The organism is Psychrobacter sp. HII-4, from assembly GCF_904846595.1.
GTDB classification, from domain to species: Bacteria; Pseudomonadota; Gammaproteobacteria; order Pseudomonadales; family Moraxellaceae; genus Psychrobacter; species Psychrobacter celer.
The window spans coordinates 1-204093 of sequence record NZ_CAJHBJ010000003.1; the positions used below are offsets into that span (position 1 = coordinate 1).

General features: G+C 47.1%; 152 protein-coding genes, 3 tRNA genes, 1 other RNA gene, 2 pseudogenes and 1 CRISPR repeat array. Of the genes and pseudogenes, 79 read left to right on the plus strand and 79 right to left on the minus strand.

Annotation, left to right across the window (positions count from 1 at the left end; all coding sequences use genetic code 11):
* A partial coding sequence (locus JMX98_RS02850) for an IS3 family transposase (RefSeq protein ID WP_201584556.1) occupies positions 1 to 497 on the plus strand: 497 nt, incomplete at its 5' end.
* 96 nt (positions 498 to 593) lie between these two features.
* Positions 594 to 9932: a CRISPR direct-repeat array (repeat unit 28 nt; unit sequence TTTCTAAGTCACCTATGCGGTGAGGAAG).
* Positions 9933 to 10110: 178 nt separating this feature from the next.
* Here JMX98_RS02850 and cas6f read toward each other — a convergent pair.
* The 10 genes from cas6f to JMX98_RS02900 all read right to left on the minus strand — a co-directional run bounded on the left by cas6f (position 10111) and on the right by JMX98_RS02900 (position 21438).
* Positions 10111 to 10728 (minus strand): type I-F CRISPR-associated endoribonuclease Cas6/Csy4, encoded by a 618-nt coding sequence (gene cas6f / locus JMX98_RS02855; protein WP_201584558.1) that lies wholly within the window; start codon positions 10726 to 10728, stop codon positions 10111 to 10113.
* A gap of 3 nt (positions 10729 to 10731) precedes the next feature.
* Positions 10732 to 11742, minus strand: coding sequence for a type I-F CRISPR-associated protein Csy3 (gene csy3, locus JMX98_RS02860; RefSeq protein ID WP_201584561.1), 1011 nt, complete (start codon positions 11740 to 11742; stop codon positions 10732 to 10734).
* A 67-nt stretch (positions 11743 to 11809) separates the two neighbouring features.
* Entirely contained in the window at positions 11810 to 12781 is a 972-nt protein-coding gene (csy2, locus tag JMX98_RS02865) for a type I-F CRISPR-associated protein Csy2 (protein ID WP_201584564.1), read from the minus strand.
* Entirely contained in the window at positions 12778 to 14157 is a 1380-nt protein-coding gene (gene csy1, locus JMX98_RS02870; protein WP_201584567.1) for a type I-F CRISPR-associated protein Csy1, read from the minus strand. The genes csy2 and csy1 overlap by 4 nt, the downstream gene beginning before the upstream one ends.
* Positions 14158 to 14247: 90 nt before the next feature.
* On the minus strand, positions 14248 to 14481 hold the full coding sequence (locus tag JMX98_RS02875; RefSeq protein ID WP_192524384.1) for a DUF2188 domain-containing protein: 234 nt from the start codon (positions 14479 to 14481) through the stop codon (positions 14248 to 14250).
* Between the two features lie 262 nt (positions 14482 to 14743).
* On the minus strand, positions 14744 to 18226 hold the full coding sequence (cas3f, locus tag JMX98_RS02880; protein ID WP_201584570.1) for a type I-F CRISPR-associated helicase Cas3f: 3483 nt from the start codon (positions 18224 to 18226) through the stop codon (positions 14744 to 14746).
* Positions 18227 to 18229: 3 nt separating this feature from the next.
* Positions 18230 to 19225, minus strand: coding sequence for a type I-F CRISPR-associated endonuclease Cas1f (gene cas1f, locus JMX98_RS02885; RefSeq protein WP_201584573.1), 996 nt, complete (start codon positions 19223 to 19225; stop codon positions 18230 to 18232).
* A 502-nt stretch (positions 19226 to 19727) separates the two neighbouring features.
* A complete protein-coding gene (locus JMX98_RS02890; RefSeq protein WP_201584576.1) occupies positions 19728 to 20018 on the minus strand; it encodes a hypothetical protein in 291 nt (96 codons plus the stop codon).
* Entirely contained in the window at positions 20015 to 21211 is a 1197-nt protein-coding gene (locus tag JMX98_RS02895) for an Arm DNA-binding domain-containing protein (RefSeq protein WP_201584579.1), read from the minus strand. Before JMX98_RS02895 ends, JMX98_RS02890 begins: the two co-directional genes overlap by 4 nt.
* A gap of 11 nt (positions 21212 to 21222) precedes the next feature.
* Entirely contained in the window at positions 21223 to 21438 is a 216-nt protein-coding gene (locus JMX98_RS02900) for a hypothetical protein (protein ID WP_093068677.1), read from the minus strand.
* A gap of 150 nt (positions 21439 to 21588) precedes the next feature.
* On the opposite strand from JMX98_RS02900, the gene JMX98_RS02905 reads away from it, so the two are divergent.
* Positions 21589 to 21813: a helix-turn-helix domain-containing protein gene (locus JMX98_RS02905; protein ID WP_071001997.1), complete on the plus strand. Its 225-nt coding sequence runs from the start codon at positions 21589 to 21591 to the stop codon at positions 21811 to 21813.
* Between the two features lie 241 nt (positions 21814 to 22054).
* Here JMX98_RS02905 and JMX98_RS02910 read toward each other — a convergent pair.
* Positions 22055 to 22131 (minus strand) — tRNA-Val (locus JMX98_RS02910).
* Positions 22132 to 22507: 376 nt separating this feature from the next.
* On the opposite strand from JMX98_RS02910, the gene JMX98_RS02915 reads away from it, so the two are divergent.
* Positions 22508 to 23485: a glutathione S-transferase family protein gene (locus JMX98_RS02915; protein WP_201584582.1), complete on the plus strand. Its 978-nt coding sequence runs from the start codon at positions 22508 to 22510 to the stop codon at positions 23483 to 23485.
* Between the two features lie 163 nt (positions 23486 to 23648).
* On the opposite strand, the gene hemB is transcribed toward JMX98_RS02915, so the two are convergent.
* The 5 genes from hemB to JMX98_RS02940 form a co-directional block, all read right to left on the minus strand.
* Complete coding sequence (hemB, locus tag JMX98_RS02920; RefSeq protein ID WP_201584585.1) at positions 23649 to 24656, minus strand: porphobilinogen synthase; 1008 nt, start codon at positions 24654 to 24656, stop codon at positions 23649 to 23651.
* Positions 24657 to 24868: 212 nt separating this feature from the next.
* Complete coding sequence (locus tag JMX98_RS02925) at positions 24869 to 26659, minus strand: efflux transporter outer membrane subunit (RefSeq protein WP_201584589.1); 1791 nt, start codon at positions 26657 to 26659, stop codon at positions 24869 to 24871.
* Positions 26656 to 29937: an efflux RND transporter permease subunit gene (locus JMX98_RS02930; RefSeq protein WP_201584592.1), complete on the minus strand. Its 3282-nt coding sequence runs from the start codon at positions 29935 to 29937 to the stop codon at positions 26656 to 26658. The genes JMX98_RS02925 and JMX98_RS02930 overlap by 4 nt, the downstream gene beginning before the upstream one ends.
* Before the next feature lie 35 nt (positions 29938 to 29972).
* Positions 29973 to 31385, minus strand: coding sequence for an efflux RND transporter periplasmic adaptor subunit (locus tag JMX98_RS02935; protein ID WP_201584595.1), 1413 nt, complete (start codon positions 31383 to 31385; stop codon positions 29973 to 29975).
* 802 nt (positions 31386 to 32187) lie between these two features.
* Positions 32188 to 33213, minus strand: a complete 1026-nt coding sequence (locus JMX98_RS02940; protein ID WP_201584598.1) for a polyprenyl synthetase family protein — start codon at positions 33211 to 33213, stop codon at positions 32188 to 32190.
* 567 nt (positions 33214 to 33780) lie between these two features.
* On the opposite strand from JMX98_RS02940, the gene rplU reads away from it, so the two are divergent.
* From rplU to lolA, 3 genes are all read left to right on the plus strand, one after another.
* Positions 33781 to 34092 carry a 50S ribosomal protein L21 gene (gene rplU, locus JMX98_RS02945; RefSeq protein WP_075100626.1) on the plus strand — a complete coding sequence of 104 codons (312 nt, stop codon included), beginning with the start codon at positions 33781 to 33783 and terminating at the stop codon, positions 34090 to 34092.
* Between the two features lie 92 nt (positions 34093 to 34184).
* Positions 34185 to 34442 carry a 50S ribosomal protein L27 gene (rpmA, locus tag JMX98_RS02950; protein WP_075100627.1) on the plus strand — a complete coding sequence of 86 codons (258 nt, stop codon included), beginning with the start codon at positions 34185 to 34187 and terminating at the stop codon, positions 34440 to 34442.
* A 518-nt stretch (positions 34443 to 34960) separates the two neighbouring features.
* Positions 34961 to 35647 (plus strand): outer membrane lipoprotein chaperone LolA, encoded by a 687-nt coding sequence (lolA, locus tag JMX98_RS02955; RefSeq protein ID WP_201584601.1) that lies wholly within the window; start codon positions 34961 to 34963, stop codon positions 35645 to 35647.
* Positions 35648 to 35728: 81 nt separating this feature from the next.
* Here the strand turns inward: lolA and scpB are convergent, their stop codons facing one another.
* From scpB to mrdA, 8 genes are all read right to left on the minus strand, one after another.
* Positions 35729 to 36295, minus strand: coding sequence for an SMC-Scp complex subunit ScpB (gene scpB, locus JMX98_RS02960; protein ID WP_201584604.1), 567 nt, complete (start codon positions 36293 to 36295; stop codon positions 35729 to 35731).
* Positions 36296 to 36320: 25 nt separating this feature from the next.
* Complete coding sequence (locus tag JMX98_RS02965; protein WP_227679999.1) at positions 36321 to 37238, minus strand: segregation and condensation protein A; 918 nt, start codon at positions 37236 to 37238, stop codon at positions 36321 to 36323.
* Between the two features lie 45 nt (positions 37239 to 37283).
* Positions 37284 to 38351, minus strand: a complete 1068-nt coding sequence (locus JMX98_RS02970) for a tryptophan--tRNA ligase (protein ID WP_201584607.1) — start codon at positions 38349 to 38351, stop codon at positions 37284 to 37286.
* Positions 38352 to 38671: 320 nt separating this feature from the next.
* A complete protein-coding gene (locus JMX98_RS02975) occupies positions 38672 to 39781 on the minus strand; it encodes a lipid A biosynthesis acyltransferase (protein ID WP_201584610.1) in 1110 nt (369 codons plus the stop codon).
* 235 nt (positions 39782 to 40016) lie between these two features.
* Complete coding sequence (gene rpsI / locus JMX98_RS02980; protein ID WP_075100631.1) at positions 40017 to 40403, minus strand: 30S ribosomal protein S9; 387 nt, start codon at positions 40401 to 40403, stop codon at positions 40017 to 40019.
* Between the two features lie 10 nt (positions 40404 to 40413).
* Complete coding sequence (gene rplM, locus JMX98_RS02985; RefSeq protein WP_075100632.1) at positions 40414 to 40842, minus strand: 50S ribosomal protein L13; 429 nt, start codon at positions 40840 to 40842, stop codon at positions 40414 to 40416.
* A gap of 261 nt (positions 40843 to 41103) precedes the next feature.
* Entirely contained in the window at positions 41104 to 41808 is a 705-nt protein-coding gene (gene rsmD / locus JMX98_RS02990) for a 16S rRNA (guanine(966)-N(2))-methyltransferase RsmD (protein WP_201584613.1), read from the minus strand.
* A gap of 57 nt (positions 41809 to 41865) precedes the next feature.
* Positions 41866 to 43833 (minus strand): penicillin-binding protein 2, encoded by a 1968-nt coding sequence (gene mrdA / locus JMX98_RS02995; RefSeq protein WP_201584616.1) that lies wholly within the window; start codon positions 43831 to 43833, stop codon positions 41866 to 41868.
* Between the two features lie 574 nt (positions 43834 to 44407).
* Here mrdA and JMX98_RS03000 point away from each other — a divergent pair.
* The 6 genes from JMX98_RS03000 to adk all read left to right on the plus strand — a co-directional run bounded on the left by JMX98_RS03000 (position 44408) and on the right by adk (position 51393).
* On the plus strand, positions 44408 to 45742 hold the full coding sequence (locus JMX98_RS03000) for a hypothetical protein (RefSeq protein WP_201584619.1): 1335 nt from the start codon (positions 44408 to 44410) through the stop codon (positions 45740 to 45742).
* A 236-nt stretch (positions 45743 to 45978) separates the two neighbouring features.
* Positions 45979 to 48006, plus strand: a complete 2028-nt coding sequence (locus JMX98_RS03005; protein ID WP_201584622.1) for a heme lyase CcmF/NrfE family subunit — start codon at positions 45979 to 45981, stop codon at positions 48004 to 48006.
* Between the two features lie 4 nt (positions 48007 to 48010).
* Positions 48011 to 48670, plus strand: coding sequence for a DsbE family thiol:disulfide interchange protein (locus JMX98_RS03010; protein ID WP_201584625.1), 660 nt, complete (start codon positions 48011 to 48013; stop codon positions 48668 to 48670).
* Positions 48667 to 49230: a cytochrome c-type biogenesis protein gene (locus JMX98_RS03015; RefSeq protein WP_413786504.1), complete on the plus strand. Its 564-nt coding sequence runs from the start codon at positions 48667 to 48669 to the stop codon at positions 49228 to 49230. The genes JMX98_RS03010 and JMX98_RS03015 overlap by 4 nt, the downstream gene beginning before the upstream one ends.
* Entirely contained in the window at positions 49227 to 50507 is a 1281-nt protein-coding gene (gene ccmI / locus JMX98_RS03020) for a c-type cytochrome biogenesis protein CcmI (protein WP_201584628.1), read from the plus strand. Before JMX98_RS03015 ends, ccmI begins: the two co-directional genes overlap by 4 nt.
* Before the next feature lie 232 nt (positions 50508 to 50739).
* Entirely contained in the window at positions 50740 to 51393 is a 654-nt protein-coding gene (gene adk / locus JMX98_RS03025; protein WP_172953130.1) for an adenylate kinase, read from the plus strand.
* 205 nt (positions 51394 to 51598) lie between these two features.
* Here adk and secB read toward each other — a convergent pair whose 3' ends face one another.
* The 4 genes from secB to rsgA all read right to left on the minus strand — a co-directional run bounded on the left by secB (position 51599) and on the right by rsgA (position 54773).
* Complete coding sequence (gene secB / locus JMX98_RS03030; protein WP_075100642.1) at positions 51599 to 52051, minus strand: protein-export chaperone SecB; 453 nt, start codon at positions 52049 to 52051, stop codon at positions 51599 to 51601.
* Between the two features lie 260 nt (positions 52052 to 52311).
* Complete coding sequence (gene grxC / locus JMX98_RS03035) at positions 52312 to 52575, minus strand: glutaredoxin 3 (protein ID WP_075100643.1); 264 nt, start codon at positions 52573 to 52575, stop codon at positions 52312 to 52314.
* Between the two features lie 488 nt (positions 52576 to 53063).
* On the minus strand, positions 53064 to 53519 hold the full coding sequence (locus tag JMX98_RS03040) for a rhodanese-like domain-containing protein (RefSeq protein WP_093068718.1): 456 nt from the start codon (positions 53517 to 53519) through the stop codon (positions 53064 to 53066).
* Between the two features lie 150 nt (positions 53520 to 53669).
* Entirely contained in the window at positions 53670 to 54773 is a 1104-nt protein-coding gene (gene rsgA, locus JMX98_RS03045; protein ID WP_201584631.1) for a ribosome small subunit-dependent GTPase A, read from the minus strand.
* Between the two features lie 207 nt (positions 54774 to 54980).
* Here rsgA and orn point away from each other — a divergent pair, with 207 nt between their 5' ends.
* Complete coding sequence (orn, locus tag JMX98_RS03050) at positions 54981 to 55568, plus strand: oligoribonuclease (RefSeq protein WP_075100646.1); 588 nt, start codon at positions 54981 to 54983, stop codon at positions 55566 to 55568.
* Positions 55569 to 55785: 217 nt separating this feature from the next.
* Entirely contained in the window at positions 55786 to 56124 is a 339-nt protein-coding gene (locus tag JMX98_RS03055; RefSeq protein ID WP_201584634.1) for a hypothetical protein, read from the plus strand.
* Positions 56125 to 56186: 62 nt separating this feature from the next.
* Here the strand turns inward: JMX98_RS03055 and JMX98_RS03060 are convergent.
* The 3 genes and pseudogenes from JMX98_RS03060 to JMX98_RS03070 form a co-directional block, all read right to left on the minus strand.
* Positions 56187 to 56889: pseudogene (locus tag JMX98_RS03060) on the minus strand (IS1 family transposase).
* 83 nt (positions 56890 to 56972) lie between these two features.
* A complete protein-coding gene (locus JMX98_RS03065) occupies positions 56973 to 57815 on the minus strand; it encodes a UDP-2,3-diacylglucosamine diphosphatase (RefSeq protein ID WP_201584641.1) in 843 nt (280 codons plus the stop codon).
* A gap of 57 nt (positions 57816 to 57872) precedes the next feature.
* Positions 57873 to 58388, minus strand: a complete 516-nt coding sequence (locus JMX98_RS03070; protein WP_201584645.1) for a peptidylprolyl isomerase — start codon at positions 58386 to 58388, stop codon at positions 57873 to 57875.
* Between the two features lie 241 nt (positions 58389 to 58629).
* On the opposite strand from JMX98_RS03070, the gene JMX98_RS03075 reads away from it, so the two are divergent.
* From JMX98_RS03075 to JMX98_RS03090, 4 genes are all read left to right on the plus strand, one after another.
* On the plus strand, positions 58630 to 60357 hold the full coding sequence (locus JMX98_RS03075) for a glutamine--tRNA ligase/YqeY domain fusion protein (protein WP_198336608.1): 1728 nt from the start codon (positions 58630 to 58632) through the stop codon (positions 60355 to 60357).
* Between the two features lie 365 nt (positions 60358 to 60722).
* Complete coding sequence (locus JMX98_RS03080) at positions 60723 to 61361, plus strand: peroxiredoxin (RefSeq protein WP_201584647.1); 639 nt, start codon at positions 60723 to 60725, stop codon at positions 61359 to 61361.
* Positions 61362 to 61656: 295 nt separating this feature from the next.
* Positions 61657 to 62319, plus strand: coding sequence for a glutathione S-transferase family protein (locus JMX98_RS03085; RefSeq protein ID WP_201584649.1), 663 nt, complete (start codon positions 61657 to 61659; stop codon positions 62317 to 62319).
* A 511-nt stretch (positions 62320 to 62830) separates the two neighbouring features.
* On the plus strand, positions 62831 to 63763 hold the full coding sequence (locus JMX98_RS03090; protein ID WP_201584652.1) for an META domain-containing protein: 933 nt from the start codon (positions 62831 to 62833) through the stop codon (positions 63761 to 63763).
* Between the two features lie 137 nt (positions 63764 to 63900).
* On the opposite strand, the gene ruvC is transcribed toward JMX98_RS03090, so the two are convergent.
* On the minus strand, positions 63901 to 64485 hold the full coding sequence (gene ruvC / locus JMX98_RS03095; protein WP_105243865.1) for a crossover junction endodeoxyribonuclease RuvC: 585 nt from the start codon (positions 64483 to 64485) through the stop codon (positions 63901 to 63903).
* Between the two features lie 153 nt (positions 64486 to 64638).
* On the opposite strand from ruvC, the gene JMX98_RS03100 reads away from it, so the two are divergent.
* Positions 64639 to 65259, plus strand: a complete 621-nt coding sequence (locus JMX98_RS03100; RefSeq protein WP_192995148.1) for an FxsA family protein — start codon at positions 64639 to 64641, stop codon at positions 65257 to 65259.
* Positions 65260 to 65384: 125 nt separating this feature from the next.
* Here the strand turns inward: JMX98_RS03100 and ssrS are convergent.
* Positions 65385 to 65580: non-coding RNA, 6S RNA (ssrS, locus tag JMX98_RS03105), on the minus strand.
* 166 nt (positions 65581 to 65746) lie between these two features.
* Here ssrS and gpmI point away from each other — a divergent pair.
* A complete protein-coding gene (gpmI, locus tag JMX98_RS03110; RefSeq protein ID WP_201584654.1) occupies positions 65747 to 67402 on the plus strand; it encodes a 2,3-bisphosphoglycerate-independent phosphoglycerate mutase in 1656 nt (551 codons plus the stop codon).
* Positions 67403 to 67776: 374 nt separating this feature from the next.
* Positions 67777 to 69231, plus strand: coding sequence for a S41 family peptidase (locus tag JMX98_RS03115; protein ID WP_201584656.1), 1455 nt, complete (start codon positions 67777 to 67779; stop codon positions 69229 to 69231).
* A 52-nt stretch (positions 69232 to 69283) separates the two neighbouring features.
* Here JMX98_RS03115 and JMX98_RS03120 read toward each other — a convergent pair whose 3' ends face one another.
* From JMX98_RS03120 to JMX98_RS03130, 3 genes are all read right to left on the minus strand, one after another.
* Entirely contained in the window at positions 69284 to 70999 is a 1716-nt protein-coding gene (locus JMX98_RS03120; protein WP_201584660.1) for a sigma-54-dependent transcriptional regulator, read from the minus strand.
* Between the two features lie 130 nt (positions 71000 to 71129).
* Positions 71130 to 72902 (minus strand): sensor histidine kinase, encoded by a 1773-nt coding sequence (locus JMX98_RS03125; protein WP_201584663.1) that lies wholly within the window; start codon positions 72900 to 72902, stop codon positions 71130 to 71132.
* Between the two features lie 92 nt (positions 72903 to 72994).
* The gene (locus JMX98_RS03130) at positions 72995 to 73630 is read right to left on the minus strand and encodes a response regulator (protein WP_075100658.1); all 636 of its coding nucleotides are present in this window, start codon (positions 73628 to 73630) and stop codon (positions 72995 to 72997) included.
* 414 nt (positions 73631 to 74044) lie between these two features.
* On the opposite strand from JMX98_RS03130, the gene JMX98_RS03135 reads away from it, so the two are divergent.
* Together JMX98_RS03135 and JMX98_RS03140 are read left to right on the plus strand one after the other, a co-directional pair.
* Positions 74045 to 75133, plus strand: coding sequence for a serine hydrolase (locus JMX98_RS03135; RefSeq protein ID WP_201584665.1), 1089 nt, complete (start codon positions 74045 to 74047; stop codon positions 75131 to 75133).
* Between the two features lie 160 nt (positions 75134 to 75293).
* The gene (locus tag JMX98_RS03140; RefSeq protein WP_201584667.1) at positions 75294 to 75974 is read left to right on the plus strand and encodes a thiamine phosphate synthase; all 681 of its coding nucleotides are present in this window, start codon (positions 75294 to 75296) and stop codon (positions 75972 to 75974) included.
* A 101-nt stretch (positions 75975 to 76075) separates the two neighbouring features.
* Here the strand turns inward: JMX98_RS03140 and JMX98_RS03145 are convergent, their stop codons facing one another.
* On the minus strand, positions 76076 to 76405 hold the full coding sequence (locus tag JMX98_RS03145; protein WP_075100661.1) for a TraR/DksA family transcriptional regulator: 330 nt from the start codon (positions 76403 to 76405) through the stop codon (positions 76076 to 76078).
* Positions 76406 to 76863: 458 nt separating this feature from the next.
* Here JMX98_RS03145 and JMX98_RS03150 point away from each other — a divergent pair, with 458 nt between their 5' ends.
* The 5 genes from JMX98_RS03150 (at position 76864) to ruvB (ending at position 82235) form a co-directional block, all read left to right on the plus strand.
* Positions 76864 to 78066, plus strand: a complete 1203-nt coding sequence (locus JMX98_RS03150; protein ID WP_201584670.1) for a phosphoglycerate kinase — start codon at positions 76864 to 76866, stop codon at positions 78064 to 78066.
* Positions 78067 to 78330: 264 nt separating this feature from the next.
* The gene (locus JMX98_RS03155) at positions 78331 to 78717 is read left to right on the plus strand and encodes a hypothetical protein (protein ID WP_201584672.1); all 387 of its coding nucleotides are present in this window, start codon (positions 78331 to 78333) and stop codon (positions 78715 to 78717) included.
* Positions 78718 to 79219: 502 nt separating this feature from the next.
* Positions 79220 to 80257 (plus strand): class II fructose-bisphosphate aldolase, encoded by a 1038-nt coding sequence (fba, locus tag JMX98_RS03160; RefSeq protein WP_075100769.1) that lies wholly within the window; start codon positions 79220 to 79222, stop codon positions 80255 to 80257.
* A 198-nt stretch (positions 80258 to 80455) separates the two neighbouring features.
* Complete coding sequence (ruvA, locus tag JMX98_RS03165) at positions 80456 to 81076, plus strand: Holliday junction branch migration protein RuvA (RefSeq protein ID WP_075100770.1); 621 nt, start codon at positions 80456 to 80458, stop codon at positions 81074 to 81076.
* Between the two features lie 178 nt (positions 81077 to 81254).
* Entirely contained in the window at positions 81255 to 82235 is a 981-nt protein-coding gene (ruvB, locus tag JMX98_RS03170) for a Holliday junction branch migration DNA helicase RuvB (protein WP_105246349.1), read from the plus strand.
* Positions 82236 to 82404: 169 nt separating this feature from the next.
* On the opposite strand, the gene JMX98_RS03175 is transcribed toward ruvB, so the two are convergent.
* The 5 genes from JMX98_RS03175 to JMX98_RS03195 all read right to left on the minus strand — a co-directional run bounded on the left by JMX98_RS03175 (position 82405) and on the right by JMX98_RS03195 (position 88621).
* Positions 82405 to 83841, minus strand: coding sequence for an FAD-binding oxidoreductase (locus tag JMX98_RS03175; protein ID WP_201584674.1), 1437 nt, complete (start codon positions 83839 to 83841; stop codon positions 82405 to 82407).
* A 290-nt stretch (positions 83842 to 84131) separates the two neighbouring features.
* Entirely contained in the window at positions 84132 to 85784 is a 1653-nt protein-coding gene (locus JMX98_RS03180; protein WP_201584677.1) for an ABC1 kinase family protein, read from the minus strand.
* Positions 85785 to 85867: 83 nt separating this feature from the next.
* Complete coding sequence (locus tag JMX98_RS03185; protein WP_100749894.1) at positions 85868 to 86572, minus strand: SCP2 domain-containing protein; 705 nt, start codon at positions 86570 to 86572, stop codon at positions 85868 to 85870.
* A 178-nt stretch (positions 86573 to 86750) separates the two neighbouring features.
* Positions 86751 to 87833, minus strand: a complete 1083-nt coding sequence (gene ubiE, locus JMX98_RS03190; RefSeq protein ID WP_227680001.1) for a bifunctional demethylmenaquinone methyltransferase/2-methoxy-6-polyprenyl-1,4-benzoquinol methylase UbiE — start codon at positions 87831 to 87833, stop codon at positions 86751 to 86753.
* 74 nt (positions 87834 to 87907) lie between these two features.
* Entirely contained in the window at positions 87908 to 88621 is a 714-nt protein-coding gene (locus JMX98_RS03195) for an FFLEELY motif protein (protein WP_201584679.1), read from the minus strand.
* A 516-nt stretch (positions 88622 to 89137) separates the two neighbouring features.
* On the opposite strand from JMX98_RS03195, the gene JMX98_RS03200 reads away from it, so the two are divergent.
* Positions 89138 to 90781, plus strand: coding sequence for an ATPase (locus JMX98_RS03200; RefSeq protein ID WP_201584682.1), 1644 nt, complete (start codon positions 89138 to 89140; stop codon positions 90779 to 90781).
* Between the two features lie 417 nt (positions 90782 to 91198).
* Complete coding sequence (locus JMX98_RS03205; protein ID WP_201584684.1) at positions 91199 to 92806, plus strand: inorganic phosphate transporter; 1608 nt, start codon at positions 91199 to 91201, stop codon at positions 92804 to 92806.
* 170 nt (positions 92807 to 92976) lie between these two features.
* Here JMX98_RS03205 and JMX98_RS03210 read toward each other — a convergent pair whose 3' ends face one another.
* Positions 92977 to 94620: an aminotransferase class I/II-fold pyridoxal phosphate-dependent enzyme gene (locus JMX98_RS03210; RefSeq protein ID WP_201584687.1), complete on the minus strand. Its 1644-nt coding sequence runs from the start codon at positions 94618 to 94620 to the stop codon at positions 92977 to 92979.
* A 525-nt stretch (positions 94621 to 95145) separates the two neighbouring features.
* On the opposite strand from JMX98_RS03210, the gene msrB reads away from it, so the two are divergent.
* The 4 genes from msrB to JMX98_RS03230 all read left to right on the plus strand — a co-directional run bounded on the left by msrB (position 95146) and on the right by JMX98_RS03230 (position 96378).
* The gene (gene msrB / locus JMX98_RS03215; RefSeq protein ID WP_201584688.1) at positions 95146 to 95571 is read left to right on the plus strand and encodes a peptide-methionine (R)-S-oxide reductase MsrB; all 426 of its coding nucleotides are present in this window, start codon (positions 95146 to 95148) and stop codon (positions 95569 to 95571) included.
* A gap of 5 nt (positions 95572 to 95576) precedes the next feature.
* Positions 95577 to 95720 carry a hypothetical protein gene (locus tag JMX98_RS03220; RefSeq protein ID WP_201584689.1) on the plus strand — a complete coding sequence of 48 codons (144 nt, stop codon included), beginning with the start codon at positions 95577 to 95579 and terminating at the stop codon, positions 95718 to 95720.
* Between the two features lie 456 nt (positions 95721 to 96176).
* Positions 96177 to 96252 (plus strand) — tRNA-Val (locus JMX98_RS03225).
* Between the two features lie 49 nt (positions 96253 to 96301).
* Positions 96302 to 96378 (plus strand) — tRNA-Asp (locus JMX98_RS03230).
* Between the two features lie 147 nt (positions 96379 to 96525).
* Here JMX98_RS03230 and JMX98_RS03235 read toward each other — a convergent pair.
* Together JMX98_RS03235 and JMX98_RS03240 are read right to left on the minus strand one after the other, a co-directional pair.
* Positions 96526 to 98007, minus strand: coding sequence for an ATP-binding protein (locus JMX98_RS03235; RefSeq protein WP_201584690.1), 1482 nt, complete (start codon positions 98005 to 98007; stop codon positions 96526 to 96528).
* Complete coding sequence (locus JMX98_RS03240; protein WP_201584761.1) at positions 98004 to 98714, minus strand: heavy metal response regulator transcription factor; 711 nt, start codon at positions 98712 to 98714, stop codon at positions 98004 to 98006. Before JMX98_RS03240 ends, JMX98_RS03235 begins: the two co-directional genes overlap by 4 nt.
* Before the next feature lie 257 nt (positions 98715 to 98971).
* Between JMX98_RS03240 and JMX98_RS03245 the strand changes: the two genes are divergently transcribed.
* The 5 genes from JMX98_RS03245 to JMX98_RS03265 all read left to right on the plus strand — a co-directional run bounded on the left by JMX98_RS03245 (position 98972) and on the right by JMX98_RS03265 (position 103696).
* Complete coding sequence (locus tag JMX98_RS03245) at positions 98972 to 99568, plus strand: DUF411 domain-containing protein (protein ID WP_413786508.1); 597 nt, start codon at positions 98972 to 98974, stop codon at positions 99566 to 99568.
* 56 nt (positions 99569 to 99624) lie between these two features.
* Complete coding sequence (locus JMX98_RS03250) at positions 99625 to 101328, plus strand: copper resistance system multicopper oxidase (protein ID WP_201584692.1); 1704 nt, start codon at positions 99625 to 99627, stop codon at positions 101326 to 101328.
* 24 nt (positions 101329 to 101352) lie between these two features.
* Entirely contained in the window at positions 101353 to 102252 is a 900-nt protein-coding gene (locus JMX98_RS03255; RefSeq protein WP_201584693.1) for a copper resistance protein B, read from the plus strand.
* 126 nt (positions 102253 to 102378) lie between these two features.
* Positions 102379 to 102849 carry a DUF305 domain-containing protein gene (locus JMX98_RS03260; RefSeq protein WP_265089348.1) on the plus strand — a complete coding sequence of 157 codons (471 nt, stop codon included), beginning with the start codon at positions 102379 to 102381 and terminating at the stop codon, positions 102847 to 102849.
* 106 nt (positions 102850 to 102955) lie between these two features.
* Positions 102956 to 103696: a MauE/DoxX family redox-associated membrane protein gene (locus JMX98_RS03265; protein ID WP_201584694.1), complete on the plus strand. Its 741-nt coding sequence runs from the start codon at positions 102956 to 102958 to the stop codon at positions 103694 to 103696.
* Positions 103697 to 104020: 324 nt separating this feature from the next.
* On the opposite strand, the gene JMX98_RS03270 is transcribed toward JMX98_RS03265, so the two are convergent.
* A complete protein-coding gene (locus JMX98_RS03270) occupies positions 104021 to 105406 on the minus strand; it encodes a peptidylprolyl isomerase (protein WP_201584696.1) in 1386 nt (461 codons plus the stop codon).
* Positions 105407 to 105580: 174 nt separating this feature from the next.
* Complete coding sequence (lptD, locus tag JMX98_RS03275; RefSeq protein WP_227680003.1) at positions 105581 to 108820, minus strand: LPS assembly protein LptD; 3240 nt, start codon at positions 108818 to 108820, stop codon at positions 105581 to 105583.
* 398 nt (positions 108821 to 109218) lie between these two features.
* Here lptD and JMX98_RS03280 point away from each other — a divergent pair, with 398 nt between their 5' ends.
* Positions 109219 to 110301 (plus strand): aminoglycoside phosphotransferase family protein, encoded by a 1083-nt coding sequence (locus JMX98_RS03280; RefSeq protein ID WP_201584698.1) that lies wholly within the window; start codon positions 109219 to 109221, stop codon positions 110299 to 110301.
* A 102-nt stretch (positions 110302 to 110403) separates the two neighbouring features.
* Positions 110404 to 111147 (plus strand): N-acetylmuramate alpha-1-phosphate uridylyltransferase MurU, encoded by a 744-nt coding sequence (gene murU / locus JMX98_RS03285; protein WP_201584700.1) that lies wholly within the window; start codon positions 110404 to 110406, stop codon positions 111145 to 111147.
* A gap of 116 nt (positions 111148 to 111263) precedes the next feature.
* Here the strand turns inward: murU and JMX98_RS14280 are convergent, their stop codons facing one another.
* The 4 genes from JMX98_RS14280 to JMX98_RS03300 all read right to left on the minus strand — a co-directional run bounded on the left by JMX98_RS14280 (position 111264) and on the right by JMX98_RS03300 (position 114819).
* Complete coding sequence (locus JMX98_RS14280) at positions 111264 to 111380, minus strand: DUF2474 domain-containing protein (protein WP_372046312.1); 117 nt, start codon at positions 111378 to 111380, stop codon at positions 111264 to 111266.
* Positions 111381 to 111509: 129 nt separating this feature from the next.
* Positions 111510 to 112526: a cytochrome d ubiquinol oxidase subunit II gene (gene cydB, locus JMX98_RS03290; RefSeq protein WP_201584701.1), complete on the minus strand. Its 1017-nt coding sequence runs from the start codon at positions 112524 to 112526 to the stop codon at positions 111510 to 111512.
* Entirely contained in the window at positions 112526 to 114022 is a 1497-nt protein-coding gene (locus JMX98_RS03295; protein WP_201584702.1) for a cytochrome ubiquinol oxidase subunit I, read from the minus strand. Before JMX98_RS03295 ends, cydB begins: the two co-directional genes overlap by 1 nt.
* 326 nt (positions 114023 to 114348) lie before the next feature.
* Complete coding sequence (locus JMX98_RS03300; RefSeq protein WP_201584703.1) at positions 114349 to 114819, minus strand: hypothetical protein; 471 nt, start codon at positions 114817 to 114819, stop codon at positions 114349 to 114351.
* Positions 114820 to 115171: 352 nt separating this feature from the next.
* On the opposite strand from JMX98_RS03300, the gene JMX98_RS03305 reads away from it, so the two are divergent.
* Positions 115172 to 115717: a rhodanese-like domain-containing protein gene (locus JMX98_RS03305; protein ID WP_201584704.1), complete on the plus strand. Its 546-nt coding sequence runs from the start codon at positions 115172 to 115174 to the stop codon at positions 115715 to 115717.
* Between the two features lie 209 nt (positions 115718 to 115926).
* On the opposite strand, the gene JMX98_RS03310 is transcribed toward JMX98_RS03305, so the two are convergent.
* The 4 genes from JMX98_RS03310 to JMX98_RS03325 form a co-directional block, all read right to left on the minus strand.
* The gene (locus JMX98_RS03310) at positions 115927 to 118395 is read right to left on the minus strand and encodes an esterase/lipase family protein (RefSeq protein WP_227680005.1); all 2469 of its coding nucleotides are present in this window, start codon (positions 118393 to 118395) and stop codon (positions 115927 to 115929) included.
* Positions 118396 to 118573: 178 nt separating this feature from the next.
* Positions 118574 to 119686, minus strand: a complete 1113-nt coding sequence (locus tag JMX98_RS03315; RefSeq protein ID WP_201584705.1) for a tetratricopeptide repeat protein — start codon at positions 119684 to 119686, stop codon at positions 118574 to 118576.
* 230 nt (positions 119687 to 119916) lie between these two features.
* Complete coding sequence (coq7, locus tag JMX98_RS03320; RefSeq protein WP_192993828.1) at positions 119917 to 120561, minus strand: 2-polyprenyl-3-methyl-6-methoxy-1,4-benzoquinone monooxygenase; 645 nt, start codon at positions 120559 to 120561, stop codon at positions 119917 to 119919.
* Positions 120562 to 120676: 115 nt separating this feature from the next.
* Positions 120677 to 122008: an MFS transporter gene (locus JMX98_RS03325; RefSeq protein WP_201584706.1), complete on the minus strand. Its 1332-nt coding sequence runs from the start codon at positions 122006 to 122008 to the stop codon at positions 120677 to 120679.
* A 331-nt stretch (positions 122009 to 122339) separates the two neighbouring features.
* Here JMX98_RS03325 and JMX98_RS03330 point away from each other — a divergent pair, with 331 nt between their 5' ends.
* Together JMX98_RS03330 and JMX98_RS03335 are read left to right on the plus strand one after the other, a co-directional pair.
* The gene (locus JMX98_RS03330; RefSeq protein ID WP_201584708.1) at positions 122340 to 125930 is read left to right on the plus strand and encodes an autotransporter assembly complex protein TamA; all 3591 of its coding nucleotides are present in this window, start codon (positions 122340 to 122342) and stop codon (positions 125928 to 125930) included.
* Positions 125931 to 125997: 67 nt separating this feature from the next.
* Entirely contained in the window at positions 125998 to 130992 is a 4995-nt protein-coding gene (locus tag JMX98_RS03335) for a translocation/assembly module TamB domain-containing protein (protein WP_201584709.1), read from the plus strand.
* Positions 130993 to 131185: 193 nt separating this feature from the next.
* Here JMX98_RS03335 and hemP read toward each other — a convergent pair whose 3' ends face one another.
* The gene (gene hemP / locus JMX98_RS03340; RefSeq protein ID WP_227672156.1) at positions 131186 to 131344 is read right to left on the minus strand and encodes a hemin uptake protein HemP; all 159 of its coding nucleotides are present in this window, start codon (positions 131342 to 131344) and stop codon (positions 131186 to 131188) included.
* A gap of 323 nt (positions 131345 to 131667) precedes the next feature.
* Here hemP and JMX98_RS03345 point away from each other — a divergent pair, with 323 nt between their 5' ends.
* The 19 genes from JMX98_RS03345 (at position 131668) to JMX98_RS03435 (ending at position 155032) form a co-directional block, all read left to right on the plus strand.
* Positions 131668 to 132819 (plus strand): NUDIX domain-containing protein, encoded by a 1152-nt coding sequence (locus JMX98_RS03345; protein WP_227680007.1) that lies wholly within the window; start codon positions 131668 to 131670, stop codon positions 132817 to 132819.
* Positions 132820 to 133344: 525 nt separating this feature from the next.
* Entirely contained in the window at positions 133345 to 134577 is a 1233-nt protein-coding gene (locus JMX98_RS03350) for a lipocalin family protein (RefSeq protein WP_201584710.1), read from the plus strand.
* A 192-nt stretch (positions 134578 to 134769) separates the two neighbouring features.
* On the plus strand, positions 134770 to 136215 hold the full coding sequence (locus tag JMX98_RS03355; protein ID WP_201584711.1) for a glyceraldehyde-3-phosphate dehydrogenase: 1446 nt from the start codon (positions 134770 to 134772) through the stop codon (positions 136213 to 136215).
* Between the two features lie 254 nt (positions 136216 to 136469).
* Entirely contained in the window at positions 136470 to 137678 is a 1209-nt protein-coding gene (cgtA, locus tag JMX98_RS03360; RefSeq protein ID WP_201584712.1) for an Obg family GTPase CgtA, read from the plus strand.
* 78 nt (positions 137679 to 137756) lie between these two features.
* Positions 137757 to 138929, plus strand: coding sequence for a glutamate 5-kinase (proB, locus tag JMX98_RS03365; protein WP_201584713.1), 1173 nt, complete (start codon positions 137757 to 137759; stop codon positions 138927 to 138929).
* Positions 138930 to 139203: 274 nt separating this feature from the next.
* Positions 139204 to 140340: a uroporphyrinogen decarboxylase gene (gene hemE, locus JMX98_RS03370; protein ID WP_201584715.1), complete on the plus strand. Its 1137-nt coding sequence runs from the start codon at positions 139204 to 139206 to the stop codon at positions 140338 to 140340.
* A 180-nt stretch (positions 140341 to 140520) separates the two neighbouring features.
* Positions 140521 to 141588, plus strand: coding sequence for an N-acetyl-gamma-glutamyl-phosphate reductase (gene argC, locus JMX98_RS03375; protein ID WP_201584717.1), 1068 nt, complete (start codon positions 140521 to 140523; stop codon positions 141586 to 141588).
* 188 nt (positions 141589 to 141776) lie between these two features.
* Positions 141777 to 142577 (plus strand): hypothetical protein, encoded by an 801-nt coding sequence (locus tag JMX98_RS03380; RefSeq protein WP_227680008.1) that lies wholly within the window; start codon positions 141777 to 141779, stop codon positions 142575 to 142577.
* A 126-nt stretch (positions 142578 to 142703) separates the two neighbouring features.
* Positions 142704 to 143102 carry an ATP-dependent Clp protease adaptor ClpS gene (locus JMX98_RS03385; RefSeq protein WP_201584720.1) on the plus strand — a complete coding sequence of 133 codons (399 nt, stop codon included), beginning with the start codon at positions 142704 to 142706 and terminating at the stop codon, positions 143100 to 143102.
* Between the two features lie 650 nt (positions 143103 to 143752).
* A complete protein-coding gene (gene clpA, locus JMX98_RS03390) occupies positions 143753 to 146308 on the plus strand; it encodes an ATP-dependent Clp protease ATP-binding subunit ClpA (protein WP_201584721.1) in 2556 nt (851 codons plus the stop codon).
* A gap of 401 nt (positions 146309 to 146709) precedes the next feature.
* The gene (locus JMX98_RS03395; RefSeq protein ID WP_201584722.1) at positions 146710 to 147447 is read left to right on the plus strand and encodes a uracil-DNA glycosylase; all 738 of its coding nucleotides are present in this window, start codon (positions 146710 to 146712) and stop codon (positions 147445 to 147447) included.
* A gap of 6 nt (positions 147448 to 147453) precedes the next feature.
* On the plus strand, positions 147454 to 148098 hold the full coding sequence (gene tadA, locus JMX98_RS03400; RefSeq protein ID WP_201584723.1) for a tRNA adenosine(34) deaminase TadA: 645 nt from the start codon (positions 147454 to 147456) through the stop codon (positions 148096 to 148098).
* A 199-nt stretch (positions 148099 to 148297) separates the two neighbouring features.
* Positions 148298 to 149077, plus strand: a complete 780-nt coding sequence (gene cmk / locus JMX98_RS03405; protein ID WP_105246338.1) for a (d)CMP kinase — start codon at positions 148298 to 148300, stop codon at positions 149075 to 149077.
* A 296-nt stretch (positions 149078 to 149373) separates the two neighbouring features.
* The gene (gene rpsA, locus JMX98_RS03410) at positions 149374 to 151053 is read left to right on the plus strand and encodes a 30S ribosomal protein S1 (RefSeq protein ID WP_201584724.1); all 1680 of its coding nucleotides are present in this window, start codon (positions 149374 to 149376) and stop codon (positions 151051 to 151053) included.
* Between the two features lie 355 nt (positions 151054 to 151408).
* Positions 151409 to 151714, plus strand: a complete 306-nt coding sequence (locus JMX98_RS03415; RefSeq protein WP_075100701.1) for an integration host factor subunit beta — start codon at positions 151409 to 151411, stop codon at positions 151712 to 151714.
* Between the two features lie 134 nt (positions 151715 to 151848).
* Positions 151849 to 152253, plus strand: a complete 405-nt coding sequence (locus JMX98_RS03420; protein WP_198336491.1) for a lipopolysaccharide assembly protein LapA domain-containing protein — start codon at positions 151849 to 151851, stop codon at positions 152251 to 152253.
* 136 nt (positions 152254 to 152389) lie between these two features.
* On the plus strand, positions 152390 to 153088 hold the full coding sequence (gene pyrF, locus JMX98_RS03425) for an orotidine-5'-phosphate decarboxylase (RefSeq protein ID WP_201584725.1): 699 nt from the start codon (positions 152390 to 152392) through the stop codon (positions 153086 to 153088).
* A 183-nt stretch (positions 153089 to 153271) separates the two neighbouring features.
* Complete coding sequence (locus tag JMX98_RS03430) at positions 153272 to 154069, plus strand: metallophosphoesterase (RefSeq protein WP_105243816.1); 798 nt, start codon at positions 153272 to 153274, stop codon at positions 154067 to 154069.
* Positions 154070 to 154195: 126 nt separating this feature from the next.
* Complete coding sequence (locus JMX98_RS03435; RefSeq protein ID WP_198336506.1) at positions 154196 to 155032, plus strand: histidine phosphatase family protein; 837 nt, start codon at positions 154196 to 154198, stop codon at positions 155030 to 155032.
* A 199-nt stretch (positions 155033 to 155231) separates the two neighbouring features.
* Here the strand turns inward: JMX98_RS03435 and rpsT are convergent, their stop codons facing one another.
* Complete coding sequence (rpsT, locus tag JMX98_RS03440; protein ID WP_105243814.1) at positions 155232 to 155498, minus strand: 30S ribosomal protein S20; 267 nt, start codon at positions 155496 to 155498, stop codon at positions 155232 to 155234.
* 513 nt (positions 155499 to 156011) lie between these two features.
* Here rpsT and JMX98_RS03445 point away from each other — a divergent pair.
* The 7 genes from JMX98_RS03445 (at position 156012) to JMX98_RS03470 (ending at position 164822) form a co-directional block, all read left to right on the plus strand.
* Entirely contained in the window at positions 156012 to 156713 is a 702-nt protein-coding gene (locus tag JMX98_RS03445; RefSeq protein WP_192994995.1) for an NAD-dependent epimerase/dehydratase family protein, read from the plus strand.
* 99 nt (positions 156714 to 156812) lie between these two features.
* Positions 156813 to 157328 carry a ribonuclease E activity regulator RraA gene (gene rraA / locus JMX98_RS03450; protein ID WP_075100779.1) on the plus strand — a complete coding sequence of 172 codons (516 nt, stop codon included), beginning with the start codon at positions 156813 to 156815 and terminating at the stop codon, positions 157326 to 157328.
* 165 nt (positions 157329 to 157493) lie between these two features.
* On the plus strand, positions 157494 to 161177 hold the full coding sequence (mfd, locus tag JMX98_RS03455; RefSeq protein WP_201584726.1) for a transcription-repair coupling factor: 3684 nt from the start codon (positions 157494 to 157496) through the stop codon (positions 161175 to 161177).
* A gap of 222 nt (positions 161178 to 161399) precedes the next feature.
* Positions 161400 to 161834, plus strand: a complete 435-nt coding sequence (locus tag JMX98_RS03460; RefSeq protein ID WP_075100708.1) for an HIT domain-containing protein — start codon at positions 161400 to 161402, stop codon at positions 161832 to 161834.
* A gap of 303 nt (positions 161835 to 162137) precedes the next feature.
* The gene (locus tag JMX98_RS14055) at positions 162138 to 162785 is read left to right on the plus strand and encodes a neutral/alkaline non-lysosomal ceramidase N-terminal domain-containing protein (RefSeq protein ID WP_227680010.1); all 648 of its coding nucleotides are present in this window, start codon (positions 162138 to 162140) and stop codon (positions 162783 to 162785) included.
* A gap of 16 nt (positions 162786 to 162801) precedes the next feature.
* Positions 162802 to 163095: a neutral/alkaline non-lysosomal ceramidase C-terminal domain-containing protein gene (locus tag JMX98_RS14060; RefSeq protein WP_227680012.1), complete on the plus strand. Its 294-nt coding sequence runs from the start codon at positions 162802 to 162804 to the stop codon at positions 163093 to 163095.
* Positions 163096 to 163406: 311 nt separating this feature from the next.
* A complete protein-coding gene (locus JMX98_RS03470) occupies positions 163407 to 164822 on the plus strand; it encodes an adenylate/guanylate cyclase domain-containing protein (RefSeq protein WP_201584728.1) in 1416 nt (471 codons plus the stop codon).
* Positions 164823 to 164977: 155 nt separating this feature from the next.
* On the opposite strand, the gene fdx is transcribed toward JMX98_RS03470, so the two are convergent.
* From fdx to JMX98_RS03510, 8 genes are all read right to left on the minus strand, one after another.
* A complete protein-coding gene (gene fdx, locus JMX98_RS03475) occupies positions 164978 to 165316 on the minus strand; it encodes an ISC system 2Fe-2S type ferredoxin (RefSeq protein WP_075100710.1) in 339 nt (112 codons plus the stop codon).
* 119 nt (positions 165317 to 165435) lie between these two features.
* Positions 165436 to 167313, minus strand: a complete 1878-nt coding sequence (hscA, locus tag JMX98_RS03480) for a Fe-S protein assembly chaperone HscA (protein WP_201584729.1) — start codon at positions 167311 to 167313, stop codon at positions 165436 to 165438.
* 124 nt (positions 167314 to 167437) lie between these two features.
* Entirely contained in the window at positions 167438 to 168031 is a 594-nt protein-coding gene (gene hscB, locus JMX98_RS03485) for a Fe-S protein assembly co-chaperone HscB (protein WP_201584730.1), read from the minus strand.
* Between the two features lie 219 nt (positions 168032 to 168250).
* Positions 168251 to 168571, minus strand: a complete 321-nt coding sequence (gene iscA / locus JMX98_RS03490) for an iron-sulfur cluster assembly protein IscA (protein ID WP_075100713.1) — start codon at positions 168569 to 168571, stop codon at positions 168251 to 168253.
* A 250-nt stretch (positions 168572 to 168821) separates the two neighbouring features.
* Positions 168822 to 169223, minus strand: a complete 402-nt coding sequence (gene iscU / locus JMX98_RS03495) for a Fe-S cluster assembly scaffold IscU (RefSeq protein ID WP_100749875.1) — start codon at positions 169221 to 169223, stop codon at positions 168822 to 168824.
* 155 nt (positions 169224 to 169378) lie between these two features.
* Positions 169379 to 170605, minus strand: a complete 1227-nt coding sequence (locus JMX98_RS03500) for an IscS subfamily cysteine desulfurase (protein ID WP_105243806.1) — start codon at positions 170603 to 170605, stop codon at positions 169379 to 169381.
* A complete protein-coding gene (locus tag JMX98_RS03505) occupies positions 170602 to 171111 on the minus strand; it encodes an Rrf2 family transcriptional regulator (RefSeq protein ID WP_105243805.1) in 510 nt (169 codons plus the stop codon). The genes JMX98_RS03500 and JMX98_RS03505 overlap by 4 nt, the downstream gene beginning before the upstream one ends.
* Before the next feature lie 653 nt (positions 171112 to 171764).
* Entirely contained in the window at positions 171765 to 172409 is a 645-nt protein-coding gene (locus tag JMX98_RS03510) for a hypothetical protein (protein WP_201584731.1), read from the minus strand.
* 589 nt (positions 172410 to 172998) lie between these two features.
* On the opposite strand from JMX98_RS03510, the gene JMX98_RS03515 reads away from it, so the two are divergent.
* Complete coding sequence (locus tag JMX98_RS03515) at positions 172999 to 173271, plus strand: HU family DNA-binding protein (protein WP_075100718.1); 273 nt, start codon at positions 172999 to 173001, stop codon at positions 173269 to 173271.
* 459 nt (positions 173272 to 173730) lie between these two features.
* Positions 173731 to 175605 (plus strand): SurA N-terminal domain-containing protein, encoded by a 1875-nt coding sequence (locus tag JMX98_RS03520; protein WP_201584732.1) that lies wholly within the window; start codon positions 173731 to 173733, stop codon positions 175603 to 175605.
* A gap of 174 nt (positions 175606 to 175779) precedes the next feature.
* Here the strand turns inward: JMX98_RS03520 and purH are convergent, their stop codons facing one another.
* The 6 genes from purH to mrcB all read right to left on the minus strand — a co-directional run bounded on the left by purH (position 175780) and on the right by mrcB (position 183849).
* The gene (purH, locus tag JMX98_RS03525) at positions 175780 to 177360 is read right to left on the minus strand and encodes a bifunctional phosphoribosylaminoimidazolecarboxamide formyltransferase/IMP cyclohydrolase (protein WP_201584733.1); all 1581 of its coding nucleotides are present in this window, start codon (positions 177358 to 177360) and stop codon (positions 175780 to 175782) included.
* Between the two features lie 154 nt (positions 177361 to 177514).
* On the minus strand, positions 177515 to 177832 hold the full coding sequence (fis, locus tag JMX98_RS03530) for a DNA-binding transcriptional regulator Fis (RefSeq protein WP_198336962.1): 318 nt from the start codon (positions 177830 to 177832) through the stop codon (positions 177515 to 177517).
* A gap of 210 nt (positions 177833 to 178042) precedes the next feature.
* Positions 178043 to 179176: a DUF3426 domain-containing protein gene (locus JMX98_RS03535; RefSeq protein WP_201584734.1), complete on the minus strand. Its 1134-nt coding sequence runs from the start codon at positions 179174 to 179176 to the stop codon at positions 178043 to 178045.
* Positions 179177 to 179357: 181 nt separating this feature from the next.
* Positions 179358 to 180284, minus strand: coding sequence for a 50S ribosomal protein L11 methyltransferase (gene prmA / locus JMX98_RS03540; RefSeq protein WP_201584735.1), 927 nt, complete (start codon positions 180282 to 180284; stop codon positions 179358 to 179360).
* A 191-nt stretch (positions 180285 to 180475) separates the two neighbouring features.
* A complete protein-coding gene (locus JMX98_RS03545) occupies positions 180476 to 181318 on the minus strand; it encodes a tetratricopeptide repeat protein (protein ID WP_227680014.1) in 843 nt (280 codons plus the stop codon).
* Positions 181319 to 181347: 29 nt separating this feature from the next.
* Complete coding sequence (gene mrcB, locus JMX98_RS03550; RefSeq protein ID WP_201584738.1) at positions 181348 to 183849, minus strand: penicillin-binding protein 1B; 2502 nt, start codon at positions 183847 to 183849, stop codon at positions 181348 to 181350.
* An 832-nt stretch (positions 183850 to 184681) separates the two neighbouring features.
* On the opposite strand from mrcB, the gene JMX98_RS03555 reads away from it, so the two are divergent.
* Positions 184682 to 187468, plus strand: coding sequence for a heavy metal translocating P-type ATPase (locus JMX98_RS03555; protein WP_201584739.1), 2787 nt, complete (start codon positions 184682 to 184684; stop codon positions 187466 to 187468).
* A 95-nt stretch (positions 187469 to 187563) separates the two neighbouring features.
* On the opposite strand, the gene JMX98_RS03560 is transcribed toward JMX98_RS03555, so the two are convergent.
* Entirely contained in the window at positions 187564 to 188286 is a 723-nt protein-coding gene (locus tag JMX98_RS03560) for a Bax inhibitor-1/YccA family membrane protein (RefSeq protein WP_192994978.1), read from the minus strand.
* A 4-nt stretch (positions 188287 to 188290) separates the two neighbouring features.
* On the opposite strand from JMX98_RS03560, the gene JMX98_RS03565 reads away from it, so the two are divergent.
* The 3 genes from JMX98_RS03565 to JMX98_RS03575 all read left to right on the plus strand — a co-directional run bounded on the left by JMX98_RS03565 (position 188291) and on the right by JMX98_RS03575 (position 189983).
* Positions 188291 to 188482: a hypothetical protein gene (locus JMX98_RS03565; protein WP_201584740.1), complete on the plus strand. Its 192-nt coding sequence runs from the start codon at positions 188291 to 188293 to the stop codon at positions 188480 to 188482.
* A gap of 115 nt (positions 188483 to 188597) precedes the next feature.
* The gene (locus JMX98_RS03570) at positions 188598 to 189602 is read left to right on the plus strand and encodes an NAD(+) kinase (protein WP_201584741.1); all 1005 of its coding nucleotides are present in this window, start codon (positions 188598 to 188600) and stop codon (positions 189600 to 189602) included.
* Positions 189603 to 189668: 66 nt separating this feature from the next.
* Complete coding sequence (locus JMX98_RS03575) at positions 189669 to 189983, plus strand: YeaC family protein (RefSeq protein ID WP_201584742.1); 315 nt, start codon at positions 189669 to 189671, stop codon at positions 189981 to 189983.
* A gap of 135 nt (positions 189984 to 190118) precedes the next feature.
* Here the strand turns inward: JMX98_RS03575 and JMX98_RS03580 are convergent, their stop codons facing one another.
* The 6 genes and pseudogenes from JMX98_RS03580 to JMX98_RS03605 form a co-directional block, all read right to left on the minus strand.
* Complete coding sequence (locus JMX98_RS03580; RefSeq protein WP_075101716.1) at positions 190119 to 190493, minus strand: HopJ type III effector protein; 375 nt, start codon at positions 190491 to 190493, stop codon at positions 190119 to 190121.
* A 231-nt stretch (positions 190494 to 190724) separates the two neighbouring features.
* A pseudogene (csrA, locus tag JMX98_RS03585) lies at positions 190725 to 190892 on the minus strand (carbon storage regulator CsrA); the annotation flags it as partial.
* A gap of 391 nt (positions 190893 to 191283) precedes the next feature.
* On the minus strand, positions 191284 to 192570 hold the full coding sequence (locus JMX98_RS03590) for an aspartate kinase (protein WP_201584743.1): 1287 nt from the start codon (positions 192568 to 192570) through the stop codon (positions 191284 to 191286).
* 362 nt (positions 192571 to 192932) lie between these two features.
* Positions 192933 to 195605 carry an alanine--tRNA ligase gene (gene alaS, locus JMX98_RS03595; RefSeq protein WP_201584745.1) on the minus strand — a complete coding sequence of 891 codons (2673 nt, stop codon included), beginning with the start codon at positions 195603 to 195605 and terminating at the stop codon, positions 192933 to 192935.
* Between the two features lie 186 nt (positions 195606 to 195791).
* Complete coding sequence (locus JMX98_RS03600; RefSeq protein WP_198336952.1) at positions 195792 to 196886, minus strand: hypothetical protein; 1095 nt, start codon at positions 196884 to 196886, stop codon at positions 195792 to 195794.
* A 223-nt stretch (positions 196887 to 197109) separates the two neighbouring features.
* Positions 197110 to 198825: a TIGR00341 family protein gene (locus JMX98_RS03605; RefSeq protein ID WP_201584747.1), complete on the minus strand. Its 1716-nt coding sequence runs from the start codon at positions 198823 to 198825 to the stop codon at positions 197110 to 197112.
* 390 nt (positions 198826 to 199215) lie between these two features.
* Between JMX98_RS03605 and JMX98_RS03610 the strand changes: the two genes are divergently transcribed.
* On the plus strand, positions 199216 to 199428 hold the full coding sequence (locus JMX98_RS03610) for a hypothetical protein (protein ID WP_105243791.1): 213 nt from the start codon (positions 199216 to 199218) through the stop codon (positions 199426 to 199428).
* Positions 199429 to 199580: 152 nt separating this feature from the next.
* On the opposite strand, the gene JMX98_RS03615 is transcribed toward JMX98_RS03610, so the two are convergent.
* Entirely contained in the window at positions 199581 to 200996 is a 1416-nt protein-coding gene (locus JMX98_RS03615) for a L,D-transpeptidase family protein (protein WP_201584749.1), read from the minus strand.
* A 366-nt stretch (positions 200997 to 201362) separates the two neighbouring features.
* Here JMX98_RS03615 and prmB point away from each other — a divergent pair, with 366 nt between their 5' ends.
* Positions 201363 to 202538 (plus strand): 50S ribosomal protein L3 N(5)-glutamine methyltransferase, encoded by a 1176-nt coding sequence (gene prmB / locus JMX98_RS03620; protein ID WP_201584751.1) that lies wholly within the window; start codon positions 201363 to 201365, stop codon positions 202536 to 202538.
* A gap of 238 nt (positions 202539 to 202776) precedes the next feature.
* On the plus strand, positions 202777 to 203880 hold the full coding sequence (gene aroC, locus JMX98_RS03625) for a chorismate synthase (protein ID WP_201584753.1): 1104 nt from the start codon (positions 202777 to 202779) through the stop codon (positions 203878 to 203880).
* Positions 203881 to 204093 lie beyond the last annotated feature (213 nt).

A 204093-nucleotide genomic window follows, 5' to 3' on the forward strand; every position in this document is an offset into this window, starting at 1 on the left:
TGCTGCATCAGCAGTTTGATGCCAATCGCCCTAACCAAGCATGGGTAAGCGATATTACTTATATCTGGACACATGAGGGTTGGCTGTACTTAGCAGGAGTCAAAGACTTATACACTAAAGAGCTGGTCGGCTATGCGATCAACAAACGCATGACCGCAGATTTGGTCTGTCACGCATTGAACATGGCCATCAAGAACAAACGACCTGCCAAAAAACTAATAGTCCATTCTGACAGAGGCAGCCAGTATTGTAGTCACGCCTACCACAAGATCGTTAAGCAGCATCAATTTACAGGCTCAATGAGCGCTAAAGGTAATTGCTTCGACAATGCTCCAATAGAAAGCTTCTGGGGCACTTTAAAGAACGAGCTGGTATATCATCAGGATTATAAGACTAGATTTGCAGCGATCAACGATATTATTAGATACATCGAGCTGTACTACAATCAGACTAGAATTCAAAAGGGTTTGGGCTATAAATCGCCAAGACAGGTGTGATTTGACTATTATCGTCAGGCTGCGTAATTAAAATCTCCCAAGTTTAGTTATACGGATTTGACGGCAGGGGTCACACCTGTTGCGCTTAACCCAGCATTTCTAAGTCACCTATGCGGTGAGGAAGTAAACCCTTACCATCTAAGGCGTAAAGAATATTTTCTAAGTCACCTATGCGGTGAGGAAGGAGCAGACTTAGGTTATAAAGCTGTAGAAGGTTTTCTAAGTCACCTATGCGGTGAGGAAGATTTTGCGTCGGCTGATTATGTTGATGCTCAATTTCTAAGTCACCTATGCGGTGAGGAAGGCCACCACCATTCTTGTGAACTCTAGGGCTTTTTTCTAAGTCACCTATGCGGTGAGGAAGCTGCTAAGTTACTGCAAGGTCATAACGTCTATTTTCTAAGTCACCTATGCGGTGAGGAAGAATAGGGATCATAGCCGCCTAATGCGTACTCATTTCTAAGTCACCTATGCGGTGAGGAAGACATCGCCCTCATAATGCTGACCAGACGGACAATTTCTAAGTCACCTATGCGGTGAGGAAGTAAACCAGCCTAAAATGATGACGATAACAGCATTTCTAAGTCACCTATGCGGTGAGGAAGTGCTAAACCCGCATTGATATATCTATCAATAATTTCTAAGTCACCTATGCGGTGAGGAAGATGCTCTTTGACTTCTACACTATCAAAGGTAGGTTTCTAAGTCACCTATGCGGTGAGGAAGGAGCTTCTATTAGCTGATGATGGTGGCGTACATTTCTAAGTCACCTATGCGGTGAGGAAGACAATCGTCAATATGAGCAAATAATTACAACATTTCTAAGTCACCTATGCGGTGAGGAAGTACGAGCTCACTTAAAAGATGCAGCTCGCTGGTTTCTAAGTCACCTATGCGGTGAGGAAGTATCAATCGAAGTGCAGTTTTAATCAAAATAATTTCTAAGTCACCTATGCGGTGAGGAAGAACACTAAATGGCGTATATCAAAAAATATCCGTTTCTAAGTCACCTATGCGGTGAGGAAGGCTATTTAAGTCAATACACTGTCAATCTTGACTTTCTAAGTCACCTATGCGGTGAGGAAGTTTTGGACTGGTTGCCGCCCCAGTGAGACGCTTTTCTAAGTCACCTATGCGGTGAGGAAGCAAGACGCGCGATTGGGCGAGCGAAGAAGCAATTTCTAAGTCACCTATGCGGTGAGGAAGGTCAAAAGGGTTGATTGTTTGTTTATTGGGCTTTTCTAAGTCACCTATGCGGTGAGGAAGGAAAAAAGATAAGTGCTTGGTATAACCATGATTTCTAAGTCACCTATGCGGTGAGGAAGAAAATGATGAGAAAGATTAAATTTAGAGCATGTTTCTAAGTCACCTATGCGGTGAGGAAGAGTCTGATTGTATTTTGGGGTGCCCGGCTTTATTTCTAAGTCACCTATGCGGTGAGGAAGTGGCACGCGGTAACGGCAAGCTTGGTCAGTATTTTCTAAGTCACCTATGCGGTGAGGAAGTCCGCGTCAAACACTCGGTATAAACTTCTTCTTTTCTAAGTCACCTATGCGGTGAGGAAGAAACTTTTGATATGATCGCCGGTCTTTGGATTTTTCTAAGTCACCTATGCGGTGAGGAAGAAAAACCGTCTTTGTTGTTTCTAAGTTGGATATTTCTAAGTCACCTATGCGGTGAGGAAGTTTATAAAGAATCCGCCCACCTACGCACCATGTTTCTAAGTCACCTATGCGGTGAGGAAGTTTTAGACCGTTGGCTTCTTTACGGTTTTTATTTTCTAAGTCACCTATGCGGTGAGGAAGGCGTCCCGAATTGCCACAACCGCGCAGATTATTTTCTAAGTCACCTATGCGGTGAGGAAGCACTCAAGAATGGAATAACAACGTCTTTCGCTTTTCTAAGTCACCTATGCGGTGAGGAAGTATCATGGTCAAAGGGTCTTAAATCGCTGTTAGTTTCTAAGTCACCTATGCGGTGAGGAAGTTGACCATATTTTGCCAACGGGTGCATCAGAATTTCTAAGTCACCTATGCGGTGAGGAAGGTTGATAGCAGCCCTAGCAAATGATAATTCACTTTCTAAGTCACCTATGCGGTGAGGAAGGTTTTGTGATTGGGCTACTATCGTTTGTGACTTTTCTAAGTCACCTATGCGGTGAGGAAGTGGTCTTTGTCTGCTTGAAGTTCAGCGAGTGTTTTCTAAGTCACCTATGCGGTGAGGAAGTTGATTTGTTTCCTGATGGGCCTGATTCGTTATTTCTAAGTCACCTATGCGGTGAGGAAGCGAATATTATTGGTAGACCATCGCTAGATAGTTTTCTAAGTCACCTATGCGGTGAGGAAGAGATGTTGCTGATTTTTATGATTTTCTTGGAATTTCTAAGTCACCTATGCGGTGAGGAAGACGAATACCCTTGATGATTTCATCATGCAACTTTTCTAAGTCACCTATGCGGTGAGGAAGAAAAATGGCTCGGTCATTTGGCGGCCTCAATTTTTCTAAGTCACCTATGCGGTGAGGAAGAATTTGATGTTGATAATTTTATGAAAGGTATCTTTCTAAGTCACCTATGCGGTGAGGAAGCTTCATCATGTTCGACCGCCTCTGTTGGCTCATTTCTAAGTCACCTATGCGGTGAGGAAGGTCGCGCTTGATGGGTGCGTTTGCTTGGGTATGTTTCTAAGTCACCTATGCGGTGAGGAAGAGCGCACGCCAACAGTGGTGGCTAAACCAAAATTTCTAAGTCACCTATGCGGTGAGGAAGGCGTCAGTATTGCAAACAATCCTTGATAGAACTTTCTAAGTCACCTATGCGGTGAGGAAGGCCGGCTGTCTGTTTTGGCTGCTGTGACTGTTCTTTCTAAGTCACCTATGCGGTGAGGAAGTGAGACAGATAACAATGATTGAGCACAAAGACTTTCTAAGTCACCTATGCGGTGAGGAAGATATTCGGCTTGACTGGCTCACCGTTGTTGCCTTTCTAAGTCACCTATGCGGTGAGGAAGGCCGCGCTGACATTGCGACAGACTGGGCAGGTTTCTAAGTCACCTATGCGGTGAGGAAGAAAAGCCAGGATCGGAGAAGATGCCTGGCAAATTTCTAAGTCACCTATGCGGTGAGGAAGAATGGCAGAAACGAAAACAGTTAAAAGCGGTATTTCTAAGTCACCTATGCGGTGAGGAAGCGAGCGCAAGACGCAGACCAAGACAATCATGTTTTCTAAGTCACCTATGCGGTGAGGAAGACCAAAACCGCCACGTAGCAGCGGTTGGCAAGTTTCTAAGTCACCTATGCGGTGAGGAAGCTGCGCTATGTCGCACTATCTATTGACCGCATTTTCTAAGTCACCTATGCGGTGAGGAAGTAATCATGATTGATTATCTACAAATCATGGGCTTTCTAAGTCACCTATGCGGTGAGGAAGGCCGCGGTGAAACGATACCGTTTATCTCAACGTTTCTAAGTCACCTATGCGGTGAGGAAGCGTCATACACTGGCTCAAACTTCTCAGGCTCACTTTCTAAGTCACCTATGCGGTGAGGAAGATAGCCGATTTAGCAACCTGATACCGCATTACTTTCTAAGTCACCTATGCGGTGAGGAAGTACTGGCACGACATTTACGAGCAAGCAGCAGATTTCTAAGTCACCTATGCGGTGAGGAAGTCTGCGAGTTCGTAGTACAAGTCGTGATCTGCTTTCTAAGTCACCTATGCGGTGAGGAAGTCAGATGGTCTTGAGATGCGAGGCGATGGTAAGTTTCTAAGTCACCTATGCGGTGAGGAAGATTTTTAGACAATAAAAAACCACCTAATCGGTTTTCTAAGTCACCTATGCGGTGAGGAAGGCTCGCTCTGCTGCGAGTTGTGCGTCGAGGTTTTTCTAAGTCACCTATGCGGTGAGGAAGTATGACGTTTCGTATCGTGGTGGTCAAACTGTTTTCTAAGTCACCTATGCGGTGAGGAAGGCTATCGCAATCAAAGGCGCTAAAAAAGGTCAGTTTCTAAGTCACCTATGCGGTGAGGAAGGGCAAAGAGTCTTTATTAACCGAAGTTAGCGATTTCTAAGTCACCTATGCGGTGAGGAAGCGGTACGTCCAACCGTGACCAACCTGACCATATTTCTAAGTCACCTATGCGGTGAGGAAGGCCGATGAGTTTGGTTTGCAAGGCGAGCGAATTTTCTAAGTCACCTATGCGGTGAGGAAGGTGCCAAAACTGCATGTTTACCGATTGCTTACTTTCTAAGTCACCTATGCGGTGAGGAAGACAATCCGACTGGTTACCAGGCGCCATTGCTATTTCTAAGTCACCTATGCGGTGAGGAAGGCTGACTCCTCATCTGCTGCTCTGGCGTTCTCTTTCTAAGTCACCTATGCGGTGAGGAAGTTTGAATAATCAGTCATCACGCATCACCTTTATTTCTAAGTCACCTATGCGGTGAGGAAGTGCCTTTAACCGCCGTCAGTGTTGACGTTGTATTTCTAAGTCACCTATGCGGTGAGGAAGTTTAATGTGTCTTGGGTTGTCGTACATGGTTATTTCTAAGTCACCTATGCGGTGAGGAAGTTGTAATTATGCGTAAACCTGTATTTTTTATATTTCTAAGTCACCTATGCGGTGAGGAAGGATGACAAGTACACGATACCACTAGCGCCTGATTTCTAAGTCACCTATGCGGTGAGGAAGGTTAAACGTGGCGAGATCATCAAAGGCGGTCAGTTTCTAAGTCACCTATGCGGTGAGGAAGCAGGCAATGAAATAACAATCAAGCAAGGTCAGTTTCTAAGTCACCTATGCGGTGAGGAAGTCATCGTCTTAAATCCTTGCGTTGCCCCGCTATTTCTAAGTCACCTATGCGGTGAGGAAGTTTTCTTTTTCATGTCGCTCTCCTTAGTGAATTTTCTAAGTCACCTATGCGGTGAGGAAGGGCTCAGGTGCTTCGCTTACTTCTTCGACTGTTTTCTAAGTCACCTATGCGGTGAGGAAGTACACCCAAGCCAGTATGTTAGGTACACCATTTTTCTAAGTCACCTATGCGGTGAGGAAGCTTCTTTCCACTGCTTAGCGATTTCAGCGGTTTTTCTAAGTCACCTATGCGGTGAGGAAGATGGCACGAGGACGGTGAGCGCGGCGAGATATTTTCTAAGTCACCTATGCGGTGAGGAAGCGTAGTGGTCGTATGCTGGTTTGTGTTGTGGCTTTTCTAAGTCACCTATGCGGTGAGGAAGTAGTAAACGGTCAGCTAGTACATAGTGGTTACTTTCTAAGTCACCTATGCGGTGAGGAAGTTGATATAGCTGAGTAGTGCTGTTGAGCATAATTTCTAAGTCACCTATGCGGTGAGGAAGACGCCTATCAACTCACTACAATGGATAGCTGATTTCTAAGTCACCTATGCGGTGAGGAAGATAGTGGCGATTTTTTTATGCGTCAGATTTTCTTTCTAAGTCACCTATGCGGTGAGGAAGCGACCTCCTGCATAACCGTGAGCATCTCTAGCTTTCTAAGTCACCTATGCGGTGAGGAAGTCTCTAACGGCTCAAGCTCACGGTAAAAGCTCTTTCTAAGTCACCTATGCGGTGAGGAAGCATCGGGCTAGAAGTTCGATTTGACTGTGAATTTTCTAAGTCACCTATGCGGTGAGGAAGGACATTGGCCGCCGCTGCCTCAATATCAGCGGTTTCTAAGTCACCTATGCGGTGAGGAAGACTATCTAGCGCAAGGTCGTCATCGGTCTCAGTTTCTAAGTCACCTATGCGGTGAGGAAGATTAACTCGATGATGACTGGCTTATCTGCCTCTTTCTAAGTCACCTATGCGGTGAGGAAGCTAAGCAACTGGCAACCGTCATTGACCGTACTTTTCTAAGTCACCTATGCGGTGAGGAAGAAGGATAAATTTATGGCAAGCGGCAACCTATGTTTCTAAGTCACCTATGCGGTGAGGAAGGATAATCCCACCATCATCGAGTTAATCACTGATTTCTAAGTCACCTATGCGGTGAGGAAGTGGCTCATACAGCCCAATAGCAGCATCGTCTATTTCTAAGTCACCTATGCGGTGAGGAAGATGCTATTAAATTCCTCGCCTCTGACGACTCCTTTCTAAGTCACCTATGCGGTGAGGAAGATCTCCGTGCTGTCTAGCGCAAGGTCGTCATCTTTCTAAGTCACCTATGCGGTGAGGAAGTACGAGTCAGAGCAATATCAAACAATCAAAGCTTTCTAAGTCACCTATGCGGTGAGGAAGTACGCTACGCACAGAGGCTTTAAATTTGACACTTTCTAAGTCACCTATGCGGTGAGGAAGGTCGAGCTTATCCGCAGCTCATGGAAATATCATTTCTAAGTCACCTATGCGGTGAGGAAGACTGGCTATCTTGTTGATACTGACGCAAGGACTTTCTAAGTCACCTATGCGGTGAGGAAGCTGGCTCACCGTTGTTACCAGCCGTCTGTTTTTTTCTAAGTCACCTATGCGGTGAGGAAGCAGTCAATGCGAGATTTTAGAGAGCGTGCTGATTTCTAAGTCACCTATGCGGTGAGGAAGCAATATTTTTATGGTTTGCTTGAAAGTAGTTATTTCTAAGTCACCTATGCGGTGAGGAAGGTGACAAGATGGGACACATACACATATGCATATTTCTAAGTCACCTATGCGGTGAGGAAGTAGCATCTGAGCCAAACGGACACTTGATTTCATTTCTAAGTCACCTATGCGGTGAGGAAGGTTGAAACCGATGAAGTCGAGCAGGACGAGCATTTCTAAGTCACCTATGCGGTGAGGAAGAGATAATGCCAGCAGGGTCAAAAGGCTCAGCATTTCTAAGTCACCTATGCGGTGAGGAAGGCTACGATGAATAAACGTAAAAGACTACTTGATTTCTAAGTCACCTATGCGGTGAGGAAGCTTTTACAATGCGCTCAAACTCAGCGACAAAATTTCTAAGTCACCTATGCGGTGAGGAAGTTGATTTAGATGCTGGCACTTTGACGCTTAACTTTCTAAGTCACCTATGCGGTGAGGAAGAGACCCTCATTTTGATATCCGTCGAGCCGTAGTTTCTAAGTCACCTATGCGGTGAGGAAGTAAAAGTTTACTTATAATAAACCACATCGCAATTTCTAAGTCACCTATGCGGTGAGGAAGAACTGGACTGCTTGGCATCATGCACTCAGACATTTCTAAGTCACCTATGCGGTGAGGAAGACTAATGCACAAACCAAGCCGACAATGCCGCATTTCTAAGTCACCTATGCGGTGAGGAAGACAGCAAGAGCAATGGGCATTGATTTTACAACTTTCTAAGTCACCTATGCGGTGAGGAAGGGATATCGGCAACTCGGACGGCTGTGCTATCTTTTCTAAGTCACCTATGCGGTGAGGAAGGTACTCAGTGACAGTCATGCCCTGCTCGCTCAGTTTCTAAGTCACCTATGCGGTGAGGAAGTTTAGTCCTTAACTGTCAATTTGACGGTCAAGTTTCTAAGTCACCTATGCGGTGAGGAAGTTAAACTGGCAAGGTATATCCAAAATTGTTTTTTTCTAAGTCACCTATGCGGTGAGGAAGAGTAAGTCTGTCCGGTCACAGGGTCGCGCTCTTTTCTAAGTCACCTATGCGGTGAGGAAGTCGGCGATGTTTGTCTTGCCAGTAATAGTCATTTTCTAAGTCACCTATGCGGTGAGGAAGTATGCTCAGGAAATGACAGCGCAATACGCTCATTTCTAAGTCACCTATGCGGTGAGGAAGGGATATCGGCAACTCGGACGGCTGTGCTATCTTTTCTAAGTCACCTATGCGGTGAGGAAGATGACCTTTAAGACTTACACCGTCTCATATATTTTCTAAGTCACCTATGCGGTGAGGAAGGGCTTGAGGTATCGAGGATTACTAGGTGTCTATTTCTAAGTCACCTATGCGGTGAGGAAGAAACCTAAGACGCAAGGCGTGGGGATTGGTGATTTCTAAGTCACCTATGCGGTGAGGAAGTATTCACCTTTGGCAGTAATACCTTTGCCAGTTTTCTAAGTCACCTATGCGGTGAGGAAGGAATTGGCGGCAAGATGATCCGCAAGTCTATTGTTTCTAAGTCACCTATGCGGTGAGGAAGATGATTATGCCAAACAAGTAACCAATGAAAAATTTCTAAGTCACCTATGCGGTGAGGAAGTCTATCGTATCGTAGGGAGATGGCTTTTCTTATTTCTAAGTCACCTATGCGGTGAGGAAGGAGCAATGGTTGCCTGAGCTTTACCGCGTTATTTTCTAAGTCACCTATGCGGTGAGGAAGTAGCGACTTTGTGGGCGCTGAAGAGCGCATGTTTTCTAAGTCACCTATGCGGTGAGGAAGCTCGTTATGCGCTTCGTAGTAGCGAATCCAGCTTTCTAAGTCACCTATGCGGTGAGGAAGGAGCACCCATTCCCAGCCTGCGGCTTCTTGTTTTTCTAAGTCACCTATGCGGTGAGGAAGAGGTCGGCAAAAGGTTGCTAAAGGGCGGTGCTTTTCTAAGTCACCTATGCGGTGAGGAAGAATGTAGAGGGACAAGACGTTTTTTGGCGTGTTTTCTAAGTCACCTATGCGGTGAGGAAGATCGCGGTGATTGGAAAAATCCCAACGGTAAATTTCTAAGTCACCTATGCGGTGAGGAAGAAAAACATCAAAAGAGCTTTATAGTTACGTTTTTTCTAAGTCACCTATGCGGTGAGGAAGAGAAGCTAAAGACTCCGCTTTAAAGGCTCTACTTTCTAAGTCACCTATGCGGTGAGGAAGTGCAATGCTTTACTGGCCAACCTGATAAGACAGTTTCTAAGTCACCTATGCGGTGAGGAAGTTATCAAGTAGCTAATATCAGCGGCGCTATAATTTCTAAGTCACCTATGCGGTGAGGAAGTTGTCAAAGTCAAACAAGATAGGGTTTTTAGCTTTCTAAGTCACCTATGCGGTGAGGAAGCATTACTGGATAATTCATTGTTATATCCTCTATTTCTAAGTCACCTATGCGGTGAGGAAGGTGTCGTAAGCAGCTAGGTCTTGCGCTGTAAATTTCTAAGTCACCTATGCGGTGAGGAAGGCATTCATGCACAGATACAAGCCAAAAAAGGTTTTCTAAGTCACCTATGCGGTGAGGAAGCAATAGCTTTAATGTGCTTCTGATCGCGTTTGTTTCTAAGTCACCTATGCGGTGAGGAAGAGCGTCAAAAAGAAATTTTATCTCTACTTAGCTTTCTAAGTCACCTATGCGGTGAGGAAGATACCGTCACCGATACCGTCATTCGTTAAAGTTTTCTAAGTCACCTATGCGGTGAGGAAGAAGTGGCTAAAAACTAAAATTGATGCTATTGTTTTCTAAGTCACCTATGCGGTGAGGAAGGTTAAATGACATGACTTACCCCTATGCAAAATTTTCTAAGTCACCTATGCGGTGAGGAAGAGGAATTATACCTCAAAAAACTCAATTACAACAAGGCGTGGAGAGTGAAACACCCTATTTTACCCTCCGTTTTTCGCCCTAATCTAACTGATTGATTTTATTACAAGTTTTTAAATAGCTTAAAAAAAGGGTTTTTTGTCCCAATTTTTGGGTAATTCGTCATTACCTTATAAGTAGCTTACCAATGGGGCACAGTAACCTTATCTGCCGCATTGTTAATGCCATAGCTGTTAAACGACCCTTGAGTCTCATTATCTGCCATTTCTTGAATGATAGATAATGCGTAGGGTTGATTGTTGCTGATACTCCTTAAGTTGATATACGGATACGGTTTGTTATCCTGCTTGTGTTTGGCGCAGTGTATCAGTGCCGCCTCCAGCGTAATGCTTTTGTGCTCAGCGAATGCTTCAGCCTGCTTGAGCACATTTTTATGGCGGTAGCGTCTGATCACAACGTGCCCTTTGGCTTTGTCACCAACCTCATTGATGCGCTTCACATGCACATAGTCCGTCAATCGCTCCAGCCATTTATCGAGATTGAGGGTCTCTAAGTCTTTTTGGCTTGGGGCAAAGACTCGAAGTTTTAGACCAAGCTTAGATGATTTACCCTTTTCATCATAATGATAATCAGGGAAGCTAACACCGATAGATTCGATGCTGTGCTTGTTTTTCATCTCCGCTAAGGCAATATGAAATTGGGTAAATAGCTTACTCCAGATGAAATATCTACTGATTTCAGGATCAGGTAATAGAGTAATTTCTTGGTAATGAGTCAAGCTTGTCGTTGAGTCGGTCATCACTTACTCCTTGCCACTGGCACCGAACACACCACCACGGATAAGTACACCCATCACATAATGCTGCTGGTTGACGTCCGGCGTATCACCTTTTAATACCCAGTTATCAAACAGGCTGTAGAAGTCCATTTTATCTTTAGGTTGGCGAAAAGCAGTACCTAATGTCGTGACTGCACCATAAGGTTCGATAGCGATAGGGAACTCAGCATCAGGGTACCAATCGTCAATGCTACGAATGGCATTGCTGACTTTTTGCGAGTGCATGCCTGCTTTGCCATTAATCTCATACAAGATTTTACTTTTGCTCTTACCCGTATCAAGTACCAGCTCTTGCGAAGGATAAACTTCTTGACCATAACCCATGATGGCAGCGGCTTTTACATATAAAATGATAAAAGCGTCTCCATTTAAGCCTTTTTCAATCAGCCCAGCCAGTTCATTAATTTTGCTATCGTCTGTATTGAAGTCTTTTAGTGAAATGGACTTTGCATCAAATTCAAAGTCGTGTTTAGTACCATCAATATCACAGCTGACCTCAACCTTAATACTTTCAGCGCCCACGCGGTTGCGCCATAACCAGCGAGCATTAGCGATGTTGCTGGCGTAGCGACGAGCCAACTCATTAACGCCTTGGTTATCCAAATAATCCTGTACCGTTGAGACTAAGGCCTGTTGATAATCTTGGTCGTTACAGACGCTAGGCTTACCAGTGAACGGCAATACCTTACAGCTCCACGTTACAATCAGAGTATCATTGGTTTCATCTAATGAGGCTGAATCTACCGTTTGTAGATTGGCTTTTTGAATCTCGGCATCGAGCTTGGCAGGGTCTTTAGCAATGGCGCTTTTTTGACGGTTACTAATCGTACCTCGGACAGACTTTTCGTTAATGGTTACAGGACTAATTTTAGCGTTAGCAGTTTGGCTGTCTGTTTGTGCAAAGAAACCATCTGAGATATCAAGGTTACGCTCAAAGGCTAGGACGGATGCAGTTTTTAGGGCTGTTTTTGACATATTATTCTCCATGATTGTAAGAAATTAAAAGTTAATTGAACGGGTTATTGATTAGAACAAAGTAAAATTAAAACTCTTGATTTTGAGTGACTAAATAAAGTGATTCATCAGCATCATAGTGGTAGCGCCAAAACGCATTAGCAATATCATTATCACCGCCGACACTATTTAAACGCTGCGGATAAACCCACTTGCCAAGGCTATATATAGCTTCAACATATTGACTAGGATATTCAGGATTGCGCACGTTTTGCATCATGCCAGCGTCATATAAATCAGAGATACCTTGATAGCCTATCGGCATAGGCACTAGCCAGCCGTGTCCGCTTTTACGTGAGGTAGTTAGCCACTTTGTATCGCCGTTTTTTTGGGTTTCAGGAATATGATGTAGTGTACAAACATCTATCAAAGCGTCTAGTGGCGTCGCGTCTGGGTTGTCTGCTTGCACCTTATCGATAATCTCGGCAAAGTCGTCCTGCGCGTCCATCAACACAAAAGCCGGCAGTAATTGCGCAGTAATAGAGCTGACGTCATCTTTATCAAAGAATTGCACTGGCTCAAACCTTGCCAAGCCCCTTACACTACCACCAGCCATGCGCTGCTGCTGTAGCCATTGCTTGGTTTTTTGCATGGCATAATCTTGCTGCTCATTAGTTAAGGTATCTGTACCTAATATCTCGACTACAAAGGTCATCACCAATCGGCATTTGCCTTCTTCAATTATAGAGGCGGTTTTGCCATCTTTTTTGATGGGATTGCGCGTTTGGTTAAAAGTGTAGTTGTTATAACTATTAGGGCGATACATTTGAGGTTGGCAGTCATGACAGGCAAGCAGTACACCGCCTAAACAGACATCAGAGAGCAGCTCATCATCTGCCATTTTTCGTGACATCGCATGAAAGCTACCCAAAAACCCAGTGATAGCAGGGAAGCCATAAGTCAGTGGACTTGAGATAGTATTTGCCCCTTCAATAACGACCTTTTTAAACATCAAATAGCCAACCACACCAATACTATTGTCATCATCTATGCGGCTCATAAAAATACTCCTTTGCCTGCGCGCTCGTAGCGTTTTTTCATATCCTCAATCTCACGTTCCCATTCCAGATGTTCAGCATCACCAAAATCGTTGGCTATTTGCTTAAATTCAGCTTGCATTAAGGTATTGAGCCAACGCGCAAAACGGTGAACGATTTGACTATGCCAAGCATCATCTTCTTCACGTTCTGCTTTGAACTCAGCTTCACCCTCAAGGTCGGCGCGTTTGGGGTCGAGCCAAAGCTTCTCAATGCGGTCAAGCTCATAGTCTTTTGACCAGCCAGCATGTAGGGTAGTGCGGATATCTTCTGCTGCGGCAAATATCTGATATAACACTTCATCGATAGCTCGTTTGCGCGCGTCTCTGACATCGAAAATATTGCGCGTATCTTTAATGGACTTAAAAATATTTTGGATGGCTTCGCGGGCGTTATATTCCATGCCAGTGCTAAAGATACTATTGGCAAATTTGGATAATTTAAAAGCGCGGTCTTGCTTGATGATTGGTGGCAGAGAGGGGAGGAGGTAGTTACGCCCACCTTGTTTACTCATGAGCAGACTGACGTTTTGCGGCTTAGTGCCACCAAGCTGAACGGTTGCCAAATTATTTAAGCTCACATAAGGACGCTGTTCGGCAGTTTTCTTAAAGCGATTATCGCGGGCAGCTTTATTCTCATCAGAAAATTTAAGATGATTGACGCGTTGGTAAACTTCATGGGTAAGTACAGAAGGATAAAGCGGGACGATATTAATATAATTAAGCTGCTCAATGTCGGTCTCTTCATAAGCGTTGGTCACCCATAAGGTCTGTTTATTACGCTCATGAGTGACAGGCTCAATAATGTTGTTTTGTAGTGCCTCTTTAAAGGTCTGTTGGTAAGTATTTGCAAGAGTCTGGTCACTGTTAAGTGAAGCAACAAAGTCAGTATTATCGTCTAGAATAAGATCACGAATTTTAGTTGTCTCATTTATTTCAAAATCGAAAAAAGCCGCAAGGGGCAGGGCAGCAGCATTACCATTAGCATCAATATAGCTACTATCTATTGAGTGCGTACCGACGATGGTTTCTGATAAATTATTTATGACTTCAAAACTGACGTTATCGCCCTTGGCGTCAGGGTGTACCCCTTTTGAGATATGCGTACCAAAATTTAATTGCTTTGCCATGCGCGTTGCAGCGTCAGCAATCCAATTATTGACGCTATATTTATCTTTAGCATCTGCTAAGGTTTCTTTTAACTCTGAAGCCTTTTCATGCTCCTTATTTTCAATGGCTTTAGCGAGCTGCTTTTGCTCGGTTTCAGTCTTTTTGTCGTATTGGCTAGCAAGAAAGGCGTTGACCGCATTGCTTGCTAGCTCTGGGGGTATGTCAGTCATAGATTGTATCCTAAATAACGTTTAGTAATATTCTGAGGATGGCGTATAGATATGGAATACCTATACGCCTTACAGTATCAGAAAATAAGTTTATCGCTTATCTTTAGGGGGATAAGGGTCATTACCATGGCTATCAGCATTGCTGATTCTGCCATCTTTATTATGAATAACTAATTCAGACTCTTGATTGCGACTGATTCCACGTGCATGGTCAACTGCATCTGTTTTGCGCTCATGATGTTTAATGGCACGTTTGCTACCACCACCTTTAACATCCCAGCCACCTTCCGAATTTGGCACAACATGATGTGTTTTTCTCGCCATAATCAATTACCTCGTATGAACCTATAAGTAAAAGCCAACATCAGTATTGAATAGTTGACTAAAGCATTAAAGCATAAGCTTAAATTATAATCAACCATGTCATACATAATATTTAAATAAAATAATCGATTTGTTATTATAGTACACCATTGCTTAAATGGCTTAGAAAATGTCATACACAATATTAAATTTCACCACCGCATAGGTGGATTGGCTCAATCAAGAAGCACGGTTAACGCCGTGCTTTTTTCATGCCAATAACTCACTCCCGCACAAAACCAAAAAACTCATGAAACACCCAGCCGCGACTGTTATTAGCCTTGATGCTATCAAGTGACACTGACGAGTAGGTAATGGCTAATGAAAGCAAGCTCTTATCAGGCTGTGCCACTTGTAAGTCCTGCAAGACGTCATTCAATGAAGTGCTCAACCACGGCTTTATTTGCGCGTGCTCAAAATTAAAGTCTAGCGGCTGAATGGTTTTATTATGGATGGTAGATTTAACTAAACCTTTTTCAAATACATCTTCTGCATAGTAAGCATCAAATCCTGTCGTTGGCACATCAGTTTCTTCGTTATCATTAACCATGCGCGGAATTAATAACCAATCGTCTTGCGGAGTGCCAGCTCGAAAAGGACTGATTTGCTGTAGATGAGTATGCGTACGATTGGCTGTGGCTTTGCTATCCCAGTAAGCATTGACATAGTTAAGCTTAGGGTTGTTAAGGAGATGTCGCATAACTTGGTGTTCGAGGTCGCTCAGCGTTTCTACTGTTTTATCATGAGCTGCTTTAATTCTAGGTCTGGCATCAACTTGTGCTAATTGTTCTGCTGTCATTAGCTCATTCAAATCGTAGCTTGGTGGTTTAAACAGCGTGGTCTCAAATCCTGGATGGGTAAAGATAGGGCGCTTGCCATTAGGGTACTTAAAGTAGCGAATATTGTATTGCAGCAGCAGGATATTTGGCTCATTAGCGACCTTGTCAGGACGATGTCGCCAGACACGCCCAGCCAGCTGAATGATAGAGCGCATAGAGGAGGGTTCTACGATTGCCCAGTCATAATCATGGTCGCGCCCGACTTCTGCGACAGGAGTAGCCAGTACCATAAAGATATGATTTTTATTAGGGTTATTAGCAATGGCTTGCTTAATCTCAGAATGATCAAAAATGCCAACTTTACTATCGCTACGGTCTAAAATTCTATCCAGCTTATTCTCCAAAGCATTGCGCAGTAGTAAAAGCTGCTTAGCGTGATAGCACGCTACATGTATAACCGTGTCATCTGGTACCGTTATGCTGTCTGCTTTAAATAACTGCATAGCGATACTGGTAATGTTGTTAATATTGGCAACGCGAATGAGTCCAATGCTTACCCGCACATCTTTATCAGCTTGAAGCTTATTATCAGACACTTCATGATACTTATAGTGCAAGCCTATGGCAGCATCAACCAAAGTCTGCGCCAAAGTGCTATAAAACTGCGACGCTTTATCCTTTGTATAGTTAGCTGAAAAAGGCAGTATTTCTGCCTTACGTCTGATAGGTTGCTGGGCTAAATAGCTGGCACGTTTATCACAAAATTGTTTATGACTGTTTTGAAAGCCATTAACGTCGCTGCATTGTTCCGATAGCATCGCTTTGGGCTGCTCATCGAACCATGCGCAAACTACTTTTGGCGTAGGTTTATTCTGACTTTGATTAAATAGTTTTCGCCCCTCCATATAGGCTTCAAACAGTCCTGTCACCAAGTCAGGGGTCAAGGTTGCAGATGAAAGCAGCACTCGCGTACCAAAAAGTCCTGCTAGATGCACTAAACGCGACAGCGCAGGCAAGTCCGCTTGATCAAAGTCATCAGGTTCATCGAGTATTAAGTCACTACTGAGCAGTCGTAGCATGGGGGCAATATATTTACCACCACGTTTGCACTCAGAGGCTTGGATAATATGGTCAACGGTACAGGTCACGATAGGCGCAAATATTAAATCGCGTGCTTTAGGGCTAGCGATGACCGTATCGAGATTCAGCGCCTCATAGTCTTGATAGTCAATGTCGCTATCGACGATTTCATCTAACAAATCTTCGATGGACTCACTACCGAAAGTTTCAGACTCATTATCAGGCTCATCGTCCTTTTTATATTCACCGATAATGTCATTAATATCATTAGTCTTGTTATCGTATGCCAGCTCAAACAATTTTTTATTGGCGCTACCACCGACTAATATGGCTAACTGGTCACCTGCCAATTTTAAGTTTTTACGAAAGCTTAAACCGGTCTGCAAGGTTAGAATCCGCAGTCCTAAAGCGATAGTAAAGCGCGCTCCTTTTTTTGGGTCAGCTAGAGCGTACATAATACGTGCATTACCGATGGTTTTACCCGCACCTGTCGATGCCATATTAACGCCAAAAAACCCATGCTCGCGCGTGGCTTCTTGCAAACCATAAGTCATCTTGAAAGCTTGATTCTGCCATTTAAAACGTTCAATCCCAGTAGGTTTAGCTAATGGATCATGATTACGTAGTGTTGGCATTTCGCTTGCAATGATAGGTAGCGCACGACAAAAATGTGCTGTAAAAGCTCCAACACCTAATAAATGCTCCTCAAGAGATTGTTTAACAGTCGGTGTGCTAGCGCTTCTGTCAGTATTAGCTGCTAGCTTTTTAAAACTGCTATCAACCTTGATACAGCGAGAGTCGTCTTCTTTAAGACTAGAATAATTGTGGTCACCTACCATTAAACACAGACGTGATAAATGCAATAAAAACGGGTCACTGATGGCTTTCTTATTCTCAGAAGCTTGTTGGCTTATTTGCATTAAGGTCGGGTTATTTAAGGCTTTTTTAGACCAACGCCTGATATTCTTTTGCCAAGCTAGGCTATTAATGACTAACTGATCGAAGTGCCAAAAGTCCTTTAATTGCGCTTTGGTCATCTCCTCTAACGACTTAGGGTTTTTTACCCAATAGTCGAATGGCTCAATTTTTCCATAAAACTGATTTAAGTCTCTTTTAATCTCTAACGTATTTTGGGGTAATTGCAAACGTTGAATATCTTTGTAAGGGTAAAAAACCTTTTTGATAGGTGGCAAGCGGTGATGAGTGACAATCAGCCAAGCGACCCACTGTGCTAGGGGCGGCATAGCTTTTATATTGACGACATCTTTATTAGCATTAGATAGTAGATTTTCTATATTGTTATTTTCTAACCATTTATTTAAATTCATTAAACGGTCAAGCCATGCTTCGTCAGTGTTGCAATCGCCAATCATCAGCTCAAACAGTTTTAATGATATCCATTCATGCCGATAAGAATCGCCTTGTTTACTACCTTGTATAAGCTTTTTTTGAAAGCCAATCGTTGATTTGCCAATGTCGTGGAGTAATGCAGCAAGTGTAGCGATAATTTGAATACTACTGGCATAACTCCATTCATTCTCCCACTCACTATGCAGAATATTTCTTTTGGTACGGTTCACAGGAACCACACCCACCTCATTAAACCGCCGCTTATTCCCCACAATCCATACCAGCTCGGTCAGCTGGCGCGTCTTATTACGATGACAGCTCACCGCTGTAGACTTGGTCGCAGATTTACGTAGTAGCTGCTTAACTGTCTTTAATCCATCTTCTGTAATCGCCGTCTGCCACACATTATTACCAATACGGTTGGCAAAGACGTCTAAGATTCTGCGAGTACGTTTTAGCGATTTCTTCTCGCATTGAGAGACAAAGGTAACGATCATTTTCTACACCTGCCAGCTTTTATTCATAGCAATCTGTTTAACGGCTTCAAACTGATAATCCAGTGCATGATGTTTGGTAAATAAGTTTAAGCACTCCTGGCGAAACTCTTGCTCGCTCATATTTTCGCTGGCGCAAATAAAGGCGAGGGGCAGCACTAGGGCGTCTTTGATAATATCGGCAATATCAAATACCAATGCGCCGCGCCGGGTTTTGCCATGCATCACTGCGAAGCCATGCGGAATACCTAGCGTCCATGCCGTCGTCGCACCCAGTCCATAGGCAAGGTAGTTGCCGTGATTGAGAAAACCATTGGCTTTATCAATGCCATCATGGGCGCGGGTAAAGCCGTCGTAGCCGGTGTTTTTGGCGGCGAGTTTATACAGGTTTTTGGTCAGACGAGCTTCTAACTGCAATAAGTGCATGACCTCAGTTTGCTGATCGATTTGACGAATATTATTATCGATGAGCGCTTTAATGTCATCACGACTGCTATCAAATCCCTGACGTTTTAGATCGACATCTTTACCCCAAACGGCTTGTAAGTAGGCTAGACGCGCATGTTGTAGCATTTTAGCGGCAGCTAGGCGTTTATCGTCATCCCACCACCAACTGAGCCAACCTTGCACATATTCTGTCGGTCGATACTCGCTTTGCGGGGTCAGCCACTCGACGAAGACTTCACGCTCAGATCCCATAAATAGCGGCGTACCTCCGCCACCGCAAAACCCTACTAATACGCCAGCTTGGGATAGCAAACGCATCGCCGCTTGGGTGATGGAGGTGCCCGTACCGAGTAGAATGGAGGTGGTATTGGCAATAGGAATGTTGTAGAACAGGTTGGCTTTATCGTCTTCGGTGAGATAGAGAATTCTGCCGTCTTTTTGCATGACGCGGCAGTGGGAGAGGTAGTAGATATTGGCGCGTTTGGAATGCAAGATGGTTTTTAGGTCGGAGGAGGCAAAGCTATTGTCGGTATAGGGATTGCTGGATTTTGCCATAATAGTTCCGTCTATTGAAAGTATCGTAGAATTTGAATACGGATTTACTTTAACGGAACTTTGTTCGTAAAACAATGAATAATATATTTAAAACGACAGTATATGTCGCTAGTTAATTGAATGCGAAACCAGATAACCTAAGTTATCTGGTAATTAATTACACTTAGTAGTCTATCTACTTACAGTAATCTGACCACCTGAAAAGCTGATACACCCTTCGCAAAACCAAGACCGCAAACTTCTTGCATAAGGTATATCTGCTGGGACATCAAGCTGGTATGGACGACCACAGTACTCACAATGCACATCGTCTAGATAGGCCTGACATTTCGAGAGTGTCCTAAACAGTAAAGAGTAGCTTATACCGTAAGACTGACATAGGATCTCTACATGAGCGAGATAATTATCAGGCGAATTATAAGACCAGTACTCACGGCAAAAGTCTTTAACTGCCTCATTAAGCGTTGGGTCGAACACGAAACTTATACTCATAGTATTCTCCTTAGTAGCCATAGATGGTTTGCGGTAAAAGGACATAAAGCTCGCTTTCTAACTGGCTGCACATCTCGTCAACCATATAGCCACTATTAGCATCTAAGCGTTTCTGTACCCATACGCGTATCGCCATATGATTATCAAAACAGCTTTTTATTCCCAAAAAACGCGCTAGGTTGGAACCAGTAGATACGCATAGCTCACGAATAAGCGTATTAGCAATTTCATTGGCATCTTCACTGATCGCACCATCAGGCTTAAACTCGCTAAACAGCTTTTCATAATTAATGATTTTCATTGTGACGTCTCCTGGTCAGCAGAGGATTGAACCAATTGACTGCGATTGACCAATGCTTCAAACGCACTGCCATCCTGCCTTGTCATATTTGGTACATAACGACTATACGTATTGAATAGCATCTTAGTCGTAGCGTGTCCCATTTGACTGGCTATCCACTCAGGACTTTCGCCAGCCGCTAGCCAAAGCGTTGCTGCAGTATGACGAGTCTGATAAGCATTACGCTTTTTGAGACCTAAAATCTTAAGAGTAGGGTGCCAAACACGTTTATTCACGTTGTTGTAATCAAGTGGCTCACCCGTATGCGCGCAAAACACATAGTCAGATCGCTTATAAGTGATGGCCTGCTGTTCCTTTAGAGCATCGTAGACCCAAGGTGACATTTGAATCGCACGATAAGACTCTTGAGTCTTAGGAGGAACAATCTTACCTTTGACATAAGCTTGTTTGATCACAATCTCACGTCGATTAAAATCAATGTTCTCCCACGTCAACCCATCAATCTCACTCGTACGCATACCTGTAAAAAAACGTACCAAGTAATAATTGCGATAGTCTGCTCTCACACCATTAATAAACGTCCAAACCTCGTTCAGTGTGAATGGTTGAATATCTGTTTTGGGCTGTTTGAGCGCATTGATATCGTAGTAAGGATTATCAAACTGATAGCGTTTCGCTGCTTCTTTTAGTATCATACCTAAAGGTACCATGATCGAATTGATGCGTGCCGCTGACAGATGCTTGTTAGCTTTTCCGTACGTTACTTTGGCGAGCGATGAACGGAAGGCTAATACATCTGTCTTTTTTATGATATGGATAGGCTTAGTGCCAAACTTAGGCAATAAATACATATCAATAATTTCTTTAATCTTACGTTTGTAAGTATCACGCCATTCGATCTCTTTTTCAGAAAACCATAGCAGCGCAAATTCCTTAAATGAAAGGACGTCACTTTGAAGACAGTCCTTGCGATCACTTAACGCCATCATCTCATCGCATTTATCGCTTTTGGGGAAATACTTAGCATAACTAAATATGCCCAAGGTAATCTCTGCTTCCATTTTTTCAATCACTTTTTCAAGCTTCTTACGATTCGCTGGCGTGTCTATAAGGTTTGTCGTTTCTCTACAGCGTTTGTTCATATAGCGAAAGTCGACCACCAACTTGTTATATCTACTTCTGATATTAGCCATGATAGTTCTCCTTATTGTAGTGCCATAGCGTTGATGCTACCGGTAATACCAGTACGCATATCTTTTTCGATCTCTTCCCAAACATATAAAATTTTGCGTCCACCAAACGGCCGGATGTAATGAATACCTTCGATAAGCACAGTATCTTTGAGCTCATTACGTATCGTACGAGGGTTATACTTAATGAGCTCAGAAAGCTCTTGGGTAGTTAGGTAGGTATGTGACATAATAAATTCCTTGTAAGCCAATTAAATAACTAGGTTTTTTTATCGAGATAACAAATAATTCTATGAAAGTATTTTGTTATTCGATAGAAGTACTTTACTAGCTATCGTAAGTCGATGCAAGTACTTTTTTAGTCTATTAAGGAATTATTGATGATTTTATGTAATTTACCGGTACTACTAGCTGAACGGCGTATGAAAGTGGCAGATTTGATAAGAATGACAGGAATTAGCAAGTCGACTATGCACAAGATCTATAATGAGCAAACATCAAGAATCGATTTCGAGACTATGGATAAGATTTGTGAAGCATTAGATATTGGCGTAGGCGACTTATTTACTTATGTACCTAACGAGTCGCTAGATGAAGAAAAGTAAATTAGTTTTAGGGTGGTTTTAGAACAACTAGAGTAGAGGTCAAAAAGACTATATTGATAAATAGGAAAAATTAAGGGAAGGCGCAACTTGGGCACATTTTGGGCACACAGATTTTTCAGTGCTAATTGTTTAAATGTAGAAAGGTCTAAAGTCTAATTAATATTAATCTATCTATTCCGCTACAGCCCTCATATTACGGGCATAAAAAAAGCCCCAATCTTAAGAGTGGGGCTTTCGAATCTGGTAGGCGTAACTAGATTCGAACTAGCGACCTCTACCATGTCAAGGTAGCGCTCTAACCAACTGAGCTATACGCCTATTTAGGTTGAGCATTTTAGCAAGTTTTTAAGACTTTGCAAGCCTTTTTTATAAAAAAATTGAATTATTATGAAAATACTTATAATTCCTTCGATATTGAAGCTTTTTATGGCCTTTCCTCTACAGTTTGGCGACTGCCAGCGATTTATCTGATGCGTTTGGCTGGTGTTCTGTGGGTGATAAGCACTAAGAATAAAGCTGCATAGAGATATCACCGGCATTGATGTTACTATGGTTGTCATAATGGCTCAGTGGTTGTCATAAAAAAGCAATGGTTTTGATCAGAGGTCGTTGTACAGACTGTTTTGTTTGATGTCAGGACTCAATGATGACGGTGACAAGGCTATGATGATATTAACGTAGAATGGGATAGATTATGGGGTTATTAGTCGAGGGAAAGTGGCAAGATCAGTGGTATGACACAAAATCCAGTGGGGGGCGTTTTCAGCGTGAGGACGCAGGCTTTAGAAACTGGGTGACCGCAGATGGTAGCGCAGGCCCATCAGGGGTAGGCGGTTTTAAAGCCGAGCCAAACCGTTATCATCTGTATGTATCGCTGGCTTGCCCTTGGGCGCATCGCACCACCATTTATCGTAAGCTCAAGGGCTTGGAGGATATGGTGTCGTTGTCGGTCGTGCATCCGTTTATGGGTGATAAGGGCTGGACGTTTGCCGCAGGCGAGGGCGTGATTGCTGATCCGCTACACGATGCCGATTATGCTTACGAGATATACGTTGCGGCGAAGCCTGATTATACAGGACGCGTCACGGTACCTATCTTATGGGATAAAAAAACCAACACCATCGTCAGCAATGAGTCATCAGAGATTATCCGTATGTTTAACACCGCCTTTGATGAGGTCGGCGCGCGTGCTGGTAACTTTTTGCCAGCAGAGAAGTTGGCCGAAATCGATGAGATCAACGATAGGGTCTATACAGCGGTAAACAATGGCGTCTATAAGGCAGGGTTTGCTACCACGCAAGCTGCTTATGAAGAGGCAGTGACGGCGCTATTTGAGGCGTTAGACATGCTCGAGGCGCGCTTGTCCCAGCAGCGCTACTTGGTCGGCCAGACGATCACAGAAGCAGATTGGCGCTTATTTACCACGCTTGTGCGTTTTGATAGTGTGTATTTTGGTCATTTTAAATGCAACATACGCCGTATTGTTGATTATCCCAATCTATGGGGCTATCTACGAGAGTTGTATCAAGTGCCAGGCGTTGCAGAGACGGTCAATATGACGCATATCAAGCAACACTATTATGGCAGTCATACCAATATCAATCCAACACGTATCGTCCCTGTCGGGCCTGCGATTGATTTTCATTCACCACATCAGCGTGATAAGGTATAAGTTTATTTTAAAGTGACCATTTATCAAATTGTCTGTGTGTTTAAGAGGTTTACCGACAGAGGCTAACGGATACTGATAAAAAATACCACAACAAAAAAACGCCCCAGCTGACCGATGTTAGCTGGGGCGTTTTTGAAAGATAAACTACTGATTAAACTTATCTTTAAGCGTTATTTAGCTGACGCGCTGCCTCTAAGGCAAAATAGGTCAAGATACCGTCGGCGCCTGCACGGCGAAAACCGATTAACGATTCTAAAATCACCGCATCGCTCAGCCAGCCGTTTTGAATCGCTGCCATGTGCATGGCATACTCGCCTGAGACTTGATACGCAAAGGTCGGCACACCAAAGGTGTTTTTGACTTCGCGAATCAAATCCAGATAAGGCTGACCGGGTTTAATCATCACCATATCGGCGCCTTCGTTGATGTCCATAGCGACTTCATGCAGTGCCTCAGCACGATTACCAAAGTCCATCTGATATTGTTTTTTGTGCCCACCTTTTAGGTTGCCTGCACTGCCGACAGCATCACGGAATGGTCCGTAATAAGCCGAGGCGTATTTGGCAGAATAAGCCATGATAGCGGTATTGGCAAAGCCCTCGGCCTCAAAGGCATCACGCATGGCTTTGATACGGCCATCCATCATATCACTTGGAGAGATGATATCAGCGCCAGCTCTAGCATGGACGAGTGCTTGCTTGACCAATACCTCGATGGTGGCATCGTTGATGACATAGCCACTATCGTCGAGCAGACCATCTTGGCCATGTGAGGTATACGGGTCCAGTGCCACGTCAGTCATCACCACCATTTCTGGTACGGCGTCTTTGAGCGCGCTGACGGCACGTGCAGCAAGTCCATTGGCATCATACGCCGCTTCGCCATTGGCGGTTTTTAGGCTGCCATCAATGACAGGGAAGATGTCGATGGTGGTCACGCCTTCAGCAAGCAGTTCTTTAGCGTAGTTGATTAACAAGTCAATCGATAAACGCTCAACACCTGGCATGCTAGAGATGGCCTCACGCTGATTTTTACCTTCTAAGACAAAAACAGGGGCGATAAAGTGTTTGGGGTGTAGCTCCACTTCACGAATCATCGCGCGTACATTGTCGTTATAACGCAAGCGGCGCAAGCGAGTGGCAGGATATTGACGGTTAAAGGTATAGCTCATAATCATTCCTTATATTTGTTTTGTTTGATGGGTTTACCTGTTTTAAGCGTTGCCGTCTGATACGGCTATGTGAGGCTGGCTAGTATGGTCTGACTACTATACCCAATAGCCACGGTCAAAAGCAAAAAGCCCTACCAAGTCGGTAGGGCTGATGGTACGTATCGACTGCTAGGGTGAGGGGCGTTGTGTTGCCTTGCCCTCGTTAAGACTGCTTATGGTTCAACGATCTGGGTCACAGGGACGGTCTCTGTACTGGTGTCAAAGGTGGTTTTTTCGGTGATCACCCCGACCGCAGCATCTGTTGTACCATCGTCATTGACATCGACCACCGCGGTTGGCTCAAAGCTCGCGGTTTCTTTGGCCTGCGCTTGCTTGATTGCACCTGCTTCTTGCGGCGAGGCTACCCGTGCTGAGCTGGCAGCCTCGATAGCGTTTACTGCTTTTGCTTTGTTGGTGCTAGCAGGTAAGTTGACCAATTGTACCAAGTTTTTATGCGGTACGGGAATGGCTGTTGGTACATCAAGGTTGGCACCGCCACCGAGCGCTTGGTATAGCTCGATTTGGCTGACGATTTTTTGTAGCTCCAAATCCAAGATACCTTGCTGAGTTGAGAACAGCGAGCGCTGGGCATCGAGTACGTCTAGATAGTTTGCGATACCAGCTTTAAAGCGTGCATCTGCTATCTGATAGGTCTGCTCAAAGTTGTCTTGTAGACGATACTGTGCTTCGAGCTGCTGTCCTAGCGTTGCACGTGTGGCCAATACATCTGACACTTCACGGAAGGCGGTTTGGATAGATTTTTCGTAGTTTGCCAAGGTCTGCTCGCGCTCGATTTTGGCCACGTCGTAGTTGGCATCTAGGCGACCTGCATCAAAGATAGGCACGCTAATACTTGGGCCAAACGACCAGCCCACCGAGCCGCTCTTAAACAAGTCATCCAAACTACCACTACTCACGCCCACACTACTGGCTAGGCTGATAGAGGGGAAGTAAGAGGCGCGTGCCACTTCGATATTGGCACCTGCCGCTTTGAGGCTGTACTCTGCTTGTAGGACGTCAGGGCGATAACGCAGAAGCTCACTTGGCAAGCCTGCATTAAAGATCTGCTGGCTTGTGATATTGCTGACGGCAGGCGCTGGAATCAGCTCATTCGGAATCGGGGCGCCAATCAGATACTGCAAAGCATTACGCGAGGTCAAAATACTACTCTGGGCGCGTAGTACCGCCAGTCTGGCATTTTCTAAAGACGCGCTGGCTTGTAATGAGGGCAGTTTGGGATCGACCCCAGCTTCAAAGCGTTTGTCGGCAATAAACAGCGAGCGCTCACGGCTCTCAGCAGTGGCTTCTGCCAGTTTTAGCTGCGCCAAGCTATAGCTTAGGTTGGCATAGCTTTGGGCGATGTTACTAATCAGGCTGATTTGCGTGGCGTCTTTGGCGGCGCTCGTCGCTAAGAAATTTTGCAAGGCTTGATCTTTTAAGCTGGCAATTTTGCCCCAAAAATCCAGCTCATAGTTGGCCAAGCCTAGGTTGACGTTATAGCTGCTATTGGGGTTTTTGTCGGCGCTATTTTGCGCTTGACGCGTGTAGCCGCCACTGGCGTTGATCGCAGGCAAATCATTGATGTCAGTGATTTGATATTGCGCGCGCGCTTTCTCAATTGCAAGGCGCGCACTCTCAAAGTCTTTGTTATTTTTCAGTCCTAACGCAATCAGACCTTTTAGGCGCTCATCGCTATAAAAATCCTGCCAACGCTGTCCGGCGATACTAGGCTGCTCAGAGGTGCTGACAGTCTCATCACCAAAAGCGCCATAAGCTTGCTCGATCGGCAGGTTAGGTTCGGCGAGAACGAGGCTTGTATCTGCTTTAGGGATAGTATTACAAGCGGCCATACTCAGAGCTAGCACGCTCAGGCCAAGTAAACGTGATGATTTACCAGTAGCTAGTAAAGCTTTAGAGCTTATCGCTCTTACGGCTGAGTTAGAGGTTAAGAATAAAGAACTCATTGTGTATTATCTCCAAGGCTTACAGGCTGATAACTCGCAGGAGGAGTTAATGATTGCTTATCTTCTGTAGAGGCAGATGGGACCGGATTATCACCGCCGCCGTTACCACCTGGATGGTTATCATCATCCCCTTTACCATTACCATTGTGAGCTTCATTGCCCTTATAAGGGAACATGCTGCGCACCCAAATAAAGAACATCGGAATAAAGAAGATGCCGAGGAAGGTAGCGGTTAAGACACCACCGACCACACTGGTGCCAATAGCATTCTGACTGCCCGAACCTGGTCCTGTGGCGAGGAATAATGGCACAACACCGAGCCCAAAGGCAAGTGAGGTCATGATAATTGGACGCAGACGTTGACGTGCTGCGGTCATGACGGCCTCTCTGAGACTATAGCCTTCTTCTTGGTGTTCTTTGGCAAATTCAATAATCAAGATGGCGTTTTTGGCGGACAAACCAACGACGGTGAGTAGACCCACTTGCAAGTAGATGTCGTTAGCAAAACCGCGTAACCACGTAAATATCACCGCACCCAATACCCCAAGTGGAATCACCAGTAGGACAGAGAAGGGGATAGACCAGCTCTCATATAGTGCCGCCAAGCACAAGAATACGACGAGGATTGAAAGCGCATAAAGCATCGGCGCTTGGGCGCCTGACTTTTGCTCTTCTAATGACATACCCGTCCACTCATAGCTGATGCCTTCAGGCAACTTGTCAATCATCGCTTCCATCGCGCTCATCGCTTCACCAGTACTCAAGCCTGGAGCGGCGCTACCCTGAATATTCATCGAAGGTAAGCTGTTATAACGCGTCAGACGCGGTGACCCTGACTGCCATTCACTGCTAGAGAATGCATCAAATGAAATCATGTCGCCCGTATCATTACGTACATACCACTTACCGATGTCATCAGGATTGGTACGGCTACTGGCTTCACCTTGAACATAGACACGTTTGATACGACCACGATCGACGAAGTCGTTGATATAGCTCGAGCCCCAAGCCGTAGAAATAACACTATTGATGCTGCCAAGCGATAGGCCATAAGCCGCTGCTTGCTCTTGGTTGATATTGACCTTGAGCTGCGGTGAGTCTTCTTGTCCGTTAGGACGCACGCCAGATACTTTATCGTTCTGTGCTGCCATGCCTAAGAGCATATTACGGGCTTCAAGTAACCCTTCGTGTCCAAGGTTACCACTGTCTTGTAGCATCAAATCAAAACCACTGGCATTACCAAGCTCAGTAATGGCTGGCGGCACGATAGCAAAAACTTGCGCTTCATTTAACTGGGTAAAGAAATAACCCATCGCGCGATCTGCTACCGCTTGTGCGGTATTCTCTTCCCCAGAGCGCTCCTCCCAATCTGACAGTCGAACGAATGCCAGACCCATGTTTTGGCCTTGACCTGCAAAACTAAAACCAGCAACGGTAAAGACAGAGGCAATATTGTCGCCTTCTTGCGTGTCGTAATAGTTACTGACTTTATCGAGCACGTCTTGTGTTTCATCTAGCGTGGAGCCGGCAGGAAGCTGGACTAAGGTAAACATAATACCTTGGTCTTCTTCTGGCAAAAACGAACCTGGAATACGCAAGAACACCACTGCCATGATACCGATGATGGCGGCATAGCCGATCAGGTACAACCACTTAAAACGAATACTTTTGCCGACGAAGTTTTCATAAGAGCGGCTTAGCTTAAAGAAGCCGCGGTTGAACCAGCCAAAGAAGCCTTTTTGTTGTTCAGTACTGCCTTTTTCATGGCTCTTACCACGTTTTAGCAAGGTCACACATAGGGCAGGGGTGAACACCAATGCCACCAAGGCTGACAGCGCCATGCTCGTGATCAAGGTGATAGAGAACTGACGATAAATAACACCTGTCGAGCCGCCAAAGAAGGCCATCGGTACAAATACGGCAGACAAAATCAGCGCAATACCAATAACGATCTTACTGATCTCGCCCATCGACTGAACGGTTGCATCTTTGACCGAAATATCAGGGTTTTCTTCTAATATTCGCTCTACGTTTTCGACAACAACGATCGCATCATCAACCAGTAGACCGATGGACAGTACCATTGCAAACATCGTCAATACGTTGATACTAAACCCTGCGACATACAACACCGCAAACGTACCTAAGAGTACGACAGGGACAGCAAGGGTTGGAATGATAGTGGCGCGCCAGTTCTGTAAGAAAATAAACATGACGATAAACACCAAGACAATGGCTTCGATAAGCGTATGAACCACTTGCTCGATAGACAAACGCACAAACGGCGTGGTGTCATAAGGCACAACAGAGATAAGGCCTGCTGGGAAGTTTTTCTCAAGCTCCGCCATACGTGCGCCGACCGCCTCACGGGTCTCTAACGCGTTTGCGCCTGCAGCCAATGAAATACCTAGACCTGCCGCTTCTTGACCGTTATACAAGGAGATGATGCTATAGTTTTCACTACCGATTTCGACATCAGCGACATCGCCGAGGCGTACTTGCGCGCCCGAGGTGTCTGTTTTTAGCAAGATATCTTTAAACTCTTCAGGAGTTTGTAGATAGCTCTGTACGGTGACGGTGGCGTTAATGACTTGTCGTTCGGTGTCAGCAGGTGCTTGCCCTAACTGACCGGCTGAGACTTGCGCGTTCTGCGCGCGTACCGCATTGACCACATCAGAGGGCACCATGTTGTAGCTACGCAAGCGCGCAGGGTCCAGCCATATACGCATAGCATACGCCGAACCGAACACCTGTACTTCACCTACCCCTTCAACACGGCTTAGCTGATCGACGACGTTTGAGTTGATATAGTCGGCGATATCCGCACGATCCATACTACCGTCTTCGGAGATAAAACCCTGTACCATCAAAAAGCTACTGGAGGATTTGTTGACGTTGACGCCTTGACGCTGCACCGACTCAGGTAGCGAGCTCATGGCCGCTTGTAGTTTGTTTTGTACTTGTACCTGTGCCGTATCAGGGTCTGTGCCGTTTTCAAAAGTGAGCGTCACAGAGCCGCTACCGTTTGAGGAGCTCGACGATGACATATACATCAGGCCATCAAGGCCCTTCATACGTTGCTCAATGATCTGAACAACGGAGTCTTCGACGGTCTGGGCGTTGGCACCAGGATAGCTGGCACTCACCGAAATCGTCGGCGGTGCAATACGTGGATACTGTTCAATCGGTAGATTGATGACCGATATCACCCCGATGAGCATGACCAAAATAGCCAGCACCCATGCAAAAATAGGGCGATTAATAAAAAAACGTGACATAGTATATCCCTAAGTCTTCCTATCTTTGAATGGAATTAGTTAGCAGCGGCTTCTGTTGATTTTTCTTTGGTAGCGTTGTTTTCAGAGGTGTCATTACCAGCTGGCTTCTTATCCATTGTTTTTGCCGCTTGCTGCGGTGTTTTGGCCTCAGCACCTTTTGCAGATGGTGCTGGATTGGCGCTCTCTAGTGGTTTTACCACCACTTCTTGCTCAGGTTTGACCTTCGAGCCACCAATAACAACTACTTTATCACCCGCTTGCAGGCCATCTGTGACGATCCATTGTCCATCATAAGTACCATTGATGGTGACTGGACGCACTTGGATTTTGTTGTTTTTGTCAGCGATGTACACTTGCGTGTCGCCTTTAGGCGTACGCATGACCGCACTTTGTGGTACTAAGGCGGCGTTGGTGATGACGCTCTGCGTGAGGCGAGCGGTGACGTACATGCCTGGCAACAAGATATTGTTGCTATTTGGGAAAATCGCGCGCAAGGTGACCGCGCCTGTGGATTCATCGACTTTGGCCTCAGAAAGCGCAAGCTTACCGCGTACCGGATAGACCGAGCCGTCTTCTAATACCAGCTCCACAGAGTTCATACCTGGCTGTGCTTTGCCTTCAGAGATTTGTTGGCGTAGCTTTAGTAGCTCAGATGATGACTGACTGATATCGACATAGATAGGGTCTAAGCGAGAGATGGTCACCAACGGATCGGGCTGACCTGCGCTCACTAGTGTACCCGCCGTCACGCTTGAGCGGCCCGTGCGACCCGTCAATGGCGCACGTACGATGGTACGGTTGAGGTCTAGCGTGCTGGCTTGTAGCCCAGCCTTAGCCGTTTGAATGCCTGCTTTGGCACTCTCGATGCCCGCTTGGGTCTGTGCGACAGCGGCCGCCGCGCTTTGTACAGCAGCTTGTGCGGTGCGTACCGCGGTTTGTGCTTGTTCGTATTGCTGCTTGGAGATGGCATCGATATCGACCAGCCCTTGCAGACGTTGTAAGTCGTTTTGCGCCTGCGCCAATGATGCTTGGCGGCTGGCTAGCTCAGCTTTGGCATTGGCGTTGTTGGCCTGTGCTGTCTGATAGTTGGCTTGTGCTTGTTGCACCGCGGCTTGCCCACTGGCGACAGAAGACGCATAGTTGTCGGTATTGATACGATAAAGGGGCTGGCCTTTTTTGACGTTACTGCCTTCACGGAACAGCACTTCGTCGATGACACCATTGACCTGTGGGCGGACGTCAGCGGTTTGATACGCGGCGGTACGTCCGGAGAATGTCTGTACTTGAGGGACGGTATCAAATGTGACGGTTTGGACGTTGACGACCGCAGGCGGCATCTGCTGCTGAGCGGCTTGCTCACCAGCGGCGTCCTCGTTTTTGTCACAGCCAACCAGTACAGCTCCAGATAGCACAGATGCTATTACAAGCGCAAGAGTAGAATGCTTCATCAATGTCCTCGGCAATATGTATAAAGAATAATGGCAGTATAAAAAGTTTATCAATAAATTTTGATGTACGAAATATCGAGGGTCTACTTATTCTGCACATTCATGCCAGTACGTCATACTCAACCTTTGAGTCAATGGATTTAATAAAAATCGCTAGTAAGGCAGCCAGTAGCGAGTTTGATTGAGACGCGATTTGGCAAATGTGATATTAGAAGTTTAGGCAGACCACAAAGTAGGTTAGTAAATTTAAAGAGTTATTATAAACTATTGGGGTAACCCCACAGTCAAGTGATTCACGATAAGAAAGCTGACAAAAACTGACCGCACTGTGCTCGCTGAGTAAATAAAATCCCGCCATAGTAACTGCTACACCAACTAGCAGCTAATAAGAAGACATACAACCCGCTATGCAAATTTATTGTAATTTTTTGTTATAATTGTAAAGCCATAGTGTTATTGAGGTTTTGAAACCGCCAAAAATCTGCTTTGTCAACAAATTGACGAATTTATCAACCCCTAATTATGACCTTTAAAATATAGCGACTTAGACCAGTCAGTAGCTTCTAATGAGCGTGGTCAATCAGTATTTAACCATTAAAAAATCCTGACACAATTATAGTGCCGTCAGGATTTATGAAACTTAAAGAAAGGTAACTATTTGGCTGACACACCAGTTTTAAGAGGGTGTCTTTTTAGAGACTGTTGCTTTTGATCAATGAATATTTATGGCTCGGTTGCTCAAAAACGCTGCTAAAAAATGAGCCGTCTCAATTAGCTAATAACACAGACGATTCACATGTCATTATACTAATCGTGCGCTAGCAAGCTCAGTCAGCTGGTACAGACCTTGACGATAACGGTTGTCAGGCAGTGTGCCCAGTGCTTGCTGTGCCAATCTCGTCTCCTCTAGTGCACGCTGTTTACAGTAATCTAATGCGCCGGAGCTGCGTACCAACTCAATCAGCTGCTCAGCATTCGGTGTTTTACCCGTTTGTACCGCAATTCTTAGCTGCTCATAGCCCTCATGGTTTTGGTCTTTTAAAAGCCCAAGTGCTTTGATAGTTGGCAGAGTAGGCTTGCCTTCTGCAAGATCATCGCCTAGGTTTTTGCCCATTACCTCACTATCCCCACTATAATCAAGGACATCATCGATAATTTGAAATGCATTACCAAAGTGCTGTCCAAAGTCGCCTAGCGCAGCCATATACTCAGTTTTGCCTTGCAAAATAGCCGCGCCTTGGGTCGCCATCATAAACAGCCGTGAGGTTTTGCCATCGATGATGTTGAGATAATCTGTCTCAGTGGCCTTAGGGTTATGCTGATGCTGTAGCTGCAATACTTCGCCTTCAGCGATATCACAGGTACCATCAGAGAATACTTGCAATAGCGGCAAGCTTTGAAAACCAACCAATAAGTTAAAGGCACGGGCGATTAGATAATCACCAACCAGTACGGCGGTGGCGTTGTCCCACGTGGCATTGGCTGTGGGCTTGCCGCGGCGCTGACCTGACTCATCAATGACATCATCGTGTACCAGCGTCGCAGTATGCAGCATCTCTGTGATGGCCGCCAAATGCATGGCTGATTGTGATGGGTTGTCATCAAACATACGAGCACATAGCAAGGTGATAAGTGGGCGCATACGTTTGCCCCCTGCATTGATCACATGCTGTGAGACGCTCATGACGAGTTGTACTTTGGAGTTCAGGCTGCCAAATACTTGTTTGTCCATGATCTCAAAATCATCGGCCACGATACTTTGGATATCGGCATAGCTGGGCGTGGGCTGAGCGTTAGGCGTATTCGTGTCTAAAAGGGTGCTGGTCATAATAAATCGTCATATCAGTCAAAATAAAAAAGTTTGGTAGCCTCGGTCTTATATAGCAAAGGCGTTGTTTTGGTTATAATAGCATAGCTGTGTTTTTGAATGGTTGGTTAAAGTGTAGTGCGCTGATGCGGATAGGTGCTGGGCTAGGAAGGTAGACGCTAAAAGCCAATCGAGAATAGGCGTTAAAAACAACCAAAGAGCAAATAAAGCACTGTAAGTCACTGATTATATAAGCTATAATGGCCACCGTTAGGCATTAGCCATTCGTCGTATTTGCTAGACTAAGCAACTGGGCATTCACAATCATTGATTGTAAGTTATAAACAGTTACTGGCCATAAAAAGTGTATAGCAATAGCGGCCGCCTTTATAAAGCTTGATCGTCACTGACAAGCGGAGAGATACGGACGATGGTATTCAGATAACCACCTTACAAAAACAAGAGGCGCGGCTTGCTTTTATGAGCAAAAAGCCGTAAAATCTTGCCTTTAATTTTTCCCTGTCGTGTTCGTTATCGAAGCGTTGATATAACATCAGCCACGGCACACGGGTTAAACGGAGTCATACAATGTACGCAGTAATCAAAACTGGTGGTAAGCAGCACCGCGTTGTCGTCGATGAGCTTTTAAAAGTTGAGCTACTAAAAGCAGAAAAAGGCGAGACAATCAAACTAGAAGACGTGTTGATGGTTGTTGACGGCGATAACGTCAAAATCGGTCAGCCTGTTGTTGAAGGCGCTAGCGTAGAAGTTGAAGTGGTTGAGCATGGTCGCGGCGAAAAAATCCGTATCATCAAGCACAACCGTCGTAAGCACTATCACAAAGAGCAAGGTCACCGCCAATGGTACACCTTGTTAAAAATCAAAGCCATTAATGCCTAATTCCCTATTTAGCGATTATCGCTAAACTAGCGCACTAAATGCTTAAGAGTTATCGCATTGGCGGTAAGTCACATTAACAAGGAGATTTTCTCATGGCACATAAAAAAGCTGCCGGTTCGACTCGTAACGGTCGTGATTCAAATCCAAAAATGCTCGGCGTAAAAATCTTTGGTGGCCAAGCTATCACAGCTGGTAACATCATCGTACGTCAACGTGGTACAGAGTTCCACGCAGGCGAAGGCGTTGGCATGGGTCGTGACCATACTTTATTTGCCCTAAATGACGGCGTTGTAAAGTTTGCGACCAAAGGTAAGTTCAACCGTCGTTATGTATCGGTTGAAAGCGCATAATTCATGGCCTATAACGGCTTAGCAATGATGCGACGTCATTTTATTTATCTTTCATTTGTATAAAATGACGACAAAAAAGCTTCTACTGTCTGAGGGCAGTAGGGGCTTTTTTTATGCCAGTCATTTCTCACGAACGTTATTGAGCGTTTTGAGCTAAGTGTTTTGTTGGGCGCTTTGTATCAGCCATTATCTGCCAGCTTACGAGTTTAAAAGACGGCTATTGGCCTATTAGACGACCGGTTTGGAAGGAATCTAAAAAATTTGCCCAATCACGCGCCATAGGGCAGTGCGTTTGGTTTATGATGTACAGTCGCCGCGCGTCAATCAGTTACAAGCGTGTATGGCAGCCGTAGTAAAGATTGCAAACGATGACTAGGCGTGTAATAAAAAAACTGGCACACTGTCTGCATTGTTTACTCACGTTGATTTTTTGGCGCGAGATAAGCATTTATTGAAAAAACAATTTTAATGAAGACATTTTATTTTTATGCGATTTGCATGTTGAGAGAGGAATGAGTATGACGTTATCTAGCAAACCAACCACTTTAACACAAAAACTGATGAGCAGTGCGTTGACAGGCGTATTGATGACATCACTCGGCGTGGCTGCTCCTATGATGGCGATCAGCCAATCAGCAACCGCCGCCCCCGCGGACAATTTAATGGCCGCTAAGCGCTTAAATAAGCTTTTGGCAAACACCAAAAGTATGACCGCAAACTTTAGCCAAACAACCAAAGGCGCCAATAGTGGCACCTTCACAGGTACGATGAGCGTACAGCGTCCCAATAATTTTCGCTGGGAAACCAAATCCCCATCGCAGCAGCTTATCGTGGCCAACGGCAACTCGATGTGGGTCTATGATAAAGACTTAGAGCAAGCGACCAAACAAAATGTCGATAGCCAAGTAGGCAACACGCCAGCGTTATTGCTGTCGGGTGATCCCAGTAAAATTGATAAAAACTTCAAAATCACCCAGCCTTATGATAATAAAAACTACTACGTGCTTTATCCAAAAGCTGATAGTGCGAGCTTTAAGAGCCTGTCGATGAGCTTTAGCGGCGGCAAGCCTGTGATGATGGTGCTCAATGACAGTTTGGGTCAGACTACTTCTATCAAGTTTAGCAATATCAAGCTAAACCCGAGTATTGGTAGTAGCCAGTTTAAATTCACCCCGCCAAAGGGTGTGGACGTCATAAATCAGTAAGTTTAGGCCTCGAAACAAACGACTATGTATAAAAAAAGGACAAGCCTTGCGTGGTTTGTCCTTTTTTATGGCAGCAAGACTCTAGGACATCGCTTGGATAGCTTCCATATCTGGCATAGGCGGCAGTTCATCCAAATGTGTTAGCCCAAATGCGTCCAAAAACTGCGGTGTGGTATGCAGCAGTGCAGGGCGCCCTAAGGTGTCTTTATAGCCTTCCTCGACGATCCAGCCTTTATCAAACAGTTGGCGCAAGATGTTACTCGATAGCGTCACGCCGCGGACATGCTCGATATCGCTACGGGTCACAGGCTGCTTATAGGCGATGACGCTTAGAGTCTCAAGCAGGGCTTGGCTTAGGCGCTCTTGGCGCTGCGGAAACACACGCTGAATGAGCGCGCTATAGTCGTCAGAGATTTGTAGCCGATAACCACTGGCGGTCTTGTACAGCCTAAGCACGCCGCTGGCTAAGCGTAATTGTAACCGCTCTAGCGCTTGGGTCAGCTCTTCGACCGTTAACGACAGCTGTTTTTTTAAGACCGTCTCAGTAAGAGGTGTCTCTGATGCGTGCAACAGCACTTCGATATGCTTACTCATCGTCTCTAAATAATCGTCCGTCTGTGTTGGCGATTGGTGCTGGTTGTCTGTCATTGCATATATTCTCTACTAAAAACTATTAAGCCAGCCACTGTAGCGTTAGTTGTCCTATGTGGTCGTTTTCTGCAGCCTCTTTATCAGCATCAGTACCAGCATCGTTAGGACGGCTTTCTAAATCGGTATTTACAACGCCAACCAGCTGCCGTTTTATCAGCTCCAGTACGGCAACGAAGCTGACCACCACACCGATCTTACCTTGGGTTTTGTCCAGCAGCTCATAAAATGAGCGCGCGCCATCTGTGCTTAGCTGACGGCTGATGCTGGCGATGCGATCAGACAGCGGCACGGCATCGACTTTGATGGTGTGCATCTGATAATCAGGCTGCAACTGCATCTTAAACAAACTATCGATCAACAGAGTTGGTGAATAGCTAGGTAATTCGGCGCTCATCACTTCGGTGCTGGGCATGCTGACCATCGCCAAAAACACATCGCGCTCAAGACGCACCAGATTGTCCAAGCGTTGACTGACCGCCTTGATCTGTGCGTATTCTTCAAGGCGCTCGATCAGCTCTGCCTTTGGGTCACGCTCATCGCTTGGCACCTCAGGCGTGGGCAGCAGCAGTTCAGACTTGATCGCAATCAATGTGGATGCCATCAGTAAGTAATCGCCCGCCAGCTCAAAATGCTCGGTATCTAGCTCACTGATATAAGCCAGATACTGCTCTGTGATAGGCAAGATGGGCATTTGCGTGAGATCGACGTTGTTTTTTTTGACCAGATACAATAAAAAATCAAGTGGCCCGGCAAATTGCTCAAGCCAAATGGCAAAGGCCCCAGGCGGCACGTACAGATCATCGGGCAGATGTTGTACGGGCGTTTGATAGATACGTAGCGGTATTTGGCTGATAGCGGTGCTGTCTTTTTTGTCAGGCGTGCTAGCAGACAAAGCCGCTTTATCTAAAGCGGCTGATTGTTTGGTCGTTGAGGTTTGCATGTTTAGCACCTGTCCTGATGGCGACGTACTTTGCCACGTAAGGCGCTATTTAAGTTTGGCAAGTGGACGTATTCCAATAGCACGGCGCGCCTTGTCTAACTGTTTGCGGCTATGGCGACGCGCTTTGTTAGCCCCCATTTGTAAGATTTCTTCAAGCTCTTTGGGGTTGGCCATCAGCTCCTCATAACGCGCGCGAAATGGCGCAATCTCACTATTTATTTTATCAAACAATGCCTGCTTGGCATCACCCCAGCCGATACCAGCGGCATACTGTGCGCGCATATCCGCGATTTCTTCAGCAGTGGCAAAGGCTTTGTAAATCTCAAAAAGTGCTGAGTCATCAGGGTCTTTTGGCTCATCCGGCAATTGCGAGTTGGTGACGATTTTCATGATGGCTTTGTGCATTTGCTTTTCAGCGCTGACTTGCGGATTGGGCTCACCGAATAGAGGAATGGTGTTGCTATAGCTTTTGCTCATCTTACGACCATCAAGCCCTGTCAGCAGAGGGATGTCTTCATCAACGACCGCTGAGGGGAGGGTAAAGAGCGGTTTATAGCGATGGTTAAAGGTGCCAGCGATGTCACGCGCCATCTCGATGTGCTGTACTTGGTCACGGCCTACAGGGACGTGGGTGGCGTTGAACATCAAGATGTCCGCCGCCATGAGCACAGGATAGCCAAACAGCCCCATGTTGATGCCTTGGTCTGGATCGACATCTGCCTTTTCCATATTAATATCGACGGCAGCTTTATAGGCATGGGCACGGTTCATCAGACCTTTGGCGCATGAGCAGTTCAAAATCCAAGCCAGCTCTGGTATCTCAGGCACATCCGACTGACGATAAAAAGTCACGCGCTCAGGGTCAAGACCACAAGCAATCCACGTCGCAGCAATGATTTTGGTTGACTCATGGATGACGGCAGGATCGTAGCAGCCGATGATGCCGTGGTAGTCAGCCAAAAAGAAAAACGCTTCATCGTCGCTATTTTGGATCGACTCAATCGCTGGACGAATGGCACCGACATAGTTACCTAGATGCGGGATACCTGTTGGTTTGATGCCAGTGAGGATGCGTTTGTGTTCTTTATTAGGGGCGTCAGTTTGATTAGTCATGAAAAATCCGTGGTTGGTTTACTTTTTAATTTATTAGAGTGCTATTAGGGCGTGTCCTCAATTCAATCGATAGCCATCTAAATGGGCTAAAAACGGCTAAATCTGGCCAAACGGTGTCAAATAGCTGACGAATATCTTGATATTATCTGCGCTATTTTCCTTGTTTGGCGGCAATTTATCTCATTTTTATCGCCATTTTTAAAATGAGGACAGGCCCTAGTGTTTTTACTTAAGTAAAAGAGTGGTATTGACGTCAACGACTCAATTTGATGGCGCAAATTATAACAAATTTACCTACTGCTTTGTTTGGGTATCAATGTCTACTTATAAATATCTGTACGACCATCAGGGCCGTTTTTGAAGCGGCGATGGAACCACATCCACTGAGTCGGATCAATACGAATCAGTCCTTCTAATATCTCATTGACACGTGTTGCATCAGCCACCTCATCATTACTAGGATAGTTTTCCAGCGCTGGGGTAATGGTCAGGTGATAATGAGGACGTTTGCCTCGCGGTAGGTTATCAGGCGTTTGCCGATAGGTATGCAGTGCCATGAGGGCAGGTGGATGCTGTTTGTCACCCAGTTTTGCCATACGTCTGGCGGCGGTAATGGTGGCCGCTGGTACACCAAAAAACGGTGCCATCACCCCTTGTTTGAGGCCATAATCCTGATCGGGTGAGTACCAAATCACGTGTCCGGCTTTGATTGAGGTGACTAGGCTGCGCATATCGCGGCTAGAGATTTGCTTACCAAAGATATTGGTGCGACCATTGTAGATAAACCAATCGAGCAATGGATTGTTTTGAGGTCGATACATACAATCGGCGGCAAAAAACTGCGTACAGAGTAAACCGCCCAAATCCAGCATCGTATAGTGCGCGCCCAGTAAAATTACCGCGCGCCCTTCGTTTTGGGCGTTGACTAAGTGCTGCAAACCCGATATCGATACCGTACGGGTAAATACATTAGGACGGAACCAAGCACATAAGGTCTCAAACACACCGATGCCCTGATTGACAAACACTTGCTTTGCCATCAGCTCGCGCTCAGCTTCTGGTTTTTCTGGAAAGGCCAGCCTAAGGTTTATCAGCGTATCACGCCGACGCGAGCCTGCTACGGTATAAACCAAAATACCTAGCTTACGGCCCAACCAAAACTGCCAACGTAGTGGCAGATATATCATCGGTAATATAAAAAAGAATAATAGCCAAATGCCCCAGTATTTGGGCAACAAAAACTGCCATTCAAAAGGCTTTTTTTCTGCTTGTGCGGTGCGTTTGTGGTTTTGTGTGATGGTCGGCGTACCGGCAGGGATGGCCGGTGATTTGCTGTTGTTTTTGGCCGTATGGTTAGGCGACGCAGGGCGTGAGCCTGATACATCAGTCTTTGGGTGCTTGCTGGGGTCGTATTGTTCTGGCGCTTTCATAATAAGGATGAGGTAATAAAAGTTACTATCATGATGGGGTAGTGCTGAATACTTTGCAAGGTGGTTTTTGCGTGTAGCAGGTTTTTGTAGAATAGTCTTAGAAAAACAGCCATAAAAAAACCTTATAAGCTGTGACCAGCTTATAAGGTTTTGCAAATCTACTCTGTGGCTTAATGCGAATAGGACTGTTTTGAGATAAAGCGGCCAATCGCAAAAAGATAAGAGATAGCTTTGATTAACGTTTTGAGAATTGTGGACGTTTACGTGCTTTACGTAGACCCAATTTCTTACGTTCGACTTGACGTGAGTCACGAGTAACAAAACCAGCTGATTTTAGAGCAGGCTTTAATGTTTCGTCAGCTTCGATCAATGCACGCGTGATGCCGTGGCGGATTGCGCCCGCTTGACCACTGATACCACCGCCTGCAACGGTTACGTATAGATCGTATTCGTTAGCAGAGTCTAGTAACTCTAGTGGCTGACGAACGACCATGCGTGAAGTTTCACGGCTGAAGTATTCATCAAGTGGTTTGCCGTTAACAACGATAGCACCAGTACCTTTCGCTAAAAAGACACGAGCAGTAGACGTCTTGCGGCGACCAGTTCCGTAATTGCGTTCCATAAGTGACTCCTTAGATGTCTAGTTCTTTAGGTTGCTGTGCAGTATGTGGATGTTCTTCCCCGGCATATAGCTTTAGCTTCTTAATCATCGCATAGCCAAGAGGACCTTTTGGAAGCATACCCTTAACAGCTTTGTATAGAACATCTTCAGGCTTATGTGCAATCAGCTTGGTGAAGTTGGTTTCTTTGATACCACCTGGGTAGCCACTGTGACGATAGTACTTTTTATCTTGTGCTTTTTTACCCGTTACCGCGATTTTTTCTGCGTTGATGACAACGATAAAGTCACCAGTATCTACGTGCGGAGTATAAGAAGTTTTATGCTTGCCACGTAAGCGAGTAGCAATTTGAGTGGCTAAGCGACCAAGAGTTTTGCCGTCAGCATCTACGACATACCAGTCATGGGTCACTTCAGCTGGTTTTGCACTAAGTGTTTTCATGATAAAACCTTAAAATTAGAATTCGTTGAGAGTTTAGCTGGGAACGGGGCTCTCAAAAAACAGACTGCACATTATAAGCAGTAGCGCCTACGCTTGCAAGCTGCATTGGGGTTTATTTTTGCCTTTATGCATCAAACTGCAGCGTTTGGCCAGTTTTTAAGCGGTTTTAGACATTTTGTAGGTGTTGCGTGACTTTGCTAAAAGCGAGCAGGCAAAGAAAAGCGATTTGCTCATCACTCACTTTTTGCAAGCACGCTGTAATTATGACGGTGCCAGCCGATAAAGTCCAGCGACAACTTGGCCAACTTTGGTTTGTTTTAGACAATCAAAGCTGATGCTTGTTGGTTCTGTCTGCGCCGCGCCGGTCGTTGATTGGCTAAGGTGGTCGGCCAATTGCTGCAATTGATCCTCTAGTGCTTTGTCTGCCTCAAGATATAGCAGCGTGTCGCTTGTGATCAACGACTGCTCGATGAGTGTCGTCAAGATAGGCTGCCATAAGTCCTGCGCATACGGCGGATCGATAAAGACGATATCAAAGTGACGTTGCAATGTTTGAGTGTGCGTCAGGACGTGTTCGGCGGTACCTTGGATAATCTGATAACGATGAGTCTCTAAGCGTAGCTGCGTGGCGCTTTGCTCAAGTAAGCGGCATTGGGCAGGATTTGGCTCGATAAAGGTAGTGTGCGCGGCGCCGCGGGACAGTGCTTCAAAACCCAACACCCCACTGCCTGCACAGCTGTCGAGCACATAAGCGCCGTGTATATCAGCCAGTAACCAGTTGAATAGTGTCTCGCGCAGGCGGTCGGGCGTTGGACGCAAGCCTTCGGCGTCGACGAATCGGACGATACGGCGCTTGTGTTCTCCACCGATGATGCGGACATCTCCGGCAGAGCTACTCTTTTCCAGATGGCTGGTTTTGGGTGTGCGGTTTTTAGCGGCGCGTCTGCTTGAGGGTTTTTTTGTCATGGCTTGGGTTACCGTGTCTGGTCATGGTCTTTATTTTGCTTATTATTCCTATGTATCCTATTGTGCCGCTGCATTGGCAGTTTGCTCAGCTTGTGCGTTTTCTTCTTTATCACGCAGCGCATCACGCATGGCTTTGTCAAACGCTTTTTGACGTTTAATGGCTTTTAGTTCGTCTGCTGTCGGTGGCAAGATAGGGTCATCGTGCCGCTGCAGTACCCAATAATCAAAGAGCGCGCGGCCAATTGGGGCGGCAACGGTACTACCGCCGCCACCGTTTTCGACCAGCACCGCCAGCGCGATTTGTGGGTCATCGACAGGGGCAAAGCCACTAAACCACGCGTGGTCCCAGTGGCGCTTATCGAGTGCAGACTTATCATAGCGTTTGCCTTGGGCGATGGACTTGACCTGGGCGGTACCCGTCTTGCCTGCGATGCGATATTTGGAGGTATAAATACGGCGTCCGGTACCATTTTTTATCACGCTCTCCATCGCGTCATGCATGCGTAGCCAGTCTGAGGGCTTGCCATTGTAGTCGATTTTGCCATCCGGTTTGCTGATGATCTTTACATCCGCTGCGCCGTCGCTACTTTTGAGTAGATGCGGGGTGATATGTTGCCCTTTACTGGCCGTCATGGCGGTGGCGTTGGCTACCTGTAGCGGCGTCGCCAAAAAATACCCTTGACCGATACTGACTGAGATGGTTTCACCCGGTAGCCAGTCTTTATCATAAGTTTCTTTTTTCCACTTCGGCGATGGCATGATACCTGAACGCTCATGCGGCAAGTCAATACCCGTCTGCTCTCCAAAACCAAAGCGCACCATCCAGTCATGCAGGCGCTGAATACCCATCTCATAGGCGAGTTTATAGTAATAAGTGTCCACCGACATCACCACCGATTTTTTGAGGTCGACTGAGCCATGACCACCGCGTTTCCAGTCACGAAAACGGTGACTGTCGCCTGGCAAGCTAAAATACCCTGGGTCATAGATAGAGGTCTCCCACTCCCGTAGGCCATAATGCAGCGCGCCCAAGCCTTCAAAGGGCTTGATGGTAGAGGCAGGGGGATACATGCCCTGCAGCGCACGGTTGTACAGCGGCTGATCTGGGTCATCACGCAGGTCGCCATAATCTTTAAAGGAGATACCAGAGATAAAGGGATTGGGATCGTAGCTTGGGTTACTCACAAACGCCAGTACGTCGCCTGTTTTGGGGTCAATAGCCACAATGGCACCGCGGCGGCCATCTAGCTGCTGCTGGGCGACTTTTTGTAGGCCATAATCCAAGCTCAAAGTGATGTCGTTACCCGCGATCGGTGGTTTGGTGTCTAGTTGGCGGATGATATTGCCGTGTGCGTCGGTCTCAACCGATTGATAGCCTGGCTGCCCTAAGAGGATATCTTCATAATAATCTTCGATACCGATTTTACCGATGAGGTCAGTGCCTGCATAACGATCCTTGTCGATACGCTTGGTTTCTTTATCATTGATACGGCCAACATAGCCAATGACATGGGCAAATAGCTCATCATAAGGGTAGGAGCGGGTCAGCTTACTCCGAATCGTCACGCCCCGAAAAAACGGTTTACGCTCGCTAAACTGCGCCACCTGCGCTTCGGTTAGGTCAATCTTGATGGTGACTGGATCGTTTTTGGCTTTATTCAGACGCGCCAAAATATCGGTGACGTCCGTCTCTGTCAGATCAAAAATAGGCGCCAGCAAGTTTAAGGTGCGCTCAGGGTTTTCGACCTCATCAGGGCTGAGCATCGCGGTAAAGACAGGTTGATTGTCCGCCAAGATAATGCCGTTGCGATCATAGATATAGCCGCGGCTTGGCGGCGCTGAGATCAGCTTGATACGGTTATTGTCCGCTTGCGTCGTATATTTATCATGTGCATAGACCTGCAGATAGCCATAACGCAGTATCAGACCACCCAAGCCTAGAAGTATAATAGCGCCAAAGATGATAATGCGATTGGTAAAAATACGATTGACCTGTTCGGTATTGGGAGTCAGCGGTTTATTCATAAAAATCAAAGCCCAAACGGTCAGCGAGTCAATAAAGCTGAGTCAGAAAAACATGGATAACAAAAAACAAGCAAACAAATAGACAGGTTTGCCAAAGCGCGGTAAGAATAAAGGATAATGCAAAGGGTTTCAATCACATAGATGGTCTTTGCTCAAAAAGACATCTTAGCAACTGACTGGCTGATATCTTATGCGGTTGGTGGACAAATTATAACAGAAGCCATGCACGGGCGCAGTACTCGTCAGCGTGTTTGTCACGATTATCTGCTATCAGGCGCTATCTGGCCGACCACCATCATCAGGTCCATATAAAGTGAATATCAGTAGACACGATCTAAAGGGCGCGATTGCTATGTTGGATGGGCTTATCAGCGCTGGCAGTGGCTCACCGTTATTTGTCAGATGAGTCACAACTTGCGCGCTGCGACGTGTGCTAATAAATGGCAAGTATGCTAAAATCAGGCAATTTGTTTTATAGTCGTTATGATGGCCGCGCGTCTTTTTGCCGCGCTCGAAGTTTGCTAACGCTCATTTACTAGCACCGACAATCAACCTGTCAGGAACCAGATAAGTCATGGACGTAACTTCATTGTGGCAGACAATCGCTGAGCATCCAGAGTTTTTTGCCATGCTAACCATTCCGCCGGTGACCGCTTTTGTCACTTGGGCACACGTGTGGATGGCGCTCAAAATGCTGTTTTATCCGATTAAGTTTTGGGGTATTCGTATCCCAAACTTTCCGTTTTTTGGTTTGCCAGGTATTGGCTGGCAGGGTATCGTGCCGCGTAAAGCCGGTAAGATATCGGGTGTTATCGTCGATCAGACATTATCAAAGCTTGGGTCGCTTGATGAATTTTTTCAGGCGATGGAGCCTGAGCAGATGGCGGTCTTTATCACGGAGACGGTCGATAAAAACCTTGAGGTGTTGATTGATGAGATTATGCTCGATCATTCGCCAGCCTTATGGGGCAACTTGCCATATGCTGTCAAGCGCCGCGTCTATGCCCAAGCGCACAAAGAGCTGCCAAGCATCATGCAGTCCTTGGTGACGGATTTGACGTACCATGTCGAAGATCTCGTCGATATGCGTCAGATGATTGTCAATAAAATGGAGAGTGATCGCCGCTTGATGGTCAATATGTTTTTGAAAGTTGGCCAAAAAGAGATAGATTTTATCTGGCATATCAGTGCTTTGATTGGGCTGGTCTTTGGTATTATCCAGATGTTTATCTTTTTGGTGGTGCCGCAGCATTGGACCGTACCGTTTTTTGCGGCGATTTGGGGCTTTTTGACCAATTGGATTGCGATTTGGATGGTGTTTAATCCCGTTGAGCCGCGTTTTATACCTTATGTGAAGTTTTTTACAGTTCGGCGCCGCTTTCCGTTTATTCAGCCGCAAATGCCGCACATTGCCCAGTACCGTTTGCAGGGCGGTTTTATGAAGCGGCAAGAAGAGGTCTCTGAGGTGTTTGCTGAGATTGTGGTGCGAGACTTGGTGACGTTAGAAAACATCATGAATGAGATGATGTATGGCGCGCGCGCGCCGCAGACGCGTGACTTGATGAAGTCGCATTTGTATCAGGTGTTAGAGTCGCCTGTGATCAGTACCACATTGCGTGTCGGGCTGGGCCGCCGTGAGTATGGTCAGCTAAAAAACACCATTATTGATAAGTCAATCGTGGCCACGATGGTGCCGCTGCGTGACCCTGAGCTCAATGAGAGCCGTGCCAGTAAAATATTTGGGATGTTTCGCGATCGGATTCGGGCGCTGACGCCAAGTGAGTTTCAAAACCTGCTGCGTCCTGCCTTTAAAGAGGACGAGATGACGCTGATCATCCTTGGTGGTTTGACAGGGTTTTTGGCAGGCTGGCTGCATTTGGTCTTGGTGTTTTTTCCTTCAGTACAGTGATCTGTCATGGGCGCATCGCTGAGTATAAGTATAAATAGCAGATACGTTTTTTGTATCAATGGTTCCCATTGATACATCACGACAATAGTAGCGAGTTTTACAGCTTCTATAGCCATTAAAACCGCCGTTTTTAACCGTAAACTATGACCGCATAAAGGACTATTTCGTGTTTGCCAGTGGCCAAAAGGCTATTGGCGAATCCTTAATTGTATCCAAGGTAAACAAGGTTAGACCGTATGTTAATCACAGAATTGGGTTATTTTGCCTTGCTGGCCGCCTTTATATTGGCGATTTTGCAGGTGGTATTACCAACCGTTGGCGTCATGCGCGATCACGTTGCTTGGCAGCGTCTCGCGCCCAGTCTCGCGTGGGCACAGTTTGCTGCCATGATTTTTTCATTTGTTGCATTGATGGCAGGCTTTTATTTCAATGACTTTAGTCTCGTCTATGTCACGCAGCACTCTAATACTTTGTTGCCTTGGTACTATAAACTCTCGGCGACATGGGGCGGACACGAAGGCTCACTCTTGTTGTGGATGACCATCATGGCCACGTGGTGTGCATTGGTCTCCTACTTTAGCCGTGGCTTGCCGTTGTCGATGCGCGCGCGGGTACTCGTGATATTGGCCGGTGTGCAGGTCATGATGCTAGCGATGCTGATTTTTACCTCGTCGCCATTTGATCGTACCTTGCCCAATCTGCCCGTAGATGGGGTAGATCTCAACCCACTTTTGCAGGATTTTGGGCTGATCATTCACCCACCGATGCTGTATATGGGCTATGTGGGCTTAGCGGTGCCATTTGCTTTTTGTATGGCGGCATTGTGGGAAGGGCGTTTGGATGCAGTATGGACACGTTGGTCGCGTCCATGGGCGCTAGCGGCTTGGGGGTTTTTGACCGTTGGTATCGCTCTTGGCTCTTGGTGGGCGTATTATGAGCTTGGCTGGGGCGGCTGGTGGTTTTGGGATCCTGTAGAAAACGCCTCACTCATGCCGTGGCTGGCTGGTACGGCTTTGCTGCATTCGCTGGCGGTGACCGAAAAACGCGGGGTCTTTAAGGCTTGGACGATCATGCTGGCTATTTTTGCCTTTGCGCTGAGCTTGCTTGGTACTTTTTTGGTGCGCTCAGGGGTGATTACCTCCGTGCACTCATTTGCTGCCGACCCCACGCGCGGGCTGGTGGTTTTGATGATTCTTGGTATCGTTGTGGGCGGCGGCCTGTTGATGTTTGCGGTGCGCGGTTGGCGCTTGACGGTTGAGAGTCAGTATCAGCTGATCTCACGAGAGTCGTTTTTGGTGATTAACAACGTTATTATTTTAATTGCTACCTTGGTGGTATTGCTGGGTACGCTATATCCGATTATCGCTGACTCCTTTAACTTCGGTCAGGTCTCTGTCGGCCCTCCGTACTTCAACGCGCTGTTTGTGCCACTGACGTGGCTGCTGCTCATCGCGATGGGTATGGGCTCAAACATTCGCTGGAAAAAAGACAGCCGTCCGCTCTTGGGCGCTGGCATGGTGATTGCCGCAAGTAGTCTGGTACTGGCTGCGATTATCACCTACTTTGCTAGCCCCTCTGCCATGCTCAATATTGGCGTGACATTGGCGATTAGTTTTTGGGTGTTGTTTTGGATGGTCGTTGATTTCAAGGATAAAACCAAAAACGCCCCGAGTCGTCTACAGGGGCTGCGCCAGCTGCGTCTGAGCTATTGGGGGCAACAAACCGCGCATATTGGTGTCATCATTGCTGTCATTGGTGTGGCCTTTACCAGCACGCTCAGCATCGAACGTGATGTGGCACTAGGGCCAAACGAGAGCGTCCATGTCCAAGGCTATGACTTTACGGTTAAGGACTTTCGCGAAGTCAAAGGCAGCAACTTTGATGCTACTCAAGCTGAAGTATTGGTCAGCAAAGATGGGCGCGATGTCACAACTTTGTATCCTGAAAAACGTAACTATATCATCAGTATGATGCCAATGACCGAAGCTGCCGTTGATGCTAGCCTCATGCGTGACGTCTATGTGGCGCTTGGTGAGCCTATCGCCGCTGACAGTAACGAATGGGCAATTCGTATCTATGTGAAGCCACTGATTCGCTGGATATGGCTAGGCGCAATCATCATGGCGTTAGGTGCGCTGCTCAGTATGCTTGATAAGCGTTATCGTTTTAATAAGGACAAGACACCTGCGCAAGTCGCTGCCAAAAAATCAGGCTTTGCCACGGTTGCCGACTTGGACACACCAGCACCAAAGAGAGGGGCGTAAACACATGAGCTCATCCAATCATTCCTCTGAAAATAGCACCCAAAAAACCTCTGTACAGGGGTCTAAAACCATGAACAAAAAGCAGCTAAAAGTATGGTTCTTGATTCCGCTGATTGTGTTTATCGGCTTACTCGTTATGCTGTATATGCGTCTGGGTAAGCCCACAGATATCGTGACCAATACGGCGCTTGAGCGTCCGGTGCCGCCTTTTGAGTTGCCATTATTGTCAGACACCAGCCGTATCATGACCAACGACAATTTGCCCGATCAGCCGTTTTTGCTCAACGTTTGGGGCTCTTGGTGTCCCACTTGTATTATCGAGCATCCTTTTTTGATGCAGCTAGAGGAGCGCGGTGTCAACTTGGTGGGCGTCAACTACAAAGACGATATCGGTGATGCGCTCAGCTATCTCAACCGCGGCGGCGATCCGTTTTTGATGTCTATTCAAGATTTATCTGGTCAATTTGCTTTGGATTTGGGGTTGACCGGTGCGCCTGAGACCTTTGTGGTCGATGGGAAGGGTGTTATTCGCCAGCATATTATTGGGGAGGTAAACGAGAGCAATTGGCAAAGCCGTATCACCCCTTGTCTTATGGTGCTCAATGACGCCAATGATAAAAACATCAGCCCAGATCCAGCTCAAGTTGCGGAGGCATGTAAATGATGGCCAATCACTTATCTACCCTGATACTGAAGCTAGCAGGCGTTGTCCTAGCGTGCTTGCTCAGTAGCGTAAGTTACGCGGCGATAGAGGTATATGATTTTGACTCTGTACAACAAGAAGCCCAATACCGAGGGCTAATCGAAGAGCTGCGTTGCCCGAAATGTCAAAACCAAAACTTGGCCGGCTCTGATGCACCGATCGCTCAAGATTTAAAGCAAAAAACCTACGATATGGTAAAAGACGGTCGTAGTGATGGTGAGATTCGCGCTTATATGCAAGAGCGCTACGGCGATTTTATCAGCTACAAGCCACCTGTACGTCCATCGACATGGATTTTATGGTTTTTTCCGCCATTGCTACTGATTGTATTATTGATAGGGTGGTTTTGGCAAAGCCGTCGCCGTCAGCTGGTAGCGAGCGGTCAGAGTAGAGTGACGGTAGATAATACCGCCTCGGAGCTGACTGTCGCCGAAAAAGCCGAACTTGATCGTCTGCTATCGCGTGCCAATAGCGCCGATAATGACGCTCATGACACCACAAGCCCCGAGGACAAAAAATGACCATATTCTCTACTGCTGGCTTATTTATTGCTCTAAGCTTACTGATTGCCTTACTCCTTGCTGTTATTGCCATCATGCCATGGCTGCGCGCCACGCGTACATCAGGCACTTCTGTGGACAACCAGCTACTAGATATCAACGTGGCGGTGTTTCGCGAGCGTCTGGCAGAGCTAAAAACAGACAAAGACAGTGGCACCATCGATGATGCTCACTACCAAAACCAAAAGCTCGAGCTTGAGCGGCAACTATTGGATGCCCAGCGTGAAGTCACGCCGATGGTCACCCCTGGTATCAAAAGCCGCCTGATCCTCATGGTTTGGGTACCTGTATTGGCTGCGCTGGCGTATTTGATGGTGGGTGACCGAACGCCTGTGTTTGAGCTGTGGACGGCCGAAGACAAGGTCGGAAAAGTCGCTGATGACTTGTTGACTGGCAAAATCGATCAGCCACCTGTATGGGCAATCGAAAACGGCCAGCAGCTTATCAGTGCGATGCAGACCAATGTCTATCGTCATGCTGATGACCCCAATCGCTGGATGCGTTTATCTGAGCTGTTTTTGTCATTAGAAGCGACAGACTCGGCGCTAGAGGCATTATCACGTGCTTATCGCTTATCGCCTGATAACGAGGAGATTGCGACGACCTATGCACAGATCAACTTCTTTGCCAATAAAGGCCAACTAGACGCCACCAGTCGCCGCGTCTTGCAGGACGTGCTGGCCAAAAACCCACGCCACGAAGGCGCGCAAATGCTGATGGCCATGGGTGAGGCGCGTAGTAATAACTTTGAGGAGGCGCAAGGCTGGATTAAACGTCTGCGGAGCAGTATCGCAGCCAAACCTGGCGACCATACAAAAGCCTTAGCCAGCCTAGATGAGCTCAGCGCCAATGTCAGCGCGCAGCAGCAGCAAGCCTCAGAAGGGGTAGAGGTAAGCATTAGAATCAGCGCCAGCCTGTTGCCACTTGTCAAGGCAGACGATGTACTTTTTGTGGCGATACGTGATGTCAACGGTGGACCGCCATTTGCCGCCAAGCGCTTACCGATCAGCGTGATCAAACAAGGCGAGGCCACTATCAGTCTAAGCGATCTCGATGCGATGATGCCTGAACGCACCTTGCAATCGGCGCGTGCAGACAAGGTACAGCTGGCAGTGATCGCTCGTATCAGTCATAGCGGCACCGCGACGGCTGAGTCAGGCGACTTGTCTGGCAACCCTGTGGTCATTAGTGCCGATCAAAATCAGGTCAATGTTGAAATCAATCAACAAATTCCCTAGTATTTATAACGGTTGTTAGTAGCGACTACTACCCACTCAGTAAGCGCGCTGTCGTCGTCACAGCAGCGCGCAACTGCATTATATGAACAGAGAAGTCATTGCGACTTTTTACTGCAGATAGTGAAAATACTTGAGCTTTGTCAAGCCACAAGGTAAGGTAGCTTAGCAACCAACCAATCCCTAAGTATTTATTAGTCCCAAAATCCTACCTATTAAGGAGAGTCGTGTAATGATGCGTATTATTTTGCTAGGTCCACCAGGCGCCGGTAAAGGTACCCAAGCCCAGTTTATTTCTAAAGAGTATGATATTCCGCAGATCTCGACTGGCGATATGTTGCGAGCAGCAATCAAAGAAGGCAGTGAGCTTGGCAAACAAGCCAAAGACATTATGAATGCTGGTGGTTTGGTATCTGACGACCTTATCATTAACCTAGTGAAAGAACGTATCGCCAAGCCTGACTGTGCCAATGGTTGTATCTTAGATGGTTTTCCACGTACGATTCCACAAGCGCAAGCGCTGGCTGATGCGGATGTTGCAATCGACCATGTCATCGAAATCAGCGTACCTGATGACGAAATCGTCAAGCGTTTGTCTGGCCGTCGCCAGCACCCAGGCTCAGGCCGTGTTTACCACGTCGATCACAATCCGCCAAAGGTCGAAGGTATCGATGATGTAACGGGTGAAGCGCTGATCCAGCGTGAGGACGATCAAGAGTCGACCATTCGTGATCGTCTAGCGACGTATCATCAGCAAACCTCAGCGCTGGTAGATTTTTATCAAAACAAAGCGGCTGAAGGTGGTGATGCGCCGAACTACGATAAGTTTGACGGCACGCAAGCGATTGATGATGTCAAACAACAAATCTTAACGGCGCTAAAGGGGTAATCTTGTTATAAGATAACCGATGCCGTGATTGAAAGCCCTGTTTCTTAGCAGGGTTTTTTTGTGGCTGATAAGCATTCATATAGCCATGCCCGTACAACCCTGCCCCCACACAACCATACTCATAAAAAAACCGCTTACCTATGATAAGTAAGCGGCTTTTAATACGCATTTTGCACAACAGCTTTCTGCTTTAGCAGCTTACTGCTTATGCATTACCTTGCGCATCAACTTGTGCTTGCTGCTGGCTTTGTGCGTAGGCTTGGTCAAAGTTTACAGGAGCGAGCAGTAACTGCGGGAAGCTACCACGTGTGACGATGTCGCTGATGACTTCGCGTGCATAGGGGAATAGCACATTTGGGCAATAAGCGCCTAGAATTTGACCAATTTGGTCTTCTGGAATGTCTTTTAATAAGAAAATACCCGCTTGATGCACCTCAGCGATAAATGCAGCTTCGCCTGCATTTTTTGCAGTCACGCTGACGGTCAAGACGATTTGATAATGATCGTCGTCTAGCTTTTCTGCGTTGCTAGAGAGATTGATGTCAAGCTCTGGGTTCCACTCTTTGGTAAATACGCTCGCGCCTGGCACCTCAAGTGACATGTCTTTTACATAAATGCGCTCTAGTGCCAATTGTGGTTGTGCTTGTTCTTCAGCCATGATAATTCCTCTAAAATTAGATCAAATGATTGGGCAAGTTATGATTAAAAATACTATGATTAAAAACACTATGATTAAAAATACTATAACAAAAGCTTCGTCATAAAAGCCTTATGGTAATAGTAGCCAAGATTGAATCAAAAAGACCAATCTCGCCGTTTTATCACACGCATTGCATAACACCGTGTTTTATTTTGCCGCTGCTTATCATTACACAGCTGATGACAAACCGCAAAACAAGGTTGCAAAAAACTTGTAAATTAACCAGCCAATAGCTCGTCAAGCTTGCCTTGTTGGTTCAGTTGATTGAGCTCATCGAAACCGCCGACAAAGGTATCACCCACAAAAATTTGTGGCACGGTGCGATAGTTATTGGTCTTTTGCATCAACGCGCGGCGCTCTTCGCTCGTCATATCGTGCATACCGATTTCTTCATAATCGACGCCTTTGGTTTTTAGTAGTTGTTTGGCGTTAGAGCAGTACGGGCAGATAGGCGTGGTATAAACTTTGACAGATACAGTCATGATAAATCCTTATTGGTCAGTATGGTCGTCAGTAATGACTTTATTATAAAAAACTACGCATAAAAAATATGAATAAAAAGTGGAATGCTTAACAGACCCTAGTGATTATAAAAAATACGATAAAAAATCATGTGATAAAAATGATGATTATCAGTTACTCACAAGTAAACGTGCGAGGTATTGGGTCGGGCTTATTAGTACAGTGGGGATGTGTCAGGCAAATTCAAGCGGGATGGGCCAAAAAGGCGCTGCAGCGATATAACTATAATCGATTCTAAATAAAAAAGTCATGTGTTTATTAACCAGCAAGGCCGCTAAAATTTTACTTGCGTGCTGCGTTCCCAGAGGCTGCGCAACCTATGTTTAAAAATAGCATCCCAGTAGCGCTATATTCTTTTTAGAGTGCATCGACTATATACCACATAAAAAAAGACACCTAAATGAGGTGTCTTTTTGATGGTTACTGATACTAAATAATGCAGCACCAGCTATTTGTGCAATGACGGCTTGGCCTTGCCTTTGGTTTTTGACTTAGCATCTTTTAGACCAACGAGTGGCATACCAGCTGCCTGCCAGCCGCCAATGCCACCTTCTAAGCGATAAACGTCATCTTTGCCAATCATTTGAATGGCTGCGCCTGCCTGTACGCCCATGTCGCAGATGATGACCACTGGCTGCTGGATGGCGCGGATTTCTTCTAGGCGATCTTTTAGCTCAGTAAAAGGTATGTTGCGGCTGCCTTGAATATAGCCGGTCAAAAATTTCTTTTTGGCGCGAATATCGATCAGCTGCGCGTTTTGCGAGTTCACCATCATACCAAGCGTGTTGGGCGATATTTTTCTACCACTACGTTTGTTTTCGATGGTAAAAAACAGTACAGCAAGTACGGCTAATATACCAAACAAAAACGGGTGGTTGCCCACAAATTCTAGCGCACGATCCAAACCATACCTCCAAAAAATAAGTGTTCTATTAAGCCCAGAAGATAGCTCAATGATTTTGAACAAGGCGCTATTATACCGATTAGGTCATCTATAGTAAATGTATGATGAGCAACCTACGTTTTAATAATGCTGATTTGATACATAGCGTTGTTAATAGGGCTTGGTATCAGCCTCTTCGCTCAAGGTCACCAGGTTTTCGACTCGGCGCTGTAGCACATCACCATCAGCTACCGCTTGCCATAACGCACAGCCTTTGCTGTTATGAGTATGTTTGCAATCACGAAACTTACAGTCACCGGCAAGCGGCGCAAGCTCAATAAAACCTGAAATAATATCGTCAGGATCTAAATGCCAGATACCATATTCGCGAATACCAGGCGTATCGACGATGCCGCCTTGGGTAAGATCGTCTGGATTAAACGGCAATAAACGACTGGTGGTGGTGGTATGCTGGCCAAGTTTCGAGTTTTCGGAGATGACGTTGACCATTTGCCCTGACTCAGGCAACAGCGCATTGATAAGACTGCTTTTACCGACGCCAGATTGTCCAGCAAAAATCACCAGCTTTTTATCTATATGACGCTTGAGCTCATCAAGACCTGTTTGGGCGTCGCTAGCGGCGATGTTTTCAGGACAGTCAACCGACGTCAGTACGCTCTCGTAACCAAGGGCCGCGTATTGAGTCAAAAGCTCTCTGGTATCGACGCCGTCTTCTTGCGCGAGTAGGTCGGCTTTGTTCAATACCAATAGCGGCTTGACGCCCGCGTGATGACAGACCACCAAATAGCGATCGATCAGGGACGCCGCCGCCGCTGGTAGTGGCGCAAACACGATCGCCAAGATATCGATATTGGCAGCGACAGGTTTGAGCTTATGATACCGATCTGGGCGTGAGACAAGAGAGGTACGCGGTTTGACCGACTCGATCCGGCCAAAGCCGGTATTGGGGTCAGCTGTCCAGCGTACGTGGTCGCCTGCCGCCAGCATAGGCAGGTTAGTACGCACATGACAGCGCCATATATCGCCCAACTCCAGCGCTTGCCAAAATGGCTCAGGATCATCAGGCGCAATCTCTGGCTGCACCGGTAGCACCGCAGGCAAGCTGGTGATTTGTACCTCTAGCTGCTTGCCATAATGCGCCATGACCACGCCATCCATCAAACTGTCATCGAGGCTGTCTTGACTGTCGAGCTGCTGTTTGTCAATGCGACGAATCTGTTGTTTAGTCAGTTTGCGTTGCCGTATTAATGCCATGGTTTTGACCTATTATAAAAATATTGCTAAGTGTAGCGTGAAAATTTGCTAACATACAGCCTAAACCGTCTGTGGCAGATAGTGGTTTTGTAATATCAGGGCTGATTTGGCACTGTTAAATCCCATGCCCTCATCTTGTCACTGTAGATAGAACGGCACTTTTTATATAAAAACTTGCTCCAAACATTATTGACCATAGGATATTTTATGACTACCGGCGACCATCCCAATAAAATTAAGATCAAAAATCAAGGCAAAAAAGGGCTGGTGTGGATTGACTTAGAAATGACCGGACTTGATACCTTAAACGATGAGATTATCGAGATTGCCACTGTCGTGACTGACGAAGATTTAAACGTCCTTGCAGAAGGGCCGGTGTTTGCGATTAAAGTATCCGATCAGGTATTAAACAAAATGGATGACTGGAACACCAAGCAACATGGTCAGTCAGGTCTGATCGATCGGGTGCGCCGTAGTAAGGTGACGCTGGCAGAGGCTGAAGCGGAAACCATTAAATTTTTGAATAAGTGGGTCGATAGCGGTAAGTCGCCGATGTGCGGTAACTCGATCTGTCAAGATCGTCGCTTTTTGGCGCGACAAATGCCAGAGCTGGAGCGGTTCTTTCATTATCGCAACCTTGACGTGTCATCGATTAAAGAGCTGTGCTTTCGCTGGCGCCCTGATATCTTAAAAAACTTTGAAAAGGGCGGCAGCCATCTTGCGTTAGATGATATCCGTGATTCTATTCGTGAGCTAAAGCATTATCGTCAGCACTTTTTTAAACTGATGCCTTAATAAGATTGATAAGTTAAGCTCGATAAGTAATGAGCTTGCACTTAATAAGTGAATAGTCAATTATAAAGGGTCTGCTAAATAGTTAGCGGACCCTTATTTTATGACATCATTTGGTTTATAAAAAAGGGTAGTGGTTTGAAAAGTATGCTGAAACTGGGATTGTTGCTAACTATAGGCTATACTAGACAGGTATCAAAAGTAAAAAAAAGGATTTATCATGAAAAAATTTGCGCTCGTTTGTGTATCTATCCCCTTGCTTTTGGCTGCTTGTCAGTCAACTGTCATGCCAATTCCAAAACCTACGCCAAACTCGACGCTCGAACAAACGGTAAGCCAAACCTTAATTATCATGTACAATCCCAGCATCGGCAAACAAGCCTTGCTAAAAGCCGTTGCCGACCATCAAGCCACGATTGTTTATGATTACAAAATCCTTAATGGCATGGCGATTCGCTTGCCGGCGGGCACAGATATGAACCAAGCGATCAAGGATTTTAGGCAGGTGCAGGGTGTCGTCAGTGTGGAAAAAGATACGATTCAAACTATATTACAATGAATATAAGTTAACAATCTTTTCAAGCAAAACGATAATTGGCTGTGGTATAAAAAGAATGCTCACTATACCCAGCCATAATTGACATAGTGAAACAGTAAATCGAATGCTTTAAAATGATTTTCTAATTTCTTAGAAAAACAACACGTCTTTCGGAATACACGCCTAAGCCTTTGCCTAAAGCGATTGTTGTTGCCTTCAATATCAACCGTATGGCGTTTACCTACTTGTTTAAAGTCAAAATCAAAGGCGATTAAAAAGCTATCCCAGTTATCACAGCAGATATAGCCAAAGTCAATGCACAACGCATCAAGCTTGGCTCTTAGCTCTCTAGCCGTCTTTAGATTACGTTTACCCCATACGAAGGCAACAATCTCACTGGTATCTGAGTCGTATGCATAGACTAGCCATACCTTGTTCTTCTTACGCCCCACATACGTCCAAAACTCATCAACTTGCAGTTTTCGATAATATCGTTGTTTGGGTTTTATATCATGGTTTGAATTGACCAAAACGCTTAATACTTTGTACTTGCTAACTTTCTCAATGACAACAATGTCAGCAACACTACAGCCTCGAACTAGCATCAAACGTATCTTGGCATTGATTTCGATTTTGCATCCTTGGTAGCTTAAATCCATCTCATGGATGAATTGCCGATGGCAGTCTTTGCATCGATAATTCTGTTTACCATAGATTTTCCAGCCATTTTTTCTTTATACTTAAACCCAGACAGCTTGGGCATCTGATTGTAATTTGTGTCTTCATAACCTCAAATTAGCATCTTTTTCTCAAGCTGTCTTTTTTATTTCACCTCAGCATACTTTTCAAACCACTACCTAAAAAAGAAGCTAGACCTGTAATTTAAGTTCAACCAGTTCAAAGTTAGCTTTATTGCTATCTGAGTGTGCATTAGTGATAATCACACCAATCACTGCACTGACGGTTGTTTTACGGGTATCTTTATTTAGCAGCCGCCAATCACCCAGCACGTAGCGTTTTTTATCTGTCGTTGCTTGATGGATATCTGGACGATGGGTATGGCCATGTAGCAGCGCATCGCTATTAGCCACGGCTTGTATTACCGCCTCATCGTTGACATCCATAATGTGAGCGGCTTTGTTAGCATTGTTTTGTTGGCTTTTTTGGCGCATTTTTTCCGCGATAGCCAAGCGTTTTTCTAGGGATTTATTGAGCAGATACCACTGGGTTAGACGGTTGCGCATGATTTTACGAAAAAACTGATATTTTTTATCATCGGTACAGAGCGCGTCGCCATGCTCGAGACGGTAGTGTTGCTGTCCCACAGCTAAGCTATACGGCTCATCAATCAGCTCCCCGCCAAACAGGTTGCAAAACGGCTGACCTAGCAGAAAATCACGATTGCCATGCATCACCAATATCTCACAGCCCTTGATACGCAGTTGTTTTAATTTAGCGATAAGCGGGGTGAGCCAGTGGGTTTGGCGCGCATCATCTGACAGCGTCAAATAAGCGTCATCACCGATCCAGACCTCAAACCAATCGCCTAAGATAAATAAGCGTTTGAGGACGGGCAGGGCCAGACAGTCATCAAGTAGCGCCAAAAAAGCCTGCACTAAGGCAGGCTCCTCTGGCGATAAATGCAAATCGCTGATGAATACTTGCCGCACCTCATGTGGGCGGGTCGTTATCAGATGATTAAACGTTTGCATTTATCATAATCCTTGTCATCTATTGTCAGACTATCAGTAACACTTACTTATCACGACCTACTGAGAAACGATGGTCGCAGAGTTGATAACGACAGGCTCTTTTGGCACATCAGCATGCATGCCGAAGCGACCGGTTGGTACGCCGCGCATTTTGTCGATGACATCCATACCGCTGGTGACTTTACCAAATACTGTATAACCCCAGCCTTGCATGTTTTTGCCAGAGTGGTTGAGGAAGTCATTGTCTTTGACATTGATAAAGAATTGGCTGGTCGCTGAATGCGGATCTTGCGTACGCGCCATGGCGATAGTGCCTTTGTCATTCTTTAGGCCATTGTCCGCTTCGTTTTCGATAGGAGCATTGGTTGATTTTTCATTCATCTCAGCGTCCATACCGCCGCCTTGAATCATAAAGCCATCGATGATGCGATGAAAAATTGTGCCGTCATAATGGCCAGATTTTACGTAGTTTAAGAAGTTTTCTACGGTTTTTGGTGCTTTTTCTTCGTTGAGTTCGATGACGATCGCACCCATATTGGTGTCTAGTTGTACTACTGGCGGCATGTCTACCATGTGATATTCCTTTTTTGATTGCAGCGCCTTAAATGACGCTGTCAAGTGGTGGTTAAAAGTGGGTGGTTAAAAAGTTATGGCTAGTCTAACGGCTTTTTTGTCGTCTGTCATGTATCAGGCTGTTAATGCCTTTGCAAAAGCTGATAGAATAACGCAACGTTATCTTTTATCAGTCTTTTTTAATTTATCATTTTTGAGCGTGGTAACACGCGCTGAATACTTGCGCTAGGAGCAATGAGTAATGAGTGAGCACTCAAGCAATAATGCACAAAAAAACGACTTTATTCGTAATATCATTCGTGATGATATTAAGGCGCAAAAATACCCCCAAATCGTAACGAGATTTCCCCCTGAACCAAACGGCTATTTGCACTTGGGTCATGTCAAATCAATCTGTCTAAACTTTGGTATTGCTGAGGAGTTTGGCGGGGTCTGTAATTTGCGTTTTGATGACACCAACCCAACGGCAGAAAAACAAGACTTCATCGACAATATCGAAAACGATGTCAAATGGCTTGGGTTTGAGTGGGCAGGCGAGGCGCATCATGCCTCAGGTTATTTTGATCAGCTCTATGCGTGGGCGGTGCAGCTTATCGAGCAGGGCGACGCTTATGTGGATTTGCAGTCGCCTGAACAAATCCGCGACAACCGCGGCTCATTTAATGAGGCAGGTACGCCATCACCGCAACGTGATGCCAGTGTCGCAGAAAACTTAGCGCGCTTTAATGAGATGAAAGACGGCAAGTTTGCCGAAGGCGAAGCGGTGCTACGTGCCAAGATTGATATGGCCAGCCCAAACATGAACATGCGTGACCCTGTCATCTACCGCGTCATGCACCAAGCGCATCATCAAACCGGCGATAAATGGTGCATCTATCCGATGTATGACTTTGCCCATCCGCTCTCTGATGCGCTCGAAGGTATTACTCATTCGTTGTGTACACTGGAGTTTGAAGACCATCGTCCGTTTTATGATTGGACGGTAGAAAAAATCGGCTTTGAAGTGCCGCCGCATCAGTATGAGTTTAGTCGCTTAAATGTCGACCACACCATGACCAGTAAGCGCAAGCTCAAACAGTTGGTCGATGAAGGGGTGGTGAGCGGCTGGGATGACCCGCGTATGCCGACCATCGCAGGCATGCGCCGCCGTGGTTATACGCCAGAAGGTTTGCGCGATTTTTGTGAGCGCGTTGGCGTGACCAAAGTCGACAGCGTTGTTGATTTTCGTCTATTAGAATTCAGCATTCGTCAATCACTCGAGACGACGACCGCGCGCGGCATGGCGGTGCTTAAGCCGTTAAAAGTGACGATTACTAACTTTAGCGATGCGGTCAGCAGCTGGGAGTCACAAAAGGCCGATAGCGTCAATGCGCGCTGGGATGAAGACGCTCAGACTCTATGGCTCAAGCAGCCAAAACATCCCAACATCGATATGGGTGAGCGTGAGATTCCATTTACCGAAACCCTTTATATCGACCAAGGCGACTATGAGATTGAGCCGCCAGCCGGTTATAAGCGCCTGTCACCAGCAAAGCCAGAAATCCGCCTGCGTAACACTTATGTGCTGGCCGTGACTGAACACATTACTGACGATGCTGGCAATGTGACCGAGCTAAAAGCGACGATTGATCCTGCGACATTGGGCAACAACCCTGAAGGCCGCAAAGTCAAAGGCGTGATTCATTGGGTATCAGCCAGCCTTGGCGTGCCTGCGACCGTGCGTATGTATGAGCAGTTATTTAGTGTCGAGGACCCAGGTAGTGCCAGTGATGTGCATCAAGTACTCAATCCCAATTCATTGACTGAGCTTGCAGCAGTGGTTGAGCCCTCACTTGCCAACGCAGATGCTGGCACGCGCTTTCAGTTTGAGCGTGAAGGCTACTTCATCGCCGATAGCGAAGAGCACACCAGTGACAAGCCGGTATTTAACCAAATTGTCAGCTTACGCGACAGTTATAAGCCAGCTTAATGCATAGCCTTTGAGCTTGCCCTTAGGGCTTAACGTCAAATCATTGTCCTTTTATACTGACCCATCTCTAGTGCGCTAGGGGTGGGTTTTTATGAATTTTGCTTGTGGGATACAGGCATGGTAGTTCAATGCGCTATGCTACCTATATACTGGTTTATTTAGTGATAAATGGAATAAACGCATTACAATCCTTCACAAGACATTCATAACCAGTTTGGTACTATAAAGTGAGTTTTTATTGATGCACTAGACGGGATAAGCAAATGATCAAACCGTCTCGCACATTGCAATAATCGGTTTATAATAATAGGGCGCATAAGACAGTAAGATCGGCGCTCATCATTCATATAAATAAGGAATTTAGTATGGCACATTTACGTTTAGGCGACACCGCACCAAACTTTGATGCAACCACCACAGAGGGTGATATTAATTTTTATGATTGGTCGGGTGATAGCTGGGTGGTATTGTTTTCGCATCCTGCCGACTATACACCAGTTTGTACCACTGAGCTTGGCCGCACCGCTGCATTGGGCGGTGAGTTCCAAAAACGCAATGTCAAGCCGATTGCTTTGTCAGTGGACGGCTTAGAAGATCACAAAGGCTGGGTCAGCGACATCGAAGAGACACAAGGCGCTGCGGTGAAATTCCCTATCATTGCAGACTCTGATCGCACGGTTGCGGATTTGTATGACATGATTCACCCAAATGCTGATAACACCGCGACAGTTCGCAGCGTGTTTATCATTGATCCAAACAAAAAAGTACGTCTGACCCTGACCTATCCAGCCAGCTGTGGTCGTAACTTTGATGAGATCGTTCGGGTCATCGATGCGCTACAGTTGTCTGATGAATATAATGTTGCCACACCAGTCGACTGGAAAGATGGCGACGATGTGATCATCCCGCCAAGTGTCAAAAACGAAGACATCCCTGCCAACTATCCAAAAGGCCATACAGAAATTAAGCCCTATCTACGTACCACACCTGCCCCTAATAAATAAATGGCAGTGAATGGCAAGTCGCATGATACAAAGTCTCACGACGTAAAGTTGTGAGGCTTTTTTTATATCTCAATCATCGTATTTATCTTGCTTTAGGCCTCTGCCGTGGCAAAAGACAAGAAAGCTTTGCTATGGTGCGCTGAGTAAGCTATAACTATGATAGAGCGTCAGGATGTGAGCCAGATTTGAGTGGGTCGTAGCCACTCAATACGAATACTCAGCAAGGCTCGTTACTCATTACAATAATGGCTGGCAGCGCTAAATCGTTATCTATCTATTTTACAAGGAGTTTATTATGAAAAAACTATACGTCACTCGTACTGCCCCAAACCCGCGTAAAGCTTTGATACTTTTGGCATCAAAAGGGATTGATGTCGATGACATGGATGACGTCGATGTGATAGATATCGACTTTGCAGCCAACGAGCAGATTTCGGCGGAATTTACCAAGATCAATCCGATGCAGACGGTACCGGTTTTGACCTTAGACGATGGGACGGTGCTCAACGACTCACAAGCGGTCTGTGAGTATCTAGACCGCGTCTATGGCGAGCGCTCTGTGATGGGAAATGATGTGGTACAGCGCGCGCAAGTTTGCGCCATGCGCCGGATCGCTGAGCTTGAGGTGTTGTACAACCTAATGCTGGCGTTTCAGCACAGTCATCCTTCCAAGGCTCAGCGTGTCGAGCAGGTTCCTGAGTTTGTCCAGCCATCTATCGCCCGTGCTACCAAAGCCATGGGCTATTTTGAGAACGCTTTAGTAGGTCGCGACTATCTCGTGGGTGAGCAATTAAGCTTTGCCGATATTGTGCTGTATTTGGGGTTGGATTTTGGCAAAATACTTAAAGTTGACCCAAGTGAGCAAGGTGAAAACCTAGCGCGCTTTTATCAAAAAATGAATGAGCAGTTTAGTATCAAAAATATGGCAAAAGCCAAGCCCGTAGATGGCAGTAAGTGATGAGAGATTGACACGAGAGATTGATAAGTAGTCGGCTGCTTACTTCTTAAGTGTATCCTTAACTAGGGCGTGTCCTCAATTCAATCGATAGTAATCTAAATGGGTTAAAAATGGCTAAATCTGGTCAAATGAGGACACGCCCTAGCTGCTCAATTAACCTTTCAACTGCTGACAGCTTGTATTCAATTAAAACAGCCTATCTCATGATTGGCTGTTTTTTTATGCAGGTTAATAAGGCGTTATAATCAAGCCAAGATAGAAGCTGCAAGATAGTAACTCACGACTACTAGCACTAAAACATGGATTTGGGAACTGTTTTTAAAAGATGTAATAAAAATAAACATTTTATTACATAGTGCAGTAGACACAGCGTTATAGTGAGCAATCTATCCTGAGCTTTTAGACGTTGCATAAGAAGCTTTGTAATAGAGCTTAAATGATATTTGACAGTTTTTTGGCCACATCTGTTTTATACAAAAAAAGAAACCAAGCTTACTAAGAGGTACGTTGTATGGTAAGTAAAACCGCAAAACCCGCTTCGAAATGGCTACTATTACCAAGCATGCTAGTAGCAAGCCTAGCGCTGGGCGCTTGTCAAAAATCCACTGCGCCTGCTGATGGCGACACGGTGGATCGTCATGAAGCGGCGGTAACCAGTGAAACAGATGGCGCTACGCCAATAGACGAGATGAATGTAGAGAATACGGATACAGACGATGGCCGTGATGATAAGCTGACGGTAGAGCAAAAAATGATCGAAAACCTATCACGCTATCGTTGGACGCTATCGGATATTCAGAATGCTGGCAGTGGGCCCTCGGTGTCTATGCTGGCTGATATCAAAGACCAAGTATCATTACTGTTTAATCAAAATCAAGGGCAAGACACTTTGAGCTATAGCGTTGGCTGCAATGCTATGAGCGCGGTTTATCAGCTGCAGGGTAATACGTTGACCACCGAAGAGAGCATGAGTACACAAATGCTCTGCCAAGATCTCAATGAGGCTGAAAATCGTCTGAACACATTGATGCAGGGTACGAGTGAGTTGAGCGTGACGACAGATGAGCGGCCCTTACTCACGCAAGTGACCAGCGATGAGGTGACGTTGACTTGGAAAGGGCGGCTGACCTCACAGGCGAAATATAATAGCAAAGGAAAAACCGTCTTTTGGGCCGTCAATGCCAAAAAAGCCCCTTGCACCGCTGAGGGGACGCAGCAGTGTTTGCAAGTCAAACCCATCACTTATGATGATCAAGGTATCAAGACCAGTGAAGGTAAATGGGCTGCGTTCACGGGCGAAATCGAAGGCTATCAGCATGACGGCAAGCATGATGAAGTGCTGCGTCTCCAGCGCTATCAGTTGGATACCGAAGATGCAGAAGTCAAAGGTGAAGAATACGCTTATGTACTCGATGCTGTGATAGAAAGTAGCGTGGTAGAGTGAGGCTTTTACAGTAAGTTGGTTGGTCGTTTTGGCTATTTAAAACGAGGGCGAGATAGCCAAAATGATTTAAAAAAACACGCGTTCAAATGACGCGTGTTTTTTATGTCTGATGACTTGCAGACAAATAGCTTGATGACCTAACGTAAATTGCCCAAGTCTTCTTCTGTTAGCCGCCAGCGGCCTTTTTTCTTAGAGCTGCCGCGCCCGCGCATGGCGCTGTTTAATATCAGTTTGTTCATCGAATGGCTGGAGTGGGCATGACAAATCGCACAAGCAAGGCCGTCGGCGGCATCTTGCTGTGGCACGACGTCTAACGATAGTATACGGCATACCATCTCCTGCACTTGCTCTTTGGCCGCTGCGCCATAGCCGCAAACCGCCTGCTTGATCTGACGAGCAGTGTACTCCGACACCTCTAAGTCTAGTGCTACCATCGCGGCGATGGCGGCACCGCGGGCTTGACCGAGCTTTAGCGCTGAGTCTGGGTTTTCGGCCATAAATACTTGTTCGATTGCCGTATGAATTGGCTCGTCAGTATATTTTAGATGGTGCTGAGTAATACGCGTCAACCCATTAAAAATACGCTTTAAGCGCTCAGGCATCTCCTTGGTTTCTGTGCGAATGGTGCCTGCATCGATATAAGTCAGTTTGTCGCCGGTTTGTTGCACGATGCCATAACCGGTCATACGCGAGCCTGGGTCAATCCCAATAATAATTGCCATAGTATTCCGTCTTACTTACATTTTGTTTTATATCTTAAAAATCCGCTATAAGTTTGATAGTATAGCAATCAATCCCCATATACATCATATGTTAGCCATCTTAATTTGTATGGCGCTTTATTTATTGGTTTTTATTTTATAGGACGACACTTTATGGGTCAGATCGTTGGTATCGCCATTGTTTGGTTTATTATTGAGATGCTGCTGTGGTATTTGCTTGCCCAGTTTATGAGTGGCTGGTGGGTATTTATGTGGTTTATCATTGCCGCTGTCATCGGTGTGTCACTGATGCGCAAAGGTATGGCCGCGCTCAACCCGATGGCGCAGCAGATGAAAGCAGGTGGCATGATGAATCCAGCGATGCGCCCGCAAGAGTCTACCATGCTAAAGAGTGTGGCGATGGCGGCAGCCGGTATTTTATTACTGATACCAGGGGTACTCAGTGATTTACTAGCGTTATTGGTTGTGTTACCGCCTGTACAAAAAAAGCTGAAAGATGCGGCCAACAACTATGTCATGAACAACCAGCAAAAAATGATGGAAATGATGGCAAAACAAATGGGTGGACAGATGGGCGGTCAAAACCCATTTGGTGGCATGGGCGGTCAAAATCCGTTTGGCGGTGCAGGTGGTATGGGTGGTCAAAACCCCTTTGGTCAGCAGTCGCAAAACCCGTTTGGCGATGTCTTTAAACAGCATACTACCGTAGATGGTACGGCCAAAAGCGTGCCCAAAGATGTGAAAAAAATCACCAAGTCTGCCAATGATGAATGATAGTAAGTCGTAAAGCAAATAGCAAAAAGCCCCTTTCGTGATGAGCGAAAGGGGCTTTTTGCTGGTCTTAATGGCTTATTTATCCTTTGTATTTTACAAGCGATAAAATAAAGAGAAGACCGAATAGAACAACCGAAGTGCCGCCGTAAGATGGTGACCCATGAACCGTGAAGTTCAGGGCGGATGCGTCACTACCTCTGCAGGTTTCCTGATACACCGCAAGCGGTGCAGGCATACACAATGAGGCAATAGGTACCACATCCTAGTAAAGCATTATCGGCTCAGGGAATAAACATCTACTAGCCAACACTTCAGAATAGTTTCATCTTAACCAATGAAAAGTGTGATTGCAAGTAGCAATTACAGATTGCTACGTAGTGAAAATTTGTCAGTTTTTCAGCAATTTTCAGATATGTGCTAATATAGAGGGCTTTCAACACCCTAAGACAGCATTATAGGCGTTCATTCACTTGAGGAGCGGTAATATATGACCACGAACCAGCAACCATCAGAGTCTATCGATGACAATCAGGCACCACTTAATGACAAAAACGGCGGACAAAATAAAAAAACACCGCATGTTTTGATGATATTGGACGGCTTTGGTCATCGTGAAGAAGATAAGGATAATGCCATTGCTGCGGCCAATATGCCAAACTTGGATAAAATCTATCAGCAATATCCACATGGCCTGATCTCTGCCTCTGGAGAAGATGTGGGTTTACCAGATGGTCAGTTTGGCAACTCAGAAGTGGGACATATGAACCTCGGCGCTGGCCGCGTCCTGTATCAGGACTCAACGCGTATCTCAAACGAGTTGGCCAACCGTGAGTTTTATAAAAATCAAGCGCTGGTTGATGCAGTAAAAGCGGCAAACGACTTGGGCGGTAATGTGCATATCATGGGCTTGCTTTCTGATGGTGGGGTGCACTCGCATCAAGACCATATCGAAGCGATGTGTCACTCAGCGCTGGTACATGGTGCCAAAAACGTCTTTGTGCATTGTTTTTTAGATGGCCGCGATACGCCGCCTAAGTCTGCTGACAAATATATCGATCGCTTGCGTGATCATATCGGTAAGCTCAACGCCCACTACGAAGGTGGCCGCGTACAGATTGCCAGTATCATCGGGCGTTATTATGCCATGGACCGTGACAATCGCTGGGAGCGCGTCCAAAAAGCCTATGAGCTGATCACTGAAGGCAAAGCTGATCGCTTGGCAACGCGTGCCGATGGTGCTGTACAAGCCGCTTATAAAGCGCGCGAGACGGATGAGTTTGTCAGCCCGACGACCGTGATTGGCCGTGATGAAGTGCCTTATACAGTTGAAGACAATGACGCGCTGATCTTTATGAACTTCCGCGCTGATCGTGCTCGCGAGCTTACCCAGGCGTTTGTGCTGCCAGATCATGAGTTTTCAGGATTTGCCCGTCAAAAGCAGCCAAAGCTGGCCGCCTTTGTCATGCTGACCAAATACTCTGATGTGCTGGCTGACAACCCGCACACCAGCATCGCTTATCATCCCACCTCATTGACCAACACCCTTGGCGAGTATTTGCAAAACATTGGCAAAACGCAGCTACGTATCGCCGAAACGGAAAAGTACGCTCATGTGACGTTTTTCTTTAGTGGTGGCCGCGAAGAGGAGTATGAAGGCGAGACCCGTATCCTAGTACCATCACCTGATGTGGCCACTTATGATCTGAAGCCTGAAATGAGCGCCCCTGAAGTGACGGATAAGCTGGTCGAGGCGATTGAGTCTGGCAAGTATGATGTGCTAGTGGTCAACTATGCCAATGGTGATATGGTCGGACACACGGGTATCTTTGATGCCGCGGTGCAAGCGGTAGAGGCGCTCGATGTCTGTATTGGCCGTCTTGAGACTGCTGTGCGCGCGGCTGGCGGCGATATGCTCATCACCGCTGATCATGGCAACTGTGAGCAAATGCAGGACTATGAAAGTGGGCAAGTGCATACTCAGCATACCACCGAGTTGGTACCGCTGATTTATATCGGCGAGCAAAAACTCACGGTGCGCAGTGGGGGTAAGCTCAGCGATATCGCTCCAACTATTTTGACCCTGATGAGTGTGGATACACCAGCTGAAATGACAGGTAAGAGCCTACTGGTTCCAGCGTCGTAAGTCTGCTTTATGATCATACGCCACCCTCATGAGTAGCGGCGTGTTGCTCATTGCGGTGAATGACGATACTGTGGCTATGCTGTGAGTTGTGCTGTAGCGGTAATATGGCTATGGTACGATAAGGACAGACAGACGTTGTACCGCCATATTATAAGGAGAGATCATGATTGTCTCTCCTTTTTTTTGCTATATTTTTAGGTGTTTTTTTTCTTGTCACGACCGCAGTCTACCAATGACAGTTAACGATTCACATACTGAGGGTCTGCAATACACTACTAGTCTTAGCTCTGCTCTTGATGCTATCTTATAAAGTCGCTATCACAGATATTTTTATAATGAAAATTACGATATTTTATGATTAACACGAGTATTTTATGCGTCCTATTTATGCCATACGCTCTTTTCTCATCAAAAAAATCAATCGCGATATCAGACGTGTATCCAGCACGCCTGCTGTATATAAGCCTGTCTTTATGGCAGCGCTGCTAGGGCTGGTCGGTGTCAATTTCTCTCAAGCGGCCGCGGCTCCCAGTCATCATTCGGCGCAGAAGCTGCAACTGATTGGCTTAAATACAGATGAAATAGATCCTGCAGAAGACAATCTATCAGATATCGCCGACATGCTAGAGGCAGCCGACGACATCGATGACTCGATAGATAGCGTTGCCGATGAAAGCGTGCTCAATGACGAGGCCGAGGTAATCGATACCGCGATACCGCCGGAGGTCGCGCATGTGTCATTGAATGCCATTTCTCCTGAGACGCTCAAAACCTTTGTCGCTGTGGTCGATTTGGTGCGCCGTGAGTATGTCGATGCGGTCAACGACGAGACGCTGTTTAATAATGCCATGAGCGGTATGTTGACCAAGCTCGATAGTCATGCTGAGTTTTTGGATGCTGAGGCTTATGAAAACCTGCGCGCCTTTACCGAAGGCGACGTAGGCGATGTCGGTATCAAGGTCAGCTATCAGCCACAAGAAGGCTACTGGGTCATCACAGAGGTCATCGATGACTCACCTGCTGACAAAAAAGGCATCGCAGTCGGCGATTATTTGCATCAGGTGGGTGAGTTTAAGCTTGATGAAAATCGCCAAACCAACGACGTTGAGCAACTGCTGACGGGTGTCGCTGGCACGCAAGTAGATGTGGTGACTTCTAAAGCGGGTCGCCGTAAACACACTACTACTTTGCAGCGAAATAACAGCCATCCGCAAACCATTGAGATAGAGCTGGTCGATGGTATTGCGGTGGTTGGGCTACCAGCCTTTCAAAACGATAGTCGTGACAGGCTGCTTGAAGGTTTGATCAATCTAGACGCGCCGGTTTCAGGCATTTTGTTGGATCTACGTGACAATCCAGGCGGCGTGCTTACCTCGGCGGTGAATGTCGCCAGTCTGTTCATGAATGATACTGATGTGGTGCAGGTACAAGCGCGCCAAAACGAGCCGCGCGTGCTGTCCACGACAGGTGAGGCCATCCTTAAGCCTTTACCTATGGTGGTGTTACAAAATCGCTACTCGGCTTCGGCGGCCGAGGTGCTTGCCAGTAGCCTGCAGGCGCAGCAGCGCGCCACTATCCTTGGGGAGGTCAGCTATGGTAAAGGATCGGTACAGTCGGTGATTCCGCTAAACGATGAGCAAGCGGTCAAACTGACGGTCGCCAACTATATGACCGCCACGGGTCAAAAGATAGATGAGATCGGGGTGACACCTGATGTGATGCTCTCTGGAAATGAGAGCACATGGCGACAGCAGGCTCTTGAGCTGGTCAAAGAGCGCGCCTTAACGTCAGGCGTTCGTTTTGTCCGAAAGCCCAACCGCGCACAGTGAGCCCAATCTAAGTCATATAATGGTCGCCCATGCCATAGATCGTCTTTGGTCCTTATTCAAGCTGGTCTTCATCGATTTCTAGTTTTTTCATGCGGTAACGTAAAGAGCGAAAAGTCGTGCCCAGCAGTTCAGCGGCTTGGGTTTTATTCCAGCCTGTTTGCTTTAGTGCGGTGATGATCAGCTGTTTTTCTTGCGCTTGTAAATAATGCTCTAAGCCTTGGGCGGGTAAGCCTGTATTGTTAATGTTTTTTGTCTCGTTTGGCGCTTGTACGGCCTGATTGGCCGTTTTTATGTTTTCGGCGCTGTCGACCTGCGCTGTTTTTGGGTGATTGGCCGCCGCACCTTTGATGACAGAAGGGTAGTGCTGAGTATGGGTGCGATAAGGATGCAAGTTGCTGGCCGAAGTCGGGGCTTGGATAGGTTGAACCTTCTCATCGTGTGCTGCTGAGCTGTCTATAGGCGCCCTTTGTCCCGATGGGCTGTTTGGTAAAAGCGTGTCTGCTGAAGCAAGATGAGTGCGGGCGGCAGGTGTTTCAGCTGTTGGTGCTGTACCTTGCGTAGCTGCGTTTACCGCATGCGGCTCTGTATCCGTCGGCGTCAACGCAGGCAGACCCAGATGGTTTATATCGATATTTGGCGTTTCTGCTAGGGTTACTGCACGCTCAAGCAGGTTACGCAGCTCGCGCACGTTGCCTGCAAAGTCATGATGTTGCAAACGCTCACAGGCGGCTGCCGTCAGTGAAGGCGGCGTCTCCAATTGCCACTCTTCAGCGATCAAGGCTAAAAAGTGTGTCGCTAGTACAGGTATGTCATCACGGCGCGCGTTGAGCGTCGGTAGTTTTAATTCAATGACGTTGATGCGATAGTAGAGATCTTGGCGAAACGTGCCAGCCTGCACCAGCTGGGCCAAATCTTTATGAGTTGCAGACAATATGCGAATATCGACAGGTATCTCTTTGGTATCACCGATGGCTCTTACCGTTTTTTCTTGAATGGCGCGCAGAAGTTTGACTTGCATCGCTAGCGGCAAGTCAGCCACTTCATCTAAAAATAAAGTCCCGCCATTGGCTTGCTGAAACAGGCCTTGTTTGTCAGCGACCGCGCCCGTGAAGCTGCCTTTTTTATGGCCAAAAAACTCTGACTCCATCAGCTCGGAGGGTATGGCGCCGCAATTCACAGGTACAAAGCTACCATCACGGCGTGGACTGAGATCATGAATCAGTCTGGCGACCACTTCCTTACCTGTACCCGACGCGCCTGATAAAAACACCGGTGCTTGCGAGCGTGCCAGTTTTAAAATGGTGTTTTTCAGTGGTAGCATCACCGCTGAGTCGCCGATCAGCCTACTATCGAGGAGTTTTTGCTCAGGGGTGCTCTCAGGAGCGGCCTCAGGGTCGTCACCTTGGTGAGTGACTTTGAGGGCGTTTTCGACCAGTTGGCGCAGGCGCGGCAGCTCAAGTGGTTTATTGACAAAATCAAAAGCGCCAAGCTTGAGGGCTTCGATGGCCAAATCCATACTACCATGCGCGGTAATAACGGCAATGGGCGTGTTGGTGCTGCCACTGATTTCTTTGACTAGCTCCAGCCCTGAGCCGTCAGGGAGCTTGAGATCCGTTAAGCAAAAGTCATACTCGCGCTCTTGCCAGTAGCCTCTTGCTTGTGACAATGTATAAGCCACATCACTTTTGATGCCCATCTTGGTTAAAGTGATTTGCATTAATCGGCACAGATCTACTTCATCATCAACGACTAGCGCGGTTTTTGTCATACATCATCTCATCGTATTCGGTAGCGAGAAATTATCAAAGCATCTATCACAATTGCAGTTAAGTGCTTACAAATGCTCAGCTTATCAGTGCGGTATTGGTACACAAATAGTAAGGTCGTACCAATGCGTTTTATACATGGGTGCAGGTATTGATGGCAGGTGCGATGAGGCGAAAGCAGGTTTTTGTGTGTTCAGGCACATATAGCAGGCGAGCTTGATTGGCTTCGCAAAAGGCTTGTGATAGATACAACCCAAGTCCTGTCCCTGCTTGATCTGTGGTAAAAAACGGATTGAACAAGTGCGGTAAATCATGCTCGAGGACCCCAGTACCACCATCTAAAATATCGATTATAACATCGTTATCTGCACAATAAATCTCGATTTCCACAAAGGCATGAGGGTGGGCGTAGCTACTATGACGCAAACCATTGCTGATTAAGTTGATTAATACTTGCTCTAGTTGGTGGGTGTCAAAGGAGATGGTCGGCTGGGTCTTAACACGCAAAAACACGTCATGCCCCTGAAAATGGTTTTCTAAAAACGCAGGCATCCATTCGGCAAGTACGATGGGCTGCTGGTTTGCTTGCTGCTGACGCGACAGCTTTAAGATGTCTTCTATAATACGATTGACGCGTTTGGTCTGCGAAAATATCATTTTATACAGCTCATGATTGGCTGCGATGTGCTCATCACTATAATCAGGGGCAGGGCTTGTCATGTCGTTACTTGCTGGTGGGTGACAGCTTTCTACGACGTCCTCCATGAGCAACTGGCTGGCTTGTGAGATGGTGGCCAGTGGGTTTCTAATCTCATGAGCAATACTGGCCGTCAGCTGTCCTAAAGACGCCAGTTTTAGTTGCTGAGCGTTGGCTTGCTCACGGCGCAAATCTTCGAGCATGACCAGTTTACTGCCGTCTTTTAGAGGGATAATCTGTACACGTAGCTTGCCAAACACCGATACATTGGCCACGGCAGGTAAGTCATAAGTAAAGGTACGCGACTGTCCTGCTGCGACAGTCAAGCAGGCTTGAAGCAGCTGCGGATGCTGCTCGTCAAGCTGCTCTTCAAAATCTGCTAATTGGGCAGCAGATGCGCTATCGAGCCTGCGCCTATCGTTTGGCGTACGACTTTCACTGGTAGTAGGTAAGGTGAGTGATGGACGATGAGGGATACTGAGCAGCTGATACGCGGCAAGATTTGCCAGCACGATATGCGCCTGATCGATGACAATAACGCCATTGACCATTTGAGTGATGACTTCTTGGTTGATAACATTTAGGCGCTCAACTTCCTTGGCATGACGGGCGGCCACTTTTTCTAACTGCACTAGGCGCTGCGAGATAGACCAGCTCAAGCCACCCACCGCCAAAAAACTGGCAGACATCAGCAGCGCATCGCCTAAGTTGGTCAAGCTCATGCTATTGGCAATGGCATAAAAAAACTGCTGATAAATAACAAAAATAATCGCCAGTAAGGTGATGATCAATGCTTGAGAGCTGTGAAGTAGCATAAAGCTTGCCGCTACCACTACCATATATAGCATGGTCAGCTGCAAGTCAGGCGCACCTGCGGTATAAAGCAGCAAGCTTAAGATGATGACATCCAAAGCCAAGCCAAAGGCCAGCTGCTGGCGCATGTGTTTGTTGACCACATAAAACAAACCGAGCAATATCATACTAAGCAGTACATAAAAGCTCAGGGTGGTTTGTTGCAAAAAACTGGGCAAAGACGCGCCGCTATCAGCACGTGCGGTGATATAGACCATGAGCATAGAAAACAAGCTCACGGCAAAGCGATAACTGCTATAAATAAGTCCTAGTTTACGCAGCTGCCGCAATGGCAGGGTGTCATTGGGGGGCGCTGAGCGGGTGATGGTCGAGACAAAACGAATAGCAGGTTTCATAAATTCACCGTCATGGGACAATCAGTACTTGCTGGCTTACAGTGCTGTCTGGCTTAGCTGGTTGACTTACTAAGCAGGCAAGTAGGCGAAGATTATGGCTGAATCAGACCATGACGAATCGCTAAATGTGTCAGTTTGACATCGCTATCGACCCCGACTTTTTCATAGATACGGTAGCGATACGTATTGATGGTTTTGACACTGACAAACAGCTGATCCGCGATTTGCTGCGGGCTTTGGCAGTTGACGACCATCATCGCTACTTGTTTTTCGCGATCACTGAGCAAATCAAAGGGCGAGCTGGCATTGTCTGATAGCAAGACGTCTGCTAACTGCTCTGCGACATCTTGGCTAAAATAGCGACCCCCTTGATAGACTTTTTTTACCGCCCGTATCATCTCGTCTAAGGGTGTGCCTTTTGTGATATAACCGTTGACCCCAGCTTTGATCAGCATAGAAGGATAAGGCTGCGCCGACATACTGCTGACTGCCAAAATCTTGATACCCATGTCTAATTGGACCAAACGTTTGGTGGCTTCAAGCCCGCCAATATTGGGCATATTGACATCGAGTAATACCACATCAGGGTGCAGCTGTTTGGCCATTTTGATCGCCATGTCGCCGCTATCGGCCTCACCGACCACCTCAATATCCGCACTGTCTGACAACATACGGCTGATACCCATACGTACCAAATCATGATCATCGACTACCAATACTTTAATCATCACTATACTCTTTACTATTTGTCAGAAGAAGGGATGTTGCCTAGCATAAATCACAGACAAAAAACTGTCTAAGGTATTTTTTTTAGTTTTTGACGATGTAAAATACTGCTAATATATTATGTGGATGTTGTTGTTTAATATATCAAATTTTGAATAATTGCCATGCTTTGGGTTAAGATATATTTCTGAAATGTGAACCAATGTTTCTATAATATAAAGTGGTTGTAGCAAAATTTGAATTGGGACAAAATAAACCATTAAATCAGCTTGATACATTAAACTTAAAAGCAAACCATGATACACTAAAAATACAAAAACTCTATACGAGTACTTACAAACCTATTCATAAACACTATGAACGTTTTTGGCGTCAGATCGTATGTATCTGGCGTGATAGCGACAGCAGGAGGCACAATGAAGCAACTACCATTAACCAAACAGCAACTGATCGCTGCCATGATTTCACTGAGTTTGGGTGGTGTGGCACAAGCTGCACTTACGATTAATGGTAGCGCTGATACAGAATCTAGCGCGCGTATCAGCTGGGGCGGTGCCGATAGCTTGTCTGAAGCTCGTAAGATTATGTACAAATCGACAGGCTCTGCTATCAAGAAAGTCGATACCGGTTATGGCACCACCAATATCACCAATACCAACAGCTTTGGCAGCAGCAATAATAGCTATACCAATAGCAATCGCTACAACACCACCTATCGTGGCGCTTTTGGCAGTAGTGATATGATTCCGATCAGCACAGACTCGCGTAGTGTAGCTGTGATCGATGCTGAAACAGGCGAGTCTATCTACGAAAAAGACGCGGATATTGCCCGTCCAATGGCCAGTATCACCAAGGTCATGACCGCGATGGTGGTACTAGATGCCGGTCTGGATATGCGTGAAGAGATTATCTTAGACGCAGAAGACTTTGTCGGCCCCAAACGTGCAAGCTCTCGTCTAAAAGTAGGAGATCGCCTCAACCGTGCCGAAATGCTACTCATGGCCTTGATGAAGTCAGAAAACCCAGCCGCAAAGAGTCTGGCGCGTAACTATCCAGGTGGATATAGTGCCTTTATGCGAGCGATGAACCGCAAAGCGCAAGACTTGGGTATGACGACTGCCTTTTTTGGTGATCCAACGGGTCTTGACAAGCGCAATGTGGCGTCATCAAATGATTTGGTCAAGATGGTGCGCGCTGCGGGTAACTACGATGTGATTCGCCGCTTCTCCACCACCAAAAGCTATGATTTCTTTGTATCAAATTACTCTCGCGGCAACCGCACATATAAAGCCAACAATACCAGCAGCTTAGTACGTGAGGGTGGCTATCCTATTGGTATCTCAAAGACCGGCTTTATCAATGAAGCAGGGCGCTGTGTGGTCATGGAAACGAGGGTCAATAACCGCCCAGCCATTATTGTTATTTTGGGCGCAAACAGCTCAGCCACGCGCTGGGGCGATGCCAAAAATATCTTAAACAGCTTGGCCACGCGTCGTACCGTATAGGTGCGGAGGTGCAGATTACTGTATAAATGCGGATGACACTGATGTCAGTATACAAACACACATACGCACGTATATAGATCAAAAATAGACAGGTAAAATAATTCAAAGGGCTGTTATATCATATAACGGCCTTTTTTATATCAAAAAGGATACTCGTGGTATGAATCACTTGCAATCGGCTGTCGTACCTCAGCTTTATTTACTGACGAACGACGATGAGTTTGAGCGACTCTATCAAAAGCTAGAGGCCGCGCTGGCAACAGGGCTGGTCGGTCTGCTGCAAGTACGCCGTAAAAAAACAGCGGCATTGCCAGATGGTGCGGCAACACTGTTGACAGAAGCCAAGCAAATTGTCGAGCTGGCACGAAGATATCAGGTACCAGTTGTGATCAATGATGATAGTGCGCTGGCGGCCAAGCTCGGTGTCGGGGTACACCTAGGTCAGCAAGATGGCAAGATGGTCGATGCCAAGCGCCAAATAAGTCCGGATCAGATTATTGGTCGTACGTGTCATGGACAAGTGGCGCTGGTCAAAGAAGCCAAGCAGCAAGGCGCAGACTATGCGGCCATGGGTGCTGTTTTTGCTTCTACGACCAAGCCCAAAGCCGATACCATCTCGTACCAGCAGCTAAAAGAAGGCTGCCAGCAAGGCATCGATATCTGCGTGATAGGCGGGTTAAGTGCTGAGAATGTCGGCGCGCTGGCAGGTTTGCCCATCAAATATGTGGCTGTTGTTGGAGATATTATGGATTTGCCTATTGCGCAGATAGCACCTCGTTGTCAGCAGTGGCAGCAAGCGTTTGCAAAGTGGCATGCCGCTGCCGGTGACGTAAAGGCCTGATGGCCAAGTATCGTCAATCCAATATAAAATCGTCCTAAAGTAGGTTAACTATATAAGCCACAAGACGAAATAAGTCACAAGGATAAGTCAAAAGCCATTCGCTATTTGGCGTGTTGCATACATAACGTAGCATAGGGCAGGGCTTCTAGGCGCTGCTCTTCGATTGGCTCGCCGCATACTTCGCACTCTCCATAACTACCGTTTTCGATACGGCTTAGCGCGTTTTCTACATAAATTAGACTTTGACGCGCCTCAGCCATGAGGTTTTTTCGCATGTCGTTTTGACGGTAGGAGATGGCTTGGTCTTCCCAGTGCTCATTGAGGTCGTCCTGTGGGTTTTGGATATGTTCTTCGATTTTGTCGATGCGAGTTTCGTACTCTTCTTTGAGTTTTAATAGGTTTTGTTTTGCCGTTTTTAGATCGATACTCATGGTTTTCTCCTAGTAGGTTGTTGTTATTATTCTCTAAACAGTTAGGCTAGCGCCCGTGTTTGGCAGAGCCTGCGTTTATTCTGGTCTAGCCTAAGGTCATCATAGTGTAGATTTATCATAAACAGCGCAATCCATGAGTGCCACCACGAAATGTTACTGGTTTTATAAAATGCTGATTTTTATCTTCAGTTTGTCGAGCCGGTTTTGTGTGATTGTCTGCTGAGTAATATTTAATCCACGCTTTGATAGGAGAGCGTGGCAGAAAACTGCTAGAATACACCGCCACAAATTCTTACTAGAGTGTTTTTGATCGGCCTGAGCGCTACCACTCAGGGGGCATAGTGCGGCATCGTATCGATGGTGTCAGTTTTATTTAGGATTGACCATAAATATGTGGTAGTAGGACTTATCGAGCAGTCCAGTGTAGATTAACAATAGATGATGTAGAGGAGCAGTTAATGAATTTTTTGCGTATGAGTGAGCTGAGCTTAACGGACAAGGTTGTATTGATTCGAGAAGACTTAAACGTGCCAATCAAAGATGGCAAAGTCAGCAGTGATGCGCGCCTACAAGCAAGCTTACCTACCATTAAGATGGCGCTAGAAAAAGGCGCGGCTGCGATTGTTTGCTCACATCTTGGGCGTCCAACCGAAGGCAGCCCTGAAGCCATTTATTCATTGGCACCGGTCGCTGATTATCTTAGCGACAAGCTGGCTGCGCCTGTGCGGTTAGACACTGACTATCTGACTCAAGGCGTGTCTATCAAAGCAGGTGAAGTGGTGCTACTAGAAAACGTCCGTTTTAACAAAGGCGAGAAGAAAAACGAAGCTGCTTTGGCAAAAAAATACGCAGATTTGTGCGATGTGTTTGTGATGGATGCCTTTGGTACCGCGCATCGCGCGCAGGCATCGACAGAGGGCGTCACTCAAGCCATGCACCAAGCAGGCAAAAAGGTCTGCGCAGGGCCGTTGTTGGCCGCAGAGCTTGATGCGCTAAGTTTGGCGTTAGAGACACCAGCTCAGCCGATGCTGGCTATCGTGGGTGGCTCAAAGGTATCGACCAAGCTTGAAGTGCTGCATAGCTTAGCTGAGGTATGTAGCCAAATCATCGTTGGTGGCGGTATTGCCAATACATTTTTGGCGGCGCAAGGTCATAGCGTTGGTGCATCATTGTATGAAGCGGATTTGATCGATAGCGCTCGCGATATTATGAGTAAAACTGAGATTTTATTGCCTGAGTTTGTGGTGGTGGCTGATAAAGGCGATATTGACTTTGCCGACTTTACTGGCTCATTACAACAAGCCACTGCGACCATTAAGTCGGTCGATGCTATCGGCGACAACGACATGATATTGGATATCGCGCCAAAAAGCGCTGAGCGCTTGGCTGAGGCTATCATCAATGCCAAGACCATTTTATGGAATGGTCCAGTTGGAGTTTTTGAAGTGGATGCTTTTGGGCAGGGTACGCAGATATTGGCCGCAGCGGTCAAAGATAGTGCTGGGTTTTCTATCGCAGGCGGCGGTGATACGCTAGCTGCCATTGATAAATATCAAGTGGCGGATGGCGTCAGTTATATGTCTACAGGTGGCGGCGCTTTCTTAGAGTTCGTCGAAGGTAAGGTGCTGCCTGCAGTTGCTGCTCTGCAAATAGACGCGTAAACCTTTAACGTTTAACGTTACTTAGTACGTTAGTAACACTAGATGTACAGCCATGATGAATCATCTAAGGTAGGCTGTGGAAATAAGAGGACGGCCATCAATATAGTACTCTGTATGACAGACTTCGGCATTGATGGCCGCCGATTATTATTAAGTCGTATTTATTTGTTTATACACTGAAAATTATTATTGCATGTCTTATTTGCACTCTATAAAATAGCGCAACCATGTATTTTGACATGCTTTATTTACGAGAGGTTTATTATGTTAAAACGTCATTTGTTACTTGCTAGCGTACTTGCTGGTACTTTTGCTATCACTGCGTGTAGCCAACAAACAGAAGAAAATACTGAAGCTGCTGTTGAGTCTGCCGGTGATGATGTTGCGGCCAACACTGAAGCCGCCGCTGTAGAGACAGAAGCTGCTGCTGCTGAAGCAGAAGTTGCTGCCCAAAATGCTGGCGCTGAAGTCGCCGAAAGCGCTGAAACTGCTGGCGCGGCTGCGACAGACGCTCTAGAAAACACAGGTGATGCAATCGCTGATGGTACCAACAAAGCAGTAGCAAACACTGCCGAAGCGGTAGCTGATGGCGCAAATGCAGTGGCTGACGGCGCAAATGATATCGCAGTTGATGCTGAGCAGCAGTACTAATAGGTTCGATAATCAGTAGCTTGTCAAAACTAGTCGCTTAGTAAATCAGCATCGTTTGACCGGTTCAAACCTTTTTTATCACTGTTTGACTACTGATAGATTGATATACAGCTCGCTAAATAAGCAGTTTTTTATGACTGCTCTATAATGGTTGTCTCATAAAACAGCTGCTTTATAAGCCCTCAAAATACTAAAAAAGCCTTGGCGATTGCCAAGGCTTTTTGTATGGTGATGGCGAAACACTACAAGCATTTCTTTATAGTCAATCCGTCACAAAATAAATAGTCAGGCAACCGCTACGAAGACAAGGCAATTTTTGCTATAATCAGCGCACGATAATGAGCGTCTATTATTGCCAGCTGCCAATGGTTTTGCCAGACGGGCAGTTTTGACATCATTGAGTGTACAGCTTTGGGCGAGTCATATAGGCAGCGCTATGTTGCTGCTATCATTTCAAAAGCTATTTTACATACTATCCAAAACTTTAATCAGAGAGCGTTTTATGGCCTTAATATCATTACGTCAACTTCTAGATCACGCCGCCGAGCATAATTACGGGGTGCCTGCTTTTAATGTCAATAACTTAGAGCAGATGCGTGCAATCATGATGGCGGCCGACGCCTGCGACTCACCGGTCATTGTCCAAGCCAGTGCTGGCGCTCGCAAATATGCAGGCTCGGCGTTTTTGCGTCATCTGATTATCGCTGCTATAGAAGAATGGCCACACATTCCTGTAGTGATGCACCAAGACCATGGTATGTCGCCCGCCATTTGCCAACGCTCTATTCAGCTTGGTTTTTCATCGGTGATGATGGACGGCTCACTGGGTGAGGACGGCAAAACCCCAATGGATTACGATTATAACGCTAGCGTCACACGCGAAGTGGTCAAGATGGCGCATGCGTGCGGCGTTTCTGTCGAAGGTGAGATTGGCTGTTTGGGTAGCCTTGAGACTGGCATGGCGGGTGAAGAAGATGGCTCAGGAGCAGAGGGTGTGTTGGACCATGAGCAGCTCTTGACCAGTGCGGACGAAGCCGAGCAGTTTGTCAAAGATACCAATGTCGATGCACTCGCCATTGCGATTGGTACCAGTCACGGTGCTTATAAGTTTACACGTCCACCGACAGGCGATATCCTATCTATCGAGCGAGTCAAAGAGATTCATGCCCGTATCCCAAACACGCATTTGGTCATGCATGGCTCGTCTTCTGTGCCGCAAGAGTGGCTCAAAGTCATCAACGAAAATGGCGGTGATATCGGTGAAACATACGGCGTGCCCGTTGAGCAAATCGTCGAGGCCATCAAACACGGTGTGCGTAAAGTAAACATCGATACCGATTTGCGGTTGGCTTCCACAGGTGCTATCCGCCAGTTTTTGGTAGAAAACCCAAGTGAGTTTGATCCACGTAAATATTTTAAAGCCTCTATGGTCGCGATGTCTGACATCTGTACCAACCGTTTTGAGGCCTTTGGTTCTGCTGGTCAAGCGCACAAGATTCGCCCAATCAGTCTTGAAGGTATGGTTGATTTTTATAACTAAGCCTGACAAGTAGGGCTGAGCTTATTAAAGAAGGCGTTTGTCATATCGATATGCAAACGCCTTTTTGCTCTAAATGGCTGGGTGTAAGGGCAAGAGGTTTATGTGTACGTTTTTACATAGGCGTTTTTAAACCAAAATATTGAGTAGTAAGCGTAGAGTATGGCGCGGTTTATTTTTTATAATGATAGGTAATGGATGATGATTGGACTGATTACAGGGCAGGTCGCGTACCTGATGGCACCAACGGCATGTATTTTGACCGCATCTGGCGTGGGGTATGATATCGAGCTACCATTGCCGTCATTTTGTCAGTTACAGCTCGATCAGCAGGCTCGCATCTGGACGCATTTGCATGTGCGCGAAGACGCGCAGCTGCTTTATGGGTTTATCGATCGCAAAGAGCGTGAAGTGTTTCGTCAGCTTATCAAAATCAATGGCGTGGGAGCAAAAATGGCGTTAGCGATGCTGTCTGCTATGTCGGCCGCTGAGCTTAAGATGCATGTCGAGCAAGAGTCAGAGAGTGCATTGACGCGTATCCCAGGGATTGGCAAAAAAACCGCGCAGCGTTTATTAATCGAGCTTAAAGACAAGCTAAAAAATATCGAAGTCGACAATGATTTGTTAGAGCTACCAACGCAGGTAACCACAGCCTCTCACGAAGGCAGCATCATCGCTGAGGTCGAGGGCGCACTTATCAGCCTAGGCTACAAAGAAAAAGAAGCGCAGCAAGCGATTAAAGCGGCTAAGCGTAGTGGAGATACGTTTGCTGATACGCAAAGTTTACTAAAAGCGACTTTGCAGCAGTTGTCAGGCTTTTAAGGCAGTTTTTATTATTAATTAGGGTATGCCGAATGCGCTTGACAGCGAACTGACATAGGCGACCTGAGATAAGCGACATCGATTGTCGCTTATTTTTGTTTACGTCTGTGCTTTCGTGCGCCGGTGCTTTATGATGTTTTGTATGATTTCACTTTTTTAATATAATGATAAAACTATGATGCAAGATCGTTTAATTAATCCGCTAGAGGGCGCCAGTGATGCGCCTGATGCCAATATTCGCCCAGCACTACTGGCAGAGTATATTGGCCAGCCTGTCGTGCGTGAGCAGATGGAAGTATTTATCGGGGCGGCGCGCGGCCGTGATGAAGCGTTGGATCATACGCTTATCTTTGGGCCACCAGGGCTAGGTAAGACGACTCTGGCCAATATCATCGCGCGCGAGATGGGTGGTAACCTGCGTTCAACCTCGGGGCCTGTCCTTGAGCGACCTGGTGATTTGGCTGCTATGTTGACCAACTTAGAGGAAGGTGATGTGCTGTTTATCGATGAGATTCATCGGTTAAGCTCTGTCATCGAAGAGATACTCTATCCTGCGATGGAAGATTTTCAGCTGGATATTATGATTGGTGAAGGGCCAGCGGCGCGGTCTATCAAGCTGGACCTGCCGCCATTTACGTTGGTGGCAGCGACCACGCGTGCAGGGCTTTTGACTTCACCACTGCGAGATCGTTTTGGTATCGTTCAGCGGTTAGAGTTTTATAATATCGCAGATCTGACTACCATTGTGACACGCGCGGCGCGCTTGATGCGCGTGCCGATGAGTGAAGACGGTGCGGTCGAGATTGCGCGCCGTGCACGCGGCACCCCAAGGATTGCCAACCGTTTGTTGCGCCGTGTACGTGATTATGCCGAGGTCAAAGGCGATGGCCGTATCAATGGCGTGATAGCAGGCAGTGCGCTGGATATGCTGGCGGTCGATAGACGCGGTCTTGACCATTTAGACAGGCGCTATATCGAGATATTGCAAGAGCGCTTTGATGGAGGGCCAGCTGGGGTTGAGGCGGTAGCGGCGGCGATGGCAGAGGATCGCGGCACGCTTGAGGATGTCATCGAGCCGTATTTGATTCAGCAAGGTTACGTATTACGTACGGCTCGTGGTCGCGTATTGACGCAGATGGCCATTGACCAAATGTTATAGGCTATGTCATGTGAGATGATATAAAACTGGCCAAAACACCTTTATACAAAAAGCGCCGCCTTTTGGTTGATTAAAAGGCGGCGCTTCTTCGTTTAAATCAGAGACGTCGCTATCAAGCCATTCAATGAAAAATTGTCATATCGGATGGCCTATAGGTCGGCGTAAGCTGTTAATCTGCGACCATGGTTTTCGGCCATATTTTTCCAGGGTTTAGGATATTGTTGGGGTCGAGCGCTGATTTGATGGCTTGCATTAATACTAAGGCATTACCATGCTCTTGTTGCATGTATTTTTGCTTGCCTTGACCAATACCATGTTCACCTGTGCACGTACCATCCATCTCGATGGCGCGCATGGCCAGGCGGCTAATGATGCCATCGGCAGTAGCGATTTCTTCAGGGTTATCGGTATCGACCAATAATAAAACATGAAAGTTGCCATCACCCACATGTCCGACGATAGGGCCAATCATTCCTGATGCCTCGATGTCTTTTGCCGTGGCGCTGACGCACTCTGCCAAGCGCGAAATAGGCACACAGGCATCGGTCGATAAGGCGCTGGCTTCAGGCCGTAGGGCAGAGCTGGCATGATAGGCATTGTGCCGCGCTTGCCACAGACGCTTACGTTCGGCCTCGTCCGTGTCCCACGCAAAATCGCTACCGCCAAACTCTTTGATGATGTCCGTAAAGATAGTTGCTTGCTCAGCCACGCCCGCGTCCGTGCCATGAAACTCTACAAACAAAGTTGGCGTCTCAGTCAGGTCTAGATTGGCATATTGATTACAGGCTTTGATTTGCATGGCATCGAGTAGCTCAATACGGGCAACTGGCAAGCACATCTGGATGGTAAGCATCACCGCCTGACAAGCGTCCTCAATCGTTGGGAAGTGACAGATGCCACTAGCAATACATTCGCTAATACCAAACAGCTTGAGCGTGACTTCGGTGACAATGCCTAGCGTGCCTTCTGAGCCGATCATAAGCCGTGTTAGATCGTATCCAGCGGCCGACTTTTTGGCGCGTGTGCCTGTACGTATGATCTCCCCGTTGGCGGTCACGACTTCTAGAGCGAGCACCACATCTTTCATGGTGCCGTAGCGCACAGCGTTGGTGCCAGAGGCGCGAGTGGCCACCATGCCACCGATACTGGCATTAGCGCCTGGGTCTATCGGAAAAAATAACCCCGTATCGCGCAGGTAATGATTGAGCTGCTCGCGTGTGACGCCAGGCTGTACGGTCACGGTCAGATCTTCATTATTGACTTGTAAGATTGCATCCATCGCATGCATATCAATACATAGCCCGCCAAAAGGCGCGTTTAGCTGACCTTCTAAGGATGAGCCTATACCAAAAGCAATCACTGGCATCTGATACTGGTTGCAAATATCGACAGCCGCGGCGACCTCATGTTTATCCTGCACGGTCAACACCGCATCGGGTGGCTGGTTGGCAAGCCATGTCATGGTATGACCATGCTGCTCGCGTACCGCTTTATTGACACTCAGCTGTTTGCCAAAGCGTATCTGTAGCGCAGCTATGGCCGCACTGTGATCGGGCGTAGTGCTATCGTGCGGCTCGGATGCAGGTAAGGCGGATAGGGCAGACATGGATGACTCCTACACATATATAATTTGTTAGACAGCATGTGTTTTTATTTTTTTGGACGTAGACTAGGGCGTGTCCTCAAGTCAATCGATAGCTATCCAAATGGGCTAAATCTGGCTAAATCTGGCTAAATCTGGCCAAACGTGTTCAAATAGCTGACGAATATCTCGATATTATCCGCGCTATTTTCCTTGTTTGGCGGCAATTTATCTCATTTTTATCGCCATTTTTAAAATGAGGATACGCCCTAAAACAATATACGCCAATGGCATAACGAGCGCTAAAAGAGCAATTAGGCCAGTACTCGCCAAACAACCACGACGATGGCCAATAGATAAAAGACAGGCGCAAACCAGCCGACTTGCGTGGCAATCGCAATAAAGATAGCAAAGCCTGAGAGTGCCAGCCAGTCGCGGCGACGGTCATTGAGCATATCCGCTCGGATTTGCTGTATTTCTCTGAGCTGACTGTCTTGTCGCGACCCTTGAGTGGCAAGGCTCTGTAAGCCTTGATCGAGTAGTTTTGGGATATCCGTGGTCGATAATAACAGCTCTGGTAATTGTTGGCGCAGCTGTTGTAAGTTGCGTACAGGGTCGAGCTGCTCTTTGATCCAGCCGCTAAGGATGGGCTTGGCAAGCGACCAAATATCAAGCTCAGGATATAGGTCGCGCCCCAGTCCCTCGACATGTACCAAGGTTTTGAGCAGTAGCATTAACTGTGGCGGAATACTCATATGATGACGACGGGCGATATCCAAAATCTGCATCAATACTCCAGCAAAATCGATGTCGTTAATGGATTTTTGTAGCATCGGACCGACGGTGCGTTTCATGTCACGCATGAGCGCATGCTTGTCGGCGTTAGGTGGTATCCAGCCTGCACGGCTGACAATATCTACCACGGCCGTGAAGTTGTTATTCATCACCGCCAGCAGCATCCGCGCCACCACCAGCTGATCGTCTCTTGATAGCGTACCCATGATGGCACAATCAAGGCCGATATAGCGCGGCTCATGGCCAAGCTTTGCCGTATCATCGTATAAATCTTTGACAGGTGGCGTCTCAACGAAGACATTACCCGGATGCATATCAGCATGAAAAAAGTTATCGCGAAATACTTGGGTAAAAAATATCGTTAAGCCTTTTTCTGCCAGTGTTGCACGGTCATAACCCAGCTTATCAAATACCTTAACCTGCGAGATAGGAACGCCTTGGATGCGCTCCATGACCATGACGTTTTTGGCGGCATCATAAACTTCAGGCACATACATGAGTGCCGAGCCTAAGAAGTTATTGCGCATCTGCGTGGTATTGTCCGCCTCCAAGGTCAGGTCCAGCTCATTGAGCATCACTTGGCGGTAGTCTTCGACGATATCGATGATATGTACCGCGCGCGCCGCTTCGATACGCGCCGATGCCCAGCCGGCCAGCTCGCGCAGTAGCTCAAAGTCAGAGACGATAGTGGCGCGAATATCAGGCCGCACTACCTTTACCACCACTTCACGACCATCATGCAAGGCCGCGGTGTGTACTTGGGCGATAGATGCCGCCGCTAGTGGCTTGACATCAAAGCGGGCAAACAATGTGTTGATTGGTTGACCGAGGCCGTGTTTTGAGTGCTGAATCTGAGCAATGGCAACGTCAGCGTCGAAGGGTTTGACTTTGTCTTGTAACTGCACCAGCTGCTCAATGATCTCGGGTGGCACCAGATCACGGCGCGTAGAGAGCAGCTGGCCAAGTTTTAAAAACAGCGTGCCCATGTCTTCTAGGGCGTACTTGATGGCGTTGGGCTGATGTTTTTTGCCCCACGCGGCAGGGTGCAGACGAATCAAGCGCGCGATAGGCTGTAGCTGCGGCATCTCTTCTAAAGACAGGTGCGTATCGATACGATAAGTGGCGGCGATACGCCAAAGCTCAAACAAACGGGCGCGGTGAGATAGTAGCATGAGAAATAAGCACTCTAAAAAATTCAAAAATAGGGTAGCGCGGTGCTTAGGGTTTGTTAAATATTCAACACGCGCCAGACCAGTTACTGATGAAACGAGTTGTTAAGAAAACGTGATTGCTCTTCTTTGATGGCTGCAAGTCTCGCTTCTTCGCGCGCCACATCAGCACGTAGCTTGAGAAGCTGCTGCCTGAGGTCATTGACCTCTGCCACCTCAGCGGGGTCAGGTGCGGCATTGCCTGCCACATCATTGGCCCAATCGCTGACGTCATCAAATGCGCGTTTGGCACTATGTCGCCAGCTGCTTTTTAGCTGAGAGATGAGCAGGTGTAATTGGCTGGCCATGGGCTTGCCGATGAAAGGCTCCAGCTGTCCTGCCACGTCAGGGTCAAACCCTGCGACCAGCTGTTTTAGCTGCATGAGTACCTTATAGTCGCCTGCGATAGGCAGGTTGCCTTCGGTGCCGCGCATCAGGTTGAGCAGTTGGGCAGGATTGTCGACTGTGATGGTGCAATCTGGTCGGCTGTGACCGATACGCGCGCGCTGCCTACTGGCTTTTTGCCGCTCATCCATAGTGCCGCTTGGCTCAAACACACTGTCCGTGGTCACAGGCTCAAAGCGCAAACGCTCATGGCTAAACAGCACATCTAGATGAATCTCAGGCACGGCCATCTCCAGCCGCAATACTTTACCAGCAAGCGGGGCCAATCCTGCTTTGGTAATGTCATCGCTAGCGATAGCAAGGTTAATCAGCTTTTCGGCACCAGCCAAAAGTAAAACAGTCAGCATAAGGCTCTCGCGTATTTGGTGAAGCGCCTAACAACAGCGCTAAGTTTATAATAATCAACGACTACAGAGTGTGGCGGCTCAATAGTCACCATCGTTATCCCATCATGCAGTACAAAAGACGCAGCATTAAGCACTACTTACTAAACGCTAAATACTAAGTGCTAAATACTAAGCAATATTACGCCTTAAAACCGCGATGCACCGCGACGATACCGGCGGTGAGATTGTGATAATCACAGTTTTCAAAGCCAGCTTGTTGCATCATTTGCTTTAGCGTTTGCTGATCAGGATGCATACGAATCGACTCTGCCAAGTATTGGTAACTTTCAGAATCATTGGCAATTAGCTTGCCCATCATCGGTAGCGCTGTAAATGAATACAGATCATAGGCTTTAGACAGTGGCTCAAAAACGGGCTTTGAGAACTCCAAAATCAACAAGCGACCACCTGGCTTTAGTACGCGGTACATGGCTCGCAGCGCTGCGTCTTTGTCTGTGACGTTGCGTAGACCAAAGCTGATGGTCACCAAATCAAAGCTTTCATCATCAAACGGTGCCAGTGTTTCAGCGTTGGCCAATACAAAGTCTACGTTGTTGCACCCTGCATTGATCAGGCGCTCACGGCCGACCTCTAGCATGGCCGCGTTGATGTCTGATAGTACCACATGGCCGTGGCGACCCACTTCGCGGCTAAACACTTTGGCCAAGTCGCCGGTGCCGCCAGCGATATCGAGTACCTGCTGACCGGCGCGCACGCCTGACAAGCTAATCGCGTAACGCTTCCATAGACGATGGATGCCAAATGACATGAGGTCGTTCATAATGTCATATTTTTTGGCAACAGAAGTAAAGACATCAGCCACACGTGCTTGTTTTTCTGCTTTATTGACTGTCTTATAGCCAAAGTGTGTCTGCTCATTACCATCGGTTTCAGGCGTGTGCGGGTTGTTGATGTCATCGCGCTGATTAAATAGCGTCTGCTTGGTAGTTTGTGCTTGCGCAGCGCTAGGGTCGGCACTGTCATTGATCGTATTAGGCATAGTGGTTTGTTGACCTTGTGGGGTTCCGGTGGGTAAGTCTTGGACTTGGGTAAAGTCATGGTGTTGGCTGCGCTGAGCGTCTGTCTGCCGCGCTTGTGCTTGCGCTGTGATGTCTTGATTATGACGGATGCTTTCTTTGACGAGCCTGTCTTGCAGCTCGGCCTGCTTGGATGGCTCGTGGGTGGTAGCGGCGCGGTTGGCGTTGTCTGTGTTGTCTGTCATCATTGTGTCCTATTCGTTATTGTTATGACTTTCTTGGTAGGGCGTGTTGGTATTAGCCAATCTACACTATCAGTCTATGATACACCAAACCTCATTGGCTTACCGTCATTATCCGCGGCATGCACTTGCTCGATAATCAAAAGCTCCTGCTGGCAAAATGGCTCGATAAAATGACTGACGCTTTTGAGTGGTTTCATGGCCTGAAAGCCTGTGTCAATGAAATCATACAGTGGCTGAAAATTATAGCGATAGGCGGTGCCTTTGGCTAAGGCAAAGGCTTTTTTGAGCATAAATGAGTTTAAATGTTTGTCTGTGCGATAACAAACGTCTTTGAGGTTGGCGATTTGGACGCGGCGTGCTTCTGCTTCATCGACAGCACGATAGGCGGCCAGCATATTGTCGTCGGTCACTGGCAACTCTTGGGTCAGTAACCACTGCGCCAAATGCAAATCCAGCTCAATCGCCAAAATCGCCGCTTGAATGCCCATACTGCCAGTCTCCAGTGCCGACTCTTTTGCCAAGCGCTCAAGCTTTTGCGCTTTGGGTAAAATGCGCTCCAACTGTTTGGCCAGTAGCTTAAACTCATCGCCGCCATATAACTGGGTCAAAAAATACTCAGCCATCAGTTGGTTTTTGGGCTGAGAAAACAGCTCATGGTGCGTGTGTTTGATGCGCGTTTGTTGCCATGACTGTACGTCTTTTAGTTTATTGTTTAGGGCATCGTCTTGATGGTAGGGCAGCGCCCAAAAGCGGGTCAAGTGTTGTTGTAAGTTGGCTAAAGCGGCCATGGCAATCAATCCTATAAAATCAATAATATTATCAAAGTGCTGATAAATGGCGTGGTGTTACCTGTCTGTCAGTGACATATTTTAATGGTTTTGTGCGCAAAATAATTTTTAAAACGCTATAAAGACTTTAAAAACCGTATGAAAATACCGCCATTATAAAGACAAGGTCAACAAGCAGTACGGTCAATTCGCTATAAAATCGATATGCTCATATCAACGTGCAACTTTTTATAAAGCGGCTTTATAGCCATGTATCTGATTTATTTAGACGCAGCTATATCTTACGTATCTCTAAATGACAGCCTGTAGCAAACGGACGTATCGTAAAAAGTGTTCACCTTAAAAGAAAATAAAACAGAATACAAATGCCAAACTGTTACCCAAATGGTTACATAGCAACGTTATTTAGTCTATTGGCTGAGTGCTAGTATAAAAATGGCTCAAAATTTTGCAAGATTGATGCAATGAATCAGCATTAGATGAGCTTATGAAAAGCCAACTAGGTCGGAGGATGCGATGTCAAAAAACAACCATGCCGCAGAGCAGAGTGCATCAGATGGACGCACGCCAGCTGATAAAAAAATCATCAGCCAGCGTCTCAAACCCAATCCGCTCAGCCAGTTTTCTATGGACAAAGATGCCCTGCGACTGGCATTGGTCACGGCGCAATACGCCCTGCGAGCAACGCGGCAACAAAGCCCGCCTACCCATGACAAAGCCACAGGACTGCTGGTACTGGTCAACGGGATGGAGCAAGCTGGTAAAGGCACAGCAGTCAAGCAGTTAAGAGGCTGGGTAGATCCGCGGCTACTAAAAGTCGAGGCGACCGTTGGCGACTGCCCACTGGACTATCAGCCGATTTGGCAAACGCATACCAACGTGTTGCCACGTCACGGTGACGTGATGGTGTATTTTGGGAATTGGTATGCTGACCTGCTGTATGACGTCATGCGTATGACTTGCGTAAAAGACACTACCGAAACAGCCGCTGGGACAAAGAGTCAAAACAAACAAGACGATGCGCCGTCATCTTTGATGTCTCGTATGACGACCAAGTGGCAAGACTACCTACAGCAGCAGCTGGCGAAACTAACTGCCTTTGAGCAGGACTTGGCGGCCAACCAAACGCGACTGCTTAAGTGCTGGTTTCATGTCGATGTCGATACGTTGCAAAAACGCCTGACTGACAAAACAGCAGACCCACAGTTTTTGTATCAAATGGACTGGCACGACAGACAAATAGTCGATACCTTCAATGAGGTGGCCACCGCGCTGCTTAGACAACAACCAGACTGGGTCATCATCGATGGGGAGGATAAGTCTGCTGCTGCCGATCATTTTTGTCATGAGGTGCTGCACGCCATACAAGAAGCGCTGGCAAGTAGCAAGACGAAGGATGACACTAAGGCAAAGTCTCATCCCAGCCCCTTCGTGCCAGTCGCTATTCCCAATCAGCTACAAGAAATCACCAGCACAAAAATAGACAAGTCTGACTATAAAGAAGCGCTGGCGGCCAAGCAAGCGCGTTTGGCTGCGCTACTGCGTGCGCGCAACGGTCGGCATGTCGTCTTTGCTTTTGAAGGCATGGATGCCGCTGGCAAGGGCGGGGCGATCAAAAGGCTGGTGGCGCCGCTCGATCCGCGCGAGTATCAGGTCTATAATATCGGGGCACCGATGCTTCATGAGCTGCAGCATCCTTATTTGTGGCGCTTTTGGCATAAACTGCCCAACGAGCATACTGACCGCATCAGCCGTATTGCTATCTTTGATCGGACTTGGTACGGGCGAGTATTGGTTGAGCGTATCGAAGGCTTTGCTGACGCGGCGGCATGGCAGCGTGCCTATGACGAAATCAACCGTTTTGAGGCCGACCTAGCTGATGCAGGCACGCTGGTGATAAAATACTGGCTGGCCATCGACAAAAAAGAGCAGCTACAGCGCTTTGAGGCACGCCAGCAGACACCGCACAAGCAGTATAAGCTGACGGAGGATGATTGGCGCAATCGCGATAAGTGGGAGAGGTATGTACAGGCGGCTGCTGATATGCTGGCACGGACAGACACAGACAAGGCACCATGGTGCATCATTGCCACCAACGAAAAGCGCCAAGCGCGCCTGCAAGTCTTGGATCATGCCATCGAACAACTATCGTCACTATAGGCGTATGGCGTAAATAAGCGTATAATGGTGCAGGTAAACACGGTATCATCTGCCCTAACCATGAGCAGTTACAAATCTTGTAATATCATCATGCATTATGTGCTTATATTGAATATAATAGGCGCGTAACGTTTCTTGCTACACCCAACAAAACGTAGCAAATAGAGTCTTGTGACCTGTATTGGTGCCTTTGGTAATACACCGACCATCACAGCTCTGACAACGCTTATCATAATTAGCAGTTATCAAGTACTAACATTATCATCACAAAAGATCTAAGCCGCAAGATGCTGTAATCAGACGATTGAGCAATATCCCTTGCGGCTTTGTGACATGTTGCATTAAGGGTTTTACCTTCGGCACGCTTGTCTTTAATCGCATATAATTTCAATCAGCTTACGCAGGACGTATCAACGTATGGGTATTAGCAGCAGCTCTACAGGGCCCGCCAAATCAGTCGGCTCTATGAGAATAAATCTATTTTTTGCCATTTTACTGATTGCGATGACCGCCTACTTTTTATGGTGGGGTCTAGATTACACAATGCGTCAACAAACGACGCTATTTATTGTCGCCACCGCTTTTGGTGTCTTTATGGCATTTAATATCGGTGGTAATGATGTTGCCAACTCCTTTGGCACCTCGGTGGGCGCAGGGACGTTGACCATCCCGCAAGCACTCGGGGTTGCCGCGATATTTGAAGTATCCGGCGCAGTGCTGGCAGGCGGGGAAGTGACGGACACCATCCGCAAAGGCATCGTAGACTTAGATGGTCTGACCGTCACGCCCAACCAGTTCATTTACGTCATGCTCTCAGCTCTGGTTGCGGCCGCATTTTGGCTGTTGTTTGCCACGCGCAAAGGCCTGCCAGTATCGACCACGCACTCTATCATCGGCGGGGTGGTTGGTAGCTCTATCGTGTTGGGCTTTGATTTGGGTGGCAGCGCGACGGCACTCTCGACAGTCGATTGGGGCACGGTTGGCACCATTGCCATTTCATGGGTGTTATCGCCTCTATTGGGCGGTATCTTGGCCTATATATTGTACGGTCAAATCAAGAAAAACATCATCGAGTATAATGATAAAACCGAGGCTCATATTGGTGAATTAAAAGCCAGTAAAAAAGTCTTAAAACAAAACCATAAAGAGTATCTGGAGCGTCTGACCGAGTCGGAGCAGCTGGCTTATACCTCAGCGATGCTGCGTGACCAAGAAATCTACAAAGATGATGATTGTGTCGTCGAAGATTTAGAAACGGACTATTACAAAAAGCTGTATGAGATCGAAAATGAGCGTAGCAGTCTAGATACGCTAAAAGCACTCAAGCAATGGGTGCCTATGATTGCCGCGCTTGGCGGCGCGATTATGACGTCTTTGGTGGTGTTTAAAGGTCTTAAAAACGTCAATAATAGCCTGACGACGCTACAAGGTTTTTTGATCATGGGCATGATTGCCGCCTTGGTCTGGTTGGCCACCTTTATCTATACCAAAAGTATCCGCGGTAAGCATAAAGAGGACTTGACCAAAGCGACCTTTATTATGTTTAGCTGGATGCAAGTATTTACGGCGTCCGCTTTTGCCTTTAGTCATGGTTCAAACGACATTGCCAACGCCGTCGGCCCGTTTGCGGCCATTATGGATGTCATCCGTACCAATGAGATTGCCTCACAAGCGGCAGTGCCACCAGCGGTGATGTTGACGTTTGGGGTGGCGCTGATCGTCGGTCTTTGGTTTATTGGTAAAGAAGTCATTCAAACCGTCGGTACCAATTTGGCAAAAATGCATCCCGCTTCTGGCTTTTCGGCAGAGTTGGCCGCCGCTGCCGTCGTGATGGGCGCCTCGACCATGGGTCTGCCAGTATCGAGTACGCATACGTTGGTCGGTGCGGTATTGGGGATTGGTATTGTCAACAGAGACACCAATTGGGCGCTAATGAAGCCAATTGGTCTGGCGTGGGTTGTCACTTTACCAGCTGCCGCTACGATGTCTGCGATAAGCTATGTGGTTCTAAAAAATATCTTTTAACCAACAAAAGCGGCAACCATCATGCAAAGATACGTTTGCAGATAGGTGGCCAGTGTTGTACACGAGCACACTCTCATAAAAAACGCTTATCAGCCTAATGCCGATAAGCGTTTTTTTATAAATGTAGAACCTATCCTGTCTTAGTGCTCAGTCACAGATAGTGGATGGGGCTAATCCGTACCAAACTGCTGACGCTTTTTGGCAAAAAAGCGATCCAAGCGATCCATAGCGTTCTCTAAATCATGTAGATTAGGTAAGAATACTAAGCGAAAATGATCAGGCGTATCCCAATTAAAACCAGTACCTTGTACCATCAGCACCTTTTCATCAATCAACAGATCCATCATAAACTCCATATCGTCTTTGATAGGATAGATCTCAGGGTCCATCTTAGGGAAGCAATAAAACGCCCCTTGCGGCATAGTGCAAGAGATACCAGGTATTGCATTGAGACGTGAGATGGCCATTTCGCGCTGCTTAAATAAACGGCCCTTCTCTGAGGTCAGCTCTTTCATGCTTTGATAGCCGCCCATCGCTGTTTGAATGGCATACTGTCCTTGTACGTTTGAGCACAGCCGCATAGAGGCGAGCATATCTAAGCCTTCGATAAAGTCGGCGGCATGCTGTTTTTTACCAGACACCATCATCCAGCCGGCGCGAAAACCTGCGATACGGTGCGATTTTGACAAGCCATTATAAGATAGGACTAACACCTCGTCGGTAAGCGTGCTCATAGGCTTATGCTCGACATCATCGTATAAGACTCGATCATAAATCTCATCCGCCATAATAATTAAATTATGCTCTTTAGCCACTTCGATTATCTGTTTCAAGTTCTCATCAGAGTATAGCGCCCCCGTTGGGTTATTCGGGTTAATAACGACGATGCCTTTGGTTTTGCTGGTGATTTTGGACTTAATATCTTCGATATCAGGCTGCCAGTTGTCATCTTCATTACAGCGATAGTGTACTGCAGTACCGCCTGAGAGGTTAGTTGCTGCTGTCCATAGCGGATAGTCAGGCATTGGGATGAGGACCTCGTCGCCATCATTCATCAGCGCCTGCATCGTCATCACAATCAGCTCTGAGACCCCATTGCCTAGATAAACATCACGTACATCGACTGCCGATAGCAAACCTTTTGACTGATAATACTGCAGCACCGCTTTACGCGCCGAAAAAATCCCTTGCGAGTCTGAGTAACCAGTCGCCTCTGGCAGGTTCATTGATACGTCGCGCAAAATCTCATGCGGCGCCTCTAGACCGAAGGGCGCAGGGTTGCCAACGTTGAGCTTCAAAATACGTTTGCCTTCTGCTTCCATTTTATTGGCAGTCTGAAGTAGGGGGCCACGAATGTCGTAGCAGACGTTTTGTAATTTGTCAGACTTTTTTATTGTATTCATAAAGGGATCGCTTGTCTGGTTGGTTGGTGAAGGGGCTTGTGTCATGGCTGCATCAGCTTGGCTGACTGGTTTTTGGGATTGACTGATATGCTCGTCTAACGCGCGATACTGGCCTCCGGATTGCGCCATCACTACCTCAGGGGCGCTGCTAGGGTATGGCAGCTCTGTATCGGCTGCACTCTCACCGCGCAGCAAATACCCTTCGCTACAGCCCAAAATACGTGCCAATGTCGGCAGCTTGGATGAGACGATACCGTTGGTGCCACGCTCCCAGTTAGAGATAGCGCCGCGACTGACCTTAGCGCCAGCGGCAGTCATCGCTTGGGCTAGCTGCTCGGCGGTCAGCCCTTTATCACGGCGCAGCTGCACCAGTCGCTCAGCCTGAGTGCTCTTTTTATTGTTATCAGCCATTACGTTTAAGCCTATATATATGTGGTAGTGCGAGTCTTACGCATCAGTAAATCTGTGATTGCGGGGCATAAATGTTTAACGCCATTGCAAGATATTATTGCATTTTATCTATCAATGCAAGCCGTATCTATTGGTTTATTTTACAATGCAAGAATAACTTGCAAAACATATCTTTAAGTTGTGCCTTGAGTATATCTGTAGCTTTTGCCAAGCTATCCGGTTTTTAAATCATGACCAATTCGCCTAGCCAATTTGACTATATAAAATATAAGACGCTTATAGGTCGCCAAAGGGAGCAGCGCTGTTTTCTTATCATTTTTATTACAGTGCTCATCAGACTTGAGGGGTAGAATGATATTGTTGTAGTAGACACCTTGAATAATGCTGGTTGTATCAACAAATACACAGCATCGTTATTATTATCATGCGCTTAACTGGCCCTGTATTTTGGTAGTTTTATAGCGAGATAATGTTATAGCGATTAATCACAGAAAATCAGACAAAACTGATAAATAAGGATAAACCATGCAAGACAACCAACTTAGCAAAGAAGAAATCAGTCAACTGACCGACGCTGACTGGCGCGAGCGTTTGAGTAGCGAAGAATATTATGTGATGCGCGAAAAAGGCACGGAGCGTCCGTTTACTGGCGTTTATAATGATGTCAATGACGAAGGTATCTACCGCTGTAAAGGCTGCGGTGCAAAGTTATTCGATGCTGACAACAAGTTTGATGCAGGCTGCGGCTGGCCAAGCTTTGATCAAGGTATCGACAATGCCGCTATCGATGAGCATGAAGACAACTCATTAGGTATGCGCCGCACCGAGGTGACCTGTAGCAACTGCGGCGCGCACTTGGGTCATGTGTTCCCTGATGGACCGCGTGAGACGACAGGTATGCGCTACTGTATCAACTCGGTCTCTATTGATTTGGATAAATCTGCAAAATAACCTGCTTGTATGATTTTACCGCAGAGCGTATGAATGGCATCGCGCCAGCATTTTTTGATATAAAAAAAGCCTTGCTGGTCGTCAATACGGCCAGCAAGTGCCGATTGACCCTGCAGCTTGAAGGGCTAGAGGGGATGTGCTCGCAGTAATAAAGGTCAGGGTTTTCATAGATATAGTCGATTCTGAATAAAACAGATACATTATATGTCAACGTGGAACTGGTATAAATTTTCCTTGCGTGCTGTGCCTGCGCCGCTCGATGCTGCGTAAAATTTATCCCAATCCCACTGTATCGTTTTTATACTGAACTCACTATAACATGGGATAGTGAGCCACGCTGTGCGTCCAAAATGCGTCAATATAAGAAATATCTGTAAATTTTGAAAAATATAAAATCAATAAAAACATAGGTTTGCTGATTGTTTTTTTTTAAATAAAAGAAAATCATGAAAAAAGGCAAAATACCGTTTGACAGCCATGTGTAAATCTATATAATACACACCCACAGAGCGAGGCTTTAGTCAGTCAGCTTCTGTTAGAATTTTCCCTTTAAGGGAGATTCTCTTGCGAAGATAAAGTTGCAGTGCAATTTTTAACGCTTCTCAGGGTGATTAGCTCAGTTGGTAGAGCGTCTGCCTTACACGCAGAATGTCGGCAGTTCGAGCCTGTCATCACCCACCACTTATTAGCAAGTGGGCCTTTATAAAGGCAAGATGCTAAGACGACCTAAGCAGCGGTAGTTCAGTTGGTTAGAATACCGGCCTGTCACGCCGGGGGTCGCGGGTTCGAGTCCCGTCCGCTGCGCCATATTTAAAACGAATTTAAACTGTTAAGTTTATACAAGTTTCGCCTCAAACACTAGCTTGTTTGGGGTTTTTTTGTGTCTGCAAAATCTGTTGGTAGAAGATCTGTTGGTAAAAGACAAGTATCCATAACTGATGTATTTGGACTCCACTATACTTGCGCCAGATACAGCTTAACACTCACGGCAAAGTACTCATGATCTCTGATGCGAATGCTGACAGTACCGTCATGGGCTTGGGCAATGGCTTGTACGATAGATAGCCCTAGCCCCGATCCAGCATGCATGTTGGTAGTGGTATGATGACGATGAAATCGCTCGAACAGCTTGTCTGCTTCTGCTTGACTGATAGGCTGCGCCATGCGATTGGTAATGGTGATAATGAGCGCTGACCGATGAGCTGTACTGATGCTAGAGGGTTTGGTAGGTTGCAGCTCCGATGGGTCTTCGATGGCAGCGTCGACGCTAATGACGCTGTCACTGGCGGCGTAATGTATGGCGTTTGACATAAGGTTGGCAAACAGTCTTTGTAGCAGACCTTCATCGCCCAATACCACCTCAAAACTGCCTGTTTTTTTAAAGAGTAAGTGGCGGTCTTCGGCTATCAACTCAAAATAATCCAGTAGTTTTATGATCAACTCCTCAGTATTTACTGGCGCAAGCTGTGAGTTATTTAGCCCTTTTTGGGTTTTGGCAAGCAGGAGCATATTATTGATGAGGCTTGATAGCTGCTGGAGTGTGTCGTGCTGATGGTGTAGCTGCTCGATGTATTCTTCCGTATCTCGGGTCTTACTCAGCATGACTTGGGTTTGTGTACCAAGGGTGGCCAGCGGTGTGCGCAGCTCGTGGGCGATATTGTCTGAAAACCGCAGTAATGAAGCAAAATTACCCTCAAGTTTACTCATCATGAGGTTGTAAGACTCGGCCAAAGGCCGTAGCTCGCGCGGCATATCACTGACGCTCACTCTTTCATCCAAGCGCTCTGGATTGATGCCTTGCATCTTTTGTACAATGGTGGATAAAGGCGCAAATCCCCAATAGACACTTAGGGCCGCAACAGAAACCAGTAACAATGTAATCGCAAGTAAAATCAGGCTTAGCTGACGATTGAACTGTAAAAGGTACTGGTGATGGACATCGATTGGTAAGGCAATCAAAGCGAGGATCTGCTCGTCTTTGATGAGCACCGCGCGGTAGTTGCGGTCGTTGATTTTGGTGACAAATTGCTGCTCGCGATGCGTTTGCCATAATGACCAAAGGTCAAAGTCCGCGGGCAGCTCATGGGCAAAGCCACTTGGCGCACTGGACAGTCGATGCCCTTGTCTGTCAATCACTAGGATTTTTAGATTATAGTCTGACCATGAGGCGTGCAGGTCATCAGGATAAAGTGGCGCTGAAGGCGTAGAGGACAATGGCAAAGTCGCCGTCGTGCGTTCATTGGAATAATCGGCACGTTTGCGCAAATTAAAGGCAGCATGTGTGATGATCTCTGAGTCCATTTGCTCAAAGTGGCCGCTGACCGAGCGTTGTACCCAAATATAAATAACGATTTGGGAGATGACGACAAAGATCGTCAATAAAAAAATCGTACGCCATAATAGTGGTAAGCGCCGATTGTCAAAGCGGTATTTCATCGCGCGTTATCCGTCTCTGCTATGGCAGTATCTGCCGCATCTAAGCGATAACCCATACCGCGCACGGTGTGAATCAGCTTGGTCTCATAGTTATCATCGATTTTGAGCCGTAGGCGTCTGATGGCCACATCGATGACATTGGTATCACTATCAAAGTTCATATCCCAGACTTGGGAGGCGATAACCGAGCGCGGTAATACCTCCCCTTGACGCTCAAGCATAAATTGTAATAAAGAAAACTCTTTGGCCGTCAGCTTAATGGCTGTATCGCCTCTATGCACAGTGCGCTTGGCAATATCCATCTGTAGGTCTGCTATCTGTAATATCGTGCTGTTATAGTCCGCTTGATTGGCGCGGCGCAAGAGGCTTTTTATACGCACGATCAGCTCGGCAAAGGCAAAAGGTTTGGTCAGATAATCATCGCCGCCAATCTCGATGCCTTTGACTTTATCGCTTAACTCGTCTTTTGCGGTCAAAAACAGCACAGGCGTCTGCTTGCCGGCAGCGCGATAATTGCGTATCAGCTCAAAACCGCTGATATCAGGTAACATGACATCCATCAGCACCACGCTATACTCGTCGGTCATGAGCGCATGATACCCATCTAGACCCGTTGTATGATGCTCAACGACAAACCCCGCTTCTGTCAGTCCTTTTTTTATATACTCGCCAAGCTTTATCTCGTCTTCTACCAATAATACCTTCATCATCCCACCTCGCAGATTAGGTTCATAGCATAAGGCCATACTAAAGGATTCTGTTTGCTATGAACATCGATGGTGGCAAAGATGACAGGATTGTCATCTGCATGTCATCTGCCGGTCAGAATGGGGTCGCTAGTATATAGGCTATGAACGGCATCGGCGGCTGCTGCCTTTATAACGGCTGTTGACTTAGTAAAAGGCCGCCCGCTCTACAGTATTATCTGATACAAGGCAATGGGATAAAAAAGGATAAAAGCATGATGTTTAATACAGACCATAAGCGGTTGGGTGGCGTTGTTTTATTGACGGCGAGCGTTGGGCTGATGGCTTGTAGTCAGCCAGATGTCGATGCGGCTGATAAGCAAACGACGGCGAGCACACAAGTACCAGTAGAGACTATAAGCCCAGCGTCAAACACAAAGGCATCAGACCTGCAGCCGTCATCCACCATTTTACAAAACGTCTCGGCCACCGTCTACAAAGATGCCAATTGTGGCTGCTGTAAAGAGTGGATCGGTCATGCCGAGGATCATGGTATGACGGCAAACGGGCAAGATGTCAGCGATTTGGCGGTATTTAAACAGCGCTACGGCGTACCTGATAATATGCGCTCTTGCCATACTACAGTGACGAGTGATGGTTATGTGTTTGAAGGTCATGTCCCGGCCAAATATGTGGCGCAGTTTTTAACAAACCCACCAAGCGAGGCGATTGGCCTTGCGGTGCCGGGTATGCCTATGGGCAGTCCAGGTATGGAGTATCAAAACAGATTTGATCCGTATCAAATCATGCAAATTAACAAAGACGGTAGCAGCACGGTTTATGCACAAATTGAGTCGCCGCAGCAGCAACTATAGTTTGAAGCGTTTTTAGAGATTTTAGTATTTATTAATTCCTTATTACGAGTCACCTTATGAATAATAAAAATACGCTCAACCGCCGTTATTTTTTGACAGGATCGTCCGCCTTGGTAGGGGCGTCCATGTTATCTGGCCTGCCAACGATGGCAAATAGTGCGCTTGCGGGCTCGCAAAGCAAGGCGGTCGTTAATAGCGATAGACCCGATCATCAAGTGCCTATCTTGTCGGGTGATGAGTTCGATCTGTATATCAGCAAAAAGCCCATTATTGTCGATGGCAAGTCGAGTATAGCGACGCTGATTAATGACTCACTACCTGCGCCAACGCTGAAGATGCAAGAGGGCGATACAGTCATCATCCGCGTGCATAACCAGATGAATGAGTCGACCTCTATTCATTGGCATGGTCTGCTCGTACCTTTTGAGATGGACGGTGTGCCGGGTATTAGCTTCAACGGCATCCCTGCCAATAGTACCTTTACTTATAAGTTCAAACTCAAACAATCAGGGACTTATTGGTATCACTCGCATACAGGCTTTCAGGAGCAAACGGGTATGCGCGGCGCGATCGTCATCGAGCCAAAAGGAGCGGAGCGCTATCCGGTGGCAGAAGATCATGTGATTTTGCTCAGCGATTGGACGCACCGTGATCCGCATACGTTACTCAAACTACTCAAGCAGCACGCTGACTTTGATAATTATCATCTACCCGATTTCAAAAAACTCCTTTCTGATATCGCCGCCACCGATATAGAGGCGGCCTTTGATAAGCGCAAAATGTGGAATCAGATGCGCATGATGCCGACTGATTTTAGTGATTTGTCAGGGGAGACGACTTTTACTTATCTGATTAATGGTAAAACCACTGCCGCTAATTGGGCGCAGCTTGTCAAAGCAGGACAGCCGGTCAAGCTACGCTTTATCAATGCTTCCGCGCAGACGATATTTGATGTGCGAATACCGGGTCTTAAGATAAAAGTCGTTGGCACTGATGGTAACGATGTCGCGCCTGTCGAGGTCGACGATTTTCGTATTGGCGTTGCTGAGACTTACGATGTCATCGTCACGCCAACTAAAGACGCCCATACTATCTTTGCGCAAAACATCGATCGCACTGATTATGTGACCGCAACCCTAGCCACTCGCAAAGGCGCTCGCGCTGCCACACCTCAGATGGATGGTATCGAGTGGCTCACTATGGCCGATATGATGGGGGCGATGGGCGACAAGGGTTATGACGCACACCATGCCAAGACCGAGTATGATTTTAAGACCGATATGCGCGTCGATAGTCCGCGCATGAACCTAGACGATCCTGGGATTAATCTGCGTAACATCGATAGAGAGGTGCTGACGTATAGCCAGCTGCGTTCTGTTGGCAACGAGATCATGAACGAACAGCGCAAACCGACTCGCGAGGTTGAGATTCATCTAACAGGCAACATGGAGCGCTATATCTGGGCGCTCGATGGCATTATGTTTAAAGACGCGCCGCCTGTCAATATCAAACCGGGCGAGCGCGTGCGTATTACCTTAGTCAATGACACCATGATGAGTCACCCGATGCATCTGCACGGTATATGGAGTGATTTGCGCGCGCCTAATGGCGACTTTCAAGTACGCAAGCATACTATCTTAGTGCATCCTGCGCAAAAGGTGAGTTTTGATGTAACGGGCGAGGCAGGACGCTGGGCTTGGCATTGCCATCTGCTCTATCACATGGAAGCAGGTATGTTTAGAGAAGTTGCTGTCGTTTAATGAATTGTGGAATGTGAGTTTGTTATGAAAACCATTAAAAAAAGTCTGCCATTCATCGGCTTATCATCAGCGGTATTGCTAACGTCACCCTTAGTAGCGGCAGCTGAAAAGGATATATCAAGCATGGATCATAGCAGCATGGACATGTCGGATATGGACCATAGCAGCATGGGCATGGATCACAACAGTATGGATATGTCGGGTATGCAAGGTGGCGAGCTGCCTGCTGATGCGCGTAGCCCTGATTACTCCAATGGCGTGGGCTATGGCGAGTATGGTAAGCCTGTGATGATGGGAAGCTTGCCTACTTGGGGCATATCGGTAGATGATTTGGGCTATCAGTCCGAGGATGATCAAATCAACTTTGAGATAGAGGGTTGGTATGGTGATGATAGTAGCCGTCTTAGATTACGTACTGAAGGTCACGCCGCGACCAAAGATGATAAAGCCATCGATAGTCTAAGCTCGCTTGCTTATTGGCAGCCGCTTGGTGTCTTTTGGAATGGCGAAGCGGGCATCGCTTATAACACTGAAAACGACAAGTCAGCACTGATGGCGGGTATCGTCGGCACAGCGCCGTATTTCATTGAGACGGATGCTAAAGCCTATGTTTATACCGACGGTCAAGTCCAGCTTGATCTTGGTGCAGAGTATGAATGGCGCTTAGACCAGCATTGGATGGTGATACCTGAAGCTGGGTTAACGGTATTTAGCAAGGATGATACTGACAATAACATTACCAAAGGCTTTAATGATTTAGAAGCTGAAGTTCGGCTCACCTATGAGATGCTTAGTCGTCAGCTGTCCCCTTATGTGGGTTTTAGCTATGAGACAGCGTTAGGAGATACAAGAGACTTACGTCGCCAAAACAACGAAGATGTTGATACTAGTAGCGTCACTGCAGGGGTAAAATTTTGGTTTTGATTTAGACCCATACCTCAGTCTTAGTCTATCAGTTTTGTAAAGACGTGCTTACTAACTGCCTTAAAATTAATATAACGATCATTACTGGCATCTATCCATATAGGTGTCATTTATGGAGATAATCACATGGATATGAATAACAATAAATCGCAAATGAACCCGTATCTGAAGTTTTTTTTGATGATACTTACCTCGACCATCGTCATGTATATCATGATGTACTTTAATACGTATAAATGGGATCACGTCTATTTTAGTGAGACCCGTGCTTATATGGCGCTATATATGGGCGCGATGATGGCGGTCATCATGCTTGCTTTTATGGGTAATATGTATAAAAAAACTAAGGTCAATTTGATGATTTATGGCTTAAGTGTCGTGCTATTTGCCTTTGGTCTTTGGGGCGTGCGCTCACAGCAAACCGTCGATCAAGTCGATTGGATGCAAGCGATGATACCGCACCATTCAATCGCTATTTTGACCAGTGAGCGCGCCGATATTGATGACCCGCGCGTGCGCCAATTGGCAGATGACATCATCAAAACTCAAAAGCGCGAAATCGGCGAGATGCAGCAGCTGATAAAAGAGCTAGAGTAGCCGAGCAAAGGCGGCGGGTTTGACCGCTAATGTGTCCATATTCGTACTGACTACAACGTTTGCACACTGAGCTATCGGTGAGAATAAAGTGAAGGGAGTATTGAGCATGAAAACAGCAACCGTCTACCGTCTGGTAAAAGCCGATCATGTTTGCCCCTTTGGGTTAAAGGCGCTCGATTTATTGCAGCGTAAAGGCTATGAGATTGAGGACAAATCTTTAAACAATGATGCTGAGACGCAAGCGGTCAAAGACAAATTCAATGTCACTACCACCCCGCAAATACTTATTAATGGCGAGCGCGTAGGTGGCTATGATGACCTGCAAGCCTACTTTGGCAAAAAGGCTGCTCAAAAGGAGGGCTTTAGCTACACGCCAGTGATTGCCATATTTGCTACCACCGCGCTGGCCAGCCTTTCGCTGACTTGGGGCATGAGCGATACGCTATTGACGATACAAACGCTTATCTGGTTTATCGCCTTATCGATGATTGTGCTTGCCATTCAAAAGCTACAAGATTTAGAAAGCTTTACCAATCAGTTTTTGGGCTATGATTTATTAGCACGCAAAATTGTGCGCTATGCGTATGTTTATCCTTTCGCCGAGGCTTTTGTCGGTATTGCCATGCTCGCAGGTGTGGCATGGCTGAGTATCATAGCGGCTGTCGTTGCGATAGTTATCGGCGGTATCAATGGCGTCTCGGTGTTCAAAGCAGTGTATATAGACAAGCGTGAGCTTAAATGTGCTTGCGTGGGCGGTAACTCAAATGTGCCGCTCGGTTTTGTGTCGTTGACCGAAAACATCATGATGGTCGCTATGGGGATTTATATGCTGGTTAGATTTTTATAATCGTGTTTGTAATCGATTGAATTTATAATAGAAATACAAGCGTTAGGTGTGTTTCTTACGATAATCTGCCACCTACTAAGCAACAAAAAAGGGTACATGCCAGCGCTTGTACCCTTTTTTTGACAGTGGCGTTTTCGTCGATGTATATACGACAGCTTATGTTTATATAGTCGATTCTAAATAAAACAGATACATTATATATCAACGTGGAACTGGTATAAATTTTCCTTGCGTGCTGTGCCTGCGCCGACAGAGGCTGCGTAAAAATTATCCCAGTCCCACTGTATCGTTTTTATACTAAACTCACTATATACCGATAGGCACTTAGCCAAGCACTTGGATATAAGCGCCCGCGCGTAGCTCTTGGAGCCAGTCTTCTTTTGCTTGCGGCGCTAGGCGTTGATACAGGGCTTGACGTGCCATATTGCGGCGATATTCGTCGCTGACGTCTTGCTGACGCTTGCCTTCGACTTGTAGGATATGCCAGCCAAATTGCGTTTTAAAAGGAGCAGAGTAGTCGCCCACGGTGGTGTTTTTCATCATGGCTTCAAATGGGCCTATCATATCGCCTTCACTAACCCAGTCCAAATCGCCGCCACGTCCGGCAGAGCCTGGATCATCTGAGTAAGTCGAGGCCAAGCTTGCAAAGTCAGCGCCACCGCGTAGCTGCTCATATAGGTCATTGATTTTTTGTTCGGCGAGGGCGTCTGTCTGCAGCTCATCGACTTTGACGAGGATATGACGAGTATGCCACTGCGGTACCAGCATGGTGTCACTGGCTTTTTTGTCAGCCAGTTTAATGATATCGATACCCTCTGGTGTGATGAGCGGTGCACTGACGGCGCCTACATCGAGTTTGGTAATCTCGCTAGATAGTTCTGTCGGTAGAGATGCTGCTTTATGGAAGCCCATATCGCCACCTTGGAGCGGGATAGGGTAGCTGCCTTGACTGGCGGCGATGGCCTCTGTGACATCGACATTTGGCGTAAGCAGGCGCGTACGTAGGGCTTGAGCGACTTTTAGTGCTTCTTCGCGCTGCGCCTCAGATAGGCGGCTATAGTCGTCCATATAAGGCACGCGCACATGAATGGTTTGGTATTCACTTTGGTTTAGGCGTTTGGCTTCAGGTGAGGCCAAAAATGCATCGATGTCTTGCTCACTGATGCGTACGCGGCTACTGATTTGGCGCTGCTGCAATGCCTGAATAGCGGCGTCTTCTATCAGTTTCGCGCGCAGAGCAGCATAGCTACCAGGTTGGGCGGCATCCAGGCGCTGTTGCAAGGCTGCGATACTATTTAAGCCTTCAGCCTGTGCGATTTGGCCAAGACGCTGATTGATAGCCGCGTCGTCGGGCGTCAGGCCGATGCGTTTGACCATCGATAGTTGTAACTCACGCAAGATAAGGGCGTTTAGTACTTCAGACTGTAGCTGTGCTGAGTTGGCTATCGGCTCGCCCGCGGCTTGGGCGCGCGCCTGAGTTTGCTGGATGGCCTCAACCAACTCGCTTTTTAAGATAGCGTTTTCATTGACCAAAGCGATGATGCCGTCGGTACTGTTTGCTGGTGTTAAACGACTGGTGCTGGTTGGATCAGCAGCTTGGACGCTCGCAGGCTTGACGGTTGCCGCTTGAGCACCCAAAGTGAGCGCAAGGCTGGCACCCGTAGATAGCAGTACCGCGCGGCTGGTCTGACGTACAGAAAAAAATCTCATGATGCTCCTCATCAATGTCATCGCATCGGATGGTAGTCGGTTAACTCTACCCAATACACTTAATAATCAAATAATAGACAGGGTTGTCCCTAAAGGCCTAAAAATACAGGGTTATAAATATCGGTACCATTGCCCCGCAGTATCATTGCTGCGTCACATAGTACCTATCATGTCTTAGTCTTTCCAAGCGTTTTGTATAGGCTCAAAACCTAAGATTTTGTCAGAGAGCAGGCGGGTCAAACGGCTGCTACCACTGCCCAAACCATTTAGTCTAATCTCAGCCATCACCGCTTGGGTTGGCTCATCCTTTACATTGAGATCATTATAGTAACGACGACCATAAACTGCAAAACCAAAACAGCAGTCTTCGTAATCGACACCGACTAAAGAGTCGAGCATTTTGTCACGGTTATAGTCGTATTGACCCTGTGCCAATACTCGCCAATTGTTGTTGATAGGAAAAATGGCGGAGGCGGTAAAGGCAGACAATGGCAGTTGATCGGTGTTTTCGTCACGTTGACGCTTGACAAACCCGACGTTAAACAAACTATTGTCCGACGGCTGATAACGAAGCTCAGTGGTCACATAGTTTAGGTCATAGTCATTGGTCAAAGCGCCGCTGACATCGACCCAAAAATTGTTATAAGGCTGCGTACTGGTATTCCACACCATCCCAGAAGACGAAGAGGTAAAGACTGGCTGCTCATTCTCTAAGGTTACGCGTCCATTGTCGATATAAAACTGCTCTGCAATGCTACCATCAAAACGTGTCACACCCGTTGCATCGATGTAACGATAATTTATACCCGGCGTGATGGCGTGCAAATCTTGCAGACGATCTTGACCTAAAAACCAACTGTCAGAAAATAACTGTTCATAGTTGATAGAGGCAATACGGGTGTTGAAGTTTGGGATGTCGTTTTGATCTTTGTATGGCGAGTAGGTGTATTTTAAGCGTGGGCTGAGCAAACGGTAACCGCCCATGGTCTCATCAAACGCGCCAAATGGTGAGCCTGCTTGATAGAAGTTCAGTCCAGCGTCGATACTGGCCTGCGGTACAAAGACTGACTGGCTACCATCTTCTTTGCTCAGCTGATTGTCTGCCAAGCTGTCTTCGTCATAAGACGTATACAGGTGCTGGAGGCTGAGCTTGGGTTTGACATAGCCCCATGAGCTTTCGATAGGGTAGACGGCGCTGATTTTATTATAAAGACGTGTGCCGCTTTTTTCGTTTTCTGAGCCATCATCGATGGATTTTTTGAAATAAGCGGAGTCATGGACACCAGTTATATCAAAATTATTAGCGGTGGGCAGGCGATAGTTTACGCTTAGCTGAGGTAAGCGTGAGTACGGTTTGTCCTTATCTTGCAACGCCTCGCCATCACCATTGAACGCATCGAGCGTCTGAAAAGTTTCAACTTTTAGCTCGCCGCTGACATAGTCGTTATAGTAGTTTAGGCGCGCCCGTCTTGGTAAGTTTACCGTACTATCAGATAAGCCGAGGGTATCAAAATCATCGAGATAATCTGAGTCTGACACGTAGCTGTATTTGGCATCGCCACTCAACCGCGGAATGCTCTTAGAAGACCACACATGATCATAAAAAAAGCTACTGCGATCTTCATCACCATACTCTCGATCGTTTGGCAAATAAGAGCCATTAAAGATACCTTCGCCGTAGTTTTCGGTCAAATAACGAAACTCACCTGATAGCATAGGATTGCGATCGGTATAGATGTGCGTGTTGAGCGTGGCATCATAGTTGGGCGCTAAGTTAAAATAATAAGGCACATCAACTTCTAAGCCGTTTTCACTACTGACACTGGCACTGGGTAACAAAAACCCGCTGCTACGCCGACTGTCGATTGGGAAGTTGAAATAAGGCAAGTAAAATACGGGCACATCGGCGACACGAAAAGTCGTATTATATGCCTCGCCGCGACCGGTATCAGTATCTAAATCGATACTTTTTGCGTCAAATTGCCATTTGCGATTGGTCGGCGGGCAGGTGCTAAACATCACCTCATCGAGCTCATACTGCGTCTCATTGGGTCTGTTTAGCTGCTTGGCATAGCCATGAGCTTGTAATTCGACACTGGCGAACGCCACGTCTTTGGCGGTGGATTGGCCTGTTTCGGTGTTGTAATTGAGGCTATCGGCCACCCCGATGAGGCCGCCTTGCGTCGCTTTGTCTGTCAAATTGACTTGGGTTTGGTTTGCCTTGCGCTGCGCTGCTCGCCTGCCAGTTGCCTTGTCCGTAAACATGACTTTGCCTTGCGCTGCCGCCACACCGCTGCCCAAATCCAGCAATACTTTGTCAGCTTCGATATGCTGGCTGCCTTGATTGATAATGACATTGCCTGATAGTTCAGCATAGTCGACATTGTCATAATAGCCGTAGTCTGACTCTGAAAATAGCGGCGCTTGCTGGTTTGGTATCTCACTGACATTCGGTGCGGTTTGTCCATTGATGCCGCCTGCTTCATTGACTGCCCGCTGATAATTGGGGTTGCGTTTAGGATAGACCCATTGACCCTCACAGCGCTGGGCACTATCGATCGCTCTAGGCAGCAGCTCTAGATTGCGGCCAACCTTTGGAATGGTTTGTGTACTCGGCATGAGCGCCTCTGGTAGCGCATTTGCCTCATCGCCTTGCAGACTCATGCTGCTATTGGTGTTTGGTGCCGCTGTCTCAGTCTCAGGTGTAAGCTCATAAAACTCAGCCAACCGTTTGAGGCTGTCTTGAATACTCTCGTCGCTGTTAGTGATATCAGTACCATTATTATCGTTATGGGTATCAGCGCCAGTGTTGTTGTGGATACTGTTACTGGTATCAACCTCAGGATTGGCATGGTGAGCCATAGTGGCTGTGGTATTGATATCTAGAGTGCTGGCCACTTGCTCAGGCGTTTGCATGGAGGCATTGTCGGTATTGATGGTGCCGGTAGGCTCATCAAAAAATGTGTCGTCGCCATACTGCGCATCGAGCGTGTCGGGTATTGCAGGGGCTGGCACAAATGCTGGCGGCAAGGCAAGCCCTGAGACGTTACTGTCGTCATTGCTATTGCCGTCGTTATTGATCGCTGTCGTCCCAAGTGACGGGCTTGGCGTACTGTCGCTATCACTCGATGCACGGGCATTGTTTACAGTTGGATTTTTTGCGCTGGGTGGCACGGTGCTTTGAGGATAACGGATATCTTGGTCAAAAGCATGGTGGGTGTCCTTTGCCGCGCGACTGGCAGACTGACTTGCTGCCAGATAAGCAGGACGGTGCGCGCTATCCGCAGACAGGGGCTTGGTCGTTTGTGTCTGTGGTTCTGCCTCGCTGAGTGCGGCATTGACCGCAAGGCTCGATAAACCTAACGCGCCAAATAAGATCAAACGAATGCTTTGGTAGAGCGAAGAATATAGCAAGGGCACACCTATGATTGCAGAGCCGGTTAGATTGCGATACGTAATTGAGTGGCCGTATCTTTTAGGTACTGTCATACATCAACGCCGACAGATTGAGCTTATTATGCTAAATGGTGTCAACAGTCAGGCGGTTTTACATATAATGACGACTAATCATAGTCAAAAAAAACCAAATCAGCTACACTATTTACCAAAAATTATAAGATGAGCACAGGCTGCTGCATTTATGCTCAGCAATAGCCATCGTGCCACACGCGCGCTTATCTACTGATAAAAGCGATGATGACCAAGATAGGCGTCACTATTTTAGCAAGGTTTTGCCACACTTATCACTACTTTAGTTGTTGACCACCGACATTTACTTTTTTATAACCGATAATACGATTTTAGAGAGCCCTATGACCCAGCCGCTACCCAACAGCCGCCAGCAGCAATTGCACGACTGGCTACAAGCAGTCTTTACAGAGCAGACCTTTGATTTACAGAGTCTGCCAGGAGATGCCAGCGCGCGTCAGTATCATCGACTGCAGCTGACAACAGAGCCTCAATCGCAAGCGGCACGTTATATTGTCATGGATTCGGCTGATGAACAAGACGCCATGCGTCAGTTTATCAATGTTGCTAAATTGATGGCACCTGTGATCAATGTGCCAACGCTGATCGCGCAGGATGTGGCCAAAGGCTTTTTGGTGTTACAAGACTTTGGTACGGTAGAGTTTGCTCATTTGCTGGTTAAAGCCACACCCGAGCAAGTCGATCGCCATTATCAGCTGGCCATGCAGACGTTGGTCGCATTACAAACACTCTCTGTTGAACAAGCAAAGTCTGAGCATCAGCTGCCTGATTATGATAGTGCACTGCTAGACCGAGAGATGGATTTGTTTAGTGAATGGTTTATGCCATATATCGGCGTGGCAGTTGATCCAAAGCTGTGGCGGGCGCTAAAAGCGGTATTGATACAAGAGATTTTGCAGCAGCCAGCAGTCGTCGTCCATCGTGATTATCACAGCCGCAACTTGATGCAAGATCAAGCCGATCACTCACGCTTGGGGGTGATTGATTTTCAAGATGCGGTGGTTGGCGCTTATACTTATGATTTGGTATCGCTGCTGCGAGATGCTTATGTGGAGTGGTCTGAGCCGCAGATATCTGCATGGACACGTGATTTTTGGCAATTACAAAAGCAAGCAGGTGTGAGCACAGCTGCCGATATCGCGCAGTTTGAAAACGATATGAATGTCATGGGTGTCCAGCGCCATCTAAAGGTGCTGGGAATCTTTGTCCGCCTATCGCAGCGCGATGGCAAAGACCGCTATTTGGCCGATATTCCGAAAGTGATGCGCGATTTTATGGTTGAGCTAGAATGGTTGGAGGCGCATGGCAGCCTGCAGATGCAGCAAGCGGTGGCACCTTTTAATGACTATCTAAGAGAGCACATATTGCCAGCGTATCAGCGTCAGTTTGTGCAGCAATATATTTAGGCCATTTTTAGCCCATTTAGATAACTATCGAGTGAATTGAAGGCACGCCCTAGGCAGTATTTAGCAGTATTTAAAAAGCAATAACAAAAACACGGAGCGCACATGTCTGAGACCAACCAAGCAACGATTACCCAAGCAATGATTTTGGCAGCTGGCAAGGGTACGCGTCTGCGGCCGCTGACCTTAGAGACTCCTAAGTCTTTGGTAGAAGTGGGCGGTCAGCCGCTGATCGTCTGGCATATCAAGGCACTACGAGCGGCTGGTGTTACCGACATCACCATCAACGCCTCATGGCTCGCCGATACCCTGATAGAGAGGTTGGGTGACGGGGCACAATATGGCGTGACCCTGCATTGGTCGGTCGAAAGCGATGAGCCACTGGAGACGGCAGGAGGGATATTTCAGGCGTTGCAGGCAGCCAAGCTACGAGATGAGCCGTTTATTTTAGTCAACTCGGATGTGTGGACGACTTATGATTTTTCGCAACTGATTGATTATAAGCTGGGAGCGGATCAGCGCGCGCATCTATTGCTGATTGATAATCCAGAGCATAATAGTGGCGGGGATTTTGCCATTAACAATGGTCTTGCCAGCGAGCAGCCGATTGATAATGCGGACAAATATACCTTTGCTGGTATCAGCGTGATGTCGCCAAGACTGGTCGATGGGTTGGCCTCAGGTCAGCCAGCGGCACTGGCGCCGCTGCTCAAGCAGGCGATGATGAAGTTTCAAATCACCGCCGAGGTGATAGCAGATAACTGGATAGACGTTGGCACACCTGAACGTCTGACGCAAGTCAATGAGTTTATCGATGATAAAGGAGCCGCCAGTCATCAAGGCGCTTAGCGCTCACTGTCTATAGGACAATAAAAAAGCAGCGACCATTTGTGGCGCTGCTTTTTGGTTTGTTAAGGCACGATAAGCCATAAAGGGTGGGTTACCCAACGCTAGGTATCTATGAGCTAGACACCCATAGCCAGCTTAATCAATTGGGCAATGGTAAAAATCACCAAAAAGCCCGCGATATATAGACCAATAAACCATGCCCATTGTGATTGCTTTTTACTGAGCTTTTTCATATTCGTCTCCTATCTTTTTATAGATACGCCATACGGGCGTAGTGACCGCCACCTTTTGCGGTGGCCTGTCACTTTTTAGCTGTCATTTCTCTGATGCTACTTGTTTCTGACTTAGCACATATACTACGCCTAGTACATATGCTCATGATCTGTCTTGCCCTTAAAAGTATAGTAGGCAAAAGCGGTATAACTTAAGATAATCGGTAGCATGATAGCGGCCCCAATCAGCATAAAGGATAGCGAGGTGTCCGCTGCTGCTGCTTCATAAATCGTCATTTCATACGGGACGATATAAGGGAAAACGGCAAAACAGACCCCGATATAACCCATCAAAAATAACGCCACCGTCAAGAGAAATGGGCGATATTCACGCTCCGTCTTTAAATCTTTACGCATCAAAAAGAACAAGAGCAGCACGATAATCGGCATGGGTGCCAAATATAGCAAGCCTGGGAAGCTAAACCAGCCCTCAAGCGCCTTGATATCAGAAAAATACATAAAGGCGGTAACTACAATCATAGAGGCTATAAGCGCTGAGAGCATCCAACCTGAGACTTTGCGCGCCCATACTTGTAGCGTGTGTTCTGTCTTGATAATCAGCCAAGTGGAGCCCAGTAGCGCATAGCCGATAATCATGGCAATACCGCAAATGATAGAAAAAGGTGTGAACCAATCAAAAGGCCCGCCTGTATAGAGACGATTGCTTGCCTCAATCCCTTGTATCAACGCGCCCAACATCAGCCCTTGGCAAAAAGTGGCCACCACGGAGCCGATAAAGAAAAAACTGTCCCATACGTGACGACGTGAAGAGGCTTTAAAACGAAACTCAAACGCCACGCCGCGCATGATCAGGCCAAACAGCATAAAGATGACCGGCAGATACAAGCCGCTCATGATAATGCCATAAGCGACTGGGAAGGCTGCGAATAAACCGCCACCGCCCAGTACCAGCCACGTCTCGTTGCCATCCCAAAAAGGCGCGATAGAGTTCATTATCCGGCTTCGGTTCTTATCTGAGCCTGCAAAAGGAAATAAAATCCCGCAGCCCAAATCAAAACCATCAAGCAACACATAAATAAAGACAGATAAGGCAATCAAGCCGCCCCAGATCAAAGGTAAGTCTAATACATCACCGTAGTTAAACATTAGCGTAACCCTCCATCATCGACATCATCAGCAGGTGTATCGATATTTTCTTTTGTACTTTGATCAGGACTGCTATCACCGCTTAGTGTCCGTCCCTGACTTTCTGTGACTGAGTGCTCATAGAAGTTGTCCTCAGCGGGATCTTCAAACGGTTTTGGCCCCTGCGCGATCAGTCGCAAGATATAAAAGCTACCTGCACCAAAAACAAAGGTATAGAGTACGATAAAGCCAATCAAAGTCGTCGCCACCTGCTGCGCTGCCAGTGGTGATATACTCTCGCTAGTACGAATGACTTCATAGACGGTCCAGGGTTGACGTCCTGTTTCGGTGACGAACCAGCCAGCTAGTAGCGCAATAAAGCCCATCGGCGTCATAAACATCCAAGCCCTATGGAACCATTTACTATCAGGATTAAATTGTTGTTTTTTAAAGTACTTGTAAACACTAAATAAACCAACAAGCACCATAAGCATACCAATACCCACCATAATCCTAAATGTCCAAAAGACAATAGCAACAGGCGGTTGATCCTCGACAGCCCAATTTTTGAGTCCTTTGACTTCTCCATCTAATGAATGAGTCAAAATTAAACCCGAGACATAAGGGATACTCACCTCGTAATTATTGGTTTGGTTATCTTGATCAGGTATCGCGAATAAACGTAGTGCCGCGCCGCGCTCGTCTTCCCAAATACCTTCCATCGCCGCCACTTTTGCAGGCTGATGTTCAAGGGTGTTCAAGCCATGCTCATCACCAATGAGCACTTGTAGCGGCGCTACAAAGATGGCCATAATCATCGCCATACCTAGCATTACGCGGCCATGCTGGCGATGATCTTGATGCTTTTTGGACTGCAGGTAATAGGCACCAATACCGCCGATGACAAAGGCAGTAGTCAAAAATGCTGCCGTCACCATATGTGCAAGACGGTAAGGGAAGGAGGGGGTAAAGATAATCTCAAGCCAATTGGTTGGATACAGAAGGCCATCAGCGCCTATCATAAAGCCTTGCGGCGTCTGCATAAAGCTATTAGCTGATAAAATCCAAGTGGCTGATATCAGCGTGCCGACAGCGACAATTGCCGTCGAGGCAAAGTGCATGCGTTTGCTGACGCGCCCCCACCCAAACAGCATAATACCTAAGAATGATGCTTCTAAGAAAAAGGCAGTTAACACCTCATAAGCGAGCAAAGGCCCTAAGACGTTACCGGCTTTGTCCGAAAACACCGCCCAGTTGGTACCGAACTGGTAGGACATCACCACGCCTGATACCACGCCAAGACCGAACACCACGGCGAATATTTTGACCCAGTGTTTATAGACTTCAGCGTAAATGGGATCGCCCGTTTTGAGCCAGCGAAATTCTAATACGGTCAGCCAGCTGGCAAGTCCAATAGAAAAAGCGGGAAAGACAATATGAAAGGAGACAACAAAAGCAAACTGGATACGCGCGAGCATCAGCGCGTCCATTTGATCTATCATAAAAGAGGCAAACATAAGGGTTACCTATATTAGTTAGCTGAATTAGTTAGCTGATTGGCGTAACTATCCATAATACGCGCAAGTAACTGTCCGCAATATATAAACCTTTATCACGGGCAATAGCCAAAAATAATTTGGCTGGTGTGGAATCTATGTCCTTATAAACTATATTTTTACTATCTAGACAATCGATCTAAGCAATTGAGTAGTCTTACTAGATACGAATGAAGATGATATTGAAGTCATTATGCGCTCGCTGTACAGCGGGTGCAAGTTGCGCCATGTTACCAAAGCATACCTAGCAGTCATGACAAGGCTATTGAAATACCAACAGCCTTTTATTAAAAGCTGGCTATTTTTGTGTATTTATCAGTCATAACCTTAGCGATATCTGCTGGATTGGCTGCCGTAACGCCTTCAATTAGTGCCGATTGATCAAGCCCTTTACCCGGTAAATAGATAGCACAAACTTCGACTTGAGTTTGGGTTTTTTGCATAACCGTTTTCATCAGTCCTTGTGCGCTCATATTCTTTGGTGGCTGAGCTGCGGTCACACTGCTTGGCGCATCACGTAGCGCTAAGTCACCGGCGGGGCCACATAATAGTACTCGAGTGTCAGCGCCTTGCTGTGCGGACTGCATCGTCAATACCATAGACATCAGCTGTACTTGAGCATCTTCTGAGGTGACGATAACTAATAAAGGAGGTGTTGCCGTTTTGATAGAACGTGTCTCTTCAATCTCAGCTGAAGCAGAGCCCGCTGCTAAAAAAGTAATAGCAGCACTCAGGGCAGTGATAAGAATTTTTTTCATAGTATCTCTCATTGATGGCAAGATTATTGATGATAAGTTCAGTCTTTGAATCAAAAAGCCGCTCAGTTGTCACGTTAAAGCTTGACTATAGAACGAGCGTCTAAGTATCACACACATGATATTTAAAGACTAAAGATAATATTTAAATGTATAATGTATTTAAATATACTAACATGCTATAGTGAATTTAGTACCGTTTTTTTAACAAAAAATCGAAGACAACGAATATTTTTTATCATTTGAATAAAATGCTAAGGCAACTCTAGCTATAAGAGGCTAGTTATAGATAGCTATTTTGTGAGTTTATGAGATAAGAGTGATACTTGTAGTGAATATAGTTTAAGGAGAGGAAATGAAAATTGTCATATTATGGTTGCTTATTGTGTTTGGGCTGAGCTCATATGCCAATGCAGAGGACGCGCTAGCAGTGACACCCGAAGAGGTTTGGAACCTGGTGCAAGACGATGCAAGCCAGCTGCTGTTCGTTGATGTCAGAGACCCTGTAGAGATTATGTTTGTCGGCTTTACTGATGCGGTTGACTTAAATATCCCGTTTAAAGAAGTCGATCGCACTCAGTTTAATGATGAAAAAGCTGTCTTTGCTATGCCCAGCAATCCAGATTTTGCAGCTGATGTCGAAGATGCGCTTAGAGCTAAGGGTCTTGATAAAGATGCTTTAGTCGTCACTATGTGTCGCTCAGGCTCAGCACGCGGTAAACCTAGTGCGGACTATTTGTTGTCTCAAGGGTTTACTAACGTCAAGTACGTTGATCATGGTTTTCAAGGAAGCGCGGTAAAGCAAGGCGCTATGAAAGGGTTTCGTATTATGAACGGTTGGCAAAACTCAAAACTACCTTGGTCACCTAAGATGAATGCTAGCAAAATTGACAAACCTTAATTTCGATAGGCTGTCATCATTCAATGATCAGCATAGTAGAAATATGAAAGGGCTCTTTAGTCTCATCGTTTAACTATTTTTGCGCGTGGAAAAGGGTGTTAACAGATGCTTGATTGTCGTCGCCCTTTTCCTGTCTGCGTTGCATGACTAATACTATATGATTTATGCCAGATACCTGCTATTCAGCATATCTGATAAAGGTGTTGATATCACTGCTGCAGCTGTTTATGCAAAATCCGTCGCAGTGTCAAAATAGTTTGTGGATTGGTTTGTATACTATGACCGCCATTGATAATGGTTTCAGAGGCGGCGCCATCTAGGTGAGCACTGGTATAAGGCACAATACCGTCAGACAACCGCTCAGTGATGGCTTGACTGATATCGCCATCAACTGTAACAGCGGCGACTAAAGGCTCGCGGCGTACATTTCTATCTGTGTTATCGACAGTATTGGAGTCACTATCTTCTTCTTGCGCTTGTGATAAGTCTATCTTAGCCCCGCCTGGCTGCATTTTTGCCAAACCTTGAGTGATATCGGCATCGTTATTAGCGATAATGGAGTGATAAGTAATACGATCGTTAATAGAGATATCTTTGGTTAGTTGGATAAAAGAGGATTTGTCACTCAATTGGCTGGCACCGTTTTGTAGGTATAAAGCGCCAAGTGGGTTTTGTGCCAAGTCGCCTTGGGTGGCAATGGTCGCCAGATTGTCTGTGACCGTCTTGACCAGCCCAACGGGCAGATACACAATGCGGCGCAGCGCACGGGTAAACCAGCGGTCTGCATAATCGGTGCCGCGAAACGGCGCTGATAAAAACACCGCTGTATCCACTTGCGGTAAGGTTGTGAGATCAAAGCGGTCTTTGAGCTCGGTCTCACCAAATGAGGCTTTAAGAGCATCACGAATTTGCCGCTTTTCGCTATTAGAGAGCAGGTTTTGATCGTCTAAGCTGTCTAAATCGTCGACCAGATTGTCGTCTGATAGCATCATACGGGCGATGACAGCGCCCATGCTGTGGCTGATAATCACGCTGTTTTTGCTGGCGCGGTTCTGCCCTTGTGGGTCGGTTTGGGCATAAGTGCTATTGATCAGGCGCTGGATTTGATAGCGGTTTTCTAAGATCGGTAGATTGGTGGGATAAAATATCTGCCAGACTTGATAGTTATCGCGCAGCTTATCATCGTTTAAGATATCGTTGGTCAAATTGACCCATGTTGCAGGACTAGAGGCGAGGCCGTGCAGCATAATCAGCACGCGCTTATCAGGGTCATAGGGCTCGAGCATAAACAGCTTGGGCAGTCGGGCTTCAGGCTGGCGAGTGATGAGATTAAGATAACCGACACCATCCAGCTGGTTTTCTGCCAACCAAAGACCATAGCCTGCCGAAAAATTGGCTGCGATGGGGTGGTTATCACCCAAGATATTGACATGCTCTGTTTGATACGGGTTATAAAGATGGATATCGAGCGTGCGGCTGCTCAGCGTGTCTAAAACGCTATTGCCGCTGGGCTTGATAAGACCGGTCAATAACAAATGGCCTGTAGGATAGATACGCGAGCTTGGGTCGCTCTCATTCTCATTGACGCTGTCGCTGTTTTGCTCAGAGGACAAGCGCCCCGCCAACGACGACGCCAATAGTTGCCGAATCGTTGTGGTATAACGATCATCTAACGATGCCACTAGGCTGATGCCCAGCCCCGGACGTTTGCTGATAGAGTTTAGGCCAGAGAGGCGCAGCTCGTAAGTGGAGACTAGGTCAGCAAGTGCTGAGGTTTGCTTGTGCGCATTTTGTAAGTAGCTGTTTTCGTTTGGTAGATAGACGCCAAGCTGATAGTCATCAACAGCTATTTTCATCACTTTGATTTGGTCAGTGGGTTTGCCTGTGAGCGGTGATAAATTGGCGATGGCTGCTTGCTCGCTGCTATCACGCTTGCTTGAGGTGATGGGGAGGTATTCTATCTGTGCCTCGCCCATCATTTTGTCCGTGCCATCAGCGGACTTGTACAGCTGAGTGATGATATCGTTGCTGGCCGCGTTATATATGTCTTGGGTCTGAATATCCGTATCATTGGGAATACGGTTTTGTTGCTGCGACTGTCCGCTGGCCTTATCCGCTCCCTCAAAATCGTGTACGAGCGCGTCATAAAATAAATAGGTGTAGCTCGATTTTACTGCATCAAATAGCCGCTCTTGATAGTCATTGAGACAGCGACTGGTGTTTTGTTGCTGGGCTTTGGCGTCTTCTGCACTTAGCGGCGCATTGGCATAGTAGGGATCAAGCGGCGGACGAGACAAGGCGTCGCGGCAAGCTTGCGAGCGTGCCAACTGACGGGCTTTGGCATAGTGTAGCTCGGCAAAAATCGCTAAAGCAGGGCGGTAGTGTTTATTTAGTATGCTATCGGTCAGCTGCGTCAAGCACAGATCAAACTGCTGCATACAGGCTTGCTCGTTTAGCCCTGCAGATAGCAGCGCTGAGGCGGTGTCACTACTCAGTTTTTTGTCAGTGACGATATTGCCGCGCTGGTCGGTGATGGTCTTTGCGGAGGTTTGTTTGTTGACAGAAACCGTGCTGCAGGCAGGCAGTAGCGCTACTGCGGCAAGCAAGACTGCTAGGGTCGTCGACCGCATTTTTTGGTTGGTGTGCATCATCGGTTTGATAAGGCTAAGCGGTGTCATAAGTCAATCCCAAAAACGAGTGTCAAAAAGGCGAAGGAGTGCCGGCAGGCGTGCAGATAAGTGTAGCGTAACTTTTGTGATTAGACTATTTATTATCCAGCAAAAAACGCCTTCATTTTTAGTGAGAAAATGAAGGCGCTATAAGGGCTATCGGTCAAACAGGCTGATGTACAGCAGATTAGACGCTTGGTTTGACATCGATGTCAGGGGCAGGAATATCCCAGATATAAAACTTACCTTCTTCGATAAGTTTGATTTGCTGAGGAATAATGTCGTTGTCGGGGTTCTGACTTTCAAGGCGACGCAGACGCTCCAAGGCTTTGTCACGGCGATCGCTAAGAAGGTCTGATTGTGCCAAGCTTTGCTCTGCTTCGGTGTAGCCCAACGAGACGGCACGGTCTAAGTACTTTTGACCTTCTTTAAACCCACCACCTTCTGAGAGCATCATGCCATACAAGAAGTTGGCTTCGCCGCTGTCTGGCTGAATTTTGATGGCGCGATCCACATACTGCCCACCGCGGATGGTATAGTCCGAGCCCAAGTCTAGGTTGCGGCCCATGCCATTGAGCTTCGCTGCTCGAATCAGTACATCATAAGACGCGTTTGGCTCTTTGGCATAAGGCTCAATCCACTCTGCCAACACCTTGATTTTTTCGCGGGTGTAGTGACGCTGTGAGCGGTTAGGGAAGTTGGGTGGGTAATGACGAGCGTTGGGTGAGACATCTTTGATAAAGTCATCGAGTAGGCTGACATCAAGCTTGTCATTATTATTGCTCGTCTGTTGCGGAATCAGTACCGTCGGTACAAAGCTGACATCAGACAGTTGTACTTGCGGCGTGGGGATGTTGTTCAGCTGACCACTACGAAGGTCGATGCCAGTGGCATTCATCGGACCTGGATCGTAGACACGTGTGGTACCAGTGAATTCAGGTGTCGCTGGTGGCCTGACGTCTTGTGGCTGCAACGTACTCATCGGCGGGCGGTTTTGTACGGTGGGTGGCTGCGGGGCGGTGACGGTTTGCGGCGCGGTAGCTTGAGGGGCTGGTGTACTGTTTGTGCTAGCCGCGTTATCCGCCTTTGGCTGAGCCAGACGAATGACACGTTTGCTTGAGTCGATGGCGCTCGGTACAGAGGCGGCGTTAGTGGCATCAGTCGCGCTGCTCGCAGCTTGTGCTTCGGCTGCATGAGCAGGCGCAGAGAGCATCATGGCGCAAGCGGCAGCAACGGCTGTCAAAGTTGCCAGCGCTGGCGCCTTGGGAGATACGCTGGTCGATAATGTAGTGGTTTTCATAAAAATAGCTACCTTATTAGTAAGTCAATATTAGTAAGTTAGTGTTTATTAGTATTCATAGGTTGGTTGTTGTATGATTTTATAATGTAGCTGATGGCCAGTATTTACTCATCTGAAGATACCAGATACCAGATACCTGAGACATCTCAGGGCAAAAGCGTACAAATTTTTTATACCCTAGCAAATTAAACTGAGCGCTATCAGTAGTAGGATTGTTAATACGATAGCCTTTATAAGTGGTAAGCGGTGGCCTTCATACGGTTGGCCATCCAGCGCATCGTCTGGCGTACAGCGGGTGACAGCGCCGCACCCCCATTTTCGAGCGCCAGCTCACGGTGATGCAGCTCTTCGATATCCATTTGTGCCAATATCTCTTTTGAGCGCTGGTCTTGCTCTGGTAGCTGGGTGATATGATCTTGTAAATGCTCGCTGACTTGCGCTTCTGTCTCGGCGACAAACCCCAAGCTAAACTCATTGGAGATAGCACCGGCCACCGCACCCAGACCAAAAGACATGCCGTACCACAGCGGCGTAAAAATACTGGCATGGCTACCAAGCTCGTCTAGCCGAGTCTCACACCATACCAGATGGTCGACTTCTTCTTCGGCAGACTGCTGCATGGCTTGTTTGACACCGTCGTCTTTTGCGCTAAAGGCTTGACCGTGATACAGGCCTTGCGCGCATACTTCGCCTGTGTGATTGATGCGCATCAGCCCTGCGACATGACGTGCCTCGGTGATGCTCAGCTCAGGAATCTCATCACTACTCACCGGTAAGGGGCGCGTACTAGGATTTGAATGTGGGACGACAGCTCGTAACGCCTTATCGACCCCAACTAACAACTGGTCGACTTTGGATAAAGGACGCGGGGCCATAATTCACTCCTCATGACTTATAATCAAAAACAACAAACATTACTATAGCAAACAATCCAAAATATCAGCACCACTATTTATTATGCACGTGCCTACATATCGTCTGCGAAATGTATTATAAAACACTCGCATCATGAGTTTGGATGACCGCCGCTTTGATATGTTTATGCAGCTTGATATACAAAAACACGCCAAAGACGATATTTAGCAGGCCTGTCACCAAAAGCAACTGCGGTAGCGTCAAACCCAAGGTGTTTAAAATAACAATCGAAAAAATCGCTGAGGTGACCATAAATATCGCATTAAAGATATTGTTGGCCCCCACGATACGAGCACGGTGGCTTTTTGGCGCATATGCCTGCATCGACGCATACAGTGGCACGATGTATAAGCCGCCACTAAAACCCAAAAAGAATAAGTCGGCAAAGACGCGCCACGTGCCTCTCATCCCAACCAACTCACCAATACCCAGCAGTGTGCCATCAGCGACAGCCATATTTAGGCTAGATAAGGACCAATATAAATCGACAGCAAAAATACTCAAACCTGCGATACCAAACGGCAGTAGCCGCAAGCTGACTTGGTTTTTGGTCAGTGACTTACATAGCAGTGAACCGATCGATACGCCAACTGAAAACAGCGTTAATAAAAAAATCACCACCGACTCATCGCCGTGCAAGATGACCTTGCTAAACTCTGGCGTCTGCGTCAAAAACGTCGCGCCATAAAACCAAAACCAGCTGTTGCCAAGAATGACAAAAAACAAAAACGGCAAGGAATATAGATAGCGTACCGTACTCAAACTGGTGGTGAAGATATTCCAGTTGATTGTCAGCGCCGGCTGCATCGCAGGCATCAGCGGGATAAAGCGTGCGGCCAAATAGCCGAGTATAGCCACCAACAGCACCGTCGCACTGATCCAATAAAGCGATGCGGAGAGCTGCGTCAATACCCCAGCGACGATCATCCCCAGTAAAATCGCCAGTGAAGTGCCCATCTGAAACAAGCCATTAGCGCCGACCAGCTCATTTTCTTTCATCGCTTGTGGCAGATAAGCGTACTTGATCGGCCCAAAAAACGTCGAATGCGTGCCCATCAAAAACAGCGCGACAAACAGCAAAACATACCATTCAAAGACAAACCCCACGGCTGCCACCGCCATAATCATCAGCTCAAGCAATTTAATAAACTGCGTCAGCTTGGATTTTTCAAACTTATCAGCGATTTGGCCTGCCAATGCTGAAAATAAAAAATATGGCAAAATAAACAGCATGGCGGCCAAGTTGTTTAAGATACTGACTTCCATACCCAGCTGGCTTGCCGCTGTATACGTCAGTACCAATATCAGCGCTTGCTTAAAAATATTGTCATTAAAGGCGCCCAAAAACTGCGTAAAAAACATGGCGCTAAAACGGCGATGCTTAAATAATTGAAACTGATTTGCCATGAAAATTCCTACCGATGGGTCGCGGTTGCTGAGTAAAAAACCGTCAAATAAAACAGTCGGATTATTTTGATTGTTATTAATATCAATAGCTTATAAAAATATAGCATAGGGTTTGTAGCTGTTAAGCCGTATAATAGCAAGGCTTTGCCAAAAATACATGCGTACAACGCTATGATTTCATAATTATCTAAGTTATGATTTGTAAATTTACATGGCTATATTGCCAAATATAGTGATAATTCAGACCACTGCGATAAGTTTATTCACCGGTAATGCTAAACAATGGCCATCGTTGTTGATACGGTACCGCGTGAGCTGATAGGAACCAATCATGAAGCACCAGCCATCAACTCTAACGCACAACGTATTGCTGACGTCGCAGGATACCTATACTCATAGCGTGAGTGGCCACAGCGTGAGTGCCAGTACGGCTATCTGCTCTGATAACAGCGCTCGACCTCACGCCGTGTGTGCGCACTTTACACGCTCAGCATTATTTACCGCGCTGACGACCAGCTTGGTGGGTTTTGGGGTAGCGCCTACGGTATGGGCTGATGCGCCGCCTACGGTCATGGTCAAAGCTCCTGCCACTCAGTCTGCTAACAGTCGTTCAAGCGCTAGCTCAGCGCCGCGTGAGCCGTTAGAGGACGGCTCGCAAGTAGATGCTGCACTAGACGCGCTACGCCTAAAAAAAGCGGTGGAGCAAGGTGTTGTCGATCAATCTGTGCTCGATGAGTATAGTGAGCAAAGTCTAGGTCTCAAAAAATCAAACGTTAAAAACTCAAATACTGAAACGTCAAATGCTGTAAATAATAACTCTTCAATTAACGACCCCTCAAACCGATCGAATAACACAAATGGCGCTGACCGTCATCAAATAAATCAGGCCAGCATGATAGATGGTGTCGACAACGATGCGCTGAATAACAACTCAATTAACGACAATTCACCTAACGACAATGCCCTAAATAATGATGCGCTGGCTAGTGATATGTCTAATACAGGCGCGAACGACAATCTGTTGCAGCAGGCCGCTGAGGTACAGCAGCAGGGTTATCAGATGATGACGCCTGAGCAGATAGAGCGTGAGCTGGCAGCTATTAATCGTCAAAACAGTGCCATGCTAGAGAGTAATAGCACGGTGACTGGCAATAGCAATGTCAGCCCCCTTGACGGTGTTGGCCGCTATGACAGAGACTTTGACGCTCCGATTGCCAGTTTGGACGATACCACTCCGCCTGTGGGTTTGGATATGGCGCTGGATGCCACCAATTTGCCAACCCCAAGTAACTTGGAAACGCTGGGTAAAAATGAGAAAGATGAGCGCGCGGCAACACAAGCGCAGACAGACGAAGTGATGTCGCGTCCGATCGATGTTAGTGATTCGGTCAGCAGTGGCCGCACTAATGAAGCGACTGATAGCGAGATTGTGGCCAATACCAGCGCCGCTAATGGAGAAAGTGCCGCAGCACAAGACATCAATCCTGATGACTATTTGCCAGATTATCAAACCGATACGCAGGCGGTCAGCCAAAGTATCGAGCAAGCTGATGAAAAAAAACCGCTAGCCCGTAACAATGGCAATATCATCAAGCGCCTTTATAATCGCCTGTTTAATGGGGGAGTGAGGGCGTTGCCGCATGTCGACACAACTGTCTATCTACAGCAGGCAGCAGATACAGGTGATGGCAAACCAAAGCTCAAAAAAGCCGATGACGATACCCAACCGATAAAAAACATCAAAGCGGCGCTGGATGATACGACAGTTCAGTCGGTCGTTGACTTTACTGCAGCTTTGCCTCGCCTGCGTCAGACGGCATTAGATGCGGCAAAAGCAGTGGGGTATTATGATGTGACTTTGCGCTTGCGTCAGCCTAACAGCGATAGGATTGATGTCATCATCGAAAATCTGGGAGAGCCGGTGCGTGTGGACAGCCGCATCGTCGAGATTCGCGGCGAAGGCGGTGAGCAGCCGGAGTTTGCTGCGCTTGAACCGGACTTGCCACCACAAGAGGGCGATATCTTTAACCACCGCGTCTACAAAAACAGCAAAGCGGCTTTGGAGTCGTTGAGTAACACTTATGGTTATTTTGATGAGTATTGGCTAAACAAATCGGTTGATATCATCTTGCCAGACAACACCGCCGACGTCGCTTTGGTTTATAACACAGGCGATCGTTACGAGTTTGATGACGTGGTGTTTTTTACTTATGATGAAGCGACCAACACCCTGACACGAGACCCTGACAAGCTACCTGTTGAGATGTCATTGTTACAGCAGCTCATCGGCTTTGAGCCGGGCGACAAGTTTTATCGGCCAGCGGTGACCAAGTTTAGTAACGATTTGTCGGCGACCCGTTATTTTAACACCGTCAACGTAGAGTCCATTTTGCCACCTGATGAGAGCAGTGAGGCAAGCACTTTGGCTTTTGACAATGCGCCTACTGCCAATGGCGATGAGGTGTTGGACAATGATGTCAATAATGGTGCGATCAACAATGCCGCTACGGCAGCCAGCACAGTCAGTAATGACGGGCATATGAGTGCAGAAAGCGGCGGTGTCGCAAGCGAAAGCTCGGCTAGTAATAGCGGCGCGACGGTCGACCCTGCCGATATCGCGACCATCGAGTTTGAGGCAGACGAAGCCACGCTGGATAAGCTACAAGCCATCAAACAAAAAGCTGAGCGTTTAAGCCGCTTGCCAAATGATCGCGTACTTGACGAAAAAGACCAAGAGGCGGACAGCATCTTGGGTAAAATCAGTGACTCCATCAGTAATGTGGCACAAAAGATATTTCCAGATGAAAAAAACTTACTGGCCGACGAAAACTTTGTGCCGCCCACGCTGGCAGGACGTAAAACCCCGCAAGACGTGGCTGAAAGCAAAAAAGTACCGCTGTATGTTTTTGTGTCCTCCAACAAGCCGCGTGATGCGCAAGTCGGTCTAGGCTATGGGACAGACACAGGTGTCAGGGCCACTGCCAAAATAGATTATAATTTGCTCAATCGTCAAGGCTATCAAGCAGGGGCAGAGACTGAGGTTTCAAGAATCACGAAAAATGTCGCTGTCTATGGTAGCAGGCCTTGGAAACATCCGCTCAATGATAAGTTAGATGGGCGTCTGACCTATGAAGAAGAGGTCATTGATCAAGGCGAAGGTAACTTTGATTTGTCCACCAAAACGCTAAAAGCGGCCATTGCCCGAAACATCCGCCGCGACAGTGGCTGGAACCGCAGCTACTCTATGCGTTATCGCTTAGATGAGCTAGAAACGGGCGTAGATGAGACAGAGCTTGATGACCTGCCCATTCGCTTTACGTCTTCTAAACCCAAACAGCGAGCATTACTGTTTGGCTATGGTATGAACAAAACCGACGTGGACAGTACGACCAACCCGACTCGCGGTATCCGCCAGTATTACTCGCTCGAAGCTGGGACTGACAAAGCGCTGAGCGACACCGATTTGGCCATTGTTCGCGCTGGTGTCAGTGGTATTTATAGCTTTGGTGACGATAAAAAACATCAGGTATTAGGCAGTCTCAATACAGGCTATATTTGGGCAGATGATTTTTATGATGTGCCTTATAAGCTGCGTTTTTTTGCAGGCGGCGACCAAAGTATTCGCGGCTACGACTATGAGAGTTTATCCCCGCTAGATAAGGGCTACTTGACAGGCGGGCAGGTGCTGGCAGTCGGTAGCGCTGAGTATAACTATGAGTTTAGACCAGGGTTTCGCGGTGCTTTCTTTACGGACGTGGGTAATGCCTACGACAAAGACTTTGAGACAGATACCAAGGTCGGCGTCGGTGTCGGTATCCGCTGGGCTTCCCCCGTCGGTGTGGTACGGGTGGATGTCGCCGCGGGTGTGACAGAGGAGAGTATTCCGGTTAGACTGCACTTCTTTATTGGTTCGCCCTTATAGCTTTATTGTCATTTTTCGTATTTATCGTACCATTGCTGGTCATCATTTTTTAACGTAGTTGAGTGTCATGCTGACAAAAAACACCCCGCCCAATAACGCACCAGATGAAGACCCAGCACAGCGCGATGCTCGTGCTGTCAGGCGTTGGTATCCACTGTCTTTTTTGCTCAAATTGTTGGTGCTCATCACCATCGTCTTGGCGATTATGTTGGTGGCGTTTTTTTATGCTGCAGGCACCGAGTCGGGCACGAAGTTTATTTTAGAAAAAGTCAGCGCTGAGACAGGCATTGATTTTAAATATGGCCGTGGCAATCTGCGCGATGGTATTTGGGTCAGCGATATCGATATCAACGCGACTGACGACCTTGAGATTTTGGTCGATAAGGCGTATGTCAAAATAGGCTGGCGTGCGATGTTTGCCAAAGAAGTGCATTTGCGCGATGCAGACATTCATACCATCGAGATCATCAACAACCAGCCGCCAACGGGCGAGCCATTTGATTATAAAACCCTGCAACTACCAGTGAACCTGCGTTTTGATCAGGCCAAAATAAAAAACATCATTTATAAACAAGTGACCAAAGAACCTATCGTGGTGCATGATATCGCCGCCCGTGATTTGACGTGGGTTGGTACGCAGGTCACCGTGGGTCGCGGCGACTTGCAGTATGCTGATATCGTCAACGTCAGCGCATTGCAAGGTGAGATTGAGTTGCAGGGTGATTACCCGCTAGATTTGAGCGCTATCGTAGAGGTCAGCGCGCTAGAAAAAGCCTATATCGATCCGCTCAATGTCACGGCCACAGGTACGCTAAAACGCACCGTTGGTAAAGTGCGTAGCCGCTATAACGACAGCGACGTCAGCGGTAGTTTTGTCGCTCAGGGCTTAGATGACGGCTCGCCGTTTCAGGCAAAGCTGCAATGGGATGATATTTTGATTCCGTATGCTGAGAGCCAAAACATCCGCCTACAAAGCGGTACGGCGACAGCCACAGGGGTCATCTCCGAAATACGTCTGCGCATCAATACCGAGCTGACTGCCAAAGATATCCCATCAGGACATTATCAAGGCCGCGGTATCATTGCCAATAGTCAGCTGCGCGTCGATCGCTTAGATGCTCAAGTACCCGCGGGTAATCTTGTATTACAAGGCATCTTGGACTGGCAAGACAGCTTTGATGCCAAAGTGCGCGCCACTGGCAGTAACTTTGATATTCGCCGTGCCATCCCAGATGACTACGCCGACTTTAAAGCATACGCACCGCAAAAACTAAATGGCAGACTGTCAGTCCATTATCAGCAGCAAGACAGTAATGGTAATCTACAGATAGATGCTGATTTGCGCCAGCGTGATGGCGAGCATGTCAACGCCAATATCGCGCGTGGTAAAGTATCGGCCAAATCCACACAAGCCGCGCCTTGGTATATCGATGCCAATTGGCAAAACCTCATCCGCCGTGATGTACCAAGCATCGGCAATATCGACAGCCCACGTGGGCAAGCAGACGTCATCATTCGCGGCTCGCGTCTGTCGGTCGATGCCAATGCCACCATCAATGAGCTAAACGCTGCCCCTAAAGGCAATTATGATGTACGCGTGCGTAAAGCTGGCGACGTCATTGATATCAATCGCCTCAACTACAATGGTGTGGTGGGCGACTTGTCTGGTACCGGCCAAATCCAATTGGCGCGCAAAAACCGTCCGCTGACATGGCAGATAGATGCACGTACCAATGGCTTGCTACCAAAAGCGTATCGTAGCGACTTGCCGCTAGAGCGCCTGACTGGCAGTATCAGCGCGCGCGGTCGTTTGCTCAATATCAATAAGGGCGGCGCGCGTGGCCAGCGTCATATCGTCACCCTAAACAATACTGACTTACAAGCAGCGCTCGATACCACACAAGACGGCCGTCGTATTGGGCTGACAGGCACAGGCGATGCCAGTGTCGATATCGTCGGAGGTGAGCTGTCGGTGTTTGACGCTCGTTTTGCTGGTCAAGTCGATACCGCTGATGTACCAAAAGGTCGCCTCTCAATTGACGCAGCGGGCACGCCAAAACTCATCAGTATTCGAAACGTAACCTATAACGGTGAAGCAGGGGCGGTCAATGCCAAGGGTGTCATCGACCTGCGCAACCATATCGGCTGGACAGTAGATGGTCGTTTTGACAAGTTTAATGTGGGGTATTTTTTACCCAATAATGCAGCGATTGTCACAGGCGACTTGACCACCAGCGGTGCGTGGCAAACGGCTGCCAAAAACAACCCCAACGCCTCAGGAAAGCTGCAGCGTTTTGCCATAAACTTCGATGGCGTGTTAGACGCCGAGCAGCTGCCAGCGGGTCAGCTGACGATAGATGCCAGCGGCGATGCTCAGTTGATTCGTATCAAGCGTCTGCGTCATATAGGCGCTGCGGGTAGTATCGATGCGACAGGTACGGTTGATGTACGTCAAGGCATCGCGTGGGATATCAAGGCGGTCATGGATCGTTTTAATATCGGATACTTCCTAAAAGATACGCCCAGCCTCATCACTGGTACGATCGATACGGATGGCCGCTGGGGTGACAATCAGCAAACCGTCAATATCAGACAGGTAGATGTAAGTGGTCGACTAAAAGGCCAGCCGCTTAGTGCCAAAGGCAGCTTGACGGCGAAAATGCGGTTGCCAAAAGATCTAGCAAGCTACTTTAAGCGCTTACAAACGCAGGATGCGCAAGCGCAATATAAACAAGTCAATGCGCTAATCGATAGCTTAAATGCCGATAATTTGGTGCTACGCTGGGGCGACAACTACGTCACTGCTGATGGCAACGCCCAGCAGCTACAAACCAAAATCAATATCACAAGCCTTGATCAGCTATCAGACAAACTTGCGGGTAAAGTCACAGGCGGCGCAACCTTATCGCAGCCAGCAGGACAGGCACTGCCCACCATTTATATCGATTTGGTCGGTGAGCGCATCGCGCTGCCAGGATTTATCCTGCGTCAAGGCCGCGTGCGTGGCAAGCTTGTCAATTTAGCAAACAGTCCAAGCCAGCTTATCGTGACGGCAGAAGGTCTGGATGCAGCAGAGCAAAGCTTTAAAAGTGTCAAAGCATCCTTTAATGGTACCGAGCAGGCGCATGTGGTCGATCTGGATGTGGCTAATGAGCAGCTCGATATTGGTGCCAGACTCAAAGGCGGCTTTAATCGTGACAAGCTTGTCTGGTCAGGGGTCATCGGTAAAGGGAGTATAAAGTCTAAATACGCTACCCTAAACCAGCTGCAGCCTGCTCAGCTGATTGTCAACTTGCCTCATGAGCAAGACGGCAGTCGCAACGACTTTAAAGTACAGCTGGCCGCACACTGCTGGCAAGCGTCTGACCAAAGTGGCAAGCTGTGCCTACGCGACAACTTAATTGCCTCACCAGACAAAGGCGAAGTCAATATTGCCTTACAAAACCTTGATACCACGCTGTTTTCAGTATTTTTGCCCAAAGATATTGAATGGCATGGCAAGATAAATGGTAAGGCCATCGTCGGCTGGCAGCGTGGTCGTCCACCGACCATCAATACTACGCTATACTCGGACAATGGCAAAATCGGCTTGATTCAAGATGGTGATAGTGCGCCGGTGACATTACCGTACAAACGCGTGTCCCTGATTGCGTTGTCGGTGCCTGAAGGTATCAAGCTACGCACAGATATCAATACAGGGCGCGGCGCCCGTGGCTATGCTGAGGTGATTGTAGACCCCTATAAGACACCCAAGCCAATCTCTGGCGCGCTGGTACTCAATGAGCTGAATTTAGCGATATTTAAGCCGTTTTTCCCAGGCATGCGAGTATTGGAGGGCAATGTCACGATGGCAGGTGGTCTAGGCGGTACATTGGATAAACCGCAGTTTTATGGTGATGTCAAACTGGCAGATGGCCGTATTGCCATGCTTGATTTGCCCGTCAATCTGACCAATGTCAATACTGAGGCCAAAATCCGCGGTACACAGGCGACCATCGATGGTACCTTTAATAGTGGTTCGGGCACAGGTACTTTGACAGGCACGGTGAATTGGCAGCAAAAACTGCAAGCCAAGCTCAGTATCGTCGGTGAGCGCTTGGTCATCACCCAGCCGCCTTTGCTCGTCGCTGAGATCAACCCTGACATCGATATCATCGTGCGCCCAGGCGATCGTTATGTCGATATCAAAGGGGCAGTGAGCGTGCCATCAGCGACCATCCGTCCGCCAGAGGCCAGCGAAGATATCATCACTCAGACAGAAGATGCTGTCGTTCTTGACCGCCGCTTGATTGGCAATATCGATGAGGTATTAGCAGTCTCCAAGCCTTGGTCGATCAATGCCGATATCGGTGTCGACTTGGGTGACGATATCAACTTCCGTGGCTTTGGTGCGGTCATTCCTTTGGCTGGGGCGATTAACATCAATCAAAATGGCACTGGTATCATGCGCGCAAAAGGGGTAGTGCAGGTGTCACGTCGCACCAATATCAACGCTTTTGGTCAAAGTCTGGAGCTAAATTATGGGCAAGTACGCTTTAATGGCGATGTGATGAAGCCCAACCTTAGTATCGAGGCGGTCAAAACCATCAGTGGTAAGACGGTGGGCTTACGGGTTAAGGGTAATACAGAAAACCCAAATATCATCGTCTTTAATAATGCAGGACTCACCCAGCAGCAAGCGATGAATGCTCTGGTCACCGGTAGAATCAATAACAAGAGCGCCACCCAAATCAGTGAGCAAGGCTTTAAGTCGCAGGTCACCAACAACTTGGCGGCGGCCGGCTTGAGCTTTGGGCTTAGCGGCACGCGCAGCTTGACCAATCAGATAGGTCAGGTGTTTGGTTTGCAAAGTCTGACCGTAGATGCCTCAGGCAGTAGTGAAGACACCAACGTCAATGTCACAGGTTATGTGACACCGGATCTGTATATTCGCTATGGCGTGGGGGTGTTTAATGCCCAAAACAGCTTGTCTATTCGTTATCAGCTGACACGGCGCATCTATGTCGAGGCTACCTCAGCTGCAGAAAACGCGGTGGATGTGGTGTATAGTTGGCAGTTCTAAAATGGATATGGTTAGTTGAACATAAAACAGTTATAGATTGAGCGTCGCGGCTGGTATACATTTTCCTTATTTGGCTGCAATGTATCTCACTGCTATCCCTATTTTTAAAACAGGGGCACGCTGCAATAAAAAACGCCTTTGATAGAAGGCGTTTTTTATTATCGGCGATGTCTGATAACAGACAGATGTCAATTTATTTGGTCAAAATCAAACGGTTATTACGAGTTAGGCGCAGGCGATACTCTTCGCCCTCATGTTCGATACGGACTTCTTTGGTTAAGGCAAATAGGTGCTGCGACTGCAAAGTAGGCAGACGATTTTCGCGACAGTTTAAGTAACGAGAGATGACCATGCTCATAATAAATTCCTTTTGATAAAGTGATAAAACAATAAGTGGCAATAGAACTACTACCTTTAACGATAATAATTATCATTTAGATTTAATGATTTTGCAAGCTAATTGATAAAATAAAATGCAGTTATTATGTAAACTTATATAAATACCTTGCTATCAACCACTTTTTTGTGCTCGCCGAATATCGAAAACCAGCCGTTTGCTAAAATCAGCGCACCGCTAAAGGCAGTCAGATGGCAGTTAGTATTTCGTCATCAATATCATCCATCATTACTATCATTACTATTTCCAAGTAGCTATTAATGCCCTCAAGGACCCTCATGACCCACACAAACCATCCTTCGCCCATTACCAACACTGCCCACATGCCTGCCAGCACCAAAGCCAATGCTAGCGCCAACGTTGTCAATGTCGCCGTGGCTGTCATTTATTATAAAAACTGCTATCTCCTTGGGTTTCGTCATGCCGCGCAGCATCAGGGCAATCTTTATGAGTTTGTCGGTGGCAAGATCGAAGCACAGGAGGGTGCCGAGCGGGCGTTAATACGAGAAGTCGCCGAAGAGATAGGCATCAATGTCGCTGACAACCTGATGGTCAAGCTTGGCCGTATCCATCACGACTATGGTGATAAGCAGGTCAGCTTGCAGGTATATCAAATTGAGCTGACAGCAGAGCAATACGAGCAGCATAAACTGGCTAAGCATGGTCTAGAGGGGCAGGCGCTCAAGTGGGTGGATAAGCGAGCGTTACTGGCAGGTGAGTACCCATTGCCAGCGGCCAATCGTACGATTTTACAGTGGCTGCAGCTGCCACCTGCCATCGCCATCACTTACCCCTTAGCGCATTTTGGCGGCCACACCGATCCAGCGGCAGCATGGCTGGCCTACCACCAGCAGCACCTTTTGCCCAGTGCGTGGGTGTATGTACGGCTCAAAGACGCAAGTGTGTCACGCGCTGACCGCACAATTGCCCAGCTCATGCAGAGGCGACCAGATATTCAGGCTATTTTGCCATTGACTAATGATGGCTCTAGTAGCGCTGAGATCGGGGATACGCCCACCTCTCAGGCGCTAATGGCACACCAGCCCATCAGCGCATACCATCTGACTCACACGGAGCTGCTGCGCTGGCAACATAGCCAATATGGTCAGACGGCCGCTGCCGACTCAATACCCGCAGGGCAACCACTTATCGTCAGCTGTCATGATGCCGAGAGCATCGCCGCCGCCAATCAGCTGGCACGCATGCGCATCCAGCAACAACTGCCGCCTATCATCGGTATTTTTGTATCGCCCATCCTGTCTACCCAAACCCATCCCGATACTACGCCACTTGGCTGGCAGGCATGGTCTTCACTGACCAAACTGGCTGACATGCCCGTCATTGGTTTGGGTGGATTATCGCCGTCAATGATCGATAAAGCCAAGCAATACGGCGGCGTCAGTGTGGCGGGCATTCGTCAGTTTTTATAGGCGCAAAACTGCAAAAACACAACAAATATTAAGTCGGCTAAGCCACTGATTTTTTAGCGTATTTATCTGTTTGGTAAACATGTATTTATATTGCATCATAAACACATATCTACTTACAAACCGTTGCGTTTCCCTACATTGCGACACTGTTTTTGTGGGGTAGCTGGTCTTAATATATACCGTCTAACAAAGTCAATTAAATACCGATTAAAACGCCCCTAAACAGCTAACTATTTATCGCTTATCCAAACGATACCTTATTATAAAAACAGTATGGCAGACACAGCATTTAGTAAATAGCGTTTAGTAAAAAAGCGCGCTGATACTTACTGATATTCTTATGTGTTTATACCAGTCCCACGTTGACATATAGTGTATCTGCTTTATTTAGAATCGACGATAGCGCCATTATAGGCTTAGGTTAAGACGTAAGACCACGACTACACCCATTAGGTGTTATCTACAACGTATAAAATTGACAGTGTATCAAGCATATTTAACAGACATAATAAATACGGTATATCTATGAAAACCAATAAGTTACCTAAATCAGCTTGGTCTGATTCACAGGAAGCTGGTTCTCAATCTCAGCAGAGCAGTTCATTTAGCGACTGCTATTTACACAGTGAATTGACCAAAAGCAGCGCACAGCAAACAGACAATGTCAGTCATGCTGCTAGCAATGATGCCAGCTATCGTGATGATCTGGTAGATGAGATAGCGAGTAGCAGGTATTCGCAGCCAGCGCCCACTCAGGTGTCTTTACAAGACAGTTATTTTGGTTATAAAAAGGTGAGCAAAAAACCTGCCAAAATAAAAGACTCTGTCATGATGGATGACATCCAGGCAACCTCGCCGCCAAAAGATAAGCACACAACGTCAAAGTGCCTGACGGGTCATGGACAGACGCCTGTGGATGCAATCATGCAGCAAAGCGCTCTTAATACCTACGACAAGTCTAAGAAAGTAGGCGCGTCATCAAAGCCTAGTTCATCAGCAGCCGATGGACAGACATCCTACGGCTCTACGTCTTATACAGACTCATATAGCGAAATACCGGAGCGCGTATTTATGAATGGATTGATCAAGCACACAGGCATAGCCTTAGCGATTATCATACCTCTGGCGGCATTTTCTGCTTATGCTGCATCGCCTGAGACAACCACAGCGGCAAAATCAAGCACAGTGGCAAAGACCAGCAGAGCTGAAATGACAGAGACACTAGCTGTGCAGCCGAGTGATATCATCCATAAATCTGCGACCACGCCGACCACAGTCGACAGTGTGGATCTAAACAAATACGCGGGGACGTGGTATGAGATAGGTCGTTTGCCGATGTATTTTCAGCGTAACTGTGCAGGCGATGTGACGGCCAACTATACGCAAAAAACGGATGGCTCGGGCGTTATCGTCACCAACAAGTGCTTGGATAATGACGGCGTAGAGATCGTTGCTGACGGTTTGGCCAAACCTGCTGATGCCACTGGTAGTAAACTCAAGGTTACGTTTTTGCCATCGTGGATACGCTGGCTGCCAGTGGGCCGTGCCGACTATTGGGTGCTGGCACGTGATGGCGATTATAAAACTGCCTTGGTAGGGACGCCTGACAAAGACTATCTTTGGTTGCTGGCACGCTCACCAGATATCGCTCAAGAAACGTACGCCAAATATCGTCAAATTGCCCAGCAGCAAGGCTACGATTTAAAAGAATTTAAGCTGACACCGCAGTCCAAACAAACGGTCAACTTGGTCCCATAATCCTGTTCGCGTGGTTAATGACTGGCAAAATAGGGCGTTTTAGGCTAAAATCTAGGCGCTCTACATACTCTAACGCAAATAACCAAAATCGAGAGTCTTGATGACTCCATAAGTGTCAACGCTTAGAGCCAAAACTGCCCATCTATTTATTTTTCTTCACACTTTACTGATCATACATTACTGACCATAAGGATGTTTCTCGTGAGCAACGCTGATACCTTACGCCAATTACATCAAGACCACTTGAGCAACTACAACGCCCAAGAGCAACAAGCCATTGAGCTAATGGGGCTGCTAAATAAGCTTTATAATGAGCAAGACGTACAAGTGACTTTGTTCGGCGAAACGCTAGATACCAGCTCAGTGGGTCAAATATTGGCACTGCATCAAAAAGTAGCATTGCGTGAGCAAGGCGCAAAGACCATCCAAGTCGCTGACACCTTGACCATGGTAAAAACTTTGGCAGAAAATAAAGGCCTTCAAGCCGCTCGTATCGATGTCGGCCAGCTAATCGCCTCTGACACTGACGTACAGGCTGCCCTGCAAGCTGTCAATCACGAGCAAGGGGCGATGAACAGCGCCACTGACGTGGTACTATACGGTTTTGGCCGTATCGGTCGTATCTTGACTCGCCTATTGTTATCGCAAGCATCTAGTGCCAAAGGCTTGCAGCTAAAAGCCATCGTTGTACGTCCTGCAAAAGCAGGCGATCTGGCCAAGCGTGCGTCGTTGTTAGAGCGCGACTCTATCCATGGTAGTTTTGCTGGCGGCGTGACGGTTGATGAAGACAACAACGGCCTGATCATCAATGGTCGCTTTGTACAAGTGATTTATGCCAATGACCCAAGCACCATCGATTATACCGCTTATGGCATCGCTGATGCATTGGTGATCGACAACACAGGTATCTGGAAAGACGAAGATGGCCTTGGTAAGCACTTACAATCTACTGGTGTCAAAAAAGTACTCCTAACCGCACCAGCAGGCGGTGATATCAAAAACGTCGTGTATGGTGTCAACAATGACACAGTCGGCGATGATACCATCGTCAGTGCAGCCAGCTGTACCACCAACGCTATTACCCCAACGCTAAAAGTACTAAACGATGAGTACGGTATCGAAAACGGTCACGTCGAGACCATTCACTCATTTACCAATGATCAAAACCTAATTGATAACTATCACAAATCAGACCGCCGTGGCCGTAGTGCCGTATTGAACATGGTCATCACCAGCACAGGCGCTGCAAAAGCAGTCGGTAAAGCATTACCGGAGCTCAGTGGTAAGCTAACTGGCAATGCCATTCGCGTTCCGACCCCCAACGTGAGTCTTGCGATTTTGAACTTAAATCTAAAAACCGCGCCAGAGAGTGCTGATGCGTTAAATGCGTTTATGCGCAAAATCGCCAACAGTCGCACTTGGCAGTCGCAAATCGCTTATACAGACTCGACTGAAGCGGTGTCGACCGACTTTGTTGGGACCACTCATGTTGGTATCGTCGATGCGCAAGCAACTATTTTGACTGATAATTATGCTATCGTATATATCTGGTATGACAACGAAGTAGGCTATAGTACTCAGGTCTTGCGTTTGGCTACCCAGATGGCTGGCATTAGCTATACGCAAATTCCTGCATAAAACGTAAGCTAAGCGCTGCAAACTCAAATATAATATAAAGCACCCGATAGTCCGATTGGTTATCGGGTGTTATTGTCATCATGAAGGCTAAGTACTAACTACTAAATGCTAAATGCTAAGCGCTAACTACTCAGTGCTAAGCACCAACAATAGGACTTTGGCAGTCGTCATGACAACACCCCCTAGCAAAAACCTAAAATACAGCCGCTGGTTGTAGCCAGTTATAGACTGGATTGTAAATTAAGGAACGTAAGATGCGATTTATTGATGAAGCCGTCGTAACGGTAAAAGCAGGTGACGGTGGTAACGGAATCGCCAGTTTTCGCCGAGAAAAATATGTCCCACGTGGTGGCCCTGATGGCGGTGATGGTGGTAGCGGCGGTGATGTCTATGTCATTGCTGATGACAACACCAACACCCTAGTGGACTATCGCTATACGCGCCGCTATGATGCAAAACGCGGTGAAAATGGACAAAGTAAAAACTGTTCAGGCAAAGGCTCAGAGGATATTTATTTGCCTGTGCCGGTCGGTACGACGGTGGTCGATACCGAGACTGATGAAGTGTTAGGAGATTTGGTCGAAATTGGTCAGACGCTATTGGTTGCTAAGGGCGGCGATGGTGGTCTGGGCAATACCCATTTCAAAAGCTCGACCAACCAAGCACCGCGCAAGGCGACTTCAGGTTTTGAGGGCGAATTAAAAGTACTTAAGTTTGAGCTAAAAGTCGTCGCTGATGTGGGATTGGTCGGTTTGCCCAATGCGGGTAAATCCACCTTTATCCGTCAGGTCTCGGCTGCCAAACCAAAGGTGGCGGATTATCCCTTTACCACGTTGGTGCCAAACTTAGGCGTCGTCGATATCGGTCGCCATCGCTCGTTTGTCATGGCAGATATCCCAGGCTTGATCGAAGGCGCATCCGAAGGGGCTGGGCTGGGTATTCGCTTTTTAAAGCACGTGGCTCGTACGCGTCGTCTGCTACACTTAGTCGATGTCAAGCCCGTCGATGGCAGTGATCCGGTAGAAAACGCCCGCGTGATCTTAAATGAGCTTGAGCGTTTTTCTCCTGAGCTGGCCAACCTCCCGCAGATTTTGGTACTCAACAAAATCGATCAGGTCGCTGAGGAAGACTTAAACGAGCTGTGTACGCATATCGTGGCTGAGCTTGGCTGGACAGGTATGGTCTTTCGCACCTCTACCTTGACTGGGGAGGGAGTGGACGCGGTCAAATACCACCTGATGAACGATATTGAGCGTGAGCGCGAGCGTGAGATAGAAGACCCTATCTTTGCTGAAGCACAAAAAGAGCGTTTCGCGCGTTTAGAAGAAGAAGTTCGCCTAAATACCGAAGCTCAGCGCGAAGCATATAGAGCCGCTCGCCGAGCTGCGCGTGAAGGCATAGATAACAACGACGATCGCTTAGATGACGACGAAGATGGCGTTGAGGTGGTTTATGTGCCTTAAGCTATGATGCTTAAGCTGATATACTTAAATGTTTAGAGCAACCCCCGTAATCAATTGACACAAGACACAGGAGTTTATATGGCAGATGACATAGCAAATACGACCGAAGAAGCAAGGTTTATTAAGCAAACTCGCAACTTTGATATTCAGCGCGTTATTGTCAAGATTGGCTCATCGTTATTAACCAATAACGGCCGAGGGCTGGATCGAACTGCCATTTACGAATGGGCCAAGCAAATTGCAAAGCTGCATAAGCAAGGCGTGGAAGTGCTGCTGGTGTCCTCTGGTGCAGTTGCCGAAGGTGTGGTACGTATGAACCTTGAGGAGCGCCCACGGAAGCTTGCCGCCTTGCAAGCGTGTGCATCTATTGGTCAGATGGGTTTGATTGAGACCTGGTGGTCGGCTTTGATTCAACACGGTATCCAAAGCTCACAGCTTTTGCTGACACACGATGATTTGTCCAACCGTAGTCGTTATCTAAATACCACTGGCGCCTTGACCCAATTGTTGGACTGGCGCGTCCTGCCGGTCATCAATGAAAATGATACCATCACTATTGATGAGATTAAGTTTGGTGACAATGACACATTGGGCGCGATGGCAGCGGCGATGGTCAATGCAGATTTGTATATTATCCTCACAGACCAAGAAGGCGTCTTTACAGACAACCCGCGTGACAACCCCAATGCCAAGATGATTCGCCAAGAGCGCGCGATGGCAGATTATTTGTTTGATATCGCAGGTGATGGCGGCAAGCTTGGGCGCGGCGGTATGCTGACTAAGATCCGCGCCGGTCGCCTTGCTGCTATGGGCGGCTGTCCGACGGTGATTGTCAGTGGTGCGATCGATGATGTCATCACGCGAGTGGTCTCAGGCGAGGCGGTGGGTACGCTATTGACCACCAATGATGAAGACAAAATCATCGCCCGCAAACAGTGGCTGGCTGCCCATCTACGCATGTCAGGCACCCTGATCGTCGATGCTGGAGCGGCCAAGGCGGTGGTCGAGCATAATAAGAGCTTATTGCCTGTCGGGGTGGTAGAGGTACGCGGCGATTTTGATGAAGGCGATGTGGTAGAAGTGGTGCACCAAGACACAGGCGAGCGTATCGCGGTCGGCCAAGTCAACTTTTCATCTCGTGATGCGCACCGTGTGGCTCGTGAGCGAACTGAGGAGTTTGATAAGATACTTGGCAATCATGAAGAGCGCGTGGTCATGGTGCACCGAGACAATCTAGCACTGACCGTCTGATCCTATTTAGCGGTCTGATCGCTATTTTCAATGACGAAGGCGTGTCCTTATTTTTATCGATATCTATCGATAGATATTTGATTGAGGACACGCCCTAATAATAAATGGCATTTAAGCTTAAGCTTTGGGCGCTCCTATCAACTCATGAGACGGTTTTTAGTATTTATATGCCGCCATCTATACGTTATCAGCGTTTATCATTTTTTATTCACTTTATTTATCCAGTACAGTATGCAAAGAGATATAAATACTGTGCGGTTTTGGAGATTTTTACATGAGTGCTTCAGACAATAATCATTCGGCTCAGCAAGCGTTTGTGCCGTTAAAAAACGATAGATTGCTACGTGCCTTACGCTTTGAGGCTGTTGATACCACCCCTGTTTGGATGATGCGTCAAGCTGGCCGTTATTTACCAGAATATAAAGCCACGCGGGCAGAGGCTGGCGATTTTATGAGCTTGTGTAAAGACACTGCGCGTGCCACCGAGGTCACCTTACAGCCACTGCGTCGTTATGATTTAGATGCGGCGATTTTATTTAGCGATATTTTGACCATTCCTGATGCGATGGGTTTGGGTTTGTACTTTGAGACAGGCGAAGGCCCAAAGTTCAAGTACCCGATTCGTCAGCAGGCAGACCTTGATAGACTGCCAGTGCTGGATATGAATGACTCGCTTGATTATGTCATGCGTGCGGTGACCAGTATTCGTCAGGCGCTAAATGGCCAAGTACCCTTATTTGGGTTTTCTGGTAGCCCTTGGACACTAGCCACTTATATGATCGAAGGCGGCAGCTCAAAGGACTATCGTTATACCAAAGGTTTTTTGTATAGCAATCCTGAGTTTTTGCATCAGTTATTGGATAAGTTGGCTAGCGCAGTGGTGGATTATTTGGACGCTCAAGTGGTCGCTGGTGCTCAGATTTTACAGATATTTGATAGCTGGGGCGGCACGCTTGGTCATCGTCAGTTCGTTGACTTCTCTCATGCCTATAATAAGCGTATCGTCGCTGAGCTAAAGATTCGTCACCCGCAGATCCCAGTGGTGCTATTTACCAAAGGCGGTGGCCTGTGGCTCGATGTGCAAGCAGACAGTCAGGCGGACGCACTCGGGCTAGACTGGACCATGCCGCTAGATCGCGCGCGCCAAGTGCTCAATGAGAGCCAGCGTCAATTGACCAAGCAGCACAAAAAACTACAGAGCAGCAAAGCACTACAAGGCAACTTAGATCCAGCAACCTTGTATGGCTCGCCTGCCACCATCCGCGCAGAAGTAACGGCGATGCTCGATAGAGCCTATGCAGATGGCGAAAAAACAGGCTACGTGGCAAACTTAGGTCACGGTATCACGCAGTGGGTCAACCCTGAAAATGCCAAGGTGTTTATTGATGCGGTTCATGACTATAAACTTTAGTTTATAGCGCATGAGCCATGCTTTGATGTGAGAGCAAATGCTTATCGTCAGTCGAATCCCGCAACGGGTACTGTCAGCGAGCTTGATGACAGTAGAGCGATACTTGCGTTTGTTTTCTGGCTACTTTACTTTTAGGCATGATGTTACTCAAGTAAAAAAACAAGTAAAAAAGGATATCTTATGATTTCAGCAGCTATTGTCGGCGGTACAGGCTATACAGGTATTGAGCTTATTCGCTTATTATCTGCTCACCCCAACGTGTCTCTTGATTTGCTAACGTCACGTAGCGAGGCGGGTACGCGCGCTGATGAGATATTTCCAAGCTTACGCGGTATATCAGACATCGTTTTTAGTGATTTGGGTGAAGATACACTTGGGGCGTTACAAAAGTGCGATGTGGTGTTTTTTGCGACCCCTCATGGGGTGGCGATGAAGCAGGCCGAGGCGCTCACGCAAGTGGGCGTTAAGGTCATCGATTTGGCTGCTGATTTTCGTTTGCAGTCCTTGACGGATTTTGAGCACTGGTATCAGCAGTCGCATGCTTGCCCTGAGCTGCTAAAAACGGCTGTTTATGGCTTACCTGAGGTCAATCGTGCCAAGCTTGCCGAGGCGCTGGTCGTGGGCAATCCTGGTTGCTATCCTACCACGGCGATTTTAGGTCTCAAGCCTATTATCGAAAAACAAAACACCCAAGCAGATAGGCTGATCGAGCCGCGTATCGTCATTGATGCAAAATCTGGTGTCTCAGGCGCTGGACGTCAGGCAAAACTTGCGCTCAATTATGCCGAAACGACAGATAATTTTAAGGCTTATAGCGTTGAGGGGCATCGTCACCTGCCTGAGATCGAACAGGGTGTGGCACAGTTACTAGGCAGTCAATTTACGCATCGCATTCGTTTTTTACCGCATTTGGTGCCGATGATACGCGGTATGCTCAGCTCCATTCATATGGAGATGACAGAGGCTGGGACGGCTATTGACTGGCAGCAAGCCTTCGAGAATGCTTATACAAGTGAGCCATTTATCGATGTCATGCCCAAAGGCAATTATCCAGATACCCGCAGTGTCCGCGCCAGTAACCGTCTGCGTATAGCGATACATCAAGACAACGAGCGCGCTGAGCTGACAGTGATCGTGGTACAGGATAACCTCGTAAAAGGAGCAGCAGGACAAGCGGTACAAAATATGAATGTCATGTTTGGGCTTGAGGAGTCATTGGGATTGAGTTTTGCACCCATTGTTCCTTAAGGTGTTGTTTTGTTCGCTTTTTTCTTACCTTATCATTCACATTTATGGTGCTAGGTATTGATTATAAATTCCGCTATACTAACTTGCCCTTACTATTAAGAGATACTGTCTAAATGCGTATTCAGATTGCACTACGCCTTAGCCCGCAGCCAGCATGTGTATCATGCCAAGCCTTTGCTCCATGCGATATGAAGCAAAGGAAGCAGTCTTTTAAAAACAGCGTGGTGAGCAATATCGGGCGCACGCAGCAAGGCGCTTCGTCATTAGTATTGGCTTTGTTTGTGGTGGTGATTCTGGTCACCGCGATTGTGGGGCTGATGTTTGGTCACAAACTTGGCTATCAGCGCGGTACCCACTCGATGCAAAACGAAGCCAAACAGGCGATCATTGATAGCAAAGAGGCCAGTAAAGAGCTGGAGGATTTGCGTCTGAGTAATAAGGTTGCGACCAATCAAGCCGCCACTGCTAAGCAAGAGCTGGCTATTAGCTTAGCAAACTTACATGAACTGCGTGAAAACCAGCAAGCTCTGACAGTAGAAAATCGCCAACTGACGCAGCTAAATGAGGTGTATGCAGAGGCGCTCACTGAAAAAGGCGGCATGCCACTAAAAGTACTGGGGGCTAAGATTGAGCCGCTACCTGAGAATGCTTTTGAGTATGGGTTTGATATTGGTATGCTCAGTGCGGATGGCTCAGCCAAACGTCTAAGACCAACTTTGACCTTGCTCAATGATGGCGAGCTGGTCGAAGTGCCACTTGAGCCGGCAAACCATATGATAGAAGGTATCGTACGTATTCGTGGTCGCTTTATGATGCCATCAGGCTTTAAACCTCTACAAGTCAAACTCAGCTTGCAAGCAGGCAATCAGCAAGTAGAGCAGCTGTATGACTGGAAGCTGGGCGACAGGGTGGAAAATATGCCGCTGTCTTTGTTGGATCTGCCTGAGGTGGATGAAAGCCCGATTGAACCAAAGAGTGCGACAGACTAGCGGCCGTCTGTCTGTTCAGATCGGCATCAATAATAGACGATAATAGTCTGCCTGCTTGTTATCACCTTTATCACTTCTATAACTTCAAACTTACCTTATAATTATACTTTGATTATGATAAAACAAATGACACTACAAGATGCGCCAATGGTATGCGATTGGCACTTTCCAAACCTGCCCGCCCACCGTGCCCAAGATGGTGATACAGAAGAGGAAACCTCACCGCAAGCAGACGTACTGGTGGCTGAGCCAGAAATCGCCAAGCCGCCGATGTATGCGGTGGTCATGTACAACGACAACTACACACCGATGGAGTTTGTGGTGTATGTCCTGCAGTCGGAGTTTCGTCATAGTATGGATGCTGCTGTGGAGATTATGCTGACCATTCATAATAGTAGCAAAGGTATCGCGGGCATCTACCCAAAAGATATTGCTGAAACTAAGGCCAAAAAAGTCAACAGTCTGGCTCACCGCGAAGGGTATCCGTTATTGACCCAAATCGAACCACATCAAGGGGAAGGGTAATAAAGGATAATAGCGCCGTCTGATGCCAACAACTTTACGTAAGCCTCAAATTAATACGTTTGGTTTTTGATGGTGTTTATCAGTCATTCCCCCATCACCCAATCACCATAGTCAAATCCAAGTAACTCAAATATAGGGCTATCAAGTCGCTCAATAAAACAGTGAAAAAAAGAAGCAGTGAGATAAAAAAATGGATATTTTATCTCGCTGTACTGTTTTTATAACCAATTTGCTATCACGTTCCCATTCTTCACCTTACTTCTGTATCTCTGCCTCCTTGTTGTTTGCTTTCTTATCCTGCCTGTTTGTGTATCTTGTTATCTTGCGGTCTTGACGCAATATGCTTCGATACATTTTAGTCGATGTTAATAGATTGACTATGGGTAAATATCGTGTTGAGATAAAGAAAAGCGAATATGAGTCATAATGCCCTGTACTCGACTGCTCGGCGCAGGCTTAATCGTCGATAGATGACTCTTTTTATCGGTAAGGGTATCCAAAACAGGGAGGTTATGGTCCGCATTATTGATTTATATCAAGTAATTATGCTGCCATTGCCCTTGAACAATCCATCTATCGCCCTGATTTACTTATTAACTCATTCATAAAGCTATCAATTATAAAGATAGGTACAACCGTAGGAAGCCCTTATGTTAAGTCGTCATCTTGAAGTTTCTTTGCGTTTAGCAATGACGCTTGCGCGCCAAAAATCGCATGAGTATCTCACTGTTGAGCATCTATTGTTGGCGCTACTAGAAAACACTCATGCCGCCAACACCCTAACGGCCTGTAATGCCAATGTTTCAGCGCTACGCACCGAGCTTGAGGCTTATATTAATAAGCACACGCCGACGGTGGATGCTGATACCGAACAATCCCCGCAGCCAACCCAAAGCTTTGATCGCATCTTGCAGCGTGCTATCTTTCACGTACAGTCTATCGGCGGCGGCCGTCTGGTAGAAGGCTCGGATATTCTTGTGTCGATGTTTTCAGAGCACGACACCTATGCAGTATATTTGCTCAAAAAGCAAGGCATCAGCCGTCTAGAGCTGACGCAGTATCTCTCGCATGGTCAAGATAAAGATGAACCATCAGAGCCACGTGCATCGATGACAGGTGAGCGCCGCGGTGCCTCAGAAAAGACCAGTAAAGATCCGCTAGTCGAGTTCGCTACTAATCTAAACCAGCGTGCCGCGGAAGGTAAGACCGATCCGCTTATCGGCCGCGCGTCTGAGATTGAGCGGGCGGCACAAGTGCTATGCCGTCGCCGCAAAAACAACCCGCTATTGGTGGGCGAGCCAGGCGTAGGTAAGACCTCTATCGCTGAAGGTTTGGCGTGGCTTATCATCAACGAAAAAGCGCCAAAGCCATTGAATGGCTGCGTGATTTATAGTCTGGATATCGGCGCGCTTATCGCTGGCACCAAGTATCGCGGTGATTTTGAGAAGCGCATGAAATCCTTGCTTGATGCGCTAAAGAAAAAACCCAATGCGATTTTGTTTATTGATGAGATTCATATGATTATCGGTGCAGGGTCATCAATGAGTAGCAATATGGATGTCTCAAACCTGATCAAGCCGGCCCTTGCCAATGGCGAGCTGCGCTGTATCGGCTCGACCACCTTTACCGAGTATCGTCAGTTGTTTGAAAAGGATCATGCTCTCTCGCGTCGTTTCCAAAAAATCGACGTAAAAGAGCCAAGTGTCGACGATACTATCGATATTTTACGCGGGCTTAAACCGCGTTACGAAGAGTTTCACAATGTCGAATATAGTGATGAAGCATTGGTCACAGCAGTTCAATTGTCAGCCAAGCACATCCATGAGCGTTTTTTGCCAGACAAGGCGATAGATGTCATCGATGAGGCAGGTGCCTATAAGCGCTTGGGTGTTGTCCCTGATTCTGATGATGTCGCGGCAGAAGAAAGCTTCATCGCTGATTTAGAGCAGGATTTTGATACACCAGTTGCAGCAGCGGACGATGCTGAGACAGACTATAGCAGCGAGATGCAAGCGGAGGCAAACACTGCCAAAGCCGATGATCAAGCCTATGCGAACGAGAAGTCTCATGAGGACTCTCAAGCCACTGAGGTGAAAAAAGCACCGATGAAAATCGATGTGGCAGATATCGAAGCCATCATTGCTAAGCTTGCCCGTATTCCGCCCAAATCGGTGTCCAGTGATGATAAGAGTATCTTGGAGCACTTGGATCGTGACCTCAAGCACTTGGTGTTTGGTCAGGATGAAGCCATCACGACTTTGGCAGATGCCATCAAGCTGTCGCGAGCTGGACTCAAAGCGCCAGATAAGCCGATTGGCTCGTTTATGTTTGCCGGCCCAACAGGGGTAGGTAAGACAGAAGTATCGCGTCAGTTGGCCAACCTGCTCGGCGTGGAGCTGGTACGTTTTGATATGTCAGAATACATGGAAGCGCACACCGCATCACGTTTGATTGGCGCGCCTCCTGGCTATGTTGGCTATGATCAAGGCGGTCTGCTGACCGAAAAAATCAATCAGCATCCGCATTGCGTGCTGCTATTAGATGAGATCGAAAAAGCCCACCCTGATGTCTTTAACTTGCTACTGCAGGTGATGGATCATGGTACGTTGACGGATAATAATGGCCGCGTTGCTATCTTTAAGCAGGTGATTATCATCATGACGACCAACGTCGGTGCGGAGAGTATCAGCCGCTCGTCCATGGGCTTTACCCAGCAAGATCATAGCCGTGACAATACTGAGGCGTTAAAACGGGTCTTTACCCCTGAGTTCCGTAACCGTTTGGATGCGATTATTCAGTTCAATCCATTAGATACCTCGGTCGTGGTATCAGTGGTCGATAAGTTCTTGGTTGAGCTACAAGTACAGCTCGATGACAAACAAGTGACATTAGAGATCGACGATGACGTACGTGACTATCTGGCGGACAAAGGCTATGATCGTCTAATGGGGGCGCGTCCGATGCAGCGCTTGATACAGGATGAAATCAAAAAGCCGCTTGCGAGTATGATTTTGTTTGGTGACTTGGTCAATGGCGGGGTCGTACATCTGACCTTGGCACCTGAGGCACAAGACGAAACAGACGAAAACGCTGTCGCATTAGAAAAAGGTCAGAGCGCTAATAAAGGCTCGGCAGACAGTCGTATCGTGCTGACGGTGGTGGAGACGCACGAGCCACACCCAGACTCTGAGTCATTAGTCAGCTAAGGCTTTGCTACCAATATAATAAGAACGGTTACCATGTTCGTGCGGTAGCCGTTTTTTTATTGTTATAATTCATCATCTCATTTTTATTTATGTTGATTGATTTTACTAAAAGTAAGGGTCTTGTAGGTAGTAGCCAGCCAACTTTTATAGATAGTGAACCCGTTTAGATAACTATCGATTGAATTGAAGATACGGCCTATATATAGCCGATGCACTCTAAAAAAAATATATAGTCGATACACTCTAAAAATGTCATAGCGCTACTGGGATGCTATTTTTAAACGTAGGTTGCGCAGCCTCTGGGAACGCAGCACGCAAGTAAAATTTATACCAGTAGCGCGTTTAAATTTATATAACAGTTTTATTATCAATTGATTATAACAACTAAAAAAGGACACATTATGGAACCTCTCGATGCAAAAGCGCCAAAAACAGCCGCACAAAAAAAAGCCATCTTAGACAAAGTACGTTTGCCAGAAGACTGGAAGATGGCCTTGGCAGATGAGCTGACTTCTGAGAATATGGACAACCTACGGGCTTTTTTAAAGGAAGCTTATCAGTCGCCAGATAGTATCTATCCACCAGCGCCACTGATGTTTAATGCTTTTAATCTCACGCCATTATCTCGCGTTAAAGTGGTCATCTTAGGGCAAGACCCTTATCATCGCCCAGGTCAGGCCATGGGATTGTCGTTTTCGGTACCCAAATCCATTCCAAAACCGCCGTCACTCAACAACTTGCTAAAAGAGATGTCCGATGATATCGGTGTTCAGCCATCAGCGCATGGGGACTTGACTTATTGGGCACAGCAAGGTGTATTACTGCTAAACAGTGCGTTGACTGTGCGAGAAGGTGAGCCAAACAGTCATCAAAATCAAGGCTGGGAGCAATTTACCGATGCAGTGATCGATGTGATCAACGAACAAACAGAGCATACGGTGTTTATTTTGTGGGGTAGTAAAGCCCAGAAAAAAGGCAAATACATCCATGCTGATAAACATTTGATTTTAACCGCTGTCCACCCATCGCCGCTGGCGGCAAACCGTGGCGGATTTTTTGGCACCAAGCCGTTTTCGAAGACCAATGATTATCTCCGGCAGCATGGCCGTACCCCCATTGATTGGCAGTTGCCACAGTAGTTATCTATGACCATTCCTTTTTTTGCCGCAGAGACACTGCAGGCACATCATTGTTGTCTGCCTGATGGTATTAGTTACCACTCAAGCCCTGATAGCTTGTCTGTGGGCGTTGCTGGTAGCCGTGCTCGACATCAGCTTGAGCTGAGCACTCAGCAGTTTTGGACGCTAGAAGATGTACAGTGGATGCATCAAGCATTGGCATTGGCTCAGCGCGGCGCTGAGCTGGGCGAGGTGCCAGTTGGCGCGATACTGGTACATGAGCAGCAGATGATTGGTAAAGGCTTTAATGAGCCAATCGGTCGCCATGATGCCACCGCTCATGCCGAGATAGTCGCTCTAAGAGATGCCTGTAGCCACCTAAAAAACTACCGCCTACCATCAAACACCACCTTGTACGTGACCTTAGAGCCTTGCACCATGTGTATGGGCGCGCTAATCCATGCGAGAGTGGCGCGGCTGGTGTATGCAGCAAATGAGCCGCGAGCTGGTATGGTGGGTAGTCAGATGGATCTATCGGCACAAGATTTTTATAATCATGTCATTACCGTACAACGGGGTTTGTGCAGTGAGCATAGCAGTCAGCTACTTAAGCGGTTTTTTCGAGCTCGTCGTCAGCTGGCCAAGCAAAAAAAATCAGATGTTAAAAAATAAGGGCTTTTGCGTCTCTACAAAACATACTGCCTGCAAATATAAGCATCAGTTATGGTGATGATAGGGTTTTCTTGCTATAATATCGCCCTATTTGGCGCTGCGATTATCAGATGGCTGTTAAGCGTTTGATAAGGTGGTGAATATCGCGTTGTCCTTAGCAGTGGGCGATATATGTTGTTTTTATAATTGAGTAAACATGATGACTGTCTCTACACCTGACTTTACGCCTGATAATGCTTTGCAGGATTGTGATCCCTCTGAGCAAGCGGTACAGCGTTATCCCGTGATATGTATTGATGGTCCAAGCGGGGCGGGTAAAGGCACAGTCACATGGCGCTTAGCGCAAGCATTGGGTTATCAGTTATTAGACTCAGGGGCGCTATACCGCATCGTCGGGCTCAAAGCCTTTGAAGCAGGATTGCTCGGTGCCGATGGCTGTCAAGACATTGATGAGCAGGCAGTACTGACATTAACCCAAGGTTTAGATATCGTGTTTGTGCCCAATGAGGCATCAGGCCGCGTAGATATCATCGTCAATGGCGATGCCGTTGGCGAGCAAGTCCGTAACGAAACCGTTGGCGGTTATGCCTCAAAGATCGCGGTATTCCCTAAAGTGCGTCAGGCGCTGCTCACGCTGCAGCAAAAAATGGCCAGTCGCTCAGGGCTGGTCGCTGATGGCCGCGATATGGGAACGGTGGTATTCCCTGATGCGGATGTTAAGGTATACTTGACAGCCAGTGCCAAAGCGCGTGCTGAGCGCCGTGTCACGCAGCTACTAAGTGCAGGACAAACCGCAGATTTTGAGGCGATTTTGGCAACGATCAAAGCGCGTGACGAGCGTGATGAAAACCGCGCGACAGCACCGTCGAAGCCTGCCAAAGACGCTTTATTATTAGATAGCTCATATTTGGATGCCGACAGTGTATATGCACAGGTCAAAAAATACTGTCAGGACAAAGGTATTTGTTTTAATAATTAATAAAAACAATACAGTAACTACCAACTCACTACCAAAAAATTTGCTACAGGCTTTGGTTTTAGTATAAAATTGTATAAGTAGAGATGTGCAATAAGCCAACATTAAACCAAGAGTAGAAATGTGAGCGGGCAGTAAAGACAGTTGTTGCTAATGAGTGTGATGAGATGCTCGCTTATTAGCAACAAAGGTTTTTTATATGACTGCATAAGATATAAAACCAGTATTCTCGTTTTATGCAATCATAAATTTGATCCGTACTGTGCTGGACAGGATACGGCTATACAAAGGTAGACATAATGGAATCATTTGCTGAACTATTTGAAGCGAGCATTGAAGAGCAGGGTCTGGATATCGAGCGTGGCTCGGTTATTACAGGTACTGTTGTGGCCATCGATAGCGATTGGATCACAGTAGATACTGGTCTTAAATCTGAGGGTATCGTCGCTCGTGAAGAGTTTTTAAGCGAAGAAGGCGAACTTGAAGTTGAAGTTGGCGATAGCGTTGATGTCGTGGTTGAAGCGGTTGATAATGGTATGGGTCAAACCCTACTATCACGCGAAAAAGCCAAGCGCGTCGAGACGTGGAATGTCCTTGAAAAAATCTATGATAACGATGAGATCGTAAAAGGTATCATTTCTAGCAAAGTAAAAGGTGGTTTTACTGTAGACGTGGGTTCAGTACGCGCGTTCTTACCAGGCTCATTGGTTGATGTACGTCCGATTCGTGACACCACACATCTTGAAGGCAAAGAGCTAGAATTCAAAGTCATCAAGCTTGACCAAAAACGTAACAACGTTGTGGTTAGCCGCCGTGCAGTAATGGAAGCTGAAAACTCAGCTGAGCGCGAAGAGCTGTTGAACAAGCTTGAAGAAGGTATCGAGATCGAAGGTATCGTCAAAAACCTAACTGATTACGGTGCGTTCGTTGATCTTGGTGGTATCGATGGCTTGCTACACATCACTGACATGGCATGGCGCCGTATCAAGCACCCATCTGAGGTGGTTGAAGTTGGTCAAGACCTGAAAGTTAAAGTATTGAAGTTTGACCGTGAGCGCAACCGCGTAAGCCTAGGTCTAAAACAACTTGGTACCGATCCTTGGGACAACGTTGGCGGTACTTACCCAGTTGGTAGTATTGTTAAAGCTCGCGTTACCAACTTAACTGACTATGGTTGCTTCGCTGAGATCTCTGAAGGTATCGAAGGTCTAGTACACGTATCAGAGATGGATCACACCAACAAAAACATCCATCCATCAAAAGTTGTACAAGTGGGTGATGAAGTTGACGTGATGATTCTAGATATTGATGAAGAGCGTCGTCGTATCAGCTTGGGTATCAAGCAAACCCTAGCAAACCCATGGGAAGAGTTTGATAAGAAACATGAGCGTGGCGATAAAATCACTGGTACTATCAAGTCAATCACTGACTTTGGTATCTTTATCGGTCTAGATGGCGGTATCGACGGTCTGGTTCACTTGTCTGATATCTCTTGGAACGAAACGGGCGAAGAAGCAATCCGCAACTATAACAAAGGCGACACCGTAGAAGCTATGGTATTGTCTGTAGATGCAGAAGCGAACCGTATCAGCCTAGGCGTGAAGCAGTTAAGCTCAGATCCATTCAACGAATACCTAGTCGCTAATGACCGCGGTGCTATCGTCAATGGTAAAGTGAAAGAAGTAGACGCTAAAGGCGCTACTATCGAGCTTGCTGATGAAGTTGAAGCGTACTTACGTGCCTCTGAGATTCAGCGTGATCGTGTCGAAGATGCAACCAAGCATCTAAGCGTTGGTGATGACGTTGAAGCGAAGATCATCAGTGTGGATCGTAAGGCTCGCAACATCAACTTGTCTATCAAAGCAAAAGACGAAGCTGAAGAGCGTCAAGCGATCAAAGATCTAGGTAGCAATGCGCCACAAGCAGCTGATGCTCAACCAAAAACCATTGGTGATTTGATCAAAGAGCAAATGCAGTAAGCGATAAGTTATTGATCTAAAAGTAATATAAAAAAAGCGACTCCGGTCGCTTTTTTTTATGAATAGGTGTTTGGTATGCTTTACATCTTCAAGGTTTTTGCGAAAAACAAAGCAAACTTTTATTTCCATTTATGATAATATCCGCTATCATTTGCAACATTGAGTAACGAGATGTAAATCACTGCTTACTGATGAGAGCCGTATTAGCACTATTGCCCGTTATTTTGCTTTTTGTTTCGATTTTCAGTATGGTCTTATACGGCTATATGAAGGGTTAAAACCTTTAAAAACCTTTAAAAAATAGTAACTTGGTTTACAATCATCTTATCCATCAATTAACAAGGCAAGCGTAACAATGCAGCAAGCGATTAATAAGTCTGAATTTATTAGTAATTTGAGTGCGAACTGTGACAATATGACTGATAGCGTGGTCGATGATGCAGTGCGTGAAATATTAAATCTAATGACCGATACACTGGCCAATGATGGCCGAGTAGAAGTGCGTGGGTTTGGTAGCTTTTGTTTACATCATCGCCGTGCCCGTATGGGCCGCAATCCTAAGACTGGGGAGAGTGTACCAGTACCTGCTAAAGCCATTCCGCATTTCAAGCCAGGCAAAGCCCTGCGCGAAGCGGTCAATGACAAAGTAGCTAATGGATAGATAATACGATCATTATGGCAGCGTTGGGTAGTATTCATTAACAGTAGCGTGCCAGTCAAAAAGTAGCATCGCTGTTTGTGACAAAACGCGGTCTTTGAGTCCTTTGCAACCCATCAAACCAAGGTATATGTCTTATGCGCTTTTTACTGTTTGTACTACTGTTTTTAAGCTTCGCTTATTCATTAGGGTTGGTATTGGCCAATAATACCGAGGTTGGCGTAAATTTACTGTTTTCACAAGCGCCGACGATGAATTTGGGCTTATTACTGATCCTGTGTCTGATATTAGGTATTGTGATTGGTATGCTACTTGCGCTGCTGCTCTTTCGTGTTTTACAAAACAAATGGGAAATATCACGTCTACAAAAAGCCAATGCCAATCTGCAAGAACAACTGACGCAAGCCAATGTGGTTATCGATCGTCAAGCGACTGCGCCTTCAGTAGAAGAGGCGGTGTATGGTTCGACAGCGACCAACGTGCACGATAATCACGCTGCTCAAGAGGAAGCGGCGACACTGACCAAACAAAAACGTGACTAAATCTGACTAAGTCTGAATAGAGCGTCAGCTAGGCGCCTTATGATACAAACTTGCGAGACCGCCGATCAGGCCAATGCTATCCATGCGTTTGGTCGCTATTTGGTTTTTTTAACTTCGATATAAATGTGGCAACACTATGAATAATGCAATCAAATCTCCTGTCGTTGTCGCCTTAGACAATATGACAATGGAAGCGTCGCTCGCGCTGGCTGACAAGCTCGATCCAGCGCTGTGCCGTTTAAAGGTGGGCAAAGAGCTGTTTACGCGTTGTGGCCCTGATATCATCAAAGCCCTACATCAGCGTCAATTTGAGGTGTTTTTAGATCTTAAGTTTCATGATATCCCTAATACTACGGCACAGGCGGTACTCGCGGCAGCTGATTTGGGTGTGTGGATGATCAATGTGCATGCGAGCGCAGGCTTAGAGGCAATGTCGCTTGCCAAACAGCGCTTGCTGGATAATAACTTAGATACCTTGCTGATTGCGGTCACGGTGCTGACTTCTATGGACAATCAAGCATTGACGCAGACGGGTATTACCGATGGGCTGGATACACAAGTCAGTCGCCTAGCACAGCTGACCAAGCAAGCAGGTCTCGATGGCGTGGTCTGCTCAGCACAAGAAGCTCAGAGCCTAAAGGCGCTATGTGGTCAGGATTTTAAGCTTGTGACGCCTGGTATTCGCCTCGCTGAGGACAATGCTGACGACCAAAAACGCATCTGTACGCCCGCACAAGCGTTACAAGATGGTGCTGACTATTTGGTGATCGGACGTTCTATCACGCAGGCGGCCGACCCAGCGGCCAAGCTGCAGCGGATACTTGAGGGTATCTAGCCTGAATCAAAAACGAAGAAAAGAGACAGCCTAAGCCGCTGTCTTTTTGCTTTTTGCGGGTAGATAAAAAGGTGCTACACTACTTAAAATTTATGTTGATATCTATGACAAAAAATACGCTATGCTTCTACGCATCGTCTGATTGATTTTTGTCCGTGATATCCTAAGAAACTATTGGAAGATATGAAATTACAGATTTTAAGTGACTTGCATATTGATAGCTATGCACGTCAGTCGCATCCGATGGGACATATCCCCAAGACTGATGCCGATGTGGTGCTGGTCGCAGGCGATACGGCCAATAGCGACAGCGGTATGCCGTGGTTACAAGCGCAAGCGGCGCGTCTGCAGGTGCCTTTGATCACCATTGCAGGCAATCATGAATACTTCAATGAAGACGTGCTGCATTTTGATAAAAAGCTGGCCATTTGGGATAACTATGATGCTAAGTCGCAGCAAGGCGTGCGGGTTTTACAGTGTCAACACATCGATATTGGAGACGTACGTATCTTGGGCTGCACCTTATGGACGGATTATCAGTATCAGGCCAATGAAGAAACCATGGCAGCTGCCAAGCGTTTTATGCGTGATTATAAACAAATCTATGCCGGTAGCGAGTTGTTTTCTCCTGAGGTGTCCATGCAACTGCATGCTAAGCAGCGTCAATGGCTACAGCAAGCATTAAAAACCGCCCAATCGCTTGGCAAAAAGACCATCGTCATGAGTCATCACAGCATCAGCCCGTTGTCGGTATCTGAGAAATATGCCAATCTACCCAGTAATGCCGCTTTTGTGAGTGACTTGTCAAGCTGGATGCAGGAGGAATGGGCGCCAGCGCTATGGGTGCATGGCCATACCCATGAAGCCTTTGATTATCGTATTGGTCGTACCCGAGTGGTTGTCAATCCACGTGCGTATCCCAACGAAGTCAGTAGTACCGAGATAGCATTTGCTTGGGATAAAGTGATTGAGCTTGATTAGATAGCATACTCTTGCTTGAGATAAAGCGCGTAGCAGTGCTGGGCGGTTTTCATTTCGGTTTTGCTTATTTGCAACTGAATTTATATTTTGTTCATTCTTCACAAAAAATCTGCTACGCTTGCTGGCATGAGCAAATACTTCCACAACACTTTATCGAAACTATCTGCAGAAAGGCGTGCCAGTCATACGCCAAGCGCACCCGCGCCGTCGCACCTGCCTGATAGTATGATCTCTTCAGTGAGCCTGTTGCCTGAAGACAAGCGCCTGATTTTATTTACCAGACACTCCCTGCGTGAGCGCTCTGACGGTAACGGCTTTGCCAGTTATCAGTTGCCATTGACTCCTAAAGGTCGCGTCTTGGCCAAGTCTTGGGGGCGCTGGTTGGCAGGTCATCTGCCTTATTCTCTAGACGTGGATAGCATCTCAAGCCCTATCGGCCGCTGTATTGATACCGCGCAGCTTATGCAAGCAGGTGCAGGGTTACAGCGTGACATCATGCACCAGTCGCTGTTGGTAGAGCCTGGTAGCCTTGTCACTGACCCTGAGATTGCCAATCCAGTATTTAAAGAAATCGGCGTGCTCAACTTTATCAATCGTTTTTTACAAGGCAATCTTGCTGGCACCAAAAACGCCTATCAAGGCGGGCTTGATATTTTATCGTTGTTTTATCAGCATCAGCCGCAGCCTGGGCATCTTATGCTGGCGGTCAGTCACGATACGTTGCTTTCAGCATTTTTGGCGGTGATGTTTGATGTAGTAGAGATTGATTGGAATGATTGGCCAAAGATGATGGAAGGGGTGTTTTTGTGGTTTGATGATAAGCCATTTGAACAAGCCAGTGCCCACTTCGTTTGGCGCGGTGAGGTCTATATACGGCCGATTGTGACATTGTTAGAAGGGTATCGCGCAGCAGGGTTTCATCCAAATACATTGCTGTTGCCACCAGAGGTGAAGTGGGACTAAGCCTTAGCACAGCCATGGTTTTTTTGTTTATCGCTTTTTATTCTGTGACTGTTTACGGTTGCTTAATGTTTATTTTTTATAGACAAGGCGTTGTGTTTATGGTTTTTGGGCATAAAAAAACCTTGCCTCAGCATAAGAGCTAATGACAAGGTTTTGATCATCACCCAAACAGAGTGATGCGGTCTAAACGCAACCTATCTTAAGCTTGTAAGCCTTTGATGGTTTTGTTTAGGCGGCTCTTACGACGAGCAGCTTTGTTTTTATGGATGATGCCTTTGTCAGCCATACGGTCGATGACAGGTACAGCTTTGTTGTACGCTTCAGTTGCTGCAGCATAGTCTTTTGATGCGATAGCAGCATCTACGCGCTTTAGGTAAGTACGAACCATTGAGCGCTGTGAAGCAGTTTGCTGACGACGTTTGGTGTTTTGACGGGCGCGTTTACGAGCTTGTGCAGTATTAGCCACGCGTATCTCCTTGATAAAGACAGATAAAAATATGAATGTTGATTGCAATAATGGGTTTAACAATCATCGGTGACGAGCAGCCGTCTCGTCAAACATGATGTCGATGTCCAATACTAAAGTATCTAATATCGGTAGTCATCGCAAGCGTCAGAACTGTTTGGAATAATTAAACAGCGTTGACGTGTAAAGCCGGTTATCTTAGCAAATTATTGCGCTTAGGACAATATATTTGATGGTTAATCGGTAAAGAAGTTATGCTATTTTATCAATATTCGGTTTTTTCATGTATCTACTCTCAAAGGTCGTGGCCAGTAAAAGGCTTGACGGATAAAATCTCTTACAATAAATTCGCTATAATACCCTCACCGCTGAGTGATTTTAGGTATGATACGCAAGCGGAAGGTTAAAATAGCGCCCAGATATATATGCTGGCGGGTAAGCGGATACGATAAATAAAGAGAATGCTTTGTATAAGAGTGCTCTCATATCTCATACGATACGAATGGACAAGATATGCAGCGAAAAGCAATTGTGATTGGCGCGACAGGATTGGTAGGACAACATCTTGTCAAGCAGCTAAGTGAGCTTTATGACACGTTGATTGTGATTGCACGGCGTCCGCCACGCTATATCAATGCTAGCATGAGGTTTTATCAGGTCAATGATTTTGACAACTTGGCTGAGGTGTTCGCCAGTGTCGGCGCTGATCGCAGCACCGATGCTTTTAGCTGTCTTGGTACGACCAAAAAGCAAGCTGGCAGTGATGAAGCCTTTCATAAAGTGGATCATGACTACAATGTGACGTTTGCTACGCTGTGCCGCGAGAAAGGGGTAGAAAACTTCTTTTTATTGTCTGCGATGAATGCTGATATCGACAGTCGGTTTTTATACAACCGAGTCAAGGCAGAGACCGAGCAATCCATCATGGCGCTAAATTTTGCCCATTTGGTGATTTTTCGGCCGTCGTTGTTGCTCGGTAAGCACAAAGGTCGCCCGCTTGAGAGCCTAAGTCAGAAAGCCTTTAAGCTCGTCTCGCCTTTGGTGCCGGAGTCATTACCCCTGCATCCTATTTCTGCAAAACGTGTCGCTATCGCCATGGCCATGAGCGCCCATGATATCTACGAGCGTAGTAAGTACCGCCGTGAGCCTGCGATTACCACCACAGATATCATCGAAAATAAACAAATGCTGGCAATGACTAAAGTCAAAAAATAGCCTAAGTAAAAAATACTAATCATAATTTTTATACCCTTTAATCCTAGCCAACAACGAACAAGGAGTGTACTGATGTCAAATGCAGCAACAGAGCCTACCATGAACCAAGACAATTTTGTGACTTGTGATTTATTGGATGCCAATCCTGAGTCGCAAGTGTGTCTGCCAAATATCGAAGGCAAGTCGTTTTATAGCTTTGGTGGCAAAGATCGGTTTTGCGGTGAGATTGTGACGGTTAAGTGTTTTGAAGACAACAGCCGTGTCAAGTCACTATTAAACAGCGATGGTAAAGACAATAAGGGCAATGGAAAGGTGCTGGTGGTCGATGGTGGTGGCTCGATGCGCTGTGCGCTGCTCGGCGATATGATTGCCCAGTCAGCGATTGATAATGGTTGGGCTGGGGTCATCGTGTACGGCTGTGTCCGTGATGTTGATGATATGGCACAGATGGATATCGGTGTCATGGCGCTTGGCTGTATCCCGCGTAAATCGACGCGCCGTGACGAAGGCCAAACCGATCTCGAGATTAGCTTTGGGGATTTGACCCTAAATTCAGGCATGTTTGTCTATGCAGATAACAACGGCATTATAGCGAGCGACAAGCCTCTGCTTTAAGCCTAATGCTAAGCCTAGCCCAACCATTAATATAAAATCTCGGCTTAAGCGTCGAGGTTTTTGTGCGTGATGTGCTGAGTGACAAACCGTTACGGCATAAATTTTGGTAATTGAATAAATATTCGTATAATAGCTTTCTGACTCTTAACTTTGATCTTATCCTCTATGCCTATCACTGCTTTGACTGACGCGTTTGACCCTATTAACCAGCAGTTGTTTCCTATCGCTCATGCCGAGCGGCGCTGGCTGACCCCTGTTTATGGTGCGGTCAGTAGTCTATGGCTGGTAAGCTTGATGCAAGCGTTGGTATGGGATGTATCCGAGCGTCTAAAAGTAGTGGTAACGCGCGATCAAAACCAGCTCAATCAGATAGAAACCGAGCTGGCGTTTTGCGGCGTCGATGCCTATGTGTTTCCTGATTGGGAGACGCTGACCTACGATGAGCTGTCCCCGCATCAAGACATCGTCAGCGAGCGTATCAACCTATTGACCGATATGCCCACTAAAGGCGTGCTGCTCATCTCGGTGCAGGCGCTCATGCATCGGGTCGCCCCGCCAAGCTGGCTGATAGGGCAGCATTTTGATTTGAGTGTCGGTGATCGCTTTGATATCAATACCCAGCGCGAGCTGCTTGCAAAGGCAGGCTACCGTGCGGTCGAAAACGTCTTTGAGCCAGGCGAGTTTGCGGTACGCGGTAGTATTGTCGATATCTTTGCCATGGGGCAGCCATTTCCGCTACGTTTAGACTTGTTTGATGATGAAATCGAAACCATTCGCTTTTTTAATCCGCAGACGCAGCGTACGCTGACCGTCGACGATCTAAAAAACATGATGAGTGGTAATGACAGTAGCATCGGCAAAGAGTCACTATCGCTACTGCATAAACTGCCTGATATCTCAAAACCTGTTCAGCAGTTTCAGATACTACCTGCCAAAGAGTTTCCGCTTGATGAAGGGCGTGAGACGTTTCGGACCAACTTTGCAGCGATGTTTCCTAATACCAGTAGTCGCAAGTCTGAGCTGCATAAAGATGTGATGGCGGGTATCGCCAGTAGCGGGCTTGAGTACTATCAGCCATTGTTTTTTGATTTGGATGACTGGCAAGCTGACAGCAGCTTGTTTGCTTATTTGCCAGATGACGCTCTGTTTATCATCGATGAGCGAATCCACGAAACACAAGCGGATTATTGGTCGCAGATTCAGCGCCGTTATGAAGAGCGCAGGCACGATATCGACAAACCTATTGTCGCCCCAGAATTGTTATATTTATTATCAAATACCTTAAACGAGCATCTTAACCACTATCCGCGAGTGATGCTCAGTGCGCATGAGACGCGCGCGGCGAGAGACAATGATGCCTCATCGACCGCACAGGCTGCCTCTAATCGGCAAGGGTTGGTCACACTCACGGCGCAACAACCGCCGCAGCTGGCGGTCAATCACCAAAAAGCAGAACCGTTGGCCGATTTGCTAGAGTTTTTGCTACAGCAAGCACAAACAGCGACGCCGGTGCTGATCGTTGCCGAAACAGCAGGGCGCCGTGAGATTTTGATAGAGCTGTTTAAGGGTAAGATAGACACCAAAGCGTATGATAGCTTTGAAGCGTTTTTGGCCGCTGATAAGGTCACAACCCTTAATGATCATAACTTGCCGCAGGTAGGGCTGACGGTGGCGCCTATCGAGCGCGGGGTGTATATTCCTGAGCGTTTGGTGGTGATCAGTGAGACTCAGCTGTTTGGTAGGCAAGTGCTACAAACACGTCGTCGCCGCCAAAGCGGGGTGTCAGAAGAGTTTTTGGTCAAAAGCGTCACAGAGATCACCGAAGGCAGTCCAGTGGTGCATATCGAGCATGGTATCGGCCGCTATAATGGGCTGATTACTTTAGATGTGGGCGATGGCGAGCAAGAATTTATTCATCTAAAATACGCGGACGACGCCAGTATTTATGTACCCGTTGCCAATTTACAAATGATCAGTCGCTACAGCGGCGGTGACCCTGCGCTTGCGCCACTTCACAAAATAGGTAGCGGCAAGTGGGACAAAGCCAAACAAAAAGCGCTGGAGCAAATCCACGATGTCGCCGCTGAGCTGCTCAATATGCAAGCAAGGCGTGAGGCCAAAGTCGGTATTCACTTCAAGATTGACCCTTCACAATACGAGCTGTTTGCCAGTCAGTTTGCCTTTGAAGAGACCGCCGATCAGGCCAATGCTATCCATGCGGTGATGGAGGACATGAGACAAAACCAGCCGATGGATCGCCTCATTTGCGGTGATGTGGGTTTTGGCAAGACAGAAGTGGCGATGCGCGCGGCGTTCATTGCGGTCAGTGCCGGCTATCAAGTGGCGGTATTGGTGCCAACGACGCTGCTGGCAGGTCAGCACGAAGATAATTTCCGCGACCGTTTTGCCGATTGGCCAGTACGTATCGAGACACTATCGCGTTTTGGTGGCAAAAAGCATCAAGATACGGTATTGGCAGACCTTGCCGCGGGTAAGGTCGATATTGTCATTGGCACGCATAAACTTCTGCAACCTGATGTGAAGTTTTCTAATTTAGGCTTGATGATCGTTGATGAAGAGCACCGCTTTGGTGTGCGCCATAAAGAGCGTATCAAAGCCATTCAGACCGATGTAGATAGTATGTCGATGACAGCGACGCCGATTCCTCGTACGCTTAATATGGCACTATCTGGCATGCGTGATATGTCGATTATCGCCACGCCGCCTGCTCGTCGTCTGGCGATCAAAACCTTTGTCATGCAAAAGACCGATGCCTTGATGAAAGAGGCTATCTTGCGTGAGCTATTACGCGGCGGGCAAGTCTACTTGCTGCATAATGATGTGGCGAGCATTGAGCGCATGGCAGAGACGATACGTGAGCTGGTGCCCGAGGCTAGAGTAGGGGTCGCGCATGGGCAGATGCAAGAGCGCCAGCTTGAGCAGATTATGGAGCAGTTTTATCATAAAAAGTTCAATGTGCTGGTGTGTTCGACCATCATCGAGACCGGTATCGACGTACCAAATGCCAATACCATCATTATTGAGCGCGCGGATAAGTTTGGTCTGGCGCAGCTGCATCAGCTGCGAGGCCGCGTAGGTCGTAGTCATCATCAGGCGTATTGCTACTTGCTCGTGCCATCTATCAAAGGCCTAAAAGGCGATGCCAAGCGCCGTCTGCACGCCATTGAACGCGCCAATACATTGGGAGCAGGCTTTATGCTGGCGAGTGAGGATTTGGAGATTCGCGGGGCAGGTGAGATACTGGGCAAGCAGCAAAGCGGTAACATGCAAGCCATTGGCTTTAGCTTGTATATGGATATGCTAGAGCGTGCGACAAAGGCCATCAAGGCGGGCAAAGAGCCTGATTTGAATACCCCATTGTCACTTACCAGTGAGATCAATCTGCATAGCTCAGCGCTGATACCAGAAGAATACTTGCATGATGTGCATCAGCGTTTGCTATTTTATAAGCGCATCAGTAATGCTGATGATTTTGAGGCGCTCACCGATATCCGTACCGAGATGATTGATCGTTTTGGCACACTGCCAGATCAGACCAAGCATTTATTTGCCATCCATAGACTGCGTATACAGGCCGAGCCATTGAAGATCAACAAAATCGATGCCAATAGTAGCAGCATGACGTTAGAGTTTGCTCCTGATACGCCAGTTGACGCCTTGGCAATTATCCAGCTTATTCAAAAAGATGGACAGCGCTACCGGATGAATGGCGCCTCTGGCATTCGCTATCAAGATGCCAATAAGCTGGCCACGCCGCAGCAACGCGTGACTGTGCTTGAGGAGTTGCTGCGCTACTTTAGCGAGCATATGGTGGCAGAGCTCGCTTAGCGCTTTGAGTGACGCCAGTCATCGTATCAAGCGCCCCATCTACTAGGTAGCAGCACAGTAAAACAGTAGCCAATCTATTAAGGCGCTATTTTATCTACTGGATAACTGATAAAATAGCAGATACTCTGTGTCTGCTCTATGGCCTATAGCGTCCGATAGATCTTGGTCACCCTTTGTTTAGTATTTAAGCGTTATCCCCTTCATAACAAGAGAACCGTCATTATGTTCCAACTTCATCATAAACTTGCAGCCGACAGTTTTTTGGTGGGAGATTTCCCATTATCGACCTGCCGTTTAATCAATGATTGTCAGTTTCCTTGGTTGATATTGGTGCCACGTGTCTCTGGTATCAAAGAATTGTATGAGCTGTCTGAGGCCGACCAAGCGCAGTTTTTGCGTGAGTCGAGCTGGTTGTCCAGCCAACTTGCCAAGACTTTTCAGGCTGACAAGATGAACGTGGCTGCGCTGGGCAATCAAGTACCGCAGCTTCATTTTCATCATATCGTTCGTTATCAAAACGATATGCAGTGGCCCAACCCAGTGTGGGGCGTCCCTGCTGTACCTTACACCAAAGAAGTACTGGCGCAGATGCAGCAAACTTTGATGATGGCGCTGCGTGGTCATCATCAAATGCCGTTTGATTGGCAGATGCAATAGGTCTTTTAGCAATAAGCCTTTGGTAATAAACGGTTAAATACGCATAGGCGTGAGCGTTTGTCTGTAAGCATAGCTCTCTGTGCTAATGAGTTTATTGTACGGCTATATGAAAAATATTTTACATTTGTCTGTCAGTCGTTATATTAGAGTGTAAGTTGGCTAAATGGATATAGCCAGCTTGTCAGCTCAGTGTCTTTGCTGTGTCACATCAGAGTAGATGCGGTGCGGTGCGAAGTGCTGAGACCTTCAATTTTAAATCAGGATTGTTTGATTTAAGATTTCACTCTATGTTAAGGACAACAAATGGCTACTTCCTCTATCTCACCACCCACGCCACGACGACCTACTATGTTGTTTCTCTCGATTTATACCGCGTTACTGGGTATGACGGCCTGTGAAACAGACTCTACTGAGCCTACCGCCATGTCGCCCGCGGCGACACAAACCATCACGACTGATGCTGATCCATCTAACCGCTCTATTACGTCAAACTTTAGCGCCAGCGCTGCTGCTAAATCGGTCGCGCCCCGTTACCTTGTCGGTACTGGTAAAGCCGACATCACAGGAGCTGCGGCCGAAACGGGCATGTTTGGCTATGCTGCAGGTCAGGTGGTGCAGGGTATCAATGATCGTCTATATTCTCATGCTTTTATTGTCGGCGAAGCGGATAGCAATGCAGGCAACCGAGTTGTCTATGTCTCAGCGGATATGGGAGCGATGTTTACCGCGGTCAAGCTTGAGGTCATCAAACGCTTGCAAGCAGATTTTGGCGACTTGTATAACGACGATAACGTGATGCTTGCCGCCACACATACTCACGTGGGAAATGCTGGCTACTCGCATCGGCAGCTGTATCAAATCGCCAGCACGGACGACACACTAGCGGGCTATAGTCAGCAAAACTTCAACGCTATCGTCGGCGGAATAGTCACTTCGATGTTACCAAAGTAGGGAAGTCGCTACGGCGGTGTTTCGCGCAGCGCACCCCAAAAACAACCTACGTACCGAAGACAGCTTTCTTAAGGTGCAGCGTTACCAAGATGGTCAATGGGTGGACTATCTGAGCGACCGTGACTTTGAGACCACCTACACGTGGCAACGAGAAGGAGCGGCCTATAGCAAAGCGATTATCGATTGGCGCATCAGTGCCGATACGCCAGCAGGGACCTATCGACTGACCCATGCTGGCGACTGGAAAAGCGGCTGGACAGGCAAGATTAAGCCTTACTCTGGTGCCTCAAGCAGCTTTAGGGTGCAGTAAGACAGCCAAGTACCAAGTAAGGCTATAAACTTGCTTATTATGGCTTGCTCATTAAGTGACCAACGGTAGGGTTTTGCGTATCAGTAACGTGGGTTTTATAAAAATGAAAACGTATAATAGTCTTTCAGCTTGCCTTATACCAAACCTAAAGTGTCATCGGTGCTGGCGAGGTGTGGTAGTCGGCTAAGGGTTTGTCTGCCTGTTGCTTGGGTTTTGAAAATAGTATGCTCATAACGACATTAACTGTCATAGTGCTATCTTCCTTCTCCTAATATTTATCGATCGTCTGCTTTATTAAGCGAACACTTCATATGCCTCTTTTAGATACGTTGAGACCGAAATTTTCATCGCAGACGAGTGGTATCTATCGATTCGACTATCCAGAAGTGTTTGTCTTGATCCTAACGGTTGTGCTTCTTGCCCTGCATTTTGACTTTAGTGCCACCTCGATGGCACTGCTGATCGTCGTTAGCCTGCCAAGCTTGCTGATTTTGATATATAACTATCGCCGTCAGACCAGTTTTTGGACCTCCAATATCGTCATTATTTTACTGTCTGCAGTCATAGGTTCGATACAGCTGTGCACGGTCATGTCGATCAGTCTGGCAGCTTTGATTGCGCTACGTATTATTATTAGTAGTCCTGAAAACCAAATTAGACTGGTCATTGTCTCGATAGTGACTGTGATTGTTTTTTATTATGTCAGCGTGATTTTAAACAGCACGCAGATGGACTGCCATGACAGTTGGCTGACGCCAGTGGTGCTACTGTCCAGTATGGCGGTGATGTTGTGTCAGTTTCGTTATGTGTATCAAAAGTACATGGGTCACCAACAGCGCGCGCAGCAAGCGGTAGGGCGTTTGAGTACCATGGTTTCAGTCATCAATAAGCTGACCCGTTTTGTGCCACCGCAGATTTGGGAGCCTATTGTAAAAACAGATGCGCCCGTTAGTGTGTCAAACAAACGTGCTAAGCTGACGATTATGTTTTCGGACATTGTGGGTTTTACAGAGCTGTCTGATAGTTTAAGCTCGGACAATCTGGCAGATATTTTAAATACCTATATGCACTGCATGACGGTCATCGCCAATAAGCATGGCGCTGTGCTTGATAAGTTCGTCGGCGATGGGATGGTGTGTTTTTTTGGAGAGCCTAGCAGTCAAGGTGCGCGTCAAGATGCGCTTGACTGTGTGGCAATGGCGCTAGATATGCGCCGTGAGATGCGTACCCTGAGACATAAGTGGCGGCTAATGGGTTTTGCAGGGCTGTATATACGCGTTGGTATCACGACAGGCTATTGTCATGTCGGCAACTTTGGTAGCAATAATCGCTTGAGCTATACATTGATTGGCAAAGAGGCCAATCTCGCGGCGCGGCTGGAGAGTAGCGCGGGCAAAGATGAGATACTCGTCAGCGAAAGTACTTATGATTATGTTTGCCACAATTATGAATGTCAGCATGCAGGTGCGTTTCAGCTAAAAGGCTTCGACGAAAAAGTCAATGCTTGGCAAGTCCTCGATCCTGACGCCAATAAAGGTCAGCTATCAAAATGGGTGGACCATACGTTACCAGGATTTAATTTGCATCTAAATTTCAAAGACATGAAAGATCAAGACTATCAAGACATCCGAGAGCGTCTAAACCTCGCTCTCGAGCGTATCGAACAAGAGCAAGAAAAAGTAGCAAATGCTATTGCAGCAGAGAGCCAGCGTCATAACGATCAATAGCGACTCTTTTACTGATTTGACATTTGTATGACCATATTTAACTTCATACTTAATATGTCAGCTCGTCCGTGAGCAGACAAAAACGCCAACCATGATACGCAGTCATCGTTGGCGTTTTATGATGGCTTTGACTATATGTTATTAGTGGTATGTTATCAGTGGTTTTCTTTAGCATGGTTGAGCGTGTATTTGGGAATCTCGATGGTCAAGTCGTCGTCTTCTAGCATCACCTGACAAGACAAACGTGAGTCTGGCTCCAGCCCCCAAGCACGGTCTAAAAGATCCGCTTCGATATCGTCCATCTCATCTAGGCTATTAAATCCTTTACGCACCACCACATGACAGGTGGTACAGGCTTTTGACATCTCACACGCGTGCTCTATCTTAATACCTTTTTCTAGTAGGGCTTTGCATAGGTTCTGGCCAGCTTCTAGCTCGACTTCAGTGCCTTCGGGGCAAATCTCATGATGAGGTAATACGGTAATCTTTGGCATAAATTATCTGTCCGGTGCTAATCAATTAAAAAATAAAAACTCAAAAATATATCAGGTCTGTTACACGTCATCACATCTATTATGGCTAAGCCGTATCTAGATAAATTCTATACGCGTTTTTACCAATCTTGAGCGCTGGTACCTGCCATGCTGGCCTTGACGCTTTGATTCATAATACGAGCAGCAAATGCATCGCTATGCGGTTTGAGCTTGGCTTGTTCGGCTTCAATGAGAGTGAGATCATCGGTGCTTAGTGCCGTTTGTAGTGCTTGTGTTTGCTGCGTTAGAGCTTGCTGTTCATCAGAGGTCAATAAGGCTGCAAACTCTTGCAGCGCAGACTGTAGCGCCAATACTTCGCGTTCTGCTTCTACTTTGGTCTCGATTAAAGAGCGTGCATTTTTATCTTCTTCAGCGTGCTCAAACCCCGCCATAAGCAATTGCTCTTTTTGCTCATCTGACAAGCCATAAGAAGGCACAATCTCAATTTTGCTTTCTGTCTTGGTGGTGGTTTCTTGCGCGCTGACTGTCAATTGACCATTGGCATCAATGCTAAAGGTGACCTCGATACGGGCAAAGCCCGCTTTCATCGGCGGGATGCCATATAATTCAAAACGTCCAAGCGAACGGCAGTTTTCGACAGTTTCGCGCTCGCCTTGAACCACATGAATCACCATGCCTGTCTGACCGTCCTGATAGGTGGTAAATACTTGGCGTTTTTTGACAGGGATAGGGGTATTACGTGGGATAAGTACTTCAACTAGGCCGCCCATGGTCTCAAGACCGAGTGACAAAGGAGTGACATCTAATAATAAAAGTGTGTTGTCGCTATCGCCATTGACCAGCTGATGCGCTGTTTGTGCAGCACCTAAGGCGACGACTTCATCTGGGTTTAAGCGGCAAAGTGGCTGCTTGCCAAAAAACGTGCTCACCACTTGTTGCACAGCTGGCATACGGGTTGAGCCGCCCACCAAGATGACTTCATCTAAATCATCAATAGATAGCTTGGCATCGCGTAATACCTGTTCGCAGACGCTAAGCGTACGGCGATTGACAGGCTCGGCAATGGTCAACAAATCGTCACGGCGTAAGGTGCCTTGATAAGAGTGGTCGTTGACCGTAATGTCGATAGCGACCTGCTCGGCGTCCGTCAAAGCTTGCTTATATGCTTTGGCTCGCTGGGCAAGGATTGACTTGTCGTGCCGACTGACGTCTTTTGGGTCGATACCTAATTGTTTGATCAACCAGTTGGTCAGCAAGCGGTCGATATCATCACCGCCTAACGCACTGTTACCGCCAGTTGCTAAGACTTCAAAAACCCCATCAGTGAGCTTTAAGATAGAGACATCAAAGGTACCGCCACCCAAATCATAAATTAAGTAATGGCTTTGCGTGTTATCTTGAGTAGGCTTATCAAGGCCGTAGGCGACAGCGGCTGCCGTGGGCTCATTTAACAGACGTAGCACATTGATACCAGCAGCTTGTGCGGCATCCTTGGTCGCTTGGCGCTGCGCCTCATCAAAATAAGCGGGAACAGTGATCACTGCCCCTTCGATGCTGTCGGCAGGTAATGCGCTTGCGGCGCGCTGCTCGAGGGCGGCTAGGATACGTGCTGAGACTTCGACAGGGGACACCTTACCTTGGGCGGTGACAAAAGCTGGCATGTCGTCTGCATTACCACTTAACTCATAAGGATGAGAGAACTTAATATCCGCTTGACTACGACCCATAAAGCGCTTGGCAGATACGATGGTGTTTTTTGGGTCATCGGCCAAATGCGCTAAGGCATCATATCCTACCATGGGTTTGCCAGTGCTGGGGTAGTAGACGACAGAGGGCAGCAACGTATCGTTGTCAGCGCCTGCCTCTAAGACTTGCGCTTTGCCTGAGCGTACGACTGCGACCAGTGAGCGTGTGGTGCCAAGGTCGATACCTAGACCAAAACGATGCTGATGAGGTTGGGCACTTTGATTGGGTTCGGCAATTTGCAATAAAGACATAAAATCACTCAAAGATAAAATAAATAAAGGAAATGGCGCAATTATGATGACGAATTACGATGACGAATGATGATAAATATCAATCTTTAAATTTACATATTGAAGGTATGTTTATCTAGACACCCTAAACATATAAATCATCGTCATCAGAGTGCTCAGTACTGGCGACTTCATCGAGACCAGTCGTCACATCGGCATTGAGTTTTACCAAAAACTTAAGCTTTTGGGTGGCATCAATCGCGGTCTGCCAGTCTTGCTTTTGATAGGCACTGCTAAAGCGCTCAGACTGTTTGCTCAGACGAGTGGTAATCTGGGGTTGTAGCTGCGCAAGCGTTGTCCGATCCTTATCTTCGATCGCTTCATCTAGATCGATACGCATCTGCATGGCGTCTTCTAAAAAATCTAAATCGGCAATTGAGTGCTCAAGATTATGAGCCTGATTTGCCATCTCTAATAGGTAGCCGGCGCGGCTATCAGGAGTCTTTAAGGTTTGGTATGCTTGATTTATCAGTGCTGAAGCTTGCTCTGATTGCTGTTTGGCCTCCGTCACACTCGTCACGTCTTTTGTGCTATCTACCATCAGATTATCAGGGTGATAGCGTTTTTGTAGTAGACGTAACTGTTGATCCAGACGGGCCTGATCAATCTCAAACTGAGCGGGCTGCTCAAATAGAGCAAAAAAGTTATCAAACTGTGCTTCTGCGGTGATGTCTGTCATATCATACGCCTTGCTTTTATTTATTATAAAGTGTCTGAGATACCAGTGCTTATCATATCCAGTGGGCTATCAAGCGCCAGATTGGGTGATGTATAGCCTACCAACTGAATAATAGAAATGTTGCAAACGACATTTTTTATCAAAATACAACATGCTTAAAGGCCAGTAGGCCTCAGTCATAATGATGGCCAATGGGCCAATGGCTAAGAGTGGGCAACTTTAAACAGTAAACGACTCACCGCAACCACACTCGCCTTTTTGGTTGGGGTTGGTGAACTTAAAGCCTTCATTTAAGCCTTCTTTTTCATAATCCATCAATAAGCCGTCTAAATAGACCAAGCTTTTCGGATCGATAAAGATGCTCACACCGCGGCTTTCATAACGTGTGTCATTGTCATCAGGAGTGTCTACAAACTCCAAGACATAGGCCAAGCCTGAACAGCCTGCGGTACGAATGCCCACACGGATACCTTCGCCTTTGCCGCGATTGTCCAAAAACTCTCGAACATGCTGGGCGGCGCGTTCTGTCATTTCAATCATGCCAACTCCCATTGACTATCAATAATAAAGATATCTTTCAATATGATGTCATCGACCATAAAATCAATGACGGCTATTAATAACGAATATGAGACTAGTAGCAAATCTACCAGACTTATGTGTTTGCGCCAGTTAGAAAATAAAAGGTGACAATTACAGTAGCGTTATTGTCACCTTTATGGCGTCAGTAGCAATCCATTAGAGTTTTACTGACGCCTTGCTAATAAAACAATGCATACGGCCAATAAGCTTAGCTGGTTGCTTCTTCAGCGGTACCATGCTTGCCTTTATAGTCGCTAATAGCCGCTTTGATGGCGTCTTCTGCGAGTACAGAGCAATGCACTTTTACTGGTGGTAATGCCAATTCTTCAGCGATGTCCATATTTTTAATCTCGCCAGCTTGGTCCAAGCTTTTGCCTTTTAGCCACTCGGTGACAAGTGAGCTTGAGGCAATCGCTGAGCCGCAGCCGTACGTTTTAAAACGTGCATCTTCGATGATACCGTTATCATCTACTTGGATCTGTAGGCGCATCACATCGCCACACGCTGGGGCACCGACCATACCTGTACCAACGTTTTTGGCGTTTTTGTCAAGATTGCCGACGTTGCGTGGGTTTTCGTAATGATCAATAACTTGGTCACTATAGGCCATGGGGTTTTCTCCTAGTTAGGGGATGAGCGATAGATTGTTTACTATGTATCCGTCGCTCATCGATAATTGGGGTCAAACGCTTACTGTAATTGTCTGATCAATCGTTTTATAAATATTTAAAACAAAGCGCGCAAAGGCGATTTGTTTGGTAAATGTTAGTGCTCAGCCCATTCTACTGAATCTAAATCCACACCTTCTTGATACATATCCCAAAGTGGTGATAGGGCGCGCAGTTTCTCAACCGCTTCGTGCATTTGTTTGATCACACGGTCAATGTCTTCTTCGGTAGTATAACGGCCAAAGCTGAAGCGGATTGAGCTGTGAGCCAACTCATCTGGACGACCAATAGCACGTAATACATATGATGGCTCAAGCGTCGCAGACGTACAGGCCGAGCCTGATGAAACAGCTAAGTCTTTTAGCGACATCATCAATGACTCGCCTTCAACAAAGTTAAAGCTAATGTTTACAATGTTTGGCACGCTATTCTCAAGATCACCATTTAGGTAGATCTCTTCGATATCTTGCAGGCCATCCCATAGTTTTTGGCGGAGCTTGGCAACGTGAGCATGATCCTCTTCAAAGCGCTCATTGGCTAGGGCAAATGCCGCTCCTAAACCTACGATTTGATGCGTCGGCAATGTACCTGAGCGCATACCACGCTCATGACCACCACCATGCTGCTCAGCTTTTAGGCGAATGCGCGGCTTACGGCGGACAAACAATGCGCCAATCCCTTTAGGGCCATAGACTTTGTGTCCTGAGAAACTCATCAAATCAATTTTCATTTCTTCAAGATTGATTTTTACTTTACCGACAGACTGCGCGCCATCGACATGGAAAACCACGCCAGCGTCACGAGTGATTTCACCAATCGCTGCGACATCGGTGATGGTACCAAGCTCATTGTTTACCATCATCAGTGATACCAAAATCGTATCGTCACGTAATGCATCTTTTACTTGCTCTGGCAAAATAAGACCCGTACCGGCTTGTGGCTCTAAGTAAGTAATCTCAAAACCTTCTTGCTCAAGCTCACGGCAGGTATCTAAAACTGCTTTGTGCTCAATTTTACTGGTAATGATGTGCTTGCCGCGCGATTGATAAAAGTGCGCCGCGCCTTTGATGGCAAGGTTGTCGGATTCAGTCGCACCAGAGGTAAAGACGATTTCACGCGGATCAGCATTGATGACTTCAGCTACTTGCTGACGCGCGGTTTCTACGGCTTCTTCTGCTTGCCAGCCGTAGCCGTGCGAGCGCGAGGCTGGGTTACCAAAGATGCCATCTACAGTCAGATACTCGCTCATCTTAGCAGCTACTGATTTAGCAACTGGCGTGGTGGCGGCATAATCTAAATATATAAGGTTGTTATGTTGGCTCATGCTGGGTTTGCCTCGCTGTTCGATAGGGTAATGGTATTAATGTCTTTTATAGAAACTTCTTTGGTGGAGGTGTGCTGTCGTTCTGAGACGGACTGCACATTTTCCATATCTAATAATTGCGCTAATGTTATGTTTTTCAAGTACTGCTCGATATGATTGGACAATGCACACCATAGATCATGGGTTAAGCACATTGTACCACCTTGGCAGTCGCCACGTCCTTCACACTGCATCGCATTAACCGACTCATCGACCGCAGATATGATGCTCATCACATCTATCTCGTTTAGCGGTTTGGCTAAGTAATAACCACCAGCGGCACCACGTATACTGGTGACAAGCCCACCTTTGCGTAGTTTGGAAAATAACTGTTCGAGATAAGAGATAGATATTGATTGCCGTTTCGCGATATCAGATAAAGATACCGCACTATCTTGTTGGCTGGTTTGTAGCGCCAAATCTAGCAATGCGGTCACGGCGTATCTGCCTCGAGTAGTCAAACGCATGTGTTATCTCCAAACTTATATATCATTTTTATTTAACAACGATCTTAGTAAGAGACTCTCTACCAAAGCGAAAGATAAAAAAGGCAAAACCTCTGCCATGCTCAAATAAAAGTCATCTACTAAGTGGTGTCTTATCGTCGTTAAACAACAGATGGTCAACCCGATGTGTGCAACGATTAAGCCAATTATACTTAATCCTGAGTAATTTAGTCAAGATTAAAGTATGGTTGAATGGTTAATCAAGCTGATGGCTATGATTGATAAAAACAATGATGCATAAAAGCAATGATGGATAATAATCAAGAGTAAAAACAAATGAGGAGTAAAGATATAGTGGGTGCACTATAAAACAAACCCAGTGTTATAGGTATAAATGCCGTAAAGCTTCAAAAGTAAGCAGCGCGCAAGAAAAGTTGATACCAGTCGCATACGGCATAATAGCTGCATTTTTTTGGTTTAGGATTAACGATACTTGATAAAAGGCAAGGTAGGAGAAGGTAGGGTGACAGCAATAGATATCTAGGCTGTATTTTTGATATGGCACCCTACTGTTTGATGACTGGTCAGTAGCTTGTTAAAGATGCCACCATAAAGCGACTAATAGACTTCTCAATGATACCTGTCGATTTTATTGCTTCGTTTAGTGGACTCGTTTAATTTATTAATAATGCGATAATCGCGCCAATCATGACAAGCAGGGCGACGACAGTCACAATCGTCAGTGTTTTTTGTTTGCTTTGTAGCTCTTTGACCGTGGTTTCAAGCTCGCGGTTTTTGATGGTTAAGGTGTTAATTTGCGTTTGCTGCTCTTTGATACGCAGTTTGTAGCTTTCCTTTTTTTCTGCCATCTCCGCTTCAGTGGGCTTAGATTTGCCTTTACTGCCTTTGAACTTTTTCACCAGTCCTTGGATGAGGCTGCCTAGACCCAATTGCATGATAAATTGCTTGACCAACTGTACTTGCACTGACTCCCCGCGCATTTGTAGCTTTTCGGTGCTTTCGCTATCGTGAGTGGTGATGGCGTTGATGACTTGGATACTGTAGGCATTGATGACGACATCAGGCTCACTACGGCCTATCGGCAATTGCGCGTCTAATAATACGCCTTTGGTACTAAAGGTGGCAAAAACTTCTACATGGGGGAGGTACAAGCGCAGCGCGACGACAGTACCTTGCTTGGCTAAAGGATAAGCTGCTTTACGTAATTCAGGATCTAGGCGTAACAGTAAGGTCAATGCTGACTCGATGAACACCAAAAAGATATTGAGAAAAGAGTGAGATAACGTAGAACGCTTCATGTAGATAATCCGTGGTTATTTTAGTAACGTGTCGTAAAATGAGGATTTGATCGATAAAAAACAATTTAAAAATCAAGATACACCCAAAATATGCGATTATATTTTGCTTATAGTAACGTCTTTATAATAAAAAGTAACGCAAGTTTCTGACTCTTGGCAACCTTTGTGTCAAGTGTATTGATAAGTCGATATTTTTTGTGCTATTTTCGGCTTTGGCTGCCTGTTGTCTTAGAGCCAGTAGTGGCTTGTTGATGACTCATTAGTATTTTTAAGCTAAGGATAGGTTCAAATACTATAGTGAGAGCAATTTACTGGACAAAACACTGGGTAGTCAAGCTGTCTAAGGTAAGTAGTGAGCTGATAAAAAATTGCAGGGGTTTTGCGTAACATTGAGTGTCAAATACGTAGTAAGCGGCACAAAAATATGTAAAATCGCTTGCGCTCCTTATGCGGCCTTGATATAAAGACGATAACAAAGCGAAACCTGTTAATACGCAAGTCAGGTAGTTTTTATTGCTTAAGTGCTATGAGAGCGTTACAATACCTGGCGTGAGCGTGTATTATCCCCCTTAAACTTGAAGGAAATTTTATGAATAAGTCAGAATTGATTGATAGCATCGCAGAAAAAAGTGGTCTGAACAAAACCCAAGCTGGCGATGCACTAAACGCTGTTATGGAAAGTGTTGGTGAAGCTTTAGAAGCTGGCGACAGCATCTCTTTGGTTGGTTTTGGTACTTTTAGCGTAAAAGACCGCAAAGCACGTACTGGCCGTAACCCTAAGACTGGTGAAGAGCTAAACATCCCAGCAAGCAAAGTACCAAGCTTTAAAGCTGGTAAAAACTTAAAAGAGCGCTTAAACTAAGCCTTTGTTAAGATAGTACTTTTTAAGACTATATAAGGTATAGACCACTATAAAACTACGGCCACCTATTAGGCAGAGACTAAAATTGGATACAAGATACGTATAAATGCAGTGTCTGTAGGCCGTAAAAAGATAGAAGGTCGCTCATGGATTTGCTTATTATTTAAGCCATGAGCCAAATAGCAAAAAGCACCTAATATTTAGGTGCTTTTTTTATTGCGATAGTTTGTATCAGACATCATGAATATTTTGAGTCTGTCTTAAAAATCACGTATCATAGGGCGCGCTGTAGATGTATTGTCTAAATCAAGATTGATTGATATCTCTTGGTTTTGCACCAAAACGCACACGCCCTTACTCATACCATTGCCGGCTTAGATAGTATCGTTACCACAGCGTCGATAGGCATAATATTACAATGGTTTTTCATCAACATAGGTTAATAAAGCAGAGATAACTATGGATAAATTGCGCGATTTTTTAAAAAGCTGGCCAGGTCGCATTTTATTGATTTTATGCCTGTCACCGCTTGCGCTATTAGGCGTCGAAAGCTACTTTGGCGGTAGTGTCGACCCAAACCAAGTCGCTCAGGTGGGTGAGGCAAGTGTGGGGCTGTCTGAGTATCAAGCTGCGGTAAATAACCGTCGTACCGAAATCTTAGAGCAAGTTGATGATGCCAGCCTCTTAAATGAGGATGTGCTACACGAGCAGGTGCTAAAAGGCCTTATAGATCGCACATTGTTAGAGCAGCAGGCAGGTAAGCTTGGGATGACGGTCTCTGATGACACCATCAACCGTTTGCTGCGTCAAGAAGAAGCATTTAAAGATGCGGACGGTAATTTTTCTAATGAGCAGTTTGCAAACTTTTTGCGCAATCGCGGTATGACAAAAAACCAGCTGTTTGCTGAGTTTCGCAATCAGTTAAGCCTCGATCAGCTCAATGCCAGTATCGTCGGTACTGCGATTTATCCGATGCAAGCGGTCAGTCAATTGATTGATTTGCAAATGGAGTCGCGCAATATCTGGCTCCATCGGTTTAATTGGCAAGACTATGCCGATCAAGTCGAGGTCAGCAAAAGCGATATTCAGGCTTATTATGATGCCAATAAAGACACACTAAAAAGTGCCGCGATGGTGGATTTGGCTTATATTCAACTAGACCCGCAAGCCATTCAGGTTGATGAGGTCACTGAAGCGGATCTACAGCAGCAGTATGAAGCGTATAAGCAAAGCCAAGCGGTGGTAGACGAGCGTAGAATCAGCCAAATACTCCTCACAGGTGACAACGCCAAGGCGCGTGCTGAAAAAATTCAGGCACGCTTAGACAAAGGTGAGTCGTTTGCCGCGCTTGCCAAAGCCGAATCCGATGATCCGTCAGCAGAGAACGGCGGCGATATCGGTCGTCTGAATACCTCGGTGTTTGGTAGCGATGCTGCTGCGGTCGAAAAAGCGCTTGAAGGCCTAAGTGTTGGGGATGTCACCGTACCTATCAAAACCAGCTTTGGCTATCAGATATTTACAGTGACCGAAGATAATGGTAGCAAGGTGCCAAGTCTGGAGAGCATGCGCGATGAGCTAACGGCGAAAGCAAAAGAGTACAAGCGTCAAGAGATTTATGCCGATAAAGTCACGGCCATTAATGATTTGGCGGCTGATGGTTTTAGTATCGAAGATATTGCTCAGCAAGAAAACGTCCCACTAAAACGCATCAAAGACTACCGTAAAGAAAATAACCAATCGGTCCTGTCACAGCCAGCTGTGCTCAAACAAGCCTTTGATGAATTTACCATTCAAGATCAGGCAGTAACCGCAGGTATCGAAGTAGGTAACAGCAAGGTGTGGGTACAACCGAGCAATTATCGTCCTACTAAAACCTTGTCTTTGTCAGCGGCGACGCCAAAAATTACGCAGATACTACGTCGCCAAAAAGCCACAGCATTGGCCCTAAAAGAAGCCAAAGCCATCGCTGCTAGTATCAAAACGCCAGCAGATATCAGCAAGCAGCCTGTAACACTGCAAGCGCTCGGTCAGATCAATCGTCAAACGACACAATTGACCGAAAAAGAGCGTGGTATGGCCTTTAGCCAGCAAGCTGATGATAACGCTGTGGTAGCTATCGCAGGCGAGACGGAAGTGGGTGCCAGCTTGTTGGTCGGTGACCGCATCAAAACGGAGCAGCAATCACCATTATCTGATGTGCAAAGAGCGCAAACGGCGGCTATTATTCGTGATAATTTAGGCCAAGATCAACTGCAAGATTACTTAGAGTATCTGCGGATGGTGTATCAGGTTGAGATTAACGACACCAACATGGCCAACGCGCAAGGTCGTTAAATACAAATCGTTAAATATCGATAATTGAGTCATCTTAAATGGCTTAAATGACGATAACCGCTCGCGCATAAAGACGTAAAAAAGTCACTGTATCAAAGACAGTGGCTTTTTTTAATCTGTAATTTAGCAATCAAAACCGACCCGCCTCATGCGCGCCGGCTCAGTTACAAAAGACTAGTGGCGGAAATGACGCATACCTGTAAACACCATGGCGATACCATGCTCATTGGCCGCTGCGATGGTTTCGTCATCGCGCATCGAGCCACCCGGCTGAATGATAGCAGAGATGCCGACATCCGCTGCATTATCGATGCCATCACGGAATGGGAAGAAGGCATCTGAGGCCATAACCGCGCCTTCGGTGGCAAGTCCTGCGTGTTCAGCTTTGATGGCGGCGATACGGGCTGAGTTGACACGGCTCATTTGACCGGCACCAACACCGATGGTGCGCTGAGCTTTGGCATAGACGATGGCGTTTGATTTGACATATTTTGCGACGTTCCAGCTAAATAGCAAGTCTGCAATCTGCGCCTCTGTTGGCTGTACATCGGTGACAATTTTTAGATCATTGGCAGTGATTAAGCCAAGGTCTTGTTCTTGTACGAGTAGGCCACCATTGACGCGCTTATAATCAAACTGAGCGTCGCGTTGGTCTGGTGCTGGCAGCTCGCCGCATACTAAGACGCGGACGTTTTTCTTGCTGGCTGTGATATCGAGGACGCCTTCTTCGATACTTGGTGCGATGATGACTTCGACGAACTGATTATCAATGATGGCTTTAGCCGCGGCTCGCGTCAAGGGACGGTTAAAGGCAATGATGCCACCAAAAGAAGACTCAGGGTCGGTACTAAAGGCCGTTTGGTATGCAGCAACTTGGTCTTGATCCACAGCCACGCCGCAAGGGTTAGCGTGTTTGACGATCACACAAGCAGGCGCGCTAAAGGCTTTGACACACTCCAGTGCGGCATCTGTATCGGCGATGTTATTATACGACAGCGCTTTGCCTTGCAACTGTGTGGCGGTCGCGATAGAGGCTTGCTGGCTCTTTAATGGGTGGTTTTCGACATAAAAAGCGGCATTTTGATGCGGGTTTTCACCATAACGTAAGTCTTGTGCTTTTTCGAGCTGCACGTTAAAAGTGCGTGGGAAGTTTTCTGGCTCCTGCGTGGCGCTGAGGCGGCTGCCCAAGAAGTTGGCAATCATACCGTCATACTGCGCGGTATGCTCAAAAGCTTTGACCGCTAAGTCATAACGCAGCGCCGAAGTCAGCTCAGTGCTGTCACCGAGAGCGGTAAGGACGCGCTCATAGTCAGCAGGGTCCGTGACGATACCGACATGGGCATGGTTTTTTGCTGCTGCCCGTACCATAGTAGGGCCGCCGATATCGATGTTTTCGATAGCATCAGCCATGGTCACATCGGCGCGCGCGATGGTTTGCGCAAATGGATATAAGTTTACCACCACCAGATCAATACGCTCGATTTGATGGTCACTCATGACGCCATCATCAGTCCCGCGGCGACCTAAGATACCGCCATGGATTTTAGGATGTAGTGTCTTGACGCGGCCGTCCATCATCTCAGGAAAGCCAGTATAGTCTGAGACCTCGGTTACAGCGACGTTATTTTCGGTGAGTAGCCGATACGTACCGCCAGTAGATAACAAACCAAAGCCTGCTTTGATGAGACCTTGAGCAAATTCAACGATATTGGATTTATCAGAGACTGATAATAAGGCGAGTGGGGTTGTACTCATAAAAAAAACTTCCATAAAAAAAGCCCGACATCAACGTCTGGCAAGGTGATAACGACAATGGTGGCAGATAACCTCAAAAAAACTGAGATCATCACCGCTCAATTGCCCTGCATAATGATTGTCAATCAAAATAGATAGGCGCATATAGCTGATGCTACATTAAGTCATAAGTTTTGAGTTTTTTGCGTAGTGTACCGCGATTTAGCCCGAGGATTTGGGCGCATTTGGTTTGATTGCCGCGCGTTTGTTCGAGGACGACCGACAGTAGCGGTTCTTCAACTTGTCTTAAAATCAGCTCGTATAAGTCGGTTGGCACCTCATCACCTAACAAGGCAAAGTACTGGCGCACCACACGCTCAACATGTACACGCAGTGGCTCATGAGCAGTGTCGGTATGGGGTTTGGAGTAGTCGGCAGGATGCTCAGAGCTGGTAGCAAAATGGTGGGCATTATGCTGTGCATGAGGTGCCATAAGATAAAGTCCTTGGGTTAGAGAAAATCAAACCATCAGATATCAGGGTATTATATCAAATTAATGGCCTTTGGCGCTGATAGATTCGAGGTTATATCCGATACCCAGTTATCAAATACATGACCATCAAGTCGCTCAATGAAGCGTTATTTTTCGTAGTATCTGTCAGCGTAGCTAAAACATACCTTAACCATTTGATAAACACAGGCCTTAATACAAAGGCGTTATCTGAACGTCGCGAATCTGAGTATTGGCCACAGGGATGGTAAACAATAACTGCTGCTGACTATTGGCGGCGAGTTGTTTTTGCTTGCTTAATAAGTAATCTGCTGGCGCTGCGATAAACTCACCAATCATAGTATCTTTGCCGTACACACTGACCTTTACGCTCGGATAGAGCTGCGCTTTGGTGCTTTGATTATAAAGGGCGGCACTGACATCGCTAAACGCGCCTGTGGTGTTGATACGGCTTTTTTGGTGAGTAATGTGACTAATGCTCAATGCTGTTAGGTCCGCACTAGGCAAGCTACAAACGGCAACAGAGCAGATGCGGTGTAGGCGCTCGGCGTGGGCAGGGTCTTTGACCAAGGTGTCTATATTAAAGATGACATATTGCGCCAATAAGAGCAGCGCCAATACCAAGCAACCAAGGGTCCATAGTAATGATGCCACTGAGCGCCGCGCAGGCGTTGGTGAAAACCTTGCTTGTGCCTCTTTTATACGGGCGTTTTGGCTTTTTTCTTCGTCACTAAACGGCACACCCATTTTTCGTAAGATTTGTGATAGGTCGGTGTTGTCTGGTGTTTTGTGTGTGTTTTGGCTTTCTTCTTTCAACAACGCCTCAAGCCAAGTATTGTCCGCATTGTCATCGACATTGGCATGAATATCATTGGCGGCGGCAGAGCTTAGCGCTGCTTGTGCCGATGAGTCCGGGCTTGTCTGCGCTGCAGATGGCTGCTGGTTGGAGGTATGGTTGCGATGACTTGCCTGTGTCAGCCATGCATCCATACTGTCAAGCGAATCGTACTCTAATAAGTCGGTTTCTGACTCCTCTATATCCATGTCATCATGAATCAGCTCATCGTGGATGAGATCGTCATCAATCAAATCGTCGTGAATAAGCTCATTGTGAGCTGCGGCTTTGTTTGATGTAGAAGTGGCGGTATCGGTCGCAGCGTGAGGGGTGGGGGCAGTGTCGGCGGTGACGATGAGGTGCTGATTGACCAAAAAGCTCTGATGACACTGCTCGCAGTTGACAGTGGCGTTTACTTTGTTCAATTGGGTTTGTTGTACTTTAGAGCAAGCGTGACAATGAGGGCACTGAGTTTTTATGGGCGTGGTCATAGGGTCGAGTCCAAAAAAGTATGGTGATCAATACCGCTTTTCCACTCACCAACAGCTGCCTATGGGGTATATACTATGCATTAACAAAATATCTCATGTATGAATCATGGGCAAGGACAGAGTGGCGTCAAACACATAACATTTGACTGCCCTCTATCGTAACAGATGTAATTAAATGTTGCTAGCCTGTAAATGTACCAGATAATCGTTGCCAGTGCTGGTCTTCTTGGTCAGTAAAAGCATGCTTAGGATCCATAGCAAAGTAAGGCTGATAGGCGGCGACGACGTCGTCGGTTTGTGATTCAATCAAGCCTGCCAGTACGATACGGCTGCTGGGTTTGACCAATGTAGCAAAGTACGGGGCTAAGCCGATCAGGGGTTTTGCCAAAATATTGGCGACCAGTACTTCGACTGGCACAACTTCATGCTCAGCACAGTATTCATTAAATGCTTCTGGCAAAAATGCTTGCAGACTATCACCAACTTGGTTGCGCTCTGCATTTTGATTGGTGGCCAGCACTGCTTGTGGATCGATATCGACAGCGTAGACTTTTTGTGCGCCTAGCAGCAAGGCGGCGATGCCCAAAATACCTGAGCCGCAGCCATAGTCAATCACTACCTTGTCTGTCAGGTCTTGCTCTGTGAGCCAGTCGAGGCATAAACGCGTGGTGGCATGATAGCCAGTACCAAAAGCCAAACCTGGGTCCATAATGATGTTGGTCGCTTCAGGGCTCGGCGGCGTAAGCCAGTTGGGCACAATCCAAAGATCGTTGGCGCATTCTATCGGCTGGTAGTTGCTCATCCATTCGCGTTCCCAGTCTTTATCGTCGACAGCAGTCAGCCAAATGCGGCTGGCTTGTACTTGTGCGGCGATTTCGTGGCTTAGCTGCTCGACGGCCTGCCGACTGCCGTCATCAGTGCTCGCATCAAAGAGCCCAGTCAAAATAACCTCGTCCCAAAGCGGCGACTCACCAGGCAACGGCTCAAACAAAGGTTGATCGCCTGCGTCATCGAGCGCGATTGAGAGCGCGCCTGCTTCTAATAGCAGCGCTTCGGCCAAATCAACGTTTGCCTTTTCGCATTGTAAATGTAGTTGTTGCCATGCCATAACGATACCCTTAACTAAAAGAAAAAAGTGAGAAAAATAAATACGTATTTTAACAAGAAACAGTAGTGAAAAAGCAGCTCATGTATTGCTACGATGGCTACTTGATATCCATTGAGATAGGTGGGCTTGACCTCATTCGCGATATTTTACGCGTGTGCTTTTAGCTGCTGAGGGCATACGTTGACGCCAGATTAACGCAGTGCTCGTTTTGCTTCGTTAATCACTCGTCCATTGCCCTGAGCTTGCCCTGATTGCAGGATGACTTGCCATAGCGCACGTCTACGACTGGCGTCTTGCGACACGCTAAGGCCGCGGCGCGCCATGGCTTCTGCTTTACGTGGTTGGTTCTTTTTTAGTGCAACTTGTGCCAGATAAAAATAGACGGCAGAGGATCTGGGTGCCAAGCGCTGGGCACGGGTAAAACTGTTTTCGGCATTGGTCAGGCTGCCAGCTTTGAGCTGACTGATGCCCGCTTGCATCAGATTGCGAAATGCAGGCAGGTCGCTGTTATTGCTGGTGGTACTCTGGCTGCGTTGTTGTGAGTTTTTTCTAGCGCGCTCTAGCAGCTCATTGTGTGAGGGTGCTGCAGGCTCAGAGATCATATAGTCTTCACGAGAAGGCGTGAGAATGACCACATCTGGCTGACTGACGATGGGATCTTGGCTGGGTAGGTGGGTCTGCGGCGTATCTTTTGTCAGTGGGTTTGCTGACTCAGAAGAGCCGTCATTTGGGTAAGCACCAGCGCTGCCTGTGCCGTCTTGTTTGACAATGGGGGCTTGTGTCACCGGATAGGCCGTGTCATGTCGCGCAGTGCTAGCGGTGCCTGATGCCCCTAATGGCGTCTGTTTAGCTGAAGTGTGCGCACCAGCAGGCGTGCTGGGTACCGTTTGACAAGCGCTCAAACTCAGCATACCTATCACAGCGCCAGAAAAAACCAAACGGCGAGTGGACTTAACGGTACTCAATGTGGTTTTTGCAGAGGTTGGCATCAGGCGATGGTTACCTAAGACAGTGTGTTTGAACAATGACAGCATAGAGAGCCCCTTTATAAATTACCAAAATGTTAAAACCATTCAACAGCGCGGTCATACCATGTATCTGCACGACTTTGTGAATCATTGCTGTCAGCTTGATCCTCATCATTATTAGAATCGACCGCTTCGCCATTTGGAATCTCCAAACCTTCGCGGCGACGTTGTTGATTGATGACGCCTTGCTGGCTTTGCCATTGCAGCTGCTCACGCGCTCGCTCTTGCTGGTATAATCCAAGGGCACAGGCACTGGCTTCTTTTGGAAGGTGCGCGGATAAGACAGGCAAATAGCGTGCATCGGCACAGCGCTCATCAGAGAGTTTGCCTGAGTTGTTTTCTAGCCAGAGCCACTCGATGCCTTCAGGCTCCGGTAGCGCCACGGGCGTCAGTTTCAGGCGTTTCATGTAGTCAATCCAAACGGGTAGGGCGCCAGTACCACCGCTCAAGCCGATAGGTTTGTTGTCATCACGGCCGACCCATACCACGCTGACATAGTTGCCACTATAGCCGGCAAACCAGGCATCGCGATAGTTGTTGGTCGTACCCGTCTTGCCCGCCAAATTCAAGTGACTACCCAGCGACTGGGCGCGTCTGGCCGTACCGTTTGACACCACTTGTTGTAAGGCGTAATTGGTCAAAAAGTTGGTCTCAGGCGGGATGCTGCGCTGCGTGTTTAGCCCCGTACGCTGCAAAATCCGGCCACGATTGTCGATCACCGTACGAATACTATGAATGGGCGTACGAAAGCCGCCGGTGGCAAAGACTTGATAAACACCGAGCATATCCATGGGACTTAGATTGACAGAGCCCAATAATGCTGAAGGGTAAGGCGGGATTTTTTCTTGTACACCCAGACGACGCAGCTGTCTGGCAAAAGTGTCGACACCAAACTCCATGCCCAAACGTACCGTGCTTTGGTTATAAGACTTGGCAAGAGCGGTGGTCAAGGGAACATAGCCATGATCACGGTTTGAGTAGTTTTTGGGGCTCCACTTGGTGCCATCACCTAGGGTGACGGTAATCGGCGAATCATCTACTGGACTTGCCAAGTTATAACGGCCACTTTCGAGCGCGGTCATATAAATGACTGGTTTTAATAAAGAGCCGACTTGACGCTTGGCATCGACCGCACGGTTAAAGCCTGTAAACTCACTGCCACTGCCCACCACAGAGACCAGCTCACCTGTTTCAGGGTTGGCACTGACCAGCGCGCCTTGTAGATCTTTGGTTTTACTACTATTACGGCGCAGCTCGCTCAGTTTTTTATCGACCGCTTTGTCAGCGGCCAACTGAGCAATAGGGTCTAAGGTACTGATGATGATCAGACCTTCGTTTTTGAGATCATCAGCATAATAAACAGTATTTAGCTCACGCTTGACGATATCTAAAAAGTCAGGGAATTGGCTTTTGCCTTCAACTGGCTTATCCACCACACCCAGCGGCTGCTCCAAAGCTTTTTCGTAGTCTTCTTGGCTCAAAGTACCCATTGCCAGCATGTTATTTAGCACGACGTCACGGCGCGCTTTTGAGTCGTTTGGATGACGGCGCGGATTATAGATACTAGGGCCTTTTGCCATACCGACCAGCATGGCTTGCTGATCTATACGTAGCTCTTTTAAGGGTTTGTCAAAATAAAACTGTGACGCCAACCCAAAGCCGTTAATAGAACGGTTGCCGTTTTGACCCAAATAAATCTCATTAAGATACGTCTGCAAAATCTCATCTTTGCTGTAGTGCAGCTCCAATAAAACCGCCATCAACGCTTCGTTGGCTTTACGTTTGAGCGTGCGATCTGAGTTGAGATAAAAGTTTTTGATAAGCTGCTGGGTGATGGTTGAGCCGCCTTGCATCGAGCCGCCAGAGAAGTTATTGAGCACGGCGCGCGCGATACCGCGTATCGAGACCCCTTTATGCTCATAAAACGCCCGATCTTCGGTGGCAATCAGCGCATCAATCAATGGCTGCGGCACTTCATCTAACGACACCACCAAGCGATCTTCGTTGCTGTCTGGATAGATACCGCCGATATTTACTGGCTCCAAACGAATGATGCCACTTTTGGCCGGCAGTGTGCTTTGAATAGACGCAACCTTATTGCCTGAGATGGTCATCTTAATGACTTGCTCGGCGTCTTTGTCATTAGCACTGTAGGTAAAGCCGCGCGTGTGAATAAAATAAGTATTGCCCGAGCGGTGATAAGTCCCTGTGCGATCATAGGATTTGTTGCTTTGATAATTGAGCAGCTCAAGCCAGGTCTTCATCGTTTCGCGATCGACATTTGCCCCTTGGTATAGCTCAAGCGGCTGCGAGTAGACTTTGGCCGGAATATCCCAGCGCTTACCCTCAAACTTATGAGTAATAGTGCGATCAAGTTTGATCAAATAGAGCGCCAACAACACCATGCCTGCGATGATAACAAGTAAAATCAGACTACTAAAGACGATACCACGCTGCTGTGAAGGCAGCGTGCCGATAGCAGGTCTAGAAGACTGAGGCAAAGTGAGAGTGGATCGCTTAAAATTGGATTTTTGCACTGATGTCGCACCGTTTTGGGATAAAAAAACTGCCTCATAATGACGCAAATTGACAAATTTTTCAATCTATCATCGTCAACGACAGTATTCATGGGTATTTAGCGGTCAGTAGTTACCGCTGCTTGAGGGAGCTGCTTATAGTATAATCGATAGTCAAACTGCACAGTGATTCTAAGTTGTTATAGTAGATTCAATTTAAAAATGTTATAGCGCTACTGGTATAAATTTCCTTGCGTTCTGTATATAAAGAGGCGGCGAAAAATTCATCCTAGTAGCGCTTTGGAACTTATGACAGTTTTGTTTTGAACTGACTATAGATTCTAAGCTAATAGACACTAAGCTGATACAGGTCATACTCTCGTCACCAGCAGAATGTTACGGGCAGTCTAAAGAGCATGTCAGCTGCTAACACACGATAGCAGTTTGTCTAGGCGACCATGATGTAATTTTTATGAATCCGCGGCAGCGTGGCCTACGTATATGAGCAAAGCACGGGTTAAAACAGCTATTTTAATCCTGTTTCGCATCGTCAATGCTAGGGCGTGTCCTCAGCTCAATCGGTATGTAATCGATAGTCGTTTAAATGGGCTAAAAGTGGCCAAAAATTGCCATATGGCGTCAGATAGCTCACCATTATTTCGGTATCATCTGCGCTATTTCGTTGTTTGACGATAGTGTTCGATGACAGTATTCGATGGCAGTGTTAAACAGATCATTGATCTTATTTTTATTAGTATTTTTACAATGCAGACACGACCTAGTCAGTTTATGTAACGCAAATTTAAAGCAAATAAGGTTCGAGCAAACCTGTCTAAAGGAAATAAGGGCGATTATGTCTAGTGTTCCATCACAAACGGCATCTACCAGTCAACGCTATGAAGATAGCTCTATCACCGAAGGTTTGGTGTTGCCTCTTGCAGGCCACTGTTTTCACTGCGGAGACCCTGTGCCTGAGCCGCCATTTTATACTGAGATATTGGGGCAATCGCGTGAAATGTGCTGTATGGGGTGTCAGCTTGCCTCTGAGAGCATCGTAGAGGCTGGGCTTGAGCAGTATTATTTGGACCGCTCAGAGATCAACCGCACCGCCAGCCTACCTACGCAGCTGACGCGTCTTGAAGCCTATGATCATGAAGAGATCAAATCACAATTTGTCTACGCACAAGACGGTATGTCGGTGGCTGAGCTGTCGGTCAACAACCTGCGCTGCGCCGCCTGTACTTGGCTGATTGAGTCGCGCTTAGATGAGCTAGAGGGCATTAGCAAATGCCAAGTCAACTTGACCAACCAGCGCATGCGTGTGATCTGGAATGAAAGCCGCCTACCGATCAGCCGTATTTTGGCAGTCATCAACGAGATCGGCTACGAAGCCAGGCCATACCGTCAAGACACTCACGAGGCGATGCTGGCACGTCATAACAATCAAATGCTCCTGCGCTTGGGTATTGCAGCGCTGGGCTCGATGCAAGCGATGATGTATGCCGTTGCGATTTATTTTGGGGAATACAGCGATATGCTGATATTTCAGCGTGATTTTTTGCGCTGGGTGTCATTGTTTGTCAGTACGCCGGTTTTCTTTTATGCAGGTATTCCGTTTTTTACCTCGGCATGGTCTGCGATTCGCGCCCGTCAGGTGAATATGGATGTGCCCGTCAGTATCGCACTGGTTGTCACTTTTTTTGCCAGTCTGTACGCCACCGTCACTGGACAAGGCGAGACATACTATGATTCGGTCAGTATGTTTATTTTCTTTTTATTGGCGGGGCGTTATATCGAGCATAATGCTCGCCTAAAAGCGGCGACCATGGCCAATGACTTGGTGGTGGTTGAGCCGGTATTGGTACAAAAAATTGCTGAAAACAAGGATGCCGCTGCACAGATATTACAGCATTTTGAGCAAAGCCCCTCGATACAAGATGGCGCGAAAAACCCCTCAAGTGCTGCTAAACTTGGTGACGCGAGCATAGCAGCGGCCCAAAAAAACACAGGTGGCGCATCAGACGCCATCGCGGACTTTACCCAAAGTATGGATACCAGTCTGCAGCAGCTGACAGTGCGCATCGCGCAAGCGTGGCAAGCACAGCGCGCAAACGCTGCATACGATACAGAAGACAAGCAGATGGTCACCGCGCATAGCTTGCAAGTGGGCGATATTATTTTGGTAGAGGCAGGCTCTGAGATCATCAGTGATGGGATATTGCTCAGTCAGACAGCCACCGTCTCGCAGAGTTTGTTGACCGGTGAGGGCGATTTGATTCTCAAAACGCAAGGCGACTATATCGTCGGCGGCGCACAAAACGACAGTCAGCCGTTTGAGATGTTGATTACCGCCTTGCCAAAAGACAGCCAAATCGGCTTGATCGATAGACTGATGAACCGCGCCATGAGCGAAAAACCCAAGCTTGCTCAGCAAGCGGATAAGCTGGCACGCTGGTTTGTGGCGCGTATCTTAGTACTGTCGGTATTGGTGTTTGTCGGCTGGTATATCGTCGATCCTAGCCAAGCGATTTGGGCAACGGTCGCGGTGTTAGTGGCGACTTGTCCTTGCGCGCTATCTTTGGCCACGCCTATTGCCTTGACGGTTTCGACCAACCGTTTGGCAAGCTATGGGTTTTTGACCACGCGTGGACATACGCTACAGACGCTTGCAGAGATTACTCATGTGGCGTTTGATAAAACAGGTACCCTGACGTACGGCAAGCCTAACTTATTAAATATTGAGCTGATGACTCTGTTGCCAGACAGCGAGCAAGCAGGGCAGACGCGCGCTGAGCAAAAAGACAAAGTGCTGGCGATAGCCGCCGCCTTAGAAGTCGGTAGCCGTCACCCGATTGCCCATGCGCTGTTGACCGCAGCGTATCAGTTGCATCTGCCTACCACTCAGTTGTTGCAGTACTATCCTGCAGGCGGCGTCGAGGCGGTAATTGATGATGTACGCTATCGTATTGGCCATGTGGATTTTGCCTTAGACAGTACAGATCATGGGCGACATATTGACTTGGTGGCTGAGCGAGCAAGCTCGGCGGTGGTGTTGTCTTATCAGCAAAGTGCGGGCGCGTTATGGCAAGCGTTGGCCTGCTTTTATTTTAATGACAAAGTGCGTGATAGTGCCAAGCCGATGCTCGATGCGTTAAAGGATTTGGGTATCGAATCCGTCATGCTGACAGGCGACCCAAGCCCGCAAGCGCTGCGTATGGCTGAGAGTTTGGGCATGCAGGCCGCCTACAATGGTTTGTCGCCGACAGATAAGGTCGATCATATCCAAAGCCTACAGGCACAAGGGGCGGTGGTGCTGATGGTCGGAGATGGCATCAATGATGCGCCAGTGCTTGCTGCTGCCGATGTGTCAACCTCGATAGCAGGCGCGGCAGACTTAGCACAGGTATCGAGTGATAGTATTATTTTGGACGGTCAAATCGAAGCCATTACCGCAGCCAAGCGTATCGCTGATAAAACCGAACGCATCATCAAACAAAACTTTCGCTGGGCAATTATTTATAATGGCAGTGTACTGATACCAGCGGCGCTCGGTTATGTACCGCCATGGTTAGCGGCCATTGGCATGTCGCTTAGCTCTTTGTTTGTGGTGTTAAACGCCCTGCGGCTAAAACGCGCGTAGCTGCCACCGAGTCACTGGGACTCTATCAGCTTATGCATAAAAAAACCGCCTTAGCCAAGGCGGTTTTTGTTCACGGTGATAGCGGTATGTATCATTTAGTCTTGTAGGTAGCTTAATAAGCGCATAAACTCAATGTACATCCAGACTAGCGTGGCAAGAATGCCGATACTAAATAACCACTCGTAATCCTCTGATACGCCCATTGCCACACCGCGATCGATATTATCGAAGTCTAGTAGCAAGGTAAAAGAAGCAATGACGATGACAAATAAGCTAAAACCAATAGCGATAGCGCCGCCCTCAAACAAGAAAGGCAAGGTCGAGCCAAATACCAACGACAACACCCACTGCGCGACATAGACAAGCATAATGGCAATGACCGCTGAGGTGACGATAGAGCGGAACTTTTCAGTGACCTTTACCAGCCCTGAGCGGTATAGCCCCAGCATCACCGCTGCCGTCACAAACGTCGCACACATCGCCGTGACCGGCACGCTTGGGTACATGCGCATAAAAAACAGCGAGATACCGCCCAAAAATACACCCTCTAACAGAGCATAAGGGACAGCAAACGTCTTGGCTTTTTGTGGTTTAAAGGTGATAAAAAGGGCAAGACCAAACGCGGCAAACATACTTACCATGGCGGCCATCGTGATAAAGCCTTGTGATAGGCCTGCCATCAGTGCATAAAAGAAAAAACCCACACCAGTGATGGCAGATAACCCGAGTAGCAGACTGGTCTTTTGAATCACGCCCTTGACCGTCATTGGGTTACCGCCGATCGCAAGCTCTGCGCGACTGACAATAGGATTGGCCATACATATGTCCTTAATTAAATATAAAAATAGTAATGTCAGCTACTTTAGCAAAACCGCCATCATTGTCAACTGTGTTTGCGTGATGAAAAGCAAGGCTGCGCGGCGTTATAAAGCGCTGATCTACACCCAGCAGTGGCGGCATTCTGGTAGCCAAACAAGCACAGCTACAAACTCATCTAGTGGTAGCGTGCACTGATTTTTATCTGGGGTCGATTACGACTGTTAACAACGATAATGCATAAACATGCTAGTCTAAGCACGTATTTATCGCTATCATGAGCTGGTATTTTACTGTTATACCGAGTCTTTTTATGGAAAACTCAGCGCAGTCTGCAAGATTGCCACATTTACACGAATCCGAGCTGTTCCACGCCATCAAAAACCCAGCTTTTCGGCGTATTGGCCTCATGGGGCGTGCCGGCAAGCGCAGTGTGACCCAAAGTCTGGTGCAAATTGCCCAAACCATCAATGACATGAACTTGACGTTGATCATGGATATGCAAACCGCCAACTTACCGACGTTAAACCTTACCGAAATCGAAAAAGTCAAAATCGTCAAACGCAGCTTGATCGGCGAGATTTGTGATTTGGTCATCGTCGTCGGTGGGGATGGCTCTATCCTGCATGCGGCCGAGGCGTTGGCACGCTACCGTGTGCCTGTTCTTGGGGTCAACCGTGGTCGCCTTGGGTTTTTGGCAGACGTCAAGCCGGACGAGGCGGCCTTTAAACTGCGCCAAGTACTGATGGGTAATTATCAGCTGGATCATCGGTTTTTATTGACCATGGAGATACGAGAAGGGCGCAACATCATTCATGAAGACATGGCACTCAACGACGTGGTGCTGCATGCCGGTAAGTCAGTCCACATGATTGACTTTCAGATGAAAATCGATGATCAAGATGTCTATCGGCAGCATAGTGATGGCTTGATCGCGGCGACGCCGACCGGCTCTACAGCCTATGCGCTATCAGGCGGTGGCCCTATCGTCCATCCAAGTATGGATGCCATTTGTCTGGTGCCCATGCATCCTCATACTCTCTCGAGCAGGCCGATTGTGGTGAGCGGAAACAGTGAGGTGTGTATTCGCATACATGAAGACAACCGCACCCAGCCGATGGTGAGCGCAGATGGCAAGCCAAGCGTACCCTTAGATCAAGAGCAGCGCCTGTATATCCGTAAGCACCCCGACAAATTGACGCTACTGCACCCGCCAGGTTTTGATTTTTATGAGGCATGTCGCACCAAGCTACACTGGAACGTCCATGCTGAAGAATTCAGTATGGATGTCGATGATGATATCATAGACGATGAATAAGCGTTTTTAAGACACAAATATCTTAGATGATAAAAAACACAGTCAGACATAGTGAGAGTAGGCACGATGGATAAAGAAACGATATTAGCGAGTTTGACGCCAGAGGTGGTCGATAAGTTTCGTATGGCGATTGAGCTGGGTAAATGGCCAGATGGTCGTAAGCTAAGCGCGGAGCAGCGCGAGACTTGCATGCAAGCGGTGATGGTATGGGAGCACGAGCATCTGCCGCCCTCTGAGCGTACCGGCTATATTCATAAGCCAGTAAAAGACGATGGCTCAGTCGTTGGGGCAGAGTGTGATGTCGAGCATGAGCATCACTATCCAAACATGCCCAATCCCAAAGGCGCGGTACAGCCTGTGAAGTTTCGCAATAAGCAGTAAACAGACCGTGATAAGCAAAATAAGCGCTCAGTTGATTGTGTATTGAAGTTATCTTCGTATTGAGTTGACTGAGGAGCACCCAGCAAAAAGCCACGCTCATGAGCGTGGCTTTTTTATGGTTTGATAGATTAGGTTTTAAAGTGCAGTGGTATCCACACTAGGGCGAACCGTTAGTGGGTTTTTTTGCATCAAAAACCCTTGCCAGCCCCAATGTAAAAAGTTGCGAATATTGGCATGATCTGTGCCATTAGGCGTCGCTAGGACTTTGGCATAATGCTCGCCAAACAGTTTTAGCGTGTCTAATTGGTTTAGGCCATGATGCTTGGCAAACCCAAAAATCTTGGCACTGCCTTCGTTTTCACCAGCAGCATTATGTACCATACCGTTGACAAAAGGCGCTGGCGCATAACGATAAAAATCATCAATAAAACTGATGACATCATTGAATCCAATGGCTTTTTTGTCCAAACCATTAAGTAGGGCCGATACATCTGATTGGCGGATACTCATAAATAAATGACCTCAGAGCAGATTAAAAAATAAACCTATTAGATTATATAGTTATAAAAACGACAGTACTTCTAAAAACACAGCGTATTTATAAAAACACACTTCTAATAGATGCTCAATGATTATTTGTGATTAATCGTTCAGTTTTATCGCTCAACGATTAAAATAGTCTTCGTCATCAAATGAAGGCGCAAAATTGCCTTGCTCAAGATGCTGCATTTGCGACTGTACAGAACGCTCATGCTGAATACGTTGGTAAATCTCTTCGCGGTGTACGGCAATATCTTTGGGTGCGTTTACACCGATACGTACTTGATTGCCTTTGACACCAAGGACAGTCACACTGACCTCATCACCAATCATTAGCGTTTCGCCCACGCGGCGTGTCAAAATTAACATGCGTCACACTCCTTATGTCGCATCAACAAATTATTACTCATCAGATTACTTCTCGATTGCAGGACATCGCCGCAGCACAAAACAAACCATGTGTTGATCACAACATAATGATTGTGCCAATAACGGCGATGATAGGTATATTCATTTAGCCCAAATGAAGCCCCCATTATAGGGGGCATAACAGTTACTGTCACGGGTTTTCACAAAACTATTGGGTAAATACGCAGCCTAGTAATAATAAAAAATAAAAATAGGATCTAAAAAGACCCTATTTTATTAAATATATTAGACAAAGTAATTGATACTGATTTAATTGATAACTGTTGATGCTAAGTTGATAGGTTTAATGGTTTAAAATCAATGACAGTTTCATCAATAATGGTGATATCAATTATAGCCCAGCGACTTTACTATCGCCATCGTCGCGGTCTAGACCGAACGCTGTATGCAATGATTTGACCGCTTTTTCTAGATGCTGATCTTGAATTAAGACAGAGACTTTGATTTCACTGGTCGAGATCATCTGAATGTTGATGTTGTGCTCGGCCAAGGTTTGGAACATCAGGCTTGCAACCCCTGCGTGTGAGCGCATGCCCACACCGACCAAAGATACTTTGACCACTTCACTGTTACCCAAAATTTCTTTGGCACTGATGTCGTCTTTGACTTCGTCGTTTAGTACTTTCATGGCTTTGTCTAAGTCGGTACGGTTGACGGTAAAGGTGAAGTCAGTGGTACCTTGATCCGATAGGTTTTGTACAATCATATCGATTTCGATATTGGCACGTCCAATCGGGCTTAAAATAGCAGAGGCAATACCAGGGTGATCAGGTACGCCGCGCACTACAATTTTTGCTTCGTCTCGGTTAAAGGCGATACCTGAGATGATTGCCTGTTCCATACTGTCTCCTTCGTCTATCGTAATTAGGGTGCCGACATTGTCTTGAAATTCTTGGTCAAAGCTACCGTCAGTATTTTCATCAAAGCTAGATAGCACACGCAGCGGCACGCCATATTTACCAGCAAACTCTACCGAACGAATCTGTAGGATTTTGGAGCCAAGGCTTGCCATCTCAAGCATTTCTTCAAAGGTAATTTTTTCAAGCTTTTTGGCTTTTGAGGTCACGCGTGGATCGGTGGTATAGACGCCATCGACGTCGGTATAGATTTGACACTCATCAGCGCCTAGTGCTGCTGCAATCGCCACGCCGGTAGTATCAGAGCCGCCGCGGCCTAGGGTGGTGGCGTTGCCTTCTGCGTCGATACCCTGAAAGCCTGCGACGATGACGACATTGCCAGCATCGAGCTGTTCGCGGATGCTTTCGTCATCGATGCTCTCGATACGGGCTTTGTTATACGCGTTATCGGTTTTGATCGCTACTTGGCGACCCGTCAATGAGCGCGCCCCCACGCCCAGCTCTTTTAGCGCCATCGCAAGCAATGAGATGGAGACTTGCTCACCTGTTGAGACCATTTGGTCGTATTCACGTGGGTCAGGCTGGGTACTGATTTGGCGTGCCAAATCGATCAAACGGTTGGTTTCGCCGCTCATGGCTGAAACCACGACGACCACTTGGTGACCGTTATCATGCCAGCGTTTGACTCGTTTGGCGACGTTTTTTATGCGGTCGATACTACCCATCGAGGTGCCGCCATATTTTTGTACTATTAACGCCATAAAAATCTACCTATTATTCAATAATGGCCTTTTTTATCATCGCTGTGCATCTATGTGACGCCCAATCAATGTCTGCATAGATAAAGCCGTATTATAAGAGTTGCGCCCTATGCTGTTTGCTATGTTGTGCTGCTGAGCAAGTGAATGAACGATATGTTCAAACGTTGACCTTTATATCATATCTGCTGAGCAACGTTAAGTGCCAGCAGTGCTTAGATGCATGGCGATTGGTTATGAAGGCCATAACCAACCCGCATCATGCGATAAGGATCGCTCTATGACACTCAGATAGCATTTAGTCTGGATAGCATTTGGGTTAGATAGCGCTTGGGTTTTCGTCCCAGCGCCATGCCCGAGATGCCCTAACCTAACTGCTCGGCAATCCAAGCGGGTAGTGCGTCGATGACGGCTTTTGCACTGTCAGATTTTGGTGCGCCGCCTTGCGCATAGTCAGGCTTGCCGCCGCCTTTACCGCCCAGCTCGCCTGCTAGATGACGAATAATATCGCCCGCCTTTATCTTGGCGGTGACAGATTTTGCCACACTGGCGGCCAATGCCAATTGCTCGTTTTTATCACCAATCAGGACAATGACGCTATCTGGCAGTTTGGATTTGATATCATCCATCAGGGTACGGATGGATTTGCCATCGATACCGCTTAGGGTGCTGATGAGTACAGGGGTGTCTGCGATGGTCTGTACTTCATCGAGTAGGTTGGCTGCTTGGGCACTGGCCATCTTTTGCTGCAAACGCTCAAGCTCTTTTTCTAGCTCGCGCTGCTTGTCGACCATCGTACGTACACGCTGTGCCACGTCAGGGCGCTTGGCTTTTAGCTGACTTGCCAGCTCGCTGAGTTGCTGCTCGCCTTGCTGTATGTTTTTGATGGCGTTCATGCCAGTGACGGCTTCAATACGGCGGATACCAGCGGCGATACCAGATTCGCTGGTGATTTTGAGTAGGCCTATATCACCGGTGCGCTGCACATGCAGACCGCCGCACAGCTCGATAGAGAAGGGCTTGCGCTGACCATCTACGATGCGCTCTGTGCCCATCGTCAATACACGGACGTCACTGCCATACTTTTCGCCAAACAGCGCCATCGCCCCTTGGTTCATGGCTTCATCGATGGACATATGCTCGATACGGGTCGGGGTGTTGGCTTGAATTTGCTCATTGACGAGGCGCTCAATACGGCTAATCTCATCGGGCGTGACAGGTTTGTCGTAAGCAAAGTCAAAACGCAAAACCTCACTGGATACCAATGAGCCTTTTTGGGTGACCGCATCGCCCAGCACTTCTCTTAGGGCTGCGTGCAATAGGTGAGTGGCTGAGTGGTTTTTGGCACTCGCCGCGCGGATGCTTGAGAGCACTTGAGCATTGGCGGTTTGTCTGCTACAAATCTCGCCCATGGTCACCACGCCATGATGAATGATGGCTTGCCCAGATTTTTTGGTATCTTGTACGGCAAACACGCCCGTTGCAGTGTGGATTTCGCCCAGCTCACCGACTTGACCACCGCCTTCAGCATAAAACGGGGTGCGATCTAGGACCACGACGCCTTCCATCCCTTCAGCCAAACGCTCAGCAGGGTTGCCATTTTGATAAAGGGCATCGATGCTCACGCCATCTTCTTCTAGCTGCTCATAACCAATAAATTCAGTAGGACTCTCAACTTGAATGACGCTGCTATAGTCCACATCAAACTTACCAGCATCACGAGCCCGCTCGCGCTGTGCTTGCATGTGCTCATCGAACTCAGCCTCATTGATGGCGATACCGCGCTCACGTGTGATGTCAGCTGTCAAATCAAGCGGGAAGCCGTAGGTATCATAAAGCTTAAACGCCGCTTCGCCAGAGAGGATATCACCATCTTTTAGGCCTTCAAGCTCAGAGGCTAGCAGGCGCAGACCTTGCGCGAGTGTCTTAGCAAACTGCGCTTCTTCTTTTTGAATGGCGCTCTCAATCGCGCTTTGTTTGTCTTTTAGCTCGGGATAAGCGTCGCCCATCTCTGCCACTAAAGGCGCGACCATTTTATAGAAAAATTCACTATCAGCGCCCAGTTTGTTGCCATGACGTACCGCGCGGCGAATGACACGGCGCAGTACATAACCGCGGCCTTCGTTGCTTGGTGTGACGCCATCTGCAATCAAAAACGCCACGGCACGGATGTGGTCGGCGATGACTTTGAGTGATGACTGCTGCTGATTGTCAATCTCTAAAATCTCAGCCGCTGCCTCCATGAGATGTACAAATAGATCTATCTCATAGTTGCTATGGACGCCTTGCATAATGGCGCTGATACGCTCAAGCCCCATGCCCGTATCGACACTTGGCGCAGGCAGCGGCAGCATGGTGCCGTCTTTTTGGCGATTAAACTGCATAAAGACGCAGTTCCAAATCTCGATATAGCGATCGCCGTCTTCTTCAGGCGTACCCGGCAGGCCGCCTTCGACATCGGCACCATGATCATAAAAGACCTCGGTACATGGGCCACAAGGACCGGTGTCGCCCATCGTCCAAAAGTTATCAGACGCATAAGGTGCACCTTTATTATCACCAATACGGATAATACGATCGCTTGGGATGCCGATGTCATGGTGCCAAATATCAAACGCTTCATCATCCGTTTCGTAAATGGTCACATACAGACGGTCTTTATCAATGGCCAACCACTTATCTGAGGTCAAAAACTCCCAGATATATTCGATACCAGATTTTTTGAAGTAATCGCCAAACGAGAAGTTACCGAGCATCTCAAAAAACGTATGGTGGCGCGCGGTATAGCCTACGTTGTCTAAATCATTGTGTTTGCCGCCAGCCCGTACGCATTTTTGCGAGGTCACCGCACGCGTATAGTCGCGCGTTTCCATGCCCAAAAAGGTTTCTTTAAACTGATTCATGCCCGCGTTGGTAAATAACAATGTCGGGTCATTGTGCGGGATCAAGCTAGAGGATGACACTTGGGTATGCTGCTTGCTGATAAAAAAATCGATAAAGGCTTGGCGAATATCGGCTGTTTGAGATGGCTGGCTCACAGCGGCTCCTTACTGACGGATAGAATTGAGTAAAATAATTTTGCAAGCGATTTTAGCACAAACGCCCAAGCTCTTGGTATAAGAGTTATCACTGTTGGGGTATTGTGCCAAGGTGAATGAGGCTTTCATTTACAAACAATCAGCGTGAACGTCTTACCGCAAATGACGGCATGAATCGTTCAACTGCTAACTTGATGTTTGAGCTTGCGCTTGTATTGGTTGCTTGCGGTTGCGTACCCACACCCAAATAATAGCCACGATCATGATGAGACCAATAATGCCCAGCATGGGATACACGGTGCCAATGAGTGTGCTAAAACCGAGCTGGCTTAAACCAAGACCCACGATAGCAAAAAACGCGCTAAGTGCTTTGAAGCGGTTTGTCCCTGGTGTTGCAAAGCGGGTACTAAAGGCAAAAAACATACCCACGGCGGTGCTGTATATCATACAAATGAGCGTCGCTGACATGATGATCGCCAACACGGGTGAGATGTTTGAAGCCAGTCCTAGAGTAGGCATCTCAACACCGATGAGTGTGTCGATGTTAGCGAAAAGGCCAATATTGAGTAAAAATACTAACAAGCCCAAGCCGAGCCCGCCCATCGCACCACCGCTGGCTGCTGTTTTTTCGGAGCGAGTCATACCGCCAATGACTGCCAGCATAGGAAAGCCAACTGCGATATTAAATGAGGCATAAAGCACCGCCCCAAAAAACCAATTTGAGATCGGCCAGTCTGAGCTGATAGTAGGTATTTCTTGCGCTACCTTATTTAGCGTCTCACTTGAGGCAGTGCTGTTAAAAAATGAGTAGGTGGTAATCGCCAATATCAATAGCAGCAGCACAGGCATGATGATACTGATTAGCCTGATAATGCCTTTTACTTTTAAACAGAGTGTGGCGACGACCAGTACCGTCATAAAAACACTGCCTACCAGTGGTGGCCAACCGTACTGCTGCGTAAAGATGGAACCACTACCAGCCAGCATGACCACGCCCACACCAAATAAAAAGAATGATAACACCACATCCACAACCAACCCAGCGCGCGTACCAAATAAGCTATACAGTACTTTTTTGTGTGAGTTGGCCTGCATATTTGAGCTCATGCGCGCAATTTGCATACCCAAAAAAGCAAACAGCGCGGCACTAACCAGTGTGCCAATAACACTTGCCATCCCGTAGCCGGTAAAAAACTGAAGGACTTCTTGGCCAGAGGCAAAACCACCGCCAACGACTACTGACATATAGGCTGCGGCTATTTGCCAAGATTGTTTGTTCACTATGATGTACTCCTATCCCTGAAGTGTAGGTTGGTGAGGCTAATCTGCCTGAGTTGTTGCTGCGGCGCAAAGTATAGTATTCAATGCTTTATTGACAGACGACTGCGCGTCAGACAACAAGAGCATGGCAGTAAGGCTGTAAAAAAAAGCCTAGATACTAACACGGCATTGGGAAGTCAGCAATCGAGTAAAGCCGATACGTTTGATTTAAACGCCCTCAGCGTTAATTGGTCAAAATCGCGGCATCTGTTTTGTCGAGTTTGTCTTGTGTCAGCGGATTGGACTCAATGACCTGTACGGGTAGGTAACGCAGCTGGAGTTTTATCGGCAGATAATCAGGGAAGTTTTTTGCCATATCTTGGGTGATGCGGGTTTCTATTTGCTGCACGTCATAAGCGCTCGGTGTCGTCTCACCGCGGATGACAGCGCGGACCACTTGGTTTTGCTCAGTGCTATCAAACTGAGTGTTGGTCAGCACGTTGCCTTTATCAATAAAATAGCGATTGATGGCTTCTTTGACACTGCTTTCAAACACTTGCTGCTTGGCGTTGGTTTGTAGGTTGATGGTTAGATAGGTACCGAGGCCGCCTAACAATAACAACGTCACCGCGTTACGCTGCAAAAAAGTCAGGTAGTTGCTGGACTTGTAGTCGTCATCGACCAGTCGCCGAAACCCAAGTACCCACAGCACTAAGGCGTTGGTAAACTGAATCGCAATGATGTTGGTCACTGCCAGTAACAGCGCGCCAAAGCCTAGCTGCATCTCACCATTGGCAAACAAAATCCCGCTGGCGGCCAGTGGTGGCACCAAAGCAGTCGCCACCGCTACCCCAACAACGGCAACCGAAAGATGCGGGGATACCATAGCATAAGCGCCGGCTGTGCCACCTGCTAAGGCAATCATCAAATCCATAGAGGTCGGCTGCGTACGCGATAAAATCTCGGCGGTGAGAGGTTGGTCTTTGTGCAGCCAGCCGACGATGAAACCAACTATCAACACCAAAGTAATGCCCAGAAGTACCGTAATCAGCGATTTACGCAGCAGCGGCATCCGGTGGTCGATAATGGCCAATGCCACGCCCGTGATGGGCCCGAGCATCATAGCCACCAGCATCGCACCAATCACCACCGCAGCTGAGTTGGTCACCAGCCCATAGCTGGCAATGATGGCTGAGAGGATATTCATGATAAAATACATCCTGCTGGGCAGGGCGTTGGCCTCTATCTTTACCCGTACCTCAGGATAGTCGATTTTTTGGTTGCTAAACTGCTCCGCTGCAAACTGCTTATAAGACTCTAGTTTGGCTTCTTTTTCTTCTTTTATCTCATCTTCTTGCTGGTCGCTATCATCTGTTGCTGACTTCTCTGTTGTTTTGCTCGCTTTCAGCTGCTCTGCGTCGGTAGTTTTGGTTTGTTGCTCAGCATTCTCTGGGTTTTGCTGCTCCTCATTTTCTTTATCATATTCTTGGTCAGGGGCATTAGTATCTGTCTGTTGCTGAGATACGGGTGTAGAAGCTTGCTTGGCTGTTTGTGTCGGCGTTTGCTCAGCATCAGCATCAGCATCAGGGTTTAAAGGCTCTGATTCTGAGGTTGGCTGGTCGTTTGCTGATGGTGCATCGGGGTCCGTGGTCTCTAAGGTCGCAACGACGACATCAGGTGCGATGGACTCCATGCTAATCTTAGACTCAGGAGGTTTGGCACATGCCATATCGTCATCGTTATCATCGTCATCACCTCCATTATCATTACTTCTATTGTCATCGCCTCTACTGTTATCAGCGCTATTTTCTATTTCGGCGTCATCAGTGACAGTAGGTTCGACATCAGTGTCTGTCTTAGTCGTTGGCGTCTCTAAGCTTTCATCGGTGCGAGATGGTGCCGTTGTATCAGCGGTGTGGCTAGATGAGTGGTGGGCTTTTTGTTTATCAACAGACGTCATAATAGGTAGCTTTCTATCAAAAAAAGACACTCGTTATTGTAATGATAAATGGCCGCAGCTGTGTGGGTTTTTTGCGAGTCGTCATCGAGCAGCATCAGAGCAGGCAGCACGGAGGTAGTAATGAATGAGTGGTGGTCATGTAGCGCAATGTGGTTGACAACTATGCACTATGGACTCAGTCAGAGACGTGGCAATAGGAAAAATCGGTAGTATAAAAATGATGTAGAAATAATGATAAAGAGGTTTATTATAAATAACCTTGATAATAGCAAGGGCTTTGCCCGTTATCAGTTGCTATGAATGGCCTGAAGGTTTGTGAGAAACACTTACTTTTTTTGTGGATTTAGTGTATAAAGGAGTTATATCCACAAAAAAAGTAAGGAGTAATTCATGAATTGGCCATTATTCTCCGTTATTTACTCAATCGCTGCGACCGTGACAGTCGGTGTCTTTATCATTGGTGCTTTGGTGACAGGTTTTAATCAAATTCCGCATGTACAAATCGCGGTCGTCGCCGGTCTTTTGCTCTCTATTCCTGCAGGTTTGTTTTTTACCAAAAAAGTCGGCAGCATCACGGGTAATGAGGAAGGCTATAATACGTAATCGCATCTTAGCTGAATGGGTGACTTTCTGTTTTTGGATTTGCACCAAACCTATACCTAGCCACTGCTTTAAGCCTCTTGTTTTATATACGCCAAAAAAAAGACCTTGCAAGCAAGGTCTTTTTTTTGGTGTATACAATACCAGTTAAACAGTTATTTTAACTCGACGGTTGCGCCATTTTCGATATTGGCATATACCTCGAGCACATCCCAGTTGGTCAGACGCACACAGCCTGCTGATGCTTGACGGCTGATGCCTTCAGGCTTTGGCGAGCCATGTAGACCATATGATGGCTTAGACAGACCCATCCATACGACGCCGACTGGGTTGTTTGGGCCTGGTGGCAGCATGTGTACTTTTTTCTGCGAGCCTTTACCGACAGTCGCTTTGTACCAAGGCATCTTGACCTTATTGATGATTTTGAAGGTACCTTGTGGAGACGGGGTGGCGTCACTACCTACGGTGGTCGGATAAGTGGCTACAAGCTTGTCACCATTATAAGCATACAGTGTTTTGTCGGCTTTGTTGGCGACCACGCGGTTGATGCGTTGGTTGAGAGGGTCGCGGGTATTTAGGACAGTGATGGTCTCGCCTGCTTTGTAGGTTTTGTTTTTATTGAGTTTGTCCAAGTAGCGAATGTCCATATGAAAGCGCTCAGCCAGCATCTCTTTGATGTCTTGGTAGTACAGGCCCTTCATTTTTGACTTGGCTTCTGAGCCTGCAGGTGTAATGGCAAAGTTGGTTTTGATGTCGTCATCAGTCAGTGTATAAGTCACCAGTACCGGCTTGTTGGCGGGGATGTTTTTGGTTAAGGCATTCCACGTTTTTTGATCCATCCTGCCGGTGGCGGGCAAGCCTTTCATGGTTTGAAAGTTGGTCAATGCTTTTTTGCTGTTCATGCCCCAGCCACCATCGATAGGACCAGGAGAGGCATGGTTCCAATCTAGCAGTGCCTGCATTTTTATCGTCATCGCTGAGTTGACTTTCATGTTCGGCGACCAAACGGCGTTGTTGACTTGTTTGGCATAGCTTGACAAGTTCAGCGTAGTATAGCGCTTACCGTTTTTGTCTTCGATGCTTTTGATGGTAGGGTCGTCGCTGAAGTCTTGGCGTTTTTCGTTGTCTGGTAGCTCAAAAGACAACGGGTCAGAGGAGTCGATAGCATCGATATTGCTGGGCGCAGCAACGGCTTGGCCTTCACTGATGTCATCTGTGCGCTCAGACTGCTCATCCTTTAAAGTTAGCTCGGCGGCACTCATATTATCAGCCGTGTTTGCCTTGGAGGCGGCATCTGAGGCTTGTTTTGAATCAATCAGCTGCGTCATGCTATCGCTTGAGGCGGATTTGTTTGGCTTGACGCTGGACGTCGCCTCAGTCGCACGCGGCTCAATCGTGCGACTCCGGTTTTCTTGCACATCAAGACTGACTTTTTGGGCAAGACTTGGTAGGGTCTCAGCCGTACGTACTGGCAATGTGCGCGCGGTCTCATCGGGCGCGGCAAACGCGCTAACACTGGCGCTAATGATAGCGATTGAGATAGCGGTAATAAGTGGCTTTTTTTTCATCATATGACATTACTTGTGGTTGCTACTAATGGGGTTATTATGCGCATAATTGTGGCGCTTCGCAAACTTTTGATACATGTTTTTCTATCTTAAGACGTCTAAACGTCAACTGCTGACGTATTCACTACAGTTGGGCAATAATATAGTGAAAATGTGTAGACGGCCAAGTAAGCTGCTGAGGCAATCTGATACATAAAAGTAAATTAGAAACAAAGATAAATGTGACAGTATAAATGCAAGTATTGGCGCAAGTTACGGTTTGCGTCTATAATGGTAAACGAGATTTTTATTTAGTAGATCGGCTTTTATTATCAGGCGATTTAATCCATCCGCATGCTATCCGTAAGCATGCAATCAGCAAGGTGCGATATGTCAGAAGAGCAAACAATGAGCGCAGAAGCGTTTCAAAATCAGTACTTCAATGAAGAGGGCGCGCAGGTCGCAGAAGGTGATATGGCGTATGATTTAGAGACCGGTCTGCTCGGTGAGCATGAGCAATTTGCCAATTTACATGCTGAGCTTGCAGAAGCACGTGAGCAGCTTGTGAGTATTCGTGATTTTATCCGTTTTTCGGTCACCCAGCTGCGCAATTATGATGTGGTCGTTGCTCAAGGCACCACGGATGAGTTTGCCGAAGCCTCTGCTATCGTTTTACATTCTTTGTCTTTGGACTGGTCGGCCAATGAGCAAATCCTCGATTGTCGCCTGACGTCTTCAGAAAAGCAGCTGGTGCTGAGCTTATTAGAAGAGCGTATCGCTGAGCGCAAACCGTTGAGCTACTTAATCAACTTATCGTACTTTTGTGATTTACCGTTTTATGTCGATGAGCGCGTGCTCATCCCGCGCTCGCCCATCGCCGAGCTGATTCGCCAGCAGTTTCATCCGTACTTTGAGGTCAATGAGCTGGCCAAACCGCTCGGCGTCGATGTCAATGAGCAAACCTCGGTATTTTATGACCATGGTTTGGACGTCAAACAGCTATCACAGCCTGAGCGTATCTTAGACCTATGTACAGGCTCTGGCTGTATTGCCATTGCGCTTGCGACCCGTTTTGTCGATGCGCTGGTCGATGCAGTTGATATCGATAAAGGGGCGCTAGAGGTGGCGATGGTCAACGTTGATCATCATAACCTTGGTCATCAAATCAATGTCATTGAGTCAGATTTGTTTGCCAAGATACCTGCTGAAAACCAGTACGAGCTGATCGTCACCAACCCGCCATACGTCGATGCTGCCATCATGGCTGATTTGCCGCCTGAGTTTTTATATGAGCCTGAGCATGCATTGGCAGCGGGTCAAGACGGTTTGGACTTGGTACACCGTATCTTATTTGAAGCGCCAGATTATTTGAGCCCTGAAGGCTTGCTGGTCTGCGAGGTGGGCGATAGTGAATGGGCGCTAAAGCAAGCCTATCCTGATATCAGTTTTGACTGGTTAAAATTTGCTCGTGGTGGTCATGGAGTGTTTGCCATGACTTATGATGAGCTGGTGGCAAACCGCGAGCTGTTTGCCGCTTATGTGCAGTTATTGGATAGTGCGCAGTAGTCGTATGTAGGCGGCGCTGTTATAGTTAGCTGAATGTAAAACTGTTATGGATTTAAACGCGCTACTGGTATAAATTTTACTTGCGTGCTGCGTTCCCAGAGGCTGCGCAAAATTCATCCCAGTAGCGCTATGACATTTTTAGAGTATATCGACTATAGATGACAGATAAAAGCGGCGACCATGCGTCAATACCTCAATAGGATAGCGCGCAATAGATTTTACGGATTTAAGGATAGATATGGCAGGCAATAGTATTGGGCAGGTTTTTACCGTCACGACGTGCGGTGAGTCACATGGCGCCGGATTGATGGCCATTGTCGATGGCGTGCCACCTGGTTTGGCACTGTCGGCAGAGGATTTGCAGGTAGATCTGGATCGCCGCAAGCCAGGCACCTCTAAATACTCAACCCAGCGCCGTGAGGCCGATGAAGTCGAGATCCTATCAGGCGTCTTTGAAGGTAAGACCACAGGCACTTCGATCGGGCTGCTGATTCGAAATACCAATCAAAAATCCAAAGATTATAGCGATATCAAAGACACCTTTCGCCCGGGTCATGCCGACTATACATATAGCATGAAGTACGGCTTTCGCGATTATCGCGGTGGCGGTCGCTCGTCAGCGCGTGAGACGGCGATGCGGGTAGCGGCTGGTGCTATCGCCAAAAGATACCTGCAAGAGCGCTTGGGCGTGCAAATCCGTGGCCATGTGACGCAGATAGGCGATCAATATAGCAGCGTCACTAATACTAGCCAAATTGATTGGGACTTTGTCAATAGCAATCCGTTTTTTACGGCGGATAAAGACGCTATTGGTCGGTTTGAGGCTTTGATAGACAGTCTGCGCCGCGAAGGAAGCAGCTGCGGTGCGCGTCTAGAAGTGATCGCCAGTGGCGTGCCTGTGGGTCTGGGCGAGCCGGTATTTGACCGTCTGGATGCGGATATCGCTCATGCCATGATGAGTATCAATGCGGTCAAAGGGGTAGAGATTGGCGATGGTATGGCGGTAGCAGGGCAGTTCGGTCATCGCTCTCGTGATGAGCTGACGCCAGAGGGTTTTACGGCCAATCATGCTGGTGGTATTTTGGGCGGTATTTCATCAGGACAAGATATCCGCGTGAGCATCGCCCTCAAGCCAACTTCTAGTATCACCACGGCTGGCAAGAGCATCAATACCCAAGGCGAAGCTGTCGACATGCTGACCAAAGGTCGTCATGATCCTTGCGTTGGGGTGCGTGCCACCCCGATCGCCGAGGCGATGCTAGCGATTGTGTTACTCGATCATTATCTGCGCCACCGTGGTCAAAACGCCGATGTCGAGCCGCCGGTCTCCTCAATTACGTAATATCGTGAGATAGCATCAGTTATCTAGCGTATCAGCCGTTCCAAAAATCTTACTCAAACCTAGCCAATATTGACTATTAGATAGGTTTGACGTTTTCTTTCTGCTTCATTGTCACGCGCTATTTCTCATTTGAGATTTAGACTGACCACGACTCCACAGACTTTTTTAATTGGCGATGGAACTCACCGTCCAATTAACAGGATTATGCGTCCA

Excerpts from the sequence above, each read along its gene's own strand:
- JMX98_RS03350 (WP_201584710.1), top strand. The coding sequence starts at position 133,345 with ATGAAAACCAATAAGTTACCTAAATCAGCTTGGTCTGATTCACAGGAA.
- JMX98_RS03565 (WP_201584740.1), top strand. The coding sequence starts at position 188,291 with ATGTCCTTAATTAAATATAAAAATAGTAATGTCAGCTACTTTAGCAAA.
- mrdA (WP_201584616.1), bottom strand. The coding sequence starts at position 43,833 with ATGAATAAACCGCTGACTCCCAATACCGAACAGGTCAATCGTATTTTT.
- JMX98_RS03075 (WP_198336608.1), top strand. The coding sequence starts at position 58,630 with ATGAGTGAGCACTCAAGCAATAATGCACAAAAAAACGACTTTATTCGT.
- ruvB (WP_105246349.1), top strand. The coding sequence starts at position 81,255 with ATGCAAGATCGTTTAATTAATCCGCTAGAGGGCGCCAGTGATGCGCCT.
- JMX98_RS02900 (WP_093068677.1), bottom strand. The coding sequence starts at position 21,438 with ATGTCACATACCTACCTAACTACCCAAGAGCTTTCTGAGCTCATTAAG.
- rsgA (WP_201584631.1), bottom strand. The coding sequence starts at position 54,773 with ATGGCATTAATACGGCAACGCAAACTGACTAAACAACAGATTCGTCGC.
- JMX98_RS03180 (WP_201584677.1), bottom strand. The coding sequence starts at position 85,784 with ATGCTACTATCTCACCGCGCCCGTTTGTTTGAGCTTTGGCGTATCGCC.
- JMX98_RS03065 (WP_201584641.1), bottom strand. The coding sequence starts at position 57,815 with ATGCAAACGTTTAATCATCTGATAACGACCCGCCCACATGAGGTGCGG.
- JMX98_RS03265 (WP_201584694.1), top strand. The coding sequence starts at position 102,956 with ATGAAAACAGCAACCGTCTACCGTCTGGTAAAAGCCGATCATGTTTGC.
- JMX98_RS02895 (WP_201584579.1), bottom strand. The coding sequence starts at position 21,211 with ATGGCTAATATCAGAAGTAGATATAACAAGTTGGTGGTCGACTTTCGC.
- scpB (WP_201584604.1), bottom strand. The coding sequence starts at position 36,295 with ATGACAGACAACCAGCACCAATCGCCAACACAGACGGACGATTATTTA.
- JMX98_RS03575 (WP_201584742.1), top strand. The coding sequence starts at position 189,669 with ATGGATAAAGAAACGATATTAGCGAGTTTGACGCCAGAGGTGGTCGAT.
- JMX98_RS03325 (WP_201584706.1), bottom strand. The coding sequence starts at position 122,008 with ATGGCAAATCAGTTTCAATTATTTAAGCATCGCCGTTTTAGCGCCATG.
- JMX98_RS03005 (WP_201584622.1), top strand. The coding sequence starts at position 45,979 with ATGTTAATCACAGAATTGGGTTATTTTGCCTTGCTGGCCGCCTTTATA.
- JMX98_RS03145 (WP_075100661.1), bottom strand. The coding sequence starts at position 76,405 with ATGAGTATCGATCTAAAAACGGCAAAACAAAACCTATTAAAACTCAAA.
- msrB (WP_201584688.1), top strand. The coding sequence starts at position 95,146 with ATGCAAGACAACCAACTTAGCAAAGAAGAAATCAGTCAACTGACCGAC.
- JMX98_RS02975 (WP_201584610.1), bottom strand. The coding sequence starts at position 39,781 with ATGAAAGCGCCAGAACAATACGACCCCAGCAAGCACCCAAAGACTGAT.
- JMX98_RS03420 (WP_198336491.1), top strand. The coding sequence starts at position 151,849 with ATGCGCTTTTTACTGTTTGTACTACTGTTTTTAAGCTTCGCTTATTCA.
- prmB (WP_201584751.1), top strand. The coding sequence starts at position 201,363 with ATGTCAGAAGAGCAAACAATGAGCGCAGAAGCGTTTCAAAATCAGTAC.
- JMX98_RS03300 (WP_201584703.1), bottom strand. The coding sequence starts at position 114,819 with ATGAAAAAAATTCTTATCACTGCCCTGAGTGCTGCTATTACTTTTTTA.
- orn (WP_075100646.1), top strand. The coding sequence starts at position 54,981 with ATGACTACCGGCGACCATCCCAATAAAATTAAGATCAAAAATCAAGGC.
- JMX98_RS03460 (WP_075100708.1), top strand. The coding sequence starts at position 161,400 with ATGTTCCAACTTCATCATAAACTTGCAGCCGACAGTTTTTTGGTGGGA.
- JMX98_RS02915 (WP_201584582.1), top strand. The coding sequence starts at position 22,508 with ATGGGGTTATTAGTCGAGGGAAAGTGGCAAGATCAGTGGTATGACACA.
- JMX98_RS03305 (WP_201584704.1), top strand. The coding sequence starts at position 115,172 with ATGAAAATTGTCATATTATGGTTGCTTATTGTGTTTGGGCTGAGCTCA.
- JMX98_RS03260 (WP_265089348.1), top strand. The coding sequence starts at position 102,379 with ATGGATATGAATAACAATAAATCGCAAATGAACCCGTATCTGAAGTTT.
- JMX98_RS02890 (WP_201584576.1), bottom strand. The coding sequence starts at position 20,018 with ATGAAAATCATTAATTATGAAAAGCTGTTTAGCGAGTTTAAGCCTGAT.
- JMX98_RS03010 (WP_201584625.1), top strand. The coding sequence starts at position 48,011 with ATGAGCTCATCCAATCATTCCTCTGAAAATAGCACCCAAAAAACCTCT.
- cydB (WP_201584701.1), bottom strand. The coding sequence starts at position 112,526 with ATGTTTAACTACGGTGATGTATTAGACTTACCTTTGATCTGGGGCGGC.
- hemP (WP_227672156.1), bottom strand. The coding sequence starts at position 131,344 with ATGGTCATCTCTCGTTACTTAAACTGTCGCGAAAATCGTCTGCCTACT.
- JMX98_RS03125 (WP_201584663.1), bottom strand. The coding sequence starts at position 72,902 with ATGAAACCTGCTATTCGTTTTGTCTCGACCATCACCCGCTCAGCGCCC.
- JMX98_RS03140 (WP_201584667.1), top strand. The coding sequence starts at position 75,294 with ATGAATCACTTGCAATCGGCTGTCGTACCTCAGCTTTATTTACTGACG.
- JMX98_RS03015 (WP_413786504.1), top strand. The coding sequence starts at position 48,667 with ATGATGGCCAATCACTTATCTACCCTGATACTGAAGCTAGCAGGCGTT.
- JMX98_RS03070 (WP_201584645.1), bottom strand. The coding sequence starts at position 58,388 with ATGGTAGACATGCCGCCAGTAGTACAACTAGACACCAATATGGGTGCG.
- JMX98_RS03055 (WP_201584634.1), top strand. The coding sequence starts at position 55,786 with ATGAAAAAATTTGCGCTCGTTTGTGTATCTATCCCCTTGCTTTTGGCT.
- cas3f (WP_201584570.1), bottom strand. The coding sequence starts at position 18,226 with ATGATCGTTACCTTTGTCTCTCAATGCGAGAAGAAATCGCTAAAACGT.
- JMX98_RS02875 (WP_192524384.1), bottom strand. The coding sequence starts at position 14,481 with ATGGCGAGAAAAACACATCATGTTGTGCCAAATTCGGAAGGTGGCTGG.
- JMX98_RS03535 (WP_201584734.1), bottom strand. The coding sequence starts at position 179,176 with ATGACCACGCCCATAAAAACTCAGTGCCCTCATTGTCACGCTTGCTCT.
- secB (WP_075100642.1), bottom strand. The coding sequence starts at position 52,051 with ATGGCTGAAGAACAAGCACAACCACAATTGGCACTAGAGCGCATTTAT.
- rraA (WP_075100779.1), top strand. The coding sequence starts at position 156,813 with ATGAACCAAGACAATTTTGTGACTTGTGATTTATTGGATGCCAATCCT.
- JMX98_RS03120 (WP_201584660.1), bottom strand. The coding sequence starts at position 70,999 with ATGACAAAAACCGCGCTAGTCGTTGATGATGAAGTAGATCTGTGCCGA.
- JMX98_RS03250 (WP_201584692.1), top strand. The coding sequence starts at position 99,625 with ATGAATAATAAAAATACGCTCAACCGCCGTTATTTTTTGACAGGATCG.
- rplM (WP_075100632.1), bottom strand. The coding sequence starts at position 40,842 with ATGAAAACACTTAGTGCAAAACCAGCTGAAGTGACCCATGACTGGTAT.
- ccmI (WP_201584628.1), top strand. The coding sequence starts at position 49,227 with ATGACCATATTCTCTACTGCTGGCTTATTTATTGCTCTAAGCTTACTG.
- cas6f (WP_201584558.1), bottom strand. The coding sequence starts at position 10,728 with ATGACCGACTCAACGACAAGCTTGACTCATTACCAAGAAATTACTCTA.
- iscU (WP_100749875.1), bottom strand. The coding sequence starts at position 169,223 with ATGGCCTATAGTGACCAAGTTATTGATCATTACGAAAACCCACGCAAC.
- JMX98_RS03415 (WP_075100701.1), top strand. The coding sequence starts at position 151,409 with ATGCAGCAAGCGATTAATAAGTCTGAATTTATTAGTAATTTGAGTGCG.
- JMX98_RS02925 (WP_201584589.1), bottom strand. The coding sequence starts at position 26,659 with ATGAGTTCTTTATTCTTAACCTCTAACTCAGCCGTAAGAGCGATAAGC.
- hemE (WP_201584715.1), top strand. The coding sequence starts at position 139,204 with ATGAGTGCTTCAGACAATAATCATTCGGCTCAGCAAGCGTTTGTGCCG.
- JMX98_RS03130 (WP_075100658.1), bottom strand. The coding sequence starts at position 73,630 with ATGATTAAAGTATTGGTAGTCGATGATCATGATTTGGTACGTATGGGT.
- JMX98_RS14055 (WP_227680010.1), top strand. The coding sequence starts at position 162,138 with ATGGCTACTTCCTCTATCTCACCACCCACGCCACGACGACCTACTATG.
- JMX98_RS03580 (WP_075101716.1), bottom strand. The coding sequence starts at position 190,493 with ATGAGTATCCGCCAATCAGATGTATCGGCCCTACTTAATGGTTTGGAC.
- JMX98_RS03135 (WP_201584665.1), top strand. The coding sequence starts at position 74,045 with ATGAAGCAACTACCATTAACCAAACAGCAACTGATCGCTGCCATGATT.
- csy3 (WP_201584561.1), bottom strand. The coding sequence starts at position 11,742 with ATGTCAAAAACAGCCCTAAAAACTGCATCCGTCCTAGCCTTTGAGCGT.
- JMX98_RS03610 (WP_105243791.1), top strand. The coding sequence starts at position 199,216 with ATGAATTGGCCATTATTCTCCGTTATTTACTCAATCGCTGCGACCGTG.
- JMX98_RS03510 (WP_201584731.1), bottom strand. The coding sequence starts at position 172,409 with ATGAAGCGTTCTACGTTATCTCACTCTTTTCTCAATATCTTTTTGGTG.
- JMX98_RS03515 (WP_075100718.1), top strand. The coding sequence starts at position 172,999 with ATGAATAAGTCAGAATTGATTGATAGCATCGCAGAAAAAAGTGGTCTG.
- JMX98_RS03430 (WP_105243816.1), top strand. The coding sequence starts at position 153,272 with ATGAAATTACAGATTTTAAGTGACTTGCATATTGATAGCTATGCACGT.
- rpmA (WP_075100627.1), top strand. The coding sequence starts at position 34,185 with ATGGCACATAAAAAAGCTGCCGGTTCGACTCGTAACGGTCGTGATTCA.
- fis (WP_198336962.1), bottom strand. The coding sequence starts at position 177,832 with ATGGCACCTCATGCACAGCATAATGCCCACCATTTTGCTACCAGCTCT.
- JMX98_RS02970 (WP_201584607.1), bottom strand. The coding sequence starts at position 38,351 with ATGACTAATCAAACTGACGCCCCTAATAAAGAACACAAACGCATCCTC.
- JMX98_RS03185 (WP_100749894.1), bottom strand. The coding sequence starts at position 86,572 with ATGCTGACTGTTTTACTTTTGGCTGGTGCCGAAAAGCTGATTAACCTT.
- cas1f (WP_201584573.1), bottom strand. The coding sequence starts at position 19,225 with ATGGCAAAATCCAGCAATCCCTATACCGACAATAGCTTTGCCTCCTCC.
- JMX98_RS03155 (WP_201584672.1), top strand. The coding sequence starts at position 78,331 with ATGTTAAAACGTCATTTGTTACTTGCTAGCGTACTTGCTGGTACTTTT.
- JMX98_RS03605 (WP_201584747.1), bottom strand. The coding sequence starts at position 198,825 with ATGACGTCTGTTGATAAACAAAAAGCCCACCACTCATCTAGCCACACC.
- JMX98_RS02965 (WP_227679999.1), bottom strand. The coding sequence starts at position 37,238 with ATGCAAACCTCAACGACCAAACAATCAGCCGCTTTAGATAAAGCGGCT.
- grxC (WP_075100643.1), bottom strand. The coding sequence starts at position 52,575 with ATGACTGTATCTGTCAAAGTTTATACCACGCCTATCTGCCCGTACTGC.
- rsmD (WP_201584613.1), bottom strand. The coding sequence starts at position 41,808 with ATGACAAAAAAACCCTCAAGCAGACGCGCCGCTAAAAACCGCACACCC.
- JMX98_RS03445 (WP_192994995.1), top strand. The coding sequence starts at position 156,012 with ATGCAGCGAAAAGCAATTGTGATTGGCGCGACAGGATTGGTAGGACAA.
- JMX98_RS03395 (WP_201584722.1), top strand. The coding sequence starts at position 146,710 with ATGGAACCTCTCGATGCAAAAGCGCCAAAAACAGCCGCACAAAAAAAA.
- argC (WP_201584717.1), top strand. The coding sequence starts at position 140,521 with ATGATTTCAGCAGCTATTGTCGGCGGTACAGGCTATACAGGTATTGAG.
- lolA (WP_201584601.1), top strand. The coding sequence starts at position 34,961 with ATGACGTTATCTAGCAAACCAACCACTTTAACACAAAAACTGATGAGC.
- rpsA (WP_201584724.1), top strand. The coding sequence starts at position 149,374 with ATGGAATCATTTGCTGAACTATTTGAAGCGAGCATTGAAGAGCAGGGT.
- JMX98_RS03380 (WP_227680008.1), top strand. The coding sequence starts at position 141,777 with ATGAAGCAAAGGAAGCAGTCTTTTAAAAACAGCGTGGTGAGCAATATC.
- JMX98_RS03175 (WP_201584674.1), bottom strand. The coding sequence starts at position 83,841 with ATGTCTGCCCTATCCGCCTTACCTGCATCCGAGCCGCACGATAGCACT.
- murU (WP_201584700.1), top strand. The coding sequence starts at position 110,404 with ATGTCTGAGACCAACCAAGCAACGATTACCCAAGCAATGATTTTGGCA.
- JMX98_RS03310 (WP_227680005.1), bottom strand. The coding sequence starts at position 118,395 with ATGACACCGCTTAGCCTTATCAAACCGATGATGCACACCAACCAAAAA.
- JMX98_RS14280 (WP_372046312.1), bottom strand. The coding sequence starts at position 111,380 with ATGAAAAAGCTCAGTAAAAAGCAATCACAATGGGCATGGTTTATTGGT.
- JMX98_RS03245 (WP_413786508.1), top strand. The coding sequence starts at position 98,972 with ATGTTTAATACAGACCATAAGCGGTTGGGTGGCGTTGTTTTATTGACG.
- clpA (WP_201584721.1), top strand. The coding sequence starts at position 143,753 with ATGTTAAGTCGTCATCTTGAAGTTTCTTTGCGTTTAGCAATGACGCTT.
- proB (WP_201584713.1), top strand. The coding sequence starts at position 137,757 with ATGGCAGATGACATAGCAAATACGACCGAAGAAGCAAGGTTTATTAAG.
- JMX98_RS03545 (WP_227680014.1), bottom strand. The coding sequence starts at position 181,318 with ATGCTGTCATTGTTCAAACACACTGTCTTAGGTAACCATCGCCTGATG.
- iscA (WP_075100713.1), bottom strand. The coding sequence starts at position 168,571 with ATGATTGAAATGACAGAACGCGCCGCCCAGCATGTTCGAGAGTTTTTG.
- JMX98_RS03000 (WP_201584619.1), top strand. The coding sequence starts at position 44,408 with ATGGACGTAACTTCATTGTGGCAGACAATCGCTGAGCATCCAGAGTTT.
- prmA (WP_201584735.1), bottom strand. The coding sequence starts at position 180,284 with ATGGCATGGCAACAACTACATTTACAATGCGAAAAGGCAAACGTTGAT.
- JMX98_RS03520 (WP_201584732.1), top strand. The coding sequence starts at position 173,731 with ATGGATAAATTGCGCGATTTTTTAAAAAGCTGGCCAGGTCGCATTTTA.
- cgtA (WP_201584712.1), top strand. The coding sequence starts at position 136,470 with ATGCGATTTATTGATGAAGCCGTCGTAACGGTAAAAGCAGGTGACGGT.
- JMX98_RS03240 (WP_201584761.1), bottom strand. The coding sequence starts at position 98,714 with ATGAAGGTATTATTGGTAGAAGACGAGATAAAGCTTGGCGAGTATATA.
- ubiE (WP_227680001.1), bottom strand. The coding sequence starts at position 87,833 with ATGACAGACAACACAGACAACGCCAACCGCGCCGCTACCACCCACGAG.
- fba (WP_075100769.1), top strand. The coding sequence starts at position 79,220 with ATGGCCTTAATATCATTACGTCAACTTCTAGATCACGCCGCCGAGCAT.
- aroC (WP_201584753.1), top strand. The coding sequence starts at position 202,777 with ATGGCAGGCAATAGTATTGGGCAGGTTTTTACCGTCACGACGTGCGGT.
- JMX98_RS03080 (WP_201584647.1), top strand. The coding sequence starts at position 60,723 with ATGGCACATTTACGTTTAGGCGACACCGCACCAAACTTTGATGCAACC.
- gpmI (WP_201584654.1), top strand. The coding sequence starts at position 65,747 with ATGACCACGAACCAGCAACCATCAGAGTCTATCGATGACAATCAGGCA.
- purH (WP_201584733.1), bottom strand. The coding sequence starts at position 177,360 with ATGAGTACAACCCCACTCGCCTTATTATCAGTCTCTGATAAATCCAAT.
- fdx (WP_075100710.1), bottom strand. The coding sequence starts at position 165,316 with ATGCCAAAGATTACCGTATTACCTCATCATGAGATTTGCCCCGAAGGC.
- JMX98_RS03330 (WP_201584708.1), top strand. The coding sequence starts at position 122,340 with ATGAAGCACCAGCCATCAACTCTAACGCACAACGTATTGCTGACGTCG.
- JMX98_RS03315 (WP_201584705.1), bottom strand. The coding sequence starts at position 119,686 with ATGAAAACCACTACATTATCGACCAGCGTATCTCCCAAGGCGCCAGCG.
- JMX98_RS03355 (WP_201584711.1), top strand. The coding sequence starts at position 134,770 with ATGTTTCTCGTGAGCAACGCTGATACCTTACGCCAATTACATCAAGAC.
- hscA (WP_201584729.1), bottom strand. The coding sequence starts at position 167,313 with ATGTCTTTATTGCAAATTGCCGAACCCAATCAAAGTGCCCAACCTCAT.
- JMX98_RS03210 (WP_201584687.1), bottom strand. The coding sequence starts at position 94,620 with ATGGCTGATAACAATAAAAAGAGCACTCAGGCTGAGCGACTGGTGCAG.
- JMX98_RS03085 (WP_201584649.1), top strand. The coding sequence starts at position 61,657 with ATGAAAAAACTATACGTCACTCGTACTGCCCCAAACCCGCGTAAAGCT.
- JMX98_RS02930 (WP_201584592.1), bottom strand. The coding sequence starts at position 29,937 with ATGTCACGTTTTTTTATTAATCGCCCTATTTTTGCATGGGTGCTGGCT.
- JMX98_RS03570 (WP_201584741.1), top strand. The coding sequence starts at position 188,598 with ATGGAAAACTCAGCGCAGTCTGCAAGATTGCCACATTTACACGAATCC.
- JMX98_RS03205 (WP_201584684.1), top strand. The coding sequence starts at position 91,199 with ATGGGTATTAGCAGCAGCTCTACAGGGCCCGCCAAATCAGTCGGCTCT.
- JMX98_RS03100 (WP_192995148.1), top strand. The coding sequence starts at position 64,639 with ATGGGTCAGATCGTTGGTATCGCCATTGTTTGGTTTATTATTGAGATG.
- JMX98_RS03335 (WP_201584709.1), top strand. The coding sequence starts at position 125,998 with ATGCTGACAAAAAACACCCCGCCCAATAACGCACCAGATGAAGACCCA.
- hemB (WP_201584585.1), bottom strand. The coding sequence starts at position 24,656 with ATGAGCTATACCTTTAACCGTCAATATCCTGCCACTCGCTTGCGCCGC.
- JMX98_RS03200 (WP_201584682.1), top strand. The coding sequence starts at position 89,138 with ATGTCAAAAAACAACCATGCCGCAGAGCAGAGTGCATCAGATGGACGC.
- JMX98_RS03280 (WP_201584698.1), top strand. The coding sequence starts at position 109,219 with ATGACCCAGCCGCTACCCAACAGCCGCCAGCAGCAATTGCACGACTGG.
- JMX98_RS03560 (WP_192994978.1), bottom strand. The coding sequence starts at position 188,286 with ATGGCCAATCCTATTGTCAGTCGCGCAGAGCTTGCGATCGGCGGTAAC.
- coq7 (WP_192993828.1), bottom strand. The coding sequence starts at position 120,561 with ATGGCCCCGCGTCCTTTATCCAAAGTCGACCAGTTGTTAGTTGGGGTC.
- JMX98_RS03195 (WP_201584679.1), bottom strand. The coding sequence starts at position 88,621 with ATGGCCGCTTTAGCCAACTTACAACAACACTTGACCCGCTTTTGGGCG.
- ruvC (WP_105243865.1), bottom strand. The coding sequence starts at position 64,485 with ATGGCAATTATTATTGGGATTGACCCAGGCTCGCGTATGACCGGTTAT.
- JMX98_RS03345 (WP_227680007.1), top strand. The coding sequence starts at position 131,668 with ATGACCCACACAAACCATCCTTCGCCCATTACCAACACTGCCCACATG.
- adk (WP_172953130.1), top strand. The coding sequence starts at position 50,740 with ATGCGTATTATTTTGCTAGGTCCACCAGGCGCCGGTAAAGGTACCCAA.
- rplU (WP_075100626.1), top strand. The coding sequence starts at position 33,781 with ATGTACGCAGTAATCAAAACTGGTGGTAAGCAGCACCGCGTTGTCGTC.
- csy2 (WP_201584564.1), bottom strand. The coding sequence starts at position 12,781 with ATGAGCCGCATAGATGATGACAATAGTATTGGTGTGGTTGGCTATTTG.
- JMX98_RS03295 (WP_201584702.1), bottom strand. The coding sequence starts at position 114,022 with ATGTTTGCCTCTTTTATGATAGATCAAATGGACGCGCTGATGCTCGCG.
- JMX98_RS02935 (WP_201584595.1), bottom strand. The coding sequence starts at position 31,385 with ATGAAGCATTCTACTCTTGCGCTTGTAATAGCATCTGTGCTATCTGGA.
- rpsI (WP_075100631.1), bottom strand. The coding sequence starts at position 40,403 with ATGGAACGCAATTACGGAACTGGTCGCCGCAAGACGTCTACTGCTCGT.
- JMX98_RS03505 (WP_105243805.1), bottom strand. The coding sequence starts at position 171,111 with ATGCGTTTGACTACTCGAGGCAGATACGCCGTGACCGCATTGCTAGAT.
- JMX98_RS03435 (WP_198336506.1), top strand. The coding sequence starts at position 154,196 with ATGAGCAAATACTTCCACAACACTTTATCGAAACTATCTGCAGAAAGG.
- tadA (WP_201584723.1), top strand. The coding sequence starts at position 147,454 with ATGACCATTCCTTTTTTTGCCGCAGAGACACTGCAGGCACATCATTGT.
- cmk (WP_105246338.1), top strand. The coding sequence starts at position 148,298 with ATGACTGTCTCTACACCTGACTTTACGCCTGATAATGCTTTGCAGGAT.
- JMX98_RS03590 (WP_201584743.1), bottom strand. The coding sequence starts at position 192,570 with ATGGCGTTAATAGTACAAAAATATGGCGGCACCTCGATGGGTAGTATC.
- JMX98_RS03150 (WP_201584670.1), top strand. The coding sequence starts at position 76,864 with ATGAATTTTTTGCGTATGAGTGAGCTGAGCTTAACGGACAAGGTTGTA.
- JMX98_RS03270 (WP_201584696.1), bottom strand. The coding sequence starts at position 105,406 with ATGAGATTTTTTTCTGTACGTCAGACCAGCCGCGCGGTACTGCTATCT.
- pyrF (WP_201584725.1), top strand. The coding sequence starts at position 152,390 with ATGAATAATGCAATCAAATCTCCTGTCGTTGTCGCCTTAGACAATATG.
- hscB (WP_201584730.1), bottom strand. The coding sequence starts at position 168,031 with ATGACAGACATCACCGCAGAAGCACAGTTTGATAACTTTTTTGCTCTA.
- JMX98_RS02905 (WP_071001997.1), top strand. The coding sequence starts at position 21,589 with ATGATTTTATGTAATTTACCGGTACTACTAGCTGAACGGCGTATGAAA.
- JMX98_RS03255 (WP_201584693.1), top strand. The coding sequence starts at position 101,353 with ATGAAAACCATTAAAAAAAGTCTGCCATTCATCGGCTTATCATCAGCG.
- JMX98_RS03470 (WP_201584728.1), top strand. The coding sequence starts at position 163,407 with ATGCCTCTTTTAGATACGTTGAGACCGAAATTTTCATCGCAGACGAGT.
- JMX98_RS03115 (WP_201584656.1), top strand. The coding sequence starts at position 67,777 with ATGCGTCCTATTTATGCCATACGCTCTTTTCTCATCAAAAAAATCAAT.
- JMX98_RS03090 (WP_201584652.1), top strand. The coding sequence starts at position 62,831 with ATGGTAAGTAAAACCGCAAAACCCGCTTCGAAATGGCTACTATTACCA.
- ruvA (WP_075100770.1), top strand. The coding sequence starts at position 80,456 with ATGATTGGACTGATTACAGGGCAGGTCGCGTACCTGATGGCACCAACG.
- JMX98_RS03615 (WP_201584749.1), bottom strand. The coding sequence starts at position 200,996 with ATGATGAAAAAAAAGCCACTTATTACCGCTATCTCAATCGCTATCATT.
- csy1 (WP_201584567.1), bottom strand. The coding sequence starts at position 14,157 with ATGACTGACATACCCCCAGAGCTAGCAAGCAATGCGGTCAACGCCTTT.
- JMX98_RS03385 (WP_201584720.1), top strand. The coding sequence starts at position 142,704 with ATGACACTACAAGATGCGCCAATGGTATGCGATTGGCACTTTCCAAAC.
- JMX98_RS02940 (WP_201584598.1), bottom strand. The coding sequence starts at position 33,213 with ATGACCAGCACCCTTTTAGACACGAATACGCCTAACGCTCAGCCCACG.
- JMX98_RS03500 (WP_105243806.1), bottom strand. The coding sequence starts at position 170,605 with ATGAGCCAACATAACAACCTTATATATTTAGATTATGCCGCCACCACG.
- JMX98_RS03555 (WP_201584739.1), top strand. The coding sequence starts at position 184,682 with ATGTCTAGTGTTCCATCACAAACGGCATCTACCAGTCAACGCTATGAA.
- mfd (WP_201584726.1), top strand. The coding sequence starts at position 157,494 with ATGCCTATCACTGCTTTGACTGACGCGTTTGACCCTATTAACCAGCAG.
- JMX98_RS03235 (WP_201584690.1), bottom strand. The coding sequence starts at position 98,007 with ATGAAATACCGCTTTGACAATCGGCGCTTACCACTATTATGGCGTACG.